Origin of the sequence: Cupriavidus sp. OTU4054 (assembly GCF_038440175.1) — a bacterium.
GTDB classification, from domain to species: domain Bacteria; phylum Pseudomonadota; class Gammaproteobacteria; order Burkholderiales; family Burkholderiaceae; genus Cupriavidus; species Cupriavidus pauculus_D.
The window spans coordinates 1-226481 of sequence record NZ_JASATF010000007.1; the positions used below are offsets into that span (position 1 = coordinate 1).

Consider the following 226481-nt stretch of genomic DNA (forward strand, 5'->3'; position numbering starts at 1 on the left):
CCCCCGGGCGGGCGCCCCCCCCCGCGGCGCGAATGCCCTCCGGTTCCCTTCTCCTGGTAACCCACTGTATCGGCCTCCGGTCCGGATACATGCCATGACAGAACGCGTGCATTTCCGCTACGCGCTCGACACATTCATCGCCTCAAATACCTCCCGCACGCTTTCCGACTTTCATTGGTAACTGCTGGAGACAACCTGATGCGATTCATTCCTTTGCTCGCCACCGCGGCGGCACTGGTCATTCCCACACTCGGTCATGCCGCGACATCGGCGGCGCCCGTGCCGCCCGGCGCCACGAACATCGTGCTCGTGCACGACGCGTTCGTTGACGGTTCCGGCTGGCGCGTGGTGCACGATATCCTGATCCACAAAGGCTACAACGTCAGCGTCGTGCAACTGCCGCACGCCACGCTGGGCGAGGACATCACGCTCGTGCGCGAGCGGGTGAGCCTGCAACGCGGTCCCGTGGTGCTCGTAGGCCACGGCTACGGCGGCGAGGTCATTACCGAAGCCGGTGCGCGCGACAAGGTCAGGGCGCTGGTCTACGTGGCCGCGCTGCAGCCGGACGTGGGCGAGGGCATGGCCCAGCTCGTGGCATCGAAGCCCGGCGCGGGCGCCGCGTTCGCATCGACGCGCGACGGTCATCTGTCGATCGATCCGGCCGCCTTCCATGCGGACTACGCGGCCGACCTGACCACGAACCGCACGGACTTCATGGCCGCGTCGCAGGTGCCGATCACCACGGCCGCCTACAACGCGAACGTGTGGACGGCCGCATGGCGCGACAAGCCGAGCTACGGCATCGTCGCGACCGAAGATCGCATCGTGAGCCCGGATCTGCAGCGCTGGATGTACCAGCGCGCGGGCGCCCGGATCACCGAGATCAAGGCCAGCCACGCGGTACACGTTTCGCAGCCGGAAGCCGTCGCGCAGGTCATCGAAGACGCCGCGCGCGCCGCGAACTAACACCCCCTCGAACCACTTGTCCGAAACCAAGGAGTCCTGACATGTCCATCACCAAGACCACCCGCGCCACCCTCGCCACCGCCGCCGCGCTCGTCGCGCTGGCCTCGCTGTCCACCGTTGCCGCGCCGGCCCATGCCGCCGACAAGAAGGACGCGCCGGGCCGCTGCTATGGCGTCAATGCCTGCAAGGGCGAAAGCCTGTGCGCGACGGCGAGCAACGATTGCGCCGGCCTCAACGATTGCAAGGGAAAAGGCGTAGTCGTCAAGCCCGCCTCGACGTGCCTGAAGGAAGGCGGCACGCTGACGGAGCCGAAACAGAAGAAGTAAGGCGATTCGCAAGTTGTGTTAACGCCGGCACGCGGGCCGGCACCGAACTTCATCATGGGCGCTCATTCCTTATGAAGGGCGTTCATGAGAACTTCCAGAAGCATCGCGCGCGGACATCACTGTTCCGTCGCACTTGTCATGGTCCTGTTGCAGGGGTGCGGCGGGGACGACGGCCCATCCGCCAGCCATGCCGTCGCGCCGCCGTCGAGTCCGGCGCCGATTTCCGCAACCGCATTGACCGCGGTGCCCGAGGCCGTCGCCCTGAAGCTTGACACCATCGAGCCGACGGCGGGGCCGGAGGGCGCGTCCATCGCGCTGCGCGGCAACGGCTTTACGCGGGGGACCAGGGTCCGGTGGGGCGATACGTTGCTGCACACCGAGTTTCAGTCGGCCACCCAGATCGCCGTCACGCTGCCCGGCACGGCCACCGATGCCGACGTGACGCACGTCGTGGAAGCCGTTCGCGAGGATGGCGCCAGGGCGGTGTCCCCGGCTTCGCTGACGCTGGAGGCGCTGCCCGTGCGGGCGTCGCTCGAGAAGACCGACGCGCAGGCCGGCGAGATCGTACGGATTACCGGAAGCGGGCTGCACAGGGTCGTCCAGGTGGACATGAATGGCGACACGGCGAACGTCATCGACACCGCGAGCGATGGGTCATGGCTCGACGTCGAGGTGCCCGAAGGGGGGAGCGACGGCACCGTCGAACTGTGGGACGGGCAGAAGCGCAGCTATGCGGTCGGATACCTGAAGAAGACGGGCAGCGCGCCTCTGCCCGTGACGATCGAAGACGTGCAGATCGGCCAGACGCACCTTTACGCCGTTGGCCGCGGGCAGAAGCATCCGTACATGCGGTTCGTGGCCAACAAGCCGACCATGGTGAAGGTCCGGCTGAAGCCGGCCCCCGATGCGGCAAAGGCGTTGCCCACGGTGCGACTCATGGCTGCGAACAGCGCCCGCGGCGCGACCTGGTTCGACATGAAAGGCCCCGCCGAACTCGGCGCCGGCGCCGTGGCGCAGGACGATCTCGCCAACAGCTACACGCTGACGCTCGATCCCTCGTGGATGCAGCGCGGATTCCGGATTCGCGTCGAAGCGCACGACAAGCGCTCGCCGGCCAGCATCAGCCGCGTCTCCTACACGACCGGTGCCAGTGTTCCGCGGCGGACGTTCATGCGCGTGCATGTCGTGAACCTGGTGCCCGATGGCACCAAGCCTGCCGCCCCCAGCTTCGCGGTGCTGGAGCGCGCGCTGCGCGAGCAGTTCCCGCTGTCGGATGTCAGGCTCTTCAAGCATCCCAGGCAGGTCAGGCTCCGCGGCAAGCGGTTCCCGGGCAACGAGGAAGCGTGGCTGGATGCGCTGGAGCGAGAGCGTGTGGCGAGTCGCGGAGGATCCAGCGATTTCTTTGTCGGCTTCTCGCCGGTCATTGGAAGCGGGCTGGCCTATGCACCGGGCCGCGTATCGGTATTGCCCGCGACCTGGACCGGGGCAGACCCCGTCAGCAGCGTCATGTTGCATGAACTGGGCCACAACTTTGGGCGGGATCACACCTGGGAGGACCGCCGGTTTCCATACTGGCGCAATGGTGTCCGCGCGAAGAACGCGTTCCAGGAGGGCGCGCTTGCCGGCGGTCCATGGCGCTACTACGAGGGACGCATGTTCAGTCCCACGGCGTTCTCGGACATCATGTCGTACAACGAGCCGAGTTCCATTTCGGATTTCACCTACGCAAACATCCTCTCGCAGATGCCAAGCGATACCAGGCGGCGCGTGGGCACGGATCTGGCCGAAGCGGGAGCGGCGGGCGAGCCGTGCGACGGCTTGGGCTGTGGCGACGATGCGGCGATGTCTCTGCACGTGTCGGGTGTCCTGAAGGATGACGGCGCTACCGCGCAGCTGAATCCGGTGGTGGCGATTCCCGTGACGTCGGAGACGGTGGCATTGGAGGCGTCCGCGCCGCGCGGGCCCGCCGAACTCGAGGTACGCACCGCCGCCGGCACGTTCCGGTTCCCGCTGGAACTTGCCGTGATCGAACGCCGGGCATCCCCACCGGCAACGGTGTTCAGTGTCACCGTTCCCGCCATGCGCGGTATCGAATCGATCTACGTCGTTCGCGATGGGAAGCCCGTTGTCACGGCGCTGGCGACGCCGGACGCGGGCACCGACGCGTTCGCGCCGGACAAGGCGGCCGCCGGAGCCGTGCGTACGGGCTGGGGTAGCTATCGCATCGACGGACGCACGCTGAACCTGCGGTGGGATGCGCGGCGCTACCCCTGGCTCAGTGCGTGGGCGCGTGTCGAAGGCCGGACGGTACCGGTCGCGGTGGCGGAAAGCGGTGGGACGTTCGCGTCGGAGATCGATGCCAGCGCGACGGCGTTCATCGTCACGCTGAGCGATGGCCTCAACAGCGAGGTGCATCGCATCGCGCGATAGCATGCATCGGCTCCCTGCGCGCGGGGAGCCGTCGTTTCCCGTTACTGCTGCTGTTGCAGCCTCGCGAAGTTCTCCGCGCGAAGCTCCCGGTACAGCGCCTGACGGCGCTGGTATTCGGTGCCGAACACGAACGGCGAACCGTCGCCGCGGTTCAGGGCCGAGAGGCCGGACTTCACATAAGCGTCCAGATCGGCGTCGATATAGGCGCGCGAGGTGTTCTGCGCGGCATCGACGGGCGTGCTGGCTTGCGCCGTCACGGCAAACGCGGAGAAGAGCAGCGTGGCGGCGAGGGTGGAGAGGGCAAGGCGTTTCATGATCGGTTCCTTCAACAGGTTGTGTGCAGTAGGACGTCTGCGAGATGCCATCTATTCCATGCGTTGCGGCATCGCTTGCGTTGGGTTCCATTTGACTGCCAACCTGTATCGCCGGTATTTCTCGGAACGTATCGCCTTGTATGAAAATGTCGCCGGCGAGTGTGACGCTTACATTTCGATACATCGATGTCATATCATGTCGCCCGATCGCACTTCTCTACGGGAGACTTCATGAACGGCATCCGTGCATTCTTCATCGCCACCCTGGCCACCCCCTTGCTCGTGGCCTGCGCAAGCAGCGGGCCTTCGGCCATCGAAGCGCGCGATCCCAAGGTGATCCAGTCCAAGGCGAGCGTGAGCGACCTCGTGCTGTGCCTCAAGGGCTGGCTGAAGGAAGACGCCACGGTGATCGCGTATCCGGAACCGGGCAAGGTCGATATCCGCATCGCGGACGGCGGCCAGGCCGAGTCGAAGTACTTCCATGTGGTGAGCCTGCGGCAGGCGCGCGACGGTACGACCGTCGAGGTGCGCAGTGCCGACGAATGGCATCCGATGATGAGCACGGGTCGCGTGGTCGGCCGCGTGGAGGATTGCAAGCCCGGCACCGCGCGCTGAGTGGCATCGTAAAAACGCCAATTTACTCAATTAACCGCCAAGACGCGGCCGCGTCCGCATCACCGGGCCCGGCAGACTGCTCAGGTTTCCGCGAAAGTTGCCGATAGATCACGAATGCTCCTTATTCGATGATCGGCATGGTCGCTATCGCTTCCTCCCTCAGCGCGAGCCTGAATCAGACTGGCGCGGCCTCCGCCGCGCCGGCTGGCAGCCGGCCCGCCCCCGCCAGCAACGCCGCCCCGACGAACCGGAGCGGATCCGTGACGCTGGGTCAGACCGGCGCATCGCCGGTCTACACGCTTGCGCAACTCTCTCCCAGCTACGCATGGCAGCGCGCCTCGAGCGACGCGATTTCGTCCCATCTGGCGGGCAATGTCCTGACGACTTCGCTCGGCAGCCGGTTCGCCGGGCTCGGCGCGGCCATGCTCGAGCGATTCCGCACGGACGCAAGCGACTATTCGCAGTCGGTCATTGCCGTCGGGCCGAATGCAGCGGCCGGGGAGGCCAGTGGTACGAGCGACATTGGCGATTCGCGTTTTCAGGCGCCCGCTACCAACGAGGTGGGGCTGACGCTAAACCTTCGCAGCGGGGCGACGGTGACCGTCACGCTCGGCAGCGACCGGGACCGGCTGGCCGTGCGCGTGGCGGTCACGGACGGCACGCTGACCGCCGCGGACCGCGAGGCGCTGGCCGGCTTGTCCAGTGCGTTCCAGACCGCCCTCGACGCGCTCGGTGAAGTACCGCCACGCCTCGATCTCGGCAACCTGCTCGATACCGATCCCAAGGTGATCGCATCCGTGAACCTGCACGCGACGATCGACGCGGGTCAGAACAAGACCCAGTCGATCGACTTTGCCGCAGACGACCGGCAACGCACCGTCACGGTCCGGGGACCGGCCGGCGATATCGACGTCAAGGTCGATATGGCCAACGCCGCAACCCTCGGCAGCGCCGCGCAGCAGGCTTCCGCGATCCAGCACTACCTCAGGCAGTTCGATGCGGCGAAATCCCGCGGGCAGGCCGATCCGGCGCTGATGGCGATGTTCAAGGACGCCTTCGCGACCCTGCACGGCCATCGCGACGGCAGCGGTGCGTCCGACGCGGGAGGCATCCGCGCGGCCGGCTCGAACATTCAGCTGAGCGTGGCCGATCGCGGCATGATGACGGGTCTCGGCGATTTCGACGCGTCGATCACGCAGGCGGCCGTGGCCAGCAACCCGATGCGTTCGGACGAGGTCGATTCGTTCGCGTATCAGGCGTCGCAGCACACGCAGATCATGGGTAGCTCCAGCGACGATCGCAACGTGCAACAGCGTCAGACGTCGAAGCTTGACGCGAGTTTCCACCGTTCGCTGTTCAACGACACGCCGCTGATGCTGTCGGAGAGCCGCTACTCGCAGAACTACATCTACGAGCAGATTCACGACACGGCCAGCAGCGACATGCGGCTTGCCTATGCCGATGGCGCGCTCGTCGAGGCGACGGTCACGCAGGCCGCCGACCAGTCGCGCCGCGTGCAGAAGTACGAGCTCGGGCATCTGGAGTCGGACGTCACGGACCCCTCGTCGAAGTCGCGCACGTTCGATGTCCTCGGGATGATCCAGGAGGCGGTGCGCAACGACACCATGCACCGCGTGGACGACGATCTGCAGCGCGACGACATCCTGTCGCGCATGCATGACAGCGTGCTGCTGCGCGCGAGCGCCGCTCAGCTCGCGAGCTGACGGCGGTACTCGGGCACCAGCCCCTGCGGCCGGTAGATCAGCGCGAGAATCAGGCCCACGCCGATCAGCATCAGGCGCAGGGCCGCGAGCTGCGCCGGCGCGAGCCAGCCGATATGGTCGTTGAGAAAGCGCGTGCCCTCGAGCAGCAGGATCACCGTGAACGCGCTCAGGATCACGCCGCGGTTGCTGCCGCGCCCGCCGATGATCACGCCCATGAACGCATAGGCGGTGATGATCGGCCCGAACTGCGTGGGGTCGATGTACTGGTAGTAGCCGGCATGCAGCGCGCCGGCGACGCCCGTGATGGCCGCGCCGATGCCGAACAGCTTCACACGCAGCCACAGCACGTCCTTGCCCGCCGTCGCGGCGACGAGCGGGTCGTCGCGTAGCGCCCGCGCGGCACGCCCGAGCGGGGACCGGGCGATCGTCTCCAGCAAGCCGAAGCTCAGCAGCAGCGCCGCGAGGCAGAGCGCGAGAAACGCGCCATCGCCCGCGACCGGCCGGGCGATATTGGCAATGCCGAGGCTGCCGCGCGTGAGCCACTCCTCGTGGATGGCGACCAGCCGCAGGCATTCCGCAAAGCCGAGCGTGACGATCGCCAGATAGTCGTCGGCCAGCCGCAGCGAGATCAGGCTGGTGAGCGCGCCGGCGACGCCGGTCAGCGCGATGGCCGCGCCGAGCGCGAGCCACGGCGATGCGCCGCTGGCAGCGACCTGCGCATAGACATAGGCGGCCAGCATATAGAACCCGAACAGCCCGAAGTTGACCATGCCGGTCAGGCCCCATTGCAGGTTCAGCGCGAGCGCGGCGATGCCGGCGATGGACACCAGGACGAGGAGGGAAATCAGGTAGCTGGTCATTTGGCAAGGCGGGCGGTGCCGAAGATGCCCCAGGGGCGAATCAGCAGCAGAAGGGTCAGCACGGCGAAGGCGACGAGCGGACGGTAGTGCGGCGCGATGACGAGGGTCGAGAGCTCGGCGCTGACACCGAGCACGAGCGCGCCGGCCACCGCGGCCATGGGGTGCGCAATGCCGCCGAGGATGGCCGCCGCGAAGACCTGGATCACATAATTCCAGCCCATCTGCGGGTCGAGCGTCGAATCGAGTCCGATCAGCATGCCGGCGGTCGTGGCGAGCCCGCCCGCGATAAACCAGGTGGCGCCGATCACGCGATTCGCGACGATGCCGCGCGCGGCCGCGAGCGGAGCATTGTCGGCCACCGCGCGCATGGCGCGGCCCAGCGCGGTAAAGCGGAACACGCCCCACACCAGCGCAAGGCTTGCCACGCCGATGGCGACGATCAGCAGTTGTTCGTGATTCACGCGCAGGCCGGCAAGCCGCAGCGGCCGCGCGGGATCCACCGCGTAGCCCACCGGCGCGTTGCCGGCGACAAAGCGCACGAGGTTCTCCAGCACGAATGCGACGCCCATGCTGGCGACGAGCAGCGTCACGGGCGAGCGCTCGCGCAGCGGACGATAGACGAGCCGATCGACCAGCATGGCGAGGCCGCCGCCGAGCACGATGCCCGCGAGCGCCGCCGCCCACAGCGGCCAGCCGAGGCCCGCGTTGAAGGCGTAGATGGCATAGGCACCGGCGGTCAGCATCGCGCCGATCGCGAAATTGGCGAAGCGCAGCACGCTGAAGGTCAGGGCGAGCGCCAGCGCGGGCAGGGCGACGAGCAGGCCGGACACCACGCCGTTGAACAGGATTTGAAGCGTATCGATCATGTAGGCAGGGCGTGACCAAAGAACAATGCCGGCAGATCGGCGTCATGCAGCAGATGCGCGGCGCTCGCGCGGAGGCGGATCTCCCCATTGACGAGCACGACGCCATGGTCGGCCACGCGAAGGCCGAGCCGCACGTTCTGCTCGATCATCAGCAGCGTGATGCCGGTGGCGCGGATATCGGCGATGCGATCGAACAGCAGCGATGCATTGCGTGGCGAGAGGCCGGCGGAGGGTTCGTCGAGGACGAGCAGCGACGGGTTCTGCATCAGCGCCGAGGCCATCGCGGCCATCTGCCGCTGGCCGCCACTGAGGAGGCCCGCGGGCGTGGCGAGGCGGTCCGCGATTTCCGGGAACAGTGCGAGTACCTCGTCGCGCCGCGCGCGTTCCAGTGCGCGCGCATGGCGGCCGGCACGACCATGCAGTGCTTCCCAGCCGAGCCGCAGGTTGTCGGCGACGCTCAGATTCGGGAACACGTTCCGCTCCTGCGGCACATAGGCAAGGCCGAGCCGCGTGCGCGCGGGCGCGTCGCGCGTACCGATCTCGCGCTCGCCGAGCCCGATGCTCCCCGACATCAGCGGCACGAGGCCGACCACGCTCTTCAGCAGCGTCGATTTGCCCGACCCGTTGGGGCCGATCACGGTCAGCGCGCCGCCAGCGGGGATATCGAGCGACACGCCATGCACGATCGCCTTGCCGTGATAGCCGGCGGTGACGCCGTCGAGAATCAGGGGAGCGGTCATGCGGCAGCTCCGAACTCCGCGCCCAGATACGCGGCGCGGACGCGCGGGTCGTCGGTGACGGATGCAAAGGAGCCTTCGGCCAGCATCGCACCCTGTGCCAGCACCACGACGTGATCGCTCAGCGCCGCGATGAGGTCCATGTTGTGTTCGACCAGTGCAAAGGTCTTGCCCTCGTCGCGCAGATCGAGGATGAATTGGCCCAGCGATTCGACGAGCACGGGGTTCACGCCCGCGGCGGGTTCGTCGAGCAGCACGATATCGGGATCGGCCATCAGTGCGCGGCAGAGTTCCAGCAGTTTCTTCTGCCCGCCCGACAGCGCGCCGGCCGGCGCGTCGGCCAGCCGTTGCAGCCGGGCGCGTTCGAGCAGCGCCATCGCGCGATCGGTTGCCTCGCGCTCCGCCCGCCGCACGCGGCCACGCGCGAAGGCCAGCGGCCACAGGCGTTCGCCGGGATGATCGGGCGTGGCCAGCAGCAGGTTCTCGAGCACGGTCAGGCTGTCCAGCTCGCGCGCGAGCTGGAACGTGCGGGCGACGCCGCGACGCGCGCGGCGATGCACGGGCAGCGTGGTGATATCGTCGGCCCCCAGCAGCACGCGGCCGCTATCGGGCCGCTGCGTGCCCGCGAGCACGCTGAACAGCGTGGACTTGCCCGCGCCGTTGGGGCCGATGAGGCCAGTGATGCGGCCCGGCGCGAGTTGCAGCGAGACGCCGTCGAGCGCGACAAGGCCGCCGAACGATACGCGTACCGCGTCGGCGCGCAGCCCTCCGGCCGGCCAGGCGAGCGGGTCCGGCCTCACCGCAGTGTATCGACGAGCTGATTCGCGCCGTTGCGGATCACGAAATGCCCGTACTCGCGATTGAGCTGGTCGCCGGTCGGCGTGAAGCGGAACTGCGAACCGGCGCCGCTGTAGGCAATCGCCTGCTTCGCCCGCAGGGCCTTGAGCCCATCGACGGGGTTCTCCACGGCCGTGCCCGGACCGTTGACCACGGTCGGAATCGCCTTGGCGAAGACCTTCGGATCGGCGCTGCCCGCGCGCTCGATCGCCAATGCCAGCACCGAAATCTCGTCCCAGACGTTCGACGGGAAAATGGCCAGCGTACCCGGCGCGATGCCCGCTTCCTTCGCAAACGTGCGATAGGCGGTGGACGTGGCGGGCGGGATCGACTGGATATGGTGAATCCCTTCGGCCACCTGCTTGCCGACGTTCTTGATAAACGCGCCTTCCGCATCGGCCGACGACGAGTTCGCATACAGGCGCGTGTCGCTGAACCCGCCGCGGTAGACCTCGCGCGCGATCGCGGACAGGTCGGGCAGATAGCTGGGCACGAACACGGCATCGGGCTTGCGGCCGAAGACCTTCTCGACTTCCGCGCGATACGACGGCTGGTTGGGGTTGTAGTAGACGGTGTCGAGCACCTCGCCGCCGCCTTTCCTGAACGCATTGACGAACGGATCGACCATGCTCAGCGTAAACGGCGTCTGCAACACGAGCAGCGACGCCTTGCGCGCGCCATCCTTGAGCGCCGCGTGCGCGAACACCGCGCCCCAGTCGCTGCCCCGCGCCTGGAAACGCCAGACGAGGCCCTTGTTGTCGCCCTGCGTGACTTCGTCGCCGGAACCCGTCACGAGCAACGGAATACCGCGCTCGACGGTCAGCGGCTTGACGGCCATCGCTACCGCGCTGCTCCATACGCCGACGATCGCGCTTACTTTCGACACGTCCAGCAGCTTGCGCGCGGCCGCCACGCCGGCGGTCGGATTGCTTTCGTCGTCCTCGACGAGGATTTCGATCTTGCGGCCACCGAGCACGCCGCCCGCCTGCGAATTGATGAACTCCGCCGCCTTGCGGGCGGCATTCACCATGCCGGCGCCATAGGCACCGCCGCCGCCGCTCAGCGGGGCCAGGATGCCGATGCGGATGGGGCCGCTGTCCTGTGCAAAGGCAAGGGACGAGAACTGGGACAGGGAGGCGGCGGCCGTGCCGGCGCCGAGCGCGCGCAGCAGGGCCCGGCGCTGGGCCGAGGGAAGACGGGACATGGACGGTCTTTGAATCGCTGAAGGGCTTAGAGAGGATGCACGGCAGTGGCGTCTTCGCCGATCTGCAATGCCTGATTGAATCGATTGAAGAACCCGCACAAGGCGATGCGCAACGTCAGCTCGACGATCTGGGCTTCCGAGAAATGGGTACGCAGGCGCTCGAACACGTTGTCGCGGATGCGCTGCGGCTGCTGCGTGACGGCGATCGCATACTCGACCACGAGCTTGTCCGCCTCGGACAGTTCGGGGTGGTCCGCATAGTCGAGCAGGCGTCGCGCGCCGTCTTCGCTCACGCCTTCCACGGCCAGCCGCGGCGCGTGGTTGCGCACGCAATACTCGCAGTCGTTGAGCAGCGACACGACCACGATGGCGATCTCGATAAAGCGATGGGGCACTGCGTTGCGGGCCTTGAGCTCCAGTAGCATCTGCGGCAGATGATCGACGGCGGGACCGACGTGCGCGAGCACCGAGAACTGATCGGCAAAATGATGGCCATTGCCTGTGAAGGCCTCGAACAGCGCGCGGCGGCTGCTGTCGAACGTATCGGGGGACAACTCGGTAACGCGGGGCATGGGAACTCCGGAGAATCAGGAAGCAGGGTGTCGGAACGTCGCGCCGATATGCGGCGCCTGAAGCGTGGCGGAAGAGGGCCGGTCATCGGTGCCGGTGAGCTTCTCGCGCAGCGTGCCCGGCGCATACTCGGTCTTGTAGACGCCGCGCCGCTGCAATTCGGGCACGAGGTACGTGACGATGTCCTCGAACGTGCGCGGCATCTCGACCGACGCGAGGTTGAAGCCGTCGATGCCCGTTTCGTCCATCCACGCCTCGAGCGTGTCGGCCACCTGCCGCGCGTCGCCGACGGCCACACCGCCGCGCCCGCCGATACCGACGAACTCGACGGCATCGCGCACGGTCCACGTGCGGCTCGGGTCCAGCTTGCTGAACGACGCGAGCGCGGACTGTCCGGCGTTGGTATCGACATACTCGAGCGTGTCGTCGGGTGCGTAGCGGCTCAGGTCGATGCCCGTCCAGCCCGACAGCAGCGCCAGCGCGCCGTCGTAGCTCACGCGCGCGCGATAGGCGTCGTGGCGGGCCTTGGCGAGGGCTTCGGTCTCATCGACGATGGCCGTGAACATCGCGAAGATGCGCACCGACGCGGGATCGCGGCCGGCCTCGCGCAGCGCGTCGCGCAGCCGCTGCACCGTGCGCCGCAGACCCGCCGGCGTGGGCGCGCCCACGAAGATGCATTCGGCATGGCGCGCGGCAAAGCGCGTGCCGCGGTCGGAGCCGCCCGCCTGAAACAGCAACGGCGTGCGTTGCGGCGACGGCTCGCACTGGAATACGCCGTCGGTACGGAAGTGTTCGCCCGCGTGCCGCACGCGGTGAATGCGCGCGGGGTCCGCATAGACGCCGGTCTCGCGGTCGCGCACCACGGCGCCGTCTTCCCAGCCGCCTTCCCACAGCGCGTAGCAGACATCGAGGAATTCGTCGGCGCGGTCGTAGCGCGCATCGTGCGCGGCCAGCGCATCGAGGCCGAGGCTGCGCGCGCCACTGTCGAGGTACGACGTGACGATATTCCAGGCCACGCGGCCCTTGCTCAGATGGTCGAGCGTGTTCAGCCGCCGCGCCAGCAGATAGGGATGTTCGTAGGAAACGGACTGCGTGACGCCGAATCCGAGATGCGTGGTGGCGTGGGCCATGAGCGGGATAAGCGGCGCGGGGTCGTTCATCGGCACCTGCGCGGCGGTGCGCAGTGCCATCTCGGCCGAGCCGCCTGCTACGTCGTAGATACCCGTGATATCGCCGAGGAACAGGCTATCGAAGCGACCGCGCTCCAGCAGCCTTGCAAGCTCGACCCAGTGACCGGTGTCGAGATAGCCGGTTGACCGGTCGCTCTCCGCGGTCCACTGCCCGGGGGCGAGGTGGACCACGCAGTTCATCGTGAAGGCATTGAGGCGAATCTGGCGTGGCATACGGGAAAACACCGATAACGGCACGAAAGCGAGCCATTGTCGGGGGGCTCGCACCAAAGCGGAACGATGGTTTTCGCATGCCGTTATACGATCGGCGCTGCCACTGGGCGGCTTATGGCGCGGGGCTGGGCGGACATCGCCGCCCCGGCCGTCCCCGCCTCCGCGGCAGGGACGAGGCCGAGCAGTCGTCGCAGCGTTTCCGCGAGCGCCGGTCCCGGCGGGGTCCGCGCGGTCAGGCGCCGCGCGACAAAGCCGTCGGGCCGCACGAGCAGCGCGTCCCCGTCATGGAGCGCATAGAGGCGGTCGAATTTTTCCGCGTCCGGTGTGTATGGACCGTCGGGTCCGAGGTCCACGACGTCCACGTCGATATCGAGGGCATCCAGCGCGCGTGCCGCGGCCGCACGCCAGGCCGGCGCGCCGCGCTGCACGAGCAGCGTGAAGCGGCCATGCCAGAGGTCCACAGTCGACAGGAGCGTGCCATCGTCGCGCCGCAGCCAGACGTGGGGGGCACGCGTGCCGGGTACCGTGCTCTCGACGTAGTGCTCGAGCGAGGCTGGCGGCGCGATGGCGCCGTCCCGCAGCACGGCAACACGTCCGTCGCTCTCGTCTCTCCTGTCGCTCTCGTCGCCGCCGTAGGTCGTGCCAAGCTGGAAGCCCGTATGCAGCACGCTGTTGGCACCATGCCGCACGAGCGCATCGCGCAGGAACGCGACCCCTTGCGGGCTCAGCGCACCGGTACGCGCGGCATCCGGTTCTCCGAGCAGCGTGGCCTGGACGATCGCCTGAAAATTCAGCGAGTTGTACGTCGCCGCCTTCACAGCGAGTTGCGCGCGTGGCTTGCGTTCGGCTTCGTAGGTATCGAGCAGCGCTTCCGGCGCCGCGCCGCGCAGGACCAGCGCAAGCTTCCACGCGAGATTGTTGGCATCCTGTACGCCGATGTTCGCGCCATAGCCGCCCCATGGCGAATGCCAGTGCGCGGCATCGCCCGCGAACAGCACACGGTTCTCGCGCCAGCGGCGCAGCAGTCCCGTCGTGTAGTCGAAGCGGTAGGTTTCGACGATCTCGATATCGATATCGGGCATGCCGAGCGCGCCGCGAATGCGCCGGCGCACATCGTCGGCATCGGGCAGCGCCTCTTCGTCGTGGCGGAAGCTGTAGCGCCACAGGCCCGTTTGCGGATGCCTGCTGCCGAACCATCCCGCGTAGCGGGGGTCCAGCACGAACGAATGAAAAAAGCCGTCTTGCCCGAGCGTGTCGTCCAGCGATGCCCGGAACTCGGTCAGGATCTGGTTACCGAACGTCGGTCCATGGTCCTCGCCACCGGCCACGCGGCTGCGCACGAAACTGCGTGCCCCGTCGCAGGCGACGACATAGCGCGCCCGGATGTCCTGTTCGTCGTCGCCATGACGCACGCGCACCTGTACCGCGTCGCCGTGCTGCGCGACATCGACGACCTCGGTACCGAAACGTAGCGAGACGTTAGGCCATGCCTCCGCTTGCCTGCGCAGCGCGGCCTCGTAGTCGGAGGCGGGAATCTTGCGCGGGAACACGGGCGAGAGATCCGCCCATTTGCGCGCGTAGTACGCATCGTCGCCGGCGGACTGGCGCACCTCGGCCACCGTGCCGAGTGCCACGCGCAGATAGAAGCCCTGTCCATTGGAGGCGCCGATCGGCCAGCCCGCATCGTCGAGCTGCTGCCAGACGCCCCATTGCCGGTAGAGTTCGGCCGTCGAGGCATGCACGAACTGCCCCTTCGGCAGGGTCGTGGTGCCCGCGCGCTTCTCGCACAGCACGGTACGCACGCCCGCGCGGCCGAGCAGATAGGCGAGGGACAGGCCGACCGGACCGCCACCGCAGATGACCACATCGACCTGCGTCATGCCGTGGCTCCCGTCTTGCCGATACCGGTTTCGGATCGCGCGAGGCGGGCAGGGTCTCTGGACCATTCCGACCAGGAGCCCACATAGAGCCGCGGCGACAGGCCGGCCTCGACCATCGTCATCCAGACCAGCGCGGAAAGCACGCCGCCGCCGCAATAGACCGCGATGTCGCCGCCGGGCCGGAGGCCGGCCTCCGCATAGCGCGTGGCGAGGATCTCGCGCGAGCGCATCAGGCCCGATGGCGTCCAGTGTTCGGCGGCGGCAAGATGGATCGCGCCGGGAAGATGCCCGGCCTGATAGCTCGCGGCATCGCGCGCATCGACGATCGTGGCTGGAGGCGTGGACGCGAGCTCGGCCACGCCGACTTCGGGCAGTGCGCCCGCCGAGAGCCGCGGCAGACGGCCGGGTATCCGCCGCGAGGGCACAGCGTCGCCGCGCGCGACCGCGCCGCCCGCCGCCGTCCACGCCTTGAGGCCGCCATCGAGCACGAGCACGCGGCTCAGGCCCGCCCAGCGCAGCACCCACCATGCACGCGCGGCCAGCGCGAGGTTCGGCCCATACAGCACGATCTCGGTGTCTTCATCCACGCCCCAGGCCTCGAGCACGAGTGCAAGCGAAACGGGGTCGGGCAGCGGCAGGTTGCCGGTCGCGGCGGTCGGGGGGCCGGCAAAGACGTCGCGGATCTGCGCATGGACCGCGCCGTGGATATGGCCATCGCGGTAGCTTTCCAGTTCGGTGGCGGGGTCGCCGAGGCGGACATCGATAAACAGCCGGTTGTCGCGCGGCGCGTCGAGCAGGTCTTCGGCTCGCGCGAATGGGGCGCGGGCGTGCAAGGTAGTCATGAGCGGCGAAGGAATGGTCGTGGGTCGAAGGAACGATGCGGGGCCATTGTCGGCGCGGGCGCCACGCAAGGCGTTACCACCGGCTGAAGTCGGCGGGCGCGCATGCGCGCCAGGCGCATATGCAATGCCGATCCGCCGCGAAATTGTTATAAGCAAGCGCGAAATCGGTCTAAGCGGCTTCATCCGGCGGTAAGTGCCACGACCTTATGATTCATAGAATGGCTCGCACCCGGTACCCCGTGTGCCAGTCATCCGCAGGAGTCATTGTGAATATCGCCCGCCGCCATGCGGCCCGCCTCTCGTATCTGCTCTCGTCGCTGATCTCGTCGCTGATCACGCTCGCGCTGTCGCTCGCGAGCGTGGCCGTCCACGCGCAGACCTATCCGGACAAGCCCATCCGCATCCTCATGCCCTGGGGCGACGGCTTTCCCGCAAACGCGCCGCATCTCTACTCGCAGGAACTTTCCAAACGGCTCGGCCAGCCCGTGGTGCTCGAGGTCAAGTCCGGTGCCGGCGGCGAGATCGCGGCGCGGCAGGTGCGTGGGGCGCCGAAGGATGGCTACACGTTGCTGGCCACGGGCACATCGATCACGACATCATGGGCCTCGCGCGCCGGCAATGTGGATCCGGAAGGCGAATTGCAGCCGGTCGGGCAGATTGCGGCCACGCCATACGTGATCGTCGCGCAGGCCGGACGCTTCGGCACGTTCGAGAAGTTCCTCGGCACCGCGCGCGAGCGGCCGGGCAAGCTCAATTACGCGTCGCCGGGCATCGGTACCGGCATGCATTTCCTTGGCGAACTGATCAAGCAGAACGGGAACGTCGATGTCGTGCACGTGCCGTATGCTACCGGTGCGCGGCAGCTGCAGGCCGTGCTCGCGGGCGATGTCGATATCGCGATCATTTCGCTGGTGACGGCATTGCCGCAGATCCGTTCGGGCAAGCTCGAAGCGCTGGCCGTCAGCACCACGGCGCGCAGCAAGGCCGTGCCCGAAGTGCCGACGCTCGGTGAAGCGGGCGTGCCCGGGCTGCCGAACATCGCTTCGTGGATCGCGTTGTTCGCGCCGAAGGGCGTGCCGGCCGATGTGCTGGCCAGACTCTCCGCGCAGATTCAGGCGGTATCGGTGGAGCCTGCCGTGCGCGATACCGTCGCACAGTGGGGCGCGGAAGTGCCCGATACCAGCAGCGCGCAACTGGCGCGCACCGTGCAGATCGAGAAAAAGACGTGGTCGCGGCTGACCGCCGACGGGCGGCTCGTGGCGGCCGATTAGGGAGCGAATGCCGACGATGGCCTTGCCGCAGCACGCTGCCCCGTTCGATACGCCACATGGTGCCCATCTGGGATACCTCGGGGGTGCGTTCGGCCGCGTGTCGCTGCTGGCGCCCGACGTCGTCTTCGCGCCGCACACGCGCGATTGCGAGCAGGTTCTGGCCAACGTCGATGAGGCGCCGCTCGATGTGCTGATCGATGGCCATGCGCGTCGGCTGTTGCCGCACGATGCCATCCTGTTGCGGCCGCGGCAGATCTACGCGATTCCGCGCGCGGGCGAGGGCGGTGGCGCGCGGGGATTGCCGGGGTCGGTGCTGATCAAGGCCTCGGCCTCGCTGGCGGCGCGCGCGGGCCTGGCCATGCCCGCGCCGGGTACCGCGGGACCCAATGTACCGATCGCGCTGGCGCGCGATGCGCGCGCGGCGTTGCGCGAACTCGTCGATGCGATGACGGTGCAGGACCCCGGCGCGGTGGCGGTCCGGCAGTGCGTCGATGCGGTGTTTGGCGCGGTGGCGCATGCCGCGATGGAACGTGGGCCGTTGCCGTCGGCACCGGCCGACGATGCGCAGGCGCCTTCCATTCGCGCCGAGGCCAACGCGCTGGTCTTTGGGGAGCTGAACACGTTTCGCGAGATTGGCGATGCGGCGCGCCGGTACGACGTGTCGGAGCGGCACTTCTTTACGCTGTTCCGTCGCGCCACCGGGCTGCCGCCTCGCGCGTTCTACAACATGCGCCGGCTGGAGATGGCATTTGCGCTGTTGCTCGATAGCTCGCGTTCGATTGCCGATATCGCTTACGAACTCGGGTTCAACGCACCGCCGCATTTCACGCGGTTCATGCGCGACAACACGGGGTGGACGCCGTCCAGCTATCGGCAGGCGGTTGCCCTGGCGCCGGATGCGCTGCGTCCTAGCGTGTCCACATTCGCCCCGCTGCCGCGCGGGGTGTGACATTCGGGCACGGCGAAATTCCGCGCGAAACTGAGTATCCTTCGCTTCACGACTTTCCGTCCCGAATATCTTGTCCTCACACGCTCCTGCCGCCAATGCGGCGTCTTCCGCCTATCGCATGCTCTGGCGCTGGCATTTCTATGCCGGCCTGTTCGTCATGCCGTTTCTGATCGTGCTTGCGGTGACGGGCACGATTTATTGCTTTCAGCCGCAGATCGAGCCGCTGCTGTATCCGCAGTGGCTGCGCGTGGAGCCGGCTGGGCAGCCTTTGCCTGCGCAGACGCTGCTGGACCGTGCGCGCGCGGGCGCGCCGGCGGGGGCGGTGGCCACGACCTATGCGGTCAATGCGAACCCGGGCGCGAGCGCGGAGTTCGTGTTCCGGCTCGGACCGGGGCAGAGCGAGAGCGTGTATCTGAATCCCTATACGGGCGAGCGGCTTGGGACGCTGAGTGTGGAGGACCGCCTGATGAAGCAGGTGCGGATGCTCCATCGCGCGTTGCTGGTAGGGAAGCCGGGCGAACTGCTGATGGAGCTGGCGGGCTGCTGGGTGCTGGTGATGCTGGCCACCGGGATTGCGATGTGGTGGCCGCGCCTGCGCGAGAGGAGGGCGGGGGCGTTTGCGATGCGGCCGGCGGGTGGCAAGCGCGGGTGGTGGAAGGAACTGCACAGCGTGCTGGGCGCGTGGCTTGCGGTGGGGGCGTTGGCGTTCGTGTTGTCGGGGTTGCCGTGGACGGCGTCGTGGGGGCAGCAGTTCAAGGCGCTGGCGACGAAGGCGAATCTGGGGCGGCCGGCTGCCGGCGGCGGGCATGAGGGACATGGGCCGGCACAGGCGGCCGGCCATGCGGCCAACCATAGCGAGCACACGAGCCATACCGGGCACACCGGCCATGCCGCGCACACGGGCCATGCCGCGCACACGGGCGCGGAGCCCGTCCCCACGAGCAGCCCCACGACCGTCCCCACGACCAGCCTCACGACCAGCCCCATGGTCCACACTGGCCATGCAGGCACCACGACCGGCGGGCAAGCCATCGCCGATGGCAACGGCCCGCGTGCCGCAGGCGCGGGCGGCAATGCCATGACCCACACTGGCCATGCAGGCACCACGACCGGCGGGCAAGCCATCGCCGATGGCAACGGCCCGCGCGCCGCAGGCGAGGGTGGCAATGCCATGACCCACGCTGGCCATGCAGGCACCATGACGGGCGGGCAAGCCATCGCCGATGGCAACGGCCCGCGTGCCGCAGGCGCGGGCGGTAGTGCCATGACCGGTGCCGCCGGGCAGACGATGGAATCGCTGCCGCTATCCGAGCTACCGTGGGCCACGGGCCTGACCCAAGTGCCCAACGCCAGCGGCCAGCCCGCAACGCTGACACTCGACCAGGTCGTCCAGATCGCCGCCGCGCGCGGGGCCGGTAGCGGTTGCCAGGTCGCGTTGCCGACCCGGCCCAACGCGGTCTATACCGTGTCGTGCTTCCCCGCCGACCCGCAGGCCGAACGCACGCTGCATATCGACCCGCACGACGGCCGCATCGTGCGCGATATCTCTTACGCGGACTACGGCCCAGTCGCGCGCGCGGTGTCGTATGGCACCTCGCTGCATATGGGCCGCTACTTCGGCATGGCCAACCAGATCGTATGCGCGGCGATTTCCCTCGGCCTGATGGGGCTCGCGATCAGCGGCTTCGTGATGTGGTGGAAGCGCCGGCCCGCCCGCGCGCTCGCGGCGCCGAGCTATCCCTCCGCGGTCCCGCCGATGCGCGCGTGGGTCACCGGCCTCGGGCTCCTTGGCGCGATCTTCCCGATGATGGGCGCCACGATGCTCGCGGTATGGCTACTCGACCGCGGTGTCATGCTGCGGCAGACCCGCCGCCTGGCCACATAACGAGCCCACAGTCGAGCGGCCCACTGCCCACGACGGCCCAAGGCGCATGGCCTTCGCGACTCGCGCGGCTTGCGTCGACCTCGCGCCGCGCGTCCGCTGGCGGACCGCCCCTCGTCACAGCGCACCGCTAGCCACACGCGGTACGAGGTCGTGCAGCCGCGACAACACGAGCCGCGCCGCGCGCGAGAGTGGGTGGTGGCGCGTCACGCCCATTGCGATATCGCGTGGCATGCGGGGATCGACGATTTCCACGGCCGCCAGCCGGCCGGCTTCCATATCCTGTGCCACCGCCAGCCGCGGCAGAATCGTCAGCGCGCAGCCCGATAGCGCCACCTCCTTCATCGTGCTCAGCGACTCCACCTCCAGCGCCACATCGAGCGAGATGCCGAGCCGCCGCGCATGCTGGTCGAGAATCGACCGAAACCCGTTCGGCGACGGCGGCAACACCAGCGGAATGCCATCGAGCTTCCGAAACGCCAGCTGCGACAACCTCGCAAACGGATGCGCCGGCGTGCAGATCAGATAGGTCGGCACCTGCGCCAGCACATCCTCGTCCTGCCGTGGCCCCGGGCTATACCGGTTGATCAGTGCCAGATCGATCCGCCCCGACTCCAGCGCCTCGTCGAGCTGCCCGCTGAACCCCTCCGCCACATGCAGCCGTACTCCCGGCGCCAGCGACCGCAGATCCTCGAACAGCGCGGGCACCAGCCGCGGCGCCATCGACGGTAATACCCCGATCTTGACGAGCCCCACCGGAATGCCCGCCGCATCCTTGACCTCGTCCTGCAATCGCGCCGACTGATCGAGCAGCAGCCGCACATGCGGCACGATCCGCTGCCCGAATTCCGAGAGCACCACACCGCGCCCCGTCCGCTCGAACAGCCGGTCTCCCCATTCCCCCTCGATCTGCGCAATCGCGCGGCTGACCAGCGACTGCGCGATGCCCAGCGCCCGCGCCGCGCGCGACAGGGAGCCGAGTTCGGCCACCAGCGCGACCGTTTCCAGCTGCTTGAGGTTCATGAACTATCCATCCAGAAAATAGATATCAGATATCGCGGATTGTACGCTTTTGCATTGCCAAGAGACTCCATACACTGACGTCATCCCTTCGGACAGCCAAGAAGGGCAAAAAACGATATGGAGACAACATGCCGCGCTTTACCCACATGCTTCGCGCATGGCGCCGACCGCTCTGCGCCCTGCTGATTGCCGCCGCGCCGCTGGCCGCCGGCAACGCCTTCGCCTCCGGCGCCTACCCGGGCAAACCGATTCGCCTCGTCGTGCCGTTCCCGGCCGGCGGTCCCACCGACGCCATGGCGCGCCTGATCGGCCAGCACCTGTCGCAGCAGCTGGGCCAGCCCGTCGTCATCGACAACCGCGGCGGCGCGGGCGGCACGATCGCCACCGAAGCGGTGGCCCAGTCCGCCCCCGACGGCTACACGCTGTTCTTCTCGACCACGGGCACGATGGCAATCAATCCGTCGCTGTACCGCGCCCTCAAGGTGGACCCGGTCAAGGCGTTCGACGCCGTGGGCTCCGTCGCCGCCACGGTCAACGTGCTCGTGGTGCCGAACAGCCTGCCCGTCAACAACGTGAAGGAGCTGATTGCGCTCGCGAAGCAGAAGCCCGGCTCGCTGACGTTCGGCTCCGCAGGCAACGGCAGCTCCAACCATCTGTCGGGCGAACTGTTCAAGTCGATGGCCGGCATCGATATCGTGCACGTGCCGTACAAGGGCTCGGCCGCGGCGTTCACGGACCTGCTCGGCGGGCGCATCTCGATGATGTTCGACACGGTATCCAGCCAGGTGCAGTACATCGGCAGCGGCAAGGTCAAGCCGCTCGGCGTCACCGGCACCACGCGGTCGGAGGCGCTGCCGAAGGTGCCGACCGTCGCGGAAGCGGGGCTGCCCGGTTTCGACGTGACGATCTGGTTCGGCCTTTCGGCGCCGAAGGGCACGCCGCCCGATGCGATCAAGCGCCTCAATGCCGAGCTGCAGACCGTGCTCGGACAGTCGGACGTGCAGACGCAGCTGGCCGCGCTCGGCGCGCGTCCGCTGCCGGGCACGCCCGCGGATTTCACAAAGCTGATCCAGCACGACGCGGCCAAGTGGGGCCCCGTGGTGAAGCAATCGGGAGCGACCGTTGACTGACACCCTGCTTGCGCCGCTGGAGGACGCGATGGACGACACGTTCGGGGCGTTGTTCCACCCGGCCTCCGTTGCCGTGATCGGCGCCTCGGACAATCCCAACAAGGTCGGTGGCCGACCCATCCATTACATGCGCACGTTTGGCTATACGGGCGAGATCCTGCCGGTCAATCCGGGGCGTCACGTCATTCAGGGCCTGCCCGCGCACGCGACCCTCGCCGACCTCGTGGCGCTCGGCAAGACGCCTGAAGCGGCCATCGTCGCGGTGTCGGGCGACGCCACGCTCGAGCAGGTGAAGCTTTGTGCCGATGCGGGCGTCAAGGCGGCCGTGATCATGGCCTCGGGCTTCGCCGAGACCGGCGCGGCCGGGCGTGCGCGGCAGCAGGAACTCGTGCGCATCGCCAATGCGGGCGGCATGCGTCTGGTCGGCCCGAACGCGCAGGGCACCGCGAACTTTGCCAGCGGCGCGGTGCTCAACTTTTCGACGATGTTCATGGAGGTGGCGCCGCAGGACGGCCCCATCGCCATCATCAGCCAGAGCGGCGCGGCCAGCGTGATGCCGTATGCGCTGTTGCGGCAGGCCGGGCACGGCGTGCGATACCTCGTGGCCACCGGTAACGATGCGGACCTCGATGCGTGTGCGATCGCGGCGGCGGTGGCGGGCGATCCCGAGGTGCGGCTGATTCTCGTCTATCTGGAAACGATCTCGAATCCCGAAGCCCTGGCGCGTGCGGCGGCCACGGCGCGGGCGCGCGGTGCGAGCATCGTTGCGATCAAGGCCGGCAATAGTGCGCGCGGGGCGCAGGCGGCCGCCTCGCATACGGGCGCGCTGGTCGGCAACGACGCGGCGATCGATGCGTTTCTCGTCGCGCATGGCATCTGGCGCGCGGGCGATATCGGCGAACTCGTGCGCGCGGTGCCGCTGTATCTGCAGGACCACGCGCCGGGGCAGGGCCGCACGGTGGTGATGAGCCATAGCGGCGCGGTGGGGGTGATGGCGGCCGATCTGGCGGAGCGGCATGCGCTGCCGCTGACGGCGTTGCAGGACGACACGCTGCGGGCGCTCGGCGAGATCCTGCCCGAGTTCGGCACCGCGAACAATCCGCTGGACATGACGGCCGCGCTGCTCGGCAAGGGCGACATGTTCCCGCGGGTGCTCAACGCGCTGGGCGCGGATCCTGCGGCGGACATGGTGATGATCGGCATCCCGGTGGCGGGGCCCGGGTATGACGTGGAAGCGCTGGCGCGCGATGCGGCGGCGTTCAGCGCGGCGCACCGCAAGCCGCTGGTGGCCAGCGCGCCGCAGCAGGGTGTGCGGGAAGTATTTACGCGGCACGGGGTGCCGACGTTCGTGACCGAGGCGGATGCGGTGGCGGCGCTGGCGCAGTATGCGATGCACCGGCAGCGCACCGCACGGGTCGTCATGAAGCCCGTCCCGTCCGCGCCGCTGCCGCTGGACGGCCATGGTCTGCAGGACGAGGCGCGCAGTCTCGCGCTGCTGGCCGAGGCCGGTGTGCCGACCGTGTCGTACCGCCGCTGCGCGAGTGCCGATGCGGCCGTCGCCGCGTTCGAGGCGATGCGCGCAGATGGCGCAGGAGCCGTCGTGGTCAAGGGTTGCGCGGCATCGGTGCCGCACAAGAGCGAGCACGGCCTCGTGCATCTGCGCCTGAGCACCCCGGCCGAAGTCGAAGCCGCCGCGCGCGCGTGTCTCGACACGTTGCGCACACTGGAGGTCACAGAACCGCAAGTCGTGGTCGCGCAAATGGTCAAGGGCCGGCACGAATTCGCACTCGGCGTCTCCGTCGACCCGATGTTCGGCCCCCTCGTGATGATCGGCGAGGGCGGCACGCTGCTGGAACTCCGCAAGGACATCGTGACCCTGCTCGCGCCGTTCACGGTCGACGACGCCAGGGCCGCCTGCGCGCGGCTGCGCGTGGCCCCGCTGTTCGCGGGCTATCGGGACATCCCGGCGCTCGACCTCGATGCGCTCGCCACCGCCGCCGTGGCGCTCGGCGACTGGGCCCTGCGCCATCGCAACACGCTGCGCTCGGTCGATATCAATCCCCTGATGGTGATGGCGGCCGGCGAGGGCGTAGTTGCTGTCGATGCCGTCGTCCAACTGCACGAGGAGACCTGATCGTGAGCGATGCAAAGCAAGACAGCCATGACGTGGTGCGCGTCGAACGCGACGGCGATATCGCCATCGTCATACTGAACCGCCCCACGCGCATGAACGCCGTGAATGGCGCGCTGCGCCAGGCGCTCATCGACACGCTGGGCGCGCTCAACGCCGATACCGGCATCCGCGCGCTGGTCCTGACCGGCGCGGGCGAGCGCGCATTCTGCGCGGGGCAGGACCTCGACGAGGCCGCCGAAGTCTCGTGGCAGCAGATCGTGCCATGGCTCGAACGCCAGCGCGCGATGTACCAGGCCGTGCGCGACCTCGACAAGCCATCCGTCGTGGCCGTGCGCGGCGTGGCCGCCGGCGCGGGCTTCCAGGTGGCACTCTGCGCGGACTTCCGGCTGACCACGCCGGAGAGCCGATGGGGACAGCCGGAGGTGAAGGCCGGCCTCGCCAGCATCGTCGGGTCGTACCTGATGACGCTGCACGTCGGCCACACACACAACGTGCAGATGTCGCTGTCGGGCGAACTGGTCAGCGGCCAGCGCGCCTACGAGATGGGACTGGTCACGGCCCTGCACGCCGAAGCGGATCTGATGCCGGCCGCATTGGCCCGTGCGCGCACGCTCGCTGCACTGCCCCCCACGGCGGTGCGCCTCTCCAAGCAGCGCCTGCGCGCGATGACGCAGCCGGGCTTCGACGATGCCGCCGTGGCAGGTATCCGCGCCCAGCTCGAATGCTACGCCGATGGCGAACCGCAGCGCGTCATGGCGCGGTTTCTCGAACAACGCAACACCAGGTAGGGAGTGAATGTGAAGCAATTGTCGGAACACTATATCGACGGCGCGCGCCGTCCGATCGAAAGCGGCGAGGTCGTGCGCGTGCTCGATGCCGCCACCGAAGCGCCGCGCGTGGACGTGCGGCTCGGCGGCGCAGCCGACGCGGACGCGGCCGTGCGCGCCGCAACGAAGGCCGCGCACGCATGGCAGACGCTGAGCCCCGGCGCGCGCGCGCAATACCTGCTTGCGCTGGCCGATGCGCTGGAATCGCGCGCATCCGAGCTGGCGGAGGATATTTCGCGCGAAGTCGGCATGCCGCTGAAACTGTCGCGCCGCATTCAGGTTGACGCGCCAATCGCGGCATGGCGCGCCACCGCCGCGCTCGCCGACGACTTCGCGTTCGTCCGGCAGGTCGCCCATTCCCGCATCACGATGGCGCCCGTCGGCGTGGTCGCCGCCATCACGCCGTGGAACTATCCGCTGCACCAGATCACGGGCAAGGTCGCCCCGGCGCTGCTCGCGGGCTGCACGGTCGTGCTCAAGCCGTCCGAGCTCGCGCCGTCCGCGACGCAGCATCTGATTGCCGCGTGCGAGGCCGCGCAACTGCCGGCCGGCGTACTCAATATCGTGTCGGGCGGCGCCGCGCTCGGCGCCGCGCTGGTGTCGCATCCCGACGTGCGGATGGTGTCGTTCACGGGCTCGACCGCCGTGGGCCGCAAGGTCGCCGCCACGGCCGCCGGCGACATGAAGCGCGTGTCGATGGAATTGGGCGGCAAGTCCGCGGCCGTCGTGCTGCCCGGCGCCGATCTGCAAAAGGCGGTCAAGGCTACCGTGGCATCGTGTTTCCTCAATTCGGGACAGACATGCAGCGCGACCACGCGGCTGATCGTCGCCCGCGAGGCCTATCCCGAATGCCGCGCATGGCTCGAGCAGGCGGTAGCGGCCATGACACTCGGCGATCCGGCCGACGCGAACACGCGCATCGGACCATTGCTCTCGGCTACGCAGCGCGAACGTGTGCACGCGCATCTGGCCGAAGCCGAACGCGCGGGATTCGACCGTATCGCGGGCGGTCCCGATGCGCCCGTGCCCGCGCACGGCTTCTTTGTCGCGCCCACGGTCTACGGCAACGTGCCCGCCGATAGCCGCCTGGCCAACGAGGAAGTCTTCGGCCCGGTGCTCGCGGTGCAGTGCTATGACACGGTCGAAGAAGCGATCGCGCTCGCCAACGGCACGCCTTACGGCCTGGCCGCTACGGTATGGGCGGCCGACGATGCCACGGGGGCCCGCGTGGCCGATGCGCTGCGGGCGGGGCAGGTGGACGTCAACGGTGCGCGCTTCAACCCCGCGGCGCCGTTCGGCGGGTTTGGCCTGTCCGGCATGGGCCGGGAGGGCGGTGTCTTTGGGCTCGAGGAGTTCGTCGAGCCGCGCGCGGTGCAGTTGCCATAAAGGAAAGAGGAACCGAACGATGAGCCAGAAAACATATCAGGAACTGACGGTCACGCTGGCCGGCCGTAGCGACCGCGTGGCCATCGTCACGATGAACCGCCCCGACAAGCTCAATGCGCTCACGCAGGTCATGGAGACCGAACTGCGCGATGCGATGGAAGCGCTCGACCGCGACGAGGAAGTTCGCGTGATCGTGCTCACGGGCGCGGGCAAGGGGTTCTGCGCGGGCATGGACATCAACGCGCTGGAGATCCTGCCGCCCGACGATATCCGCGCGGCGCGCTGGATGCGTCCATTCGACATGAACCGGCGCGCGGACTACCAGACGCGCTACGGTTACTTCCCCGCGCTGCGAAAGCCCGTCATCTCCGCGATCAACGGCGCCGCGGCCGGCCTCGGCCTTGTATTCGCGCTCTATAGCGATATGCGATTTGCCAGCGAGAAGGCCGCGTTCAGCACGGCGTTCGCGCGACGCGGGCTGATCGCCGAGCATGGCATCGGATGGATGCTGCCGCGCGTGGTGGGACCCGGCCATGCGGCCGACCTGCTGTACTCGGCGCGCAAGGTGCTGGCCGACGAAGCGCTGCGCATGGGCCTCGTCGATCGTGTCTACGACGCGGATGCGCTGATGACCGAGACCGTCGCCTATGCGGACGACCTTGCCGAGAACGTGTCGCCACGGTCGATCGGCGTGATCAAGCGCCAGCTGTGGGAGCAGCCGTTCCAGTCGCTGGCCGACGCCACGCGCGTGGCCAACGCCGAGATGTTCGAGAGCATCCAGAGCGAAGACTTCACGGAAGGCGTCGCGCACTTTATCGAGCGGCGGCCGGCGCGCTTCACCGGGCGATAGGCGGAGCGCGGCGTTGCACGCGGGTGTTGACAATAAATAGATGACCGACTATCTTGCTAACCATCGTTAGCCATTCGCCGGTCATCCCATGCCAAGACCCCCCAACCCCGACGTGCGCGCCCGGCTGCTCGCCACCGGCGGGCAGGTCGTCCACAGCCGCGGCTTCAACGGCTCCGGCGTGCAGGACATCACGGCCGCCGCCGGTGTGCCCAAGGGCTCGTTCTACAACTACTTCGACAGCAAGGAGGCATTCGCCATCGAGCTGCTGGAGCAGTACTGGCTCGGCATCGAGACCCGGCATTTCCCGCTGCTGCGCGATACGTCGCAGGCGCCCGCCGCGCGGCTGGCGCGGTTTTTCCGCGCACTGGCCGACGACCACGGTCAGCATAACTTCGCGCAGGGCTGCCTGGTCGGCAACCTGTCCCTCGAACTCGCGACCGAAAGCGACGACGCCCGGCGCCGGCTGATGCAGTTGTTCCAGCGCTGGGAAGAGGCGCTGGCCGATTGCGTGGCCGCGCTGTCGCATATCGGTACCGGCGAGCGCGCCCACGATGTGGCCGGCGTGCTGATCGAGGCCTGGGAAGGCGCCGTGCTGCGCGCAAAGGTGCAGCGCAATCGCGACCCGTATCTGCGCTTCGAGCGGATCGTGTTGCCGAGACTGCTGGCCTGACGACGAGGTACCACCGGGACGCGCCTTGGGGCACGTCTCTTTTTTTGCCTTTTAATAAAGCGACTGGTCATCTATAAATTGACCCGCCTTTTTCACCGGAGAACCACCATGTGCAATACGCCCAAGCTGCCTCAGTACGCCGACCCCGCCAACGCCGCGCTGCCGAAGCACACGATGAAACTCGATCCGAAGCGCGCCGCGCTCGTCGTGATCGATCCGCAGATCGACTTCATGAGCCCCCATGGCGCCGCGTGGCCCCTCGTGGGCGAGAGCGTGACCGAGCAGAACCTCGTGCCGAACCTTGCGCGCCTGTTCCGTGCCGCCAAGCAGGCCGGGCTGCCCGTGGCCGTGTCGCCGCACTACTACTACCCGCATGACCACGAGGGCGCGTTCCAGGGCCCGGGCGAGGTGCTCCAGCACGGGCTCGGCATGTTCGATCGCCCCGGTGCGCTGACGCTGGAAGGGTTTCGCGATTCGGGCGCCGACTTCCTGCCCGAGCTCAAGCCTTATATCGAGGACGGCAAGACCATCATCTGCTCGACACACAAGCTGTATGGCCCGCAGGTCAACGATCTGACGTTGCAACTGCGCAAGCGCCATGTCGATCAGGTCATCCTGACCGGCATGGCCGCCAACCTGTGCGTGGAATCGCATCTGCGCGATCTGCTCGAGCAGGGCTTCGAAGTGGGCGTGGTGCGCGATGCGATCGCGGGTCCCAAGGTGCCGGAGGGCGATGGCTATCTGGCCGCGCTGATCAACTTCCGGTTTATCGCCAACGGCCTGTGGACCACGGACGAGGTGGTGAAGCGGCTCGAAGGCTGAACCCGTCTACCCGGGCGCGCGCTGCATGGCAAGAAAACGGTGCAGCTGCGCGACCACGGCCGCGCCTTCACCGACCGCCGACGCCACGCGCTTGGTCGAGCCCGAGCGCACGTCGCCGATCGCGAACACGCCTTCCACGCTGGTCTGCAGCAGCAACGGCGGACCGCTGGGGGCGGATGCCGTGGCGGGCAGGTTGTAATCCGTGAGCACAAAGCCCTTGTCGTCGAACAGCACGCCGCTTGGCCGCAGCCAGCGCGTATTCGGGTCGGCGCCGATGAATACGAACAGATGGTGCGTGGTCATGCTGCCCTCGATGCCACCGGCGCCGCGATAGTGGACGCGCTCGAGACGCGTCGTCCCCTCGAGGGCCGTGAGTTCGACGCCCATGTGGAGGGTGACGTTCGGCAACGCGCGCACGCGCTCCACGAGGTAGCGCGACATGCTGTGTTCGAGGTTGCCGCCGCGGATGAACATATGCACGTGCTCGGCGTGCGCGGACAGGAACACGACGGCCTGGCCGGCCGAGTTGCCGCCGCCGACCAGCAGCACGGACTCCGTGCGGCACAGCCGCGCCTCGATCGGCGTGGCCCAGTAGTAGACGCCATTGCCCTCGAACCGTTCGAGATCGGCCACGCCGGGCCGCCGGTATTCGGCGCCGCAGGCGATGACGACGGTGCGGGACTGGATATGGCAGCCATCGTCGAATTCGATGCCAAGAGGCGAGCGGTCGCAGTGCAGCGCGCGGACCTCGCACGGGATGCCGATATGCGCGCCGAATTTCTGCGCCTGCACGAACGCGCGCCCGGCCAGGGCATGGCCGGTAATGCCCGTCGGAAAGCCAAGGTAGTTCTCGATACGCGCGCTGGTGCCCGCTTGCCCGCCGGGCGCGCGGCAGTCGAAGACGGCCACGGACAGGCCTTCGGACGCCGCGTACACGGCCGTCGCGAGTCCGGCCGGCCCGGCGCCCACCACGGTCACGTCGTAGACATAGCTCGGATCGAACTCCGGAATCAGGCCGAGGCACGATGCCAGCTGGCCCGGATCGGGATTGCGCATGACCGAGCCGTCGGGGCAGACGACGATCGGGAAGTCGTCGGGCGCGGGCGTCAGCCGTTCCAGCAGCGCAATGGCATCGGACTCGTGCGTGGCGTCGAGCGTGACGTAGGGAAACGCATTGCGCCGCAGGAAATTCTGCAGTGCCTGGAGCCGCGCATCCTCGCCCGAGCCTACGAGAATCACGCCATGCCCGCGTTCGATGACGAGCACGCGGCGCAGGATCAGCGCGCGCATCAGCGTCTCGCCGATATCGGCCTCGCCGATCATCAGCGCGCTCAGTTCGTCGGGGCGCAGCAGCATCGCCTGCACGTCCTCGATCACGTGCGCATCGACCACGGCGGGTTTGCTCGACAACTGCGTGACGTCGGACGTGAATTCGCCCCGCTGCGTATAGGTATGCACCACACGCTCGTGACCCAGGCCATCGCGGCCGATGATGCGCACCTTGCCCGCAAGCAACACGAATACGCCCGGACACAGGTTACCGGCGCGATAGAGATATTCGCCGGCGGCGTGGTGAGTCAGCGTGCCGAAACGCCGCACGCGATCGAGCTCGGCCTCGGTGAGCACCGGAAACATCTGGGCATAGCGCGGGTGGTTGCGTACGCTCTCGTCGTCCGGTCGGTCATCCTGCGTTTCCTCGCGCATCGCCAGCGTTCTCCCGACTGAGGGGGCCGTCCGTCGGCCCTCAGTCAATATAGGCGAGAAGCGCCGGGTCAGGTGCCGGCGGCCTCGCGGGAGCGCTTGAACGTGCCTTGCGCGGTGGCGATCGGGTCGCCATTCTCGGCCGTGAGCTCGGCCGACGAGAAATAGATGCTGCGGCCCGCGCGGGTGACGTGCGCGGTCGCGCGGACACGGCCGGTGCTGACGCGGCCCAGATAGCTGATGGTCAGCATCAGCGTGACCGCGTTGCCCATCTTGCCGTCCTCGCCCTGCAGGCCGGCGTAACCGCAGGCGGCATCGAGCAGCGTGGCGCTCACGCCGCCCTGGAGCGAGCCCTGGCGGTTCAGGTGGCGGGGTTCGATATCGAGTTCGAGCGTGCAGGCACCATGGGTGACGCTGGTCAGGCGGATGCCGAGGTCGTCGAGCAGGGGATTGTCGGTGGGGTAGGTCACGGCTTGGGTGTCGTCATGGATAACGGGTAACGGGTCTTGGGCCCAGGCCGGTATTTTGCAGCAAGCGGCGTCATGCCGCAGCGCCAATCTCCCTGGCGATTGCGGAGAGCGGTACGGTGCGATCGACGCCGCCGCGCTTGATGGCCTCGCGCGGCATGCCGAACACCACGCAGCTGTCCTCGTCCTGCGCCACCGTACGCGCCCCCGCGGTGCGCATCTCGAGCAGGCCCGCCGCGCCATCGTCGCCCATGCCCGTCATGATGATGCCCAGCGCGTTGGCCCCGGCGCATTTGGCGACCGAGCGGAACAGCACATCGACCGAGGGCCGGTGACGGTTCACGAGCGGGCCATCGACGACCTCGACGAAGTACTGCGCGCCGCTGCGGCGTAGCAGCAGATGCCGTCCGCCCGGCGCAATCAGCGCCCGGCCGGGCACCACACGGTCGTTGGTCTGTGCCTCCCTGACGCTGATGGCCGACAACGCATCGAGTCGCGCCGCGAACGCCGCCGTGAACTTCTCGGGCATATGCTGCACGATCACGATGCCCGGGGAGACCCGCGGCAGGGCCGTCAGCACCTGTTCGAGCGCCTGCGTGCCGCCGGTGGACGTGCCGATGGCCACCACGCGCTCGGTAGTCTGCGCCATCGCGCGCGTCGCGCCGGGCGGCAGGCCCGCCGACAGAATGACATCGGCCGAATGCTTGGCCGTCGGCGCGACCGGTGCCGCCGGACCCGTGCGCGGCACCAGCCTGCGCACATTGGCGCGCGCGGCCGCGCGCACCGTGGCGATCAGCTCGTCGGCCGCTTCCTGCAGGAATTGCTTGAGCCCGAGCTTCGGCTTGGTGACGATGGACACCGCGCCGGCCGCCATCGCCTCCATCGTCGTCCTGGCGCCTTTCTCGGTCAGCGTGGAGCAGATGACCACGGGGGTAGGGCGCTCGGCCATGATCTTGCGCAGGAACGTAATGCCGTCCATGCGCGGCATTTCCACATCGAGCACGATCACGTCCGGCCACTGCACGCGCATGCGTTCCATGGCGAGCAGCGGGTCGGCCACCGCGTGCAGGACCTCGATACCCGGCGCCGCGGTGAGCAGTCCGACCAGCACCTGCCGCACGACGGCCGAGTCGTCGACGACCAGCACACGGATAGGTTGCGTGGCGTTCATAGCGGCTTGCGGTAGACCGACGGTGCGATCTGCTCCACCGCGTCGCTCACGTCATTGAGAGTCTCGGAATGGCCGATGCAGAAATGGCCGCCCGGCCGCAACTGGCCCAGCACGCGCGCCACCACCTGGCGCTTGGTCGCGCCGTTGAAATAGATCATCACGTTGCGCAGGAACACCATGTCGAACATGCCCACATCGGGCAGGCGATCGTTGAGGTTCGCATGGGTGAACTGCACGCGGGACCGCACGCTGCGGTCCACGAGCATCGTGCCTTCGTGCTCGCCCTGGCCCTTGAGGCAAAAGCGCTTGAGGTAAGTGGGCGGAATCAGCCGGGCACGCGCGTCGGGATAGTGCCCCGTGCGCGCCCGCGCGAGCATCCGCGTGCTGATATCGGTGCCGACCACCTCGAATGGCCGGCCCGTCATGCCGTCGGCCAGTACCATGGCCATGCTGTAGGCTTCCTCGCCGCTCGAGCAGGCGGCGCTCCAGATCCGGAACGGCCGTCCGCCCTCGTGCGCCGCGGCGACTTCGCGCAGCAGATCGAAGTGCTTGGGCTCGCGAAAGAAGTAGGTCTCGTTGGTCGTCAGCAGATCCACCGCGACCTGGACTTCCCTGAGGTCGCGGCGGCTGCGCAGCAGGTCGAAATACGCCGCATAGCTTCCCAGTTGCCGCGCATGCACGCGCTTGGCCAGCCGGCCGCACACCAGCGCCTTCTTCGCGGGGGAGAGCGTGATGCCCGCCGCCTCGAAGATAAAGCGCTGGAAGTTGCCGAAGTCCTGATCGGTGAGCATGAACTGTTGCATGATGCGTGCGCGATCAGGCTTCCACCGGCTGCTGCGCGAGCGTTGCCAGCTGCGTTGCCAGCTGTGTTGCCATTTCCTCGAGCGACAGCACGCGCTCGAGGTTCAGCAGAATCACGAACCTGCCCTTGACCTTGCCCATGCCTTCGATGAAGTCCGTGCGGATACGCGCGCCGAACGACGGTGTGGGCTCGATGTCGGACGGGCCGATATCGACGACTTCATTCACCGCGTCCACCACCACGCCCACCACCTGGTACTCCTCGCCGGCGGGGACTTCGACGATCACGATGCAGGTGCGCTTGCCCACGGGGCTGGACGGCTGGCCGAAGCGCGCCTGCAGGTCCATGACGGGCACCACCGCGCCGCGCAGGTTGATCACGCCGCGCACGGTGGGGGGCATCATCGGCACCACGGTCGGCGTGCCGTACTCGATGATCTCCTTGATGGCGAGAATGCCGATGGCGAACATCTCCCCGCCAAGCTGGAAGGTCAGATACTGGGTGGTCTCGGCCAGTCCACCGGTCGATGCCACGACGCCGGTCATCGCGTTGGTCATTGTTCTGCTCCGCTCGCTCAGTAACGGGCGAACGAACGCTCGTCGATGCCGCCGTCCATCATGTCCCCATCCGCCATCGCGAGGTCCAGCACCGGCGCAGCCTTGCGGGCGGCGGTCTTGGCCGGCTTGCGTGCCGTGGCGCGCGTCCGGCGCGCATCGGCCATGCCCGAGATGCGGAAGAAGCTGATGGTGTTGCGCAGCTGCTCGGCCTGGCCGCTCATCTCTTCGGCCGTGGCCGCGAGTTCTTCCGAGCTCGATGCGTTCTGCTGCGTGGTCTGGCTCAGCTGCGTCATCGCGGCATTGATCTGGCTCACGCCCGACGACTGTTCCTCGGACGCGGCGGTAATTTCCTGCACGAGGTCCGACGTCTTGCGGATGTTGGGCACCATCTCGTCGAGCAGCTTGCCCGCGCGTTCCGCGAGTTCCACGCTGGAGCCGGCCACGTCACCGATTTCCTGCGCGGCCACCTGGCTGCGCTCGGCGAGCTTGCGCACTTCCGCCGCCACCACCGCGAAGCCCTTGCCGTGCTCGCCGGCACGCGCGGCTTCGATCGCCGCGTTCAGCGCGAGCAGGTTGGTCTGGTATGCGATGTCGTCGATGATGCCGATCTTCTGGGCAATCTGCTTCATCGCGGACACCGTGGCGCGCACGGCCTCGCCGCCTTCGGAAGCCTCGGTGGCCGCCTTGGTCGCAATGCTGTCGGTCACCTTCGAGTTCTCGGTGTTCTGGGAAATCGAGGCCGTCATCTGTTCGACCGATGCGCTCGTTTCCTCCACGCCCGATGCCTGCTCGCTGGACGCCTGGCTCAGCGACTGCGCCGTGGCGCTCACTTCCTCCGATGCGCCGGCGAGCGCTTCGGCACCGCCGTTGACCTCGCTGACGATATGGGAGAGCTTGCCGACCATGTTCTTCATCGCGGCCAGCACGCTGGTGTTGTCACCCGCGCGCGTCTGGATGTCGAGCGTCAGGTCGCCGTTGGATACGCTGTTGGCGATCTCGCCCACGTAGGCCGGCTCGCCGCCGAGCTGGCGCACGAGCGAACGCGTGATCAGGAAGGCCATGGCCAGTGCGAGGATCGAGCAGCCGATCAGCGTGCCGATGACCCACGAGCGCGCGTTGGCGAACACTTCGGCGGCCGTGCGCGCGGCGCCGTCGGCGCCGTTCACGTTGATCTCGGTCAGCTTGTCGGTGGCGGTACGGAATGCGTTGTAGCGCTTGAGCGAGGTGCCATTCAGCACGTTACGCGCTTCCTCGTTCTTGTTCGCCGCGCCCAGCGTGACGATCTTGTCGTGCTCCGCGATAAAGCCGTCCAGATCTGCCTTGGCCTGATCGTACAGCTGCTTCTCTTCAGGGGAGGACAGGAGCTTGCCGTACTCTTCCCACGTCTTGCGCATTGAGGCGATACGGTCGCTGGACTCCGAGATGGCGTCGCGGATCTCGTTGGCATCGTCGGTCAGGATCGTGCGCAACTCGAGCACACGCACGCGGTGCAGGTTGCCGCGCGTCAACAGCACGTCCTTGACGCTGGGCATCCAGTTGGTGGCGATATCCACCGTGGAGGCGTTCACCGTGGACAGCTGCACGATGGCATAGGTGCCGAGCCCTATCATGAGGGCAAGCACGATGACGAACGAGCCGAAGAGCTTCGTCGCGAGTTTCATGTTGGTGAACATGATCTTTCCTTGTTGATTTCGGTACGAGGGGAGACGCTGAGAATCTGGTTGAGCGCGGGGACGTCGAGAATGAGCGCGACGTCCCCGCTGCCGAGAATGCTGGAGCCGCTGATACCCTGCAGATGCGCGAACATGCGCGCGAGCGGCTTGATCACGGTCTGCGCTTCGCCGAGCAGGCGATCGACGATGATGCCGAAGCCCTGTCCCGCATGCCGTACGACCACGACGCTCTGGCGCGTGGCGGCGGCCTCCTGAATATCGAACAGCGTTCGCAGCCGCACGAACGGCAGCACCTGTCCGCGGAGTTCCATGAAGTCGTGGCCGGTGTCCTCGCGGAATTCGACGCATTCCTCCACCGCCTCCAGCGGTAGCACGAACACCGAGTTGCCGACGGACACCTGGAAGCCGTTGATGATGGCCAGCGTCAGCGGCAACCGGACGGACACCGTGGTGCCCACGCCCGGATCGCTGTCGATGGACACGGTGCCGCGCAGCGCGGTGATATTGCGCTTGACCACGTCCATGCCGACGCCGCGGCCCGAGAGGTTCGTGATCTGTTCGGCCGTGGAGAAGCCCGGCTCGAAGATCAGCGCGTAGATTTCCTGGTCGCTGAGTACCTTGCCCGCTTCCACGAGCCCGCGGTCGATGGCCTTGGCGAGGATCTTCTCGCGCGAGAGGCCGCCGCCGTCGTCGCCGACCTCGATCACGATGCTGCCGGAGTCGTGATAGGCATTCAGGCGTACCGTCCCGCGCGCGGGCTTGCCGCGCGCCGCGCGGACCTCCGCGGACTCGATGCCGTGGTCCATGCTGTTGCGCACGAGGTGCGTCAGCGGATCGCCGATCTTCTCGACGACCGTCTTGTCGAGTTCGGTATCCTCGCCGCTGATCTCGAGCACGATGTCCTTGCCGATCTCGCGCGATACGTCATGCACCACGCGCTGGAAGCGGCTGAACGTGCCGCCGATCTTGACCATGCGCAGCTGCAGCGCGTTGTCGCGAACTTCCTGCACGAGGCCGATCAGCGTCGAATGCGCTTCGTGCAGTGCCGAGCTGTGCAGCGAACGGCCGGCCTGCATCGCGGTGGCGGACGCCGTGATCAACTCGCCGACGAGGTCGACGAGGCGGTCGAGCTTGTCGGCATCGACGCGCACCGACTGGCGTTCGCCCGCGCGGGCGGCAGGGCGTTCGATCGTGGCCGACGCCGTGGCGCTGGTATCGATCGCGGCCTCGGCCGAGGCATTGGCAGTCGCCACGCTGGCGGCTTCCGGCGCGCCTGCCGGTTCGATCGCCACTTCGCAATCGTCGATCACGAACTCGAACGTGCCTTCGATCGCCGCCCGGCCCGCGTCGCTGGCCAGCACGATCTCGAAACCGAGATAGCACGACTCGGCATCCATGTCCGCGAGCGGCGGCAGCGCGTCGGTCAGCGTTTCGATCGACACGATCGTGCCGAGCTTGCCCAGATACCGTATGAACGACAGCGGGTCCATGCCGTTGCGCAGCACGTCGGGGCCGAAGCGCAGCGCGATGCGCCAGTGCGTCATGCCGTCGTCAGCGGGAGCGCCCTGCGTGGCGCGCTCGGCCTTGCCGGTTTCGTCCGCGGGCGTGTCGAGGTAGGTATGCAGTTGCGCGAGCAGCGGGGCCGCATCGGCGTCGAGTTCCGGCGTGGATTCGGTGCGGCCTTCGGCGGCAACGCCGACGAGGCGGGCGATATGGTCGCCACAGGCAAGCAGCAGCGATACCACGGCCTCGTCGATCGGCAGCGCGCCATCGCGCACCCGATCGAGCACGCTCTCCGCGACATGCGCGAAGTCGACGATAAAGTCGAGGCCGAAGAGTCCCGCCGAACCCTTGATGGTATGCGCGGCGCGAAAGATCTCGTTGATCGAGTCGCCGGGATCGGCTTCATGCGTCACGCGCAGCAGCGCGGATTCCATATCCTCGAGCAGCTCGCGGCTCTCGACGATAAAGGCCTGGAGGGCCTGATCCATGTTCATGCGGGGACCCCCAGCGCCGTCGAAAGATTGAACAGACCGAGCACGTCGCGCACGGCCGGACTGGCATCGGAGAAGGCGAGCGCCACGCCTGCCGCGATGGCCGCCCGTTGCGTGGCAACCAGCAGCTGGACGCCCGAGCTGTCGATCTCGCTGACCTCGGCAAGATCGATGACGATCGAGGCGGGCGGGGCGGGCAGTGCCGCCATCAGGGCTTCGCGCAATTCGGCAGCGCGGTAGATCGTCAGTTCGCCATCTAGGGCGAAGCGCAGGGCGTCGCTCATGGCAGCACGAGCTTCTCGACGGCGCCGAGCAGGGTGGGCGGCTGGAACGGCTTGACGACCCACGCCTTGGCGCCGGCCAGCTGGCCTTCGCGCTTCTTCGCCTCCTGGCTTTCGGTGGTGAGCATGATCACCGGCGTGAAGCGATACGCAGGCAGGGCCTTGACGGCCTTCAGGAACGTGATGCCATCCATGTTCGGCATGTTCACGTCGCTGATGATCAGATGCACCTTCTGGCCCGTGAGCTTGGAGAGCGCGTCGCGGCCATCGCTGGCCTCGATGACCGCGTAGCCCGCGCCCTTCAGTGCGATACCCACGACCTGGCGAACCGAGGAGGAGTCGTCAACGATCAGGATGGTCTTTGCCATGGTGTGTGGTCCTTGGTGCTTCAGAAGAAAGTAATGTCGTCGTGCTGCGCGGCCGCGGCCGCGGCCGGTGCGGATGCGGGTGCGGCAGCGGTCGCGCCGCCGGAATTCTTGGTGCCGTGATGGACCGCGCGCTCGCTCGCCATCGCATAGGTCGCCTCGAGTTCCCGCAGCAGGCCGTCCGCCCGCAGCGGTGCATCCTCGCCGCGCTCGCAATCGGCCACGTGTTCCTGCACGACCGCGGGCACGCGATCGATGTTGTCGCGCACATGGCTCAGGATCTGGCTCACGCGATCCTGAAACTGGAGTTGCACGAGGGCCTCGTTGACTTCCACCTGGATGCCGCGGCTCTCTTCGCGCAGCATTTCCGCCGATTGGGCCAGCGTGTGGGTCAGGCCATCGAAGCGGCTGAGCACATCCTGAATCCGCTGCTCGGAGTCCGTCATGACGTGGTCCTCCTGCGTGCGCGACGCGTCGGCGGCCTTGCGCGTTTCTTCGATCGCGGCATTGATGACGGAGATCTTGCTGGCAATCTGCCGGCCGGTTTCGCCGGACATGCGCGACAGCGCGCGCACTTCCTGCGCGACCTGGCTGAAGCCTCTGCCGAGTTCGCCGGCGTGCGCGGCCTCGATGGTGGCGTTGATCGCAAGCAGGTTCGTCTGGTGCGCGATGCGCGAGACGCCGTCCGCCATGTCCTGCAGTTCGCCGATAAAGGCCTGCAGATCCTGGATCTTCGTCAGCATATGCGCCTTGCCGGCCATCGCCTCGCGCAGCGAGTCGACCACGCCCTGCAACTGCTGCTGGCTCGCGGTGTAGACGGCCTGCGCGGCACCGTCGGCGGTGCCGCCGTCGTGGCTGCCCGACTGTTGCAGCGTCTGGCCGAGGCGCGTGACGATGCCCGCGAAACGCGCGCTCAGCGCGGTAATCGCGTCTTCCATCTGACTGCGGGAGGATTCGATGTGGGCGGCCCACACTGGCGACAGCGCGGCACTGAAGTCGTGCATGTCGGCGAGCAGCGCGCGCCGTGTGGCCATGTCGCTGGCCTGCTGACGTCGTGCGTGCCATGTGGCGGCGGTGCCGATCGCGACGAGGGGCAACGCGCCGACGATGCCGGCGATGCTGCCGCCGGATGCACCCACCGTGACGAGCGCGCCGAAGGCGCCGAACGCGGCGGGGAAATACGAAGGCTGGAACAGCCGGGCTGTGGTGATCATTTGAATCTCGAGGTACGAAGCATGGCGTGAAGCGTGTGCTTCCGTGCGATTGCTTCTCTTAACGACCGCGAGACTCGATACTTAAATACTCACTTCAGACCGATTGGGTCTTTCTTTCGATCGCCTACCACGACGAGTGCCTGCGCCTGCTTCTTGCCCACCGAGCGGGAGCGATGCGGAATCGACGCGTTGAAGTACAGCGAATCGCCTGCCTTCATGCGCACGGTGCGATGCTCGAACAGGACTTCCATTTCGCCCTGCACGACGAAGATCAGTTCTTCGCCCGCGTGGCTGGCAAGGGGCTGCTTCTCGTTGATCGTGAACGGCGGACTCATGATGAACGGGTTCATCGTCTTGTCCGCGCGCGCGGTGGCGATCGCTTCGTAAAGATAGCCGTCGCGTTCCACCGAAGGGCTGAAGGGCACGCGATCGGCGGGCGTCACGTGCAGGATCTCGTTCGCGCGATCGGGCTTGGCGATGAGCTGATCGACGGTCACGCCGAGCGCTTCGGCAAGCTTGAGCACGGTGGCGATAGTGGGCGACGAGAGCCCGCGTTCCAGCTTGGAGAGATAGCTCTTGGTCAGCGACGCGCGCGTGGCGAGTTCTTCGAGCGTGAGGCCATTGAGCTTGCGGAGCTCGGCGAGGCGCTCGGCGATATTGGCGGCGCTGCTGGTGGCGCTGCGGGTGGCGCTGGAGTCCTGCTTGCTGGTCATGGGTGATTCGCGTTGGGGCCGTGCCCCCGTTCGGTGCGGGCAGACGTGCATTGTAAGGTTCGCGCACCAAGTCGGCAACTTGGTTGCCTTTAGGAAACTATGGTGTCATGATGGACACTCACGTTTCAACCCGAAGAAGGAGAAGTCGAGTGCGCCCCCACCGTTCCTGTCTGCATGCCGTCGCGCTGGCATGCGCCGCGCTCACGCTAAGTGGCGCGGCCGCCGCCCAAGGCGCGTATCCCGATCGCCCGATCACGCTCGTGGTGCCATTCGGCGCCGGCGGCATCACCGACCTGGTGGCGCGCGCCACCGGCAAGGCACTGTCCGAGCAGCTCGGACAGTCCATCGTCGTGGAAAACCGTCCAGGCGCAGGCGGCAATATCGCCGCTGACTACGTGCGCCGCGCCAGGCCTGACGGCTACACGCTGCTGTTCGCGACGGTCGGCGTGCTCGCGGTCAATCCGCATACCGACGTCAAGGTCAACTTCAATAGCGCGAAAGACTTCACGTACGTGTCGCTCGTCGGTTCCACGCCGCACGTGCTCGTGGTGGGCCCCAGCGTCACGGTCAAGACGCTGCCCGATCTGATCAAGCTGGCGAAGGCGAAGCCGGACAGCCTCAGCGTGGGCACCGCCGGCGTGGGCAGCTCGCCGTACCAGGGCATGAAGATCCTGGAGGAGGGTTCGAAGGTCCAGTTCCTGCACGTGCCGTTCAAGAGCGGCTCCGAGTCGGTGACCAACGTGGCATCGGGGCAGGTCGATCTGACGTTCGAAGCCTCGCCGCAGGTCATGCCGTTCGTGACCTCGGGCAAATTGCGCGCGCTGGCGGTGGCCAATCCGCAACGGCTGTCGACGGCGCCCGACGTGCCGTCCACCGCCGAACTCGGCTATCCCGGTATCGTGTCGGGCTCGGTCGCGGGCGTGGTCGGACCGGCCGGCCTCGATGCCGAGGTGGTCAAGAAGCTCAATTCGGCCATCGTGACCGCGGTGGCCAATCCGAAGTTCAAGGCCGTGCTCGTGGCGCAGGGCACGGAGCCGACGGCATCCACGCCGGAGCAGTTCCGCCAGATGATCGGCAACGAGGACCGCCGCTGGTCGGCGCTGCTCAAGTCCGAGGCCAGGAACTAGAACCCGCAGCATCGATTACTTCACTCCCAGCACACTCAAACAAAAGGAAAAAGGAGCCAAGACATGGCCGATACCATGCAACTGAGCAAGAGCGAGATCGTCGCGACCGAACTCAGGAAGATGCAGACCGAACTGCGCGCGGAAAAGCTGCCGCTGCGCGAAGCGGTGGCGGAGACCTGCCGCATCCTGTTCGCATTCGGGCACGACTCGGGCCTGTCCGGGCAGATCACCGCGCGCGCGGAAAAGCCCGGTACCTACTGGACGCAGCGTCTGGGTCTCGGTTTCGACGAGATTACGGCCGAGAATCTGCTGCTCGTGGACGAGGATCTGCGCGTGCTCGAAGGCGCGGGCATGCCGAACCCGGCCAACCGTTTCCACTCGTGGCTCTACCGTGCGCGTCCGGACCTCAACTGCATCGTGCATTCGCACGCGCCGCATGCATCGGCGCTGGCGATGCTCGAAGTGCCGCTCGTGATTTCGCATATGGATACCTGCGTGCTCTACGACCAGGTCGCGTTCCTCGAAAAATGGCCGGGCATTCCGGTCGGCAACGAGGAGGGCGAGATCATCTCCGGCGCGCTGGGCGACAAGAAGGCCATTCTGCTGTCGCACCACGGGCTGCTCGTCGGTGGCGCGTCGGTGGAAGAAGCGTGCGTGATCGGCGTGATGTTCGAGCGCGCGGCGCGCCTGCACCTGCTGGCGATGGCCGCCGGCGAGATCAAGCCCATCGATCCGGAACTCGGTCGCGAGGCGCAGCGATGGGTCAGCACGCAGAAGCGGTTCGAGGCGACGTTCGCGTATTACTCGCGCCGCGCCGGGCGCGAACTGCCGATCCGTTAAGTCGGCGCGGTAGGCGCGGGAGCGGGAGGTATAATCAAAAGTCATTCCTCCCGATTCTCGCCCCTACCCGACATGGCACGGCGCATTCCCCCGCTGAACCCGCTGCGCGTCTTCGAAGTCGTGGCGCGCACGCAGAACCTGACGCTCGCCGCGCAGGAGCTCCATGTCTCGCAGTCCGCGGTGAGCCGGCAGATTGCCACGCTCGAGTCCTACCTTGGCGTGGAACTGTTCCGGCGCGAGCGGCATGGCGTGACGCTGACGCGTGCGGGGCAGGGGTATGCGGCGGAGATCGTGCCGGCGTTCGATGCGGTGGCCAATGCCACCGCGAAGCTGCTGCGCAGCACGTCGCAGGGCGCATTGCGCGTGCGCACGTACACCACGTTCGCGGCCAAATGGCTGATTCCGCGGCTGCCGGACTTCCAGCAGCAATATCCAAGCATCGAGGTGCGCATCGACAATGCGACGCCCGACGTCGATTTCGATCGGGATCCGGCCGACGTGGCGATTCAGTTCGGCGATGGACGCTGGGCGCGCATGGCGGCCGACCATCTGTTCGACGACGAGATCGAACCCGTATGCACGCCCGCATATCTGGACCAGCATCGTGGCAAGCGCAACAAGCTCGAACCGCTGCTCCAGCATCGGTTGCTGGTATCGCACTATCGCCGCCGCGACTGGGACGACTGGCTCGCACTGGCCGGGCTGGAAGCGGCGGCGCAGCGCACCGAGCGCATGAGCTTCAATAGCTCGGTGCTCACGTGGCAGGCGGCACTGGACGGGCTGGGCATTGCCATCGGCCAGTCGGCCATGCTCGAGGCCGAACTGGCGTCGGGGCGTCTGGTGCGCCCGTTCGCGCGGCCGCTGCGCCGGGAGATGGCCTACTATCTGGTGCGGCCCCGCACGCAGCGTGAATCGCGGAAGGTCGGCGTCTTCCGCGACTGGCTGCTGGATACCGTCGCTCGCGAGGCGGGCCGCGGCGACTAGGCTTTGGGTGCGCGCTGCGAGAACGTACGCTCGAACACGCCCTCGGCAATCCGGTTCTTGAGCACCTCGATGGACCCGCCGGCGATCATCCAGCCGCGTGTGCGGCGCAGGCAGTATTCGACGATCGATTCCTGGCTATAGCCCATGCCGCCCATGACCTGCAGCGACTCGTTCGCGACCTCCCACCCGGCCTGATTGCAGGCCAGCTTGGCCATGGCGGTGCTGTGTGCCGACGGCAGGCCGTGTTCGCCTTCCATGGCGGCGCGATACAGCAGCAGCTGCGCCGACTCGAGCTTGAGCGCCATCTCGGCGAACTTCCACTGGATGCCCTGGAACTCGCATAGCTCGCGGCCGAACTGCTTGCGGATCTTCGCGTGTTCGCGGGCGATATTGAAGCAGTGGCGGCCCAGCGCGAGCGAGCGCGACGAGTTGCCGAGGCGTTCGACGTTGAAGCCCGAGATCTGGCGCTTGAAGCCGCCTTCGCCCAGCAGCAGGTTGTCCGCCGGAATGCGGCAGTCCTCGAAATACAGCTGGCACCATTCCTCGCCGCTCATGAACCTGGACGGCTCGCCGATCTGGAAACCCGGCGCGCCGCGCTCCACCAGCACCGAGCCGATTCCGCCCACGCCCGGGCCGAAGCGCACGTAGATCAGGAACAGTTCGGCTTCCGGGCTGTGCGTCGAGAAGATCTTGCTGCCGTTGATGACGTAGTGATCGCCATCGCGCTTCGCCGACGTCTTGAGTTCGGTCACGGCCGAGCCCGCTTCGGGTTCGGTCATGCCGAGCGCGATCAGCTTCTTGCCCGCGAGCAGGTCGGGCAGGAAGCGCTGCTTCTGTTCCGGCGTTGCATATTCGACGAATGTGCGGATGGGGCCGAAGTTGCCGGCCTGCACGATGTCCGCGCTCTTGGGGCAGACGAGCGCCACTTCCTGGATGGCGATGACCGCATGCATGAGCGTGCCGCCCTGGCCGCCGTCTTCTTCCGAGAACGCGATGCCGAGCAGGCCCTGCTCCGCGATCATGCGCGCGGCGTCCCACGGGTAGTGCGGCGAATGCGCGCGTTCCAGCGCGCCCGGGGCAAGCTTGTCCTGAGCGAAGCGGCGCACCGATTCCGCAAACGCCTGATGTTCTTCGCTGAGCTCGAAATTCATGGTTGGTCTCTCGATCCTGTTGCAGTCGCGGCAGGATCGCCGATCGGGGCGTGCCTGTGAACTTCGGGTTTCGCCACCAGTCATGAGAATTTGTCATGCCTGGGCGCGCTAGCGGGAAAACCCTAGTCCCCATCCGAGTGCATTCCGGCCACGGCGTGCTAGTATTCGAACCGCAATGTTATCGTTAAACCTAGCGTCAAACGGAGAGTTTCCAGTGCAACAGACTTCGCATCCAGCTACCCCAGTCGTGACCGAACTGACCGTCGTGCCGGTCGCGGGTCATGACAGCATGCTGATGAACCTTTCCGGCGCGCATGGCCCTTACTTCACGCGAAATATCGTCATCCTCAAGGACAGCGCGGGCAATATCGGCGTGGGCGAGGTGCCCGGCGGCGAGGGCATCCGCCAGACGCTCGAGGACGCGCGGCCGCTCGTCGTCGGCCAGCCCATCGGCCAGTACCAGGCCATCCAGAACAAGGTGCGCGAGGCGTTCGCGAGCCGCGACGCCGGCGGCCGCGGTCTGCAGACGTTCGACCTGCGCATCACGATTCACGCCGTGACGGCGCTCGAGGCCGCGCTGCTCGACCTGCTGGGCAAGCATCTGCGGGTGCCCGTGGCCGCGCTGCTCGGCGAAGGCCAGCAGCGCGACGCGGTGGAGATGCTCGGCTATCTGTTCTACGTCGGCGACCGCAAGCGCACGCCGCTCGACTATCGCACCGAGCCCGATGCCGACAATGCATGGTTCCGCGTGCGTAACGAGGAAGCGATGACGCCGGAAGGCGTGGTGCGCCTGGCCGAGGCGGCATTCGAACGGTACGGCTTCAACGATTTCAAGCTCAAGGGCGGTGTGTTCAGCGGCGACGAGGAGATGGAAGCCATCGTCGCGCTGGCCGAGCGCTTTCCGAGGGCCCGCATCACGCTCGATCCGAACGGCGCATGGGCGCTCAAGGAGGCGGTGCGGCTGTGCCGCGACAAGCATGGCGTGCTGGCTTATGCCGAGGACCCGTGCGGTGCCGAGGAGGGCTATTCGGGCCGCGAGATCATGGCCGAGTTTCGCCAGGCCACGGGCCTGCCCACGGCGACCAACATGATCGCGACCGACTGGCGCCAGATGGGCCATGCGATGCGTCTGCACTCCGTGGACATTCCGCTTGCGGACCCGCACTTCTGGACCATGCAGGGTTCGGTGCGCGTGGCGCAGATGTGCTCGGAGTGGGGCCTGACGTGGGGCTCGCACTCGAACAACCACTTCGATATCTCGCTGGCGATGTTTACGCATGTGGCCGCCGCGGCGCCGGGCCGCGTGACGGCCATCGACACACACTGGATCTGGCAGGACGGCCAGCGCCTGACGCGCGATCCGCTCAAGATCGAGGGCGGCCTCGTGCAGGTGCCGAAGACACCGGGCCTCGGCGTGGAACTCGATATGGACGCGCTGGCCCGCGCGCACGAGCTGTACAAGCAGAAGGGCCTCGGCGCGCGCGACGACGCGATCACGATGCAGTACCTGATTCCGAACTGGAAGTTCAACAACAAGGCGCCCTGCATGGTCCGCTGACGACCCGTTGCGGGTCCGCCTTCTACAAGAAATCAGTCAATCCAGGAGACAAACAATGAAAGATTCCCGCCCCTCGTTGCGCCGCCGCGCGCTGATTGCCGCCACGCTGGTCGCCGGCATTGCCGTCACGGGCGCGGCCGGCACGGCACTGGCGTCCGACGCCAGGTGGCCGACCAAGGCCGTCTCGGTGGTGGTGCCGTTCCCGGCCGGCGGTTCCACCGACACGATCGCGCGCATGCTCGCGCAGCCGCTCAACGAGAAGCTCGGCCAGCCGTTCGTGATCGATAACCGTCCGGGCGCCACGGGCGCGATCGGTGCGACGTTCGTCAAACGCGCGCCGGCCGACGGCTACACGATGATGGTGGCATCGATCGGCGTGTATGCGGTCAACCCGTTCCTGCAGAAGAATCTTGCCTACGATCCGGCCAAGGATTTCGACCTGCTGACCGTGGCCGTGCGCGCGCCGAACGTGCTGGTGGCCAATCCGGGCTTCCCGGCCAGGTCGCTGCCGGAGCTCGTGGCCTATATGAAGAAGAACCCGGGCAAGGTGACGTTCGCCAACTCGGGTGCCGGTTCGTCGGACCACCTGACGGCGGCGCTGTTCTGGCAGAAGAGCGGGGCGCAGGGGCTGCACGTGCCGTACAAGGGCGGCGCACCGGCGATCTCAGATCTGCTGGCCGGGCAGGTAGACGTGTCGTTCCAGAACGTGAACGCGGTGCTGCAGCATATCCGCTCGGGCAAGCTCAAGGCGCTGGCCGTGACGTCGGAGAAGCGCTCGGCGGTGCTGCCGGACGTGCCGACGATGGCGGAGGGCGGCGTCAAGGACGTGGAAGTGTATTCGTGGCAGGCCGCCGCGGCGCCGAAGGGTCTGCCGGCCGACGTGAAGACGCGCCTGCATGGCGCCATCGTGAGCGCGCTCAAGGATGAGGGCATGCAGAAGAAGCTGAGCGAACAGGGCTTCGAGGTCGTGGCCAACACGCCGGAGCAGTTCGTCCAGTTCGAGCAGCAGGAACTCAAGCGCTGGAAGGAAGTGATCGAGAAGGGCGGCATCACGATGGAGTGATGGCTGGGGTCTGCTGCCTGCGGAGGGGAGGCAACGTCCTCCCTCCATTACAATCACCGCATGCCTCGCACCCCATCCCCTTCCATTCCGGCTCAGAACATCCGCGTCACGCTCAAGGACGTGGCGAGCGTCGCGGGGGTATCGGCCATGACGGTATCGCGCGTGCTCAACGCGCCCGATACCATCTCCGCGGCCACGGTGGCCAGGGTACGCGAAGCCATTGCGAGCACGGGCTACGTGCCCAACAGCGCCGCCAAGGCCCTGCGCTCGAGCAAGAGCCGGCTGATCGCGGCCGTGCTGCCCACGCTGACGGGCTCCGTGTTCCTCGATACCATCGGCGCGCTCACGGCCGCACTGGCCCGGCGCGGCTACCAGCTCATGGTGGGCCAGAGCGGCTATAGCGCGATTGGCGAAGACCAGCTGATTACCGACATCATTTCCCGGCGTCCGGACGGTATCGTGCTGACGGGCGTCGTTCATACCGACGAGGGCCGCCGCCGGTTGCTGGCATCGGGTATCCCGATCGTCGAGACATGGGACCTCACGCCCGAACCGCTGGACGTGCTGGTGGGCTTCTCGCACGAAGCGGTGGGCCGCGAGGTGAGCCGCTTTCTGGTCGGCAAGGGCCGCCGGAGGCTGGCGCTGATCGGCGGTGACGACGTGCGTTCCAAACGGCGCTGGACCGCCTTCGCGAAATCCGCGCGCGCGCTCGGGGTGCCCGCACCGGTCGCCCGCTTCGTGTCCGCGCCCACGACGCTCGCGCACGGCCGCGAAACGCTGCGCGCATTGCTTGCCGAACATCCGGACGTGGATGCCATTTTCTGCAGTTCGGACGCGCTCGCGCTGGGCGTGCTGATCGAAGCGCGCGCGCAGGGCATCGACGTGCCGAAGCAACTGGCTGTGATCGGCTTCGGCGACCTCAACTTCTCCGCCCAGCTGGACCCCGCGCTGACGACGGTACGCATCGACGGCCCCCGCATCGGCGAACTCGCGGCCCACTGCATCGTGGCCCGCGCGCTCGGCGAGCCGCTCGACGAACGCATCATCGACGTCGGCTTCACGATCGTCGAACGCGAGAGCACCTGACTGCCACGACCCGGCTCAGATGCCTTGCCCGCCGGACACCTCGATCCGCTGCGCATTGACCCAGCGGTTGCTCTCCGACAGCAGCCCCGCGATCATCGGCCCGATATCGTCGGGTACGCCCGCGCGGCCCAGCGCCGTCATATCGGCAAACAGCTTGTTGATCTCGGCATTGTCGCGCACGGCGCCGCCACCGAAATCGGTCTCGATTGCACCCGGCGCCACGGTATTCACGGCAATGCCGCGCGCACCGAGTTCCTTCGCCATATAGACCGACAGCACCTCGACCGCGGCCTTGACCGCCGCATACGCGCCGTAGCCGGGGAACGATACCCGCGTGAGGCCGCTCGACAGATTGACGATGCGTCCGCCGTCGGCGATCAGCGGCAGCAGCGCCTGCGTCAGGAAATAGACGCCCTTGAAGTGCACGTTGACGAGGCTGTCGAACTGCGCCTCGGTGGTGTCCGCGATCAGCGCGTACTCGCCGTGGCCCGCGTTGTTGACGAGGTGGTCGAAAGTGTCGCGCTGCCACGTTTCGCGCAACGCGGCACGCAGCTGTTCCGCGAACGCCGCGAAGCTCGCGATATTGCCGGTATCGAGCTGCAGCGCGCGCGCCTTGCGGCCCATGGCCGCGATCTGCGCGACCACGGCGTCGGCTTCCGCCGCGCTGCGCTGGTAGGTCACGATCACGTCGCCGCCGCTGCGGGCGATGGCGAGCGCGGTATTGCGGCCGAGGCCGCGGCTGGCGCCGGTGACGATGGCGATCTTGCTCGAGGATGGGGTCATGGTCTGGCTCATCTTGGGCTCCTGAAACAGGTGGTTGGGTGCAACGAATTATTGGAGTTGCGAGCCCGATAGTCTTAGTCAATTCCTCGGCGTTACTTGCCTGATCCTACGAATTGCCGCCGGAGCGCCCCCAGGGAATGGCCGGTCGGGGTAGCGAAAGGGGCCGGGATCGGGCTACGATCGCAGCCATGAACGACGCCCTGCTCGATGCCGTCCGCCGTTACGCGGACACGTATGCCGATGCCGACGGCCTGGCCCGTACGCCCGTGCCCGGGCTGACCACGATCCGCTCGACCTCCCCGAGCGGGCTGCTCTATGCGATCGCGCGTCCGCTCGTCTGCCTCGTGCTACAGGGCACCAAGCAGGTCACGATGGGCGCGCAGACGCTGACGTTCGGCCCCGGCGATTCGCTGCTGATCACCGCCGACGTGCCGACCGTGAGCCAGGTCACGGCCGCGAGCCCGGCACGGCCCTACCTGTCCCTCGTGCTCGACCTCGAACCCGCCGTCATCGCGGACCTGACCATGCAGATGCAGGGGGGGCCAGTGCCGGACGGCGCAGCCGTGCGCTTCGAGCCGACCGACGGCGAAGTGTCGGACGCCGCGCTGCGGCTGATGCGCTTGCTCGAACGGCCAGAGGCGGTGCCGGTATTGCATGCGCAGCGGGTGCGCGAGCTGCATTACTGGTTGCTGGAGGGACGGCATGGCGCGGCGATCCGGCGCCTGGGCTGGCCCGAAGGCAATGCGCGGCGCGTGGCGCGCGCGGTGGCCGTGCTGCGCGACGAATTCGCGCAGCCGTTGCCGATGGAGCGGCTGGCCAGCGTCGCGGGCATGAGCCCATCCTCGTTCTATCAGCACTTTCGCGCCGTTACGTCGCTGTCGCCGCTACAGTTCCAGAAGCAACTGCGCCTGATCGAGGCGCGCCGGCTGATGCTGGCCGATGGCATGACCGCGAGCGATGCCGCCTTTGCGGTCGGCTACGAGAGCGTGCCGCAGTTCACGCGCGAGTATCGCCGCATGTTCGGGCTGCCGCCGGCAAAGGATGCCGAGGCCCTGCGCGGTGCCGTGGTGGCCGCCGCCTGAGCGCGCGGCGCGCTTTCCTTCCCATCCGAAGCAGGGCGTGGCGAAACTTCCACGCCGCGCATGTGTCGTTAAGTTCATGAATATCGATATCCTGATCAATCACCCGTGGTTCAACACATGGGCCGCGGCCATCATCGCCGTCGTGCTGGCGCTGATCGTGCACAAGCTCGGCGGCTTGCTGCTGCTGCGGATCGCGCGCCATTCGGCGGTGCTGCACGCGATCCTCACCAAGATCCGCGCGCCCGCCAAGTTCGTGCTGCCGCTGCTCGCGCTGCAGACCGTCTGGCAGGCGGCCGGCGACGACCTGCGCTGGATCGACAACGTGCGGCACATCAACGGCCTGCTGATGATCGCGGCCACCACCTGGCTGATCGTGCGCATCATCGCGGGTTTCGCGCAGGGGATTCTGGACCGGCATCCCGTGGACGTCGCGGACAACGTGGCCGCGCGGCGCATCCATACGCAGACGCGCGTGCTGTCGCGCATCGCCATGACGCTCGTGATGGTGATGGGCGCGGCCATGCTGCTGATGACTTTCCCGGGCGCGCGGCAGGTCGGCGCGAGCCTGCTGGCGTCCGCGGGGGTGGTCGGCCTGGTCGCCGGCTTTGCGGCCAAGCCCGTGTTCAGCAACATGATCGCGGGCCTGCAGCTCGCGCTCACGCAGCCGATCCGGCTCGACGACGTGCTGATCGTCGAAGGCGAATGGGGCAGGGTGGAGGAGATCACCGGGACCTACGTCGTGCTCAAGATCTGGGACGAGCGCCGGCTGATCATTCCGCTGCAGTACTTTATCGAGAAGCCGTTCCAGAACTGGACGCGCAACAACTCCGCGCTGATGGGTTCGGTGTTCTTCTATGTCGACTACGGCATGCCGCTCGCGCCGCTGCGCAAGGAGCTCGAACGCATCGTCCATGCGGCCCCGGAATGGGACCAGCGCTTCTTCAACCTCGTGGTGTCCGATACCACCGACCGCACGATGCAGTTGCGCGTGCTCTGCACGGCCGCCTCGTCGGGGCTGGCATGGGACCTGCGTTGCGTGGTCCGGGAGGGCCTGATCGACTTCATGCAGCGCGAATATCCGCAATTCCTGCCCCGGCTTCGGATCGAGGGCGAGGTCGGTCATGGCCATTCGAGCGGGGGAGAGGGCATACCGGCCTGACCCGCCCGCATCATGCGCAATGGAGCGAACAATATGCAACGAGGGCAGGCAAGAATTACCGCGACGCTGGCATTCGGCGCCGCGCTGGTGGGTACCACGCTGCTGCTGCAGGCATGCGGCGCCTTTGCGGGCGGGAAGCGCGGCAACGACGCGGTGCCGCAGCCGGCAAAGCCCGTCGACCTCGAACGCTACCTCGGCAAGTGGTACGAATACGCGCGCTACGAGAACCGCTTCGAGCGCGACTGCGATTACGTGACGGCCGAGTATGGCAAGCGCGAGGACGGCAAGGTGTCCGTGCGCAATACCTGCGGGGCGCGGCCGGGCGCATCGCCGAAGGTGTCGGAGGGCCGGGCGCGCGTGGTGCCGGACAGCGGCAACGCGAAGCTCGAGGTCTCGTTCTTCGGGCCGTTCTATGTTGGCGACTATTGGGTGCTCGACCACGCGGACGACTATACGTGGTCGATCGTCGGCGAGCCGTCGGGGCGCTTCCTGTGGATCCTCACGCGCGAACCCAAGCCCACGGCATCGGCCGGCAAGGCGCTGATCGACCGCGCGCGGGCATTGGGCTATGACACCTCGATGCTGCGCATGACCGCGCAGTAACGCCCGGTAAGGGGCGGTAAGGGTCAGGTCAGCGCGATACCGCCGTCCACGCGCAGATTGACGCCCGTGATAAAGCTGCCCGCATCGCTCGCGAGCAGCAGCGCGGCCGACGCCAGCTCCTCCGGGCGGCCCATCCGGCCCAGCGGAATCGCGTTGGCCATCATCGTCTCGAACGCGGGACGCGCGTCGGCCGCGACGCCCAGCTTGGCCAGGATCGGCGTATCGACGGGCCCCGGGCTCAGCACGTTCACGCGAATGCCGCGCGTCTTCAGTTCCAGCGCCCAGCTGCGCGCGAACGCTTCCATGGCCGCCTTGCTGCCCGCATAGACCGCGTGGCCGTCGAGCACCTTGTGGCTGGCGATGGAGCTCACGAGCACGATGGCGCCGCCGTCGCGCATGACGGGCACGATCTTCTGCACACCGAAGAACACCGCCCGGGTATTCGTCGCGAACTGCACGTCGTACTCGTCCACGCCGACGGCTGCCGACGGCGTGATCGTATTCATGCCCGCGTTGGCGACGTAGATATCGACCTTGCCGAAGCGTTCGGCCACGAGGGCCGCCACGCGGTCGTGCGTGCCCAGGTCCGCGACGTCGCCGGTCAGCCCCGATGCGCGCGAGCCGAGCGCCTGGACCGCGGCGTCCACGGCATCCTGCCGGCGGCCGACGACGATCACGCTGGCGCCGGCCTCCATGAAGCGGCTTGCGATCGCGAAGCCGATGCCACTGTTGCCGCCCGTGACGATGGCGGTCTTTCCTGCGAGTGCCTGCATGATGGGCAATGTCCTGTGTCAGGAGAATGCGCGCATCATGCGCGCCGGCGCCCTCGCGGACTAGCCTACAATCGGCCCATCACTTGTGCCAATCTGTCATCAATGTCGATCGAGCGCCTGCATGGACTGTCCGCCTTCGTGCGCGCGGTGGAAGCCGCGTCATTCACGGCCGCAGCGCGTACGCTGGGCACCACGCCGTCCGCGGTCTCCAAGAGCGTGGCGCGGCTGGAGGCCCGGCTCGGCGTCAAGCTGTTCCAGCGTTCGACGCGTGCGGTAGTGCTGACCGTGGAGGGGCGCGCGTACTACGAGCGCGTCGCATCGCTCGTGCGTGGGCTGGAGGAGGCGGCCGACGCCGTGGCGCCCGCGGCGACGGCGGTCGGCCGGCTGCGCGTCAGCATGCCGGGCGATCTCGCGCGCTCGCTGCTCGGCCCGCTGACGGCGGTGCTGATGCCCAGGCATCCGCGCCTGACGCTCGATGTCAGCGTCAGCGACCAGCATGTCGATCTGATCCGGCAGGGGTTCGATCTTGCCCTGCGGGTCGGACAAGCGGCGGACAGCGGACTCCACGCGCGGCGGCTCGCCGACCTGCCGCTGGTGCTCGTCGCCTCGCCGGACTACCTCGCGCGTCACGGCGTGCCTGGCACGGCAGCCGGGCTCGCCGCGCACCGGCATGTCCGCTACCGGCTGGCGGGGCAGGTGGTGCCGATCGCATTCGCGCACGATGCCTGCCCGCCACTCGAGGGCAGCTTCGACACCGACAGCGGGGAGGCGATGCGCACGGCAGCGCTCAACGGCCTCGGCATCGCGCAATTGCTCCGCGCCACGGTGCAACGGGACATCGATGCGGGCATGCTGGTCGTGGTGCTGCCCGATGTGCCGCTGCGGCCGGTGCCACTGCAGGTGCTCCACGGGTTTGGCCGTCGGTTGCCCGCGCGCGCGAAGGTGTTCGTGGAATTCATCGCGGCCGAGATCACGAAGACATAGCGTCCCGGAAAAATTTGCAACGCAGGCGGCAACGCGTACAAATTGCATTGCCGGGAACCTTGCCGATACGGCGGAATCCATGGTTTCCGCTCCGGCATGGGTCGTGCTTCATGGCCTCCATTCCAAACGAGCCAGGCGACAACCCATCATGCGCGATCATCGCATCAGCGAAGGACATCCTTTTCCCCTCGGGGCCACGTGGGACGGCAGCGGCGTCAATTTCGCGCTGTTCTCGGCGCATGCGACGCGCGTCGAGCTCTGCCTGTTCGACGCGGAGGGCAAGTCGGAGATCGAGCGCATCGAACTTCCCGAATACACCGACGAGGTCTGGCACGTGCGCGTGGACGGCCTGCGTCCGGGGACCGTATATGGATACCGCGTGCACGGGCCGTACGAGCCCGAGAACGGGCACCGCTTCAATGCGAACAAGCTGTTGCTCGACCCCTACGCCAAATCCTATATCGGGCAACTGACGTGGGACCATGCCGTGTTCGGCTACACGATCGGCGCCGAGGGCGACGACCTGACGTTCGACGAGCGCGACAGCGCGCCGTTCGTGCCGAAGTGCGTGGTCGTGGATCGGGAGTTCGGCTGGAGCCATCCGCTGGCGGCGCGCGTCCCATGGGACCGCAGCATCGTCTACGAAACCCATGTGCGCGGCTATACGATGCGCCATCCCGAGGTGCCGGAGCCCCTGCGCGGCACGTTCGACGGACTCGGGCAGCGCGCGGTCATCGACTATATCCGCAGTCTCGGCGTGACGTCGGTGGAACTGCTGCCGATTCATGCCTACCTCAACGACAGCCATCTGCTCGACAAGGGACTGACAAACTTCTGGGGCTACAACACCATCGGCTTCTTTGCGGCGGACCCGCGGTTCTTCGCGCGCAAGACGGGCGAGATCGCCGAACTCAAGCAGATGATCGACAACTACCACGAGGCAGGCCTCGAGGTGATTCTCGACGTCGTGTACAACCACACGGCCGAGGGTAACGAGCGCGGCGCGACGCTGTCGTTCCGCGGCATCGACAATGCCTCGTACTATCGGCTGATGCCCGATCAGAAGCGCTACTACATCAACGACACGGGTACCGGCAATACGCTGAACCTGTCGCATCCGCGCGTGCTGCAGATGGTGACGGACAGCCTGCGGTACTGGGTCACCGAGATGCAGGTGGATGGCTTCCGCTTCGACCTTGCCACCATCCTCGCGCGCGAGCCGAACGGTTTCGACTACGAGAGCGGCTTCCTCAAGGCGTGCGGGCAGGATCCGATCCTCTCGAGCGTGAAGCTGATCGCGGAGCCGTGGGATTGCGGTCCCGGTGGCTATCAGGTCGGCAATTTCCCGCCCGGATGGGCCGAATGGAACGACAAGTACCGCGATACCACGCGCAAGTTCTGGAAGGGCGACGAAGGCGTGGTGCCCGAACTGGCGGCGCGCATCACGGGCTCGGGCGACCTGTTCGACCATCGTGGCCGGCGTCCATGGGCAAGCGTCAACTTTCTGACCGCGCACGACGGCTTCACGCTGCACGACCTTGTGTCGTACAACGACAAGCACAACGAGGCCAATGGCGAGGACAATCGCGACGGGCACTCGGACAATCTGTCGTGGAACTGCGGCGCGGAGGGCGACACCGACGATGCGGAGATCGTCGCGCTGCGCGAGCGCCAGAAGCGCAACCTGCTCGCCACGCTGCTGCTCTCGCAGGGCACGCCGATGCTGTGCGCGGGCGACGAGTTCGGGCGGACCCAGCAGGGCAACAACAACGCGTACTGCCAGGACAACGAGATCAGCTGGGTCGATTGGGAGCGAACCGAGGAGGGCGCCGCGCTCACGGCATTCGTGCAGAACCTGATCACATTGCGTCAGGCGCTGCCCGTGCTGCGCCGCTCGCGCTTTCTCAACGGCGCGTTCGACGAGACGCTGCAGGTGGCCGATGTGCGGTGGCTGGACGCGGACGGCAACGACCTGACGGAGGCGCAATGGGGCGATGGCGCGATGCGCTGCTTCGGCCTCGTGCTCGATGGCCGCGCGCGGGCGTCCGGTATCCGCCGGGCTGCATCCGATGCCACGGTGCTGATCGTATTCAATGCGCACCACGATGTGGTCGACTACCGGTTGCCGGATATCCCGGGCACGGACCGCTGGACCTGCCTGATCGATACCAATATGCCGGTGCGCGATACGCTGCCCACGTTTACCTCGGGCGATGTGTATCAGGTCACGGGCCGCTCGCTGCTGGTGTTCTCGCTGGAGGCCAGCGGGTCCACGCAGCGCGTGTTCGAACGGCTCGAACGAGAGCTGAAGAGCTAGCGCGCGGCGCCATCCGACCCTTCCGGCGCGCTCTCGATCAGGCGCTGCAGCTGGCGCGTGGCCGTGATCTCCGCGGCAAGCCGGTCTACGGTCAGATGGCGTGCGGCGAGCCAGCGGTTCAGCGTGATGCCGCCCTGGGCATTGCTGCCGATCGACGCGCCGAACCGCACGAGCAGTTCGCCCGCCAGCGCGAGCGACGCCCTGACGCGCGAGAGCGTTTCCGACTCGAGCCGGTAGCCGGCCTCGGCGGTGATCATCATGCCCGGCTCGTCGGGGGCCACCGCGCCGTGGCGCCTGGCGCGCGGGGAGACGGCCACGAGGGCGCCGTCCACCAGCAGCATGCCGTCGCCGCTCGCGTGCCGCGCTTCCTCCGCGCTGCCGCTGAGCAGGCGGAAGGCGTCGTGGCGCAGCTTGCGCAGCAGGGTTTCCTGTGTCTCCTGACTGTCGGCGGTGGCCGTCTCGCCGTCGGATATCACACGCGGATCCACATGTAGTCGCCGCTGGCGAGGTTCTCGAACATCTCGTCGGAAGAGCCGACGATATTGTTCTGCCAATAACGGCCATGTTCGACGTAGTGGTCGACGAGTTCGCCGAGGTAGGCGCCGTCCACGTCATCGCCGAGGGGAACGCGCAGCAGCAGCACGATGCCGCCCGTGTCCGGGTCGAGGCCGAGCTGGGCCTGGTCCTGCGCGTAGATGGTCAGGTTGGCTTCGAGCAGCAGGCGGAAGATGCGCAGGGTGCGGCCGCTGCTGATGATGCCGTATTCGAAATTGAGGTAGATCGCCTGTGGATCTTCCTCGAAGAAGTCGATAGCGAGATCGAATCCGCTCGCGTTCAACAGGCCGGCTTCGACGATGCCGTCGGCGTCGGGAATATCGAGCTCCTCGCAGAGTTCGACGATCAGCTCGTTTCGGCGTTCCAGGCTCATGACGCGCGTGTTGCGGAAGGTTGGGAAGACAAGTGGCGGGTCCCGGAAGCCAGTGCCACCGGGACGACCGCCGTTCGGGATGCGACGATGCCGTCAACCCTGTGTGAGCGACTTTGCGTTCTTCGGCCCCGCTTCCTTCAGCTGGGCCAGCGTCGTCGCGAGGTTGATCGCGTTCATCGCCTCGGCTGCTGCCTGGATCTGCGCGATGGCGCTGGCCGTGTTGGCATCCATGCCACCTTTGGAGGCGGCATAATCGGCACCCGCGCCGACGACGCTCGCACCCGTGCCGGCATTGCTGACTTGATTAGGCATGACAAACTCCTTCGCTGTAATGGCCCGGTGGGCCGGTCGTGAGAAACGAGGCATCGGGATGACGCCCCGGTACTTCCAGGCAGCCGCGCCCGAAGGCGCGGCCGCGCTGATCGGTCAATGAGGCGTCAATCGCCCCGCAGGCGCTCGCAGACCGCCGCGGCGGCCATCAGGCCGTCCGCCACCACGCGCGCGGCGTTGCGTGCATGGGCGGCGGGCTCCGCGAGCGAGGCATCGACGATCGCCGATGCCGAGGCCTTCAGTTGTGCGATGCCGTGGGCGATGCGCGCATCCTTCGGGTTCTCGTCGATCAGCTGCACCATCTGTTCGAGCGTGCGGATCGTGTCGGGGGTCAGGCTGTTGTACATGTCGAGCTCCTGTTGATGGCTATCGCGCGGACTCGGCGAGCGTCTCGGGCGTCCGCATCTCGTCCGGAAAATTCTTGGTCCCGTCGGGCAACTGGTAGTAACGCAGGCCTTCCACATGCAGCGCCGCGTGGACATTGCGCGGCGTGTTGTCGGCTGCCTGGCCGGCGAGATCCACATCGATGCGCCGCACGGCCGTGCCGTAGTCGCCGCGAATACGTTCGATGAGCGCGCGCGCGCGGGCCGGATCGCGCACCGTGCCGCCGACGCGGAATACGCCGTCGCCGCTATAGCTGACCTCGGCGCCGGGGTCGGACAGCGAGGCGCGCAGGTCGTCGGCGATACTCGCGGCAACCGAGAGACGTACGGCGACGTGGCCGTTGTCGACCTGCGCGAGCGCGCGCCGCAGCGTCGCGGCATCGGCGGCGGTGGGCACCATGCCGCTGACGACGATGTTGTCGTCGGTGACCGACGCCTTGAGATCGCGCTGACCCGATGTCCTGAGCGCATGCTCGACCGTCGCCAGCCGCCGCTGCATCGGCGTCAGCTCCGGCGCGGGGGCCGGCGCCGGCGTTGTCACGGACGCGGAGGCCTTCGGCATGCGCGTCATCGACATCGCCATCGCGGCGCCGATGGCCGTCGTGGCCACCACCGCGCAGACGCCGATGCGCAGCCAGCGGCGGCGCGGGCGGGTCCGTGACGAAGCCGGGGCGGTGGCAGTGGATGGCGCAGGTGTCGCCGGTGCCGAGGTAGCCGGTGCCGCCGCCGCCGGCGCGGCCGCGGGGGCGGGCACCGGCGCGAACATGGCCTCCAGCAGCTTGACCTCGGCCGGCCACGGCGCATCGCCCGGCCCCACGCACAGCACGATATCGCCGCGCCGCGCCGGTACGAAATCGCCCATGACGACCGGGGTAGCGCCGACGTTGGTCGCGCTGGCGAGCGTTACCGTGCCGTCTTCCGCGAACGCGATGGTCACCGGATCGCCGTGCCAGTCGGAGATATGCACGTCGGCCTGCTCGTCGGCGCCGATGATATGGCGCCCCGGCGGCAGATCGAGCCGGGCCCCGGCGTGATAGCCGGTAAGGATGCGAAGCTGGCGCGTCATGACCGCCTCCTGTGTTGACCGAGCAGCGACTGGATGGTCGCCATGGCCTGCTTGCCGTGACGGCGCGGACCGGGCGACGACAACATCAGCAATTTCAGCGGCAGCAGCAGAAATTGCCGCTGCTGCGCTTCGTCGAGCAGTACCGACGGACGCGGCTCGATCCCCAGTTCGCGCAGGCGTTGCCGCTCGGCGACCAGTTGCGCGCGCACGCGTTCGAGCTTGCCGGGGACCATGGCCGGATCGGTGGCATCCGCCGTGCGGCCCTTGCGCACCCGCTGCGCGAGGTAGCGCAGCATGGTCTCGCGTGCCTGGCGCTCCAGTCGGCCTGCGGATGCGCCGGGCTGCTGGATCGCTGCGATCTGCGCGAGTAACATCGATTGCGCCCAGCCCGGTTGCGCAGCACCTATATCGGCATCGCGGCCGCCGGGCCGCCCCGGCGCGGAACGTTTTGCCATCTCGCGCGCGGCGGATTCGCGGAAGGCATTGCCCGCGCGCTGCTCGTGAATCTGATCGTGCAGACGCTCCTCGTCGCCATGGCCGCCCGCATTCCCTTCGTCGCCGCCGCGCTGCTTGCCAGACTGGATGACGAGCCGCTGGCGCCAGTCCTGGCGCTCGTCGGGTTCGTGCACGGCCAGCGCGTCGTCCTGCTCCTCGCCTTCCTGCTCGGGATCGTGGCTCGCGTTCGCCGCGCCGCGCCGCTTTGCATTCTTGCGGGTCATGCGCGGATGGTGGCCCTCCAGATGATGGAGTTCGATCAGCTCGCTTTCCTCATGCGCGGTGTGGCCGGACTCCATGCCTTCGGGGTCGTGCTGCACACCGCCACGGGCCCGCGCGTTACGCGCGGCACGCAGGTTCTGCGGACGCCTGGGCTGTCCCTGCGCGCGCTTGCCGTGTCCGTGCGAGCCCGGCGCCGCCGTGGCGGGCAGATCGGACGGGTCCATCGACTGGACGTAGCCGTTGACGATTCTCATGACGGGAACACCGTGCGCATGACCGCATTGGCGAATTCGAGCACAGCCGAAGCGCCCCACGGCGCGGTGGCGAGCAGTACGCCCGTGACGATGATCAGCTTGGCCACCTGCGAGATGCTCGAATCCTGCAGCGAGGTGATGGCCTGGAGGAACGAGATCAGCAGGCCGGACACCGCCGCGGTGGCGACGGCCGGCAGCGACACCATGAGGCAGACCATGAGCGCGCTGGTTGTCAGGTGGACGATGTTGTCGTAGTCCATGTCATTTGTAGGTGGAAATGAGACCGTGGATCAGCACCGACCAGCCATCCATTGCCACGAACAGCAGCAGCTTGAACGGAATGGCGACGTTGGTGGGCGTGACCTGCGACAGGCCGAGCGCCATCAGGATGTTCGCGATGACGAGGTCGATGACGATAAAGACCAGGTACAGCAGGAAGCCGATGCGGAAGGCGGCGGCCAGTTCGCTCACCGTGAAGGAGGGCGCCAGGACGAGCAGGTCGTCCTGCTTGAGCTTGTCGGCCATCTCCGGCGGCCAGATCTCCTTCGCCGATTTCATGAAGAACGCGCGGTCGCGCTCGGAGGTGTGCTTGGTCAGGAATTGCCGGAACGGTTCGCGTGCCGCATCGAACAGCACCGCGGCATTGCCGTTCTCGACGAGGCTGCCGTTCGACATCGACTGCGCGGCGTCATAGGCGGCCTGGCCGACGGGCGCCATCACGAAGCACGAGACGATCAGCGCGATGCCGTTGGTCACCATGGAAGGCGGCACCTGCTGCGCGCCGAGCGCGTTGCGCAGCAGGCCCAGCACGATGACGATCTTCGTGTACGACGTGACCACCATCGCGAGGAAGGGCAGCAGCCCCAGCGCGAGCAGCGTGATCAGCAGCGACGCGACGTTGAGATTAGTGCCCATCGACCGTGGTTTGCAAAGGTTGCACGATGCGCACGCCGAGGTTGTCGCCCACGGCCACCAGTTGTCCGCTTGCTACCGTGTTGCCGCAGCACACGAGCTGGACGATCGCGCCATCGAGCGGCGCGGGCAGTTCGACGATGCTGCCGGGGTGCAGGGCGGCGATGGCGTCGAGCGACAGTTCGAGCGTCACGAGTTCCACGCGGACCGGTACGGTCATGGGGCCGAGATCGATGACGGGGACGTCGGCCTGGGCAGGGACGTCGGGTTTCATGGCCTGTGACGCGTCCGGCGGGAGGGCGGTATCCGGCGCGGCGTCGGCCGCGAGGTCCTGAGTATCGTGGATCATGGTCAGGGGGCTTTCGAGAATCAGGGTGCTGCCGTCGATGGAGACCGTGGCGTGCGCCTGCATGCCTTGCGCGGTGCCCCATCGCAGCGAGAGGCCATGCAGCGGCGCCCCGGCGGTGAAGGGGGCGCGCAGCGGCCAGCCGAGGAGTACGTCGCCGGCGCGGAGGCTTTGGAGGATGTCCAGGCGGAGCGTGCGGGTGGCGATGTGGAGCCGGCCGGCGATGCGGCCGGTGACGCGATGGCCTGCATGAGATCCGGGTGCATCGTCGATGCCACGGGCGAGGGCGTCGGCGAGCGACGGGTCGATGGCGTCCACGATGCATGGCATGTCGGTGCCGAGCATCAGCGACAGGCCCGACATGCTCGCCATGCCATGGGCGTCTTCGGTCACGGCGTTGCGGCCGGCGTGGCGGGCGGCATCGTGGTCGAGGTTGCGGGTGAGGTCTCTGACCACGAGCGTGCCGGTATGCGCCGGCTGCAACGCCGCAAGCCACGGCGAGAGATACAGGTTCGCCAGCGCCACACGACGCGCATCGTCGTGGTCCGCCGCGATGCTTTCGAGCGCCGGCGAGCTCGCAAGGTCGAAACGCAGCACCGCGCGTCCCGCATCCGATTCGATCACCACGCGCGCCGGATCCACGATCACGGGCTCGCGTGCCGACACCAGCAGCGTCGCCCCAAGCGGCGCCTGCCGCGCCAGCGCCGGCAGCATGCGCGACAGCCGGGCCATCGCCGGAGCATGGCGCGGCAACCTGGAGCGCAGCGTATCGACTTGGACGGTCAGGGCGGACATGATGGGCAGGTCTGCGTGGTGTGGGTGCGTTATGCGGAAACGATCGCGAGATCGACAGTGCGTCCGGTCCGGAGCGCCAGCCGCGACTTCAATGTATCGCCGTGCAAGCAGAGTAATTCACGCGATTGCGCGGATTCGCTGTGGAACCGAAGCGACAGGGCATCGGGCGAAATCGTCATCGTGAGCTGCGTATCGGGCAGGACGCGCGGGTCCGGCGTGATGGTGACCGTACGGGCGGACCCGTCGGACAGGAGGTCTCCGGCACCGCAGAACTCGACAACATCGCGTTCGAGCTGCGTGACGAAGGTGGGGGGGAAGGTGCGGGGACCGCGGTCATGGGCCTCGCTGTCGGGATTGCTGCCTCTGGCGCCCGCGCGTGGGGCGGCGACGGGGGCCAACGGCGGGCGCTGCCGGGCGAACTGGGCCACGGATCGGTCCACAAATCGACCGCCAGCAAGGCCAGCCGGTTTGACGATGCCGCCCAATCCGTCGCGCGAGGGGAATCCCGCCGCGCCGCTCGCCAGGCCCGACTCCCGCGCCTCGCCACGCAGCGGTGCGCCGGCCGAATGGCTCGTCGCGTCCGGCTTGCCACCGCCGTGCGATGTCTCGGCAGCCTCCGCATCGCGTTCCTCTGGCGCGGGCCGAGGCTCGCGGTCCGCATGTTGTCGAGCGTCGGCCCACAACGCTTCAAGCGCGTGGCGCGGCGGCTCGGCCAGCGTCGGCGCAGGGTCGGACATAGGCTCATGCCACACACCGCCCGATGGCATCACGGCCGCCGCCGCCCGCCGTTGCTGCGCATCCAGCATGCGCCGAAACCGGTTTCCAGCCTCGCGCGCCTGCGCATCGGCCGCCGCGCGGTCCTCGGACGTGGAAGCCGGCACGATCCGTACCGGCGGCATGGGAGTGGGAGTTCGGGTCATGGCGATCAGAGCGACAGGCTGCCGACCAGCTGCAGGTCGATCTCGCCGTTGAGTTCCTGAAACGAGTACACATCGAGCCGTTCGAAGCGCCGCTCGATCAACCGGCGGAAATAGCGCCGGATATCGGCCGCGGTCACCACGGCCAGCCGATCGGGCGGCCCTTCGCCGTTGGGACCGTTCGCGAGTTTCTCCAGTCGCTGCAGGATCATCTCGATCACGCGCGGCTCCAGCGTCAGGAAGTTGCCGGCCGGCGTCGGCTTGATCGACTGCCGAATCGTCTGCTCGAGCTCCTGGTCCAGCACGATGGCCGGCAACTGACGCGACCCACGCGTGGCACGGTGCGCGATCATCCGGCCCAGGTCGCTGCGCACGTATTCGGTCAGCATCACGAGATCCTTCTCCTTCGGGCCCCATGCGACGAGGCTTTCCAGAATCGAACGGATATCGCGAATCGGAATCTGCTCCTCCAGCAGCCGCCGGAGCACGTCGGCGATCTTCTGCACGGGAAGCGCCTTCTGCGCTTCGGACACGAGTCCCGGATACGTCTCGGTAATCCGCTCGAGAATCCACTGCGCTTCCTGCACGCCGATAAACAGCCGGGCCTCGCGCCGCAGCGTCTCCACCGCGTGTTCGGCGATGCGCGCCTCGCGTTCCTCCTCGGGCGTCTTGTTGCCGGCCGCGTCGAGGTCGCCCGACGCCACGGGCACGTCGTGGACGAGCACGTCGTAGGTCAGTCCCGCCAACTGCTCGTCCCCCCAGAACACGATGCCCGGAAAGGGCAGGCCGAGTTCCTCGGCCACGATGCGGCGCCCGGTCTCGAACGCCTGGTCGAGCTTCTCCAGGTCGAGCTTGTCGGCCAGATCGCGCGACAGCTTGACCGCAAGCGGCGCGGCAAACGCCGGCGCATTGCGCAGGATGCTGCCGGTATCCTGCTTGGCGCCCTCGCGCTGTAGCGACGTCAGCGCTTCGTCGGCATCGTTGTTGCGCCGCAGGGCGGCGCGGCGCACCGCATGGCCGCCACCGTAGAGGCCGCCAGCCAGCAGCAGGAAGATCGTCGACGGAAAGCCGGGCACCAGCGCAAAGCCGGCAAGCAGGACAGAGGCGGTGGAGAGCGCGCGCGAGCTCGTCGACAGCTGCGCAAGAATTTCCATGCCCAGCGAACGCGGTTTCTCGTGCTCCTTGGAGACGCGCGTGATCATGATGCCGGCCGCCACCGAGATCAGCAGCGAGGGAATCTGCGACACCATGGCGTCACCGATCGACAGCACCGAGAAGCGCGAGGCCGCCTCGGCGGCGGACATCCCGTGGTAGCTCGTGCCGATGACGATACCGGCCACGATATTGACCATCGTGATGACGAGACCCGCGATGGCATCGCCCTTGACGAACTTCATCGCGCCATCCATGCCGCCGTGCAGCTGGCTCTCGATGGCCAGCATCTCGCGGCGCTCGCGCGCTTCGTCGGCGGTCATGTTGCCGGCACGTACATCGGCGTCGATACTCATCTGCTTGCCGGGCATCGCATCGAGCGTAAAGCGCGCGCCGACCTCGGCCACGCGCTCCGAGCCCTTGGCGATCACGATGAACTGCACGGTCGTGATGATCAGGAACACCACGAGGCCCACCACCAGATTCCCCCCGACCACGAGCTGGCCGAAGCTCTCGATGATGTGCCCGGCATCGGCCTTGAGCAGAATGGACTTGGTGGAGGCGATGTTCAGCGACAGCCGGAACAGCGTGGTGAACAGCAGCAGCGAGGGGAATGCCGAGAGCGACGTGGCGCTTGGCACGTACATCGTGGCCGTCAGCAGGATCACGCTGAGCATGATGTTGATGGACAGCAGGGTGTCGATGACGATCGTCGGCAGCGGCAGGATCATCAACGCCACGATGGCGACGATCAGCGCGGCGATGCTGAACTCGCCGGAATAGTCCTTCAGGACGGAGTTTGCCGTCGCGGCTTGTGACGCGCGTGGATTGGACATGTCAGTGGACCTCGGGTTGGTCGTGGGCATCGGCCGCGGGGGTGAGTTGCGCAACCCATGCGAGCACTTCGGCGACGGCTTCGAACAGCGGTTCTGGCACGGCCTGCTCGAGCGGAACGGTGTAGAGCGCGCGCGCGAGCGGCGGCGCGGGGACGATCGGCACGCCGCACGCTTCCGCGCGTTCCCGAATGGCCAGCGCATCGGCATCGACGCCCTTGGCGATCACGCGCGGCAGGCCGTGTTCCTCCGCCACGTAGCGAATCGCCACGGCATAGTGGGTGGGGTTGACGACGACGGCGTTGGCCTGCTCGACGTTGGCGACGGGGCCGTTGGCAATTTCGCGCGCAATGGACTTGCGCTTGGACTTGATCTCGGGATTCCCTTCGGATTCCTTGAACTCGCGCTTGACCTCGTCCTTCGACATGCGGTGCTCGCGGATAAACAGCCAGTACTGCAGGCCATAGTCGGCCGCGCCGATCAGCAGGAACAGCACGCCGGCCGCGGCGATAAAGCGCCACAGCAGGATCCATATCACCGCGACCACGTCGGCCACCGACTGGTAGGCCAGCGCGGCCGTGGTCGGCAGCAGCAGCATCGTCAGCTTGATGAGCACGGCCACCAGGATCGCGGCCTTGAGCACCATCTTGACCAGATCGAGCAGCGAGCGCAGCGAGAACAGCTTCTTGATGCCGGCGGCCGGGTTGATCGCGTCGAGCTTCAGTTCGACCGACTTGAACGACACGTTGAAGCCCGTCTGGGCGACGAGCGCGGCGGCCGGCAGGACGATGGCCACGCCCAGCAGCGGCAGCAGCACCCATCCGGCCTCGATGCTCACCGCGATGAGGAAGGCACCGATGTCGAACCTTGGCGAGGCGATGCGGCCCACGTCGAGCGCCACATGCATGAGGTTGCGCAGGTGCTCGCCCATGAAGCCGGCCGCGCCGGACATGGCGGCGCCCGCGCCGATCAGCAGCGCGCCGGCCGCCAGATCGGTACTCTTGGGCGACTTGCCCTCGCGCTTGGCATCGTCGAGCTTCTTGTGTGTCGGGGCTTCGGTCTTTTCGTCGGACATGATGCGCGCGATGGAATCGCTCAGGCTGGCAACGCTGGCGATGGTGCGCGGGTGGCGGCCGGCGCGGGCGAGCCGAACCGAAGCGGCGCGGCGGCGGGCGAAGCGGGCGGTGCGGCTTCGGCTCCGGCGTGCTGTCTTCGCATGCGGACCGGTGGGTCCGGCGGCCTGCGCCCACACTCCAGTCCCAGATTCCGCCCCGCTGGAGACCATCGTGCTCGACATGACCGAATGCCCGGATTCCCTCGTATCCGCCCTGATCGAACTGCTCGTCACGAGCGTGAACAAGCAGTACAACCACGAGGCGGAGCGACTGCTGTCGGCCCTGCACGTGATGCGGCCGCGCTTCCGTGAGCTGCATATCTACGACGTCTGGCTCATGATGGGCCGCAAGCGTTACGACGACGCGGCCCGCACGCTGCGCGACCTCGAGTCGCAGACGCTGCAGGCACCGTTCAATGCCTACGTGGCGGCGCTGCTGGCCACGTGCCTGTTCTCGCTGCGGGACCCGGGCTGGCAGATGTTCGCCAACCAGGTGCTGGCGGGCGAGGAGGATCCCGAATCCGTGCGGCTCGTCAATCTGCTGATGGGACGCAAGGAAGAGGAGGGCGCCCCCCGTGCCCTGACGACGACGGCCGAGCGTTCGGCGGATCGTTCCCCTTACTCCACCACCCACTTCCTGCGCGTCTGAGCGCCCGAGGAGAGCCCAGCATGTCCATGATCGATCCTTCCATCGGTGCCATTCAGGCCATCGGCGCCATCGACGGTCCGTCGCGCGTGGCGCCGGCCGCGGCGGCGAGCGCTTCCGGGCCGTTCCCGCCGAACGGCGTCGGTACCGGCGATGCGGCCAGCGTGTCGAAGACGGCCGTGCCGCCGGCCTCGCCCGAGTCCGAGGCACGCTTTCGCCAGTTGCTGGACCGCGCCGCGTCCGATATGCAGACGCGCAGCCTCGAGGCCAGCCCGGCACAGCGGCCGTCGGCGATCACGGAGATCGTCGGGGCGCAGGACGACATGTTCAATCAGCTGCAGCATCGCGTGCAGGCCTTCCAGGAGGCGGCGCCCACGATGGATCAGCGCGAGATGACCGCGCAGATGGTGCAGCTGCAGTACCACATGGCCGATGCGATGGCGCGTCTCGAGCTTGGGGTCGGCTTTGCGCAGGGTGGCAAGAGCGCGGTCCAGAACCTGATGAAGAACCAATAGCGATCATGGCCACCGCGACCCTGCGTCTCCTCCTCGGGCTTGCGCTCGCGCTGCTGCTGACGGGCTGCAACAAGCAGCTTTACTCGCAGCTGAACGAGAACGAGGTGGACGAGATGATGAGCGTGCTGTTCGACGCCGGCCTGCATCCGGACAAGGAAACGCCCGACAGCGGCAAGACCTGGACGGTCACGGTGCCGGGCGACGATTTTCCCGATGCGATGAAGGCGCTGCGCGCGCATGGGCTGCCGCGCGAGAAGTACTCGAATCTCGGCGACATGTTCAAGAAGGAAGGGCTGATCTCCACGCCGACCGAGGAGCGGGTGCGGTTTATCTATGGGGTGTCGCAGCAGCTGTCGGCGGTGCTGTCGCGCGTGGACGGGGTGTCGTTCGCGAGTGTGCAGATCGTGTTGCCGAATAACGATCCGCTGTCGAATGTGGTCAAGCCGTCGTCGGCGGCGGTGTTTATCAAGTATCGGCCGAACACGGATGTGGCGTCGCTGTTGCCGAGTATCAAGAATCTGGTGATGCATAGCGTGGAGGGGCTGACGTACGAGAACGTGAGCGTGACGTTTATTCCGGCGGAGGTGCAACGCACGGTGCGGCGGAAGTCGTCGATGTCGTGGGTGTGGCTCGGTATCGGGGCGGCCGTGCTGGTGGCGCTTGGCGCTGGCGGGTTCCTGTTACGCGACCGGATCGCCGCGGCGGTGTCCGATCGCCGCCGGGGCACGCGCGCCCGGCCGGCTGCCGGGGCAGCGACATGAGCGAGGTGGCACTCCCTGTCGAGGCCGACTCCGAAGGCGCTCGCCCGGCTGACGTGCCGGCCGACGCCGGACACGGCATCCAAGTCGGCGCCGGGCGTGCCCCCCAGGCCGGCGTTGCCGGCGGTATCCAAGCTGGCGCTCGGCTCGACCCGGGATCGGGTGCCTGCGCCGGCGCGCCCGCCGAGTTCCCGTTGGCTGCGCCCGCCGAGCTCGCGCTGGCGATGGTTGCGCTGCGCGCCTACGCGGCGCGGCTGGGTGAGGGCCTGGGGGCCGGCCGGGGCGGGCGCGCGCAGCGCTGGACCCGGGCCGCGTTGCTGCCCCGCGCGGTGCCGGCCGAGGCGTTCCTGCGGCCCGTGGCGCGGCTCTGCGTCGCGGAGCCCGGGCGGCGGCGGCAGGTGCTGGTACTGCGCGCGCTATTTGCCCGACGGTCCGCCGTCCGGCGCTGCATCGACCGTGCAAGCCTGTCCGCCATGGGCATCGCTGTTGGCGGTGCCGCCCTCCTGACGCAGCTTCGCGGCGCGGCTGCTGACGACGGCGAGACGGCACTGGCCTTGCCCGCGACCCTCGACGCGGACACACTGGCCGCCGACGGCCTCGCCCGCCTCGTCGCCGGCGAGCCCGCCGCAGCCGAGCTTGCCGCCCTCGCGGGCTATCCGAGCGGGCCCGCCCCCGCGGGCTATTCGCAAGGGCAAGACGGCCAGCATCTTGCCGCAGGCAACGCCCCATCCGCTCGGCTGCATCAAGACGCGACCCTGGAAGCGACCCGAACGGAGAACGAGCGATTCTTTCAACGTCTGTCGCAATGGATGCCGGAGCAACCATGATCGTCTGGCTCGACCGCAAGCACCGCTACCCGACCGGCGTCGGCATAGAAGCCGACGTCCTGCGCGCCGACGAGTACGCCGCCGTCCTGTCGATCGACGACGCGCTCGCCCGCGCGGAAGCGCAGGCGCGCGCGATCGTCGGCGACGCCCACTCGCAGGCCGCATCGATCCGGCACGCGGCCACCGAAGACGCCCACGCCACCGACGCCGCCGCACAGGCCCGCTGGGAAGCCGCCGCAGCGGAAGGCTACGAAGCGGGCCTGCAACGCGCGCTCGACGAGGCCAACGCCGTCATGCTGCGCGAGGCAAACGATGCCTACACGGCAATGGCCAGCGCCCAGGCGCGCCTCGCGCATCTGGTGATGGCGGCCGTAGAGCGCGTGGTCTGCGAAAGCGACCGCGATGCGCTGTTCGCGCGCGTCACCCTGCGGCTCCAGCGCCTCATCGACGAAGCATCGTTCGTCGTGCTGACGGTCCACCCCGACGACGTCGCGCGCGCACGCGAAGCGCTGAGCCTGCTGCGCGACACAGTAGGCCGCCAGGCCGCCCTCGACGTCGTGCCCGACGCCAGCGCCCCCGCCGGCAGTTGCCGCTGCGAATGGGACAACGGCGTCTTCGTGACGAGCCTCGAGGAGGAGATGGCATCGCTGCGCCGGCTGCTCGAGCGCGAACTCATGGCCGTGCCCGCATCGGGGCAGGAAGCCTCGGCGGAGGACGAGATGCCGCCCGCCGATGACGATCCGCACGACGACCATATGGTCTACCGAGAGGCCGCCGCATGAGCACGATCCTCGATTTCGCCGACCGGATCGACCGGGCCCTGGCCTCCACCGAAGGCGGCGCGCGCTACGGCAAGATCGTGGAAGTCACCGGCACGCTGCTCCACGTCGGCGGCCTCGACGCCTCGCTCGGCGAGATCTGCGAACTGCGCGCCCCCTCCGGCGCGCTGCTCCAACGCGCCGAAGTCGTCGGCTTCAGCCGCCGCATGCTCCTGCTGGCACCGTTCGGCAATACGGTCGGCCTCTCGCGCGCCACGCGCGTGGTCGGCAGCGGCCGCGCGCTGGCCATCGGCGTCGGCAACGGCCTGCTCGGCCGCGTGATCGACGGCCTGGGCGAGCCCATCGACGGCCTCGGCCCCATCGACGCCACGCACCACGTCCCGGTGTTCGCCAACGCCCCCGACCCCATGCGCCGCAAGCTGATCGATACCGCCATCGCCACCGGCGTGCGCGCCATCGACGGCCTGATGACGCTCGGCGAGGGCCAGCGCCTGGGCATCTTCGCGCCGGCCGGCGTCGGCAAGAGCACGCTGCTCGGCATGCTCGCTCGCGGCACCGACTGCGATATCAGCGTCATCGTGCTCATCGGCGAACGCGGCCGCGAAGTCCGCGAGTTCATCGAACTGATCCTCGGCGAAGCCGGCATGCGCCGCACGGTCGTCGTGTGCGCCACCTCGGACCGCTCGTCGATCGAACGCGCCAAGGCCGCATACGTCGGCACCGCCGTGGCCGAGCACTTCCGCGACCAGGGCCTGCGCGTGCTGCTGATGATGGACTCTCTCACCCGCTTTGCCCGCGCCCAGCGCGAGATCGGCCTCGCCGCCGGCGAGCCCCCCACACGCCGTGGCTTCCCGCCTTCGATCTTCGCGGAACTGCCGCGCCTGCTCGAACGCGCCGGCACCAGCGACGTGGGCTCGATCACCGCGCTCTACACGGTGCTTGCCGAAGACGAAAGCGGCAGCGATCCCGTGACCGAGGAAGTCCGGGGCATTCTCGACGGCCACCTGATCCTCTCGCGCGACATCGCCGCCCGGAACCGATACCCGGCCATCGACATCCTCAACAGCCTCAGCCGCGTCATGCCGCTCGTGGCGACCCCCGACCATATGGCCGGCGCGGGCCGCATGCGCAAGCTGCTGGCACGCTACGCGGAAGTCGAGACCCTGCTGCAGGTCGGCGAATACCAGAGCGGCAACGACCCGCTGGCCGACGAGGCCATCGCACGCCACGACGAACTGGAGGCGTTTCTCGGCCAAGGCACGCAGGAACACGCCGAGGCATTCGAGACGGCCAATATCGTCATGGCCTACGCCGGTCAATGAGCCGCGAGCTGCGCGCATGGCGCGCCGTGCTGATCGTGAAGGTACGCGCCGTGGAGCGCGCCAACGAGGCGCTGCTCGCCCGCCGCGCGGAACTGCGCGAACGCGAAGCCGCCGTGGCGGCCGCCCGCGACGCCCGCGCGCAGGCCCAGTCGAGGCTCGATGCCGGCCGCGGGGAGCTCGCGCGGCTGCTGACTTCGCGCGACATGGTCCCGGCTTCGTATCTGATGCATGTGGCCTACCTGCGTTACCTCGAAGATGAACTGAAGGCCGCCGACCAGGCGATCGAGGTCGCCGAACGCTATCGCGTCTCCGCGCAGCAGAAGGTCGATGCCGCGCAACGCGCGATGTCGCGCGCGGAAACCTCGCGCGATACCTGCCAGGCGCGCCTGCAGGCCCTGATCGATGCCGCGCAGCGCGCGGCGGAAGCCGCGCTCGACGAAGAAGCCTCCGAGACCGCGGCCGCGCGCGTGCATGCCCGGCGGACGCGGAACGCCGCGCGCCACGCCTGAGCCGCGTCACCCCTAACTCCACTCTCCGTACGGAACATCGCGATGGATGCCAATACGATCGGCTCGCTGCTCGCGTTCAACACGCAGGCCCACGGGCTGCTGTTCCTGATCGCGCTCTCCGGCATGCGCGTCACGACGATCTTCCTCGTGCTGCCGGCCATGTCGTCGCAGGCCGTTCCCGGTGCCGTGCGTGCGGGCGCGTGCTATCTGATGACGTGGTTCATCGCGGCGGGGCAGTCGCCCTCGGCGTTCGAGCACCTGACCGTCCCCGACATGCTGCTGCTGACGATGAAGGAAGCCTTTATCGGCCTCATGATCGGCTATCTCGCCTCCATCATCTTCTGGATCGCGGAAGCGGCCGGCACGCTGATCGACGACCTCGCGGGGTTCAACAACGTGCAGATGACCAACCCCATGCACGGCGAGCAGAGCACGCCGGTGTCGTCGCTGCTCGTGCAGCTGACGATCACGCTGTTCCATATCTCGGGAGGCATGACGGTGCTGCTGGGCGTGTTGTTCGAGTCGTACCGCTGGTGGCCGCTGGTCTCCGCCGCGCCCGATCTCGGAAACGCCGCGGCATCGCTCGCCATCGATCAAGGCAACGGCATGCTGGCCACGGCGGTGAAAATCTGCGCGCCGATCATGCTCGCGCTCGTGCTCATCGACGTGGGCCTCTCCATCGTGGGGCGCGCCGCGGGCAAGCTCGAACCGAACTCGCTGAGCCAGCCGCTGCGCGGCATCATCGGCGTGCTGCTGCTCGTCGCGATGATCGGTGCCATCTCCGTGCAGGTCCGCGACGCGATCCACTTCACGGGCTTCTCCAGCCTGCTCGAGAAACTTCGCAACTGATCTCCGACGACAGCGCCATGCGCGAACGAACATCGCGCGAAGAAATTCATCGCGTAAAAATTGAGAATTGCGTGTGAGTTTCTTGAGTTTGATGCGTGGGCTTCTTCGCTATCGTTGTTTCAACTTCTGCTGACACGGAAGTCGCATCCAGCAACGACGCATATCGAAGAGGGGTTATGTCATGGTGAGCGGAATCTATTTCGCGCTGGTGAGCGGCATTGCCGCGCGTGCGCATCTGCCGCGCTACGCGCAGGCGGTGTTCGAAGCGGACTGGCATCAGGCCTACGCGCTGGTGGCCGATGCCGCCGATGGCGACGAGCGCCAGCTGGGCGCCAGCGCGGTGGCGCGGCTCCAGGCCTTGTCGGATGCGCTGGCGCTGCGCGACCTCGACGAGGAAGCGGAGCAGGGCTACGCCCGCGCGCAGCGCGTCTGCCGCGATGCGGAGCAGTTGCGGCTCGTCTCGTGCCGCAATACGGGCTGGCAGGCGTTCAAGCGCAACCGTACGAGCCTCGCGCGCAATTGCTTCACGCGCATCATGCATGACGATGCGGCGAGCAGCGCGGAACGAACCGAAGCGGCGATCGCACTGGCGCTGATCGATCATCAGCTGGGCCATCAGCGCGCGGCGGAACATGCCATCGCCCAGGCGCGCCTGAGCGCGGCCCAGGCCGACGACCCGCTGTGGGCCGAACTCGTGGAACTGCTCGCGCTCGACATCGGCATCCAGCTGAGCATTCGCTGGTCGCCGGGCCTGGCCGACCATGTGTTCTGGCAGTCGGTGCGCGCGGCCGCGCCGGCATCGGCGCTGGGATCGCTGCCGCAGGACGTGGCGGTCGCCGCCTCGCTGCGCGGTATCGCCAGCGGACCATGGTCGCTTACGCTGATGTCGCGCCACGCGTCCTACCTCACCGAACTGGCGGCCACGGCCGCCGGCGATGGCGACGCGGCACGCATGCTGCCCACGCGCATGGACGCGCTCTCGCTGCCCGAACGCACGGTCGTGCACGCGCATATGCGCATCGATTCGCTGATCGCCGCGCTCGGCGGCGGGTTTTCGCTGCTGACGGACCGGCTGTACAGCACGCTGGACAAGCGTGGCGACAGCGCGGGCGCCGTGCGCGGGCACCTCGATCTGCTCTACGCGAGCGGCAAGGTCGCGGCGCTGCGCGGGCAGGTGGCCTCGGCGCTCGACCTGTGGACCGTCTACTCGCAGGAAGCGCTTCACCGGCTGCGTACCGAGGTCATCTCGATGCGCGCGCAGGATCCGCGCGCCGATGCCTCCGCGCAGGCGCGCGCGGATGATATCGCGGGACGGCTGCCGGCCAAGTATCGCCGTGCGTATCTGTATATCGTCGAGAACATCGGCCACAGCACGCTGACCACACGCGAAGTGGCCGCGCATATCGACGTGACCGAGCGCGCGCTGCAAATGGAGTTCAAGCGTTCGCTGGGCATGTCGCCCAGCGCGCTGATCCGCCAGTTGCGTCTGGAGGGCGTGCGTGGCGAGCTGCTCGACGACACGCGCACGCATGCCACCGTGCTCGACACGGCCAGCCGCTGGGGCTTTACGAGCCGTTCCTCGCTGCTGAAGAACTACCGCCGCCAATTCCACGAATCGCCGTCAGAGACCATCCATGGCTAACCGAACTCGCAGCAATGCCTCTCGCGCGCGCCGGCCGCTGCGCACCGCCGCCGTGGGCGCGATCATCGGCCTGCAGGCCATGACCGCGACGTTCGCGCCCGCGGCGCTCGCGGCGCCTATTCCATGGCGCTCGAGCAATATCAGCTATGTGGCGGACCGCAAGGACATCCAGGACGTGCTGCGCGACATCAGTGCCAGCGCGGGCGTGGCCGTGCAGATCTCGCCGAAGGTCAAGGGCACGGTGAGCGGACGGTTCGATACGCGGCCCCAGCTGATGCTCGAGCGCATGGCCGCGACGTTTGGCTTTATCTGGTACTACGATGGCGCGGTGCTGCGCATCTACAGCGCGGATGAAGTCGTCTCGACGACGATCGGCCTGTCCGCGGCATCGACGTCCTCGCTGCGCCGTTCGCTGTCGAAGCTGCAGATCGAGGATCCGCGGTTCCCGATCCGCTTCGATGACGATGCGCGCACGGCCGTGGTGTCCGGGCCGCCGCGCTATGTCGAACTCGTCAACGACGTGGCGAAGCTCGTGGATCAGAACCACGTGGATCAGCAGCATGGGCAGGCCGTGCGCGTGTTCCCGCTGCGCTATGCCTGGGCGGCCGATCACAAGGTGACGGTCGATGGCCAGTCGATCACGATTCGCGGCGTGGCCAATATGCTGCGCGATCTCTATCAGCCCGATGGCGGGCAGATCGGCTCGCAGACGGCGCCGCAGTCCGATGCGCGGCGTCTGCGCAATGTCGCGGAGACCGATAGCGGTTCGCCCGGCGGGGGCAGCCGCTCGCGCCTGCCGGAGGCGCAGAATGGCTGGATCATCGGGCTACCCGGGTTGATGGGCGGCGGGGGGCCGGCCGGGGCCAACGCGCCGCTGCCCGGCGGTGTCGCGCCGGACGGTGGCGGCGCGCCCGCGCCGCGCCGTGGCGGGCGGCTGACGGACGTCTATCCGGAAGATCGGCCGATCATTCAGGCGGATCCGCGCACGAACTCCATCCTCGTTCGCGGCAGGCCCGATCGCATGGCGTCGTTCCAGTCGCTGATCGAGTCGCTCGACGTGCGGCCGGCCGTGCTGGAGATCGACGCGAACATCATCGAGATTACCGACAATGCGCTGCAGCAGCTGGGGGTCGATTGGCGCGCGCATAGCGGGCATATCGACTTTGCGATCGGCAACGGGCAAAACGCGCAGGCCGGTTATCCGGGGTCGCTCAATCCGAACGGCTATGGCAATCCGAACGATCGCGACCGCGAGGGCAATTCGCTGTTGCCGACCACGCCGGTCGGCGGTGTGTTCACGGCGGTGCTCGGCGGGGCGGGGAAGTACCTGCTGTCGCGCATCAGTGCATTGGCACAGACCGATCAGGCCACGTTGAACGCGAGTCCCAAGGTTGCCACGCTCGATAACGTGGAGGCCGTGATGGACAACAAGCAAACGTTCTACGTGCCGGTGTCGGGCTATCAGTCGGCGGACCTGTATGGCATTTCGGCGGGCGTGTCGCTGCGTGTGCTGCCGATGATCGTGCCCGGCTCCGACAATGCGGGCACGCCGTCGCAGATCCGGCTCAACGTGCATATCGAGGACGGGCAGCTGACGTCGCAGACCGTGAGCAATCTGCCTGTGGTGTCCAACAGCACGATCGATACGCAGGCGCTGATCTCGGAGGGCGAGAGCCTGCTGATCGCGGGGTACACCGCGGTGCAGGATCAGCGGCAGGAAACCGGGGTGCCGGGGCTGTCGAAGATTCCCTGGATCGGGGGGCTGTTTCGGTACCGCAATCATTCGGGGCAGAAGTTCCAGCGGCTGTTCTTGGTAACGCCGCGCATCCTGCGCGCGCCGAGTCCGGCGGACCTCGATGGCGACACGACTGGCGGGCCGGTGGGGATCGTCGGGGCGTTGCCCGCGGTTCCGACGGTTGCGCGGGAGGTGAGGGCGGTAGCGGGAGTACGCAATGTCGCGGCGCAGCGGGCGCCGCTGCCGATGCTGCCGGCAAGGCCGCCCCAGCTGGCCGAGCTGGGCCACGGGTACCAACCGTCCCAGCCGGGCCAGCCCGCCCAGTCGGCCCCGCCAGCCCAGCCAGCCCAGCCAGCCCAGCCAACCTGGCCGGACCAGTCGGCCCAGCCGGCCCAGCCAGCCCAATTGGCCCAATCGGCCCAATCGGCCCAGCCGGCCCAGTTGGCTCAGTTGGCTCGGTCGGCCCAGTTGGCCCAGTCGGCCCAGTCGGCCCAGTCGGGGCAGTTGGCTCGGTCGGCCCGGTTGTCCGAGTCGGCCCGGTTGGCCCAAACGGCGCGGTTGGCTCAATCGGCGCGGTTGGCCGAGTCGGCTCGGTTGAGCCAGTCGGCCTCGGTGGGCCAGTCGGCCCCGTCCGGCCAGTCGGCACCCCTGGCACCGCCCCCGACCGCACCGGCCCCGCCCGTAGCGGCCGTGCCACCCACGCCGCCCGTGGCCTCGCCCCCCTCGCTGGTGGCGGCAGGCGGCGCCTGATGGCAAAACGCCCGGCATGGCCGGGCGTTGTCCCCCGTCACTCGTCGCTGTCAGGATCGGGCGGCTTGTTCTTGCGTGCCTGCGAGATGATCATCTGGCCGACCTGCAGCACCAGCTGCGTCATCGCGCTGTTGAGCACCGACGGATCGGTGCTGCCGCCCGAGCCGTCGTTTGGGTTGCCATTATTAGGACCATTCGGACCATTTGGGCCATTCGGCCCGTTAGGACCATTGGGCCCGGAGTTATGACCGGAGTTATGCCCACCGGCCGGCGGCGACGGTGGCGGCGGGGGCGAATGGGACCCGCCACTAGGGATTTTTGCCATGGATATGGGTGGTGATGACATGACGTGGATGGAGTCCCCACACTAGAAGCCCCTCGCGCGCGGCGCGAGCGCGCCTGCGAACCGACGATGGCCACGGCGAAGCGATTCGCGTGCGGACGCTGCGTTTCGCATCCGGCCCCGCACGCCACGGGACGATTCCCATAATCCTCTCCGAGCCCCGGCGCGCGCCGGCGTCATTCATGTCAGCTTATCGAGAGGCAACGATGGACCTTCGAATCACCGCGGAACGCCCAGATGCGACCCTGCCGCCCACCTCGGTGGACGAACCCCCCGCCGATACCACCGCAATCGACGATCAGGTCGGCGCGCTGTTCCGCACGCCGCAGGCGCCGGGCCGCATCCTGCTGCCGGTGCAGGGCAACGCGCCGCAGATGCTCCCGACTCCGGTCGGCACGGTCTTGCCGCTGTCCCAGCATGGCCCGGTGCAATTCGTCTCGCTACAGCGCGACCCCACCCTCGTCGCGGCGGGCCTCGAAGACCCGGCCGACCTGCCGATCGACCTGTCCGAGTACGGCGTCAGTCCGCCCGTCACGCTGCCCGTGGTGCGCGAGACCCTGCCCGTGCACGTCAGCACGGGCTTCGTCATTCCGCCCGACAACAAGACACTGGAAACGCCGCCCGACCTGACCCCCGTTCCCGACCGGTTGCCCGTGAACGCCGTCGAGACGCCGCCGGTGGAGCAACCGCCGGAGCCACCGCCCCAGGAGCCGCCCCCGCCCCCGACATTCGGCGAGGGCACACGCACGGTGTACAACTGGATGAAGACCGATCCGTCGATGCAGGGCAAGATGCTCAGCTATGACGACGTGGTGGCGCTGGCCAACAACGAGAACGCGCCGCCCGACCTGCGCGCAGCGGCGCAGGCGATGACCGCCGATGGCGGCGCGACATTCAAGGACAAGCTCGGCGGCAAGGACAATATCGCCGACACCAAGGACTTCGCCAAGTTCATCGCCAACGACGACACCACGCCGCTGAGCGACGCCGATATCCAGACCGTCGCGGTGCTGGGCCGCCACCAGAAGGACCTGCCGAAGAACGAGAAGGACATCCAGGCCAAGATCGACGATCCGAAGACCCCCGACGACCTGCGCCAGGCACTGCAGCAGATGCAGAAGAACCCGTCGCTGATCGCGATGATCGACGCCGGCAAGAACGGCAAGGTCGATGGCAAGTTCTCCGGGAAGGATATCGAGCGGCTGACGGAGCGCCGCGGCGAAATCCGCGAGTTCAACCAGCAGCAGGCGGCGATCTTCGTCGACAACTACATCCCGTCCGACGAGACCGAGGAAAATCCGAAACCGCGTCCGATGACGGGCAACGACGCGATGCGCGAGCTGTATCGCTACTCGGACTATTTGCCGAAGCACATCTCGCGCGAGACGCTCGAGGACATCGTCAACGGCACGGGCAACATGGGCAAGATGCCGCCGCAGGTCATCGCGGCCGCGCAGTACATGCTCCAGCATCCGGATGCCTGGTCGCAGGTCGCGCCCAACGGCTCGATCTCGCGCGGCCATCTGTGCGATGCCATCGCGCAGGACATCAACCTGAACCCCGACGAACGCGAGACCATCAAGACGCTGCAGGACAATCGCAGCACGTTCTTCGGCGACGGAACGATGAACCGCGAGAAGCTGCAGAAGATCGCGAACGATCCGAACGCGAGCGAGGCCGTCAAGAAGGCCGCCAATCAGCTGCTCAACGATCCGCTGCTGTTCGGCATGCTCGACAACGGCAAGCGCGGCCACTCGGGCGACCCGCTCCATGCGGCCGATGACGGCAAGATCAGCGGCGATGACCTCGACAAGTTCGTCGGCAGGCTCAAGACCAAGGACCAGCCGCCTCCCGAGATCCCGCCCTCGCACGAGCCCACCACGCCGGAAGCCCAGGCCGCGACCTATGCGATGCAGGCCGGCATCCAGGATCAGCCCGAGGAGAAGAAGTCCAAGGGCGGCGGCTTCATGAAGTTCCTGCAGGGCGTGCTCAAGGTGTTCTCCAAGATCGTCGAGATCGTCGGACAGATCGTCAGCGCGGTGGTCAAGATCATCCCGGGCGTGGGCAACCTCATCGCGGGCGCCATCTCTGTCGGCTCGAGCTTTATCTCGGGCCAGCTGAAGGTGGCATCGGTCGCGGCCGGCGGCGGCAGCAAGGAGGAGATCCGGGCGGCCGAGAAGGAGGCCGGCCTGGACCTCGCGGGCGCCGCCATCAGCGGCATCGGCGTGCCGGGCATGGGCGCCGTGGTCAGGGGCGGCGTCAATGTGGCCGAACACGCCATCGAGGCGGGCGCCACGCGCACGGTCAAGGAAGTCCTGCCCGAAGCCATCAAGGACACCGCGAAGGACCAGGTCACCGACGCGGCGTACAACGAGGCCGACAAGGCGTATCACAAGGCCGTCAACGGCTGACGATCACGCCTCCGCCCTTCCTGTTCGAGATGAGGCGAGCCGGGCCATGTGCCCGGCTTTTTGTCATGTCGGCACCGCTACTTTGTATTCCTTTGGAAACATGGCATCGTGGTTTTGATTAAACGATAATGATTTGCATTTATAATTCGGCGCTTCCATCACATTGTTACGCCGAATGACGCAATGCAGCCCCGCCACCGCCTGAGTCCCGCCGCCCTCGCATGCCTCTCCCTTCTTGCCTCCGCCGCGTACGCCGCCGACGACGGCAAGGTCCTGCCCTCGGTCACGGTCAGTGCCGACGCGGCCGCCGATACCGATATCGGCTTCGCCACCCGCCGCGCCGCGGGGGTGACCAAGTCCAACGAGTCCGCGGCGGATACCCCGCAGTCGGTCACCGTCATCACGCGCGACCTGATGGACAGCCAGCAGTCGCAGACGCTGAGCGACGTGCTCTGGAATTCGGCCGGCGTTTCCGCCAACACGTTCGGCCGCCGCGGCTGGGACGACTTCATCATCCGCGGCCAGCGCGCGTCGGAATCGATCTTTGCCGACGCGCTGCTCGTGGACAGCAACAACCGCGTCGCCCAGGAGACGTTCGGCGCGGAGCGGGTGGAAGTGCTGAAGGGCCCGGCCTCGATCCTCTTTGGACAGGTCCAGCCGGGCGGACTGGTGAACCTCGTCACCAAGCGCCCGCGCCCCGAACTGTTCGGCGAACTGGGCGTCACCGTGGGCAACTACGGCCTGCGGCAGGTGACCGCCGACGTGGGCACGCCGCTCAAGCCCGACAGCAAGGCCGCGTTCCGCCTGACCGCGCTCGCGATGAACAGCGACGATGCCACGGACTACGTCTGGTACCGCAATCGTTATATCGCGCCATCGCTGACGCTTGATTTCGGCGAGCGCACCGATTTCACGATCCTGCTCAGCCATAACGAGCGCCACTACGTGCGGCAGCAGGGGCTGCCGGTCAATGGCACGATCACGCCGAACATCAACGGCGTGGTGCCCAACTCGCGCTTTATCGGCGAACCGGGCGCGCAGCCCTACGATGGCGAGCAGAACCGCGTCGGTTACGCGCTGACCCACCGGTTCGACTCGGGCTGGACCGTCAATCAGAACCTGCGCTACCAGACGTCCTCGCTCACCGGCACGTTCGTCACGGCCGGCACCATGGCCGTGAACGGCCAGACCCTGAATCGCAGCGGCACGCAGCAGGACTTCTCGGGCGACTCGTTCGGCGTGGACACCAATGTCCAGAAGACGTTCGCGTTTGCGGGTCACCAGCACAGCCTCACGTTCGGCATCGACTATCGGCACACGAAGGAAGACCGGCTGCAGAAGACCTGCCGCGTAGCGGCGTTGAATGTCTACTTCCCCGTCTACGGTGCCGCCATCAACTGCCCGACGAACTTCAACACCGACAGTACCGACTCGCTGAATGCACTCGGCCTGTACTTCCGCGACCAGATCCGGATTGCCGAGCGCTGGACCGTGACCGGCGGCGTGCGTTATGAATCGGCGCGCTCGGCGAGCGCCAATCACCTGGCGAACACGCGCACCGATAACGACGACAAGGCCGTGACGGGCAGCGCGGCCGCGATGTACGACCTGACGCATTGGGCCCGCCCGTACGTCAGCTATGCGACGTCGTTCCTGCCGAACGTCGGCACCGACGTGAACAACGCCACGTTCAAGCCGGAGAAGGGCAGGCAGGTGGAGGTGGGCGTGAAATTCGACATGCCGGGCAAGACGGGCCTGTTGACGCTGGCGGCGTTCGACCTGACGCGCAAGAACGTGCTGACGTCGGACCCCGTCAATATCGGGTTCAGTTCGGCGGTGGGGGAACAGCGCTCGCGCGGATTCGAGGCGGAGCTGACGCAGGATCTCGGCAACGGACTCAGCATCATCGGCGCCTACGCCTATATCGCCAGCGAAGTCACGGAGGACACGGTCGCGGCCAACGTCGGCAAGCCGCTCAATGCGGTACCGCGCCACAGCTTCTCGCTATGGACCCAGTACCGCTTCCGCGGCGCGCTGGCGGGCTGGTGGGCGGGCGTCGGCGCGCGCGGGGAAAGCGCCAAGCGGGGCTACAGCTTCAGCTATACGGTGCCCGGCTATGCGGTCGCCGACCTGGGCGTCGGCTACACCGCGAGCCACTGGCGCGCGGCCTTCAACGTGAAGAACGTCTTCGACAAGGCGTACTACGCGGGCGGCCTCAACAACAACGTGCTGCCGGTGGGCAACCCGCGCGTGGCCATGCTGAACGTGGTCGTCAACTACTGATCGCCCCTAACCAGCAAGCATACCCTGCGCATGTGCCGGCAATGTTTGCATGCAATCGCCTCATCCGCTTTTGGAAACAAAATGTAAGCGGATGTTTTTTATCACTTTCAGGTCGATTTCGCGCTTTGCCGTGCCTTCGTTAAATCTCGCACGATCGTGCGGATGCGGAATTTCCAATCTGGGGCGTGTGTCATGCAAGTTACGCACCGATCCCCGCACGTTAGCGGCACGTGCCCCGCAGCGGGCACGCCATGGTGCAACCGTGAATCCGCGTTTACTTACAGTTTTGCAAAAGATGGTGATGAACCGCGCCCGCAAGTTACTTATCATCGGCCTCGCATTTAAGTCTGTGTTTAGCCGTCTTAAGCCGTTCAGCCGTTCACCAACAATAATGCCGCCATCGCCACTTCCGTTGACAGGGAGGGCGCGCTCGTAGCGGGAGCGCGGCGGCATCAGGTTCAACTAGAAGGGGAAATCCTCCGTGAAACTCGCCTTGCTCACCCGGAATCAGGCCGTGCGGCAGACCATCGCGGCCTTCTCGACAATGGAAACCGACTGGAATCCATCGTATTTCCATGACAGGCTGGATCTGTTGCGCCATCTGGCGTCGCGGGAGGCCATCGACGTCGTCGTGATCGATGCGGACTTCGATCTCGAAGCGGTCAGCCGCATCGCTTCCTGGCGCGCGTGCCATGCGCGCAGCGACTACGCGATTCTCGTGATCGGACAGTTCCCGCAGCGCGACGCGATGGCGCGCGCGTTTGCGATGGGCGGGGACGACATTGCGGTGGGACCCTTCCACGTGGAAGAGCTGCATGCGCGCACCGCGCACTGCGTGGCGCGGCTGCGCGAACGGAGCCGGCAGGTCACGCATGTGGAAATCGGCGACTATCTGCTGGACCGGCCCTCGCAGACGGCGCTGCTGCGCGGACAGAACGTGGGACTCACCGCGCGGGAGTTCGCGCTGGCGTGGCTGTTCTTCTCGCTGCCCGGGGCATTGCTGACGCGGCCGCGCATTGCGATGGACATCTGGGGCCAGCCGCCCGAGCAGGTTTCCCGCGCGCTGGAGCAGCATATCTACAAGGTGCGCCGCAAGCTCTGCCTCGATGGCGAAGCGGGCTTCAAGCTCAAGGCCGTGTACGGAGGGGGCTACCGGCTGGACGCCACGCTGAGCACGCGGGCATCGGATGCGATGGGCTCGCTGACGTCGCTGGACGTGCAGGGGGCCATGCGGGGCGCCATGCAGGGCGCGTAGCGAGCGCCCGATCGCAACAGGGGAGCAGGCCTACTGCGCGCCAGTGTCGTGCCCCCACCGCCGCAGCACGGCCTGGACTTTGGCGGCATACCCGTCGCGCAGCGCCGGCGTGGCCGAGTGATAGGCCCCCACGGCGGCCCAGGTATTGCCATAGCGATCCACCTGCTTGCGCAGGTGCCACGCGGCCACATACACGTTCTTGCAAGGCTCCATGAGCGTCGAGGCATCGACGCCGTACTCGGACAGCTTGCGCAGGTGAATCGAGTTCACCTGCATCACTCCGTAATCGATCGAACCGTTCTGGTTCACATTGCGCGCGTCGGGACGATTGCGCGACTCCACCCAGGCGATGGCTCGCAGCACGTGCGGATTGACGTGATGGTACGCGGCTGCCTCGTCGAAGCAGTCCGCGCGCGCGGCAGGGCTTGCTGCCAGCGCGATCAGGGGCAGGAGTAACCGGGACGGGCGGAACAAGTCGAATCTCCGGATCAGAAACAGGGCGAGGGTAATCACTCCGCCCACGCCGCCGCGATGGTCGATTCGCCGCCAGCGCATGCGCTTCGCATGTCCCGTCTTCGTGCATCGGTTCTCGCACGACCCAATTTCGCGCACGCCGCGCACCAAAACCCATCGCTCCGCTGCCTCCGCCAAGGGGAAACCCCAGTTTTATCGTTGGCACGATGTGTGCAATATGATTGCTAAACAATACGTAGTAATTGCAATGCAATACCTAAGGCAAGCATGAACCTCGACGACTACCGTAACCTCGACGGCCTGGCGATGGCCGAACTGCTGGAGAAGGGCGAGACCACCTCGCATGCGCTGACGCGCTGCGCGATCGACCTCGCCGAAGCGTGGGACCCCACGCTGAATGCCATTACCTATCCGCGCTATGAAGAATCGCTGGACATCGCGCGGGACTGGCAGCCGCGCGGCGCGTTCCGCGGCATTCCGTTCCTGCTCAAGGACTCGGGCTTCGCCCACCGCCGTTTTCCATCGAGCATCGGCTCGCGCCTGTTCGACGACACGGTCTATCCGTTCGATGCGACCGTGGCCGGCCGCTTCGAGGCGGCCGGACTGATCCCCTTTGCGCGCTCGACCGTGTCGGAGCTGTGCATGGGCGCCTCCACCGAAGCCCGCCGCAACGGCGCGCCGACGCGCAATCCGTGGGACCTCGGCCGTTCCGTGGGCGGGTCGAGCGGCGGCGCGGCCGCGGCCGTGGCCGCGCGCATCGTGCCGGTCGCGCACGGCAGCGACGGTGGCGGCTCCATCCGCATACCCGCCGCGTGCTGCGGTGTCTACGGCCTGAAGCCGTCGCGTGGCCGGGTGCCGATGGGTCCCGCGCGCGGCGAAGGGTGGGGCGGCATGGCCTCCGATGGCGTACTCAGCGTGACCGTGCGCGATACCGCCGCGGCAATGGATGCGATCGGCGGCTACGAGCCGGGCGCCCCCTATGCGTCGCCGCCGCAGCCGGAGCCGTATCTCGAGGTGGTCCGCCGCGCGCAGCGGCTCGACGATGCAACGGCCGTAACGGGAGGTGCGGGTGATTTGGGCAAGGGCAGGCTGCGCATCGGCATCCTGCGCGAGGGCTGGAACGGCATTGGCATCGCGCCCGAATGCGATGCGGCCGTGACGCATGCCGCCAGGCTGCTGGCGTCGCTGGGCCACGACGTCGCCGAGGCGCGCCTGCCCGTGCTCGACTACTCGGGCTTCGTGATCGCGCACGGCAATATCCTCGCGACCAATGTGGCGCTGGCCGTGGATACGAAGCTCAAGGCCCTGGACCGGGCGATGCGCGACGACGATATCGAACCGGTGCTGGCCAAGGCGTACGTCATCGGCAAGGGCCTCGACGCCGCGACCTACGTCGACGCGGTGCAGCGCCTGCACGCGATCGGCCGCGCCTTCGCGGCCGCCATGCGCGACTACGACCTCCTGCTCACGCCCACGCTGACGACGCTGCCCGCCGAACTCGGCTACCTCGCGCTCGACGTCGATCTGCCGTTCCGCGAGTTCCGCGAACGCGCCGCGGGCTACGCGACGTTCCTCGCCGTCATCAACGCGGCGGGGCTGCCGGCTGCGAGCCTGCCCCTGTCGTGGACCGACGCGGGCTTGCCCGTGGCCACGCAGCTGATCGGCCATTTCGGTCGCGAGGACATGGTGCTCGCCGTGTCCGCGCAGCTCGAGGCGCTGGCCCCGTGGTCGCAGCGCAAACCGACGCTCGCCGGCTAAGGTCCGGCTCTTGCATCGACGCCCCCAATCACACGTTTTTGCTACCAAAGGACACCGGCATGAAACCGTTCACCTCCACTGTCTCCCGCTGGCTGGCGCCGCTCGTGCTGCCCATCGCAACGGCAATGGTCACGGCAATCGCCACCGCACCGGCCGCCACGACCGCGCACGCGCAGGCGCCGACGACGGCCCGCATCGTGCTGCACGCGCCGTTGCGCGTGCTCGACCCCGTGCTGACCAACGCGTATATCACGCGCAATCACGGCTATCTCGTCTATGACACGCTGTTCGCGATGGACGCCGCGGGCAAGCCGCAGCCGCAGATGGTGGAGGCGTGGAAGGTCTCGCCCGATCAGCTGACGTATACCTTCACGCTGCGCAAGGGGCTGAAGTTCCATGACGGATCGGCGGTGACCGCGGACGACGTGGTGGCCTCGCTCAAGCGCTGGGGCGATCGCGATCCGATGGGCCAGCGGCTGATGGCGGCGATGGACAAGATGGAGGCCAGCGGCGCCGATACGGTCCAGATGCGACTCAAGCATCCGTTCGGCCTGATGCTGGACGCGCTGGCCAAGCCCGGTTCGCCGGTGCCGTTCATCATGCCCAGGCGGATTGCCGCCGCGCCCGCATCGCAGGCCATTACCGAAGTCGTGGGCTCGGGCCCGTACAAGTTCGTGCCCGGCGACTTCCAGCCCGGCGTCAAGGCCACGTACGTGAAGTTCGCCGACTATGTGCCGCGCAAGGACGCGCCGTCCGCGTTTGCCGGTGCGAAGGTGGCGCTCGTCGACCGCATCGAACTCGTCAATATTTCCGACGCGCAGACCGCGATCAACGCGCTGCGCAGCGGCGAGGTGGACTTCGTCGAGGACGTGCCGCCGGACCTGATGCCGCAGCTGGAGGGCGTCAAGGCCGTCGCGCTCAAGCCGTATGGCAAGAACAGCAACGCCTTTACGATGCGCATGAACTGGCACCAGCCCCCGTTCAACAACGTCAAGGTCCGCCGCGCGGCGCTGGCCGCGCTGAGCGAGGTCGATTACCTCGACGCGCAGATCGGCGACGCCAATGTCTACCAGATCTGCGGCGCGGTACTGACCTGCGTGTCGCCGTATGCCTCGGAAGAGGGGGCCACGCAGACGAAGAAGCCGGACCTCGCGCGCGCGAAGGCGCTGCTCAAGGAAAGCGGCTACGACGGGACCAAGGTCGTGATCCTGCATCCGACGGATCTGCCGATCCTGTCCAGCTTTGCCTCCGTCACCGCGCAATCGCTGAAGCAGGCCGGCTTCAATGTGGAAATCCAGTCGATGGACTGGGCCACGCTGCTGGCCCGCCGCACGAAGAAGGAACCGGTGGCGCAGGGCGGCTGGAGCATCTTCCATTCGAGCTTCAGCAGCCTGGACCTGCTGAGCCCCGTGATCAACCCGAACCTCGATGGCCGCGGCGAAGCGGGCTATGTGGGCTGGTCGCGGAACGAGGAGATGGAGAAGCTGCGCGACCAGTTCGCTGGAGAGAGCGATATGGCCAAACGCAAGCAGATCGCCGCGTCCATCCAGAAGCTCAGCTACGACCAGGTGTTCTTCGTGCCGCTGGGCGGGTATTCGAAGTACAAGGGTTACAGCAAGCGCCTGGCCAACATGGTCGATGCGCCGCTGCCGCTGTTCTGGGCCGCGAAGCCCTGACGCCATGGACGCTTGCAGCCAAGGAGGCAGACCATGCTAGACATCGTCATCAAGCGGCTGATCTCGACCATCCCGGTCATGCTGATCGTGGCCACGCTCGTGTTCCTGCTGTTGCGGCTCGCGCCCGGCGACCCCGCGCGCGTGATTGCCGGCGATATGGCGAGCGAGGACACGATCGCGCAGATCCGCACCGAAATGGGCCTCGACCAGTCGGTTGGCACGCAGTACGTGCGCTGGCTCGGCGCGCTGGCGCAGGGGGACCTCGGGCACTCGGTGCTGTCCAGGCAGCCCGTGGCCACGCTGATCGCCGCGCGGCTCGGCCCCACGTTCTCGCTCGCGGGCGGCGCCATCCTGCTTACGGTGGTGCTGGCCATTCCGTTCGGCGTGCTCGCCGCATGGCGGCATCGGCGACTGGCGGACCGCGGCATCATGGCCGGCGCGGTGCTCGCGTTTTCCGTGCCCGCGTTCGTGGTCGGCTATCTGCTGATCCTTGTGTTCTCGGTCAAGCTGAACTGGCTGCCCGTGCAGGGCTACACGCCCGTGGCCGAAGGGTTTGGCGACTACCTGGCGCATCTGGTGCTGCCCGTCATCACGCTGGCCACGATCTTCGTGGCGCTGATCACGCGCATTACGCGGGCCAGCCTGCTGGACGTGCTTGGCGAGGATTTCGTGCGCACCGCGCGCGCCAAGGGCGTGACCGAACGCTACGTGCTGTTCCGCCATGCGCTGCGCAACGCCGCCATCCCGATCGTGACGGTCGTGGGCGTGGCGCTGACCACGCTGATCAGCGGCGTGGTGGTCACGGAAACGGTGTTCAACATCTCGGGCGTCGGTCGGCTCATCGTCGATGCGGTGCTCGCGCGCGACTATCCGGTGGTGCAGGGCACGATCCTGTTCTTCTCGTTCCTGTACGTGTTCATCAACCTGCTGATCGACATCGCCTACGTGGTGCTCGATCCGCGCATCCGCTACTGACGTGGTGGACGGAGCCGAATCATGAGTTTCTCCGCGACCCTCGGAACCGCCCGGCGCGCCACGCGCGCCGTGGCCACCGACCGCGCGATGCTGATCGCGCTGTGCCTGCTGCTGTTGCTCGTGGTGGCGTCGGTCTGCGCCCCGTATATCGCGCAGCACGATCCCGCCTCGCTGTCGCCGCGCATGCGGCTCAAGCCGGCCTCGGCCGAATACTGGCTCGGCACCGACTCGCTCGGCCGCGACCTGCTGGCCCGCGTGCTCTATGGCGGGCGCCTGTCGATCATGCTGGCCGCGCTGGTCAGCGCGCTGTCGGTGGTCATCGGGCTCGTCATCGGCCTCGCGGCCGGCTTCGTGCGCCGGCTCGATGCACCGGTCATGCGCGTGATGGACGGCATCATGGCCGTGCCGGGCCTGCTGCTGGCCGTGGCCATGGTCGCGCTCGGCGGTGCCAATATCGTCACGATGGTGCTGGCGATCGCGATTCCGGAAATCCCCCGTATCGCGCGGCTGGTGCGCAGCGTGGTGCTATCCGTGCGCGAGGCGCCGTACGTGGAAGCGTCGATCGGCGCGGGCACGCCGCCGCTGACCGTGCTGTGGCGCCACATCATGCCCAGCACGATCAACCCGCTCGTGGTGCAGGCCACGTTCGTATGCGCGGCCGCGATTCTCACCGAAGCGGTGCTCGGCTTCCTCGGCCTGGGCTTTCCGCCCGAGATTCCGAGTCTCGGTACGATCATCGCCGAGGGCCGGCCGTACTTTCAGCGTGCGCCGTGGATCGTGCTCTATCCGGGCGTGTTCCTTGCATTGCTGATCCTTTCCGTCAACGTATTCGGCGACGCGCTGCGCGATCGCCTCGACCCGCGCCTGTCGCGCACCAGAAAGGGCTGATGATGTCGCGACCCACCGAACAAGCTTCCCCGCCGGTCCTCGAAGTCCGCAACCTCACGGTGCGCCTGCCCGACGGCGGCGACCGCCGCCATGCGGTGCAGGATGTCTCGCTGATCGTCCGCCCGCGCGAAACCGTCTGCATCGTCGGCGAATCGGGGTCCGGCAAGTCCGTGACGTCGAGCGCCGTCATGGGTTTGCTCCCGCGCGACGTGCTCAAGATCGAGTCCGGCCAGATCCTGCTGGCCGGGCAGGACATCACGCGGGCCACGCCGGCCGAGCTCCAGGTGCTGCGCGGCCATCGCATGGCGATGATCTTCCAGGAGCCGATGACCGCGCTCAATCCGCTGATGCGCATCGGCGACCAGATCGCCGAGGTCTTTACGTTCCACGCGAAAGCGATGGACGCCGCCGCGCGCGACCGCCGCGTGCTCGCGCTGCTGGCGGACGTGCACCTGCCGCAGCCGGAGACGATTCGCCATGCTTATCCGCACCAGCTGTCCGGCGGTCAGCGCCAGCGCGTGATGATTGCCATGGCGCTCGCCATGGAGCCGGGTCTGATCATCGCCGACGAGCCGACCACGGCGCTCGACGTCACGTCGCAGGCGCAGGTGCTGCGGCTGCTCAAGGAACTGTCCGGCCATCACGAGAACGGCGTGCTGTTCATCACGCACGACTTCGACGTGGTCGCCGAGATCGCCGATCGTGTCATCGTGATGCAGTCGGGCCGCATCGTCGAGCAGGGCACCGCCGACGAGGTACTGAACCGTCCGCAGCATCCGTATACGCAACGGTTGCTCGACGCGCGGCCGCGCGGCGACTTCCGCGCGCCGCCGCTGCCGGCGTCCGCGCCCACGTCGCTGGCCGTGCGCGATCTGACGATGCGCTTCGAGACGCGTTCGATGTTCCGCTCGCGCCGCCGCAGCGTGCTCGCGCTCGATGCGGTGTCGTTGTCGGTCCGCCGTGGCGAGACGCTCGGCATCGTCGGCGAGTCGGGGTCGGGCAAGAGCACGCTCGGCCGCTGTATCGCACGTTTCAATGTGCCGACGTCCGGCGAGATCGAACTCGATGGGCAGTCGCTGTCGTCGATGGACCGCGGCGCCTCGCGCGCGTGGCGCAAGCGCGTGCAGATGGTCTTTCAGGACCCGTTCCGCTCGTTCAATCCGCGCCTGACCATCGGCCGCACGCTGGCCGAGGGCCCGATGAACTTCGGCGCGAGCCATGCCGACGTGCAGGCCCGCATGCGCGAGATGCTGCAGCTGGTCAGCATGGATGCCGGCGCGCTGGACCGCTATCCGCACGAGTTCTCGGGCGGCCAGCGGCAGCGGCTGTCCATCGCGCGCGCGCTGATGATGGATCCGGAGATCCTGATCGCCGATGAAGCCGTCTCCGCGCTCGATGTCTCCGTGCAGGCGCAGATCCTCGACCTGCTGGAGTCCATTCGGGAGCGGCTCGGCGTGAGCATCGTCTTTATCACGCACGACCTGCGCGTCGCGGCGCGACTGTGCCATCGCATCGTGGTGATGCAGCGCGGCCAGATCGTGGAGGCCGGCAGCGCGCAGGACGTGTTCCTGCGGCCGCGGAGCGCCTACACGCGCGACCTCGTCGCGGCCATTCCGGGGCAGCAGGGCGCTGGCGATGCGGGGCGCGATCCCGCCGTCGCGCCGGCGGGCCCGCAATCCCCCGCCGGCGGTTCGCCGGCTTTCATGGAGGCACGTTTCGCATGACCCTCGCACCGACCCGTATCGCTTTCATCAGCCAGTCCGCGTCGCTCGACTATTTCGGGCCGCTGATGGCGGACGCGCTGCCGCACGCGGAAGTCTCCGTGTGGCCGGACCCGCGTTGCCTCGAGGCCGATATCGCCGTGTGCTGGATCCCGCCGCCTGGCATCTATGCGCGCATGCCGCGCCTGCGCCTGATCCATGGCATTGCCGCGGGCGTCGACAATATCCTCGAGGGGCAGGACACGCGCGGGCTGCCCGTCTGCCGCGTGGTCGAGCCCGGGCTCACGCAGGGCATGGTCGAGTACGTGCGCTGGTCGGTGCTGTATTTCCATCGCGACTTCGACCATATGGCGATGCAACAGCGCGAGCGCGTCTGGAAGCGGCTCCCGCTGCGGCCCGCCGCCGACTGCCGCGTGGGCGTGATGGGCCTGGGCGAACTTGGCGGCGTGGTGGCGCGCACGCTGCGCGACGATGGCTACGACGTGGGCGGCTGGTCGCGTTCGCCGCGCGAGATCGATGGCGTGGCCACCTGGCATGGCGACGAAGGGCTGCCGGCCTTCCTCGCACGCACTGACGTGCTGATCTGCCTGCTGCCGCTGACCGATGCCACGCGCGGCATTCTGGGCGCGCGCACGTTCGCGCAGCTGCCGCGCGGCGCGGCCATCGTTCATTGCGGCCGGGGCGAGCATCTGGCCGTCGATGCGCTGACCGACGCGCTGTCCACCGGGCATCTGCGCGGCGCCGTGCTCGACGTGTTTCCCGTGGAGCCTTTGCCCGAAGACAGTCCGCTATGGCGCTGCCCCGGCGTCGTGGTCACGCCGCATATGGCGTCGATGGCCTCGTCGGCCGAGATCGTGAGGCAGGTCGCCGCGAACGTCGCGCGCCTGGGCAGCGGCGAGCCGTTACGCAATACCGTAGATCTCGCACGCGGGTACTGACGCCCCGCGCCATTCCCCGATGACCGAATGCAGTCTCCCTGATTCCGGAGTTTCGATGCACCCCGAAGATCCCGCTTTCACCCTGCCCACGAGCGCGCCCGCGCCCGTGGACCCCCAGATTCGTGCGTTTCTGAGCAAGATGGCGGCCGATGCCGCGAGGTATCCGCGCCGCGATACCGTATCGATCGCCGAAGGCCGCCGCATTGGCGAGGCGGTGCGTGCGCCATGGGCGCAGGGCGGCCCCGAGATGGCCGAGACGACGGAGCAGTATGTGCCGACGCGTCATGGCCCGGTGCGCGTGCGCATCTACACGCCGCGCGAGCGCGTCATGCCGGGCGCGTTCGTCTATATCCATGGCGGCGGCTTCGTGCTGTTCAGCATCGATACGCATGACCGCGTCATGCGCGAGTATGCGGCGCGCGCGGGCATCGTCGTCATCGGCATCGACTACACGCGCGCGCCGGAGGCCAAGTTTCCGCAACCGCTCGAGGAATGCGTCGATGTCGTGCGCTGGGTCCATGCCGAGGCCGCGACGCTCGGCATCGATCCGAAGCAGCTGTTCGTCGGCGGCGACTCGGCCGGCGGCAACCTGTCGATGGGCACATGCCTGACGCTGCGCGACGAAGGGGAGGCCGGGCTGCTGCGCGGTGCCGTGCTGAACTACGGCTCCTACAGCAACAACCTGTTCCGCAACTCCGTGGTGCGGTATGGCGCCGGAGATTACGGCCTGTCGCTCCATATGATGATCTGGTTCCGTGGCCTTCATATCGGCAAGGGGCAGGACTTCTACGACCGCCGCTACAACATCCTCGGCGATTCGCTGGAGAATCTGCCGCCGCTGTTCATGGTCATCACCGAGTGCGATCCGCTGTACGACGACAACGTCGAACTGGAGCGCCGGCTGCGCGCGATCGGCGCCGACGTCGAATCGAAGATCTACCCGGGCACCGTGCACAGCTTCCTGGAGGCGGTGTCCATCGCCGACGTGGCCGGCGAGGCCTTCGACGATACCGCGCGCTGGCTGCAGCGCAAGGCCGGCTGAGGAGGCCGCCATGTACACACCTTCCGCATACGCCGAGCACGATGCCGATGCGCTGCACGCGTTCATGCGCGCGCACAGCTTTGCATCGCTCATCACGTTCGGCGGGGCGCGCGTCAACGTCACGCACCTGCCGTTCCTGCTGGATACGTCGCGCGAGCCCGTGCTCTATACCCATATGGCCCGCGCCAATGCGCAGCTGGCGGACCTGCGCGCGGGGGCGGAGGCGCTGGTCGTGTTCCAGGGGCCGCATGCGTTCGTGTCGCCCAGCTGGTACGAGAACCGCCACACATTCCCGACGTGGAATTACACTGCGGTGCATGCGCGCGGCGCGCCGACGGTGCTGGACGACGCGGAACAGGTGCTCGATCTGCTCGAACGGACCGTTGCGCGATACGATATGCCGTTGCGGCCGCCGAGCGGCGCATGGACGCTGGAGGGCATGCCCGCCGAGACCACGCGCCAGCGCATGGGCGCGATTGCGGGCGTGCGGATACCCATCGCCGCGCTGGAAGGCAAGATGAAGCTCAACCAGGACAAATCGGTGGCCGATCGCATGGGCGTGATCGGCGCGCTGGAGGCCCTGGGCGAGCCGCAGGGACTGGCGGTGGCCGCGCTGATGCGCGACCATGCCGACATGCAGGGGGCCATACCGCCTGTCATGACGCAGGTAATGACCAAAGAGTGACCGAAATCCCCAAGGAGCCGACGTTGAACCTCGATGATGTAATTGCCACGGTGACCACCGCGCCACCCGCGGAATCCGATGCGTTTTCCGACCCGCTGGCGGGCCTGAACGAGCCGCAGACCGAAGCGACGGTCCGCCGCGACCTCGCGCTGCTGTACCAGCTGATTGCGCATTTCCGCATGACCGACCTGATCGACACGCATATCAGCGCGCGCGTGCCGGGCAGCGAGGACCACTTTCTGATCAACCGCTACGGCGTGCTGTTCCACGAGATGCGGCCCGAGACGCTGGTCAAGATCGATACGGAAGGGCGTGCCGTCGAGAACGGCGATTCTGCCCTGCAGCGCGTCAATGCGGCGGGCTTCACGATCCATTCGGCCGTGCATATGGCCCGCCACGATCTGGCCTGCGTGATCCACACCCATACGGCCGACGGTATCGCGGTGTCGGCGCAGCGCAAGGGCCTGCTGCCGCTCTCGCAGCACTCGCTGCGGTTCTACAACCGCCTGGCGTACCACGAGTACGAGGGCATCGCGCTCGACCTCGAGGAGCGCGAGCGGCTCGTGGCCGACCTCGGCAACCACAAGGCGATGATCCTGCGCAACCATGGGTTGCTGGCCGCGGGCAATACCATCCAGGAAGCGTTCGTCAATATCTATTACCTGGAGCGGGCGTGCCAGGCGCAGATCAAGGCGACGTCGGGTGGCGCGGAGCTCGTGTATCCGTCCCCGGAAGTGTGCGAGCGGACCGCGCGCCAGTACGAGCGTCCGACCGCGCCCGAGTATTGCCAGCGCGTGTGGAACGCCGCTGTCCGGTTGCTATAAGTCCGGCTGCTGCAAGTCCGGTTGCGGCGCTGGGGGTGCCGGGTCAGGACAGGCCCGGCTTGCCGCTGAGCGCCTTCGTGCCGCTCATCAGCAGCGGTGCGAAACGGCGCGCGAAATCGTCGATGCTCCAGTCCGCGAGCGAGCCCGAGATATCGATCGCCGCGATGGGGCGCGCCTCGTGGTCGACGATCGCGCAGGCGAGGCTGATCTCCCCGAGCATGCTTTCCTCGAGCGCCACCGCATAGCCGTCCACCCGGCATTGGCGCACGCGCGCGCGAATCTCGTCGTGATCCGTGATGGTCTTGTTCGTCAGCGGGCGGGAGTCCGTCCGCGCGAGGATGTCGTCCACCTGCTCGTCGCGCATATGCGACATCACCGCACGGCCGCTCGCGGTGTGGATCGTGGCCAGCCGCCGGCCGATCAGCGTGCTGGTGAAGGTCTGCCGCTTGGTCTGGCGGCGCAGCGCGAAGATGATCGTCAGATCGTCGAACAGGCTCAATTCCACGCGCTCGCCGGACTCCTTCTGCAGATCGACGATCAGCGGCGTGGCGCGCTCCAGCAGCGGCACGCTGCGCAGATAGTCGAAGGTCCGCTCGAGAATCTTCTTGCCGGGCAGGAACGCCTTGCCATTGGCGCCGCGCTCCAGGTAGCCGAGCGCAACGAGCGTATGCGCCATGCGCTGGACGGCGCTGCGGTCCATGTCGCAAACCGTCGCGAGCTCGTTGAGCGTGAGCGGGCCGGGATGGTCGGCAAACGCCTCCAGCAGGCTCATGCCCTTGGCGAGGGACTGGACGAATAGCGTATTGGTGCGCTCGCTCATGATGGGGTATTGAATATCGAATGCTCGGTATCTTATATCAATACCGGGATGCCATCCCTACGCGTGCAGGCATTGCAGCAGAACCTCGAACGCCGGGGCAATCGCTTCCTCGGGCACGCAGGCATAACCGAGCAGTAGCCCGCGCGCGGCCGAAGGCGACATGTAATAGCGCGAGAGCGGCCGCACCGTGATGCCGCGTGCCCGCGCCCGCGCCGCCACGGCGACGTCATCACAGCCATCGGGAAGCCGCAATACCAGATGCAGCCCGGCGTTGCTCGCATGTTCGTGCAGCGCGCCGGGGCCCAGGTACCGTTCGATCAATCCCGCAAGCATCGCGCGCCGTCGCGCATAGAGCGGCCGCATGCGGCGGATATGCGCGGCATAGTCGCCCGCCTGCATGAACTCGGCCACGGTGGCCTGCGTCATCAGGTGCCCCGCGCGATAGAGCTCGGCATGGGCGGTCTGGAACGCGGCCGCGATCGGCGCCGGCAACACCATGTACCCCATGCGCAGCCCGGGATAGAGCGTCTTGCTGAACGTACCGATATAGACCACGGGGGCGTCGGATTCCAATCCCTGCAGCGACGGGATGGGCTGGCCGGAGAATCGGAATTCGCTGTCGTAGTCGTCCTCGACGATCCAGCTGCCCTGGCGGCGCGCGAGCTCCAGCAGCTCGCGGCGGCGGCGCAGGCTCAGCACCGCGCCCAGCGGGTACTGGTGCGACGGGGTCACGAAGATAAAGCGCGGTGCCGGCCGGTGCCAGCCGAAACGCGCGTCGCCGGTGGGCGGCAGCGTCATGCCTTCCGCATCCACGGGCATCGGCACCATATTGATATCGCTGACTTCCAGCACGCCGCGTATGCCCCAGTAGCCCGGTTCTTCGACCCATGCCGTTTCCCCGGGCGTGCCAAGCATGCGCACGACGAGGTCGATCGCCTGATGGATGCCTTCGGTGATCAGGACCTGCGAGGCATCGCAGCGCACGGAGCGCGCCACGCGAAGATGCGCGGCCACGGCCTCGCGCAAGGCGGGCAGGCCGCCGCCGTGGCTGTAGCTGAGCCATTCGGGATGGGGCTGGCGCCACAGGCGCGCGGCGATCTGCGCGTAGCGCCGGTGCGGAAAGCGGGCGAGGTCGGGCACGCCGGGCATGAAGGCGCCCCATTGCGTGGCGGAGGCCGAGGCATTGGCGATCAGCCGCTGGCCGCGCGGCGACAGGCCCTGCATGGGCGCCGCGCCATGGGTTCCGCGCAGTGCCGCGGCGGGCGTGCTGGCGACGGCCGACGCGTTGAGAAACCGCTCGGGCGCGGTATCGGCCACGAACGTGCCGCTGCCCGTGCGCGCGGTGAGGTAGCCCTCGGCGAGCAATTGCTCGTACGCGAACATCACCGTATTGCGCGACAGGCCCAGTTCCGCGGCCAGGTCGCGCTGCGGCGGCATGCGCATGGCGGGCGCGAGGCTGCCATCCTGGATTGCGCCGCGCACGCAGGCGTACAGCGCGCGATTGAGCGGCCGCGCGAGCGATGCGACGCCATCGGGCCCCATACGCTGCAATAGCAGATCGGCGCAGATCGATTTCAAATTGGCACCAAACGATTTGTCAAAGCGGTGCTGGATTGTAGGGCCAAATCGGACTGAAATGGCATCCGTTCCTCCAACGCCTTTCGCCACTCTGACCATGAAAAACCTCGATATCGATCAACGCCGATCCCTGGCCACGCCGCGCGGTGTCGGCGTGATGTGCGACTTCTATGCGGACCGCGCCGAGAACGCGACGCTGTGGGACATCGAAGGCCGCGCCTTCACGGACTTCGCCGCCGGTATCGCGGTGCTCAACACGGGCCATCGCCATCCGCGCGTGGTGGAGGCCATTACCGCGCAGCTCGGGCGCTTTACCCATACGGCCTATCAGATCGTGCCGTACCCGAGCTATGTCGCGCTGGCCGAGCGCATCAACGCGCTGGTGCCGATCTCGGGCGTCAGGAAGACCGCGCTGTTCACGACCGGCGCGGAAGCCGTGGAGAACGCCATCAAGATTGCCCGCGCGCATACGGGCCGTCCGGGCGTGATCGCGTTCTCGGGCGCGTTCCATGGCCGCACGCTGCTCGGCATGGCGCTTACGGGCAAGGTGGTGCCGTACAAGGTCGGCTTCGGTCCGTTCCCGGCGGACGTGTATCACGCGCCGTTCCCGAACGCGCTGCGCGGCGTGACCACGGCCCAGGCGCTCGCGGATCTGGAGTCGCTGTTCAAGACCGATATCGATCCCTCGCGCGTGGCGGCCATCATCCTCGAGCCGGTGCAGGGCGAGGGCGGTTTCCATCCGGCGCCGGCGGACTTTATGCGGGGTCTGCGCGTCGTGTGCGATCGCCATGGCATCGTGCTGATCGCCGACGAGGTGCAGACCGGTTTCGCGCGCACGGGCAAGCTGTTCGCGATGTCGCACTACGACGTGGAGCCGGACCTGATCACGATGGCCAAGAGCCTCGCGGGCGGGATGCCGCTTTCCGCGGTCAGCGGCCGCGCGCAGATCATGGACGCGCCGCAGGCCGGCGGGCTGGGCGGCACCTACGCGGGCAATCCGCTGGCCGTCGCGGCGGCCCATGCGGTCATCGATGCCATTACCGAAGAGAAGCTCTGCGACCGCGCCGCCGCGCTCGGTGCGCAGTTGACCGAGCATTTGCAATCGCTGCGCCCGCGCTGCCCCGCGCTCGCGGAAGTGCGCGGCCTCGGGTCGATGATCGCCGCCGAGTTCACGGACCCGGCCACCGGTGCGCCCAGCGCCGAGGCGGCCAAACGCGTCCAGACCCGCGCGCTGGAAGCGGGCCTGATCCTGCTGACGTGCGGCGTCCACGGCAACGTGATCCGCTTCCTGTATCCGCTGACGATTCCGCAGGCGCAGTTCGATGCGGCATTGGCGGTACTGGCGACGGCCCTGGCCGGGTAGGTCGCCGCGGGCGGCCGGACTTCAGTCGTTTATGCTGGCGCAAAACCTGAAGTCCGGCCCAAGGAGACCGCATGGCACCGACCGACTCGCAACTTGCCGCCCCCGCATCGGCACTCATCGACGCGCGTATTCGTGAACTCGACGACTGGCGCGGCGAAACCCTCGCGCGCCTCCGCGCCATCGTCCGCGCGGCCGCACCCGATGTCGTGGAGGAATGGAAATGGCGCGGCGTGCCGGTCTGGTCCGATCACGGCATCGTCTGCACGGGCGAAACCTACAAGGCCGCGGTCAAGATGACGTTCGCGAAGGGCGCGTCGCTCGACGACCCGTCGGGCCTGTTCAACGCGAGCCTCGAGGGCAATACGCGACGGGCCATCGATTTCCACGAAGGCGACACGATCGACGAGCCCGCGCTCCGTGCGCTGATCGCGGCGGCGGTGGCGCTGAACCGCGCCAGGATCGTCAAGCGCAGCAAAGGCGGCGGCAAATTGTAGTGCGCGCGTAAGCGACTCTCGGGCACGCGCAACACAGATTGCAATATCTCTCATATGGGAGTCTGTTGACTTTCATTCGAGACCATCTAGAATGGGAGTATCCAATCCACCAAACGAGAGCGTGCAACATGGCCAACACTTCCACGTCTGCACCCGGCGCAACTGGCTTAGGCACCCAGCCAGATGACTTCGATGTCTTCCTGAAGCAGATGGGCGCACTGGAGCAAAGACAAGTGATCCGTGAAGGTATGAACGCCGTGATGGTGGAGCGCGTGGCCAGGGAGCTGCTTCGCGTTCCGGTACAAACGCTACTCAGCGGTCTGGGCCTCCCCAGTTCCACCATGCTTCGCAAGATGTCGAAGCAGGAGCGTCTGTCCGCCCCCGAGTCCGACAAGGTCGCCCGTGTGCTGTACGTCCACGAACTGGCCACCGACGTCCTCGAGGACGCCACGCTCGCCTCGCAGTGGATGCAAAAGCCGCTGTTCGAACTCGACGGCATGAAGCCGCTCGAGGTCCTGGACTCCCAGCCGGGCTACGACCGGGTGCGGGACATCCTGACACGCGCGGCCTTTGGCATTCCGGTATGAGGGTGTACCGCCTCGCCAAGGAAAAACCGGGACGCTACCAAGCGGACGACCTCAGCGGCAACGGCGCCGCCCTCGCGGGCGGCCGCTGGAACCCCCGCGGCACGCGGGTCGTCTACACCTGCTGCAATCCATCGACCGCGGTGCTGGAGGCGCTGGTACATCTGGGCGGCCTGATGCCGGCGGCCCAGCACTTCCTGGTGACCATCGACATCCCCGACGCATGCATCGCCAGCGCGTTCGTCCCGGACATTCCCCCCGACTGGAACACCGCGGGCCAGGACCCAAGATCCACGATGGCCATCGGCCAGGCGTGGATCGAAAAGGGCAACCACCTGGCCATGAAAGTCCCCTCGATCGTCTGCCCGGCGGAGGTCAATCTGTTGCTCAATCCGTTGCATGCGGAGATGGATGCGGTCCGCGTGACCGATGTCTCCACCTTTACGTTCGATGCACGGTTGTTGGCCTGATGGTGTCCAGCGTGACGACGATATCGGCCATATCCAGCACCGCACTGCGGTGCGACACGATAATGACGGTGTCCGCATACGCTCGGATTGTTTTGAGTACGCGTGCTTCCTGAGCCAGATCGATCGATGACGTGGGCTCGTCGAGAATCAACGTACGGCATCCTTTCAATAGCGCCCGAGCGATGGCCAGACGTTGCTTCTCGCCGCCGGACAACGCGCGCGTTCCCTCGCCGACAGGCGCATTCAGGCCATCCTCCATGCCGTCGGCAAGCGCATCCAGTTCCAGATCGGCAAGGACTTTTCGCAGTGCCGGATCGCCAGGAGAACGTTCTAGTCCGTACAGCAGGTTCTCGCGCAGCGTACCGCGATTGATCGTCGGATGTTGAGGCGTGACGGCGATCTGTGACAACGGGTCTGCAAAAGGACGCGCATAGACCAGATGCCCGTCAAAGCGGACCGTACCCTGATCGACGGGTTGCAAGCCCAGCATGACGTTCAGGAGCGTCGACTTACCCGTTCCGGATTTGCCCATGATGGCGATGACTTGTCCGCGAGAGATGGTGAAGTTCGTTTGGCGCAAGATTGGGACGCCGTCTAGCGATAGCGACACATCTTTAAGTTCAAACAGAACGTTCTGGCTCGTGTCTTGCGTCGGTACCGCGGTTCGGATGGGCTCTGGTTCCACGCCGAGATACTGAAACCATGTGCTCATCGCAAGATAATGGCCCCGAAGCTGCATCAGGCTCGATGCGATCAGCGCGAACGGCATCGTCAGTTGTACGAGGTACGTCGCGACCATCACGAAGTCGCCGGCAGTGTATGCGCCCGCCTCCGCGCGATGGACCGCGTAGGTGAGCGTGATGACAAGGATCAGTCCGATGGCGCCAATCTGTACCGCCATCAGCGAGGCCATCCGAGCGTTCGCGGCCATGATGTCCCGCTTGTGCTGCGAGAGCACGGCATGCAGTCCAGCCTCTTCTTCCCGATAGGCCGCGTTGATCCTGATGTCATAGAACTTCGCCAGACGTTCGGTCAGCCGTGAGGCCAGCTTGTTCTGGATGGCAAACAGTGAGGCATGCACATCCCGGCTTCGCAAAGCGATCCATACAGCCAGCGCGAACAGTAGCGCCATCGACATCAGGAACATGGTCGCGACGACGGCGTCCAGCCTTGCCCAAATGACGCCAAACACGATCACGAGCTGGACTGCCACAGGCAGAATGGTCCAGAAGATGGCCTGGTTGATCTGGCCAAAGCTACTCATCGAGCGTCGGATCTCGGCGACGGTCTGGCCGAGATCGAGCGTCCGCTGCCGCGCATACGGCCATCGGATGATGCGCTGAAAGAAGCTCTCCGCGACGGCCGCATCGCATCGAACGAGGATAAAGGCGCTGACCAATCCTTTGGACCACTCCATGATGTTGGAAAGTGTCCAGGCCATGCCATAAGCGAGTGCCAGCAGATAGATCGGGAGCCAGCTCGCGACACCTCGCTCGCCGTGAACCGAAATCCGGTCAACGACGGCGCTCAGGAACACCGGGACCGATGCCGCGAGCATCGCCACACCGATCATCACGACGGAACAGAGCACCAGATGCCAGGGCAACGCCGGATAGACCGCCCTGATCAAATGGAATGCCCGGATATACGGGCTGATGAGGCCCGCCACAAGATGAGCAAAGGACATGGAGGGTAGTTCAGATCTGGAGAATTCTCGGCATGCGCGCGGGTAGATCCGGACTGTCCGCGACCACCCGGCCATCCACTTCAATCCAGGCGTGGGCAACAAAGTCGTATTTCTGAACCCCGATGTTGAACGTACAGTGCACGCCGTTATCGCAAAGCCGTCGATGCATGGCGAGCGAGAACTCGAGGCAAGCCGCGCTGGCGAAAGACCTTCGCGCGTACCATTTGATCTCGGAAGCAAGCCGCTCGATCTCGCGCCAGTCGTAACCAGCGGCGATGTCTGTACTTCTGGCATGACGGACGGCGTTCAGGGCCTCATGCAAGCCACGTCTGCGCAGTCGCATGACGGACGCCGACAGCGCGCAGGCGCTCCGAAAAAGACTCGCCGGCTTCCACGTCGTGACTTCATGCAATGGCGTGTGACGCCACTGATGATTGCCGACTCCGTAGATTCCGATCGTCGGCGAAAATTCACGAACGCTTGCCGGTTGCGCCGCGCATTCAAGAATCCCCGCCCTGTAGAGCTCCATCACGAGAGGAGAGACGCGCGCTGTCGTGAGCGCATGTTTGAGCAAGGCGCTGTCATCGATATCGAGGAGGACGTATGCATCATTGCGTTCGTCCAGGATTACCGCCTCGCGATCAACGAAGATGTGGTGCACATAGGGCGCGAAGGTCAGATGAAGATCAGGCATGCTTCAGATTCTCCAGCGCTTTCAAGAGCAACTCCGCACACAGCAGGGTCATCAGGTCGTGCGGTACGCCCGCATACCCCATGGCACATCTTCGCAATGCTCGGTGTGCCGCTTCGATGTTGATCAATCCCTCGCCAGCGAGTCTTCCGTGGGCGATCATGTCTCGAAAGTCTGACTCCCGCGACCGGATGGCGCGTTGATAGGCGCCCGTCATGTGCCCCTTGCCCTTGCGGAAAAAATCGCAATGTCCGTAACGCTGCTCGAGCCCCCGTCTAAGTGGATGACGCGAGTGCTCCGCATTGAATAATTCGTGATCCTGATACGCCAGCGCGCACCGGATCATCCTTGTGTCCGTAAACGGATGAATGGTCCGGACCTCGCCATCTCCATGGAAAGAAGCCGAGTTCTGCACGATGGCCTCACGAATCAAAGCATGCCGCCTGTGAAGCTTGGCACCGCCCTCGCGAGCAAGCGGTTGCAAAGCTCTCGCATACGCGCTGAGCAGTGCGGAGCGGTGTACTGCGCGACCGTAGGCATGCCACATGACGCGAAGCGGATCGATGCCGTAGAGCGACCTGTAAGCGCGCCAGGCGCTCGCGGTTTTCGACGGGGTGCGCCGCAGTATGCTCAGCAGCACCTCAGCCGGCACGGGGTCCAGAAAAACCTGATCTCCACCATGTCCATTGATCGTGCTGAACGGCGCGCCCCGGAAATGGCTGCGGAGCGCTTCCTGTCGGTTGTCCATCACGCCTCTGAACGCGAGGGCTGAGGTCGGCATGCCGGGTATGCTGCGCGATGGCACGTTGAGCAGCAATCTGTCATCGATCGGCACGACGATGTGCTCGACCTTTAGCTGTTTCGCGATGCGCTGCGCCCATTCGAGGTCGTCCGGTGCGCTGCCATGGGGGTCATGCCAGGTACAGGCTACCAGGCGACGCGCCGCCAATGCCCGCACCGCGTGGAGAATGGCTGTGGAATCCAGGCCCCCGGAGAAATCGATACCGACAAGGGCGTCTGATTCCACCGATGCGACGATGTCCTGCAATACCTCGGCAGGGTTTTGCCTCGTCGTGTCGCGCAGGCTGTCGTACGCCCACGCGACACTGATCGTACCGTTGATGTAGCGGACCGTCGTGCCCGCAGGGAAAGACCGCAGACCCGCGAACAGCGTCTCGTGCAAGCCGTTACGGTTCTCGATAAACCTGACGGCGCTTAGCGGACGCAATACCAATGGCGCGGCATGCGCAATACGCTCGAGACTTTGCGACACATAGACGGACGCCCCCTCCGACATCACGTAGAGAAGTCGGCCACTGCCTTCCGGAATTGCAATCTCGAAATCGGAGGGTTCCGATACTGTGACCATGGGCTTCGAGACGACGGAAGGGCCTGGTGGGAGAGGGCCTTCGATCATGATGGCCGGCCCGTCACGTCGAAGCCTGACCATGTCATTGGCGCCGACATGCAGCACGGAGGTCCGCACAGCAACGGCTCAATGCCAGGGCATGGGCACCTCATAGACGCCGTAAGCGCCCTCGATGATCGAGCCCCCCGGTTTGCCTCGGGTATTCCTGGAGGCCTTGATGACGACCAGACGGTTCCACAGGGACTTCACCATGTTCACATCCTCCTTCCATTGGACAGGCAATTCGCTGGGTGCTGGCGCAATGGTAGTGAATGAAACAGAAAAGTGAAGCATTAAGCCCATATTTAAGCAATACGCTATGCGTCCGGCACGAGTTACCACCGCTTCGCATAGTTGTCCCTGACAGTTCTCGATATATACGTACACAGCCCGCGCCCCGCGGCCGCCAATCGTTTCATCTCGTCCACCATTGCCTTGCCCGGCCGGTCATGGTCATAGAGATAGTGGCGATAGGTGCCGGATTGGAAGACCACGTGGATCGCGTCGTCCGTGATGTCGTAGCGCGCGATATTCGAGGTGCCGCTGAGGTTTCGGTAGGTTTTCATGTTGCGCCGTCACGTCCGGAATGGCTTCGCATCGTTCTCGGGAGACTCGGGAGAGGCGGTCTTCTTCCACTCCCCCCGCTCCAGTTCCGCGATCACCTGTGCGCCCAGCAGCAATAACGCCGCGGCGATCTCCAGGCTCAGCAACACCACGATCGCTGTCGTCAGCGACCCGTACACGCGGCTTACCTGCGATAGCGAGGCGAAGTACCACACCAGCAGGTGCCGGGAAATCTCCCAGAGGACCGCGGCCAGTACCGCGCCCGCCAATGCGCGGCGCAGCGAGAGTCGGCCGACCGGCATCACCATGTAGATCGACGTCAGCATCAGCACTTCGCCGAAGAATCCCAGAAGATAGAGCAGCCCCGTCGATAGCCGGTCCAGCGACCACTCGTGGCCAAGCACGTCCACGTGCCGTTCGCCGATCGCCAGCAGGCGGCCGGACACGACCGTCACGACCAGCAGGCCCACGCTGAGCACGGCGATATAGCAGTAGGGGAGGACCGCGGATACCAGAAAATGCCGGCGGCGGATGGCCACGCGGTGGACGAAGATGACCGACATCGCGTTCTCGAGCACCGTGAAGGCGAGCGAGCTGAAGAACAGCATGGTGGCCAGCAACACCCAGCCCGACGTGCCCCGATTGTGCAGAAACGCGGCGAGTTCGCCGATCAGGGCGCGGGACTGCCCGGGCACGACCCATTCGAGATAGCGCGCGACCGTCGAGAGCAGCAGGTCGGGGTCCACGAAGTGCGAGAGCGCGATGACGAGCAGGATCAGCAGCGGAACGATCGACAGCAGCGCATAGTAGCCGACCGCGCCGGCCAGCAGCAGACCCTGGTTGGCGCGAAACTGCGCCAGCGTGTGCCACAGGAAGCGCCACGCGCTGCGAAGCATTATGCGCGCGTCGGGTAGGCGCATCGGGAACTCCGGAGATCGCTCGTCAGCACATTATGCGGCGGGCGCGGCGCGATCTCCAGCGGACACAGGCGGAAGGGTGTGTAGGACGATTCTGGTTGTCTTCGCGGCAACGCACTTGTTTTCGCGCCATCGCGCGTACGAGCGATCTCGTTCCCTAGCATCCGCCACATAACAATCATGACGGGAGCAGAGAACATGACGGGTATCGCGGTAGATCGCAGCGTTGCCGTAGGGGGCGAGGTCGGGCAGGGCGAAGCAAACACGCCGGAAACGCGAATCGCGACCTTCGCCGCGCGTGCCCGTATGCGGCTGAGCCGGATGCGCAAGGCTGCAATGGCGCGGTTGATGTCACGCCGGCAGCGCGACCTCGACAATCTGCCGCGCATCGATGCGCAACTGTTGCAGGCCGCGATGGCATCCATGGAGCGCGACCACGGCGCGTGATGCGCGCGTGCTCTACCTCAGTGCGGATGCACCCTCTTTGAGAGAAGGCAAAGCGTGATCTGAAGAAGCAAGAGAAGATTGCGGCGTAGGTGGGGCGTAGGTTCGGCTTAGGTTCGGCTGGTTCGGCTTAGGTAGGCCCCAAATAAAAACCCCGGCTCAAGGCCGGGGTGGAACAGCTGGATATCACGCGACAGGTCGTAACTCGAATCGAGTCATTGGAGCCTGCCGCCAACCCAATGCGGTGGAGTCTAGCGCCATCTGCTCTCATGAGTCAACGCTTCAACATGCTCGCATCGTGCCACACACACTTCCCTACAGACCCCTTCTGATCGATAAGCTCATTACTGCTGCACGCATCAAGAGTTATGAGACGGTATTTGGCACGCATGATGACCTCGAGCTGGTTGGTGCCTACCTTTGGAACTCGGCTGTCGCGGCCACGTTCCTGCCGGTTCTGAGCGCGGCAGAGATTACGCTGCGCAATGCGGTCGATGCAGCCCTGCGGCCCGCGCTGGGGGAGTTCTGGTGGAGAACCAACACCCTCCATTTTCGGTCCTTCAGCGTGGGTGGGCCTGTGCCCGATGACGTAAAAGGACTGCGTGAAAATTTCGCGGCAGCAACGAAGACGGTGAAGCGTGACCGGAGGGAGCGATATGGGAGGATTGCCTATGCGCCCACGCATCACGACGTCATTGCAAAAACGAACTTTTCAACCTGGGAGTACATCCTCAGCGGTGAGTTCGCCGGCGACAACCTCATCTGGCCCAAACATCTCGGCAAGGTGTTCGCGGGGACATGGCCTTTCTCCAAGGCCAGGAAGACGCTGACGCACGCAAGGTCGCTCGTGTCGAACTTGCGGAACTTCAGGAATCGACTATCTCATCACGAACCGCTATGGAAGACGTCGAGCGTCGATTCCTCGCAGAGTGCAATGAAGTACTTGAACGAGAAGATAGCGTCCGCAGAAGCGCTATTGAACTTGGTTCATCCTGCCAGTCTTGAACTACTGCAGAAGAACGGCATCCTGCCAGCATTGCGACGAACTTGTCGTGAAGAAGAACTCAGGCGATATCAACACGCGTCGGTAGAGCATCGCATAGTCAATCTTCGAGATCTGGAACAAGTCGTCATGGAATCGGTCAGCGAGAACCTGACCGTCCATGCGCGGGTTTCGGAAGCCGCCTTCCGTATTCATCCTTAGCGGCACCTACTCCAGCTGCACGTTCGCCTCCCTCACCACCTCGCCCCACTTCCGGATCTCCGACTCCACCAGCGAGCCAAACTTTGCCGGCGAGCTGCCGACCACCTCCACGCCCTGGTCGCGGAAGCGCTTGACGACGTCGGCCTCCGCCAGCGAGCGCACGATTTCCTCGTTGAGCTTCTGCACGACCGGCGCCGACGTTCCCGCGGGCGCCTGGATGCCGAACCAGACGTTCACCTCGTAGCCCGGCACGCCGGACTCGGCGACAGTCGGCACATCGGGCAGCAATGGCGACCGCGCCTGGCCCGTCACGGCAATCGCCTTGAACTTGCCGGCCCGCAACTGCTGGATCACGTTCGGCAGGTTGTCGAACATCAGGTCGGTTTCCCCACCGAGCAGTGCCACTACGGCGGGGCTGCTGCCCTTGTACGGGATATGCGTCATGCGCGTACCGGTCATCTTGTTGAAAAGCTCCATCGACAGATGATTCGACGAGCCTGCTCCGGTCGAGCCGTAGTTGAGCTTGCCGGGCTGCTTCTTCGCATACTCGATCACGTCCTTCACCGTCGCCAGCCCGAGGTCGGGGCGCGAGACCAGCACGTTCTGCGTGCTCGCCGCCCAGACCACGGGCGTGAAGTCCTTCGTCGCGTTGTAGGGCAGCCGATTGCCATAGAGCGCGGGCAGCGCGGCGAACGGCAGCGGCGTGATCAGCAGCGTATAGCCGTCCGCCGGCGACTTGGCGACGAGACTGTTGCCGATGACGGTGTTGCCTCCGGGCCGGTTGTCCACCACCACCGACTGCTTCCACTTGGCAGTGAGCTTCTCCGCGGTCGTGCGCGCGAGCGTGTCGTTGAACCCGCCCGGTGTATAGGGCACGACGATGCGCAGCGGCTTGTCGGGATAGTTGTCGCCTTCTGCCGCACTGGCGGGGGTGGCCGTCACAGCCAGCGATGCAAGTAGCGCCAGCGCGATGCGAGTCGTGGTCATGGTTGTCTCCTTCACCATCTTGTGTGGTTGAGTGGTTGACGTACGCGTCGGCACGAACTTACCATACCAAACTGGTAGTACCAAATAAATCTGACCAGATAAGAGAGGGACCGCACGCGCATGGCCACTGTCATCGCCACCGACCGTATCCACCCCGAAGCCCAGGCCCGGTTACAGCAAGCCTCGACGTTCGATATCCGCCCCTGGCGAGACGGTGCGGCCTACGCCGACGACCTCGCCGATGCCGACGTGGTGGTCGTCCGCAACCGCATCCCCGCCGAACTGTTCGACCGCGCGCCAAGGCTGCGCGCCGTCATCCGCCATGGCGTCGGCCTCGACATGATCCCCGTGGAACAGGCCTCCGAGCATGGCGTGCTCGTGGCCAACGTGCCGGCCGTCAATGCCGTGGCCGTGGCCGAGTACGTGCTCGGCCAGATGCTCGCGCTTTCGCGCCGGTTCGCGGATATGGATCGCCTGATGCGCTCCGCATCGTGGAGTGAAAGCCGGCTCATTGCCGACCATGGTCAGCAGATCGGCGGCAAGACCGTCGCCATCGTCGGCATGGGCGAGATCGGCCGGCGCGTGGCCGCGATGTGCGCGGCCGGCTTTGGCATGCGCGTTCTCGGTGTCCATCCCAAACGCACGGGTACGCGCGAGACGCACGCCGAGTACGTGCCGCTCGACGACGCACTGGCGGCGGCCGACTACCTGGTCCTGACCTGTCCGCTGACGCCCGAGACGCGCGGCATGATCGGCGCCGAACAGCTCGCGCGCATGAAGCCGACCGCATTCCTGATCAACGTCGCGCGCGGCGCCGTGGTCGATCGACTTGCGCTACATGAAGCGCTGCGCGCGTCGCAAATCGCGGGTGCCGCGCTTGACGTGTACGAGACCCAGCCGCTGCCCGCCGGCGATCCGCTGTTCGCGTGCGTCACCGCGCGGCTCACACCCCATATGGCCGGCATCTCCGCGCAAAGCCTGCATGCGATGAGCATGGGCGCCGCCGCGCAGGTGCTCGACGTGCTGGCGGGACGACTGCCGCCGCACTGGGTCAATCGCGACGCCGAAGCTGCCATTCGCGCGCGATGGACACGACTCGGCATCGCACCGCAATAACCGCATACCGGCACTATCAAAGAGGAGACACCCCAGCATGTCCAGAATCAAGTCCATCCAGGCCATCCCGCTGTCGTTCCGCCTGCCTGAAGGCAAGACGGTCAAGCTCGGCATCGGCAGCACCATCAAGCGCGACACGATCATCGTGCGCGTCGAGACCGAATGCGGCGTGGTCGGCTACGGCGAAGCGCATCCCGGCCGCAGCCCCGGCGCGGTCACGAGCCTGATCGCCAATACGATGGCGCCGTTGGCCGTCGGCATGGATGCATTCGATACCAACGGCGTCTGGAGCCGTATCCACAAGATGCAGCTTGCGAGCCACGGCATGGGTGCGGGCGCCTCGCTCGCGCTGTCGGGCATCGATATGGCGCTGTGGGATGTGCGCGGCAAGCTCTGCAACCAGCCGCTGTACAAGTTGCTGGGCGGCAGCAGCAAGAAGATCAAGGCCTACGCGGGTGGCATCGCGCTGGGCTTCCAGGCACCGGAGTCGCTGGCGGCGGAAGCGCAGCAATATGTCGCCGCGGGCTATCAGGCGCTCAAGCTTCGTCTTGGCGACAACGTGGCCGACGACGCGGCGCGCGTGCGCCATGTCCGCAAGGTCCTCGGCGACGGCATCGACATCCTGACCGACGTCAATGCCGCCTATACGATCGACGAAGTTCGCCGCCTGATGCCCGTGCTCGAGGAAGCCGGCATCGGCTGGCTCGAGGAACCGTTCGCCTGCGACAACTTCGGTGGCTATCGTGCCGCCGCGGCGCTGAGCACGCGCGTGCCGATCGCGGCGGGCGAGAACCATTACACACGCTATGACTTCGCGCGACTGCTCGAAGAGCGCGCGGTGCAGGTCTTCCAGCCCGATCTGTCGAAGACGGGCGGCATCACGGAAGGCATGCGTATCGGCGCGCTGGTTTCGGCATGGGGCTACAAGGTGCATCCGCACAGCTCGGCCACGGGCCTGAACCATGCGGCCTGCGTCCATATGCTTGCAGCCGTCGATAACCCCGGTTACTTCGAGGCCTGCGTGTCGCACTTCAACCCGTTCCGCGACATGTTCGGCCCGGCCTTCCACGCCGATGGCGACGGCTTCGTGCGGCCGCTCGACAAGCCGGGCCTCGGGCTCGAGATCGATGAAGGCATCTTCAAGGAGTACCCGTTTATCGATGGTCCGGGCTATGTCGTGAAGTTCTGACGCCGCATCGCATTTCATAAAAATACTGGAGGAGACCGTAGTCATGAAGCTGTTTCGCATTGCCGCCTCGGCCGCGCTGGCCGTCGGCACGTTGTTCGCCGCTGCTGCCCAGGCCGCCGATACCTTTCCGTCGAAGCCCATCACGCTGATCGTCCCCTGGAACGCTGGCGGGTCCGTGGACCTGACCGCGCGCAAGCTGTCGGACATCCTCGGCAAGTCGGGTGTGACCGTGGTGGTGGAAAACGTGCCCGGCGCATCGAGCACGATCGGGCTGACCAAGGTGGCCAACGCCACGCCCGACGGGTATACCGTAGGCCTGGCCACGTCGTCGCTGATGGGCGCCGTCGCGCAGGACATGACGAAGCTGCGCGTGGATCAGTTCAAGGCGCTGAACCAGACCACCATCGAGCAGATGATTCTCGTGGTGTCGAAGTCGAGCCCCGTCAATACGATCGAGGAGTTCGTCGCGTTGATGAAGAAGAAGCCCGGCGGCGTGTCGATCGGCACGCCGGGCAACAACAACGTCAACCACACGTTCGCGGCCATGCTCGCGCGCGCCAACGGCGTAAGCTTCATCAACGTGCCATACACGGGCGGCGCCAAGGTGCTGACGGACCTTGCCGGACACCAGATCGACGGCGCGGTGCTCAAGCCGTCGGAGACGCTGAGCCAGATCAACGGCGGGCTGATCCGTCCGGTGGGCGTATTCTCGAACGAGCGCGTGTCGATCATGCCGAAGGTGCCGACCTTCGCCGAGAAGAAAATCGACGTGTTCCCGTTCGGTGCGCTGGATCAGATGTCGTATCTGGTTGGGCCCAAGGGGCTGTCCGCGGAGCGCGCGCAGCAGTTGCAGGAGTTGTTCGCCAAGGCCATCGCCAGCGATGCGTACCAGACGTTTGCGCGCGATTACGGCATGAAAGTGTCGGACGTGCGCGGCGACGAGTTGCAAAAGCAGGTGGTGGCGATTCAAAATACGTTCAATACCGTTGCCCCCAAGATATTCACGAAGCCGTCACAATAGTGGTGGGCGATCGCGCGTGAAAGCCAGTTTCCACATGCCCAAAGTCAGTCCAAGCACCGAAGAACAGCCCACCGAGAAACAGGAGCTGACCACGCGTACACTCGCGGACATTCTGTCGTTCATCCAGAAGCGCAACTACGATCCTGGCGAACGGCTGCCGTCCGAGCGCGAATTGTCCGAGCGGTTCGGCGTGGGACGCGGCGTGGTGCGCGAGGCGCTGTCGGTGCTCGAGAACCTGCGCTACCTCTCGCGGCGCCCGAACTCGGGCGTGTTCCTCACGGCGACGCCCGAACGCGTCAGCCTGGAGACGCTCGGCCTGTTCTCGGAGCTGGGTATCTCCCTGACCACGGACAAGCTGCTGGAGGCCCTCGAAGTGCGCCGGATCGTCGAGGTGCAGGCCGTGCAGTTGGCCTGCCAGCGGCGCACGGACGAGGATCTGGCGCTCCTGCAGGGCATCGTGGAGCGTTTCGAGGCCTCCATCGGCGGGAAAACGGAAGACAGTACCGCCGATCTCGATTACGCGTTCCATATGGCCATCTTCAACGCGGCGCACAACACCGTGCTCACGCAGATGGTCCACCCGTTCTACCTGATGTCCGCCCACCGCCGGGCGACATTCTTCGCGGACACGACTCGCAGCAAGGCTTCCAACCGGCAGCATCGCGACCTGCTCGACGCCATTCGCAAGCGTGACGAGGCGAATGCGCAGCGGGTGATGGGGGAGCATATCGGGCGGGTGGAGACGGCGCTGCAGAAGCTGTCGCCGTCTGCCTAGCGCGTCGGCCGCGCATGTACCGCGGGCCCGGCCACCTATACCCGCGCGGAATTGAACTCCGAAGTCCCGATTCGTTGAAGATCTCGTTGACGCTGAATCACGGGGATCGAGACGATCGCACGCCCATTGTTCGGTAATACCAAATTCACATTTGGATTATCAGTGTTTACCTGAACCTGTCGAGCGCCGAGAATCCACGCATTGCGATATCGCGCCACAGGAACAGCGTCATGGCTGCCCACATCGCGGACTGTGTTCCGGTAGAAGTCGAGGAAGTCACCATCGAGGGGCATGCCAAGCGGATTCCGCTGCGCGTCTATGCACCCGACCCGGGCGCCGGCGCGCGCCCCGCGTTGCAATTGCGCCCGATCGTTATCTATCTGCATGGCGGCGGCTTCCTGCATGGCGACCTCGACGCGGCCGACGACGCGGCGCGGGCGATTGCCTCGGCGACGCCGGCCGTCGTCGTTTCGGTGGGCTACTCGCTACCTCCCGCTTATCCGTTCCCCGCACCGCTCGAAGACGGCTATCTCGCCTGCCGATGGGCGCGGGAGCAGGCGCGCCGGCTGCATGCCGATGCCGATTGCCTCGGCGTGGCGGGACACGACGCCGGCGGCAACCTCGCGGCCGGCATCGGCGCGATGGCGCGTGACCGCAAGGAAATTCCCATTCGCGCGCAGGCGCTGCTCGCGCCGTTGCTCGACCCCAGCCTGACGCGCGTCTCGCACGTCATCGAATGCCCGACCGGCGAGATGTCGATGACGGCCTGCGCGCACGGCTATCGCGCCTATCTGCCCGGTTTCCGGCAACTCCTGCACCCGTACGCCGCGCCGCTCGAATCGCGCCGCCTGGCCGGGTTGCCGCCCACGCTGATCATCAGCGCGGCGCTCGATCTGCTGCATCTGGAGGCCGAAGCCTACGCGGGCGCGCTGATCGCGGCCGGCGTGCCGACCCACATGCTCCGCATTCCCGACGTCTCGCATGCCGCACTGGCCGCCAATAGGCAGGCGCTGGCCGAGGTGTCGGCGTTCTTCGCCAAGCAGCTATCCCCACGCGTCAGGTCGCGCCGATAGCGCACGCGCCAACGATTTCTACGCAGCAGATCAACAAGCAGAACCCAGAGGAAGAATCCAGTGGATACGGAACTACAGCAGACAGACGCCAAGCCTCTGTCGAGGGGTGGCAATTCGGATACCGGCAGGCAGCGGGCGCTTCGGCGCACCGCGATCGCGGTGGGCATATTGGTTGCGCTGGCCGCGGTGGGCTGGGGCTTCCAGCAACGCGGCAAGACGGCGCCGGCCGCGCAGCAGGGCACGGCGCTGCCCGAGGTCACTGTGGCCACGCCGCTCGTGCGCGACCTCGAGGCCCGTCTCGGCGCCCTTGGCCAGTTCTCGGCCGTGCAGCGCGTGGAATTGCGCGCGCAGGTGGGCGGCCCGCTGGTGGGCATTCATTTCAAGGATGGCGACGTGGTCCAGAAGGGCGCGCTGCTGTTCACGATCGAATCGCGCCCCTATGACATCCGCCTCGCGCAGGCCCGGGCGCAACTGGAAACGGCCAAGGCGCGCCTCGTGCTGGCCGAGAGCGAGTTCCAGCGCGCGCAGGCGCTCGAACGCACGAGCGCCGGGTCGGTGCAGAACCTGGAGCAGCGCACCGCGGACCGGCAGGTCGCGCAGGCCGCCGTGGCGGAAGCGCGCTCGGCCGTCGACGACGCGCAGTTCGACGTCGATCGCTGCCGCATCGTCGCGCCGTTCACGGGCCGCATCGGCACGCATCTGGTCTCCATCGGCAACCTGATCTCGGGCAGCCGCGCGGCAACCAGCGCCACGACGTTGCTGGCCACGCTGGTGTCGCTGGACCCGATCTACTTCGACTTCGATATCAGCGAGGCGGACTACCAGCTGTTGTCTACATACCGCAGCAAGGCCGCCGACAAGAAGGTTGCGCTGACCAATACCGTGGAAATCGCGCTAGGCACGGAACGTACCTACAGCCGAAAGGGCGTCCTCGACTTCATCAACAACGTGCTCGACCGTTCGAGCGGCACGATCCGCGCCCGCGCCACGGTCGCGAACCCCGACTATCGCCTGACGCCGGGCGAGTTCGCGCGGGTGCGCCTCGCGCTCGACCAGCCCACCGCGACGATGCTCGTGCCCGACCGCGCGGTGCTGCCCGACCAGTCGCAGTTCATCGTGCTGACGGTAACGCCCGATGGCACGGTGGCCCCGAAGATCGTGCAGGTCGGGGACGTGCGCGACGGCCTTCGCGTGATCCGTGGCGGCCTGGCCGCGAACGATCGCGTGATCATCGGCGGCATTCCTTACGCGGCACCGGGCGCGAAGGTCGCGGTCAAGACGGGCGAGATTCGCCTGGATTCACCCACGCCGGCGAACGCGGACGCGAACGCACCCGCGACCGGCAGCAAGGGGTAAGTGACCGATCATGCGAATCGCACATTTCTTTATCGATCGGCCGCGCTTTGCCACGGTGGTCAGCTGCTTCCTCACGCTGATCGGCCTCGGCGCGATGTTCGCGCTGCCCGTGGCGCAGTATCCGGAGATCGTTCCGCCGACGGTGCAGGTCACGACCTCGTATCCGGGGGCGTCGGCGGAGACGATCGCCCGCACCGTGGCCACGCCGCTGGAGCAGCAGATCAACGGCGTCGAGGACATGCTGTATCTGAGCAGCCAGTCCACCGGCGACGGCCGGCTCACGATCACCGTCACGTTCCGCATCGGCACGGACCTCAACGTCGCGCAGAACCTGACGCAGAACCGCGTGCAGAACGCGCTGCAGCGCCTGCCGGAAGACGTGCAGCGGCTCGGCGTGCAGGTGCGCAAGTCCACGCCAAGCATCCTGCTGGCCGTGCACGTGTTCTCGGGCGACCATTCGCGCGACACGCTCTATCTCTCGAATTACGCCACGCTGCATATCCGCGACGTGCTGGCGCGGATCGAGGGCGTGGGCGACGTGCAGTTCCAGGGCGGCCGCGAGTACGCGATGCGCATCTGGATCGATCCGGACAAGGCCGCCGCGAACAACCTCAACGCGAGCGAGATCCTGTCCACGCTGCGCGCGCAGAACCTGCAGGTCTCGGCGGGCGTGCTGAACCAGCCGCCGACGCCTTCCGCCGAGGCGTACCAGATCAACGTGGAGGCGCGCGGCCGGCTGGCCACGCCGAAGGAGTTCGAGGACATCGTGCTCAAGGCCGATGCGCAGGGCCGCATCACGCGTGTCCGCGATATCGGCCGCGTGGAAGTCGGCGCGGCGGACTATGGCTCCACGTCGTTCATGGATCGCGACGATGCCACGGCCATGCTCATCTACGCGCAGCCGGGCGCCAACTCGCTCGATGTCGAGCACAAGGTGCTTGCGGCGATGAAGGAGCTGGAGAAGGACTTCCCGAAGGGCGTCGAGTACAAGATCATCTACGACCCGACGATCTTTATCGGCAAGTCGGTCGATGAAGTGGTCGTGACGATCTTCGAGGCCATCGTGCTCGTGGTCGCCGTGGTGTTCCTGTTCCTGCAGAACTGGCGCGCGACGATCATTCCCGTCGTGGCGATTCCCATCTCGCTGCTCGGCTCGTTCATCGTGCTCTATGCGTCGGGCATCTCGCTGAATAATCTTTCGCTGTTCGGGCTCGTCCTGGCGGTGGGGATCGTGGTGGACGATGCCATCGTCGTGGTGGAGAACGTCGAGCGGAATATCCAGTCGGGGATGTCACCGTTCGACGCCGCGCACCGCACGATGGACGAGGTAGGCGGCGCGCTGATCGCCATCGCGCTGACACTGTGCGCGGTGTTCGTGCCCGCCGCGTTCCTCAGCGGTATCACGGGTCTGTTCTTCCGGCAGTTCGCGGTGACCATCGCGGCAGCGACGGTCATCTCGTGCGTGGTCTCGCTGACGTTGAGCCCGGCGCTGTGCGCGGTGCTGTTCAAGCACCACACCCCGCACGATGCCGCCCACAAGAGCCGCGCGCGCCGCTGGCTCGATGCTGGCTTCGGGCGCTTCAACAAGGCCTTCGACCGCATGTCGTTCGGCTACGGCAACGTCACGCGCCGCCTCGCGCGCGTGCTCGGTGTCGTGCTGGCCGTGTATGTGGGGCTGATCGTGCTGACGGGCGTGCAGTTCTCGCGCACGCCCACGGGCTTCATTCCCGAGCAGGACCAGGGTTACCTGATCACGATCGTGCAACTGCCGCCGGGCGCCTCGCTGGAGCGCACGGAGAAGGTCGTGCGCCAGGTCATCGATATCGCGCTGTCCACGCCGGGCATCGAGCACGCGGCACCGTTCGTCGGCCTCGACGCCACCACGAGCACGGTCGCGTCGAACTCGGGCACGGTGTTCACGGGCCTGCCGTCGCTGTACAACCACCACATTCCCGGTGTCGATGCAAACACGGTGCTGGCCGACCTGCGCAAGCGGCTGTCCGTCATCAAGGACGCCTACGTGCTGACGATTCCGCCGCCGCCGGTGCAGGGCCTCGGCAGCGCGGGCGGCTTCAAGCTGATGCTGGAAGATCGCGCGGGGCTCGGTTCGCAGGCGCTCGTCGATGCGGCCAAATCGCTGGTCGCCGCGGCGAACAAGGATCCGGCGTTCGCGGGTGCGTTCACGCTGTTCAATGCGGGCTCGCCATCGTTCTTCGCTGACGTGGATCGCGTCAAGGCCGAGAAGGTCGGCCTCAAGCCCACCGACGTGTTCTCGACGCTGCAGGTCTACCTGGGCTCGCAGTACGTGAACGACTTCAACTATCTGGGGCGCACCTATCAAGTGATTGCGCAGGCCGACGGGCGGTTCCGCCGCACCGCGGAGGACATCACGCGGCTCAAGGCGCGTAACGTGTTCGGCGACATGGTGCCCATCGGCACGGTGGCCTCGGTAGAGACGACGACCATTCCGTACCGTGTGCCGCGCTACAACCTGTATCCGGCGGCCGAAGTGCAGGGCGCCGCCGCGCCGGGCGTGGCCTCGGGCACCGCGCTGCTGCGCATGGAGCAACTGGCGCGCGAGGTACTGCCGCGTGGCATCGGCTTCGAATGGACCGAACTCGCGTTCCAGCAGCAGCAACACGGCACGCCCACGGCGCTCGTGTTCGCGGCGGCCGCGCTGTTCTGTTTCCTCGTGCTCGTGGCGCAGTACGAAAGCTGGCGGCTGCCGATGGCCATCATCCTGATCGTGCCGATGTGCATCCTGGCGTCGGTCACGGGGCTGCATCTGCGCGGCATGCCGATCGACATCCTTGCACAAATCGGCTTCGTGGTGCTGATCGGGCTAGCGGCGAAGAACGCGATCCTGATCGTCGAGTTCGCCCGGCAGCGGGAGGACGAAGGCGAGAGCTCGCCGATCGAAGCGGCTGTGCATGCGGCGCGTACCCGCCTGCGGCCGATCCTGATGACGTCGCTCGCGTTCATTCTCGGCGTGGCACCGCTGACGATCGCATCGGGCGCGGGCGCCGAAATGCGGCAGTCGCTCGGTACCGCGGTGTTCTTCGGCATGCTCGGCGTGACCTGCTTCGGTCTGTTGTTCACGCCGGCGTTCTATATCTTTATTCGCAAGTTCGGTCGTCGGAGGCACGCGTGAAGCCCGATTACAAACTCACCCCGCGCGCGGTGGTCCTCGCCGGTCTGATCCTGGCGGGCTGCGCGGTCGGGCCCGACTACGTGAAGCCGCGGGCGGACCTCGCGCCGTTCCATAGCACTGCGGGGGCAACCGCAGCCGCAGCCGCGGCACCGGTCAACCTCGACACATGGTGGACCGGCTTCGACGACCCGATGCTGGTCACCGTGATCGAGCGCGCGCTGGCGCAGAACCTCGACCTCGCGGCAGCGCTCGCACGGGTCGAGCAGGCCCGCGCGGTGGCGCAGGCCGCCGGCGCGGAACTGCTGCCGACGTTCGACCTGTCCGCATCGGCCGCCGCGCAGCGCCAGAGCCTGCAAAGCCCGTTCGGCACGCTCGCGCAGACGTTCCCCGGCTTCGACCGCAACCAGCGCCATTACACGGCGGGCGCGGTCGCCAGCTGGGAGATCGATCTGGCCGGCGGCTTGCGGCGCGGCGCCGCCGCCGCGCGCGCGGAGGCGGAGGCCGCTTCTGCCGACCACGTCGGCACACGCGTGACCGTTGCCGCCGATGCCGCCGATGCCTATCTGCAGGTGCGCGGCTATCAGTCGCGGCTGGCGGTGGCGCTGGACCAGATCCGCACCGACGAGCGGCTGCTCGACCTCGTGCGCGAGCGGCGGCGATATGGCGCGGCGGACGACAGGCAGGTCGCGCAGGCGGATGCGCTGCTGCGGCAGGCCCGCGCGACCGTGCCGCTGCTGCGCATCGGGCTGGAGGCGCAGCTCAACCGCCTCGACGTCCTGATGGGCGTGCAGCCCGGCACGTATGCCGCCGAACTGGCCCCGCCCGCGCAGGACGCGGTCCGCATTCCGTCGCCACCGGGCATTGCCGGCGCAACGGAGCCGCTCGAGATGCTGCGCAGGCGTCCCGACGTGCTGGCGGCGGAGCGTCGCCTTGCGGCGTCCAACGAACGCATCGGGGCGGCCCTGGCCGATTACTACCCGAAGCTCTCGTTGTCGGGCGCGCTGGGCTTCGACAGCATCACGACCAACGGGCTGTTCTCGGCACGGTCCTTCCAGCCGGTGGGCACGGCGGGCCTGCGCTGGCGGCTGTTCGACTTCGGCAAGATCGATGCCGAGGTCAAGCAGGCGCGCGGCGGCTACGCGGAAGCCCTGGCCGGTTACCGGCAATCCGTATTGCGCGCCGCGGAGGATGTGGAGAACGCGATGACGTCGATGGCGCAGACGGCGGAGCGGCGACAGGAGCTGCAGGCCGAAGTGGCCGCTTTGCAACGGGCGCGCGAGTTGTCGGAGCAGGCCTATCGCCTGGGCGCCATCACGCTGACCGACGTCCTCGATGCGGACCGGCAACTGCTGGTGGCGCGGGACGGCGAGGACGAAGCGCGCACCAATACGAGTCGCGCCGCGGTCACGCTGTTCCGGTCGCTGGGTGGCGGCTGGACGGTGCCACCGGCAAACCCGGCACCCCCGGCCGCCATCGCACGCGATTGACGGGAAGGTGGTACAGTCGCGCATGTGGAAAATGATCGTCATCTAAATAACGATACATGATGGCGAAGCAATCGCGAGGGTGAGGGAAGATGGATCGGCTGCAGGCGATGGAAGTATTCGCGCGCGTGGTGGAAGCGAACAGCTTCTCCCGCGCCTCCGATTCCCTCGACCTCTCGCGCACGTCGGTCACCACGATCGTCAAAAGCCTGGAAGCGCATCTGCGCACCCCGCTGCTGCAGCGGACCACGCGCAAGCTCAAGCTCACGCCCGAGGGCGCCGAGTACTACGAACATTGCGTGCGCATCCTCGCCGAGATCTCCGAGACCGAGGCGGCCATGGCGGGCGCGGGGAGGGGGCCGCGCGGCAAGCTGCGCGTCGACATGCCCGCCACCATCGGCAAATGGCTGGTCACACCGCAGCTGCACCGCTTTCACGAGCTATACCCCGATGTCGAATTGATCGTCGGGTATGGCGACAAGCTCGTCGATCTGATTCAGGATGGCGTGGACTGCGCGATCCGCGTGGGCGAACTCCAGGACTCCACGCTGATCGCGCGCCGGCTTGCGGACATGCCGACGATTACGGTCGCCAGTCCGCACTATCTTCATCGTCGTGGCATGCCCCGCACGCTCGAGGATCTGGACCGGCATATGGCCATCCACTACATCTCGAGCAAGACCAACCGCGCGATACCGCTGAGCTTCACCGTCGAGGGCCGCATCGTCGAAGTCCCGGTACCCGGCAAGCTCGGCTTCAACGATGCCGATGCGTACGTCGAGTGCGGACTGACCGGTACCGGCATCCTCCAGCCCCCGCGCTTCATGGTGGGCGAGCATCTGCGGTCGGGCGCGCTCGTCGAAATTCTGCCCCAATGGCGGCCGCGCACGCTGCCGATCTCCGCGATCTATCCGCAAAGCCGGCACCTCGCGCCCAAGGTGAGGGTGTTCGTCGAGTGGGTGCTGTCGTTGTTCGAAGCCTCGCCGCTATTTGCCGCGGAGGCCGCGCGCCCTCGCAGCGCGGGCACTGCGGGCACTGCGGGCACCGGGGGCGCTGCGGGCGCTTACGGCCTGGCGGCCGGCGCGCTGGCGCCGCTGCCGGATTGAGACTGCTTCGATTTGCTCCCGCCTTGCTTCGTTCGGCCGTGTTTGGGGGTCGCCCCGGAAGTGGCGCCCGCATTCGTGCCCGGATGATTGCTGTCGATCGGGTGCGCGCCGGCGCCGCCCGAGCCTTGCGAGATGCCCGGGCCCGTGCTGTCCGGGGTGGCCGCGCGCTGGTTGTCGCTCGCGGCCAGTGCCGTTGACGCGGCCAGCGGCGCGAAGAGCAGGGTGACCGCGATCAGCGATCCGGCGATGAGGGTGGGCACGCGTGGTTTCATGACTTCTCTCCTGTCGGTTTGCTTTCCTGTCGTTCCTTCGCAAGCGGTATGCCCGGGCAGAGCCCGTCGCGAGGCCGCGGGGCTTGTCGAAATTGCACGTGCACCGTGTAAGGGCAACCGCCATCGGCAACTATTACCAGCGCGCCTCGCGCGTCCGCCGCAGGGATGAGACAAGGGGGGAGACATGGTTCGGATGTGTCGTGCAAGAACCATCCTTCTTTTCCGGGCGGGCGCACACCGGCGTCGCTAGCATGATAGCGACGCATGCAGATTCTGCACGCGCAGATGTTGCCCGGAGGATCATTCATGACGCGCGCTGTCCCCACCGCGCTCGCGCTGCTGGTCGCGAGTCTTGCCGCAGCGGGACGCCCTTCCGTCGCGCATGCCGAGATTCCGGCGCCCGCGGTGCATGTCGCGTTCGGCCGCGATTACTCGCACGACATCAACAAGTACGAGATCGGGTTCCAGTTCGACTCGGGATTCAACTGGGGCAATCCGCAGGGCTGGCAGACCACGCTCTATTGGGAGTTCGATCTCGCCCAATGGCAGGCGCGTTATGGCACACCGCGACAGAACGTCGTGGAGGGCGGCTTCTCTCCGCTGTTCCGTTTGCAGAAGCGCGGTGGTTCGTGGGAGCCGTTTATCGAGGGCTCCGTGGGCATCCGGATCATGAGCCATTCGAGTACATCGCCGCAGCACAACTACAGCACCGCATTCCGCTTCACGGAGACGATCGGCTTCGGTGTGGCATTCGGCCCGCGCAACGCGGCCGAGCTCGGCATGCGATTCCAGCATCTGTCCAACGCGACGATCAAGAAGCCGAACCCGGGCACGGACTTCATCACGGGTTTTTTCAATTACCGCTTCTAGCACCTTCTCGTGCGTTCCCGTGCGGCCTTAAGAAATCCCAAATACTGCACTGCAAAAAACTGAGCGATGTAACAGGAACTCGCCTGTATCCTGCTTCTCGAATCGTTGATCTACGATAGGGAACGCCAGCATGGAAGTCGTGAAGCGCTTGATCCTTGAAAACCGGGCGTGGGCCAGCGAGATGTTGGCCCGCGATCCCGAAGGCTTTGCTCGCCTGTCCGCGGGACAGGCACCCGCCGTACTCTGGATAGGCTGCTCCGACAGCCGCGTCCCGGCCGAACTCATCACGAATGCGGCCCCTGGCGATTTCTTCGTTCACCGCAATATCGCCAACCTGGTGGTCGAGCACGATCCCAGTCTCATGAGCGTGCTCCAGTACGCGGTGGAAGTGCTCAAGGTGGACAACATCATCGTCTGCGGCCATCGCGGATGCGGTGGCGTGCGCGCGGCGCTCGCCCGCGTCCCCGAGTTGCCGCATGTCGACGCGCGGCTCGATTCGCTGCGGCAGGTCTATCGCCACCACTGCCGCGAACTCGACGCATTGCCCGATGACGATGCGCGCGTGGAGCGCCTCGTCGAACTCAACGCCGTGGCGCAGATCGAGCGGCTCGCGGCGCTGCCGCTGATCCGCCAGGCCTGGGACAGCGGCCGGCCGCTGCAGCTCCACGCATGGGTCTACGACCTGCATACCGGGTTGCTCGATCAGCGGCATTCGATCGCGCCTTCGCCGGTGTCCGCGCTGGCCGCCTAGCACCCGCCGGAAAGCACCCGCCGGAAAGCACCCGCCGGAAAGCCCCCATTCTCGCTGCGTTCTTCCCTGCCGCGCGTGTCGTAAGGCCCGCGCGAGGGGAGGCGCTCGTCCGCGATTTCCCATTCGCCTTCTTTTTCATTCCATGCGCCCCCTCATGACTACGCCCTATACGCGCCATCTCGCGCATGACATTCCCGCCGGTATCGTCGTGTTTCTCGTGGCCTTGCCGTTGTGCCTCGGCATTGCGCTCGCGTCCGGTGTGCCATTGCTCGCGGGCCTGCTTGCCGGCGTGATCGGCGGTCTGCTGGTCGCGGTGCTGAGCGGCTCGCAACTGAGTATCAGCGGGCCCGCCGCCGGGCTCGTCGTGATCGTCATCGAGGCCATCGCCTTGCTGGGTGGTTTTGCGGGCTTCCTGACCGCGGTCCTCGTGGCCGGCATCCTGCAACTCGTGCTCGCAAGGCTGCGCGCGGGCGATCTCGGAGCCTACGTACCGTCGTCGGTGATCAAGGGCATGCTGGCCGCGATCGGCCTGATGCTGATCGTCAAGCAGATTCCGGTGGCGCTCGGGCACGCGTCGTTCGCGGCGTTCGATAGCCGCATTCCCGACGATGCCGGGCTGGCCGACGTCTTCGCCCAGGCGAGCGGCGCGGTTTCCGGCGGCACACTGACGGTAGCGGCCGTATCGCTGGCCCTGCTCGCGATCTGGGAGATGTCATGGGTGCGTACGCAGCGAGCCTTGCGCCATGTGCCCGGACCGCTCGTCGTGGTGATCTGGGGCGTGCTGTATCAGCTGGTGACGACGCATGCCACGCTGGATCTCGCATTGGCGGACGAGCACCTCGTGCAGCTGCCGGCCATCGACGGACTGGCTTCGCTCGGTGCGCAACTCGTGCAGCCGGACTTCTCGCAGTTCGCCAACCCGGCGATGTATCGCGTGGCCATCACGCTGGCCATCGTGGCGAGCCTGGAGACGCTGCTCAGTGTCGAGGCCGTCGACAAGCTCGACCCCATGCGCCGCGTGGCGCCGAGCAATCGCGAACTCTACGCGCAGGGGGCGGGCAATATCGCGGCGGGCCTCGTCGGCGCGCTGCCGCTGACGGCCGTGATCGTGCGCAGTTCGGCGAATATCAACGCGGGCGGCCGCACCAAGGTGTCGGCGATCGTGCACGGCGTGCTGCTGCTCCTGAGCGTGCTGTTCCTGTCGAGTGCGCTGCGCTGGATTCCGCTCGCCGCGCTATCCGCGATCCTGCTCCACGTCGGCTACAAGCTCGCGAAGCCCTCGCTGTTCGCCGCCGCGTGGCGCGAGGGTCCGTCGCAGGCGGTGCCGTTCATCGTCACCGTCGCGGCCATCCTGGCGACCGACCTGCTGATCGGCATCGCCATCGGCATGGCGGTCGGCATCGCCTTCACGCTGCGCAGCAATTTTCATAGCGCGCTGTCGCTGACGCGCTACGAGGACTGCTATCTGCTGCGCATGCACAAGGATGTGTCGTTCTTCAACAAGGCGCGCCTGCGGCATTTGCTCGCGCGCGTGGCCCCCGGCAGCAAGCTGATCATCGATGCGAGCCGTTGCGCGTTCATCGATCACGATATCGAGGAGACCATCGCGGACTTTCAGCGTAGCGCGCGCCTGACGAAGATCGACGTGACGTTCCGCGCCATGCCCGCGCGCGGTATACCGCCGGCCGTGGCGGCGGCCATCGGGACCTGAAGGGTGGAAGTAAATCGTTGTGAATCGGCGGGTGGCGGATAAGGCCGTCCGCCATCCTTGCCGATTGCAACGGTTAACAGACCTAAAAGCGCGAGCTCTGTTAACGTGTGCGAGGGCGCGGTCATGGCCGGATGTGGCCGCGCGTTTGAACCGACGTTTGAACCGATACAGGAGTCAGTCCATGCCCACGAACGAACCAGCCCTGTTTACTCCCACGACGATCGGCGCGATCGAGGTGGCGAATCGCATTGCCATGGCCCCGCTGACGCGCTCGCGCGCGGACATGAACGGGGTGCACTCGGACCTTGCGGTCGAGTATTACCGGCAGCGCGCTTCGGCGGGGCTCATCATCAGCGAAGCCACCAATATCTCGCGCCAGGGGCGCGGTTATGCGTTCACGCCGGGGATCTATACCGAGGCCCATGTCGCGGCGTGGCGCCGCGTCACCGATGCGGTGCACGAGGCTGGCGGCAAGATCGTCTGCCAGCTCTGGCACGTCGGCCGCATGTCGCACTCGTCGCTGCAGGAGAACGGCCAGCCGCCGGTGGCACCGTCCGCGATCCAGGCAGGGGAACTGGTATTCCTCGAAACCAGCACGCAGGATCGCCCATCGATGCCGCGCGCACTGGAAACCGCCGAGATTCCGAAGCTCGTCGATGATTATCGGAACGCCGCGCGCCGCGCGAAGGAAGCCGGTTTCGACGGCGTGGAAGTGCATTCGGCCAACTGCTACCTGCTCGAGCAGTTCCTGCGCGACAGCACCAACAAGCGCACCGACCAGTACGGTGGCTCGATCGAGAATCGCACGCGCTTCCCGGTGGAGGCCATCTCCGCGGTGGCCGAGATCTGGGGCCCGGACCGCGTGGGCGTGCGCCTGTCGCCGATTACCCGCGCGGTAGGCGATACGCCGCTCGACAGCGATCCGCAGGCGCTCTATGGCTACTACGCGGAGCGGCTCGGCAAGCTCGGCATGGCCTACCTGCATTGCATCGAAGGGCAGACGCGCGGCGACAACGCCGCGAGCGCGTTCGACTTCAAGGCCCTGCATGCGTCGTTTGGCGGCAAGTACATCGCCAACAACAGCTACAACCGCGAAATGGCCATCGAGGCAGTGGAGTCCGGCCACGCGGACATGGTCGCGTTCGGCCGGCCGTTCATCGCCAATCCGGATCTCGTCGACCGTCTGCGCCGCGACGCGCCGCTCGCGTCGCCCGACCAGTCCAAGTTCTATGGCGGTGGCGCGGCCGGCTATACGGACTACGAGACGCTCGACGCCTGACGTCCGGCATCGGGTGCGGCGGGTGCGGAGGGGGTGCGGCGGGCGAAGTTTCGGCCCCCGGGTTGGGGCAAGGCGATGCGTCAGTGTAGGGAAAGTGGCTATATCAAATAGTCTGGAATGGATATCCAGAGTAACGCCAATTCGCCCTATAGTTGTGCGTCATCTCCTTTGCCACACTTTTCTCCATGGGATTCGATCCAACCCATTCGCTGGGCAGCGACGCGTTGTTCGCGCGCTCCTGGCCCAAGCTCGACGAAACGGAAGCCGCCGCCCTCGCAGCGCAGGCGTTCGGCGTATCGGGCCATGCGACGCTGCTCACGAGCGAGCGCGACCAGAACTTCCGGATCGACGTCCCCGGCCACGCCGGATACGTGCTCAAGATCACGCATCCGGCGGAAGACGTCGGCGTGACCGACTTCCACACCGAGGCGCAGTTGCACCTGATGCGCGCCGACGCGACGCTGCCGATCCCCCAACTGATCGCCACGCGCGACGGCGCCAGCGTGTTCTGGCGCGAGGGGGGCGGTGGCCGGCAGGCCGTGCGGCTGATTACGTTCGTTCCCGGCGTTCCGCTATACAAGGTGGCACGCAGCGCCGCCCAACGGCGCGCGCTCGGCGCCGCGCTCGCGCGCATCGACCTCGCACTGGGCAGCTTCTCCCACACGCATGCGAACCACCGGTTGCTATGGGACCTCCAGCATCTGGCGCAACTGCGGCCGCTGCTGGCGTGCATCGACGATCCCGCTCGGGGGGCGCTTGCACAGCGGTTCCTCGACCGCTTCGAACTGCGCGTGGCACCCGTGCTGACGACGCTGCGCCGGCAGGTCATCCATAACGATCTGAACCCCTACAACGTGCTCGTCGATACCGGCGACCACGACCGCGTGGCCGCGATCTTCGATTTCGGCGATATGGTCGAGGCGCCGCTCGTCCACGAGATCGCGGTGGCGGCGGCCTATCAGCTGGCCGACGCAGCGGACCCGCTCGTCACCGCGGCAGAATGTATCGGTGCCTATCACGCGCGCCTGCCGCTGACGGAGCCCGAAATCGCCTTGCTGCCCGATCTGATCGCGGCGCGGCTGCTGACGACGGTGCTCATCACATCGTGGCGCGCGCGCGAGCATCCGGAGAACAGCACCTACATCCTGCGTAACAGCGGCCTGTCGTGGAACGGTCTTGAGCGGCTCGAAGCGATGGGCATGGATCAGGCCCTGCAATCGCTGCGCGCGGCGCTGGCTTCCCCGAACGATCACACCCCGAACGATCACACCCATTCCGAAGTCGAGGATATTCATGAGTAAGGACAAGGCGATGCTCAACGCATTCGATCCGTCGCGGGCCAGCGAGCTCGCCGAAGCGGATCGCGCGCTCGTGGCGCGGCGCCAGCAGCTGTTGTCGCCGGCCTATCGGCTGTTCTACGACGAGCCGCTGCATATCGTGCGTGGCGAGGGTGTCTGGCTCTACGACAATACGGGCCGGGCCTACCTCGACGCCTATAACAACGTGGCGTCGGTCGGCCATTGCCGCCCCGAAGTCGTCGACGCCATCGCGCGGCAGGCCAGCGTGCTGAACACCCATACGCGCTATCTGCACGAAGGCGTGCTGAACTATGCCGAACGGCTGCTCGCCACGTTCCCGGCGCCCCTGTCGCAGGCCATGTTCACCTGCACGGGCAGCGAGGCCAATGACCTCGCGCTGCGGATCGCGCGCCGGCACACGGGCGGGGAGGGCGTGATCGTGACGCGCCTCGCGTATCACGGCGTGACGACGGCGATCGCCGAGATCTCGCCCTCGCTGGGCAAGGCCGTGCCGCTTTCTCCGGCCGTGCGCGCGGTCCCGCCCCCCGATGCGTATCGCGAGGATGCCGCCACCGTGGGCCAGCGCTTTGCGCAGTCGGTCAGGGAAGCGTGTGACGATCTGCTGCGCCATGGCATCCGGCCGGCGGCGCTGATCGTCGATACGCTGTTCACGAGCGACGGCGTATTCGCCGATCCCGCGGGGTTTCTGCGTGAAGCCGTCGAGGTCGTTCGCGCCGCGGGCGGCATCTTTATCGCCGACGAGGTACAGGCGGGCTTTGCGCGCACGGGCTCGTGCATGTGGGGCTTCCAGCGGCACGGCCTCGTGCCCGATATCGTGACGATGGGCAAGCCCATGGGCAACGGCCATCCGATCGCGGGCGTGGTCGCGCGCCCTGAAGTGGTCGAGGCGTTCGGCCGCGAGGCGCGCTATTTCAATACCTTCGGCGGCAATCCGGTGTCGTGCGCGGCCGCGCTCGCCGTGCTCGACGTCATCGGGAAAGATGGGCTGCAGGCCAATGCCGCGCGTATCGGCGCGCAGTTGCGCGAGGGGTTCCGCGCACTGGCGCGACGGCACGACCTGATCGGCGATGTCCGTGGCGACGGCCTGTTTCTCGGCGTCGAACTCGTCCGCGACCGCGCCACGCAAGCAGCGGCGACGGCCGAGACCGCGCAGGTCGTCAACACGATGCGGCGCAACGGCGTGTTGATCAGCACGACGGGCATTCTCGGCAATGTGCTGAAGATTCGCCCGTTGCTGCCCTTTACGCCGGAGAACGCGGACCTGCTGCTGCAGACCGCGGACGAGGCGCTGCGCGGCGTGTAACCATCGGTCGCCGGCCCCGGTCAGCGCCGCGCGGCAGGTTTCCCCACGACGGTGCGCTCGACGGCGCGCCTGAGGCTCGTCACGCCGCGGGCGATCTCGCCCTGCGGCACGCCGCCGAAGCCCAGCACGACGGACCGGTCTTCGAGATCGGGCCGCTTGGCCGACCCCGCGCCGATAAAGCGCGGCACGCCAAGCACGAGTTTCTCTTCGTTGGCACGCTGGTGCAGCACGCCGGTGTCGAGCGGCAGGTTGAAGCGCATGAACAGATGCAGCCCCGCGCGCGCTTCGGAAAGCGTGATCGCATCGCCGAACGCGTGCGACAGCGAGGTGCGCAGCAGCTGCTGGCGTTCGCCGTATTCCACGCGCATACGGCGGATATGCTGCGCAAAATGACCCTCGTCGATATAGTCGGCCAGCGCGGCCTGGATATGCAGTTGCCCCGGCCGATAGATCCGCGCGCTGGCGCTTGCGAATTCGCGTGCCAGATGCGCGGGCACGACCAGGTACCCCAGCCGGATGCCCGCGAACATGGCCTTGCTGAACGTGCCCACGTAGATCACGCGCGCATCGCTATCGAGCCCCTGCAACGATGGCAGCGGCGTGCCGTCGTAGCGGAACTCGCTGTCGTAGTCGTCCTCCATGACCCACAGGTTGTGATCGCGCGCGCCCTGCAGCAGCTCGAGCCGCCGCGCGAGCGGCATCACCACGCCGGTCGGATACTGATGCGAGGGACTCGTGACCACGAGCCGTGCATGGCGGGGCACATGGCTTGCCGCCAGCGACAGTCCGTCCGCATCGACGACGCCGGCGCCGATATGCATGCCCGCGGCGGCCAGTACGGTCGGAAACGCCCAATGGCACGGGTTCTCGATCACGGCCATATCGCCGGGGTCCGCAAGCATGCGCGCGCAGAGATCGATCGACTGGTGCGTGCCCGCGGTGATGATCACCTGTTCCGGGTCGCAAACGACCGAACGCGAAATCTTCAGATAGCTCGCCACCGCCTGCCGCAGGGCGGGAAGGCCACCGCCGTCGGCGGCATAGCCGGCCAGCGCGAGATCGCCCTTGCCGATATGGCGCGAGACGAGGCGCCGCCACAGGTGAAACGGAAACAGCGAGGCGTCGGGCACGCCCGGCACGAACGCGCCGTGGAATTGCTGGAGGCCGCTCGGCAACGTGCCGATCATCGCGCCGCGCTGGGACAGCGCCATGGTGTGGCGCGCATGGCTCGCTTCGGACTTGCCCGCAAGCGGCAGTTCCGTCGTGGCCGCGACGAACGTGCCGCTGCCGGTGCTGGCGGTGAGGTAGTTCTCCGCGATCAGGCGGTCGTAGGCGAGCGAGACCGTGATGCGCGAGACGCCGAGTTCCTGCGCGAGCGCGCGCGACGACGGCAGTTTCTGGCCCGCGACAAGCGAATGCTCGAGCACCGCGCGACGGATCACGTCGTAGATCTGGCGCTGCATGGGCACGGGATTCGCTTCGGACAATGCCTGCGAAAGCAGGTCGGTCAGCAGGACGGCACGCACAAGTGGCTCTATTAAATTAACACATATGGATATATAGGCTATAGCCACCGGTTGCTATAGTCAATCGGACCCCCGGAACCGGGGACGATCAACGCATGGCGCGCCCGACAAGGACGCACGGAGGAATAGGGATGGACATCTCGGCATCAAGGCAGCCTTATCGAGCGGCCGCCGCGGCATTTTTCGGCACCATGATCGAGTGGTACGACTTTTTCATTTACGCGACGGCTTCGGCGCTGGTGTTCGGCGATGTCTTCTTCTCCAACGCGGACCACTTCGTCGGCACGCTCGCCGCGCTCGGCACGTTCGCCGTGGGGTTCGTCGCGCGGCCGGTCGGCGCGATCATCTTCGGGCACCTGGGCGACAAGGTGGGCCGCAAGCGCTCGCTGATCGTGACGCTGCTGCTGATGGGCATCGCGACGATGGTCATCGGCATGCTCCCGTCGTACCAGTCGATCGGTGTCATGGCACCGATCCTGCTGATCGTGCTGCGCCTGCTGCAGGGCGTGGCCGTCGGCGGGGAGTGGGGCGGGGCCGTGCTGATTGCCGCCGAGCACGCGCCGCCGAAGCTGCGCACGTTCCTGGCCGCGGCGCCGCAGTACGGCAGCCCGGTCGGCCTCGTCATCGCCACGTCGATGTTCGCGGCCGTGTCGTCGCTGCCCGATGCGGACTTCAAGAGCTGGGGCTGGCGCATTCCGTTCCTGTTCAGCGGCGTGCTCGTGGTGGCCGCGCTGCTGATTCGCCGCAGCGTCAACGAGAGCCCGGAACTCGAGGCGCATCGCGAGCGCATGGCCAAGGCACGCCACGTGCAGGAGGTCGCCCCGCTGCGCAATATCTTCGCGCGCTACAAGACGCGCCTGCTGCTGGGCATGGGCCTGTCGATGCTGGGGATCTCCGGCTTCTATTTCATCACCACGCTGATGATCACGTTCACCACGACGTATCTGCACGTCGCGCGTCCGGACATCCTCAGGGTGGGTACCTACACGGGGATCGTCGAGTTGCTGAGCTTCCCGATCGCGTCGTATATCGCCACGCGCATCGGTGAACGCCGCACGATCGCGATCGTCGCGGGAGCCGCCGTGCTGTGGGCCGCGCCGATGATGATGCTGGTGATGACCGGCAATATCGCGAACATCGCTATCGGCATCCTCGTGGCGACGGTGTTCATCGGCGCATACTATGCGGTGCTCGCGCCGTTCCTGCCCAAGGCGTTCCCGATCGACGTGCGCTATACCGGCATCTCGCTGAGCTTCCAGCTGTGCGGCGCGCTGTTCGGCGGTACCACGCCGCTGCTCGGATTGTGGATTGCCGAGCGATATGGCCTGCACTGGGCGCCGCTTGCCTTGCTGTTCGCGGTGATCGCCGGCGCGACGTTCCTCGGCGCGGTGCTGATTCCGCACGAGCCACAGACCGAAACGGATGCCGACCCCCGGACGGCGGCGGACGCCGCGCCCGGCATGGCCGTGCGCAACGCCTGAACATCGCGTACAGATCAACGAATCGGAGTATCAGATTGTCAGCCTCCTTGACGGAATCCGACGTCCAGCCTTCCACGGCACAGCCGAGTGCCAAGCCCTTTGCCACCCCGCGCGCGCAGGCGCCCGTGCCCGATCCACTGCCCGATCCCCTGCGCGCGCGCATTATCGACGCCGTGGAGCGCGGCTTCGGCGCGCAGACCGAAATGCTGCGCCAGCTCGTGCGCATCCCGTCGCAGCGGGGCGCCGAATCGGCGGCGCAGGACTTTATGGCGGCGGCCTATCGGCAGCGCGGCTGTGCGGTGGACCACTGGCGCATCGATATCGACACCATCCGCCATCTGCCGGGCTTTTCGCCGGTGGCGGTGTCCTATGACAACGCCTACAACGTGGTCGGCACGCATCGCGGCCGCACGCAGGCGGGCCGCTCGCTGATCATCAATGGCCATATCGATGTCGTGCCGGTCGGCCCGCTCGACAAGTGGACCATGGACCCGTATGGCGGCGATATCCACGACGGCTGGCTATATGGCCGCGGTGCCGGCGATATGAAAGCCGGATTGCTGGCCGGTGTGGCGGCGCTCGATGCGCTGCGCGCGGCGGGGCTGCAGCCGGCGGGCACCGTGCATCTGCAATCGGTGGTCGAAGAGGAATGCACGGGCAATGGCGCGCTGGCCTGCCTCGCGCGCGGCTATCGTGCCGATGCGGCATTTATCCTTGAGCCGTTCGAGCCCAAGCTCATGCGTGCGCAGGTGGGGCCGATGTGGTTCCAGGTGCAGGTTGAAGGGGATCCCCAGCACGCGTCGGCATTTGCGGGCGCGGGCGCCAATGCGATCGAGAAGGCGATCTTCCTGATCGGCGAGCTCAAGCAGCTGGAAGTCGAGTGGAACGCGCGCAAGGCGCAGACGCGTTACTACTGCAATCATCCGCATCCGATCAACTTCAACCTCGGCAAGATTGCGGGCGGCGACTGGGGATCGAGCGTGCCCGCATGGTGCCACTTCGATATGCGCGTGGCCGTGTATCCGGGGCAGAGCCTGGCCGACGCGCGCGCGGAAATCGAGGCATTCATTGCCGCCGCAGCCGCCAAAGACGCGTTCCTGGCCAGGCATCCGCCGCGCATCGTGTACCACGGCTTTATGGCCGAGGGCTATGCGCTCGAGGATGCCGAGGATGCGGAAGCCGTGCTGCGGTCGAGCCACGAGCGCGTCTTCGGCCGCGCGCTCGAGGAACATTCGACCTCGGCCGCGACCGATGCGCGGTTCTTCGGGCTTTATGCGGATACGCCAGCCATCGTGTATGGCCCGCTGTGCAAGATGCCGCACGGCTTCGACGAAGCGGTCGACCTCGACTCGCTGCGTCGCGTCACGCAGACGCTTGCGTTGTTTATCGCGGGGTGGTGTGGCGTGGAGCCGATCGAGGCTTGACGGATCACTGGACTACAGCACGCCCTGTTCGCGCAGGGCGGCGATCTCCGCCTCGCCAAGGTTCAGGCATTCGCGTAGCACCTCGTCCGTGTGCTGTCCCAGTGCGGGCGGCGCATGGCGTAATTGCGTCGGCGTGTCCGAAAACCGCAGCGGACTCGCGGCCGTGCGGATCCGATCGACGGGATCGTGCGCCGGACGCTCGCCCTCGCGATACCGGTGCTGCTCGACCGCCAGCCCGCGATGGCGCACATGTTCATCCGCAAAGGCCTGCCCGATATCGTTGATCGGCCCGCACGGTACGGCATTGGCCTCGAGCACGTCGATCCACGTGGCGGTGGTACGCGCGCGCGTGATCTCGCTCATCATCGGAATCAGCGTCTCGCGATGCGTGACGCGTGCCGAGTTCGTACGGTAGCGTTCGTCGCGCGCCCAGTCGGTGCCGGCCACCTCGCAGAAGCGCGCGAATTGCCCGTCATTGCCGATGGCCAGCAGCATGCGCCCATCCTGCGTGGGAAAGTCCTGATAGGGCACGACACTTGGATGCGCATTGCCCTGACGCCGGGGCACGGTGCCCGAGTTCAGGTAACCGGCCCCCTGATTCGCCAGCACGGCCATGGCGACATCGAGCAGCGCGATATCGAGAGACTGGCCGCGGCCCGTATGGTGACGCGCCTCGAGCGCACCAAGAATCGCGGTGGTCGCGTACATGCCCGTAAACACATCGATCACTGCCACACCGACGCGCATGGGCCCGGCACCGGGATCGCCATCGGCCTGGCCCGTGACGCTCATCAGCCCGCTCATGGCCTGCATCAGCAGGTCATAGCCGGGGCGCGCGGCATACGGGCCGGTCTGGCCGAAACCCGTGATCGAGCAATAGATCAGTCTCGGATTGAGCGCGCTCAGGGTCTCGTAGTCGAGTCCGTAGCGCGCCATGCCGCCGGTCTTGAAATTCTCGATGACCACATCGCTCTGGCTGGCGAGTTCGCGGATCAGCCTCTGGCCCTCCGCCGTGGCCATATCGACCGTGACCGAGCGCTTGTTGCGGTTGCAGGCGGCGAAATAGCTGGCCTGCGAACTGGGGCCGTCATCGCCCGAGAGATACGGCGGGCCCCAGCGCCGCGTATCGTCGCCCTCGCCGGGCTTCTCGATCTTGATGACATCGGCGCCCATGTCGGCAAGATTCTGCGTGCACCAGGGACCCGCCAGCACGCGCGACAGGTCGAGCACACGCACGTGGCTCAGGGCGCCGGTCTGCCGGGACGGGGCCGGCATCAAACCGGATCCCAGCAGAACACATCGGCCGAGCGATCCATCGGCACGAACGAGGCACGCAATGCCGGCATGCCATGGTCGGCAATAAACTCCGGCGTCCAGCCTTCGCCCCGATGCACCGAGCGCAGGGGCCGCGGCTGGCTCATGACGAAGATCTCGTTGTTGCGCACGGCAAAGACCTGCGCATTGACGTCGGCGGCGGCATCCGACAGCAGATAGACGGCCAGCGGCGCGATCTTGGCCGGCGTCATCTGCTGGATCTTGGCCACGCGCGCCTGCTGCTCCGGCGTGTCCGTGGGAATCGAGCCGATCATGCGGCTCCACGCAAACGGCGCGATGCAGTTCGAACGCACATTGAACTTCTGCATATCGAGCGCGATGCTCTTCGACAACGCGACGAGCCCGAGCTTGGCCGCGCTGTAGTTGGCCTGCCCGAGGTTGCCGATGAGCCCCGAGGTCGACGTCATATGCACGAACGCGCCGGACTCCTGCTCCTTGAAGTGGGGCGCGGCCGCGCGGCTCATGTAGTAGCTGCCATACAGATGCACCTGAATGACGGCATCCCACTCGTCGTTGCCCATCTTGTGGAAGAAGCGGTCGCGCAGAATGCCCGCGTTGTTGACCACGCCATCGATGCGGCCAAAGCTGTCGAGCGCGCATTCGATGATGCGCGCCGCGCTATTGGCGGTCGCCACACTGTCCGTGCTGACCGTGGCGCGGCCGCCGGCCTCGCGGATTTCACGCGCAACGGCTTCGGCCGGGCCCATGTCATGACCTTCGCCGCTGGTCGAGGTGCCGAGGTCGTTGACGACGACATTCGCGCCCGCCGCGGCCATCGCCAGTGCCATATCGCGGCCGATCCCGCCACCGGCACCGGTCACCACCACCACCTTGCCTTCCATCATCTGCGCCATGCTTGTCTCCTTGTCTCGTTGTCGGGTGCCTGGGGCTCGGCGTTTCAGGCCGGGGCGAACACCGGCACGGGCGGGCCGCCCTCGGTCTCGGCGAAGCGCACGCGGACGCGCTGGCCGATCCTTACGCTGTCGAGGTCCGTATCGACGATATGGGTCATCATCGTCACGCCTTCATCGAGGCGGACATAGGCGATGCAGTACGGTTGCGGGCCGGCACGGCGCGTGATGCTGTACGAGTAGATGTCACCGAGGCCGGAGGCCGTCTTCCATTCGGTATCGCCGAGGCAGAACGGGCAGAGCGCGCGCGGGTACCAGTGCGGCTTGCCGCAGGCCTTGCAGTGGCGCACGAGCAGCTGGCCTTCGCGTGCTGCCTGCCAGAACGCCTTGTTGTCGGGCAGTTCGTCGGGGGCCGCGTGGGCCATGGGAACGTAGGGCGTCGTCATGTGGGATCGGTGACCTTGGTTATTCACGTTCGAGAATCAGCGTGGCGGAGCCATGGCGCGACCCCATGTAGCCGCCCGTGCCCTGCACGAGGGCCAGATCGCAGTTCGGTACCTGCACGGCGGCGTGGGCCTCGCCACGCAACTGGCGCACGGCCTCGATGACCTTGGTAATGCCGCCGCGATTGGCCGGATGGTTGTTGCACAGGCCGCCGCCGTCCGTATTGAACGGCAGCTTGCCGACGCCGGAGATCAGGTTGCCGTCCATCACGAACCTGCCGCCTTCGCCCTTGGCGCAGAAGCCGAGGTCCTCGAGCTGCATCAGGACCGTGATCGTAAAGCTGTCGTAGATCGAGGCGTACTTGATATCGGCGGGCCTGACGCCGGCTTCCTCGAACGCCGCCGCGCCGGACACACGGGCGGCGGACCACGACAGGTCCACCTCGCCGCCGAGCTGGCCCTTGACATGCTCGCCCGCGCCGATCACGCGAATCCTCGGGCGATGGAGCCTGCGGGCAATCTCGGGGCGCGCGACAATGAGCGCGCCGCCCCCGTCGGACACCACACAGCAGTCCAGGCGGTGCAGCGGATCGGAGATCATCGGCGAGTTCAGCACGTCCTCGACCGTCACCACCTCGCGCAGCATCGCGTTGGGGTTGTGCTGCGCATGCTGCGATGCGGCGACCTTGATCCATGCGAGCTGCTCGGACGTGGTGCCGTATTCGTACATATGGCGTTGCGCGACCATGGCATACAGGTTCACGGTCACGGGGTTGTAGGGCGCCTCGAACGGCTGGTCGGGCAGGTTGGCGCCCCAGTTGCGCGCCTGCGTGCCGCTCGAGCCCTCCGAACGCGGACGCCCGGCCAGCGTGATCAGCGCCACGTTGCACTTGCCCGCGGCAATGGCCTGCGCGGCGTGCGAGACATGGGCGATATACGACGAGCCGCCCATTTCGGTGGAATCGACGTGGCGCGCGCGGATGCCGAGGTAGTCGACCATATTGACCATGCCGAGGCCCGGCGCGTCGCCGGCGCAGAAATAGCCATCGACATCGGCGAGGGTCAGGCCCGCGTCCTCGAGCGCGCCTCGCGCGCATTCGGCGTGCAGCTGGGGCACGGTCTTGTCCGGGGCCTTGCGTGTGGGGTGTTCGTAGGCACCCACAATATAAGCACTCGCTTTAGAAGCACTTGCTTTAGAAACACCTTCGTGACGGGTCATCGATGTTGGCCTGATGTTCGAGGGAATGTGGCCATTCTAGGAGCGTGGCGCCCTTGCTGGTTCAGGTTTCCGGAATCCGCCCTTCATGAACGTGAAATCGGCGCCCGGACAGGGCGGCCCGGCGATTTCAAGTCTTCGAAGCCCGGCCTTGCCATTTACGAATGGCGTGACGCGGCCTTTGCGTCCATGCTGCGCGGAACACTCATTTCCGCCCGGCTATCTGCCCCGAAACGCCCTGTGACCACGCGAATCCATCATCTGCTCGACCACTGGCTCGCGCATGCGCCCGACCAGCCGTTTATTCACCTGCCGGACGGCCGCAGCCTGAGCTTCGCCGACCTCGACGCGCTCGCGCGCGTGGCGGAGACGGAACTGCGCGCGAACCGCGTGCGCCCCGGCGACCGCGTGATGGTCGTCGCCGAGAACTGCCCCGAGCACGCCGCGCTGATCCTTGCATGCAGCCGCGTCGGCGCATGGTCGTGCGGCGTCAACGCCCGCATGGCGCCCGGCGAGGTCGATGCCTTCGTGACCCGTGCCGACGCCCGGATCGTGTATTTCACGGCCGATGCCTCGACCGCCGCGGCCGCGCATGCCCGTCGGTACGATGCCGTGCCGTCGGCGTTGCCGGGCCTTTCGCGGGGTGCCGTCCGCGAGGACGCGGTGCCCGAGGACGCACCGCTGCGTGACCAGGTCGCGTCGCTGATCTTCACGTCGGGCACGACCGGCCTGCCCAAGGGGGTGATGCTCACGCACGACGCGCTGATCCACTTTGCGCGGGTCACACAGGCCGCGCGCGCGCTCGATGCCCGCGACCGGATCTACGCCTTCGTGCCGATGACGCATATCTTCGGACTTGGCACGGTGCTGCTGAGCTCGCTGCTGGCGGGCGCGCAACTGGTCATGCGCCCGCAGTTCGATCCCGACGACCTGCTGCACGCGCTCGCGCACCATGGCATTTCGCAGCTGCAGGGGCCGCCGACGCTGTTCTCGCGCCTGCTCACGCATTTGCAGGCGCGCGGCATCGCGCAGCCGGAGGCGCCGGCGCTGCGCTATCTCTATACCGGGGCCGGGCCGCTCGATCTCTCGCTCAAGCAGCGCGTGGAGGCGACGTTCGGCCTCGCGCTCCATCATGGCTACGGCTTGTCCGAATACGCGGGCTCGGTGCATGTGACGCGGCTGGGCGAGCACCGGTCCGATACCAGCGCGGGCTATGCGGTGGCCGAGGCCGAAGTCTGCGTGGTCGATCCGCGGACGGGCCGGCCGATGCCTGTTGGGGAGCGCGGCGAACTCTGGCTGCGGGGTAGGGGACTGATGCCCGGTTACTTTCGCGACGCCGCGGCGACGCTTGCCGTGATGCGCGAAGGGGGCTGGTATGCGAGCGGCGATCTCGGCGAGATGCATGCGGACGGGGCGCTGTTCGTGGTCGGCCGGCTCAAGGAGATGATCATCCGGTCCGGATTCAACGTTTATCCGGCAGAAATCGAGAACGCGATCAACACGCATCCGAGCATCCAGCGCTCGGCCGTGGTGGGGCGGCCCGAACGCGATGGCAACGAAGAGATCGTCGCGTTCGTGGAACTGCGGCCCGGCGCGCTGCTGGAGGTGTCGGCGCTGCAGCATCACCTGCGCGACCGGCTCGCGCCTTACAAACGGCCGGCGCGGATCGTGGCGCTGGCGGAACTGCCTACCAATCCCAACGGCAAGATTCTCAAACGCGTACTGCAGGAGCAGGCCGGGGCGATGTAGACGAGACGTTCAACCCTGAAATCCAAAAAACATAAGACACAAGGAGACGCTGCAATGGAAACCCTCGATACGTTCACGATGCGAAGGCGGCTATTGGCCGCCGGCCTGCTCGGCATGGCCGCCAATCCGTTTACCGCGCTGTCCGCGCTGTCCGCCGACCCGTGGCCAGCCAAGCCCGTCAAGATGATCGTGCCGTTTCCGGCGGGCGGCCCGGTGGACAGCACCGCGCGTATCGTCGGCCAGCGGCTCGGCGAGATCTGGAAGACATCGGTCGTGATCGACAATCGCGCGGGCGCGGGCGGCACCATCGGCGCGGCCATCGCGGCGAAGGAAGCGCCGGATGGCTATGGCCTCTTCGTCGGCTCGATCCATCATGCGGTCAACGTGACGCTGATGGGCAATCTGCCGTATGACATCGAGCGCGACTTTGCGCCAATCAGCTTCGCGGCACTGTTCCCGGTATTCGTCTGCGCGCACCCGTCGGTGCCCGCGAACAATATCCGCGAGCTGATCGCCTATGCGAAGAAGAGCGACAAGCCGCTGGCCTATGGTTCCTCGGGCAACGGCGGCGGCACGCATCTGGCCGGCGAACTGTTCAATATGGAGGCCGGGACCAAACTGCAGCATATTCCGTACAAGGGCAGCGGCCCGGCGATGAACGATCTGCTCGGCGGCCAGGTGCAGCTGATGTTCAGCGATGCGCCGACCGCGCTGCAGCATATCAAGTCCGGCCGTATCAAGGTGCTCGGCGTGGCGAGCCGTCAGCGCTCGGGCATGCTGCCGGACGTGCCGACGGTGGCAGAATCGGGGCTGCCCGGATACGAGGCTTACTCGTGGGCCGCGCTGTTTGCACCGGCCAGCACACCGAAACCGATCCTCGACAAGATCAATGCGGACTTCAATGTCGCGGTCAACGATCCGGCCGTGCGCCAGCGCCTGCTGCAGGCTGGTGCCGAAGCCGACCCGGGCACGCAGGAGCAGATGCGCCAGCGTCTGCATGCCGAGATCGAGAAATGGCGCAAGGTGATCAAGACCGCGGGCATTACCGCCGGCTAGGGGGCCACAGGCGCGGGCCATTGGAACAGCGGTGGCGCTTTCTCCTTGAAGCGCCGCACGGCCTCGCGGTGATAGTCGGTGGTGAACGCAATGCCCTGACCCAGCGACTCCAGTTCCAGCATCGCGCGCAGATCGCTGTCGAACGATTGCAGCATGGCGCGCTTGGCCAGGCCGAAGGCCGTCGGCGAGGCCCCGCCGAGCGCGCGTGCCAGGGCATCGGCGCGCGTGTGCAAGGCTTCCTGTGGCGAGATCTCGAGGACAACGCCCAGCCGCAGCGCCTCCTCGGCGCCGACCTCACGCGCGCTGAACACGAGTTCGCGCGCGCGGGCCATGCCGACGACGCGCGGCAGCGTGTATAGCGCACCGCAGTCCGGCACCAGTCCCACTTTCATAAATGGCATGCAGAACCGGGCGCGGGGAGAGGCGACGATAAAGTCGGCCAGCAGCGCGAGGCTGAAACCGGCGCCATAGGCCACGCCATCGACGGCCGCGACCACGGGGCGGTCGAGGTCTGCAAGCTGCGCGATCCAGCCATGCATATCGTCGAGCCGGTCGCGGCCGGCACCGGCGGCCGTGACATTCATGGAGCGGATATCGCCGCCGGCGCAGAAATCCGTGCCCGCGCCGCGCAGCACGACGGCACGGACGCCGCGATCGGCGCGGATACGGTACACCGTTTCGCGTAATGCATCGCGCATGGCAACATCGAGTGCGTTCTTCTGCTGCGGACGGTTCAGCGTGAGGGTTGCCACGCCGTCGTCGATGGCCACCTGCAACGGTTCATGTTGCTTGTGGTCTTGCGTGTGGCCTTGCTTGTTGTCGTGCGTCTGGTCTTGGTTTGCCTGTGCCATGGGATGCTTCCGCCAGTGATCGGACGTACAGCTTGAACGAAGCCATCGGCCGGTGCAATTTGCATCTTTCGAGGCAGGCGTTTCATATAGGCGAAGATCGCACGCGATGCGGATTTCGGGTAATTGCGGGCATCGATCGAGGGGGCTTTCGGGAGATAATCGACGATTATTCGGGAGACGACCGTCATGCGCTTCGATCTGGTGGATCTGAATCTGTTCACGCATATCGCGGAGGCCAGCAGCGTGACCCGCGGTGCAGAACGCTGCCATCTATCGCTGCCCGCCGCGAGCACCCGGATCAAGAACCTCGAGGAGCAGATCGGCGTCAAGCTGCTGAGCCGCAGCAGCCAGGGCGTCAAGGTCACGCCTGCCGGGGAAACGCTGCTGGCGCATGCGCGCCGCGTGTTGCGGCAGATCGAGCAGCTGAGCGGCGACCTCCAGGAATTCGCGTCGGGCATCAAAGGCCATATCCGCGTGTTCGCGAACACCACCGCGATGAGCGAGTTCCTGCCCGGCGTCCTGCGTACCTACCTCGTCAATCACCCGAACGTGACCGTCGATATCCGCGAGCGGCTGAGCCCCGACGTCGTGCGGGCCGTACAGGAAGGCATGGTCGATATCGGCATTGCGGCCGGTGTCATGCCGAACGAGGGGCTCGAGGTCATGCCATATCGCGTGGACCGGCTCGTGCTGGCCACAGCGCTGAGCCATCCGCTGGCACGCGAGAAACGCGTGCGGTTTGCCGATACGCTCGAATACGACTTCGTGGGCCTGCCCGAGGAAAGTGCGATTCACAATTTTCTGAAGCGCGCGGCCTCCGATTTGCAACGCACGCTGCATTGGCGCATTCAGGTCAGCAACTTCGAGACCGCGGGGCGCATGATCGAGGCCAATGTGGGGATCGGCGTGCTGCCGGAGAGCACCGCGCGGCGCCATGCGCAGACGATGGCCCTCAGCATCGTGCAGTTGCAGGACGAGTGGGCAGAGCGCAACCTGCAGATCTGCGTGGCCGATCTCGATGCGCTCCCGGTGTTCGCGCGCAAGCTCGTGGACCTGCTGGTCGAAGACGGGATGCGCGGTCCCGCCTAGATCATCTCGCGCACGAGCGTACGCAGCTGGTGCTTGTGCAGCTTGCCGCTGGGCGTCGTGGGAATGGCCGCTACGCGCACGATGCGCGCGGGCCGCTTGTAGGGCGATAGCCGCTCGGCCAGATACGCGAGCAACGCCGGTTCATCGAAGGTCTCGCCCTCGCGTAACTCCACGAACGCAATCACTTCCTCGTTGCCATCCACGGTGGCATTGCCCACCACGGCCGACAGCCGCACCGAAGGATGCGAATTGACCACCGACTCCACCTCGATCGGGTAGACATTGAATCCGGACCGGATAATCAGATCGCGCGTGCGTCCAACGATAAACACCGCGCCATCGGGGGCGATGCGGCCGATATCGCCGGTATTGAGCCAGCCATCGGGCCGCAGTGCCTCGGCCGTCTGCGTGGGCTCGCGGTAATAGCCGCGCATCACGCCCGGCCCCTTGACCCATAGTTCGCCGGGCGTTCCCGCCGGCAGCGGTTCCCCGTGCGGGCCGACCACGCGCAGTTCCGCGCCCTCGACGACTTCTCCCGCCGCGCAGTCGTCGCGCGGACGATCCATACGCGTGATCACAAGCGAGCCTGCATATTCGGTCATGCCGTAGCCATGGTGCAGCGGCTGGCCGAACATGGCCTCCACATTGCGCTTGAGCGTCGGCTCGAGCGGGCCGCCGCCGGTATAGAGGTAACGGAGGCGTGGCGAAGCGAGCCGTTCGATGCCGTGCTTGCGCAGATGCGCGAGGATGCGGCTGAACATCGCGGGTACGCCCTGCAGGATCGAGATGGCGTCGCGTTGCAGCGCGGCGCACGCGTCGGCCACATTGAAGCGCGGCACGAGATAGAGACTGCCGCCGCCCTGGAACGTCGCCAGCAGCAGTGTCGCCAGCCCGAAGATATGGGACATCGGCATGACCGCGTACGCGCAGTCGCCAGGGTGCATGCGGCGGTTTTCCACCGTGACACCCGCATAGTGGAGCAGCCCGCGATGCGTGACCATCACGCCCTTGGGCTGTCCGGTCGTGCCGGACGTATAGATCAACGCGGCCACTTCGTTGGCCAGCGCTTCGGGCTCGGCCACGCTGCGGAGATCGGGGTCGGCGGCCATCACGGGGCCGAGGCCCGCCGGCGCGATCTCGCGCGCGCGGTAGCGCAGGCCGTGGCGTAACGCATCGGGGGAGGCGGCATGCGTGAACAGCATCAGCCGCGGCGTGCAATGCGCGCGAATCTCCTCGACCTCGCGTGCCGTCAGACGCGGGTTGGTCACGACGGGCCAGGCCCCGAGCTCGGACAGCGCGAAGATCGTGGTCACCACGGCGAGGCAGTTTTCCGCGACGATCATCACGCGATCGCCGCGGCCAACGCCCTGCGCCTGTAAATACTGGCACGCATGGCCGATGTCGTCCCACAGCTGGGCGAACGTGACCGTGCGCTCGCCTTCGAAGGCGGCCACATCGTCCGGCGCGCGCGCGGCGCGATGGCGGGGGATGTCGCTGATCCGATGCATCCGTGGCATCTCGTCGATGTCCTTGTGGAGAGAATGCGTAGCAGTGTATGAGCGGCGCCCGCGCAGGGCAATTCGTCTTCCGGAAAGAGGTACTTCTCGGGCGCCGAACCGAGTCGGCTATTCCACTTCGATATGCGCGGTCTTCACCACGCCCCCCCACAGCGCCAGTTCCTTGCGGATGCGCTCCTGCAGCGCGGCCGGTCCCGAGACATTGAGGTCGTACCCCACGCCCGACATGCGCTCCCGGAACGTGGGCTCCTGACCGACTGCCTGCTGTGCCTTGACCAGCCGGTCGGTGACGTCGGCGGGCATGCCCAGCGGGCCGATCAGCGCATACCAGCCCGTGAGGTCGTATTGCTTGAGGCCGGACTCGACCATCGTCGGCACGGTCGGCAGCGCGGCATTGCGCTCCTTCGAGGTCACGGCGAGCGCGCGGACCTTGCCGCCGTTGACGTGGCCGACCGCCGTGCCCGTGATGTCGAACATAAAGGTGACCTTGCCGCTCATCACGTCCGCCATGGCCGGAGCGTTGCCCTTGTAAGGCACGTGCAGCATCTTCACGCCCGTCATCTGGGCCAGCAACTCGGCCGACAGATGATTGGACGCGCCGACCCCGGCCGAGCCATAGCTGACCTCGCCCGGATGCTTGCGCGCGTAGGCCACGAGCTCGTCCACGTTCTTCGCGGGAAAGTCCTTGTTGATCAGCAGGACGTTCGTGTAATCGGTAATGAGACCGACATAGGTGAAGTCCTGTGCGGGCTTGAATGTGACGGATTTCTGCACGAGCGGCGTCATCGTCATCGTCGGGCTCGCAACGAAATAGAGCGTATATCCGTCCGCCTTCGCATTTGCGGTCATCCCGGCCGCGATGGCGCCGCTGGCGCCGGGCCGGTTATCGACGATCACGGGCTGCTTGAGCACGCGTCCCAGATAGTCGGCGTAGATCCGCGCCGCGGTGTCCACGGGCCCGCCTGGCGCATAGCCGACGAGCAGCCGCACGGGGCGGGACGGATAGGTATCGGCCAGCGCCGCGCCATGCAGCAGCGCCACCATCGCGGCGCCGAGCATGCATCGCAGCACGGGTCTCAGTATCGATCGCAACATGTCTCCTCCTGTTTTTCGGCATCTGCCGTTCTTGTTGAGGCAGAGGAGACTGTGCGACACGCCTGCCATGCAGGCAATTTTCATTTGTGGAAGGTCACCTTCGAGGATGCGATAAACGAAGGCGGATCAGGCGGCCTCCGGCAGCAGGCCGCCGCAATCGGCCGGATACCCGGCCGCCGCATATTGCCGGGCCTTGGCCGCGAAATACGCACGCACCCACGCATACCGCTCGCCGTCCTTCGGCAGGCCCACGGCCTCCGAAATGCTCGCCAGGCTGATGGTCCGCCCGCGCGCGCCCCAGTTGCCTTCGGTCACCTCGTCGATGACGACGAGGACGCTGGACCCGGCATCGGGGTGATCTTCACCGCCCAGCACGCCGAGGATCGCGCCGTTGACCGCGGCATGCACCTCGGTCTTGTGCGCCGCATTCATATAGCCCTCGGGAATCGTCACGTGGACGAGGAACTTGCCAGGGGGCGCGACAAGGCTGTCGTCGGTACGGCCATCGATCCACCAGTCCTGCTCGTGGACCTCGTGGAACAGGACCCACGCAAAGGCACGGCCGCCGCGCGTGCGGGCATTGCCTTCCATCACGAGCAGGACTTCGTTGAGGGCCTTCGCGAGGGCGGCTTTCTGGGCGGGGCGCAGCGCGCCCTCCACATGGGTGACGTGCATGATCGGCATGACGGTATCCTTCAATAGGTGGTTTCGACGACAAGAATGTCGGTATGGCCGGGGCCGGTGCGGAACGCAAACGCTTCGCCGCCGAACAGGGCCATGCTGTCGCGGCGCGTGAGCGCGACGTCCGCGCATTCGGCGGACCCCTCGATGACGAAGAGGTACACGCCATGACGGGGGGAGGACGGCTGGTAGCGCTGCAGCATGGGACCGTCGGCGCTCAGCCGCGAAACGCGGGCCGTCCTGCGGAATCGGCAGTGCGCCCGGTGTATCGCCAACGAGCGTGACAAGGCGGTTGCGCGAGGTCTCCGCGGCATACCGCGCGCGGTGGTAGGACGGCGGCAGCAGCAACTGGCCCGGCAGGAACCAGATGTAGACGATCCGCATGTCCTCGCTCCTGATGTTCAGCTCCGCATGCTTGCCGCCCGCTCCGGCCGAGAATACGTAGTAGTCGCCCGCATGGAGCTGATCGACGTTGCCGACCGTGTTGATGTGCGTGAGCTCGCCTTCGAGCACGAACGCGCAGATCACGAAGTCGTGGTGCGGATGCATGTTGTAGCCGCAACCCATGCCGCTGAAGGTTTCCTCGCCGAACATGCGCATCGGTCCGAACCCGCGGCGACCCGACTGGTAGTCGGCGAAGTTGAAACTCGAATGCCGGCTGATGACGGCGTTCGGATGCCCGGCCACGTACGACGAGGTCTCGCCCGTCGACAGGTATTGGTGGAACCCGCGCTCGCTGTCGCGCAGCACGAAGTTCTCGGGCGGTCGGGTGGGAACGGGTGCTGCTTTCTCCGCGGTGGCCGGCACCGGTTCATGCGCGTACGGCAGCTCGACCATTTCAAACCGCGCCTTCGGCGTGCCGCAGTCGGGGCAGACCCAGTCGTCGGGCACATCCTCCCAGCGGGTGCCGGCCTGCAGTCCGTGCTCGGGCAACCCCTCCGCCTCGTCGTACATAAAGCCGCAGCCCAGGCAGACGAGCCGCTTCCAACGTTGGATATCCATGTCTTTCTGACTCCACATTCGTAGGGTGCGCACCGAAATCAGTAGCGCGTGACACGTTATAGGATGTGGCTGCACCCTAGGCAAGGGCGACCGTATGCACCGCGGAAGGGCGCGCATTTGTCGGCATTTATCTCGCGTAAACCCTGATGCAGCCTAGCGTACTACCCGCTACCATGCGCTCAATACGGAAATATGATGTGTGACGCGCTACTAAGATGACCAAACAAGTTGCCGGGTACTGCACGCTGTGCCGGTCCCGCTGTGGATCGCTGAACGAGATCGATGAGGAGCAGGGTCGTCTGGTCCGGGTATTGCCGTTGCCCGGACATCCGACCGGGGGCGCGTTATGCGCCAAGGGACGGGCCGCGCCCGAACTCGTGGCGAGCCCTTTGCGGCTGACGCGGCCGCTGCGCCGGACCACGCCACGCGGCGCCGCGGATCCGCAATGGCGGGCGATTTCGTGGGACGAGGCCCTCGACGAGATGGCGGAACGTCTGCTCGCGGCGCGCGCACGGCATGGCGCCGAGTCCGTGGCCTTTGCGGTGACGACGCCGAGCGGCACGCCGATGGTCGATAGCTTCGAGTGGGTCGAACGGTTTATCCGATGCTATGGCAGCCCGAACCTGCTGTATGCGGTGGAGGTCTGCGGCTGGCACAAGGACTACGCGCATGCGCTGACCTTCGGCCGCGGCATCGGCGCACCGGACCTGGACCATGCCGACGTGGTCGTGCTCTGGGGCCACAACCCGGCCCGCACGTGGCTGGCGCAGGCATCGCGCGTCGCGGCCGCGCGGCAGCGGGGCGCGAAGATCGTCGTCATCGACCCGAAGCAGGACGGCTCCGGCCAGCAGGCCGATCTGTGGCTCCCCGTGCGGCCCGGTGCCGACGCGGCGCTGGCGCTCGGCGCGATCCGGCATCTGATTGCCACGCAAAGCTTCGACGAAGCGTTCGTGCGGACATGGACCAACGCGCCGCTGCTCGTCGATCTCGATACGGATCGACTGCTGCGCGCGGACGAGTTGTGGGACGAGCAGGGCGAGGGCGGGCACTTTGTCGTGCGCGCGCATGACGGTACCCCGCGTCCGTTCGACCCCGCCTCGCGCAACGATCCCGATGGCGTCGTACTGCGGGCGGAAGGCGAATGCCTCGACCGGCACGGCCACACGCGCCGCTATGCCACGGTGCTCCATGCGCTTGCCCGGCACGTGGAGGCCTATACGCCCGAACATGTGGCACGCCTGACATGGATGACGCGCGAGCAGGTCGAACAGTTCAACGCGCTGTTCATGCACGCGCCGCGCCTTGCCTATCACGCGTGGACCGGCGTGGGACAGCACACCAACGCCACGCAGACCGAACGCGCGATCGCCACGCTCTACGCGCTGACCGGTGCATGCGATCGCGAAGGCGGCAACCTGTGGACCAGTCCGCCGCCGTATCGCACCGTCAACGACTATGCGGAACTGCTGCCGCCCGAACAGCGCGCCAGGGCGCTGGGCCTCGACGAGCTGCCACTGGGCCCCCCGCGGCTTGGCTGGATTACCGCGCGCGATCTCGCGCGTGCGGTGCTGGACGGCGATCCCTATCGGGTGCGCACGCTCGTGAGCTTCGGTACCAACCTCGTGGTCACGCAGGCCGATGCCGCGCGCAACCGGCGCATGCTGGACGCGCTCGACTATCACGTGCACGTCGATATGTTCATGAACCCGACGGCGGAGCAGGCGGACCTCGTGCTGCCGGCCAACCTGCCGTGGGAGCGCGAGGCGCTCAAGTGCGGGTTCGAGATCACGCAGGCGGCCGTCGAGCACGTGCAGCTGCGCCCGCGCATGGTGCCGCCGCCGGGCGAGGCGCGGGCCGATTACGAGATCGTGATGGCGCTGGCCATGCGTATGGGCATGCGGGATGCGATGTTCGGCGGCAGCATCGAGGCCGGCTGGAACCATCAGCTGGCGCCGCTGGGCATCACCGTGGACGATCTGCGGCGCCACCCGGAAGGTCTGCGTTTTCCGCAACCTGCGTCGCGCGAGAAATATGCCGCCACGCGCGCCGATGGCGGTGTGACGGGCTTTGCCACGCGCACGCGCCGCGTGGAGCTCTATGCGGAAGCATTGCAGGAGATCGGCCAGCCACCGTTGCCGACGTTCGTCGAGCCTGCCCAGCATCCGGCCGCTCGCACCGCCTACCCGACCGTGCTGACCACCGCGAAGAGCGGCTGGTACGTGCATTCGTCGCACCGGCATGTGGCCACGCTGCGCCGCAAGGCACCGGCCCCGCAGGTGCAGATCGGCAAGGGGTTCGCGGCGACGATCGGCGTGCACAACGGAGACTGGGTGCGCGTGGTCACGCGGCTGGGCGCGGTGCGGCTCAAGGCGCGCGTGGATGCGGCGCTGCACGATCACGTGGCCGTGGCCGAGTTCGGCTGGTGGCAGGGATGCGAGCCGCTCGGGCATACGGATACGGCCGCGCATGGGAGCGCAACGTCGAACATCAACGCGATTCTCGGCGACGACGAGCGCGATCCTGTCAGCGGCTCTGTACCGTTGCGCGCGACGATGTGCCGCATCGAGGCCGATGTGGCCGCCAATCGCGGGGCATGGCCCGGCGCGCGCGCGTTCCGGCTCGTGGCCAAGGCGCGCATCGCCGAGGATGTCGAGCGCTTCGACTTCGCGCCCGAGGACGGGGGGCCGTTGCCGGACTTCCTGCCGGGACAGCATGTGGTCGTATCGATGGCGGACACCGACACGCGCCGCGCGTACTCGCTGATCGGCCCCAACGTGGCACCGCGCGCGTTGTCCATTGCCGTGCGGCTGGCCCGCTCGGACGATCATCCGCCCGGACGCATGTCGTCGCGGCTCCATGCGCTGGAGACGGGGGCAATCGTGCAGCTTTCCACGCCGTCGGGCGTGTTCACGATTCCCACGCAGACCCGGCGGCCGATCGTGCTGGTGGCGGGCGGTATCGGCATCACGCCGTTCGTCGGCCATCTGGAAGCGCTCGCGCAACGCCGCGCGCAGGGACACGCCACGCCGCCGGTCGTGGTTGTCCACCTGGCGCGCCCCGGCGTGGCGCATCCGTTTGCCGATGTCCTGCATGCGCTCGCCGATCGCCTTGGCAACGTGCAACTGACATGCGTGCATGGCTCGGTCGCGCCGGATTTTTCGATGCTCGACGCGGCACTGGTCGCGCGCCGGCCGCTGGCCTATCTGTGCGGCGCGCCGGGCTTCCTGACCAGCGTGCGGGCGGCACTGCAGGGCAGGGGCCTGCCCGATTTCGACATCTTCGAGGAAACGTTCTCCGCCGACGTGCAGATACCGCGCACGCTCGCGCCGCAGCCGGTGCGCATTCTCGACGCCGATGCCACGTTCGAATGGACGCCCGCGCGCGGCACCGTGCTCGATGCCGCCGAGCAGGCTGGCATCCGGCTGCCCAGCGGCTGCCGCGTGGGCCAGTGCGAGAGCTGCGTCATGACGGTCGTCGAAGGCAAGGTCGCCCATATGTCGCCATGGGATGGGCCGCCCGATCGCTGCCTGACCTGCATGGCCGTACCGCTTACCCCCGTCACACTGCGCCGTTAGCCACGGCGCCCGAGATCCCCCCACCACGCTTATCGCAACGAGGCAAACCATGTCCCAACCGCAATCCCGGCCCGCCGCAGACCTGGCGCCACCCACTACCTCCATGGAGCGCTTCTCGCAGGCCATCGTCGCCTGGGCCGAGAAGTGGTTCCCGGACGCCTATGTGTTCGTGGTCGTCGCCTGTGCCGTGGTCGGCCTTGGCGCCGCGTTGCACAGCGGCAATCCGATGGCCGCCAGCAAGGCGTTCGGCGACGGGTTCTGGAGCATCATCCCCTTTACGATGCAGATGGCGATGGTCGCCGTCACGGGCTACGTGCTGGCCATGTCGCCGCCGGTCGCCGCGCTGCTGCGGCGGCTCGCGCAGATCCCGAAGACCTCGCGCGGTGCCATCGTGTTCGTGGGGGTGCTCAGCATCGGGCTATCGCTCGTCAACTGGGGCCTCAGCCTGATCTTCTCGGGACTGCTCGTGCGGGAGATGGCGCGCCGCCGGTCCCTGATGCTCGACTATCGCGCCGCGGGCGCGGCTGCGTATCTGGGCATGGGGTGCGGCTTCACGCTGGGCATGAGCTCGTCGGCCGCGCAGCTGCAGGCCACGCCCGCGAGCATTCCGGCGTCGCTGCTGCCCATTACCGGTGTCATCGGGTTTGGCGAGACCATCCTCACCTGGCAGAACCTGCTGGTGATCGTGCTCGTGACCGTGGTGTCGGCGGTCATCTGCCATATGACGGCGCCCAGCCGCGGCGCCACGCGCACGGCGGAGGACCTTGGCGTGGAGCTCGAGGACGACCAGATGGCGCCGGCCCAGCGCAAGCGCCCCGGCGACTACCTCGAATTCAGCCCGCTGCTGACGATCGTCGTCGTGCTGCTTGCCGCGGGCTGGCTGTGGAATGCATTTCGCAGCGGCAATCCGCTCATCACGATGTCGCAGCTCAACACGTACAACTTCGTGTTCCTGCTGCTGGGCCTGCTGCTGCACTGGCGTCCGCGCAGTTTCCTGGAAAGCTTCGTGCGCGCGATGCCGAGCGTCGGGGGCGTGCTGCTGCAGTTTCCGTTCTATGGCGGCATCGGCTACATGCTGACCAAGGTCGGCAATGCGCAGGGCGTGACGCTGTCCGACGAGATCGCGCACTGGTTCGTGAGCCTGGCCCATGACTCGGGCATTTTCTCGGTGCTGGTCGGGATCTATTCGGCGGTGCTCGGCTTCTTTATTCCCTCGGCCGGCGGCAAATGGGTCATCGAGGCGCCGTACATCATGACGGCCGCGAACGATCTGCACGCGCACCTCGGCTGGACCGTGATGGTCTACAACATCGCGGAGACGCTGCCCAACTTCATCAATCCGTTCTGGATGCTGCCGCTGCTTGGCATTCTGAAGCTCAAGTCGAAGGACCTGGTCGGCTACACGGCCGTGCAGTTCCTGATCCATACGCCGATCGTGATCGCCGTGGCGGCGCTGCTGATGGCGACCTTCAGCTACCACCCGCCCGTGATGCCCGCGCATTGATGCGGCATTGCCGACCTTTCCATCATGACCACCATGAACGCTTGTTTCTCCGCCGGCCTGCCCGTCAATGAACCCGCGCTCGGCTACGCGTGGGGCACGCCCGAACGCGCGGCCCTGCGCGGCATGTCGATCGCGCGCGGGCCGATGGGCTGACGGCGCAGGGTTCGGCTCAGGATCTGGCTCAGGCCTGCTGGGCGAGGGCGGAGCGGAACAGCGGTTTCCACGCGAGGATATGGCGGCTGATCAGTTCACCGATGGCCGCCACGTCCTGGCGAATCGCCAGGTCCACCATCTGATAGTGTTCCTGCACGGAATCGCGCTGGCGCTGCTTGCCTTCTTCGGAGTCGATGCCGTAGAGGCGCATATCGTCGCGCAGCTGCATGATCAGGCGGGTGAGCAGCGGGTTGCCGACCTGCGACACCAGCGCTTCGTGGAACGCGCGGTCGGTGGCGATATAGGCGGCCACATCGCCGCGTTCGACGGCGCGGCCCACGGCATCGGCGAGTTCGCGCACGGGTTTCGGATCCTTGAGGCCCTGCCGCGCGAGCGATTCGAGCGCGAACCGCTCGAGCAGTTCGCGCATCGTGAACAGATTGTCGAGGGCCTCGAGCGACAGTGCCTCGACGCGGAAGCCGCGATTGCGCATGGGGACCAGCAATCCGTTCCGGCTCAGTTCGAGTAGCGCTTCACGGACGGGCGTGGTCGATACGCCAAGGTCATTGGCGAGGCCCGGCACCGAGTAGACCGTGCCTGCGGGCGTGCGCCCCGATACGATCTCCGACCGCACACGTTCCACCACCTGCTCGCGCAGGTTCGTGGCCCGAAGCTCTTGCATGGACTCCATTGTCTCGACTGGATGTGAACACGAACGATGGCAGTGTACCCGAGTTGGTGCAGTAGTGCGTGACGCGTTTTGGTGCGAAATCTCGCTGTTCGGCGTTGCCCGGGTGCGACGGTCTCCACAAATGGGTCACGACGGCGTGGCATCGGATCGCGATAATGGGGACTTCTCATGCCGGAGACCGGCTGCCGCCGGATGCCGATGCCTGAAGCGAAACCACCCGCCGCGCCGCCGCCGCCGCCGCCGCCCTCGTTGCCGTTGCCGCCGATTGCCTACCGCGAAGTCATGCTCGGCACGCGGCCGCGCGAGGAGCATGTATTCGTCGCGCCCGACGACCCGCAGGCGGACGCGCGGCATCGGATCGACGCGCTGGCCTTTCGCCGCTACCTCGAGCGCGCGTTCTCGCATCCGCGGCCGGAGATGCTGCGGTTCGAGGTGCGCGGCTTCGACGTGGTCGCGCTGATCGCGCCCGGCGAAGGCGAAATCTGGTTCTCGGAAGCCGCGGTGCCCACCCGCTGGGACTATGTCGCCGTGACCGAGATCAGCATCGCGCTGTTCGAACTCGAGCGGGCCGTGCCCGCCGGCGCGGCGGACACCAGCTACGACACGCTCGAATCCCCCGAAGAAATCGCCCAACGCCGGGCGGCAGTCATCGAGCGGCTACGTGCCGCCAACGACAAGGTCCGCGCGGTGGCCAACGCGCGCCAGACCATCGTGCGCCGCGCGATGCGGCGCGGGCCACGCGGCGGTCTGTGAGGCGCGCGGGGCCCGGTCGCGCTTATCCGGTCGTCTTACTTGGTTGTGTACCCGCCGTTAATCAGAATCGTCTGCCCCGTGATCCACCAGCCGTCGCTGACCAGATGGCGGATAAAGGGCACGACGTCCTCGATATCGGTCAGCCCGGTCTTCGAGAACGGCGAGAGCGCGGCGGCGGTCTTGTGGTAGGCCACGGCGTCCTCGCCCTCGGCGGGGTAGAAGAACGACGTGTCCATCGGGCCCGGTCCGACGGCCGTCACCGAGATGCCGCGTGCGCCGAATTCCTTCGCTGCCGCGCGTGTGAAATGTTCCACCGGTGCCTTCGTGCCCGCGTAGGCCGCATAGAAGGGCGTGAACGCCCCGAGCAATGACGTGACGAGCGTGACGATCTTGCCGTTGTCGTTCACATGCCTGCCCGCCTCCCTGAGGAAGAAGAACGCCGACTTCGCATTTACGGCGGTCATATCGTCGTATTCCGCTTCCGTGATCTCGACGAACGGCTTTTTCAGGACCTTGCCCACGGTATTGATGGCTATGTCCGGCCGGCCGATGGCCGCGGTCGCATCCGCAAAGAGTTTCTCGATGGCACCGGCCGAGGTCAGGTCGCCCTGGAACGCCACCGCCCTGGCACCCGATGCTTCGATCGCGGCGCACGTCTCGTCCGCGGCGGCCTTCGAGCTCGCGCTGTTGTAGTGGATCGCGATCGCTTTCGCGCCCTGCGCGGCGAGATCGCGCGCGATCAGGCCGCCGAGGTTCTTTGCGCCGCCCGCGATGATCGCCGTCTTGCCCTGGATGCCGTGGTCCGCCATGTCTTTCCCCCAAAGTCGAGGCCGCCCCCTTGCGGCTGCTCGTTCCGGACGATGATATATTCCAGAAAATTCAAATAAATCATCTGTTTCTGACTTCACTGGTCAGAAAATACGACCAATCGAGCATGGACCGAATCGACCTGTTTCGCGTGTTCGCGCGCGTCGTCGAATGTGCGAACTTCACCCGCGCGGCGGATACGCTTGGCATGCCGCGCTCGTCGGTATCGGCCGCGATTCAGGAACTGGAGGGGCGGATGGGCACGCAACTGCTGCATCGGACTACGCGCAGGGTATCGCCCTCCCAGGATGGTGCCGTCCTCTACGAGCGGTGTCTGCGCCTGATTGCCGACGTCGAGGAAACCGAGAACCTGTTCCGGCCGACGTCCATCGGCCCGGGCGGCGCGCTGCGCGTCAACGTGCCGGGCCGCATCGGCCGGCTGATCGTGGCCCCCGCATTGCCGGAATTCCTCGCCGCCTATCCGAGAATCGACATCGCCCTCGGCATGACCGATCGCGCGATCGACCTGATCGAAGAGCGCGTCGATTGCGTATTGCGTGTCGGCAAGCTGCACGACTCCGGGATGGTCGCGCGGCCGGCCGGCGACCTTCCGCTGATCAATGTCGCGAGCCCGGCGTATCTGGCCCGGTACGGCACGCCCCGCGAGCCCGGCGACCTGGCGGACCACCATGTCGTCCAGTACGCCTCGCCCTCGTCGGGGCGCCTCGCGCCCTGGGAATGGCACGATGGCCAGTCCACGAACACCGTGGCCATGCAGGGCCGGGTGACCGTCGACAGCGCCGAGGCATATATCGCGTGCTGCCTCGCGGGTCTCGGCCTGATCCAGATTCCCGCCTACGACGTGCAGCAGCATCTGCAGGCCGGCACGCTGATGGAAGTCATGCCAGACTTCCGGCCCGCCCCCATGCCGATGACCATGCTGTATCCCCATCGCCGCCACCTGTCGCGCCGGGTCCAGGTATTCGCCGACTGGCTCGATGCGCTGCTGAAAGCGCAGCTCGACACGACAAGGCATCACGCAACGGAATAGGAAATGACCACAGGACACGTCTTTATCGCCACGAGCCTCGACGGCTTTATCGCGCGCCCCGATGGGGACATCGGCTGGCTGCTGGAGCGGGACGATCCGGCCGAGGATCATGGTTACCCGGACTTTATCGCCGACAAGGACATGATCGTCATGGGGCGGGGCACCTATGAAAAGGTGCTGACCATGGGGGAATGGGCCTACGACAGGCCGGTGCTCGTGCTGTCGCGCAAACTCGCGGGTACGCCCGTGCCGGAGGCGCTTCAGGGAAAGGTGCGGTTCTCCGATAGCGCGCCCGCAGTCGCGATGGCGCAGCTGGATGCGGAGGGCGTGCGTCGCGTGTACGTCGATGGCGGTCAGGTGGTCCAGTCCTTCCTGCGCGAAGGATTGATCGCGGACCTCGTCGTCACCACCGTGCCCGTCCTGATCGGCGCTGGCCGGCCGTTGTTCGGCAGCCTCGCGCATGACGTGAGTCTCACGCTTGCCTCGATCCGGCATTTTCCGTCGGGACTCGTCCAGTCGACGTATCGCGTCATGCGGTAGACAATCCATCGGATGGATACCGAGATGCACCGATACAGGAGAAGAACTTGAACGACGAGGGCAGTGCGGCGGGCCGGTCCGTGGCGATTTACTGGGATTTCGAGAATCTGCATGCCGGACTCGTCGAAGCGAAATATGGCGAGGGCGCCTATGCGAAGCAGGACAACCGCTTCAAGGCGCAGGAGCCGTTGATCGATGTACAGGCGCTGGTGGAGCTCTGCGCATCCTTCGGCACCATTGCCATCAACCGGGCCTACTGCAACTGGCAGTTCTTCGGCCGGTACCGCGATGCCCTGCTGCAGGGGGCGGTGGAGCTTATCCAGCTGTTCCCGCCGGGCCCGTCCGCCAAGAACGGGGCCGATATCAAGCTATGCCTCGACGCCGCGGAGGATATGGGCCGTTTCAGCCATATCGGTACTGTGATCGTCATCGGCGGCGATAGCGACTTCATGCCCGTGTCGCAAAAAATCAAGGCCGCGGGCCGCACGCTGATCGGCATCGGTCACCGCAAGAACACGAACCGGTACTGGGCCAGCGCATGCCACGCGTTCCACTACTACGACAGCGTGGTCGATCCCGATCTTCCGGTTGCTTCCAGCCTCGCGCCTGAATGAATAGCAACCGAATCGCCGATCATGTCACCGGATTCCCCGGCTTCAGCGCGGGAAACTGAATCTCGAATTCCGTGAATTCGTGCTCGACGGACCGGCACGTAATCGATGCGCCCCAGCTACGGAGCACGTCCTTGCAGAACGCCAGTCCGATACCGGTGCCCCGGTGGGCCGGGTACGAGAAGAACGGCTGGAACATGCGCGCAAGCACGTGCGGCGACACGCCCGTGGCCGTATCGCGAAACAGCACATAGATGCCATCGTCCCGCGCGTCGCAGCGGATGTGGATGCGCCCCTTGCCCGCCCGCTTGATGGCCTCCAGCGCGTTCTTCGTGAGGTTGGTGATGACCAGTTCGAACAACTGCGCATTGCCCATGACATGCACGGGCTCGCACGACTCGACCGTCACGATGCCCTCGTAGGCGGGCTCGAACGGAAAGCGGCCGAGGCTCGCGCGAATCGAATCGGCGAGTTCGAACGCTTCCTGCCGGGCCGACTTGGGATCCTTCGAATTCGCCACCAGCAGTTCGATGCTGCCGTTGACATACGCCACGTCCGTCTGCAGCCTGGCAACGGCCTGCAGCAGCGCATCGCGATAGGGCGACTGCGCGTCGAGCGCCATCGGCAAGCGGTCCCTGAGGCCGACCGCGGTCATCGCCAGGCTCGTCAGCGGCGTACGCAGTTCGTGCGCGACCGTCGCGAGTGCCACCGCCATGCCACGCCGTTTTTGCTCCACGAGCAGTTGACGATCGAGCTTGATGACGATGAGCACGGCAATGACGAAGGCAATGATCGGCAACTGCAACAGCAGCGACTGCCATGGAATGCCCGCAAGCGAGTGGCCGGCCAGCACAAACAGCGCAAACGCGGCGGCCGCGCCGGAGAGCAACGCAACGGTCGCAAAGCCGGAACTGAAGTGGTAGAGCACCACGATGGCGATGATGACGGATTCCGCCCACACCAGCGAACCGTGATTCTCCAGATAGAGAAAAATAAACGCGAACGGCATGCCCACGGTAATCGCGAACAGCGCATACATCGGCAGCCAGCGCTTGTGCGACAGCGCGGAGGCGAACAGCAGCGGAGCGAACAGGATCGTGCAGACGAGCCGCAGCCACAGGTTCTCGTAAGGCTGCGGGAAGACGTAGGACCAGATGATGTAGTAGAGCGGATGCCCGATGACGCCGAGCGCGCCGACCATCTGGATCCGGCGCAGACGCACGACGCTTTCCTCGTCGAGCAGCGTGGTACGCGAGGCCCGCTCGAACAGGGCGCGCCATGTATTTTTTACCAGCCGTCGTGCACTGGATTCGCCGCCTGCCTGCTTCCGCGTTGCTTCCATATCCAGCCTGCACTCCTTGAGGGATTGTGGGGATCGTGGCTATGCCCCGCCGGCCGGCCCCGATGTGCCGCGCCGCGCCCTGCGCGTCGACGACCATTCCTCGAGCCTGACTTCATCCCGGATCGCCGCCAGTACCGCGACAAGCCGCTCCACATCGGAAGGCGTGAGTTTCGCATGCAGCGTTAGGCGCATCAATGCCCTATTCTTGGGGGTGGCGGGCGAGCAGAACACCGCGCCGAAGATCCCGCGCCGTTGCAGTGCATTGCGTAGCGTCATCACCTGCGGCTCCGTTCCCGCTTCGAGCCCGATGATCTGCTCGCTGCCGTCGCTGATGTTGTAGCCCAGATCGGAGATGGCCGCCCTGACGGACCGCGTGATCGCGTGCAGCTGCTGCCGGCGGTCTTCCGCCTGCGCGATAAAGTCCGTGGCGGCGTCGAACCATGCAATCTCGTGGCGCAACAGGCCGGAACTGAAAATCGCCGGCCGCGCTTCCACGGCAAAGAACTCCTTGAACTGGCTGGAACAGGTGACGAAGCCCGCGCGGCCGGCGAACGCCTTGGCCAGCGACGCGGTACGGAAATGGACGCGTTCCGACAGGCCGAGGGCCGGTACCAGTCCGCCGCCGCGCGGGCCATGGGTGCCGAGCGAGTGGGATTCATCGACCACGATCACGCTTTTCGTGGTTTCGGCTACCCGGACGAACGCCTCGAGCGGGGCAACGCTGCCCGTGGTGCTGTAGACCGAATCGACCATGATGACACCGGGCCCGATGCGCTCGATCTGGCGTTCCGCATGCGCGAAGTCGTTATGGCGGATCGGCACGGCCTGCGCCCCGGCCGCGCTGATGCCCTCCCACAGCGACGCGTGCGCGTTCATGTCGATATAGACGGGCACGCCGGGGCCCGCGATGCATTGCACCAGACCGACGTTCGCCGCCCAGCCGGACTGGGCGATCAGGCCGTCTTCCGCCTGCATCAGGTCCGCGAGCTTGCGCTCGAGCCGCTGCTGGGGCGTATCGCCGTGCCGGAACACCGAGGACATCAGCAGTTCGGGCTGCTCGTCGAGCAACGCGCGCGCCTGCGCCTGTACGAGCCCGGGCTCCCCCAGCAGGCACAGATAGTCGTTGCTGCTCAGATGCAGGGCATCGGGGTCCGGCGTGCGGCCATGGAGCAGATGGTCGCCGCCCCAGAGCTTCTCCATCCGGTCGACGAAATGGGCCTCCATCCGATTGGCAATCCACGTCGGAAGCGGCGCGGACCGGCGATTGCGGGCAATCGTCGGCGTTTCTTTGACATCGGCAAGCGGCATGAAGGGTTCTCCAGGGGGTATGCGCAAAGGGGGACACAGACACAACGATCACGAAAAGCTTGAGGCCTACTGCCAATATCCGCAGGATCCCCACTTTCGTGGGGACGGGCGTCCGCGGGATCTCTGCGGTGAAATGTTGTCATGCGGCAACAACGGCCGGGCGCATTTTCGGCTCATCGAGGCGTCCTGCCATGCCAATCGTCGGGATGACACCTGGCCGCTGGCCTGCATCCCCTACAGCGGCGCGGACTACGGGGAAGTCGCCGCCATCGCCCGCGAGGTCGATCATGGTGACGATGGGGTTTTCCACAATGCCTGGATGCGCGCTGCCGAACGTATCGCGCGGGATGCTGGCGAAACCCTCGCCCGGGGGCAGCGCGCCATGGCCGCCGCGCGATGGCAGAAAGCAAGCGTGTGTCATGCCACGGCGTACCACCCGATGTACGGCACGCCGGCGATCCGAGCCGGAATGCCGCGCCGGATTGCCGCGCGGACCAGGGAGACCGATGCGTTCGATCGCGCGATGGCGTTACGCGATACGCCCGCGCAAAAGCGCGATATCCCGCCTGGCGACACTGTACTGCGGGGCTATCCGATCCGCTCGGCCTCGCATCCGGGCGATACCCGGCCGCAGCTGATCCTGAACAACGGTTACGACGCGACGATGGCTGACATCTACTATATGGCGGCGGTGTCGGCACGGGCGTGCGGACTGGGGAACGGTGATCCACGCCGCGGTCGATGTCGCTGTGACGCTGCCACGTATCGATGCGCGATTATTGGCGCTTTCCGGGCGCAGGTGATTGGTTTTTGGGGTGGATCCCGCTGAAACGCGATGGAGCGAGGTGGATGGTCGCGCGGCGCGGTGTGGCGTGGCGGCCGCGCGGAGGCCATTTGGTGTCCGATGCCGTTGCCGCAGGCCGAGGAAGACCCGCTAGCACGGTGTACGGCGGCCTGTCCGCGCAGCGCTGCTCCTGCGCGTGTCAGAGGTACTCGACGTTGCCGTCCACGCTGATGGCCTGCCCGGAGACATTGCGTCCGGCGGGCGAGGCGAGGAACAGCGCCATGGCGGCCACATCCTCGGCCGTGACCATGCGCCGTAGCGAGATCTTGCTCAGGTACTCGGCCTTCATCGCGTCGAAGCCGATACCGCGCTCGTCCGCGCGCGCGGCGATCACGCGGTCCATGCGCGGACCTTCGACGACGCCGGGCAGGATGGCATTGACGCGGATATCGTCCGGGCCGAGCTCGATGGCCAGCGATTTCACGAGGCCGACGATGGCCCATTTGGTCGCCGCATAGGGCGTGCGGTAGGCATACCCGAGCCGGCCCGCGACCGACGACATCGCGATGATGGTCGGACTGTCCGACGTGGCCTTGAGCAGCGGTACCGCCTTGCGCAGGAAGGCATGCTGGCTGTTCAGGTTGGTCGTGACCGTCTGTTGCCATTGCTCGGGGGTGATGGCGTCCACCGCGCCGGTGGGGCCGGCGATGCCCGCGTTGTTGACGAGCACATCGAGCCCGCCAAGCGCTTCGCTGGCGGCGTCGATCACGCGGTCGACCTGCGCGGCGTCGGCGACATCGGCCACGCCCGCGAACAGGCGCGGGTGACGGCTCGCGGCACGTGCCACGGCCTCTGCATCGATATCGCAGACGTAGACCGACGCGTCCGCCTCGAGGAAAGCGTCGGCGATTACCGCGCCGATGCCCGAGGCGCCGCCCGAGATCAGCACGCGCAGGCCGGCGCGGGGCTTGAGCATGTCGAGGATGGTCATGGTGAGTCTGTCTCCTTTGTCGTGCCGGGCCGTTACAGCGTCATGCCGCCAGAGACCTCAAGCACCGCGCCATTGATATAGCTCGCTTCGTCGCTTGCAAGAAACGCATACACGTTGGCGATCTCCTCGGGTTGGCCAAGGCGCCGCAGCGGCACGTCATCGCGCATTTTCGCGAGCACCTCGTCCGGCACGGTGCCGAGGATTGGCGTCTCGATAAAGCCCGGTGCCACCGCATTCACGCGAATGCCCTTGGGACCGAGTTCGCGGCTCCAGGTCTTGGTGAAACCGATGACGCCGAACTTGGCGGCTGCATAGTTGGTCTGGCCGTAGTTGCCATACACGCCCACCACGGAACTCGCGTTCAGAATCACCCCGGCGCGCTGGTCGATCATCGTATCGACGACGGCCTGCGCGACGTGGAAGACCGCGCGCAGGTTCACGTCGATCACGTCGTCGAACTGCTTCGCGGTCATCTTCTGGAGGCGCGCATCGCGCGTGATGCCCGCGTTGTTGACGAGCACGTCGATGCGCTGCCAGCGCGCCAGCACACTCGCCACCATCAGGTCCACCGCGTCGCGATCGGTCACGTCCACGGTATAGCCGTGCGCATCGGCACCGGCCTCGCGGCAGGCCTGAACCACCGCCGATATGGCCTCGGGATTGACGTCGCAAACGGCCACGGTCGCGCCCTCGCGGGCGAACTTGAGGGCGGTGGCGGCGCCGATGCCCTGGCCCGCGCCCGTGATGATGGCTACCTTGCTGCTGAGTCTCATGAACCTGCTCGTTGTCGTGTGGTGAGGAGTGGAGATTATTACGCGCGCTGGGGAAGACCGCCTTCGGTACTTGCCCGACCGGCGTCGGATTCATTGTCGATGGCCCGCGCCAGCAGCGGTACGATCAGCAGGCCGAGCAACGCGGCGCCGATGATCACCGCAAAGCCCGATGCGCTGCGCCCCGTGGCGGCCTCCGCCATGCCGAACAGGTAAGGACCCGCGAAGCCGCCCAGCAGACCGATCGTGTTGATAAAGGCCAGCCCCGCCGCCGCGTGGATACCCTGCAGGCGCTTCATCGCAATGGTCCAGTAGGACGGGAGCACGCCGCCGCCAAAGAACGCCGTGCCCGCTAGCAGCACGATCTGCAGCGTCTGGTTCGACGTCAGCAGGATGCCCGCCGCGGTCAACGCGGACCCCGCGGTCAGCACCCACAGGAACTTGCAGTCCGACTGCGTGCGGCGATGGATGCGCGGCAGCGTGAGCACGCCGAGCAGGAAGCCGATGCCGACGCTGCCGGACAGCACGCCGATGAGCAGCGGCGAGGTGACGTGCATCTGCTGGATGATGGCCGGCGTAAAGAACACGAGCCCCACGAACGCGACCTGATTCAGGAAGTAGATGAGGCCGATCAGCACGGTGGTCGGACGCTTGAGCGCCGCCATCCAGTGGGCGGAAGTCAGGTGCGCATGGTCGTCGATGACCGCGCGGGACTCGAGCGACTGGGCTTCCGCGCGCGACAGCCAGCGCGCGTCCGACGGCCGCTCCGGCAGCTTGAAGTACAGCAGGATGCCGACGAAGATCGTGGGCAGCCCCTCGATCAGGAACATCCATTGCCAGCCATGCAGGCCGCCGATGCCGTCCATCTGCATCAGCGCGCCGCCAATCGGGTTGCCGATGACGAGCGCGATGGCCGGTGCCGTGTAGATCCAGCCGACCGCGACGGGACGATCCTTCGGCGCGAACCACAGCGTCACCATGTACATCAGCGCCGGAAACAGCCCCGACTCGGCGATGCCGAGCAGCACGCGCAGCACGTAGAACGACCATTCGCCCTGCACGAACATCATGCCGGCCGACAGCGCGCCCCATGTCACCGCGATGCGCGCGATCCAGCGGCGCGGCCCCACGCGGTGGGCAATCAGGTTGCTCGGCACTTCCAGCAGCGCATAGCCGATAAAGAAGATGCCGGCGCCGAGCCCGTAGATGGCGGCCGTAATGCCGAGGTCATGCGCGAGCTGCACCTTGGCCAGCGCGACGTTGGTGCGGTCGAGGTACGACATGAAGTAGATCGCGCACATCAGCGGGATCAGATACCGCATTGCCTTGCGCGTGGCTTCGGCGTGGGTCGTGTCACTGCCCGAATCGAACGAAGGGGTCACCATTGTTGTCTCCAGATGGTTGTTGTCGTGAGGCTCAGAAAGTCACCGCGGCCGCGCCCTTGAGCCCGAGCATCTCGCGTGCTTCGTCGGGCGTGGCGATCTCGAACGACAGTTCCTCGAGCACGCGGCGGATCTTGCGCACCTGCTCGGCGTTGCTGCGCGCTTTCACGCCCTTCGACAGATAGACGCTGTCCTCGAGGCCCACGCGCACGTTGCCGCCCAGGATCGCGGCCATCGTGACCAGCGGCATCTGGTGCCGGCCGGCGCCGAGGACGGAGAAGTGGTAGTTCTCGCGCCCGAAGAGGCGGTCCGCGGTATTGCGCATGACCACGAGGTTTTCGGGATCGGGGCCGAGGCCGCCCAGGATGCCGAGCACGGTCTGGATGAAGAACGGCGGCTTGACCAGCCCGAGGTTCATGAAGTGCGCGAGGTTGTAAAGATGGCCCACGTCGTAGCACTCGAACTCGAAGCGCGTGCCGTGGTCCGCGAACTCGGTGAGGATGTTGCGGATGTCCCGGAAGGTATTGCGGAAGATCATGTCCTCCATGCCTTCGAGGTATTCCTTCTCCCAGTCGAAGCGCCAGCCATCCTCGCGGTCGATCTTCTGCGCGATGGGATGCAGCGAGAAGTTCATCGAGCCCATGTTGAGCGAGCACATCTCGGGGCGTGCCACGCGCGGATAGGCCAGGCGCTCGTCGAGCGTCATGCGCGTGCTGCCGCCGGTGGTGATGTTGATGACCGCATCGGTCTCCCGCACGATCTCGGGCACGAATTCGCGGAAGACCGCGGGGTCCGGCGTGGGACGGCCATCGACGGGGTTGCGCGCGTGCAGATGGAGGATGGCGGCGCCGGCCCGCGCGGCCTCGATTGCCTGCGAGGCGATATCGGCGGGCGTCAGCGGCAGGTAGGGCGACATCGAGGGCACGTGCGCGGAGCCGGTGACGGCGCACGAGATGATGACTTTGCGGGCGTCGGAACGCTTGGGGGTAGGTGTCACGGTGGCTGTCTCGTTATATGGCTCGGGCGAGCTTGTGGAGGGGATGATAGTTCGGTAGCATGCCCGGCGTAAGGTCATTTCCGGACACGGTCATGTCCAAAGAGGACAGATTGAGGGCTGGGCGGGGAAGGACAGGGAAGAACTGGGAAGGACAGAGGAGACAACCGTGCCGCCGAGATTTCCGCTGCACAACGAGCGCATCCATGCGCCGTACAAGATCGCCGCGCTGGTGGAGGTACTGGCCGAGCAGGGCATCGCGCCCGAGGACAGCCTGCGCGGCAGCGGGCTGGCGCCCGAGGCGTTATCGGACACGTCGCTGCTGACGTCCGTGCGGCAATACATCGCCGTCTGCCGCAATGCGCTGGCCTTGTCGCATGACCCCGCGACGCCGTTCGTGGTGGGCGGACGGCTGCATCTCGCGGCGTACGGCATGTACGGGTACGCGCTGATGTCGTGCCTGTCGCTGCGTGATTATTTCCGGCTCGGCGTCAAATACCATCGCCTCGCGACACCGACGGTCGCGATCGAATGGACCGAGTATCCGGACCGGATGGTGTGGACGTTTCCCGATGCCATGGTGGCCATCGCTTCGGACGAATTGCGCCAGTTCCTGATCGAGCAGCAGTTCACGCAGCACGTGACGCATCTGCAGGATGTGGCCGGGCAGCGTTGCCCGCCCGTTCTCGCGCGCTTTGCCCACCCGGCGCCCGCGCACGCGAGCCTGTATGACCGGTATCTGGGCTGCCGCTGCGAGTTTGGGCAGCCCGAATATGAACTCATCTACGACAGTGCGATCCTCGGGCAAAAGCCGCAGCTTGCGCATCGGCATTCCGCGGCGCTGATTCAGGAGACCTGCGACCGGCTCGTGGGCGAGGCCAAGACATCGAGCGGCGTGTCGGGCGAGGTCTACCAGATCCTGATGCGCGAGCCGGGCGTGTTTCCGGGGATGGATGCGGTGGCGGACGCGCTCGGCATGACGAGCCGCACGTTGCGGCGGCATCTGGCGGCGGAAGACACGTCGTTCGGCGCGATTCTCGACGACGTGCGGTTCTCGCTCGCCACCGAGTATCTGAAGACCACGCGCATGAGCACCGACGATATTGCGCTGCTGCTCGGCTTCAGCGATGGCGCGAACTTCCGCCGCGCGCTAAAACGATGGACCGAAGCCGACGATGCGCGCTCAGGTCGCTAGGCGCGGCGCCTGCGTGCGCGAGGCAAACGCGAACGCGATCTGCACGGCGCCCACGCACAGCCCCATCGCCGCCCCCAGCTTCCACGCCGTATCGTAGTTGCGCGCGAGCTCGTACAGCCAGCCACCGCCGAACGCCCCGATAAAGCTGCCGATCTGGTGGCTGAAGAACGCCACGCCCGCGATCATCGCCTGCCAGCGCAGGCCGAACGTCTGCGCAATCCACCCCTGCACCAGCGGCGACACGCCGAGCCACAGGAAGCCCATGACCGACGCGAAGATCATCGTGGTCTCGGGCGTCGGCGACGCATGGAAATACCAGAAGAAGCCCGCCGACCGCAGGATATAGATGCAGCCCAGCAGATGCAGCTTGTTGATCCGGCCGCCGGCCCAGCCGAAGAACAGGCTGCCGAGCACGTTGAAGCCGCCGATCAGGCCGAGCGCCTTGGCGGACAGCATCGGATCCATGCCGCACAGGTCGAGGTAGGCCGGCAGGTGCGTGGTCAGGAAGACGAGTTGCATGCCGCAGACCGTATAGGCCAGCGCCATGACGACAAAGGGCGGATGGCGCAGCGCGCTCATCAGCGCATGGCGGCCGCTTTGTTCGACGGGAGCATGGGTGGGCGTGGCCTGGCGCAAGGCATCGACGCGGCCGGCGGACCACGCGGCGGGCAGCATGATCAGCGCGAGAATCACGAACGAGGCCACGCCAAGGCGCCAGCCCCAGCCCTGCGAGATCGCCTGCCCGAGCGGCGCGGCGATCATCGCCCCGAGCGATCCGCAGGCCGACACGAAGCCGAGCACGAGGCTGCGCACATGCGGCGGCACCGCGTTGGACGCGGCGGCCATCGACATCGCGGTGCCCGTGGTGGCCATGGCGGCACCGATCAGCAACCCCGCACCGAGGATCACGGTCCAGAGCCCCTGCGACGTCGCCAGCAGAAGCAGGCCGACGAGATACAGCAGCGACCCGCCGATCATCAGTGGCCGGAACCCGACCCGCACCGCCAGCGCGCCCGCGAACGGCTGCAGGACACCCCACGTGAGGTTCTGCACGGCAACCGCGATCGTGAAATCGCCCACGGAAATCCCGATATCGCGCGTGAGCGGCGGCACGAAGATCCCGAGACTTTGCCGGAGCCCCATGGCGAGGGACAGCATGACGGACGCGCCGACCAGGATGGGCAGCGCGGAACGGAGGGGGTTGGACATGTCGTTGGCGTCTCGGTGTCGTTATCTCGAATGGCCTCTGCGGGCCTCCGAGATTGTAGCCAAGTCAACGAATTTCCACAGAACGACCGTGTGGCGGGGGAACGGTCGCGTCAGGGCCGGTACGGTTCGAGGGTCGCGTCCGTCATCCCATACCCGGCATCGCCCATCATGGTCTCCGCGCGCTCCACGCGCATGACGCCGCGGATCCAGACCGTGTCCATCGTGCGCAGGCCGTCCAGCGGGCGGTTGGTGCGCACGTGGACCACCTGGTTGGAAGGCGGCGGCGGCAGATGGATGCAGGCGCCAAAGTAGGGGACCAGCAGGAACTCGCGAACGGCCTCGCCTTCGCCGTCGAGCGAGACGACGAAGCCGGGCAGGCGGACCGCGGTGCCGTCGAGCGACGGTTCGACCGGTGCCGATTGCCAGTACTTGCGGGCCTTGTCCATGGCGATCTCCGCGCGGGGATCGTTGTCTTCCATGTCGTCGAGCTTCAGGCCCTTGAACGGGGCCATCGGGTCCCAGCCCTTGGGCAGCAGGGTTTGCCAGTCGATCTCGCGATAGTTGCCGACGGGCGCGTCAGGCTGCGCTACGACGGGTGCCTTCGTATCGGCAATCGGCGCGGGCGACTGGGAACGCAGCCAGTAACCGCCCCCCACGGCAGCGGCCGTGCAGACGATGACGGCGGCGGTGGCCAATAACGGCGCGGACAGGCGTCGGCCTGGAGACTTCATCGGCAACTCGCATCAACGGACATGGAGCTCGACGCTCGCGTTATGCAACGCATAACCGGCATCCCCCATCGCCGACGTCAGGCGCTCGACGCGCAGCGTGCCCGTGGCCCATACCGCGCGCATCACGCGGAGCGGCGTGCGGGAAGGTTTGTCGAGCTTCACATGGACGATCTGGTTGGCCGGCGGCGGCGGTACGTGGATGCATGCCCCGAAGTATGGCACCAGCAGAAACTCGCCGATGATGCGCGCATCGCCGGACATCGGCACCACGTAGCCCGGCAGCCGCACGCGCGCGCCGTCGAGCGATCGTTCGACGGGCGCCGACTTCCAGTAGTCGCGTGCGCGCGCCAGCGCTTCCTGCGCGCGCGGATCGCCGTCTTCGAGCTTGTCGAGGTCGAGCCCCTGGAACGGCGCTTTCGCGTCCCACCCGGCGGGCAGCAGTTCGCTCCACTTGATCTCGCGGACGTCGTTCACCGCGCGCGCGGCGGGCAGCAGACAGATGCCGCTCAGGGCGGCGATGGCGTGCAGGGTCCGGCGTCGTGTGGTCACTGGCAAGGGCTCAGGTATTCGGGGTCAATCCATCGGCAAGGCTGATGCGGTACGCGCGCCAGCCCGGCAGCAGCGAAGCCACCGCACCGGCGGCAACGATCGCCCCGAGCAACGGCAATTCGCTGGCCTGCGGCCAGGCCACGGGCAATGCGATGCCGAGGCTCGCCTGCAGCCACGGTGCAATGGCGACGGACACCGCCGTCAACAGCATGTAACCGGCCAGCGTGCCGGCGAGCATCAGGCAGAAGCCCTCGGCCGCCAGCAGCAACAACAGATCCAGCGGCCGCGCGCCCACCGCGCGAAGAATCGCGAGTTCGCGGCGCCGTTCGCCCAGCGCGGCGAGGATGGACGATACCAGCCCGGCGAGCCCCACGGCAACGACCAATGCCGACATCAGCATCATGCCGGTCTCGGCCACGCCGATCATGTCCCAGAGTTCATCGAGCGCGACACCGGGCAGCACCGCCATCAGCGGTTCGCGCGTGTCGTCCGCAATCTCGCGCTGTACGGCAAACACCCGCGAGCGCAGCTTCAGGCCAACCAGTAGCCCGGTCACGTGCTTCGGCGTCAGATCGAACTTGCGGACGAGTTGCTGCGGAATGGACATGCCCGGCATCGGCGCGCCCGCCTGCCAATCGAGATGGATCGCCTCCATCGCCTCCAGCGTGATGTGCACGGTGCGATCGACGGGCGTCCCCGTGGGCGCCAGAATGCCGGTGACCACGAACGGCTTGTCCGCATGCTCGTGATGCTCGGCGAGCGGCCCATGATCATGCTCATGGGCATCGTCATCGCCATGGCTGAGCACGATGCGGTCGCCGATCCGGTAGTGAAGCGTGCGGGCAACCTCGGCGCCGATCACCGCGTCGAACAGCCCATCGGGCCGCGCATCGAGCGGTTTGCCCTCCGCCAGCCGCAGCGCATGCTGCGCGCCATAGCGGAAGTACTGGAAGTAGTCGCCATTGGTCGCCAGCACCGGAAACCCGCGATGCGAATCGCCAAGCGATACCGGAATGGTCCACGCGACCAACGGATGCGCGGCGATACGTCGCGCGCTATCCCAGCGCATGTCGTTGGTGGCGCTGCCGAGGTGGAACACGGTGTAGAGCATCAGCTGCATGGGGCTGCCCCGCGCGCCGACGATCAGATCCGTGCCCGACACCGATTGCGAGAATCCCGCGCGCACCTGCTGCCGGATGCGCTCCACGCCGAGCAGCAGTGCCGTGGACAGGGCGATGGCCACGACCATCAGCAGCAGGTTGTACCGCCGGTTCCACGCGCTGCGCGCGGCAAGACCGAACAACGTCATGCGATGGCCTCCGCGGCAAGCGCCGGCATTGCCATGGACGGCATCGGGAACCGCCGGTCGAAATGCGCGGCCAGCCGTTCGTCGTGACTGACGAAGATCAGGCTCGCGCCCACGGCGCGGCATTCGCGTTGCAGCAGATCCATGAACGCGGCCTGCCGCGCGGCATCGAGCGCGGACGTCGGCTCGTCGGCCAGGACCATCTGTGGCCGGCCGAGCAGTGCGCGTGCCGCGGCGACGCGCTGTTGCTGGCCGACGGAAAGCCGGGACGCGGGGCGCCGCCACAACGCTTCGGGCAGATCGAGCCGGCCAAGCAGCATGGCCGCCGCGTCGGCCGGCGTGTCGCCCTGCTCGCGCGAACGTTCGCGGCGCGCGGCCGAGAAGCGGCAGGCGAGCAGGACGTTGTCGAGCACGGACAGATACGGCAGCAGGTTCAGCTGCTGGAAGATGATGCCCATATGGTCCGCGCGAAAGCGATCGCGCCGCGCGCCGGCCAGCGTATGCAAGGCGGTGTCGCAGATCGTCACCGTGCCTTCGTCCGGCACGAGCACGCCCGCGAGCAGGCCGAGCAGGGTGCTCTTGCCACTGCCGCTCTCGCCCGAGACGAACACATGCTCGCCCGCCGCCACGTCGAAGCGGCCGATGCGCAGGCGCGCGTCGCGTTGTCCGGGCCATGCAAAGACCACGTCGTGCAGGGCGGCCACTGGCGGTGGCGCGGCGCGCGTATCGGGAGGAGGCATGGAAAACTGCTCGCGGAAGGTGGAAACAGTCGGCAAGCTTAATGCAACAAAGTTGCAATGTCGAACACTATCTGCTTACAAAACTGCGCTTTGAACGCGTCATGGGCCGGTCGTATGCTGCTCGGGGGAATTCACCCCAGGGAGACACGACGTGACAAACAAGAACACGATCTGTTTGTGGTACGAAGGTGATGCGGAAGCGGCCGCCAATTTCTACGCGGCAACATTTCCGGACAGCCGCGTCGTCGCGGTGCACCATGCCCCGAGCGACTATCCGTCGGGCAAGGAAGGCGACGTGATTACCGTCGAGTTCACGGTGGCGGGCATTCCGTGCATCGGCCTGAACGGCGGCCCCGAGTTCAAGCACAACGAGTCGTTTTCGTTTCAGATCGCCACCGACGATCAGGCGGAAACCGACCGGCTCTGGAATGCGATCGTCGGCAATGGCGGGCAGGAGAGCGTCTGCGGCTGGTGCAAGGACAAATGGGGCATCTCGTGGCAGATCACGCCTCGCGTGCTGACGGAGGCGTACACCAGCAAGGACCGCGCGGCGGCCAAGCGGGCGTTCACGGCGATGATGTCGATGACGAAGATCGACGTCGCGAAGATCGAGGCCGCGGTGAAAGGGTAGGAACCAAGGGATAGGGTATTCCCTCGGTGGGGACCGATGTCCCATGCGCGCGGGCGTATTCCCGATGTTCCCACCCGAAACCGGGACGCTCGCCTCATGTTCGTATCCGTTCGATTTCCGACAATGGCTCCACGGTTTGGCCATGCCAGCCGTTTCCGTTACCGATTGGAGTTCGATGTTGGAGTAGTCGCGATGTCTACGAAGCTTGCCAAGACCCTGTTTGTTGTTTCCACGATGACCTTCGGCCTGTCCCAGGCCGCGCACGCCGCATGGAGCGAAACTTTCGTTCCGGCCAGTGCGTCCACCAAGCATGCGGGCACGACCACCTGCAAGCAGGGCGGCTTCGATCCGTTCACGGACGGCGCGCGAATGGGTCCGCGCGACCCCTACACCGATGGCGGCAACCATATCGGTATGCGTGATGCCTATACCGATGGCGCGCGCGGTCTTGGTGCACGCGGAGAGTGCGCGTCGCATATGGCCTGAGGCGTCATCCCCGACTGACCGCTGAGTCACCGTCCGCCGGCGCAACCACCTGTGCCGGCGGATGCGTGCGATGTGGCGCTGGGGCCGCTCCCGCGCGATTCACGACATTTGATCCGCGTTTACGCACCCTACGTCGCCGAGTCGGAGTAACGTTCATGCTGGTGGCCCGCGCCGACAACCTGCAGGGGAGCAGCGATGACCAGCAAGACGACCAGCACGACGAACGAAGCGACAACCGGTGCGACGACCGGTGCGACAACCGGCGCGGTAGATCGGGACATTCCAGCCTCCATGATGTCCCGCCATCATCAGATGTACATGCGGTTCTCCGAACCCGAGCTTGCCCGCATCGGGCGGTTCGGAACCCTGCGCTGCTATGCCCCCGGCGGACACCTCGAGTGCACGGGCGTGCGGACGGCGGGGATGTTCGTCATCCTGACCGGCACCGTGCAGATCAACCAGCGCGACGGGCTGGGCAATACGCGGCCGTTGACCCAATTTACGCGCGGCGACTTCGCGGCCGAACTGGCGGCAATGTCGGGCAAGCCGTCGCTTGTGGATGCCGTGGCCATCGATCACGTGGAGACGCTGCTCGTCACGCCGCAGGAGTTGCGCGCGCTGATCGTCGCGGAGGCGGACCTGGGCGAGCGGCTGATCCGCGCGCTGATCCTGCGCCGCGTGTCGCTGATCGAATGGGGCGAGAGCGGTCCGGTGCTGATCGGCCGCCCGGGCTCGGGCGCGCTGCTGCATCTCGAGAGCTTTCTGCGCAGCAATGGCGAACCGTATCGCGTGGTCGATGCACGCGAGGACGCCGGTGCCGCGGCGCTGATCGAACAATATGGCGCGGCGGCCGGCGACCCCGTTGCCGTCTGTCCGGGCGGCGCGGTGCTCGTCAATCCCACGGAAACCGAACTGGCCCGCTGCATGGGCATGGTGGAAACCGACGAGCGGCACGAGATCTTCGACGTCGCCGTGGTGGGTGCCGGTCCCGCGGGACTGGCCACCGCCGTGTACGCCGCCTCCGAGGGGTTGCACGTCGTCGTGCTCGACCGCCGCGCTTACGGCGGACAGGCCGGGGCCAGTGCCCGCATCGAGAACTACCTCGGCTTTCCGACCGGTATCTCCGGTGCGGCACTGACGGGCCGCGCGCATGTGCAGGCCGAGAAGTTCGGCGCGGAGCTATGGATTCCGTCGGAAGTCCGCCTGCTCGACTGCGAGCGCACGGGACCCGACAACGTGATGCATATCGAGCTGACCGACGGCCGCCGGCTGCGCGTGCGGACGGTCGTGATCGCGAGCGGGGCGCGCTATCGCCGCCCCAATGTGCCGATGCTGCCCGACTTCGAAGGGCGCGGCGTCTGGTACTGGGCCTCGGCCATCGAGGCGCGCAGTTGTGCGAACGCGGAGGTGGCGCTCGTGGGCGGCGGCAATTCGGCCGGGCAGGCGGCGGTATTCCTGTCGCAGCACGCGGGCAAGGTCAATATGCTCGTGCGCGGGCCGGGACTGGCGGCGACGATGTCGCGCTACCTGATCGATCGCATCGCGGCCACGCCGAATATCGAGCTGCTGCCGCACACGGAACTCGTCGCGCTGCACAAGGGGTCGTGCGATGGCCTCGTGGGCGTGTCGTGGCAGAACCGGCAGACCGGCGTCGAGACGGAACGCAATATTCGCAACGTGTTCCTGTTCGTGGGCGCCGAACCGGAAACGCGCTGGCTCGAAGGGTGCGATGTCACCACCGATCGCTCGGGCTTTGTGCGCACGGGCGCGGCCGCGGTCGATGGACCGTCGGACCGGCTGCCTGCCGCGCTGGAGACGTGCGTGCCCGGCGTGTTCGCGGTGGGCGATGTGCGATCGGGCTCGGTCAAGCGCGTCGGTGGCGCGATCGGCGAGGGCGCGGCCGTCGTGGCGCAGATCCACGAGTTTCTGGCGATGTCGTCGGCGGAAGCGGCTGCCACCGCGACCGTCTCCGTGTCGATACCAGCGACCGTGTGAGCTAACGCGCCTTCAGGATCGTCTCGATCTTCTGCGCGGTGACCCGTAGCGCCGGCAGAAAACGCTTCTCCAGAAACGCCTGATCGCGGCTGCCGAGCACCATGCTCAGGCCCACGCCGGCCACGACCTTGCCCCCCTGGTCGTGCAGCGGCACGGAGATACCCGCGAACCCATCGACGAGCTCGCTGATCAGCGTGCAGTGCCCCGCGCTGCGAATCTCCGCGAGCTTGCGCGCCAGCGTCTGGCGCGACGTCACCGTGAACGGCGTCAGCTTGCGCAACGCCGCCTGCTTCAGATACGCCTCGCGCGACGCGTCGTCGAGCCCGGCCAGCAACACGCGGCCGAGCGAATGCGCATAGGCCGGCATGCGGCGGCCGATCGCCATATCCACGCGCAATAGCTGACGCGGTTCCTCGCGCGCGACGAGCACGACCGATTCGTGATCGAGCATCCCGATCGAGCAGCTCTCTCCTACCTCCGCGCACAGCGCCTGCAGATAGGGCCGCGCGATCTGCGGCAGGTTCATCGACGCGAAGTACGCATAGCCGAGGTCCATGACCTTCGGCGTCAGAAGGAACCTGCGGCCGTCCTGCACGAGGTATTCGTTATGCACGAGCGTCAGCAGCAGCCGGCGCGCAGCCGCGCGCGTGACGTCGAGCTGCTCGGCCACTTCCTGCATCGTCAACCCGTCGACGCCCGTTGCATAGAGGCGCAGCAGTGCGAGCCCCTTGGTCAGGGAATCGAGCAATTCGTCCTTCTTGGGCGCCTCGTTCGGGACGTCGAGGGCGTCTTCCTTGTCGGCGGAAACGGCACGTGGCATGTCGGGAATGGGTGGTGTGGGAGACGGGCTTGCATCTGGCCGTGCGATCCGTATGATAGTCGTTTTCCGAACAAATGTTCGCAGATTACAAAATCGGGAGACAGGCATGAAGGTCATCACGGCCAGCCAGGCGGCGGAACTCGTCCAGAGCGGATGGACCGTCGCCAGCGCGGGCTTTGTCGGCGCGGGCCACGCGGAAGGCGTGACGGAGGCGCTGGAGCGGCGTTTTCTGCAGAGCGGAATGCCACGCGATCTGACGCTCGTGTATTCCGCGGGGCAGGGCGATCGCGGCGCGCGGGGTGTCAACCATTTCGGCAATGCAGGCATGACGCGCGCGATCGTCGGCGGGCACTGGCGGTCGGCCACGCGGCTCGCGACGCTGGCCATGCAGGAGGCATGCGAGGGCTACAACCTGCCGCAGGGCGTCATCACGCATCTGTACCGTGCGATTGCGGGCGGCAAGCCCGGCGTGCTGACCAAGGTGGGGCTGCATACGTTCGTCGATCCACGCACGGCACAGGATGCGCGCTATCACGGCGGTGCCATCAACGCGCGTGCCCGCGATGCGATCGCCGCGGGCAGCGCGAACTGGGTGGAAGCGATCGACTTCCGTGGCGACGAGTATCTGTTCTATCCGAGCTTCCGCATCGATTGCGCGCTGATCCGCTGCACGGCCGCCGATCCGCGCGGCAACCTCAGCACGCATCGCGAGGCGTTCCACCACGAACTGCTCGCGATGGCGCAGGCCGCGCACAACTCGGGCGGCATCGTCATCGCGCAGGTGGAGTCGCTCGTCGATTTTCACGAGACGCTGCAGGCGATTCATGTGCCGGGCATCCTCGTCGATTACGTCGTGGTCAGCGAGGCCCCCGAGCATCATCAGATGACGTTTGCCGAGGTCTACAACGAGGCCTACGTGCGGCCATGGCGTGGCGAAGCCGCGCATGCGGCGGAGGCGCTGCCGTCCGCCCCGGCATCGCTCGATGCGCGCACGATCGTGCAACGCCGCGCCGTGATGGAACTCGCGGCCCGCGCGCCGCGCGTGGTCAATCTCGGCGTGGGCATGCCCGCGGCCGTGGGCGCGCTCGCGCATCAGGCCGGGCTCGATGGCTTCACGCTCACCGTGGAAGCGGGCCCGATCGGCGGTACGCCGGCCGATGGCCTGAGCTTCGGCGCGTCGGCGTATCCGGAGGCCGTGGTCGACCAACCCGCGCAGTTCGACTTCTACGAAGGCGGCGGCATCGACCTCGCGATACTCGGGCTGGCCGAACTCGACGGGCACGGCAACGTGAACGTGAGCAAGTTCGGCGAGGGCGAGCGTGCGCTGATCGCGGGCGTGGGCGGTTTCATCAATATCACGCAGAGTGCGCGCGCGGTGGTCTTCATGGGCACGCTGACGGCGGGCGGACTCGAGATCGCGGTGCGGGACGAACGTCTGTCCATCGTCACGGAAGGGCGCGTGAAGAAAATCGTGCCCGAGGTCTCGCATCTGAGTTTCAACGGGCCCTATGTCGCATCGCTCGGCATTCCCGTGATCTACGTGACCGAACGCGCGGTCTTCGAAATGCGCACCGATGCGAACGGCGAGTCCCGCCTGACGCTGGTCGAGATCGCGCCGGGCATCGACCTGCAGCGGGACGTGCTCGATCAATGCGCGACGCCGATTGCCGTCGCGGACGATCTGCGGCAGATGGATGCGCGGCTGTTTCGCCCTGGCGCGATGACGCTGCGCGGCAGTACCCCACAACAACGATAAAGCAACGTCATACACCGGAGGACACAACATGAAGTACCGTCAAGCGCGTCGCACGACGCTCGCATCGCTCACCACACTTGCCATGGCGGCGATGGCGACCGCCCTGCCGATGGCCTCGGCCATCGCGCAGGCGCCATTTCCCGCCGACAAGCCCATCCGCCTCGTCGTGCCGTTCCCCGCGGGCGGGCCGACCGATACGGCCGCGCGCATCATCGGCCAGAAAATGGGCGAGACGCTGAAGACCACGTTCGTGATCGACAATCGCCCGGGCGCATCGGGCACGATCGGCACGGAAACGGTCGCCAAGGCCGCGCCCGATGGCTACACGCTGGTCATGCTGGCCACGCCGACGCTGCTTGCGCCCCATCTGCTGCCGCGCAAGGGCTACGACATCTTCAAGGACTTCACGCCGGTCGGCAATGCCTACGAACTGCCGATCGTCATGGTGGTGAACCCCAACGCGCTGCCCGACGTGATGGACCTGCAGCAGTACATCGCCAAGGCCAAGGCGGCGCCGGGGCAGACCAACTATACGAGCGCGGGCAATGGCAGCTTTGGGCACCTCTCGACGGAATTGCTGAAGAACCTCGGCCACTTCGACGTGCAGCACGTGCCGTACAAGGGGAGCGCCCCGGCCATCGCCGATCTGCTGGCGGGCCAGGTCCCGATGATGTTCTCGGACATGATTGCCGCGCTGCCGCATATCAAGGCCGGCAAGCTGCGCCCGATCGCCGTGGGATCCAGCAAGCGCGTGTCGTTTGCGCCGGACGTCAAAACCGTGGCGGAGCAGGGCTTTCCGGGCTTCGATGCATCGTCGTGGGGCGGGCTGCTGGTGCCGGCCGGCACGCCGAAGGACGTGGTGGCCAGGCTGTCCGATGCGCTGAAGGGCGCGCTGGCGGATGCGGCGGTGCAGCAGAAGATGCTGGGCGCGGGCACCATCGCGTCGTATCTGCCGCCCGACCAGCTGACGTCGCGCATGCAGGGCGATTACGCAAAATGGGGCAAGGTCATCAGGGACAACAACATTCGCAGCGATTGATGTCGAAGGTGTGACAGCGCTACGGATGCGCAATACCGCCCAACGCCATACACTTGCGGGTTGGAGCAGTTTTCGTCGCACGACAGTTCAACGAGGATGACCATGGCAATGATCGATGTGAAGGTTCCCCAGCTCTCCGAGTCCGTTGCGGAGGCAACCCTGATCCAATGGAAAAAGAAGGTTGGCGAGGCGGTAGGGCAGGACGAGATCCTCATCGAGATTGAAACGGACAAGGTCACGCTGGAGGTGCCGAGTCCCGCGCCTGGCGTGCTGGCGAAGATCGTGCAGCCCGATGGGGCAACGGTACGGGCGGACGAAGTGATTGCGGTGGTGGATACCGAGGGCAAGGCCACGGCCGCCGCTGCACCGGCTCCCGCGGCCGCCGCGCCGGCTGCGAAGCCCGCCGCGGCCCCGGCACCTGCTGCCGCGCCCGCCGCTGCCGGGTCTTCGGTGAGCGCATCGGCCAAGGTTGACTACGACGTCATCGTGATCGGCGGCGGCCCCGGCGGCTATATCGCCGCGATTCGTGCCGCGCAGCTGGGCCGCACCGTGGCATGCGTCGAGGAATGGCTCGACGACGCTGGCAAGCCGCGTCTCGGCGGCACCTGCCTCAATGTCGGCTGCATTCCGAGCAAGGCGCTGCTGGCCTCGTCGGAGAACTTCGAGCAGGCGCAGCACGGCATGGCCGAGCACGGCGTACGCGTGCAGGGCGTGACGCTTGATCTGCCGCAGATGCTCAAGCGCAAGGCCGCGATCGTGGACAAGTTCACGGGCGGCGTCGAATTCCTGTTCAAGAAGAACAAGGTGACCTGGCTCAAGGGCCATGGCAAGTTCAACAAGCGCGCGGCCGACGGCGCGTTCGTCGTGGACGTGACGGAAGGCGACAAGACGCAGTCGTACGCGGCGCGCGACGTGATCATCGCCACGGGGTCGAAGGCGCGGCATCTGCCGAACGTGCCCGTGGACAACAAGATCGTGTCCGACAACGAAGGTGCATTGTCGTTCGACTCGGTACCGAAAAAGCTCGCCGTGATCGGCGCGGGTGTCATCGGGCTGGAGCTCGGTTCCGTCTGGCGCCGGCTCGGGTCCGAGGTCACGCTGCTGGAAGCGCTGCCGAGCTTCCTCCCGACCGTCGATGAGGGCGTGGCGAAGGAAGCGGCCAAGAGCTTCAAGAAGCAGGGCCTGACGATCGAACTCGGCGTCAAGATCGGCGACATCACCACATCGGCCAAGGGCGTCAAGATCGCCTATCAGGACAAGGACGGCAAGGACCACAAGCTCGACGCGGACCGCCTGATCGTCTCGATCGGCCGCGTGCCGAACACCGACAACCTCGGCCTCGACCAGGTCGGGCTGGCGGCCGATACACGCGGCTTTATTCCGGTGGACGACAAGTGCCGTACGTCGGTGCCGGGCATCTATGCGATCGGGGACGTCGTGCGGGGGCCGATGCTGGCGCACAAGGCGGAAGACGAGGGCGTACTCGTGGCCGAAGTCATCGACGGGCAGAAGCCGCATATCGACTACAACTGCATTCCGTGGGTCATCTACACCGAACCCGAGATCGCATGGGTCGGCAAGACGGAAGCCCAGCTGAAGGCCGAAGGCCGCGAATATCGCGCGGGGCAGTTCCCCATGGCCGTCAATGGCCGCGCCCTGGGGCTCGGGCATGCGGAAGGCTTCGTCAAGATGATCGCGGACGCGAAGACCGATGAAATCCTCGGCGTGCATATCGTCTCGACCAACGCCTCCGACCTGATCGCGGAAGCGGTGGTGGCGATGGAGTTCAAGGCGGCGTCCGAGGACATCGGCATGATCAGCCACGCGCATCCGTCGCTGCCGGAGGCCATGCGGGAGGCGGCGCTGGCGGTGCGGAAGCGGTCGTTGAATATGTAAGGTGGCGTAGCGCGGCGCACGCGCGTACGTTCGGTTGGGCGTACGCGCGGACTTGGCGGGAATGGACCATCAGCCCGGCACGGCGAAACCATTCGCCGGGACGTATGACATCTATGATTTCACGTGATTGGTCATGTCGTCATCCTTCCCATCACTGCCATGTCAGAGAACCTGTTCGCCGATGGGGCTTCACCCATCGTTTACATCATCGACGACGATGCCCTGATCCGCGCGTCGCTCGACTCGCTGCTTCGCTCCGTGGGATTACGCATTCGCTCGTTCGAAGGCACGGAAGCGTTCAAGGCCTCGACCGTCGAGGACGCGCCGAGCTGCCTGTTGCTGGACGTCAGGCTTCGTGGAGAAAGCGGTCTGATGTTCCTGCAGCGCCAGCAGCCGGCGTTGCAGATGCCGATCATCTTCATGAGTGGGCATACCGATATGCAGGCGTGCGTCACGGCCATGAAAGCGGGCGCCGTCGACTTCCTGACCAAGCCCATCGCCGAACAGCAAGTCATCGATACCGTCATGATTGCACTGCATCGGGACGCGCAAAGGCGCGAGCAGGTGCGGGCACGCAACGAGGCGCTCGACACACTCAAGACGCTGACGCCTCGCGAGCTCGAGGTGTTCGTTCGGGTGGTGGCGGGTTCGCTGAACAAGCGGATCGCGGCAAGCCTCGGTATCAGCGAGATCACCGTCAAGGTTCACCGGGCTTCCGTCATGCGAAAGATGAATGCGCGTTCATTGCCCGATCTCGTGCGCACCTCTCAGATGGTCGGCATCGTTCCATTGGATTGCTGAGCATCGTGTCTGAAAACATCGTCGTAAATGTCGCCATGGACGCGGTGGGATTGAGGCACCATTGATGATGATCCACATTGGGCGCGCGAGATGGAAAAGCCAAACACGTCGATCCGGCGCTGGTCCACGGACGACGTCGAACCCCGGCTGAGACGGGAGTACTGGATCGACGCGATCGGTCACTCCCTTGCCAGGAGCGACATCGATATTTCCGACTCCGAGCGCTTTCAGGCGAAGCTTCTCTCTGGCGATTTCGGGCCGCTCCGTATGAGCAGGACCATGGCGACCGTCGGCAGAAGGGTGCGGAGGACCCGGCGCAATATCGCGCTGGATTCGCGGGACTCCTATCACCTGGTCACGTCTCACAACGGTCCCTGGTCGGTGCATACCGAAAGAGGCTCGGTGGATCTGCGTGGCCAGGACGCGGTACTGCTGAGTTCGGGGCGGGAGTATGCGATTCACCTGCCGGACGAGTCCGATCTCATTCTTGTCGGATTGCCGTCCCACTGGATCGAGGGCTGGATCTATCGGGCCGACGATCATGTCGGTGCGCATATCGATGCGTCGGCGGGCTGGGCGCGAGTCCTTTGCGCCTTTATCCGGCAGATGTTTCAGGACTTTCAGGATTCGGTTGCCCATGACGCGTCATTGCTCGCCAGCGAGCTCGGTGCGTTGGCGGGGCGCGCACTCAATCCACCCAGCGACATCCAGCTGAGCCGCTCGTCCGAGCTGGCCGGGAAGATCCAGCGTTGCATCCGCGACAGGCACCGTGAAGCAAGTATCGCCGCGGTCGATATTGCGACGGATCTGGGGATGTCGGTCAGAAGCCTTCACCGCCATCTCGCGGTACTGGGCGTCTCGATGGCGAAATACCTGATGGAGACCCGCGTCGAGTCCGCGAAGGCCATGCTGACAAGCCGCGCGTTTCGAAACCTCAGTGTCGCCGAGATCGGCCATCGATGCGGGTACGGCGATGCCTCGCATTTCATCAAGCAGTTCCGTCGAAGCACCGCGATGACGCCAGGAACGTTCCGTAAGCGTATGTCTTCCGTTTGAGATCGATAATGAGAATGTTGACCCTTTCCCTGATGCTCGCCGCCGCGTTGAGTATCGTCGCCGAGGTCGCTGTGGCGGCACCGACGCTGCATGTTGTGGCCGAGAGCGACAGCATGATCTGGAACGCCACGGCGATCGACGATGCCGGTGGCATCTACGTGGCCGGCCCGCGCTGGACGGGCTCGCTCGGCCCATCGGTGGCCCGCGTCGGCACCGACGGGGCGCTGGTACCGTTTCCGGACGCAGCGTGGAACGCCGACGCATCGTCGGTTGCCGTCGAGAACCGCTTCGTCAACGTCAATGCGCTCCGGCGCGACGGCGCGGGACAGCTATGGGTCGTCGATACGGGGGTGACGGCCTTTGGCGGGACCGTGGTGCCGGGCGCGGCGAAACTGGTCGCCATCGATCTGGCTACGGGGCAGGTCAGGCGGGTTGTTCCACTTGGCCCGGACGTCGCGCGCACCCATAGCTATATCGATGACATTCGATTCCATGGCGACCATGCCTATCTGACCGACGCGGGGGATCCGGGCCTCATCGTGCTGGATATGCGATCGGGTGTGGCGCGACGGGTGCTGGAAAGCGAGCGTTCCACGACCGCTTCGGCCGGGCGGGATATCGTCGTCGATGGACGGATCTTGCGTGGTCCGGACGGACGTCCGCTGCGTGTTCACGCCGATCCGCTGGAGGTCAGCCACGATGGCCGCTGGCTGTATTTCGGCCCGCTCGAGGGGCCGTGGTCGAAGATCGAAACCCGCTGGCTGAACGACGTCGCCCTGACGCCGGCCCAACTCGCGGGCAAGGTGCAGCCCTGGCTGGACCTGCCGCCCATGGGTGGCTCGGTCATGGATGCCGCGGGCAATTTCTATTACTCGGACCTGGCGTCCGATTCGCTGAAACGGATCTCGCCGGACGGTGTCACGGAAACGGTCCTGACCGACAAACGGCTGCATTGGGTCGATGCGCCCGCATTCGACGGCCAGGGCCGCCTCTATCTGCCCGTGCCCCAGCTTGACCGCATTGGGTTGTTCAATGGCGGGCAGACGCGTCTGGAGCGTCCTGTCCGGCTATATCGGCTGGATCTGCCGCACACGCGCATTCCCGAGTGAAGGGCCTGCAGCCGTCCATCGCAGATGATCAGGAAGTTGCCAGCCGGCTCGTCGAAGGGATCGTGAATCGGATCGCCAATGGCGAGCATCTGGGCCGGGTACATGCCGAAGCCCGTATCGCGATCGAGGCGGCGCGCCGCGCATGCGACAGAGCGACGGAACTGGTTGTCGGCGCCCAGCTTCGGCTGGTGCGGGACCTGCGCCACGACAATCCGGTGCGGCGCCCGATTCCGTTCTCGCTGGCCGCGGTCCTGCCCGCCGACCAGAAGTTGACGGGGCGTTTGAAGGAAACGCGGCGACTCGTGCATCTCTACTCGGGATTGGCCGCATTCTTCGACGACGATCTGCCCCTGGCTACCGAACGGTTTCGCGCGGCGGAAGCACTGGCGACGGATACACCCGGCCGGGCGCCCCACCGAGGCGGTCCATGCCTGGCATTCTTCGGTGCCATCGCCAGACTGAGCGTGACGTCCAGGGGCACGATACCGGCCGAGGTCAGTCCTTCCATCGTTGACGACATCGAGACGAGACGCGCGTTGCTCGAGCAATGGGGCGCGACGGTACCAGGACTCGGCGGAAAGGCGTTGCTGGTCGGCGCCGAGCTGGCGCGCGCACGCGGAGAGCACGTTCTTGCCGCACAGCTTTATTCCAGATCGGCATCGGCCGCCAATGTCAGCGGGCAGCTCATGGTCGAATCGATCGCCTGGGAGTTCTCTGCGAGGCATCACCAATCCCAGGGGAGCGTCGAACTGGCGCTCGAGCATGCCAGGCGGGCACGCTATTGCTATGGAGTTTGGGGGGCGCATGCGAAGGTGCAGCGCTTGATCGTAAGCTACCGTGCGCTTGCCGATGTCTCGGAAGGCGGCGCGGGCGCGCTGCTGCACCGGAGACAAGACATGGAAAACGATTTGCACCAAGGCATGCGGGCGGTTCAGGCATTTTCCGAAGAGATTCTGCTGGAGAAGCTGGTCGAGCGAGTGCTGGACACGATGATTCTTCAGGCCGATGCGCAATATGGTGTGCTGCTATTGATGAGAGGGGGCGAGCCAATCGTCGAATCCATCGGTACGTTGCACCATGGCAGGATCGTCTTCCAGACCATGGCCTCGGCACCCACCGACGCGATCCTCCCGCTGGCGATCCTCAACAAGACGATCAGAAGCCGGCGGCTCGTCGCGTTCGTTGACGCGGGCCAGGCGCTGGCGTCCAGTCGGATGGTCGGGCGGGCCGCTCGCCCCGTGCGCGCTGCGATGTGCTTTCCGCTGATGCGGCAGGGCACGATGGTCGGCGTGCTTTACCTCGAGAACAATCGCCGCACGGAAGCGTTCAGCGCGGACAGGGCGGCGCTTCTGGAGATGCTGGCGCAACATGCCGCCAATTCCATCGTGACCGCGCGTCTGTACAGGGAACTTGTCGATGAGAATGAACGGCGCGCCGAAACGGAGGCCGCATTGGTGAAAGCGAGAGCAGACCTCGCGCGAACCTCCCATTTGACGGCGATGGGCGGCATGGCGGCGTCGATTGCGCATGAAATCAACCAGCCGCTCGCCGCCATCATCAATTGCAGCGGGGCAGGGCGCCGCTGGCTCGCCAGGAGCGTCCCCGATGTGACGGAGGCCGTGGCGGCCTTCGATCAGATCAACAGCGCGGCGGCGCGTACGTCCGAGATTATCCGCGCGCTGCGGGCTCTGGCAAAGCAGACTCCGGCATCGCTGGCACCGCTTGCCATCGATGAAGTCCTGATCAGCGTGCTCGAGCTCATGCGGCCCGAGATCGACGATCGCAGGGTGAGACTGTCGATGTCCTTGTCGGCCTCCGGGAAGGCCGTCTTTGGCGACGGCGTCCAGTTGCAGCAAGTCGTGCTCAACCTGATCACCAACGCGCTGGAGGCCATGACCGAGACGCCGGCGCCGGCCCGCAAGCTTGCCGTGTCGTCGCAAGTCGAGGGCGGTTATGTCTGCGTGAAGGTATCGGATAGCGGAACCGGCATGGATGACACGACCCTCGAGAACATCTTCGATCCGTTCTTCACGACAAAGAGCACGGGGATCGGGATGGGGCTGGCCATCTGCCGCTCCATCATGGAGGCCCATGGCGGGACGCTCGAAGCGTCTTCCGAACCCGGCCACGGTAGCACGCTGACCTTCAGCATTCCCGTCGCGGCGCGAATCTAGAAAAAAGACGCCCGCGCGAGCGGGCGTCCGGATGTGCAGAGAATTGCCTCAAAGCATCGACTTCCCCTGCGCCAGGATCTTGTCGCACACCTGCCTGGTGACCTCGGCCTTCAGCCCGCCCCCGCTCAAATCAAACTTGCTGCCACTGCTGGTGGAAAGAATCCCGCGCGAGCCGTCGCTGTAGTTGCTGTCCCGGGTCCCGCCGGACACCGAGCCGAGCAGCTTGTCCTTCACCGCCGAAGTGGCCGAGTCGGCGTTGAGATAGTTGTTCTTGACGCAGAACTCGATGACACCGGCTGCATTGCCGGCCGAACCGGAACTCAGCGACGAGAGCGACGATAGCGACGATAGCGACCCGCCCCCAGGCGAGCCAAGGCCGCCGAGCGCGCCAGTGGCACCTTGGCCGGAACTGCCGCCTAGCGGCGAGGATTTCAGCATGTCGCCGATCTGGGCGTTGGCGGTGCCGGAGAGCAGGAGCACGGATACCGAAGCGAGCAATGCCGCGCGGCGAGAGAAAGTGGACGCAGTCATAGGGACTCCTTGTCAGGTTTCGCTGTGAATGGCGTCTCCACTATACGCCCCGTACTCGCTCCCGGTCGTGACGTTATCGTTGCGGCATGGCGGGTGCGCGCGGCGAGATGCCGGATCGGTAGCTGAACCACCCGAGGATCGCCACCCCGCCAAGCGCGATAAACGCCGCGCTATAGCCGAAATGATGCGCGATCCACCCGGCGAATGCGGGGCTCAGCGCCGCGCCGACGCCCTGCACGGCCATGACGGCCCCGAGGCCGGCGTTGACGTGGCCTGTGCCTCGGAGGATGCCGGCAACGAGTCCCGGTAGCGCGACGCCGAGCAAGCCTGCTCCGATCCCGTCGAGCGCCTGAACGGGGAGCAGTGCCCATGGCGATGCCCAGGTCCCCGCGATGAGTCCGCGCAGGGGCAATACCAGAAGCGCCGCGACGATGAGCACGCGGTACCCGTGGCGGCTCGCGTAGCGGCCCGCGCCCAGCGCGGCGGGAATCATCACCAGTTGCGCCACGATGACCGTCGCGGCCGTGAAGACGCTCGGGTTCACCAGCCCATGTGCCACGATCGACTGCGCGAACCAGGGCAACATCGCGGCATTGCCGAGATGGAACAGCAGCATCGTGATCGCGAGCATGCGCAGCTCGCGCGATTCGGCCAGCACGCGCAGCGTCGAGGGGGGCTGACCGCCGTCATGCGCCGAAGCGGCGGACGGCGAGCTATCGCCGCGCGCGCGCTCATGATCGATGTCCTCGGGACGGATGCGGATGAGGCAGACGAGCCCCGCGAACGCCATCACGGTCAGCAGCAGGAACACCGCCGACAGCCCCCACAGATAGCCCGCCATGCCGGCCAGCGCTGCCGCCACGACATTGCCGGCGTGGTTCCACGCTTCATTGATGCCCAATTGCCGGGGCAAGTCGTCATGGTCCACGATCCCCAGCGTCAGGCCCATGATGCCGGCGCCCAGCAGCGCGCCCGCAATGCCCGTCACCACCTGAGAGGTCATGGCAATGCCGAACGATGGGCTGGCCCATAGCGCCGCGGTCGCCAGCGTGAGTCCGACGGTGCCGGCCGCGAGCAGCAGCCGCTTGCTGTGCGACCGGTCGACCCATGCTCCCATCGGTGTGGTCGCAAGCATGCCGGCGGCACCGCCGGCCGCCATCACGTAACCGATGTCGTCGGCGCGCCAGCCCTGGCTGAGCAGCAGCACACCGAGAAAGGGCCCGAGTCCGTCGCGGACGTCCGACAGAAAGAAGATCAGGCCCGATAGCCAGTTGCGGGAGCTCACTCGCGTTCTCATCGCGGCACGCGGCGGCGTTCCGTTACGGTGCGGAGCGATAGAGCGGCTGGAGCGCGGAAAGCGCCGAGCCCATGCTCACCGCTTCCAGCGCGGTGCCGTACGCATTGCGCGTGCCGAGTCCCGACGCGGCAAACGGCACGCCCGTCTGCACGGATTGGCGCAGGCTGTCGGGAGGAAAACGAACGATGGTGCCGTCGCCGAGGATGACACCGTTGGTTTCGCCGCGCCGCCCGCTCAGCACCATCAGCACACGTCCTTCGGCCTGCAGCGGCTCCAGGCGCTGCGCCCGCAGATGCGGCGGCAGGGGGCGGCCCTCTCCCAGCGGCGGCGGCTGGTCGTACAAGGTGCGGCCCGTGGCCGTCTGGACGATGGCATCGGCCCGGATCGTGCCTGCCGCCTCCGGCCGGCCGATGATGCGGACGGTGTCCCCGACCTTGACAAGGGACGTCAGCGATGCGGACAGGTGAGGCGGAAACCTGGCGATGGTACCGTCGCCCAGTCGCAAGCCGTCGACTTCACCGTATGGGTTGATGAGCATCTGCCGAACCTGGCCCTCCAACGGGTATCCACCGATCGATACGGGAGATGCCGGCCCCGGAACCGGCGGCGTCGGCGCGTCGGCGGGGTCGGGCGGCATAGCCATCGCACTTGCGCCGCAGAGACCGAAGGCAAGGACTGTGGAGATGGCGATCGTGTGCTGGGACATGGGAGGCTCCTCGTGGTTGGGATGCCTCTATGCGGCGCAAGGACCGTGCCGCGATCTAACTCGCGTGAAATCAATGGGTTACGTTTCCGCCCCCGGTGGGACTGTCCGCCGCCGGGACAGCCATCTGTCACAGATTCGGACACCTGCGTGGCCACCTGCGCGCGGAACGTTCAATCGATCCGGAGCTCGGCAAGCTTGCGGTATAGCTGCTGCCGGGACAGTCCGAGGCGACGCGCGGCCTCCGCCCGGTTGCCGGCGGTCGCCGCCAGTGCGCGCACGATCATTTCCCTTTCGACGCGAGCGACGGCAAGTTCCATGGGGCCATCCCAGTCGATATCGAGCGCCGTGACGGACCGCGCCTGCGCCTCCAGTCCGATATGTTCGACCTCGATGACGGGACCATGGCTGAGAATGGCCGCGCGTTCCATGGCATTGCGCAGTTCCCGCACGTTACCCGGCCACGCATGCGACAGCAGCAGCCGGGCAGCCGGGGCACTCAAACGTTTGGGAGCGTCGCCGCCCAGTTGCCGCAGAAAATGCTCGGCCAGCAGCAGCACGTCGCCCAGTCTGTCGCGCAGCGGCGGCAGCCAGAGCGGGACGACCTGGAGGCGGTACCAGAGGTCCTCGCGGAAGCGACCTTCCTTGACCGCGGCGGGAAGGTCGCGATGCGTGGCGGCGACGATACGGACATCCACGGGCTGGACGCGACTTGCGCCAACGGGCGTGATCTCGCGCTCCTGTAGCACCCGCAGGATCTTCGCCTGCGTGGATAGCGGCATGTCGCCGATCTCGTCGAGAAAGAGCGTGCCGCCATCGGCCTCGCGGAAGCGTCCGATACGATCGCTGACGGCGCCCGTGAATGCGCCCTTGACGTGGCCGAACAGCTCGCTCTCCATGAGTTCGGGAGGGATCGCGGCGCAATTCACCGCGACGAACGGTCTGGCCGCCCGATTGCTGTTGCGATGCAATGCGCGCGCGACGAGTTCCTTGCCCGTGCCGGTTTCGCCAAGGATGAGGACCGTGGCGTCCGTGTTGGCGGCAAGACCAATGCGCTTGAACACCTGGCGCATGGCCTCGCTGCTGCTGACCAGCTCGGTGTCATCCGCGGGCGTGTTGCCGGCAGGCGTGGCGGCCGCTGCCTCGTTGGCTTCACGCCGCAATGCACGCTCGAGCGTTTCCACGAGCGCGGCCCGTGCCACGGGCTTGGTCAGATGGTCGAACGCCCCCAGGCGCATGGCCTCGATCGTGTTGCCGCCGCTCGCGTAGGCGGTCAGCATGATGCAGGGCACGCTCGAGAAGCCGCTTGCGCGACGCAGGAATACCAGGCCATCGTCGCCCGGGAGTCGCAGGTCGACGATCGCGGCATCGACGGCCTCGGTACGGAGCCTGTGCAGCCCCGCGTCGGTGGTCTCCGCTTGCAGGACGAGATGCCCGAGGTCGCGAAGCATCTCCGCCAGGCTCTCGCGGAACGCGACGTCGTCGTCAACGATCAGGATTTGGGCCACGGGAGCTCCATCTCGATGCGTGTTCCCTGCGGCGAGTCCGCAAGATAGATACGTCCATCATGACCCTGAACGATCTCGCGGACGAGCGCCAGGCCCAGTCCCGTGCCTCCCGCACGGCCGGTAGCGAACGGTTCGAACAGCGTGTCTCGCAGGTCGGCGGCAATGCCAACGCCATCGTCGGCCACCCACATGAGCAAGGTGCCGCGGCTCGTGCGACGTGCGCCCAGTTCGATCTCGCCGTCCTGTCCCGTATGCGCGAGGGCATTGAGTACGAGGTTGTCGAACACGCGCACCATCTGCGTCGGGTCGAACAGCGCGAGGCCATTGGCGGCCGAGGCAAGCGCCGGGTCGATGACCAGCCCGATGCGTATCCCTCGCGCATGGGCCGCGTCGGCATGGGCGCTGCGGCGTGCCTCCAGCCAGGCGGCCAGGTCGACGCTCTCGCGCTCGACACGAAACGGCTGCGTCAGGGCCAGCAGGCTCGATACCAGTGTTTCGAGGCGAGCCGTCTGCGTCAGTACGGATTCGAGCGCACCATTGACCCGCGCTTCGCGCAGCTCGGCTGGCGCGGCCATCGCGTTCTCGGCTTTCATGCGCATCGTGCCCAGAGGGTTACGAATCTCGTGCGCAAGCCCCGCGGAAACACGTCCAAGGGTGGCGAGCCGTTCCGCCTGCGCAAGCTGGGTTCGCAGCTGGACGGCCTGGCGCTGCCACCGGGAGATGACCCATCCGAGCCACGCGCCGGAAACGATGACGAGCGCCAGCAGCAGGCTGACCGCGAGCATCAGGATATTGAGCGTTTCCGCGGCAAACAGCGGTACGCGCACCAGCGTCCAGGCGATCAGCCGGCGATCGCCGGCTTCCACCGGACAGGCGGCGAACGCAACGGCTTCACGCAAGCCGGGACGGACGTCGGTCACGAGGCCCGAAGCGTCCTGCGCGCGCTGCGCCATGGAGGCAATGCGGTCGAGTTCGGCGCTGGGTGGATCTCGCTTGATGCCGGTGCCGTCGTAGGTCGGAAACGCATACGCGACCACGCCCGCGCTCTCGCGCCAGAAGCCGCCCTCCACGCCGGGCTGGTCGCGCAGTGCGAGATCGAGAATGGCCTGCGCCGCGGCGGGAGTCAGGACATCGGGGGCACCGGCCGTTGCGGAAGGCTGGCGGTAAAGGCGCGCGGTGCCCGCCTGCAGTGCCTGGCAACTGGTCGCCGTGACCTGCCGCGCATGCGCGATCTGGCGACCCGCGCCCTGGCGGCTCAATAACAGCAGCAGCCCTCCCAGCACGAGGGCCGCCGCCGAAATGGAGAGCCACAGGATCAGCAGGTCGCGTCTGACGACCGGCTCCAGCGAGAGACCGGGTTTTCGTTTGATATCGAACACCGATGGCGTGCAAGCGTTGAACGTTGTTGGCGTTCGATTGTAACCATTCGGTTGGGTCCGGTCAGTGGAACGGCACCCACATCATCTTGACCTCGACGTTGAGCAACCCCGACTTCACGGTCGGATCGTCGTTCGCGATGCGTGTGGCTTCCGCCAGGTCCTTCGCCTTGAAGATCGTCATGCCGCCATCGTCGAGCACGCCCGACAGGCCGCCAGCCTCTTTCATGAACGGGCCGCTCAATACGGTCAGGCCCTGGTCGTGCATCTCGATCATATAGGCCACATGCACGCCGAACTCTGGCTGCTCGTTGTACTTCACGCCCGGTACCCACTTCGGGCCGGGTGTCTGGAATGCGACAAAGTAATGGGGGCCGTTTTCGTCAACCATTTTCCGCTCCTTGCGGTGTCATCGTTGGAGCAAACATCGTTGGAGCAAAGATAGGCGCGCGGCGGGCCGGCCGGTAGAGGGCCCCGGGGCATAGCACGTATGCCCGCGAAGAATAGTCTAGCAAATGCGGTCTAGCGAATGCGGTCTAGCGAATGGCGGTCTAGCGGACGGCGAGCAACGGGTCTGCCGCGAACGTCTCGGCGAGGAAGTCGATGAGCACGCGCGTGCGGGTCGGCAGCCGGCGGCTGCCGGGCCATACGGCGCTGATCGGAAAGGGGGCGGGGCGAAAGTCTTCCAGGAGCGGGACAAGCCGGCCTGCCTCGATATCGCGGGCATAGAGCCAGCCCGCGTTATGGCCGATGCCGAGGCCGGCCAGGACCGCGCCGCGTACGTACTCGGCGTCATTGCTGCGTGCCGGTCCCGCGGGCACATGTTCGGTCGTGCCATGCGGGGTGGCGAACGGCCACGGACGCGGTGCGTCGCGCGACATCATGGCGATGCACGCGTGGCTCGCCAGATCCTCGATGGACTGCGGCGTGCCCGCGCGTGCGAGATAGGCCGGCGATGCGACGGTCGCGTATTGCGTACTGCCGATGCGCCGCGCGATCTCGGTCGAGTCGGTGAGGGGCCCGATACGGATCGCGAGGTCGATACCGTTCTCGATAAGGTTGATATAGCGCTGTTCGACGCTGAACTCGACCGATACCTCGGGATACCGTTCGAAGAACCGCGGCAGATGCGGCACGATCATCATGCGGCCGAATGCCGGCGACAGCGCGACGCGCACCACGCCGGATGGCGCTGCCTCGCCACGGACGACGAGCGATTCGACCTCGTCCACGCGTTCGACGACATCGACGGCGCCTTCGTAGAAACTCTGCCCTGCCTCGGTGAGGCTGAGTCCGCGCGACGTCCGGTTCAGCAACTGCGCCCCCAGCCGCTCTTCGAGGCCCGCGACGATCTTGCTCGCGGTCGGCTGGCCGATGCCCGCGGCGCGCGCCGCCTTCGAGAAGTTGCCCGTCTCCACGACGCGGATGAACAGCCGCATGACATCGATCCGATCCACAGCAGGCTCCCCATTCGCCGTCGCACTGGCGGCTACCTTAGCACCGAAGTGTCTCGTTGTGCCTATGAATGGTGCACCGCGATGAAAAGACTCAAGCAAACAGAAAACGCTCCGATATCCGGGGGAAACCCGTCACCCCAATTTCGTTTTCGTTCTTCTTGATCGCCCCCCACATGAATCGCCTGACCCTGCGTAAGAAACTCTGGATCCCTCTCGTGCTGGCCTGGCTCGGCCTGTTATTGCTGACCGTCACGCATGCGTTCCAGACGCGGCAACTGCAACTGGCCGACCGTCGCGGCGAGCTCGCGAGTGTGGTCGATATGTCGATGTCGCTGATCCGCGACTACGCCGAGCAGGCGCGGCAGGGCAAGATCAGCGAGGCCGATGCCAAGTCGCAGGCCACGGCACGTATCGCCGCGCAGCGCTATGGCAAGGATGGCTATATCACCATCGTCGGGGCGGATTCGGCGGTGGTCATGCATCCGACCAATGCCAAGCTCAATGGCAAGAACATGCGCGATTTCAAGGATGCCAAGGGGTATCCGTTGTACGTGGAGATCGCCGCGCGTGGCGAGTCGTCCGAGGGAACGGGGTACCTGGAATACTGGTGGCCCAAGCCGGGCAGCGACGAACCCAGCCCCAAGATCGGGTATGTGTCGCGCTTCAAGCCGTGGGGCTGGGATCTGATTGCCGGCACGTATATGGATGACATCGAATCCCAGTTCCGCAGTTCGCTGTATCAGTCGGTGGGTCTGCTCGTGCTGCTGGGCATCGCGATCTCGGTGGTGGCGACGCTCGTCATTCGCAGCATCCAGCGATCGGTCGGCGGTGAACCGCCGGTGGCCGCCGCGCTGGCATTGCGCATGGCGAGCGGCGACCTGACCGTGCGCGCGGAAACGCGTGCCGATGATCGCAGCAGCCTGATGTACGCGATCGGCCATATGCGCGACCAGCTCGCCGGCACCGTGGCCGGCATCCAGCAATCGGCCGATGCGATCAACGCGGCGGCGCAGCAGATTGCCGCGGGCAATACGGATCTGTCGAGCCGCACCGAACAGCAGGCCGCGTCGCTGCAGCAGACCGCCGCGAGCCTCGAGCAGATTACCGCCGCCGTGCGCCAGAGCGCGGACAACGCGGCCGAGGCGAGCCGGTACGTGGCGGACGCCGCGCAGATCGCGGAGCGCGGCGGCAGCGTGGCCAGCGAGGTGGTGGACAAGATGCGCGGCATCACCGCGAGCTCGCGCAAGATCAACGACATCATCGGCGTGATCGACGGCATTGCGTTCCAGACCAATATCCTTGCGCTCAACGCCGCGGTGGAAGCGGCGCGTGCGGGCGAGCAGGGCCGTGGTTTCGCGGTGGTGGCGGGCGAGGTGCGGAGCCTTGCGCAGCGCAGCGCGGGTGCGGCCAAGGAAATCAAGACGCTGATCCTCGAGTCGGTGAACGAGGTCGATAGCGGGTCGATGCTGGTGGAGCAGGCCGGCCAGACCATGGCCGAGATCGTTACCGCCGTGGGCCGCGTCACGGCCATCATGGATGGCATCGCCACGGCAACGGCGGAGCAGCGCACGGGCATCGAGGAGGTCAACCGCGCGGTGTCGCAGATGGACCAGATGACGCAGCAGAACGCGGCGCTCGTGGAAGAAGCTAGCGCCGCGGCGGCGTCGCTGGAGGACCAGGCGGGGGCGCTGCATCATGCGGTGTCGGCGTTCCGCGTGGCGGCGTGATCCGACGCTCGTTGGGCGGGCAGCAATAGGCAGGGATTCGGCAGATTCGGAGGTGCCGAAGGGAGTCCGGACGTGTATCGTGCAGTCATGACGCCGCCGGCGGCCACACCCTCAGGATCCCTGCATGCTCGACCACGTATTCCTCACCGTCAGCGACATCGATCGCTCGATCCGCTTCTACGAAGCGGTACTGCCAACCCTCGGCATCACCGCCCGCCACGACTACGACGGCAAAGACGGCCCGCCCGGACATCCGGACCTGAAGGGCTTCGGCGCAAACGGAAGGCTGTTTTTTTGGCTACGGCAGGGTGAGGCCGCCCCGGCTGCCGCGCATGTCGGCTTCATCGCAGACTCGGAAACCGCGGTGAACGCCGCTCATGCGGCGGCACTGGCGGCGGGCGCAACCGAAATCCATCCACCGGGCCCGCAGTTGCACTACGACCCACGCTATTACGCGGCACAGGTCAGGGACCCGGATGGATACAGCCTCGAGTTTGTCTACAAGAGCTGGCAGCACGGGCATTGAGCAGTGGCTCAGGCTGGCGATGTTCGCACCGGCCCCCGGTACCCTCGCGCATAATCCGGCGTCGCGATGCCCGGCTTCAATCGCGGGCAGTCGCGGACCTCGCCGGGGACGATGCGTAGCGGTATGACGCCCGCCCACATGTCCAGGTCGTAGTCGCCGTCCACCTCCTTTACACCGAGGTCGCGGACCTTGGCGGAGACTTCGTCGAGGGCGAAGCGCAGGATCAGCGTGGCGCCGATCTCGCTGGTCTTGTACGGGCGGACGCGATGCCCCGGCAGGAACGACGCGATGACGGCGTCGAGGACCCGTACCTTGTCTTCGCCATCGACGACCTCGCCATGGCCGTAGATCACTACCGAGCGATAGTCCACGCTGCAGCCGAAGCCCGATCGTCCCGCGACGATCGCGTCTACGTGCGTGACCGTGATGCAGGCCGGCGCGCCCGCCGCCAATGTCGTGAGCATGCGGTTCTGCGGGCTCCCGTGCAGGTAGATCGCATCGCCGATGCGCACGATGGTGGTGGGCATCACGCGCGGCATGCCGTCCGCGACGAAACCGACGTGGCAGACCAGCGCTTCGTCGAGGATGGCGTGCACCAGCGCGCGATCGTAGTGCCCACGTTCGGGCCGCCGGCGGATGCGGGTGTTCTCGGTGGGCGTGTAGCTGTCCACGTCAGGCTCCCTGCGCCGCCAGCGCGGCGCGCAGCGCGTCGTCGCCTTCATATGCGTTGCGCTTGCCCGTGTACGTGCCCGTGCTCAGTTCCTGTAGCGTTTCGTACAACGATGCCGGTACCGTGACGCCGTGTTGCACGGTGCGTTTGCGCGCCTCGTAACGGCGGTCCGACGGCAGCCGCGTGCCCGGTTGTTCGAGGATCTTCGAGAACAACTGCTCGCCATGCGCGAGTTGCGCGGCGCGATCGCCGTTGGCCATGCACCGCACGGGATCGATCGCAATGATCAGCTCGCCACCGCACGGCGCGCCGGTATTGGCCACGTCCTTCTCCCCGGCCTCGTAGCTCAGCAGATCGCCGACGAGCGGCCCCGCGAGCAGTTCCACCATCATGGCAATGGCCGCGCCCTTGACGCCGCCGAATGGCAGTTGCGCGCCCGCGAGCGCCGTCGCCGGATCGATCGTCGGTTGCCCATCGGGCCCCACGGCCCAGCCTTCCTCGAGTTGCCGGCCATCGCGCAGGCGCACCTGAATCTCGCCGCGCGCGCTCGCGCTCGATGCCTGATCGAACACTACGGGCGGATGATTGGCGCGCGGCCAGGCGAACGCCATCGGGTTGGTGCCATACAGCGGCCGGGTGCCGCCGGCCGGCGCGACATACGGGCTGGCCGCGACGAACGCAAAGGCCACCAGACCCCGCTCGGCAAGACGCTCCACCTCGGGCCACAACGCCGCCACGTTGAGCGCATTGTTGACGGCCATCGCCGCGATGCCGGTCTCGCTCGCCAGTTTGGCCAGCGGGGCATCGGCGACTTCGAGCGCGAGCGGAGAGAACCCATAGTGCGCATCGACCTTGAGCACGCCCGGTGCCAGCACGGACAGCGTGGGCTCCGCATCGCCCGACGCCTGGCCCGCGCGCAACGCGTTCACGTAGAACGGAATGCGGAACAGGCCATGATGGCGGCACTCGTCGCGTTCGGCGGCGGTGACGGTGTTGGCGATGGCCTGCGCGTGCCGCGCGCCGAACCCCTGCGCCTGCAGCAGGCGTTTGGCGAGGGCATGGACGTCGTCGAGCGTCATCGTGATGGCGTGAGGCATAAGGGGTCTCCTGTGGGTGTCGATAAGGGCGGGGGCGTACTTACTTGCGCACGAGCGGGCAGGCGCTGGCCGCAAGCGGCTGAAACGCTTCGTTGGCGGGAACCGTGTCGAGGATGCGGTAGTAATCCCACGCGGCCCGGGACTCGGCGGGCTTCTTGACCTCGACGAGGTACATGTCGTGCATGACCTGGCCATCTTCGCGAATCCAGCCGTTCTCCGTGTACATGTCCTTGACCGGCATCTGGCGCATCTTTGCCATCACGGCCGTGGCGTCATCGGTCCCGGCGGCCTCGACGCCCCTGAGGTAATGGCGCACCGCGGAGTAGACGCCGGCCTGCGTCATCGTGGGCATGGCCTTGCGCCGCTCGTAGAACTTGCGCGACCACGCGCGCGTGGCGTCGTTGCGGTCCCAGTAGAACGCGGTCAGGAACTGCAGGCCCTGCGCGCTCTTGAGCCCCATGCTGTGGACGTCCGTGATGAACACGGCGGGCGCGGCGAGCGATTGCTTGCGCGTGACGCCGAATTCCGCGGCCTGCTTGACGGTGGAGGCCATGTCGCTACCCGCGCTGGCGGACACGATGACCTTCGCGCCGGAGCTTTGCGCCTGCAGCAGATACGAACTGAGGTCGGGCGAGTTCAGCGGGAATTTCACTTCGCCGAGCATCTTGCCGCCCGACTCGAGCACGGTCTTGCGGATATCGGCGGCGAATGCGTGGCCGAACGCGTAATCGACCGTCATCAGATACCACGAGTCGTAGCCGCGCTTCGACAGCAGCTTGGCCAGTCCATGACCATTGCTGTAGCTGTTGTAGACCCATTGCGTCGAGTACGGCGAGCATGACTTGCCCGTGAACTCGCTCGATGCGGCCGCGACGAGCGTGATTTTCTTGCGCTCGGCCGCAAGGCCCTGCACGGCCAGGCCGACGCTCGAGTTCGAGAAATCGGCGATGACATCGACCCCTTCGCGATCGAACCACTGGCGCGCTTTCGTGGCGCCGACGTCCGCCTTGTTCTGGTGGTCGCCGGCGACGATCTCGATGCGGCTGCCCGCGACCTTGCCGCCAAACTCCTCGACGGCCAGCCGCGCCGCCTCGACCGAGCCCTGGCCGGACAGATCCGAGTACGGGCCCGACTGATCGTTGAGGATGCCAATCTTCACAACGTTGTCGGAGATCTGTGCGTGGGTGGCGAAGGGCGCGAGCAGTGATGCGCAGAGCGCGAGGGGTCCGATGGCAGGGCGGATGGTGGGCATGGGGGCCTCCAAGGTGAATTTGCGTGAGGCGCAAGTTGATTTGCATCGTACACAAATTTCATGGGAGGCAAAAGAATTATCTTGAACGCACCATTTCGGCTCAAAATTTGCCCCACAGGCAATATTGCTCGCCGTTTCTGTGCATTCCGGATAAACTCGCGTGCACACAACCGACAACAACAGCCCATGAACGTTGAGCAACGCGTCGAGGCGGTGTCCCGGCAACTCGGCATGCGCATTCGCGCGGCCAGAAAGGCGCGCGCCATCACGCTCGATGGCCTGAGCGAACAGACCGCGCTATCGGCAGGCTTCCTGTCGCGGCTCGAGCGCGGCGAGACGAATGCATCGATCTCCAACCTGATCGTGATTGCGGATCGGCTGGGCATTCCGTTGCGGGACTTCTTCGAAGGGCCGGGCCAGGAGCCCCAGCCCGAATTCGTGGTGAGCCGCGCGGCGGAGCGCAATGCCGCCGCGGCAATGGAAGGCAAGGGCTACACCTACCGCCTGACGAGCGGCGTGCTGGCCGACCAGCAGATGAGCGCGTTCGAACTCACGTACCTGCCCGGCGAAGCCATGCACCACGAGTCGTTGAGCCACAAGGGCGAAGAGGTCCTGTACCTGCTCGAGGGCGAACTCGAATTCGAGATCAACGGACAGGTGGCCGTGCTCGGCGCGGGAGACTGCGTCCACTTCAACTGCGAAAAGCCGCACCGCGGCCGCAATATCGGCAAGACGCCGGCGCGGCTGCTGATGGTCGTTACGCCGGTGGATTCGCTGGCGCCGTAGACGCAGGGCGGCGCGTCCGCGCCGGTTTCTGCACGGCCGCCTCGGCGCGCATCGCATCGAGGATGGCCTCGCTCTTGTGCATCAGGTGTGTCTTCAGAATGCTGGCCATGGCTGCCGCATCGCGGCGCTGCAGCGCATTGAGCATGCCTTCATGCTCGGCCATCGCGCGCGACCAGATCTCTTCGGTCATTGGCGAATCGAAGCGAATGCGACGAATGCGCGCGTTCAGCTGCGCGTACTGCGTCTGCAGTATCGGGTTGTGCGTGGCCGCGACGATCGCTTCGTGAATCCGCCGATTGGCATCGTAGTAGGGCGCCAGATCGCGCGCGCGGAATGCGGTCCGCAGGTCTTCATGCACGGCTTCCAGCGCGGCGAGCGCCGCCGGTTCGATGCGCTTGCAGGCCTGCTCTCCGGCCAGCGCTTCCAGCGCGCCGGCGACGGCGAACAACCCGTCCACCTCCTCCAGCGTCAACACGTGCACGCGCGCGCCGCGGTTGGGCAGCAGTTCCACATGCCCCTCGGCGGCGAGCACCTTCAATGCCTCGCGCAACGGCGTCCGGGACACGCCGAACCGTTCGCATAGCTCGGCTTCGGGGACCTTGGCGCCAGGCGGCACATCGCCGCGAATAAAGACTTCGCGCAGGTTGTCGAGGAGGGAATTGTGGACGAATTCTTTGCTCATAACCGCGATTATGCATGCATTTTCGGCGGTATGCATGTCCAGGCGCCGATTTTTGACCCGTGTTTACCCGATCCTGCATGCAAATGGCTTGACCGCGCGCGACGCGGACTCCTACAGTGACATGCATTCACTTTAGCGATTAAGTGGATTTTCAACGAGATCGAATCAGGAGATAGGCTGAAAATGAATGCATTCCAACAGGGTATCCGCGAGATCGACGGCTCGACGCACGACGCGCAGCGTTATGTGAACGCGCTGGGGCCGCGCGGCGTCATCGGCATCATGACGCCGGGCCCGAACGTCAACGTCGAGAACGAGATGATGGACATGCGGCCGCGCGGCATCATCAACGCGGTGGACCGCTACTACGTTCCGAACCAGAAGATCGAGCAGAACGAGGATTGGTCGATCATCATGCGCAACGTCACCGCGAACCTCGACGACTCGGTGCGCCGCCTGCGGGAAGCGTTGATCGATCATCTGGTGCTGGGCATGTCCTCGCAAAGCTATATGGGCGGGGAGCGGGGCAGCTTTGCGCTGCTCGAGCATCTGGAAAAGATCTCCGGGTTGAACGTGACGATGGGCGCGCAGTCGGCGGAGCAGGCGTTCAAGCTGTGCGGTGCCAGGAAGATTGCGTTGCTGACGCCGTACTATCCGGTGATCGAGCAGAACGCGATCGACTACTTCACCGCTCGCGGATTCGAGGTGGTCCACGTGGAGGGGCTCAAGTGCAAGAGCATCATCCACGTTGCGTCGCAGACGTACGAAGAGCTTGCGGCCGCGACGATGCGCTGCGAGGCGGCAAAGCCCGATGCGATCCTGCAGCTCGGTACCAACCTTGCCTACGCCCGCGTGGCCAACGATGCCGAGAAGTGGCTGCGCAAGCCGGTGTTCGCATCGGGTCCGGTGATCTACTGGTCCGCGCTGCGAAAGATGGGCATCAAGGACCAGATCGACGGGTTCGGCAGCCTGATGTCACATCACTGAGCGCCAGCCAGCACGAGGAGACAGGACGTGAAACACATCCAACGGATCGTGCTGGCAGCCGCCCTCGGGCTGCTGACCGGCGCGACATATGCGCAGGACACTTATCCCGCGAAGCCCATCACGCTGCTGGTCGGCTTCGCGCCGAGCGGTGGCACCGACATCATTGCGCGGCAGCTGGGGCAGAAGCTTGGCGAGATCTTGAAGCAACCCGTGGTCATCGAAAACCGAGCGGGTGCCAGCGGCACGATCGCGGCCACGGCGGTCGCGCGGGCGAAGCCCGATGGCTATACGCTGCTGCTCGGGCATGTCAGCTCCAACGCGATGGTCCCGGCCATCACGCCGAAGCTGCCCTACGACCCCGAGAAGGACTTCACGCCGATCGTGCTGATCGGCACGGTGCCGCAGGTGATCGTCGTGCCGGCCAGCTCCCCGGCAAAGACGCTGGCGGACTTTATCGCGATGAGCAAGGCGAAGAAGGGGGCGGTGAACTATGCCTCGTCGGGTGTCGGCACGCAGCAGCATTTCGCCGCGGAGCTGTTCCAGTCGGCGACGGGCGCGACCATGACGCATGTGCCGTACAAGGGCAGCGGCGCGGCGCTGACGGATCTGCTGAGCGGGCAGGTAGACGTGAACTTCGACACGGTGCCCACGGTGCTCCAGTACATCCGCAGCGGCCGCCTGCGCGCGCTGGCCGTCACGACGCCCACACGAGTCGCGTCGCTCCCCGATGTGCCAACGGTCGCGGAGTCGGGCATCCCCGGATTTGCGATCAGCGCCTGGTACATGCTGATGGGCCCGCCCAACCTGCCGGACAGCATTCGCGACACCCTGAACCATGCCGCCAACGATGCGCTGAAATCGCCCGACCTGCGGGAGAAACTCGGCGCGCTGAGTACCGAGATCAGCGGCGGGACATCGGCGTCGGCGCGCGACTACCTGAAGGCGGAGGTCATACGCTGGCAGCGCATCGCGGCGGAGAAGAAGATCGTGGCGGAGTGAGGGGGCGGGCGAGCGTGTCCGGGCTTGGCATAATGGCTAGACAACATCAAGCGCTGGCTGATTTGATCCTATGCGCGCTCGGCAAGCCATTCACTGTAGGCAAACGCCGTGCGCGCATCGGCAATCAGCCGGTCCAGACGTGCGGCGTCCTCGCTGATCGGCATCGCGGCCTGGCGGAGCATCGATTCCCAACGGCTGGCCACGAGGATTGCGGTGGCAGAGATCCAGTCTGCGGCGGTATCGGTGTCCACCCCGAAATGCGATGCGGCGTCGATCAATCGTGCCGCGCTTGTGCGGGTGCCACCGTCCTTGCCTGTCGCCATGGCAAGTGCGGGTCCTTCGCCGATCGGCTGCGAAACAATGTTCGCCGCGGGCGTGATATCGAACGCCGGCGACAGGTGCCAGCCTTTCTCCAGGGAGCCGTCGTGCAGCAGGCCATGGTTGAGCGGATGATCGTCGATGTTGCCGACCAGCGCGTTGAACACCATGCGTTGCCAAAGTTCGCGCAGTTGCCGCGGCAGATCATCCCGGCCTCTCGCCCATACGCGCACGCGATCGCCGAAGGCGAGATACGACCGGTGAGGGTCGCCGCGCACGGCATCGAGCCGTAAGCCGAGTACCGTATGGGCGCTCGCGTAGAGCTTGCGCTGTGGTCGATAGGGATCTCCAGCTCGATCGAAACGCTCGGCCAGCAATACCTGATGCGATCCAAACGTGACCAGTTCCACTGGGGCGACGTCTAGGCCCGCCGCTCGCGCAAGTTCCATCGTCACGAATTCGCGCGCGGGCAACGCAGGGCGGTCGCCGCGATCCTGCATCTTTGCAAGCCAGAGGCGACCGTCATGCACTAGTGTCGTCTTTGGACGCTCCCCACCAGCACTGGTCGCAAGATCCTCGTTCAATCGGCGCAATGCCCTGCTCGACGGCGCTGCGGCATCGAGTTCCTCCGCCAGCGGCCGGAGTTCCTCGAGTCCTTTCGGCCGCCACGCGAGCTTGCGTTCGATATCGATGCATGCCTCGACCGCGCCGACGCCATCGGGCACCCCGAGTTCCAGAAGCTGCAGGGCACTCAGCGGGGTGCCCGCTTGTGCGGCGAGTCTGTCCGCACCGTATCCGGCGGGTTTCGCATCGCGTATGACGCCGGGCAAGCCGTCGGCACCGCGAATGGCGATTCCGCGGGCGCTACGTACCGGGCGAAGTTCGAGAGGGTCGAGGGGCCGTGCCTCGGCGCGATCGAGATAGTCGGCACAGTATGCAAAGCGAGACGATGCCCGGTCGACAGTCAGGTCTGCCGCATGCAATGGCGCGTCCTGACCCGGTGGCCACGCCCAGATCGGTACGGTCGCCATCAGCCTTCTCCCAGTTGTCGCGTTGCGAAAGCAACGAACTCGGGGTCGTTCTGCGGCGCCAGCAGGTCTTCCAGCTGATCCAGAAGCCCCAACCCCTGAAGCACCTTGAGCAGGTTGCCGGTCGATACGCCATCGCCGCCGTTTTCGATCGTGCGGAGGGTCGATAACGAGACGTCGGAAAAATGGGCCAGTTGCTCCTGCGTCATTTCGCGGACCTTGCGGGCCCTCACGATGCGGGTGCCAAGACGCTCCAGCGCGGTCTGCACGAGAACGGGGGTGTGCTTCGGTGGGCGGCGAGGCGGGCTCATCACCGAAGTCTAGATAGCAATCGCCATAATATCAACGATTTATGGCAAAAAATCGTTGACAGTATGACGATTATAAGACGTGGCGAGCCTCATAAGGCACATGCATCTCGAGGTTACTCGAACCGATGCGCCGCCAGTTCCAGTGTCTCTGCCATCTGGGCCGAGTTCATCTGGAAGCGGACCACGCGGTTGATGTCCGGGGCGTACCACGCCGTGGCCGAGTAGGGGTGGCTGACAGTGCCGCCGCCGCCGCCGATGACGCGTTGGACGTAGCCGCGATAGGTGATGCGGATGGTGCGGAACTGGCCGGCGGGCGTGGAGATGTCGGATTCGCTGCTGGCGATGCCGTCGATGTTCGTCAGCGTGCCGCCCGCCTGCTTGTACGAGAGTTTCCAGCGCTGGCCGACCTTCACGCCCGCGGGGACCCAGCCCGTCGGGGGCGATGCCGCGTCGAACTCGCCGCCGGCGGGCGTGACGATGCGTTCGAGGCTGCCGTCGGGGCGTTCGATGCGGCCGCCCTGGTTGATGATTACGCGGTCGGCTTCGATGCGGTCCACGCGGTATCTCACTTCCGACTGGCGGCGCGTCAGATTGTCCGTCAGTACGTATTGCCAGACCTCGCCGACGCGTGGCGAGCCGTCCGATGCGGCGGCTTGCGGGGCAACCTGGGCGCCGGCCGCACCGGTGCCGCGTGCCGAGTCATTCGCGGAAGGCTGATAGTTTGCCAGCGCCGTCGCGCCGCGCGCGTTGATATCGCGCACCCATGCGGCGGGTACCGCGCGCTGGCGTGGCGGCGGATTGCCTGCGGACGACAGGAGGATGCCAACCAGTCGGCCGCCGTCGTCGAACAGCGCACCACCGTTGGCCGCCGCATCCTGCGGTACCCCCAGCTCGATGCTCGACAGCTTGTAGTCCGTCCCCGCCTGCAGTCCGGTGACCGCCGATTCGCGCACCGCGACCGCGCCGCCGGCCACGGATGCCAGCACCATCTTCTGGCCGAGCGCCGGCGCCGTATTGCCCGCGGCGAGGGTCACGCCCGTGCCCGGCAGGTTCGGCACCTTGAGCAGGCAGAGATTGCGTTCGACATCGGGCGCGGCGAGCGTGGCCTCGTAGGAAACGTTGTCGCGCACGACGGCAATCGATCGCGCGCCGGCGAGCGCATTGCATGCCGTCACCACCTGGTTCTGGCCGATGACGACGCCCGAGGTATTGGCGATGGCATTCCCCTGTGCGCCAACCGCGCGGACCGCGTAGACGTTGGTCGTGATCTGTTCCAGGCCGATGGCGCTGGCTGACGTGGCGGTGGCCGCGAGCGCGGCGAGCAGCAGGGTGCGGTGAGACATGCGGATAGATGCGGAATATTCTTTGTCGTGGGCTCGCCCGCACTGCGGCGGGTCGCGCGTAATGTATCAAGCCGGACAAACCGGCAGGCCCCCGCGAAGGTGGGGTGGCGGTAACCATCCCGGCACGGACCGCATTTGCATCGTCGGAAACCTTCGTGGACCCGTGGCGGCGTGCTGCCTAGACTGGGCGCTTCCCTGACTCAGTGCCGCCAACATGAAACGACGCCACGTTCTTGCCTCGATTGCCCTCGCCCTTGCCGCAGTCGCCACGACCACCGCCGCCCACGCCCAGCGCGCCGACCGCCCGCTCAAGGTCGGTGTGCGGGGCGGCGTGGACGAGGAGATCTGGGAGGTGGTCACCCGCGTGGCAGAGAAGCAGGGTCTCAAGGTGCAGATGATCATCATTACGGGCACCGCCAGCCCCAACGAGGCGCTGAACAACGGCGACCTCGATGCCAACTCGTTCCAGCACATCCCGTTCCTGCGGGACCAGATCAAGCAGCGTGGCTACAAGATCGTCGATGTCGGCCATACGCTGATCTCGCCCATCGCGTTCTACTCGAAGAAGTACAAGTCGCTCGATGCGCTGCCCAACGGCGCGCGCATTGGCCTGCCGAACGATCCGAGCAACCAGACACGCGCGCTCGTGATCCTGCGCGACAAGGGCCTGATCAAGCTGCGCGACGGTTTCGATCCGTTCACCGGTACCGTGGGGCTGGCGGACATCACCGCGAACCCGAAGAAGTTCGAGTTCATCGAGACCGCCGGCGTGGTGCAGCCGCGCGCGCTGCCGGACGTCGATGCCGCGGCCATCGTGAATACATTCGCCTATCAGGCCGGACTGATCGCCACGCGCGATGGCATTGCCGTGGAGAAGAAGGAGAACAACCCGTACGTCAACGTGATCGCCGTGCGCGAGAAGGACAAGGCCGCGCCTTGGGTCGCACCGCTGGTCAAGGCCTACCACTCCGACGAAGTGCGCCAGTTCATCCTGACCAAGTTCCAGGGCTCGGTGATCCCGGCGTTCTGATCCGCCATGTCCAATCTGCAAACAAGCGACCCGCATATCGTTTTCGACCGCATCGGCAAGACGTATGCAAGCGCCCCGGCGCCCGCACTGGCCGAGATCTCCTTCAGCGTCGCGCGCGGCGAGATGTTCGGCATCATCGGCCGCAGCGGCGCGGGGAAATCCACGCTGCTGCGGACCATCAATATGCTGGAGCGGCCCGATACCGGACGCGTATCGATCGACGGCCGCGATATCGGCGTGCTGGACGACGATGGGCTCGTGGGTTTGCGCCAGCGCATCGGCATGATCTTCCAGCACTTCAACCTGCTGTCGGCGAAGACCGTGTTCGAGAACGTGGCGCTGCCGCTCCGTGTGGCCGGCGTGCCGGCGAAGGACATCGCGCCGCGTGTCAACGAGGTGCTGGCGCTGGTCGGCCTCGAGGGCAAGGCAAAGGTCTACCCCGCAAAGCTGTCGGGCGGCCAGAAGCAGCGCGTGGGCATCGCCCGGGCACTGGTCAACCATCCCGAGATTCTGCTTTGCGACGAGGCCACGTCCGCGCTCGATCCGGAGACCACCGAGCAGATCCTCGCGCTGCTGCGCGATATCCATCGCAAGATCGGCCTCACCGTCGTGCTGATCACGCACGACATGGCCGTGATCCGCGAGGCATGCGATCGCGTGCTTGTGCTCGATCATGGGCGCATCGTCGAACAGGGCACCGTGTGGGACGTCTTCACCGAGCCACGCGCCGAGGCGACCATCGCATTGCTGCGCCCGTTGCGTCCCCTTCGCCCCCCACGGCCGGCGCAAGGCCGTGAACCGCATCCATCCGCCACACCGCAACCGGAGCCCCCACGCCATGTGGCTGCCAGTCTTTGACAAGTACGTAAAAGCTTTCGGCGAGACGCTGCTGATGACGGGCGCCGCCTGCGCGGTGGTGTTCGTCGCCGGCATGGCGCTCGCGCTTGTGCTGACCGTGACCGCGCCGCGAGGCCTGGCGCCGCGTCCGCGCCTGCACCGCGTGCTGTCCGTGCTCGTGAACATGTTCCGCGCGATCCCGTTCATCATCCTGCTCGTCGCGATGCTGCCGGTAACGCGCATGATCGTGGGCACGACCATGGGTACCTGGGCCGCCGTCGTCCCGCTGAGCGCGCATCTGATTCCGTTCTTCGCGCGCGTATCGCAGGTCGCGCTCAACGAGATCGATCCCGGGCTCGTGGAGGCCGCGCGGGCGATGGGCTGCCGCCGCTGGCATATCGTGCGGCACGTGCTGTTGCCGGAAGCCTTGCCGGCGCTGCTCGGCGGCGCCACGGTGACCGTGATCGCGATGATCGGGTCGTCGGCGATGGCCGGCGCCGTCGGCGCGGGCGGCCTCGGCGACCTGGCCATCCGGTATGGATACGAGCGCTACGAGACGTCGGTGATGTTCAATGTGATCGTCATTCTCGTGGCACTCGTCACGCTCGTGCAGTTCAGTGGCGAACGGCTGGCGCGGCACTTCGATCGCAGACGCTGATTCAGCTGGCCGCGCCGTGCGAGGCGAGCACCGGATCGCCTTCCACGGCCACCGACGCACGGCCATCGGGCCCTACCGGCACATCGCCGACGAGCGTCACGCGATAGAGCTGCCGATCGAAGTCGAGATCGAAGATATCGGTCGGCGCCAGATGCGCGGTGGACCGGTTGTCCCAGAACGCGACGCTGCCCGGCTCCCACTTGAAACGCACCGTGAACTCGGAGCGTATCGCATGTTCCCAGAGTAATTCCAGAATCTGCTGGCTTTCGCGCGGCGCGAGGTCCTTGACCGATTTCAGGAAGGACGGGCTGACGTAGAGCGCGCGCTCGCCGGTTTCCGGATGCACGCGCACGAGCGGATGCTCGCTGACGAGCGACGCGCGATTGACCAGCGCGTCGAACTCGCGCGTGCCGCTGGCGCCGGCCGGGGCCGTAAAGCGATGAATGCCGCGCAGCCCATCGACAAACGCGCGCAGCGGCGCCGACAGCGCCTGATAGGCGGCGACGAGGTTGGTCCATTGCGTGTCGCCGCCATACGGCGGGATGGTCACGCCGCGCAGGATCGATGCGGCGGGCGGATTGACCGCGGCCGTCACGTCGGTGTGCCAGCCGGTCCAGGGCCGCACGTTCGTCTGGCCCTGAAAGCGGTTGGCCTTGCGATGCTTGCCGATCGAATACACCTCGGGGTGCCCCTCCACATGGCCGAACACGGGGTGTCCCACGGTCAGCTCGCCGAATTGCCGCGCGAACGCGACCTGCGTATCGTGCGTCAGCGGCTGGTCGCGGAAGAACACGACCTTCCAGCGCAGCAGCGCGCGGCGAATCGCGGCGACCTGCGCGGCGGGGAGCGGTTGCGTGAGGTCGGCGCCATGAATCTCCGCGCCGATATGCGCGGACAGCGGGGCGATGCGAAGCCCCGCCTGGGCGGCGCCCAGATTCGCATCGCCGGGGGCGTCGGACAGGTCGGTGACGGCGAGTTGGGTCTGTGTCATGTGTGCACCTCGGTTTGGGGTGGGGTGGTCGGTGTCAGATCGACATGGCAGGCCACGCGATGCGCGGCAGTCGAAGCGTTCGGCCCGGCGACCTCGCGCGATACGGGCTTTTCCTGCCGGCAGCGCGCGGTGGCATACGGGCAGCGGGCCTGATAGCGGCAGCCGGCGGGCAGCGCGACGGGCGACGGGATGTCCGCGGGCGGTGCACCGGCGGTCGTCGAATCGACGCGGGTCTCGCTCGCGGCGATTAGCGCGCGCGTGTAGGGATGTGCCGGGCGGCGCAGGATCTCGTCGCGCGGGCCGATCTCCATGAACTCGCCCAGATAGAGCACGCCGATCTGGTCGCTCATATAGGCGACCACGGCGAGATCGTGCGAGATCAGCACGTAGGTCAGCGCCTGTTCGCGCTGGATATCCTTGAGCAGATTGAGGATCTGCGCCTGAATGGAAACGTCGAGCGCGGAGACCGGTTCGTCGAGCACGAGCGCGCGCGGCGAGAGGCCCAGCGCGCGCGCGATGGCCACGCGCTGGCGCTGGCCGCCGCTCAGCTGGTTCGGATATCGCGTGGCGAGCTCGGGCATCAGGCCGACCGCCGCGAGCAGCGCGCCCACGCGCGCCTGCAGGACCTTGCCGCGATACAGATCGTGCACGCGCATGGGTTCGGCGACGATATCGCCGATACGCATCATCGGGTTCAGCGAGGCGTAGGGGTCTTGCAGGACGGGTTGCACGAGCCGGTGGAACGCCTTGCGCTCGCGCGCGCCGCGCAGCGATAGCGGGGCGCCATCGACGCGGAGCGTGCCGGCCGTCGCGGGTTCGGCCGCGAGCAGCAGCCTTGCGAGCGTGCTTTTGCCGGAGCCCGACTCGCCGACGAGGCCGAATGTGGTGCCGGCGGGCACGTCGAAGCCGACGCCCGACACGGCGTGCAGCGTGCGGCTGGCGCCAAGGAGGCCGTTGCGGACCTGGTAGGTTTTGTGCAGATCCCGAGCGGAGAGAAATGCCGGGTGTGCCGTCATGCAACCCTCCTGCGTGGATGGGTGGCCGCGTCCGCCGGTACGTCGGCGGCCGGCCCGATGGACCGTTGCACGCGCTGCACCGTATGCCAGCACGCCACACGCCGCCGACCCTCGTCCCATTCGAACCAGTTGGGATAACGCGCATGGCAGCGTTCATCGGCCTCCCCGCAGCGCGCCGCGAAGCGGCAGCCATCGGCCCATGCGCGCGCAAGCGGCGGTGTGCCGGGAATCGTGCGCAGCGCGGCATCCCGATCGTGCAGCGAGGGCACGGCGCTCAGCAGGCCCTCCGTGTACGGATGCACGGGATGTGCAAAGACATCGGCAATCGGCCCGTGTTCCACCACGCGGCCCGCATACATGATGGCCACGTCGTCGCAGAACTGGGACGCGAGCTGCAGATCGTGTGTGACGAAGACGATAGTGAGGTTTCGCGATGCCTGCAGGGACTTCAGCAGACCCAGAATCTGCATCTGCACCGTGACATCGAGCGCGGTCGTCGGCTCGTCGCAGATCAGCAGGTCCGGCGCGCACGCCAGGTTGATCGCGATGCAGACACGCTGCCGCATCCCGCCGCTGAACTGGAACGGATAGCTGTCCAGGCGCTCCGTCGCGGCGGGAATGCGCACGGCCTCGAGCGCTTCGATACTCAGGCGCCGCAACGTGGCCCGATCGGTAATGCCATGGTGCCAGCGAAAGACTTCGGCAATCTGGTCGCCGATCGTCAGCAGCGGATTGAGCGCCGTCATCGCGTCCTGCAGCACCATGCCGATGCGCTTGCCGCGCAGCGCGCGCAATTGCCGTGGGCGCAAGCGCACGAGGTCGACGCCGTCGAACAGCACTTCGCCCTCCACGATGCGGCCGTTGGGCGGCAGGAGGCCGAGCATCGACGCGCAGGTCATGCTCTTGCCGGAGCCCGACTCGCCGACGAGCGCGAGGATCTTGCCGCGCCGGACCTTGAGGTTGACATGATCGACGGCGGTCACCGTGCCGCCCTGCGTCACGAGCTGGGTGGTGAGATTGCGGGTTTCGAGAAGAATGTCCATGGTGTCGTCCTGTCACCAGCTTTCGGGAATCACGGGGTTCAGCTTTTCCCGCAGGACGTCGCCGAGCTGGTTCACGGCCAGTACCGTGACGATGAGCACCGCGCCGGGCAGCACGCAGATCCACCATGCATTGCTCAGATGGCTGCGGCCCTCGGCGATCATCGATCCCCACGACGCGAGCGGCGGCTGGACACCGAGGCCCAGAAAGCTCAGCGTGGCTTCCAGCACGATCACGCTGCCGAGGTCGAGCGTGGCCAGCACGATCAGCGTGCCCAGCACGTTCGGCACGATATGGCGGCGCAGGATCCATCCGGTGCCCGCGCCCGCCAGGCGCGCGAGCAGTACGTATTCGCGCGATTTCAGCGAGAGGACCTCGCCGCGCGTGACGCGCGCGAAACGGGCCCAGTTGGCCAGCGTGAGCACGATCACGAGGTTCGTCATATCGACGCCGATCACGCCGGCCAGCACCAGCGCCAGGATGACGGCCGGGAATGCCAGCTGCATGTCGGTCAGGCGCATGATGAACGCGTCGGCCGCGCCGCCGAGATAGCCGGCCACCACGCCGAGCGTCGTGCCGATCAGCCCCGCCAGGCCGACGACGATCAGCGCGACGGTCAGCGAGACGCGCGCGCCGGCGATCACGCGCGACAGGATGTCGCGGCCGAGCGGATCGGTCCCCATCCAGTGCGTGGCGGAGGGCGGCTGGAACGTGTCGGCGAGCGAGATCGCCACGGGATCGAACGGTACGATCAGCGGTGCCAGCAGCGCGCAGAGGCCGATCACGAGCACGGCGGCGATGGCGGTCCACTTCTGCACGCGCGCGGCAAGACGGCGTGAGCGCGGAGGGGCGGCGGGCACCGCAATGGGCTCCGACGGCAGTTCTCGGATCAGCGGGAGGACATTCCGCGGCAGCACATCAGGCATAGCGAATCCGAGGGTCGATGACGGCGTACAGCAGGTCCACCGCCAGGTTGACGAGCGCGAACACGACCGCCGCGATGGTCACGGCGGCCTGCACGATCGTGTAGTCGAGGTTGTTGATCGAATCGAGGATCAGTTGCCCGACGCCGGGCCAGGCGAAGACCACCTCGACCGACACCGCGCCGCCGAGCAGCACACCGAACTGCAGCGAGACGAAGGTGATGACGGGAAGGATGGCGTTGCGCAGCGCATGCCGAAACACAATGACCGGTTCGGGCACGCCCTTGATGCGCGCGAACTTGATGTACTCCGAATGCAGGACCGTGGTCATGCTCGAGAGCGTCAGTCTTGCCACGCCCGCCGCGGCGTACCAGCCCAACGCGCACATCGGCAGGATCAGATGCGCCACGGAGCCATAGCCGCCGGTCGGAAACCAGCGGAATTCGAGCGAGAACAACTTGACGAAGATGAGGCTGAAGAAGAACGGCGGCGCCGCCTGCCCGAGCACGCCAAACACCTTGGCGAACTGGTCGACGACGCCGTGTGGCCAGAGCGCGGACGCGATACCCAACGGCAGGCCGATGAGCACGGCCACACCGAGCGCGGCCACGGCGAGGATCAGCGTGGGCAGCAGTGCTTCCGCGACGACGCCGAGCGCGGGACGCGAGAAGCGGTACGAGGTCCCGAAGTCGCCATGCGCGAGGTCGCCGAGAAAGCTCGCGAACTGCACCGGCAGGGGCCGGTCGAGCCCCATCTGCTGGCGCAGGACGACGCGGTCCGCTTCCGTGGCCTCGGGTGGCAGCATCAGGTGCGTCGGGTCGCCAATCGCGCGGACGATCGTAAAGATCAGCGCGATCACGAGCAGGACCGTCAGCGCGGATTGCGCGAGGCGCCGGAGGAGGTAGTTGAGCATGCCTGGCTTACTTCCACGCCGCTTCGCGGAAGTTCAGGCTCCAGCCGGCCACCTGCGGCTTCCAGTCCAACTGCGGGTCCTTGACGTAGATGACCTTGGGTTCGGCCAGCAGCACGGCCTGCCCGTCGTCACGCGTGACCTGCAGGATCTGCCGGAAAATGGCGTCCCGCTTTGCCTTCTCGGGCTCGCCATCGACCTGCGTGACGAGTTTCTCGACCTCGGGATTGAAATAGTCCGACCACGTGCCGTCCTTCGTCGCCGCGCCGCCGATGACGTGAATCGGGTCGTAGATCGCGTTGCCGAAGCCCATGACGACGAGCGGGCCGCTCTGGTGCGTATTGTTGAGGCGGTTGTAGGCGACCGAGTCGATGACCTTGATCTGTGTGCGGATGCCGACCTGACCCCAGTACGCGGCCAGCGTCTCGCAGATGACGCGCGGCTGGTTGCTCGGGCAGGTGAGGCTGGTATCGAAGCCCTTGGCATACCCCGCTTCGCCGAGCAGCTGTTTTGCCTTCGCGATATCGAACGCGAACGGCTTCAGCGCGGGATTGCTGCCATACGGATAGCTCGACGGAATCAGCGAATTGAGTTCCGCCGCCTGGCCACGCAGCACGCTGGCGATCAGCGCCTTCTTGTCCACCGCATAGTTCATCGCGAGCCGGACGTCGCGCTTCGATAGCGGCGAGGCGGCGTCGTTGGAGTAGATGCGGATATGCAGCGGGCTGCCGCCATCGACCACTTCTGCCGCGAGCCCCTTGTTGGCTTGCAGGCGTTCGAGGTCGGTCGGCAGCACTTCGGTGGCCAGATCGACCTCTCCCGCCAGCAGCGCGCTGGCGCGGCTGCTGGCCTCGGGCACGACCTTGTAGACGAGGCGCGAGACCGCAGGTTTGGTGCCCCAGAAGCCGTCGAAGCGTTCGAACGCGAGCTCGCGCCCGACCTGATTGCGCACGATCTTCCACGGGCCGGTGCCGATGGGGGCCTGCGCAAAGGCATCGGCGTTCGGCAGCGATTGCGCGTACCTGTGCGGCACGATATAGAGATAGCCGGCCAGCTTGTTCAGGAACGCCCCATCCTTTTTCTTGAGGCGGAACACCACGGTCTGCGGATCCTTGACCGTCGTCGATTCGATGATCGGTGCGAAGAACGGGCGCCGCGTGCTCTTCGACTCGGGTTGCAGCACACGGTCCATCGAGAACTTGACGTCATCGGCGGTGAAGGCGTCGCCGTTCTGGAACTTGACGCCCTTGCGCAGCTTGAAGGTCCAGACCAGACCGTCGCCGCTGATATCGTAGCCGGTGGCAAGACGCGGTTCGAGGTTGCCCTGGCGGTCGAAGCCATAGAGCGCGTCGAACGCGTTCCATGCGTACTTGGCCGACTCGACGCTCGGCGGAATCAGCGGGTCGAGGTTGGCGGGCAGAGCGGTGATGGCGACGACCACCGTCTGCTTGTCGACGGCGGGCTTGCCGTCGATGGCGCCGGCGGGGAGGGTGACGGCGAGCAGCGCGGCGGCGAGGGTCGTTCCGGCGACGGTGCGGTGCGGGGAGGGGAGCGACAGCTTCATGTTCTGGACAGGGATGGACGTGACAGCGCCTTGTGGCGGAAGGGGTGGTCAGGAGAACACGACAGGGTCGGATTCGGGGAAGGCATGCGCGGCGGGCCGTTGCGCGGCATCGCGCGATACCGCATGGCGCGCCGCACGGCGGCCGCCGACGATGCATTCGGCAAGATTGCCGCCGGCCATATAGAGATGGCCAAACGCGCTCCCGAGCTCGCCGGCCGCATAAAGGCCGGCGATGGCATGACCCTCTACATCGAGCACGCGCTGGTCGGCATCGTGGACGGGGCCGCCCTGCGTGTTGATGACGAGCGGCCAGACCCGCGCGAGATAGAACGGCGCGCGCGCAATGGGACGCATGGTGGACGGCGGGCGACCGAACGCGTCGTCGTGCCGCGCGGCACACGCGTCGTTCCAGGCGTCCAGCGCCGCGGCAAGGGCGGCCTCGGGCATGTCCGCCAGCGCGGCCAGCGACGATACGGACGCCGCCTCGCGGAAGATGCCGAGCGCGAGCTCCTGCCCGTTGTCCTCGCTCCATGCAAACGCGCGCGCGGCTGCGGGCGCATCGGGCGTGACGTGGGCGATGAAGCGGCCAAGCTTGTACATGGCGAAGCCATCGGCATCGAGCACCATCCATGCCGGCAGCCGCGTATTGCGCCCGTGGTTGCCGTCGAGATGCGAGAAGTGCCGCACGCCGGTATCGCCGGGGTAGGGCTCGTACTCGTTGGCAAAGCGCCGGCCGAGCTGATCGATGAGGATCCACGGCATGACAGGCAGGTTGTCGTGTGCATGCCCGGGCGTCCACATCGGAAAGCTCTTTGGGTACAGCCCGAACGGAAACGCCGGATCCGGATGCCGAAAGCCATAAGGGCCGTGAAAGTGCCACATATGCCAGAGGTCCGCTCCGAGCGCCTGCGCCATGCGAATGCCATCGCCGGTGTTGCCGAGGAAGCTGCCATTGAGGACCTCGGCGGGCTCGAACCATGCCTGCTGCATGCGGAGGTCGGCCTCGAAGCCGCCACAGGCGAGAATGACGCCACGCGTCGCATGGACGCGCAACGCACCGTGCGCGTCCGCGAGCATGGCGCCATGCACGGGGCCGTCCTCATCGCGCAATAGCCGCGTCGCGCGCGTGCCGGTCAGTACGGAGATCGGCCGGCGCTCCACATGCGCCTGCAATAGCCCGAAAAATCGCGCCCCGGGGGGCGACAGCGCGGTCACATGGCCGGGAATGCGATCGCCGAACGCGAGGTCGTCCGGCAGCGACCGCACTTCCGCATAGCCGAGGGACTCGAACCCGGGGAACGGGTAGTTGCCGACAGCCTTGCGCACGACGAGCTCGGCGCCAATGTCGTCGGCCAGCGCACGCAACCATGCCGGAAAGTCCTGCATACCCTGCGCGAGCACTTGCAGGACGTCGTCGGGCGTGCGGCCACCACAGGTGTGGCGCAGATAGTCGAGCGCTGCGTCGGCGTCGAACGCCATGCGCGCGCCGCCGGCGGAGACCACGGACAGGCCGCCGGGCCAGGGCATCTTCTCGACGAGCAGCACGCGCGCACCGGCGTCGGCAGCCTCGATCGCCGCGGCCGCGCCCGCGGCACCGTATCCGATCACGAGCACGTCGCACGTCAGCGTCCGCATGGTCATCGCTGCCGCGTGGAATCGAAGGCCTGCCCCAGCATGGCGGCACCGATCGTCTGATGCGTGCGGTCGTGTCCGACGTGCAGGACGTGCGTGTGCAGGTCGCGGATCAGCCGTCCCAGCGGATGATCGTCGAACAGCGCGGTGGAACCCGTCAGGCGGCCCATCGTTTCGGCCGCAAGCATCGCGGCCTGCGCGCAGGTGGACTTGGCGGCCATCGAGGTCAGTTCGGCCCGCTGCACGTCCCCGGCGCGCCATATGGCAATCGCATGGTCGAGCGAGGCGGCGGCCGCCTGCAGGGCGACCTGTACCTCGCCGACGTGCGCCTGTACGAACGGATCCGCCACGCGCTCGGGAAAGTCGCGCAGCCAGTCCGTGGCCCATCCGGCGATCCCTTCGCCCATGCCCAGATAGTTGGCCGCAAAGCCCAGATGGAAACGCCCCTGCCAGCGACCGCGTACATAGTCGCCTGGGCGGCCCAGCACATGCGAGGCCGGAACGCGGACGTCGTCGAGCTGGACGCGCGGGCTTTCCGCCACGCGCATGCCGGTGGGGCGATACCAGCCCCCGATCTGCGTAACACCGGCCATCGACGGTTCCACGAGGACCATCTGCTGGTTATGGATCAGGCCGTCGGGACCGTCCACCGATGCAAAGGCGAGCCCGTAACCGTGCTCGATGCCGTTGGTCGCGTATTGCTTGACGCCCGTGACGCGGAGGCCATCGCCGTCGGCGACGGCACGCGTCTGGTAACGCGGCGAGCCCGGCGCGAGACCGGGCTCGCTGCCGAGGAATGCGAACAGCGAGAGCCGCTCGCGTTGCGGCGCGAGAAACCGCGCGTGCTGCGAGGGTGTGCCGGTCTCCCACACGGTCCATAGCGCATGGTTGTGCACCTGGAGGCAATGGGCCGTGCCCGGCGACACGCGAGCAATCGTGCGGATCGCCTGCAGATAGGTACCGGGGGCGTCCGTGCCGAGCCGGCTGTCGGCGCCACCGAGCGCGTCCGGCAATGTCAGGCGCAGCCAGCCACCGTCGTGCAGTTCGCGCAGGTTGTCGAGCGGCAGCGCCGCGTGCTCGTGCGCCAGCGCTTCACGCGCGGCGAAGCGCGTCTCCACGAGGTGGCGCAGTGCGGCGAGATCGGGGCGGGAAGATCGGCTGGCGGAAGGGGGGATACGGGAGGCAACGTTCATCGAACGCATTTTGCGAACGCGCACCTTACGGAACAAAGACTCATTTCGTATATGGATGGCGGGCGCCAACCGGTATCGACATGCGGAAATCGCGTTTAGCGCCGGTGCTGGAATTGATTACGCTAGAACGCTTCCTCGGCACCTCCCTTCTCCAGCCATGACTCAACGAAGCGGGCAAATCAGCCTCGGCGCGTTCCTGTATCCCTCCGGCCACCATATCGCGGCGTGGCGTCATCCCGATGCGCAGGCCGATGGCGGGATCGACTTCCGGTTCTACGCGGACCTCGCGCGCGCGGCCGAGGCGGCGAAGTTCGACCTGATCTTTCTCGCGGACGGCGCGGGCACGCGCGGCGACAACGTCGAGGTGCTGAGCCGCGTCGCCCATAGCTATCAGGCACAGTTCGAGCCGCTGACACTGTTGTCGGCGCTGTCGGCGGTGACGGAGCGGATCGGCCTTGTGGCCACCGCCTCGACCTCGTTCAACGAGCCGTATCACGTGGCGCGCAAGTTCGCGTCGCTCGACCATCTGTCCGGCGGCCGCGCGGGCTGGAACGTGGTGACCACGGGCAACGAGCACGAGGCGCGCAACTTCAACCTCGACAAGCACTACGCGCACGCGGACCGCTACGCGCGGGCACGCGAGTTCGTCGAAGTGGTCACCGGACTGTGGAATAGCTGGGAGGACGACGCGTTCGTGCGGGACAAGGAACGTGGCATCTTCTACGACGCGGCCAAGCGCCATGTGCTGCATCACCGCGGCGAGCACTTCAAGGTGCAGGGGCCGCTGAGCGTCTCCCGTACGCCTCAGGGACATCCGGTGGTGGTGCAGGCGGGATCGTCGGAAGCTGGCAAGGAGCTTGCGGCGCGCAATGGCGAGGTCGTGTTCACCGCGCAGCAGACGCTCGAGGAAGCCGTCGCGTTCTATGCGGACCTGAAGGGCAGGCTCGCGCGATATGGCCGTTCGCATGACGATCTGCGCGTGATGCCGGGCGTCTTCCCGGTGGTCGGCGCGAGCGAGGCGGAGGCCCGCGAGAAGTTCGAGCAACTGCAGGCGCTGATCGATCCCGTGGTCGGGCTGTCGCTGCTATCGACGATCGCGGGCGGCGTGGACCTGTCGCAGTATCCGCTCGACGGTCCCATTCCGGATCTGCCGGAGACCAATGGCACCAAGAGCCGCCAGCAACTCGTGATCGATCTCGCGCGGCGGGAGAACCTGACCATTCGGCAACTGTACCAACGCGTGGCCGGCGCGCGCGGGCATTGGCAGCTCGTCGGCACGGCGTCGCAGATCGCCGATGAGCTCGAGGAGCGGTTCCGGCATTACGGCGCCGATGGCTACAACATCATGGCCCCGTATCTGCCGGGCGGTCTCCATGACTTTATCGCGCACGTGATTCCGGAACTGCGGCGGCGGGGGTTGTATCGGACCGAGTACACGGGGACGACGTTGCGGGAGCATCTTGGGCTCAAGCGGCCCGCGCATCCCGCAACGGTGTCCGCGCCGACCCTCACATCCTCCTTGCCGCCCGCCTTGCAGCCCGCCTGATCCGATCCTGTTGCCTTATCGATACTCATCACCGTGCCAAAAGAAATCCGCATCAACGCCTTCGTCACGTTCGCCCCGAGCCATCTGTCGCCGGGCCTGTGGAAGCATCCGCGCGACAAATCGCTGCAATACCACACGCTGGCCTACTGGACCGAACTCGCGCAGATCGCGGAACGCGGCCTCTACGACGCGCTGTTCTGGGCCGACGGCATCAGTACGTATAGCGTGTACGGCAATGAGCACGCGCCGGCCATTCGCGGCGCGCTGCAGTTTCCGCGCCTGGATCCGTTGCTGCTCGTCTCCGCGATGGCGCAGGTCACGACGCACCTGGGCTTCGCGGTGACGAGCAGCACGACCTACGAGCCGCCGTATCAGTTCGCGCGCCGCATGTCGACGCTCGACCATCTGACGGGTGGCCGCGTTGGCTGGAATATCGTGACGAGCTTCGGCAGCACGGGCACGAAGGCCGTGGGCCTCGGCGAATCGCGCGGGCATGACGAGCGCTACGACGTGGCGGACGAGTATATGGAACTGCTATACAAGCTGTGGGAAGGCAGCTGGGAGGACGATGCCGCGGTACGCGACCGCGAGGGACAGGTCTTTGCGGACCCGAGCAAGGTGCACGAGATCCATCACGACGGCAAGTACTACCAGATGGAAGGCGTGCACTACAGCGAGCCTTCCCCGCAGCGCACACCGATGCTGTATCAGGCCGGCGCCTCCGCGCGCGGGAAGGACTTCGCCGCCAAACACGCGGAATGCGTGTTTATCAGCGCGCCGAGCCGCAAGGTCATTCGCGATACGGTGGAGGACACCCGCCGCCGCGTGGCGGAGCAGGGGCGCGATCCGGCATCGGTGCTGTTCTTCATGCTGCTGACCGTGATCGTCGGCCGTACCGAGGAGGAGGCGCGCGCGAAGCTCGCCGATATCGAGCAGCATGTGAGCCTCGAAGGCGCGCTGGCGCTGTTCTCGCGCTGGACCGGTGTCGATCTGGCCGGCAAGGATATCGACGCGCCGTTCACGTACGAGCGCAGCGAGGCCATGCAATCGACGATCGAGGGCTTTACCATCGGCGATCCGGACCGCGTATGGACCATCGGTGAACTGGCGCGGCATAACGCGATTGGCGGCAAGGGGCCTGTCATCGTCGGCTCCCCGGAGCAGGTGGCGGACGCGATGCAGGCGTGGATCGAGGACACGGGCGTCGATGGCTTCAATCTCAGCTACACGATCATGCCCGATTCGCATCGCGACTTCGTGGACCTCGTGGTGCCCGAACTGCAGCGGCGCGGCGTCTACAAGACCGAATATCGGCCCGGCACGCTCCGCGAGAAGCTGTATGGCGACGGCCGTGCGCTGCTCGGCGAGGATCACGTGGCGGCCAGCCATCGGGTGCGGGAAGGTGTCCGCGAAGGTGTCCGCGAAGGTGCGCGGGAAGGGGAAACCGTATGACAGCGCCATCCGCTATCCCACGCATTGCGATCGTCGGCGGCGGTTTCGCGGGCGTGGCCGTCGCGCTGCGGCTGCTGCGCCAGTCGCCGGTGCCGCTCCATATCGATCTGATCGAACCGGCCGAGACACCGGGACTTGGCGTGGCCTATGCCACGGCGTTGCCGCATCACCTGATCAACGGCATCAGCAAGATGATCAGCCTGTTCGACGACGAGCCCGGGCACTTCACGGACTGGCTTGCGCGGCAGGTGGCCGCGGGCGCCTGGACGCCGCCGGAGGGCGTGGCGCTGGGCGACAGTCTGCCGCCGCGGCGGCTCTACGGTGCCTATCTTCAGGAAACGTGGACGACCTGCACGGCGACCCACCCGGCAGCATTGCGCGAGGGCCTGACGCTCGAGCATCTGCGTGCGCGCGCGACGGGCTTGCAGCGGGTAGGCAAGTCCTACGTGGTGACGCTCGGCGACGGCCGCCGGCGGCATGCTGACAAGGTCGTGCTGGCCACGGGCCTGATGCAACGCCGCGCGAAGGATCTGCCGTTTGCCATCGACGATGCGGTGCTCGCATCGCGTGCGTATGTCCATGACCAATGGGCGCCGGGCGCGCTCGATGGCATCGCGCGCGGGCGACGCATCGTCTATCTCGGTGCGGGCCTGAGCGCGCTGGACGGTCTGATTTCCGCCGAGCATGCGGGGTTTCGGGGCGAACATGTGGCGATCTCGCGCAAGGGGCTTGCCGTCAACGAACGTCGCGCGCTGGAGCCGTGGCCCGACTTCGTCGAGATTCCAGAGCACGGCCTGACGCTGCGCGAGCTCGGCCGGCAGGTCCATCCCCAGCTGCGCCGGTTGCGCGCGCAGGGCGAGGACTGGCAGCGCATCGTGCCGACATTGCGGCTGCATGTGGATGCGCTATGGGCGCGCGCATCCGAAGCCGAACGCCGCCGCTTCGTCCGTACGCTGCGATCGCTATGGGACGTGTCGCTGCATCGCTCGGCGCCGGTGGCGCTTGCCTGGCAAACGCGCGTCAAGGCCGATGGACGCTATCGTCATGAGGCCGGGCAGTTGCTGGCGGTGGAGGCGCTGGCCGACGGCCGGCTGGCCGTGCGCTGGCGCGAGCGCGGCGGTACCGCGGTGCACACGCTCGAGGCAGACCGCGTGGTCAATTGCCTCGGTTTCGAATACGACTGGCGACGCAGCGACGATCCGCTTTGCCGCGATGTGCTGGCACGCGGGCTCGTGCTGCCCGACCCGCTGGGCTTTGGCCTGCAGGCGGCGCGCGACACCTGCGCGCTGCTCGACGCGCATGGGCACCCGCAGGCGGGGCTCCATGCCGTGGGGCATCCATTGCGCGGGGTCTTCTGGGAGTCGAATGCCGTGACCGAGCATATTCCGCAGGTCGGCAAGGTGACGCGCGCGTTGATCGCGCAACTGGAAGCCGCGCGTATCGAGGAGCGTGCGGTGGCGTAAGCGTGGCTGCGTCGACAAGTGCATATGGTTATCGGCATTCATTCGTTCCCGTGCACATACCCCGGGCCGTATCCTGCAGTCTCGTATCACGGCACTGACAGGAGCCATGGCAATCTACCTCGACGATCGGCAACGCGAAGAGCTGACGCGCGCGGCGCGGCACTGGCTCTGGCGCACGGAAATGCCGACATGGATGCTTGTGGTGGCCGTCTATGGATCCTGGTTCGGCGTCGCGGCCAACGCGGCGCGGCTGGGATTGCCGCTGACCTGCGTGCTGCTCACGCTGGCCACCACGTGGTACCTCTCGCTGCAGCACGAGCTGCTGCATGGTCATCCGACGCGCGTGCCATGGCTCAATACGTTGCTCGGTGCGGCGCCCCTCGGCGTATGGCTCCCGTACGGCCTCTACCGGCGCGCGCATCTCCAGCATCACGATGCGGAGCTCACGCATCCCGAGGCGGATCCTGAAAGCTATTTCCTGTTTCCGATCGAATGGCAGGCGGCGGGTCCGCTGCGCCGCCGGCTCTACGCCACGCGCAATACGCTGCTCGGGCGCGTGGTGCTGCAGCCCGCGTTCTCGATCTACGCGATCGCGGCGGAGGCGGCGGGCAAGGTGAGGGCGGGGGACTGGCGCGATGTGCCGATGTGGCTCGCGCATCTGTCGGCGCTGGCGGTATTGCTGGGGTGGCTGCAATATGCTTGCGGCATCCCCGTGTGGCTGGTGCTCTGCGGCATTGCATATCCGGCCATGTCGCTCGCGGCCATCCGGTCGTTCCAGGAGCACCGTCCCAGCGATTCGCATCCGGGCCGCAGCATCATCAACGATGCGGGGCTGGGCTGGCGGCTGCTGTTCCTCAACAACAACTATCACCTCGTGCATCACGATCTGCCCTCGGTGCCGTGGTTCGCGCTCGGCTGGGTGTACCGGCGTCGCGCGGAGGACTACCTGGCACGCAATGACGGCTTTTTCGTGCGGGGCTATCGGGAGTGGCTGCGGCGGTATGCGTGGCGCCCGGTGGCACCCGTCGCGCACCCGATATTTCAGGGACCGTCCAGCCATGGCTAAGCTCGAGCGCTGGGTAGCCGCACTGCCCATGTACAACGTTTCCGCCTCTCTGCGCGCCGACTGGCTCGAGCTGATCGAGCGCGTGGGCGACGCACTGGCACGCGACGGTGCGGCCGAGGGGAGCGCCATCGCCCTGCGCGCCGTGGATCCCGGCGAAGGCCACGATGCGCTGCAGGCATTCTGGCATCGCGACGATCTGCTGCTGTCGCAGACCTGCGGACTCCCGCTCGTACGCGGACTGGCGCCGCACGTGCGCCTGATCGGCACGCCGCGGTTCGACGTGCCGGGCTGTCACCGGCAACGCTATCGCAGCGCGCTCGTGGTGCGCGCGGGCGGTCCCAGGTCGCTGGCCGACTGTCGCGGCGCGCGTGCCGCCTGCAACGGCCCCGATTCGCATAGCGGCATGAATGCGCTGCGCCATGCGGTGGCGCCGCTGGTCAAGGCAGACACCGACGGCGGCCGGTTCTTCAGCCAGATCGTGCTCACCGGTTCCCATCTGGCGTCGCTGGCCGCGCTGGGCAACGACGAAGCGGACGTGGCCGCCATCGATTGCGTCACGCTGGCATTCGCGGCCGAGCATCATCCCGAACTGGTGGCCGGCGTGCGGCAGATCGGCTTTACGCGGCCCGTGCCCGGGCTGCCGTTTATCGCTTCCCGGCGCGCGAGCGTGGCGCTGGTCCGCCGCGTACGCGCGGCCTTGCGCAGCGTGCTGCACGAGCGCCCCGACCTCAGTGCGCGGCTCCACCTGGGCGACGTGGTGCGCTCCACCGTGGCCGACTACCTGCCGATTGCCTCGATGGAGCGCGAGGCGCAGCTGCGCGGCTACGCGCAACTGGCCTGACCGGCGCCGGTCAGCGCTCGGTCAGCGTTCGGTTAACGTTCGGTTAGCGTTGATACGCCGGAGGATTGAAGCCCGCAAACTTCTGCTGGGTCACGGCCTTGAACTCGGCCGACCGATACGCATCGCGGATATCGGCGACAAACGGCCGATTGATATCGGTCGTGCGCACGGCCACGAGGTTCATGTAGTAGTCCGGAATGGCTTCCAGCTTTAGCGCCGATGTCAGCGACAGCCCCGACGCCAGCGCGAAGTTGCCGTTGACGAACGCATAGTCCACATCGTCGAGCGAGCGCGGCAACTGCGCGGCCTCCAGTTGCACGAGCTTGAGCTTGTGCGGATTGCCGTCGATATCGCGCTCGGACGCGCGCACGGCGTCGGTGCCCGGCTTGAGCGTGACCCAGCCGATCTGCTGCAGAATCGCGATCGCGCGCGCAAGGTTGGTCGGGTCGTTCGGTAGCGAGACCGTCGCGCCGCTCTTCACGTCCTGCAGCGACTTGTGCTTGCGGCTGTAGATGCCGATCGGCGCGGTCGGCACCTTCACGACCTCCGACAGTTGCAGCTTGCGATCCGACGAGAACTTCTTCAGATACACCTCGTGCTGGAAGGCATTGGCGTCGATCGCCCCGTCGGCGAGTGCGAGGTTCGGCTGCACGTAGTCGCTGAACTCGACGATCGTCACCTTGTACCCGCGCTGTTCGAGAATCGGCTTGATCCCGAAGCGCACCTGATCCGCGTACGGGCCTGCCGTCGCGCCGAAGCGAATTTCCTTCTTGTCCGCATCGGCCGCATGCGCGATACCGGCCGTCTGCATGACACCGCCCGCGATCACTGCCGCCAGCAGTGCCAACGTGCGCCGGCGGTAGATCGTTCCTGCTTTCATATTCACTCCCCTGTGTTCGTTATCGAAATAGTCAGACTGCAAACTGAAACGCAAGCGGCACGTGATCGGTCACGACGTGCAGCTGCGGTGCCAGCGGCGGCGCGGCGGCTTCGGCCGGCTTGTCGCCGAATTCGCGCAGCACGGTGTCCCGGATGCGCGAGAACGCGGGCGCCGACCGTTCGCGCGGATGGGCGAGATCCACGGGCACGATGCGGCGGATACGTCCAGGCCGAGGCTCCATGACCACCACGCGTTCGCCGAGGTAGACCGCTTCCTCGACGTCATGCGTGACGAGAATCATCGTGATGCCCTCGGCCTGCCAGATGCGGTGGAGTTCCTGTTGCAGGTAAGCGCGCGTCAGCGCATCGAGCGCGCCGAACGGTTCGTCCAGCAGCAGGATGTCCGGACGCGTGACGAGCGCCCGCGCGATGGCCACGCGCTGGGACATCCCGCCCGACAACTGGTACGGATAGGCGTGTTCGAAGCCGCCCAGTCCGACGAGGTCGATATGGGACTGCACGGTGCGGAACTTGTCGCCTTCGCTGAGGCCGCTGTTCAGCAAGGCCAGCGAGATGTTCTGCTCGACCGTGAGCCACGGAAACAGCCGATGCTCCTGGAACACGATGCCGCGCTGCAGGCTCGTGCCCACCACGCGCTTGCCGTCGAGCAGGATCTCGCCGCGGTATTCGTCCTCGAGGCCGACGATCAGCCGCAGCAGCGTGGACTTGCCGCATCCGCTGGTGCCGACCACGCTGACGAATTCGCCGGGCTGGATGGAGAGCGTGATGTCCTCGAGCACCGGCAGGGCCGCGCCCTTGACGTCGTACTGTTTCGACAAATGCGAGATATCGAGTGTGCCGGCATGTGCCATCGGCATGTCTCCGAAAGAGGTTCAGTGGGCGGCGACCGAGCGGCCGCGCCAGCGCAGCAGCCGCGCCTCGATATGGCCGGCGATCCAGTTGAGGGTGAAGCCGACGAGGCCCACGACGATGACGCCGAACAGCACGAGGTCCATCCAGAAGTTCTCGCGGCCGTCGATCATCGTGTTGCCGATGCCCTTGCCGGACACCAGCAGGTACTCGGCGCCGAGCGTGGCCAGCCACGCATAGATCAGCGCCAGATGAATGCCCGCGAAGATCGCGGGCGAGGCAGCGGGCAGTACCACGCGCCACAGCGTTTGCCGGCGCGTAAAGCGCAGCACGCGCGAGACCTCGATCAGGTCCGCCGGCACGCCACGAATGCCCTCGAAGGTGTTGAGCACGACGGGGAAGAATGCGGCCAGCGACAGGAAGACGACCTTGGCGGTATCGCCGAGGCCGAACCAGACCGAGATCAGCGGAATCCACGCGAACAGCGAGATCTGCTTGACCGTGTGGAACGTCGGGCCGACCATTTTCTCGAACAGACGCGACAGGCCAAGCGCGGTACCGAACACGAGGCCGACGGTCGTGCCGATGGCGAAACCTGCCAGATCGCGCCACAGGCTCGCGGCCAGGGCCGCGAACAGCTTGCCGCTGACAATCTGCTCGACGGCGGTATCCCAAACCTTGGACGGCGCCACGAGCAGCGGCGATCTGGACCAGCCGAATGCGACGGCGGCCCACCAGAGCGTAACGAGACCGACCGGCAACACCCATCCGCGCAGCACGCGTGGAATGCCCGGCTTCGTGGATGCAATCATGGCATGTGCCTCCTCAAAAGCCCGGTTTCCGCCAGCGCAACACGACACGCTCGGCCCGCGCGAGCAGCTGATCGAGCGTAAAGCCGATCGCGCCGACGACGATGACCGCCGCGATCACCATATCGAGCTGGAACAGCTGCCGTCCGTACACGATCATGTAGCCCAGCCCCTCGGAGGAGGCGAGCAGCTCCACGACGACGAGCGCGAGCCACGCATGCGTCAATCCATAGCGAATGCCATTCCATACGGGCGCGGCCGCCGCGGGAAAGATCACGCGCGACAGCGTCTGCCATCGCGACAGCCGCAGCACGCGCGCCACTTCCAGATACGGGGCGGGCACGTTGCCGATGCCCTTGTACGTGTTGATGGCAATCGGCACGAGCGCCGCCTTGGCAATCAGGATGATCTTGAGCGCTTCGTCGATGCCGACCAGCAGCATCAGCAGCGGCAGCCATCCGAGTACGGGCACCTGGCTGAACGCCTTGAATGTGGGATAGACGTAGTCGCGGAACCGCGGCGACAGTCCCATGGCCGTGCCCAGCGACAAGCCGGCGACGAGGCCGACGCCGAATCCGGCCGCCACGCGCAGCGCGCTGATGCGCAGGTTGTCCCATAGCTCGCCGGACGCGTGCAGGTCCGCCAGCGTGTGCGCCACGGCTTCGGGCGTCGGCAGGACCTGCGGTGGAATCCATTCGAAGCGGGCGGCGATGTACCAGATGGCCAGCAGCGCCAGCGGCACGGGCCAGGCGAGCAGCACGTCCACGATATGCCGGCGGTAGCCGTCGAGGGCAACGGCGGGCCGCGGCGCTTCCAGCGCGAGCGAGTCTGTTGCCATTACGCCCCCAGGATCTTGCCGTCCGGCTGGTAGATGGGCCAGTAAGTCTGGAGCTTCAGCTCGTCGAGCGCGGTACGCAGGTAGCGCTGATCGATCCACTGGTCCACGTCGAAGCGCGCGCGGCTGAGGCGGAACCGATAGGACTGCTCCACGGCGTCCTTGTAGCGGGCAACGAGGAACGGATCGAAGTTCGGATTGAGGCGAACGCGCAGCGGTTCGCCGTCGAAGTCTTCCTTCCAGTGCTCGTAAGGCGTGCCCGCGCGCGCCCATGTCCGCAGCACTTCTTCGCGATTCTTTTCATCCGAGGCCCAGCGCGCCGATTCGACGGCCGTGCGCACGAACTGCTGCGTGGCCTCCGGATAGCGGCCGGCGAAGTCGTCGGTGACCAGGACATGGCTCTGCCGCGTATAGATCGGCGACTGGCCCTTGCTCGTATACAGCACGCGCACGGCGCCCTTGTCGCGCAGGCGCAGGATGTCCATGGCGCCGATGGCCGCGTCGATATCGCGCGTGGTCAGTGCCGCGAGATAGCCGGCGGTATCGAGGTTCAGGAGCCGCACGTCCTTCTCGGTCAGACCCTGCGATTCGAGCAGCCGCAGTGCCGGCAAATGCATATTCGTGCCCTTGAACAGCGATACCCGCTTGCCGCGCAGATCCGCCACCGTCTTGAGCGGAGAGTCCGGCGGCACGCCGATATAGATGTTGGTCCGCACGCCGGTGGCCAGCACCAGCCGCGTCTTCAGACCGGCCGCGCGCGCGACGATCGAAGGCAGGTCGCCCTGCAGCGCGAAGTCCAGCTGGCGGTTGGTCAGGGCCTCGTTGACGGCGGGACCGGCGCCCTTGAAGAAGTACCACTCGATACGCGTGCCGGCAGGCTTGAACGCTTCCTCGACCCAGCCCTTGGCGTGCGCGATGGAGAGCGAACTGCCGGCGAAGGTCGGCGGCGTGCCGGTGGCGGGCTGCGCCACGCCGATGCGGATGACGTCCGGGCGCGCCGCGGCGGATGGGGCACTGAATGCGCTGAACGGAGTGAGGGCGGACAGCGTTGCCGCGCCGAGGCCGACGCGGCCGAGCTTCCACAGGGCATCCCGCCGGGCGGGGTCGAGATACGGGTCGTTCCGATCGGGCATGGGGCGCAAATGAGGGTGGTGAGCCGACCCACACGATAAGCGGCGGTGACGCGTCCGACGAACGAAGGAATTTGCGGATCGTTATGGGACCCTGCCGCATAAGGGCATGCAGGTTTTGCGCGAGTGCCGATAAGGTCTTCGGCCTGTTCTGACAGCACGTTGCGCGCCTGTCCTACAAAATCCGGGCGCCGGTTTTTCTACACTGACAGTGAGCCGCTTCCGACGCGATGCAAAGCGTACTTCGGAGGCGCCCACAAACTGACCGCAAGGAGCGTAATCATGAACAAGGACCAAGTGAAGGGTCGCATGACCGAGGCCAAGGGCAAGGCGAAGGAACTCGCCGGCAAGCTCACGGGCAAGACCTCCACCGAGATCAAGGGCAAGGCCGAGCAAGTGGCTGGCAAGACGCAGGCCAGCTACGGCGATGCCAAGGAAGACATCAAGAAGAGCCCGCGCTGAGCGGCATCTTCAGAGCTTCCATCGCGCATCAAAGCAAGTCGCGGAAGGGCAGGGAGCGGGGCGCAGGCCCCGCTCCCTTTTTGCTTACTTGAACTCGGGCAGGAGCCGCCCCGGGTTCAGCAGATTCTTCGGATCCAGCGCGCGCTTGACCTGCCACATCAATTCGAGCTCCACCGACGACTTGTATTGCAGCAGATCGTCCCGCTTGGCCACGCCGACCCCATGCTCGGCCGAAATCGAGCCATTCTCGGCATGGGCCAGCCCATCCACGAGGTCCGACACGGGCTTGTACCACTGGGCGAGGAACGACTTGGCGTCGCGGTCGCGAGGCCGCAGCGGATTGAAGTGGACATTGCCGTCGCCCATATGGCCGTAGATGACCATGCGCGTGGCGGGCTCCAGCGCCAGCACTTCAGCCGACGCCTTGCCGATGAACTGCGCAATACGCGAGACGGGGACCGAGATATCGCACTTGATGCTTCCGCCGGTGCGCGTCTGCGCGTCGGAGATTTCCTCCCGGATACGCCAGAACTGCTGCACATCGGCCAGGCTCGATGCCACGGCCGCATCGACGACGAGGCCCGCCTCCAGACCCGCCTCGAGAATCTCCATCAGCGTGCCGCCGAGCGTCTCCTCGTCGGTGCCCGACGTCAGCTCGATCAGCACCATCCAGTCGTGCCGGCTCTCGAGCGGCGAGGGGATATTGCCCAGATACTCGAGCACGAGCTCCAGCGCGGGCGCCGAGATCAGTTCGAAGGCGGTCACGGCACCGCCCGACAGCGCGCGCGCACGGCCAAGCAGGTCCACGGCGGCCTCGGGGCTCTGTACGGCCACGAAGGCGACCGCGGTCGAGCGCGGCTGCGGCATCAGCTTGAGCACCGCGCCCGTGATGATGCCGAGCGTGCCTTCCGCGCCGATGAACAGGTGCTTGAGGTCGTAGCCCGTGTTGTCCTTGCGCAGTCCTTTCAGCGATGAAAACACGCGGCCATCGGGCAGGACCACCTCGATGCCGAGCACGAGGTCGCGCATATTGCCGTAGCGCAGGACCGCCGTGCCGCCCGCGTTGGTCGAGAGATTGCCGCCGATCTGGCACGAACCTTCCGAGCCGATGCGCAACGGAAACAGGCGCTTCGCTTCGTCGGCCGCGGCACGGGCCGCGGACAGCGTCACGCCGGCTTCCACGGTCATCGTGTCGTTGATCGTATCGATCGCCAGCACGCGATGCATCTTCTTGAGGCTGATGACCACGGCGATGCCGCTATCGTCGGGCACCGCGCCTCCCATCAGCGACGTGTTGCCGCCCTGCGGCACGACGGGCACGTCGTTAGCATGGCACCACGCCATCACGCGGCTGACCTGCCCGGTCGTCGCGGGCATGACCACCACCGGCGACCGGCCGCGATAGAGGCGGCGATAGTCGGTGACAAAGGCCTCGGTATCGGCATCGGCGGTCAGGCAGTTGCCGGCACCGACGATGTCCTGCATGGCGGACAGCAGGGCGGCTTGGGTGGGGGAAGCGGTCATCGTGGCTCGGAGGGCGGGAAAGTCGGCGGAAAAGCAGGCGGAAAAGTCGGCAGGTTAGTAGGCAGCGCCCGGCGCGGCAATGCTGGCGGCGCGGTCCGGCAGGAACTCGGCGGCCAGCCGGCGCGCGGCGTTGGCATAGACCAGTACGTCCACGCCGGTCGCCACGAACGTGCAGCCCAGCTCCAGATACCGGCGCGCGAGCGCGTTGTCGGAAGTCAGCGTACCGGCCGCCTTGCCGCTCGCCACGATCGTGCGCATCGCGGATTCTATCTGGTCCTGCACCTCCGGGTGCCCCGGGTTGCCGCGATGGCCCATCGACGCGGCGAGGTCGGCCGGACCGATAAACACGCCATGCACGCCGTCGACGGCGCAGATCGCTTCCAGATTCTGCATGGCGGTCACGGTTTCGGCCTGCACGAGCAGGCAGACCTCGTCGTCGGCCACGGCCAGGTAGTCCTTGCGGGCCGACCACTGGGACACGCGCGCCACGGCGCTGCCCACGCCGCGCACGCCGAACGGCGGATAGCGCGTGGCGCGCACCAGCGCGGCGGCCTGTTCGGCGGTATCGACCATCGGAATCAGCAGCGTGCGCGCGCCGATATCGAGCAGCTGCTTGATCAGTGCGGTCTCGCCCGAGACGGCACGTACGACGGCCTGCGAGCGGTAGGGCCCGAGCGCCTGCAGCGTTTCCAGGATCGAGCGCACGTCGTTGGGCGCATGCTCGCCGTCCACGAGCAGCCAGTCGAAGCCGGCCGTGGCGCTGATCTCGGCCAGATAGGACGATGCGGCGGACATCCAGAGTCCGATCTGCGGCTGGCCAGCGGCCAGGGCGGCCTTGAACGGGTTATGGGCGGGCATGCGGTCTCCTTGGTGTCCGTGTTGGTCTCTGTTTTCGGGCGGGTCAGCTGAGCTGCCCCTGGCACAGATACTTCGTATGCATGTAATCGTCAAGTCCGTGACGCGAGCCCTCCCGGCCGTAACCGGACTCCTTCACGCCGCCAAACGGCGCCGCTTCAGACGCGAGCGCGCCCTCGTTGATCCCGACGATGCCGGTTTCCAGCGCCTGTGCCACGCGCCAGATGCGCCGTACATCGTTCGAGTAGAAATACGCGGCAAGGCCGAATGGGGTGTCATTGGCATCGCGAATCACCTCGTCCTCGTGGTGGAAACGGAAGATGGGCGCCACCGGACCGAAGGTCTCCTCGTCGGCCAGCGCCATGGCAGGGGTCGCCCGGGTGAGTACCGTGGGCGCGTAGTAATGCGGACCGTCGTCGGTGCGCACGCGTTCGCCGCCGACCACCACATGCGCGCCTTTCTCGAGCGCGTCGCGCACATGCCGGTCGATCTTGGCCACGGCACGCGCGTTGATCATCGGCCCGATCTGGGACGCGGCCTCGCTGGCCGGGCCCACGCGCAGCGCGGAGACGCGCGCCGCCAGCTTGCCGACGAAGATGTCGTGCACGCCGGCCTGCACATAAATGCGGTTGGGGCAGACACAGGTCTGGCCGCCGTTCCGGAACTTGGCGGCCATCAAGCCTTCCACCGCGGCATCGAGGTCGGCATCGTCGAAGACGATAAAGGGCGCATTGCCGCCGAGTTCGAGCGAGAGCTTCTTGAGCGTGCCGGCCGACTCGCGCGCAAGGTGCTTGCCCACGGGCGTGGAGCCTGTGAACGTGATCTTGCGCACGCGGCTGTCCGCGAGCCACGCGTCGACCACGGCCGGCGTCCGCACGCGCGAGGCCGTGACGATATTGAGTACGCCGCGCGGCAGGCCCGCCTGCTCGGCCAGGTATACGAGGGCCAGCGCGGTCAGCGGCGTGTCTTCGGCAGGCTTGCAGACCACGGTGCAGCCGGCCGCGAGCGCGGGCGCGATCTTGCGCGCGATCATCGCCAGCGGGAAATTCCACGGCGTGATGGCGGCCACCACGCCGACCGGTTCCTTCAGCACGATCATCTTGCGTCCGGGCACGGCTTCCGCGACCACGTCGCCGCAGATGCGTGTGGCTTCCTCGGCGAACCATTCGACGTACGAGGCGCCATAGCGGACCTCGCCAAGGCTTTCCGCCATGGGCTTGCCTTGCTCGGCCGAGATGATGCGCGCGAGGTCCTGCTCGTGGGAGAGGATCAGCGCGTGCCAGCGCTTGATCCGCTGCGCGCGCTCGCGCGCGGTGCGGCGGCTCCAGTCCGGGAACGCGGCCGCCGCGGCGTCGGCGGCGGCCTTCGCATCGGCAGCGTCGCTGTCGGGCACGTGGGCGATGATTTCGCCCGTCGCGGGATCGATCACCTCGAAGCGTGCGCCGCTGTCTCGCCACTGCTGGTCGATAAAGTTCTGCGCGCGCAGCAGCGTCCGATCGGTAAGAGTAGTCAACATGGAGGCGTACCGGATAAAAGGAGGGGGGAGATCAACTGACGATGCCAACGTGCCAGGGCACGAATTCATGATCGCCGAGCCCCAGCAGTTCGCTCTTGGTCGGCTCGCCGGAAGCGGCACGGAGGATGTGTTCGAAGATCCGTTCCCCAAGCTGCGCCACGGACAGTTCGCCGTCGAGCACGACGCCGCAGTTGATGTCCATGTCTTCCTCGAGCCGCCGATACATCGGCGTGTTGGAAGCGAGCTTGATCGTCGGCGCGGGCTTGGAGCCGAACATCGAGCCGCGGCCCGTGGTGAAGCAGATCATGTTCGCGCCGCTGGCGATCTGGCCGGTCGCGGCCACGGGATCGTAGCCGGGCGAGTCCATGAAGACGAAGCCGGCCTTGTCGATCGGCTCGGCATATTCGTACACGGCCTGCAGCGGGGTGGTGCCGCCTTTCATCGCGGAGCCCAGCGACTTCTCGAAGATGTTCGCGAGGCCGCCCTGCTGGTTGCCGTGACCGACCACGCCGTTGAACTGCGCGTTCTGGCCGGCCGTATACCGCTCCCACCACGCCAGGCGGTCGAGCAGCTTCTGCCCGACCTCGGGCGTGACCGCGCGGCGCGTGAGCATGTATTCCACGCCATGGATCTCGGGCGTCTCCGACAGGATCGCCGTGCCGCCGTGCCGCACGAGGATGTCCATGGCCGCCCCGAGCGCGGGGTTCGCGGTGATGCCGGAGAACCCGTCCGAGCCGCCGCATTCGAGGCCGATCTTCAGATGGCTGGCGCTCACGCGCTGGCGCGTGCAGGCATTGGCGCGCGGCAGCATCGACTCCACGGCGCGGATGCCGGCCTCGATGGTCGCGCGCGTACCGCCGGTGTCCTGCATGACCAGCGTATGCAGCTGTTCGCCCGGTGCGAGGCCCTGCGATTCGACGAGCGCGCTGACCTGATTGCGCTCGCAGCCCAGACCGACGATCAGCACACCGGCCAGATTCGCATGGCGCGCATAGCCGGCGATCGTGCGGCGCAGCAGGTCGAAGTGCTCGCTCGGCGACGACATGCCGCAGCCGCTGCTCTGCGCGAACGCCACCACGCCATCGACATTGGGATAGCCGGCCAGCCGCTCGCGCGTGAAATGCGCGGCGATATGCTTGATGACCGTGGCCGAACAGTTGACCGACGCCAGGATGCCGATGAAATTGCGCGTGCCCACGCGGCCGTCGGGGCGCACGTAGCCGAGGAACGTCGCGCGCTCCGCCTCTGGCACGTAGTCGATGGGCCGCACGTCCGCGCAGAACGCGGGATCGCGGTAGAAGTCCACGAGCCGCAGGTTGTGGCTGTGTACGTGATCGCCCGGCGCGATATCGCGATCCGCCACGCCGATCACGGTATCGTACTTGCGTACCTGTTCGCCGCGCCCCATAGCGCCCCCCGGGAAATTGTTGGCGGGGCGCCCCCGCGCCCCCCAGCGCCCCCCCCCGGGCC

General features: G+C 66.7%; 211 protein-coding genes. 107 read left to right on the forward strand and 104 right to left on the reverse strand.

The genetic code is table 11. From position 1 onward, the window contains the following. The first annotated feature begins 198 nt into the window (after positions 1-198). The 3 genes from AAHB16_RS10585 to AAHB16_RS10595 all read left to right on the forward strand — a co-directional run bounded on the left by AAHB16_RS10585 (position 199) and on the right by AAHB16_RS10595 (position 3722). Complete coding sequence (locus tag AAHB16_RS10585; RefSeq protein WP_150377175.1) at positions 199-966, forward strand: alpha/beta fold hydrolase; 768 nt, start codon at positions 199-201, stop codon at positions 964-966. A gap of 41 nt (positions 967-1007) precedes the next feature. Beyond that, the gene (gene bufA2, locus AAHB16_RS10590; RefSeq protein ID WP_150377176.1) at positions 1008-1292 is read left to right on the forward strand and encodes a BufA2 family periplasmic bufferin-type metallophore; all 285 of its coding nucleotides are present in this window, start codon (positions 1008-1010) and stop codon (positions 1290-1292) included. Between the two features lie 84 nt (positions 1293-1376). Next, positions 1377-3722: an IPT/TIG domain-containing protein gene (locus tag AAHB16_RS10595; protein WP_342050819.1), complete on the forward strand. Its 2346-nt coding sequence runs from the start codon at positions 1377-1379 to the stop codon at positions 3720-3722. Between the two features lie 41 nt (positions 3723-3763). Here the strand turns inward: AAHB16_RS10595 and AAHB16_RS10600 are convergent, their stop codons facing one another. Continuing rightward, complete coding sequence (locus tag AAHB16_RS10600) at positions 3764-4036, reverse strand: hypothetical protein (protein ID WP_150377178.1); 273 nt, start codon at positions 4034-4036, stop codon at positions 3764-3766. 231 nt (positions 4037-4267) lie between these two features. Here AAHB16_RS10600 and AAHB16_RS10605 point away from each other — a divergent pair, with 231 nt between their 5' ends. Together AAHB16_RS10605 and AAHB16_RS10610 are read left to right on the forward strand one after the other, a co-directional pair. Further along, positions 4268-4651: a hypothetical protein gene (locus AAHB16_RS10605; protein ID WP_342050820.1), complete on the forward strand. Its 384-nt coding sequence runs from the start codon at positions 4268-4270 to the stop codon at positions 4649-4651. Between the two features lie 137 nt (positions 4652-4788). Continuing rightward, positions 4789-6375 carry a hypothetical protein gene (locus AAHB16_RS10610; protein ID WP_342050821.1) on the forward strand — a complete coding sequence of 529 codons (1587 nt, stop codon included), beginning with the start codon at positions 4789-4791 and terminating at the stop codon, positions 6373-6375. On the opposite strand, the gene AAHB16_RS10615 is transcribed toward AAHB16_RS10610, so the two are convergent. The 9 genes from AAHB16_RS10615 to AAHB16_RS10655 all read right to left on the reverse strand — a co-directional run bounded on the left by AAHB16_RS10615 (position 6360) and on the right by AAHB16_RS10655 (position 15574). Next, positions 6360-7235 carry a branched-chain amino acid ABC transporter permease gene (locus AAHB16_RS10615; RefSeq protein ID WP_150377181.1) on the reverse strand — a complete coding sequence of 292 codons (876 nt, stop codon included), beginning with the start codon at positions 7233-7235 and terminating at the stop codon, positions 6360-6362. The genes AAHB16_RS10610 and AAHB16_RS10615 overlap by 16 nt on opposite strands. Further along, positions 7232-8101 (reverse strand): branched-chain amino acid ABC transporter permease, encoded by an 870-nt coding sequence (locus tag AAHB16_RS10620; RefSeq protein WP_150377182.1) that lies wholly within the window; start codon positions 8099-8101, stop codon positions 7232-7234. Before AAHB16_RS10620 ends, AAHB16_RS10615 begins: the two co-directional genes overlap by 4 nt. Then, positions 8098-8841, reverse strand: a complete 744-nt coding sequence (locus tag AAHB16_RS10625) for an ABC transporter ATP-binding protein (protein WP_342050822.1) — start codon at positions 8839-8841, stop codon at positions 8098-8100. Before AAHB16_RS10625 ends, AAHB16_RS10620 begins: the two co-directional genes overlap by 4 nt. Then, on the reverse strand, positions 8838-9638 hold the full coding sequence (locus AAHB16_RS10630; RefSeq protein ID WP_150377184.1) for an ABC transporter ATP-binding protein: 801 nt from the start codon (positions 9636-9638) through the stop codon (positions 8838-8840). The genes AAHB16_RS10625 and AAHB16_RS10630 overlap by 4 nt, the downstream gene beginning before the upstream one ends. Beyond that, positions 9635-10879: an ABC transporter substrate-binding protein gene (locus AAHB16_RS10635; protein WP_150377185.1), complete on the reverse strand. Its 1245-nt coding sequence runs from the start codon at positions 10877-10879 to the stop codon at positions 9635-9637. Before AAHB16_RS10635 ends, AAHB16_RS10630 begins: the two co-directional genes overlap by 4 nt. Positions 10880-10905: 26 nt before the next feature. Next, positions 10906-11451, reverse strand: coding sequence for a carboxymuconolactone decarboxylase family protein (locus AAHB16_RS10640; RefSeq protein ID WP_150377186.1), 546 nt, complete (start codon positions 11449-11451; stop codon positions 10906-10908). A 15-nt stretch (positions 11452-11466) separates the two neighbouring features. Further along, entirely contained in the window at positions 11467-12852 is a 1386-nt protein-coding gene (locus tag AAHB16_RS10645; protein ID WP_342050823.1) for an LLM class flavin-dependent oxidoreductase, read from the reverse strand. A gap of 83 nt (positions 12853-12935) precedes the next feature. Then, the gene (locus AAHB16_RS10650) at positions 12936-14732 is read right to left on the reverse strand and encodes an FAD-dependent oxidoreductase (protein ID WP_342050824.1); all 1797 of its coding nucleotides are present in this window, start codon (positions 14730-14732) and stop codon (positions 12936-12938) included. Next, positions 14729-15574: a sulfurtransferase gene (locus tag AAHB16_RS10655; RefSeq protein ID WP_342050825.1), complete on the reverse strand. Its 846-nt coding sequence runs from the start codon at positions 15572-15574 to the stop codon at positions 14729-14731. The genes AAHB16_RS10650 and AAHB16_RS10655 overlap by 4 nt, the downstream gene beginning before the upstream one ends. A gap of 266 nt (positions 15575-15840) precedes the next feature. Between AAHB16_RS10655 and AAHB16_RS10660 the strand changes: the two genes are divergently transcribed. From AAHB16_RS10660 to AAHB16_RS10670, 3 genes are all read left to right on the forward strand, one after another. Beyond that, on the forward strand, positions 15841-16845 hold the full coding sequence (locus tag AAHB16_RS10660; protein WP_342050826.1) for a Bug family tripartite tricarboxylate transporter substrate binding protein: 1005 nt from the start codon (positions 15841-15843) through the stop codon (positions 16843-16845). Positions 16846-16861: 16 nt separating this feature from the next. Further along, entirely contained in the window at positions 16862-17794 is a 933-nt protein-coding gene (locus tag AAHB16_RS10665) for a helix-turn-helix transcriptional regulator (RefSeq protein ID WP_342050827.1), read from the forward strand. Between the two features lie 70 nt (positions 17795-17864). Then, on the forward strand, positions 17865-19679 hold the full coding sequence (locus tag AAHB16_RS10670) for a PepSY-associated TM helix domain-containing protein (protein WP_446718081.1): 1815 nt from the start codon (positions 17865-17867) through the stop codon (positions 19677-19679). Positions 19680-19793: 114 nt separating this feature from the next. On the opposite strand, the gene AAHB16_RS10675 is transcribed toward AAHB16_RS10670, so the two are convergent. Next, the gene (locus AAHB16_RS10675) at positions 19794-20699 is read right to left on the reverse strand and encodes a LysR family transcriptional regulator (RefSeq protein WP_150377193.1); all 906 of its coding nucleotides are present in this window, start codon (positions 20697-20699) and stop codon (positions 19794-19796) included. Between the two features lie 128 nt (positions 20700-20827). Between AAHB16_RS10675 and AAHB16_RS10680 the strand changes: the two genes are divergently transcribed. The 7 genes from AAHB16_RS10680 (at position 20828) to AAHB16_RS10710 (ending at position 28518) form a co-directional block, all read left to right on the forward strand. Beyond that, positions 20828-21829 (forward strand): Bug family tripartite tricarboxylate transporter substrate binding protein, encoded by a 1002-nt coding sequence (locus AAHB16_RS10680; protein WP_342050828.1) that lies wholly within the window; start codon positions 20828-20830, stop codon positions 21827-21829. Continuing rightward, complete coding sequence (locus AAHB16_RS10685) at positions 21822-23963, forward strand: acetate--CoA ligase family protein (RefSeq protein WP_342050829.1); 2142 nt, start codon at positions 21822-21824, stop codon at positions 23961-23963. The genes AAHB16_RS10680 and AAHB16_RS10685 overlap by 8 nt, the downstream gene beginning before the upstream one ends. A gap of 2 nt (positions 23964-23965) precedes the next feature. Beyond that, positions 23966-24751, forward strand: coding sequence for an enoyl-CoA hydratase/isomerase family protein (locus tag AAHB16_RS10690; protein WP_342050830.1), 786 nt, complete (start codon positions 23966-23968; stop codon positions 24749-24751). 9 nt (positions 24752-24760) lie between these two features. Next, positions 24761-26176 carry an aldehyde dehydrogenase family protein gene (locus tag AAHB16_RS10695; protein ID WP_342050831.1) on the forward strand — a complete coding sequence of 472 codons (1416 nt, stop codon included), beginning with the start codon at positions 24761-24763 and terminating at the stop codon, positions 26174-26176. Positions 26177-26195: 19 nt separating this feature from the next. Beyond that, on the forward strand, positions 26196-27026 hold the full coding sequence (locus tag AAHB16_RS10700) for an enoyl-CoA hydratase (protein WP_342050832.1): 831 nt from the start codon (positions 26196-26198) through the stop codon (positions 27024-27026). Positions 27027-27114: 88 nt separating this feature from the next. Next, a complete protein-coding gene (locus AAHB16_RS10705; RefSeq protein ID WP_342050833.1) occupies positions 27115-27696 on the forward strand; it encodes a TetR/AcrR family transcriptional regulator in 582 nt (193 codons plus the stop codon). A 108-nt stretch (positions 27697-27804) separates the two neighbouring features. Beyond that, the gene (locus tag AAHB16_RS10710; protein ID WP_342050834.1) at positions 27805-28518 is read left to right on the forward strand and encodes an isochorismatase family cysteine hydrolase; all 714 of its coding nucleotides are present in this window, start codon (positions 27805-27807) and stop codon (positions 28516-28518) included. A gap of 6 nt (positions 28519-28524) precedes the next feature. Here the strand turns inward: AAHB16_RS10710 and AAHB16_RS10715 are convergent, their stop codons facing one another. From AAHB16_RS10715 to AAHB16_RS10765, 11 genes are all read right to left on the reverse strand, one after another. Beyond that, on the reverse strand, positions 28525-30222 hold the full coding sequence (locus tag AAHB16_RS10715; protein ID WP_342050835.1) for an FAD-dependent oxidoreductase: 1698 nt from the start codon (positions 30220-30222) through the stop codon (positions 28525-28527). Positions 30223-30290: 68 nt separating this feature from the next. Beyond that, on the reverse strand, positions 30291-30689 hold the full coding sequence (locus AAHB16_RS10720) for a PaaI family thioesterase (protein ID WP_342050836.1): 399 nt from the start codon (positions 30687-30689) through the stop codon (positions 30291-30293). A gap of 70 nt (positions 30690-30759) precedes the next feature. Next, positions 30760-31857, reverse strand: coding sequence for a protein-glutamate methylesterase/protein-glutamine glutaminase (locus tag AAHB16_RS10725; RefSeq protein WP_342050837.1), 1098 nt, complete (start codon positions 31855-31857; stop codon positions 30760-30762). After that, positions 31854-32660: a CheR family methyltransferase gene (locus tag AAHB16_RS10730; protein ID WP_150377203.1), complete on the reverse strand. Its 807-nt coding sequence runs from the start codon at positions 32658-32660 to the stop codon at positions 31854-31856. The genes AAHB16_RS10725 and AAHB16_RS10730 overlap by 4 nt, the downstream gene beginning before the upstream one ends. 13 nt (positions 32661-32673) lie before the next feature. Then, entirely contained in the window at positions 32674-33216 is a 543-nt protein-coding gene (locus AAHB16_RS10735; protein ID WP_342050838.1) for a chemotaxis protein CheW, read from the reverse strand. Positions 33217-33233: 17 nt separating this feature from the next. Then, positions 33234-34889 (reverse strand): methyl-accepting chemotaxis protein, encoded by a 1656-nt coding sequence (locus AAHB16_RS10740; RefSeq protein ID WP_342050839.1) that lies wholly within the window; start codon positions 34887-34889, stop codon positions 33234-33236. Continuing rightward, positions 34874-36886: a chemotaxis protein CheA gene (locus tag AAHB16_RS10745; RefSeq protein WP_342050840.1), complete on the reverse strand. Its 2013-nt coding sequence runs from the start codon at positions 36884-36886 to the stop codon at positions 34874-34876. The genes AAHB16_RS10740 and AAHB16_RS10745 overlap by 16 nt, the downstream gene beginning before the upstream one ends. After that, complete coding sequence (locus AAHB16_RS10750; RefSeq protein WP_150377207.1) at positions 36883-37167, reverse strand: STAS domain-containing protein; 285 nt, start codon at positions 37165-37167, stop codon at positions 36883-36885. The genes AAHB16_RS10745 and AAHB16_RS10750 overlap by 4 nt, the downstream gene beginning before the upstream one ends. Beyond that, positions 37164-37532 carry a response regulator gene (locus tag AAHB16_RS10755; protein WP_150377208.1) on the reverse strand — a complete coding sequence of 123 codons (369 nt, stop codon included), beginning with the start codon at positions 37530-37532 and terminating at the stop codon, positions 37164-37166. Before AAHB16_RS10755 ends, AAHB16_RS10750 begins: the two co-directional genes overlap by 4 nt. A gap of 20 nt (positions 37533-37552) precedes the next feature. Then, complete coding sequence (locus tag AAHB16_RS10760; protein WP_342050841.1) at positions 37553-38743, reverse strand: methyl-accepting chemotaxis protein; 1191 nt, start codon at positions 38741-38743, stop codon at positions 37553-37555. 89 nt (positions 38744-38832) lie between these two features. Then, the gene (locus AAHB16_RS10765) at positions 38833-39456 is read right to left on the reverse strand and encodes a helix-turn-helix domain-containing protein (RefSeq protein WP_342050842.1); all 624 of its coding nucleotides are present in this window, start codon (positions 39454-39456) and stop codon (positions 38833-38835) included. Between the two features lie 149 nt (positions 39457-39605). On the opposite strand from AAHB16_RS10765, the gene AAHB16_RS10770 reads away from it, so the two are divergent. The 3 genes from AAHB16_RS10770 (at position 39606) to gcvA (ending at position 42407) form a co-directional block, all read left to right on the forward strand. After that, a complete protein-coding gene (locus AAHB16_RS10770; RefSeq protein WP_223851672.1) occupies positions 39606-40583 on the forward strand; it encodes a Bug family tripartite tricarboxylate transporter substrate binding protein in 978 nt (325 codons plus the stop codon). A 63-nt stretch (positions 40584-40646) separates the two neighbouring features. Next, the gene (locus AAHB16_RS10775) at positions 40647-41423 is read left to right on the forward strand and encodes an aldolase (RefSeq protein ID WP_342050843.1); all 777 of its coding nucleotides are present in this window, start codon (positions 40647-40649) and stop codon (positions 41421-41423) included. A gap of 72 nt (positions 41424-41495) precedes the next feature. Then, positions 41496-42407, forward strand: coding sequence for a transcriptional regulator GcvA (gcvA, locus tag AAHB16_RS10780; protein ID WP_150377213.1), 912 nt, complete (start codon positions 41496-41498; stop codon positions 42405-42407). Here the strand turns inward: gcvA and AAHB16_RS10785 are convergent. Then, positions 42404-43558: an acyl-CoA dehydrogenase family protein gene (locus AAHB16_RS10785; RefSeq protein ID WP_150377214.1), complete on the reverse strand. Its 1155-nt coding sequence runs from the start codon at positions 43556-43558 to the stop codon at positions 42404-42406. The genes gcvA and AAHB16_RS10785 overlap by 4 nt on opposite strands. Before the next feature lie 214 nt (positions 43559-43772). Here AAHB16_RS10785 and gudD point away from each other — a divergent pair, with 214 nt between their 5' ends. Genes gudD through AAHB16_RS10800 form a run of 3 tightly spaced genes read left to right on the forward strand, consistent with a single transcriptional unit; the run spans position 43773 to position 47265 of the window. Then, entirely contained in the window at positions 43773-45116 is a 1344-nt protein-coding gene (gene gudD, locus AAHB16_RS10790; RefSeq protein WP_342050844.1) for a glucarate dehydratase, read from the forward strand. 55 nt (positions 45117-45171) lie between these two features. Continuing rightward, positions 45172-46179 (forward strand): Bug family tripartite tricarboxylate transporter substrate binding protein, encoded by a 1008-nt coding sequence (locus AAHB16_RS10795; RefSeq protein ID WP_150377216.1) that lies wholly within the window; start codon positions 45172-45174, stop codon positions 46177-46179. 60 nt (positions 46180-46239) lie between these two features. Continuing rightward, positions 46240-47265, forward strand: coding sequence for a LacI family DNA-binding transcriptional regulator (locus AAHB16_RS10800; RefSeq protein WP_150377217.1), 1026 nt, complete (start codon positions 46240-46242; stop codon positions 47263-47265). Positions 47266-47280: 15 nt separating this feature from the next. Here the strand turns inward: AAHB16_RS10800 and AAHB16_RS10805 are convergent, their stop codons facing one another. Next, complete coding sequence (locus AAHB16_RS10805; RefSeq protein ID WP_150377635.1) at positions 47281-48048, reverse strand: SDR family NAD(P)-dependent oxidoreductase; 768 nt, start codon at positions 48046-48048, stop codon at positions 47281-47283. A gap of 188 nt (positions 48049-48236) precedes the next feature. Here AAHB16_RS10805 and AAHB16_RS10810 point away from each other — a divergent pair, with 188 nt between their 5' ends. The 3 genes from AAHB16_RS10810 to AAHB16_RS10820 all read left to right on the forward strand — a co-directional run bounded on the left by AAHB16_RS10810 (position 48237) and on the right by AAHB16_RS10820 (position 50892). Next, the gene (locus tag AAHB16_RS10810) at positions 48237-49130 is read left to right on the forward strand and encodes an AraC family transcriptional regulator (protein ID WP_150377218.1); all 894 of its coding nucleotides are present in this window, start codon (positions 48237-48239) and stop codon (positions 49128-49130) included. Positions 49131-49206: 76 nt separating this feature from the next. Then, positions 49207-50289 carry a mechanosensitive ion channel family protein gene (locus AAHB16_RS10815; RefSeq protein ID WP_150377219.1) on the forward strand — a complete coding sequence of 361 codons (1083 nt, stop codon included), beginning with the start codon at positions 49207-49209 and terminating at the stop codon, positions 50287-50289. Between the two features lie 33 nt (positions 50290-50322). Then, positions 50323-50892 (forward strand): lipocalin family protein, encoded by a 570-nt coding sequence (locus AAHB16_RS10820; protein WP_150377220.1) that lies wholly within the window; start codon positions 50323-50325, stop codon positions 50890-50892. A gap of 23 nt (positions 50893-50915) precedes the next feature. On the opposite strand, the gene AAHB16_RS10825 is transcribed toward AAHB16_RS10820, so the two are convergent. Next, the gene (locus AAHB16_RS10825; protein WP_150377221.1) at positions 50916-51665 is read right to left on the reverse strand and encodes an SDR family NAD(P)-dependent oxidoreductase; all 750 of its coding nucleotides are present in this window, start codon (positions 51663-51665) and stop codon (positions 50916-50918) included. Between the two features lie 102 nt (positions 51666-51767). Here AAHB16_RS10825 and AAHB16_RS10830 point away from each other — a divergent pair, with 102 nt between their 5' ends. Then, the gene (locus AAHB16_RS10830) at positions 51768-52649 is read left to right on the forward strand and encodes a LysR family transcriptional regulator (protein ID WP_150377222.1); all 882 of its coding nucleotides are present in this window, start codon (positions 51768-51770) and stop codon (positions 52647-52649) included. 148 nt (positions 52650-52797) lie between these two features. Continuing rightward, positions 52798-54966, forward strand: a complete 2169-nt coding sequence (gene glgX / locus AAHB16_RS10835; protein WP_150377223.1) for a glycogen debranching protein GlgX — start codon at positions 52798-52800, stop codon at positions 54964-54966. Here the strand turns inward: glgX and AAHB16_RS10840 are convergent. The 12 genes from AAHB16_RS10840 to sctU form a co-directional block, all read right to left on the reverse strand. Then, positions 54963-55442, reverse strand: a complete 480-nt coding sequence (locus AAHB16_RS10840) for a hypothetical protein (RefSeq protein WP_150377224.1) — start codon at positions 55440-55442, stop codon at positions 54963-54965. The two genes, glgX and AAHB16_RS10840, sit on opposite strands and share 4 nt — an antisense overlap. Then, a complete protein-coding gene (locus AAHB16_RS10845) occupies positions 55439-55894 on the reverse strand; it encodes a CesT family type III secretion system chaperone (RefSeq protein ID WP_150377225.1) in 456 nt (151 codons plus the stop codon). The genes AAHB16_RS10840 and AAHB16_RS10845 overlap by 4 nt, the downstream gene beginning before the upstream one ends. A gap of 93 nt (positions 55895-55987) precedes the next feature. Beyond that, entirely contained in the window at positions 55988-56206 is a 219-nt protein-coding gene (locus AAHB16_RS10850; RefSeq protein ID WP_150377226.1) for a hypothetical protein, read from the reverse strand. A 125-nt stretch (positions 56207-56331) separates the two neighbouring features. Continuing rightward, complete coding sequence (locus AAHB16_RS10855) at positions 56332-56571, reverse strand: hypothetical protein (protein WP_150377227.1); 240 nt, start codon at positions 56569-56571, stop codon at positions 56332-56334. Between the two features lie 19 nt (positions 56572-56590). Next, positions 56591-57673 (reverse strand): HrpD5 family protein, encoded by a 1083-nt coding sequence (hrpD5, locus tag AAHB16_RS10860; protein ID WP_342050845.1) that lies wholly within the window; start codon positions 57671-57673, stop codon positions 56591-56593. Beyond that, a complete protein-coding gene (locus AAHB16_RS10865) occupies positions 57670-58644 on the reverse strand; it encodes a hypothetical protein (protein WP_342050846.1) in 975 nt (324 codons plus the stop codon). Before AAHB16_RS10865 ends, hrpD5 begins: the two co-directional genes overlap by 4 nt. Further along, a complete protein-coding gene (sctS, locus tag AAHB16_RS10870; RefSeq protein WP_150377230.1) occupies positions 58641-58904 on the reverse strand; it encodes a type III secretion system export apparatus subunit SctS in 264 nt (87 codons plus the stop codon). The genes AAHB16_RS10865 and sctS overlap by 4 nt, the downstream gene beginning before the upstream one ends. Before the next feature lies 1 nt (position 58905). Continuing rightward, entirely contained in the window at positions 58906-59559 is a 654-nt protein-coding gene (gene sctR / locus AAHB16_RS10875) for a type III secretion system export apparatus subunit SctR (RefSeq protein ID WP_150377231.1), read from the reverse strand. Further along, entirely contained in the window at positions 59549-60697 is a 1149-nt protein-coding gene (sctQ, locus tag AAHB16_RS10880) for a type III secretion system cytoplasmic ring protein SctQ (protein WP_342050847.1), read from the reverse strand. The genes sctR and sctQ overlap by 11 nt, the downstream gene beginning before the upstream one ends. Before the next feature lie 29 nt (positions 60698-60726). Then, positions 60727-61617 (reverse strand): type III secretion HpaP family protein, encoded by an 891-nt coding sequence (locus AAHB16_RS10885; RefSeq protein ID WP_342050848.1) that lies wholly within the window; start codon positions 61615-61617, stop codon positions 60727-60729. A gap of 5 nt (positions 61618-61622) precedes the next feature. Next, positions 61623-63602 (reverse strand): FHIPEP family type III secretion protein, encoded by a 1980-nt coding sequence (locus AAHB16_RS10890; RefSeq protein WP_150377234.1) that lies wholly within the window; start codon positions 63600-63602, stop codon positions 61623-61625. A 1-nt stretch (position 63603) separates the two neighbouring features. Continuing rightward, a complete protein-coding gene (gene sctU, locus AAHB16_RS10895) occupies positions 63604-64674 on the reverse strand; it encodes a type III secretion system export apparatus subunit SctU (protein WP_150377235.1) in 1071 nt (356 codons plus the stop codon). 220 nt (positions 64675-64894) lie between these two features. Here sctU and AAHB16_RS10900 point away from each other — a divergent pair, with 220 nt between their 5' ends. The 12 genes from AAHB16_RS10900 (at position 64895) to AAHB16_RS10955 (ending at position 80082) form a co-directional block, all read left to right on the forward strand. Next, positions 64895-65362 carry an HrpB1 family type III secretion system apparatus protein gene (locus AAHB16_RS10900; RefSeq protein WP_223851829.1) on the forward strand — a complete coding sequence of 156 codons (468 nt, stop codon included), beginning with the start codon at positions 64895-64897 and terminating at the stop codon, positions 65360-65362. A 20-nt stretch (positions 65363-65382) separates the two neighbouring features. Continuing rightward, the gene (locus AAHB16_RS10905; protein WP_150377237.1) at positions 65383-65874 is read left to right on the forward strand and encodes a hypothetical protein; all 492 of its coding nucleotides are present in this window, start codon (positions 65383-65385) and stop codon (positions 65872-65874) included. Between the two features lie 5 nt (positions 65875-65879). Beyond that, complete coding sequence (gene sctJ, locus AAHB16_RS10910) at positions 65880-66635, forward strand: type III secretion system inner membrane ring lipoprotein SctJ (protein WP_342050849.1); 756 nt, start codon at positions 65880-65882, stop codon at positions 66633-66635. Next, the gene (locus AAHB16_RS10915) at positions 66632-67459 is read left to right on the forward strand and encodes a type III secretion protein HrpB4 (protein WP_342050850.1); all 828 of its coding nucleotides are present in this window, start codon (positions 66632-66634) and stop codon (positions 67457-67459) included. The genes sctJ and AAHB16_RS10915 overlap by 4 nt, the downstream gene beginning before the upstream one ends. After that, a complete protein-coding gene (sctL, locus tag AAHB16_RS10920) occupies positions 67456-68241 on the forward strand; it encodes a type III secretion system stator protein SctL (protein ID WP_342050851.1) in 786 nt (261 codons plus the stop codon). Before AAHB16_RS10915 ends, sctL begins: the two co-directional genes overlap by 4 nt. Continuing rightward, positions 68238-69560, forward strand: coding sequence for a FliI/YscN family ATPase (locus tag AAHB16_RS10925; RefSeq protein WP_150377241.1), 1323 nt, complete (start codon positions 68238-68240; stop codon positions 69558-69560). Before sctL ends, AAHB16_RS10925 begins: the two co-directional genes overlap by 4 nt. Beyond that, positions 69557-70069 (forward strand): hypothetical protein, encoded by a 513-nt coding sequence (locus tag AAHB16_RS10930; RefSeq protein WP_150377242.1) that lies wholly within the window; start codon positions 69557-69559, stop codon positions 70067-70069. The genes AAHB16_RS10925 and AAHB16_RS10930 overlap by 4 nt, the downstream gene beginning before the upstream one ends. A 42-nt stretch (positions 70070-70111) precedes the next feature. Continuing rightward, positions 70112-70918 carry a type III secretion system export apparatus subunit SctT gene (gene sctT, locus AAHB16_RS10935; RefSeq protein ID WP_342050852.1) on the forward strand — a complete coding sequence of 269 codons (807 nt, stop codon included), beginning with the start codon at positions 70112-70114 and terminating at the stop codon, positions 70916-70918. A gap of 181 nt (positions 70919-71099) precedes the next feature. Then, on the forward strand, positions 71100-72560 hold the full coding sequence (locus AAHB16_RS10940) for a helix-turn-helix transcriptional regulator (RefSeq protein ID WP_150377244.1): 1461 nt from the start codon (positions 71100-71102) through the stop codon (positions 72558-72560). Beyond that, positions 72553-75045, forward strand: a complete 2493-nt coding sequence (sctC, locus tag AAHB16_RS10945) for a type III secretion system outer membrane ring subunit SctC (protein WP_342050853.1) — start codon at positions 72553-72555, stop codon at positions 75043-75045. Before AAHB16_RS10940 ends, sctC begins: the two co-directional genes overlap by 8 nt. Positions 75046-75594: 549 nt before the next feature. After that, entirely contained in the window at positions 75595-77799 is a 2205-nt protein-coding gene (locus AAHB16_RS10950) for an HrpF/NolX family T3SS translocon protein (protein WP_342050854.1), read from the forward strand. 183 nt (positions 77800-77982) lie between these two features. Next, positions 77983-80082, forward strand: coding sequence for a TonB-dependent siderophore receptor (locus AAHB16_RS10955; protein ID WP_342050855.1), 2100 nt, complete (start codon positions 77983-77985; stop codon positions 80080-80082). Positions 80083-80142: 60 nt separating this feature from the next. On the opposite strand, the gene AAHB16_RS10960 is transcribed toward AAHB16_RS10955, so the two are convergent. After that, positions 80143-80544: a hypothetical protein gene (locus AAHB16_RS10960; protein WP_150374168.1), complete on the reverse strand. Its 402-nt coding sequence runs from the start codon at positions 80542-80544 to the stop codon at positions 80143-80145. Between the two features lie 19 nt (positions 80545-80563). Between AAHB16_RS10960 and AAHB16_RS10965 the strand changes: the two genes are divergently transcribed. Further along, positions 80564-81337 (forward strand): response regulator transcription factor, encoded by a 774-nt coding sequence (locus AAHB16_RS10965; protein WP_150374169.1) that lies wholly within the window; start codon positions 80564-80566, stop codon positions 81335-81337. Between the two features lie 30 nt (positions 81338-81367). Here the strand turns inward: AAHB16_RS10965 and AAHB16_RS10970 are convergent, their stop codons facing one another. Beyond that, positions 81368-81811 (reverse strand): lytic transglycosylase domain-containing protein, encoded by a 444-nt coding sequence (locus tag AAHB16_RS10970; RefSeq protein WP_223851675.1) that lies wholly within the window; start codon positions 81809-81811, stop codon positions 81368-81370. A gap of 267 nt (positions 81812-82078) precedes the next feature. Here AAHB16_RS10970 and AAHB16_RS10975 point away from each other — a divergent pair, with 267 nt between their 5' ends. From AAHB16_RS10975 to AAHB16_RS11015, 9 genes are all read left to right on the forward strand, one after another. Then, on the forward strand, positions 82079-83569 hold the full coding sequence (locus AAHB16_RS10975) for an amidase (protein WP_342050856.1): 1491 nt from the start codon (positions 82079-82081) through the stop codon (positions 83567-83569). A 59-nt stretch (positions 83570-83628) separates the two neighbouring features. Then, positions 83629-85245, forward strand: coding sequence for an ABC transporter substrate-binding protein (locus AAHB16_RS10980; RefSeq protein ID WP_342050857.1), 1617 nt, complete (start codon positions 83629-83631; stop codon positions 85243-85245). Positions 85246-85278: 33 nt separating this feature from the next. Then, complete coding sequence (locus AAHB16_RS10985) at positions 85279-86220, forward strand: ABC transporter permease (RefSeq protein ID WP_342050858.1); 942 nt, start codon at positions 85279-85281, stop codon at positions 86218-86220. 21 nt (positions 86221-86241) lie between these two features. Continuing rightward, positions 86242-87108 carry an ABC transporter permease gene (locus tag AAHB16_RS10990; protein WP_150374174.1) on the forward strand — a complete coding sequence of 289 codons (867 nt, stop codon included), beginning with the start codon at positions 86242-86244 and terminating at the stop codon, positions 87106-87108. Between the two features lie 2 nt (positions 87109-87110). Then, positions 87111-88832 (forward strand): ABC transporter ATP-binding protein, encoded by a 1722-nt coding sequence (locus AAHB16_RS10995; RefSeq protein WP_446718086.1) that lies wholly within the window; start codon positions 87111-87113, stop codon positions 88830-88832. After that, positions 88829-89767, forward strand: a complete 939-nt coding sequence (locus tag AAHB16_RS11000; protein ID WP_150374175.1) for a 2-hydroxyacid dehydrogenase — start codon at positions 88829-88831, stop codon at positions 89765-89767. Before AAHB16_RS10995 ends, AAHB16_RS11000 begins: the two co-directional genes overlap by 4 nt. 55 nt (positions 89768-89822) lie before the next feature. Beyond that, complete coding sequence (locus tag AAHB16_RS11005; protein WP_342050860.1) at positions 89823-90809, forward strand: alpha/beta hydrolase fold domain-containing protein; 987 nt, start codon at positions 89823-89825, stop codon at positions 90807-90809. Positions 90810-90819: 10 nt separating this feature from the next. Next, a complete protein-coding gene (locus AAHB16_RS11010) occupies positions 90820-91494 on the forward strand; it encodes an FMN-binding negative transcriptional regulator (protein WP_150374176.1) in 675 nt (224 codons plus the stop codon). A gap of 95 nt (positions 91495-91589) precedes the next feature. Beyond that, positions 91590-92318, forward strand: a complete 729-nt coding sequence (locus AAHB16_RS11015) for a class II aldolase/adducin family protein (protein ID WP_223851830.1) — start codon at positions 91590-91592, stop codon at positions 92316-92318. Positions 92319-92361: 43 nt separating this feature from the next. Here the strand turns inward: AAHB16_RS11015 and AAHB16_RS11020 are convergent, their stop codons facing one another. Then, positions 92362-93138, reverse strand: coding sequence for an IclR family transcriptional regulator (locus tag AAHB16_RS11020; RefSeq protein WP_150374177.1), 777 nt, complete (start codon positions 93136-93138; stop codon positions 92362-92364). Between the two features lie 57 nt (positions 93139-93195). Then, on the reverse strand, positions 93196-94716 hold the full coding sequence (gene pdxR, locus AAHB16_RS11025) for a MocR-like pyridoxine biosynthesis transcription factor PdxR (protein WP_446718082.1): 1521 nt from the start codon (positions 94714-94716) through the stop codon (positions 93196-93198). Positions 94717-94813: 97 nt separating this feature from the next. Here pdxR (AAHB16_RS11025) and AAHB16_RS11030 point away from each other — a divergent pair, with 97 nt between their 5' ends. The 4 genes from AAHB16_RS11030 to AAHB16_RS11045 all read left to right on the forward strand — a co-directional run bounded on the left by AAHB16_RS11030 (position 94814) and on the right by AAHB16_RS11045 (position 97627). Then, a complete protein-coding gene (locus AAHB16_RS11030) occupies positions 94814-96079 on the forward strand; it encodes a 4-aminobutyrate--2-oxoglutarate transaminase (RefSeq protein ID WP_342050861.1) in 1266 nt (421 codons plus the stop codon). Positions 96080-96150: 71 nt separating this feature from the next. Further along, entirely contained in the window at positions 96151-96573 is a 423-nt protein-coding gene (locus AAHB16_RS11035; RefSeq protein ID WP_342050862.1) for a DUF1801 domain-containing protein, read from the forward strand. Between the two features lie 128 nt (positions 96574-96701). Next, positions 96702-97160 (forward strand): antitoxin Xre/MbcA/ParS toxin-binding domain-containing protein, encoded by a 459-nt coding sequence (locus AAHB16_RS11040; RefSeq protein WP_342050863.1) that lies wholly within the window; start codon positions 96702-96704, stop codon positions 97158-97160. Continuing rightward, on the forward strand, positions 97157-97627 hold the full coding sequence (locus tag AAHB16_RS11045) for an RES family NAD+ phosphorylase (RefSeq protein WP_150374181.1): 471 nt from the start codon (positions 97157-97159) through the stop codon (positions 97625-97627). The genes AAHB16_RS11040 and AAHB16_RS11045 overlap by 4 nt, the downstream gene beginning before the upstream one ends. On the opposite strand, the gene AAHB16_RS11050 is transcribed toward AAHB16_RS11045, so the two are convergent. From AAHB16_RS11050 to AAHB16_RS11075, 6 genes are all read right to left on the reverse strand, one after another. After that, a complete protein-coding gene (locus AAHB16_RS11050; RefSeq protein WP_191002332.1) occupies positions 97599-99314 on the reverse strand; it encodes an ATP-binding cassette domain-containing protein in 1716 nt (571 codons plus the stop codon). The genes AAHB16_RS11045 and AAHB16_RS11050 overlap by 29 nt on opposite strands. A 10-nt stretch (positions 99315-99324) precedes the next feature. Continuing rightward, positions 99325-100008, reverse strand: coding sequence for a lasso peptide biosynthesis B2 protein (locus AAHB16_RS11055; protein ID WP_150374183.1), 684 nt, complete (start codon positions 100006-100008; stop codon positions 99325-99327). Continuing rightward, entirely contained in the window at positions 100001-101479 is a 1479-nt protein-coding gene (locus AAHB16_RS11060; protein WP_342050864.1) for an asparagine synthase-related protein, read from the reverse strand. The genes AAHB16_RS11055 and AAHB16_RS11060 overlap by 8 nt, the downstream gene beginning before the upstream one ends. A 21-nt stretch (positions 101480-101500) precedes the next feature. Further along, positions 101501-101626, reverse strand: a complete 126-nt coding sequence (locus AAHB16_RS11065; protein WP_263364815.1) for a hypothetical protein — start codon at positions 101624-101626, stop codon at positions 101501-101503. 122 nt (positions 101627-101748) lie between these two features. Then, positions 101749-101979: a hypothetical protein gene (locus tag AAHB16_RS11070; protein ID WP_150374185.1), complete on the reverse strand. Its 231-nt coding sequence runs from the start codon at positions 101977-101979 to the stop codon at positions 101749-101751. Between the two features lie 9 nt (positions 101980-101988). After that, positions 101989-102897, reverse strand: a complete 909-nt coding sequence (locus AAHB16_RS11075) for a YihY/virulence factor BrkB family protein (protein WP_150374186.1) — start codon at positions 102895-102897, stop codon at positions 101989-101991. 195 nt (positions 102898-103092) lie between these two features. On the opposite strand from AAHB16_RS11075, the gene AAHB16_RS11080 reads away from it, so the two are divergent. Both AAHB16_RS11080 and AAHB16_RS11085 read left to right on the forward strand, forming a co-directional pair. Further along, positions 103093-103341, forward strand: coding sequence for a hypothetical protein (locus AAHB16_RS11080; RefSeq protein ID WP_342050865.1), 249 nt, complete (start codon positions 103093-103095; stop codon positions 103339-103341). A gap of 295 nt (positions 103342-103636) precedes the next feature. Beyond that, a complete protein-coding gene (locus AAHB16_RS11085) occupies positions 103637-104542 on the forward strand; it encodes a CAAX protease (RefSeq protein ID WP_342050866.1) in 906 nt (301 codons plus the stop codon). 6 nt (positions 104543-104548) lie between these two features. Here the strand turns inward: AAHB16_RS11085 and AAHB16_RS11090 are convergent, their stop codons facing one another. Next, positions 104549-105529 (reverse strand): tripartite tricarboxylate transporter substrate binding protein, encoded by a 981-nt coding sequence (locus AAHB16_RS11090; RefSeq protein ID WP_342050867.1) that lies wholly within the window; start codon positions 105527-105529, stop codon positions 104549-104551. A gap of 120 nt (positions 105530-105649) precedes the next feature. On the opposite strand from AAHB16_RS11090, the gene AAHB16_RS11095 reads away from it, so the two are divergent. The 9 genes from AAHB16_RS11095 to AAHB16_RS11135 all read left to right on the forward strand — a co-directional run bounded on the left by AAHB16_RS11095 (position 105650) and on the right by AAHB16_RS11135 (position 117800). Further along, positions 105650-106645: an NAD(P)-dependent oxidoreductase gene (locus AAHB16_RS11095; RefSeq protein ID WP_150374191.1), complete on the forward strand. Its 996-nt coding sequence runs from the start codon at positions 105650-105652 to the stop codon at positions 106643-106645. A 37-nt stretch (positions 106646-106682) separates the two neighbouring features. After that, on the forward strand, positions 106683-107834 hold the full coding sequence (locus AAHB16_RS11100) for a mandelate racemase/muconate lactonizing enzyme family protein (RefSeq protein ID WP_150374190.1): 1152 nt from the start codon (positions 106683-106685) through the stop codon (positions 107832-107834). Between the two features lie 43 nt (positions 107835-107877). After that, on the forward strand, positions 107878-108855 hold the full coding sequence (locus AAHB16_RS11105) for a Bug family tripartite tricarboxylate transporter substrate binding protein (protein WP_150374189.1): 978 nt from the start codon (positions 107878-107880) through the stop codon (positions 108853-108855). 34 nt (positions 108856-108889) lie between these two features. Then, positions 108890-109630: a FadR/GntR family transcriptional regulator gene (locus AAHB16_RS11110; protein WP_342050868.1), complete on the forward strand. Its 741-nt coding sequence runs from the start codon at positions 108890-108892 to the stop codon at positions 109628-109630. A gap of 230 nt (positions 109631-109860) precedes the next feature. Then, positions 109861-110703, forward strand: coding sequence for an alpha/beta hydrolase (locus tag AAHB16_RS11115; protein ID WP_342050869.1), 843 nt, complete (start codon positions 109861-109863; stop codon positions 110701-110703). 159 nt (positions 110704-110862) lie between these two features. Then, positions 110863-112059 (forward strand): efflux RND transporter periplasmic adaptor subunit, encoded by a 1197-nt coding sequence (locus AAHB16_RS11120; RefSeq protein ID WP_342050870.1) that lies wholly within the window; start codon positions 110863-110865, stop codon positions 112057-112059. A gap of 10 nt (positions 112060-112069) precedes the next feature. Beyond that, positions 112070-115210, forward strand: coding sequence for an efflux RND transporter permease subunit (locus AAHB16_RS11125; protein ID WP_342050871.1), 3141 nt, complete (start codon positions 112070-112072; stop codon positions 115208-115210). Further along, positions 115207-116697: an efflux transporter outer membrane subunit gene (locus tag AAHB16_RS11130; protein ID WP_342050872.1), complete on the forward strand. Its 1491-nt coding sequence runs from the start codon at positions 115207-115209 to the stop codon at positions 116695-116697. Before AAHB16_RS11125 ends, AAHB16_RS11130 begins: the two co-directional genes overlap by 4 nt. Before the next feature lie 89 nt (positions 116698-116786). Continuing rightward, complete coding sequence (locus tag AAHB16_RS11135; RefSeq protein WP_342050873.1) at positions 116787-117800, forward strand: LysR substrate-binding domain-containing protein; 1014 nt, start codon at positions 116787-116789, stop codon at positions 117798-117800. Here AAHB16_RS11135 and AAHB16_RS11140 read toward each other — a convergent pair. After that, on the reverse strand, positions 117758-118072 hold the full coding sequence (locus AAHB16_RS11140) for a hypothetical protein (protein ID WP_342050874.1): 315 nt from the start codon (positions 118070-118072) through the stop codon (positions 117758-117760). The two genes, AAHB16_RS11135 and AAHB16_RS11140, sit on opposite strands and share 43 nt — an antisense overlap. 306 nt (positions 118073-118378) lie before the next feature. Between AAHB16_RS11140 and AAHB16_RS11145 the strand changes: the two genes are divergently transcribed. From AAHB16_RS11145 to AAHB16_RS11170, 6 genes are all read left to right on the forward strand, one after another. Then, a complete protein-coding gene (locus tag AAHB16_RS11145; protein ID WP_150374200.1) occupies positions 118379-118942 on the forward strand; it encodes an acyloxyacyl hydrolase in 564 nt (187 codons plus the stop codon). A gap of 130 nt (positions 118943-119072) precedes the next feature. Beyond that, entirely contained in the window at positions 119073-119693 is a 621-nt protein-coding gene (locus AAHB16_RS11150) for a carbonic anhydrase (protein WP_342050875.1), read from the forward strand. Between the two features lie 154 nt (positions 119694-119847). Continuing rightward, a complete protein-coding gene (locus AAHB16_RS11155; protein ID WP_342050876.1) occupies positions 119848-121404 on the forward strand; it encodes a SulP family inorganic anion transporter in 1557 nt (518 codons plus the stop codon). 181 nt (positions 121405-121585) lie between these two features. Further along, positions 121586-122683, forward strand: a complete 1098-nt coding sequence (locus tag AAHB16_RS11160; protein ID WP_150374203.1) for an alkene reductase — start codon at positions 121586-121588, stop codon at positions 122681-122683. A gap of 185 nt (positions 122684-122868) precedes the next feature. Continuing rightward, complete coding sequence (locus tag AAHB16_RS11165) at positions 122869-123984, forward strand: phosphotransferase (RefSeq protein WP_342050877.1); 1116 nt, start codon at positions 122869-122871, stop codon at positions 123982-123984. Next, positions 123977-125305: an aspartate aminotransferase family protein gene (locus tag AAHB16_RS11170; protein ID WP_342050878.1), complete on the forward strand. Its 1329-nt coding sequence runs from the start codon at positions 123977-123979 to the stop codon at positions 125303-125305. Before AAHB16_RS11165 ends, AAHB16_RS11170 begins: the two co-directional genes overlap by 8 nt. A 20-nt stretch (positions 125306-125325) precedes the next feature. On the opposite strand, the gene pdxR (AAHB16_RS11175) is transcribed toward AAHB16_RS11170, so the two are convergent. Beyond that, the gene (gene pdxR, locus AAHB16_RS11175) at positions 125326-126831 is read right to left on the reverse strand and encodes a MocR-like pyridoxine biosynthesis transcription factor PdxR (RefSeq protein ID WP_342050879.1); all 1506 of its coding nucleotides are present in this window, start codon (positions 126829-126831) and stop codon (positions 125326-125328) included. 131 nt (positions 126832-126962) lie between these two features. Between pdxR (AAHB16_RS11175) and AAHB16_RS11180 the strand changes: the two genes are divergently transcribed. After that, positions 126963-128312, forward strand: a complete 1350-nt coding sequence (locus AAHB16_RS11180; protein ID WP_150374207.1) for an MFS transporter — start codon at positions 126963-126965, stop codon at positions 128310-128312. A 125-nt stretch (positions 128313-128437) separates the two neighbouring features. Then, positions 128438-129736, forward strand: coding sequence for an ArgE/DapE family deacylase (locus AAHB16_RS11185; protein WP_342050941.1), 1299 nt, complete (start codon positions 128438-128440; stop codon positions 129734-129736). Positions 129737-129748: 12 nt separating this feature from the next. On the opposite strand, the gene AAHB16_RS11190 is transcribed toward AAHB16_RS11185, so the two are convergent. The 4 genes from AAHB16_RS11190 to AAHB16_RS11205 are packed head-to-tail and all read right to left on the reverse strand — an operon-like array spanning position 129749 to position 133584. Then, entirely contained in the window at positions 129749-131011 is a 1263-nt protein-coding gene (locus AAHB16_RS11190) for a CaiB/BaiF CoA transferase family protein (RefSeq protein WP_342050880.1), read from the reverse strand. Beyond that, complete coding sequence (locus AAHB16_RS11195; protein WP_342050881.1) at positions 131011-131925, reverse strand: SDR family NAD(P)-dependent oxidoreductase; 915 nt, start codon at positions 131923-131925, stop codon at positions 131011-131013. The genes AAHB16_RS11190 and AAHB16_RS11195 overlap by 1 nt, the downstream gene beginning before the upstream one ends. Before the next feature lie 44 nt (positions 131926-131969). Continuing rightward, positions 131970-132368 carry a Zn-ribbon domain-containing OB-fold protein gene (locus AAHB16_RS11200; RefSeq protein WP_150374210.1) on the reverse strand — a complete coding sequence of 133 codons (399 nt, stop codon included), beginning with the start codon at positions 132366-132368 and terminating at the stop codon, positions 131970-131972. Between the two features lie 19 nt (positions 132369-132387). Next, positions 132388-133584: a thiolase domain-containing protein gene (locus AAHB16_RS11205; RefSeq protein WP_150374211.1), complete on the reverse strand. Its 1197-nt coding sequence runs from the start codon at positions 133582-133584 to the stop codon at positions 132388-132390. A 237-nt stretch (positions 133585-133821) separates the two neighbouring features. Here AAHB16_RS11205 and AAHB16_RS11210 point away from each other — a divergent pair, with 237 nt between their 5' ends. Together AAHB16_RS11210 and AAHB16_RS11215 are read left to right on the forward strand one after the other, a co-directional pair. Further along, entirely contained in the window at positions 133822-135330 is a 1509-nt protein-coding gene (locus AAHB16_RS11210; RefSeq protein ID WP_342050882.1) for a class I adenylate-forming enzyme family protein, read from the forward strand. 54 nt (positions 135331-135384) lie between these two features. Further along, on the forward strand, positions 135385-136386 hold the full coding sequence (locus AAHB16_RS11215) for a tripartite tricarboxylate transporter substrate binding protein (protein ID WP_342050883.1): 1002 nt from the start codon (positions 135385-135387) through the stop codon (positions 136384-136386). Here the strand turns inward: AAHB16_RS11215 and AAHB16_RS11220 are convergent. Continuing rightward, positions 136383-137237 (reverse strand): enoyl-CoA hydratase/isomerase family protein, encoded by an 855-nt coding sequence (locus tag AAHB16_RS11220; RefSeq protein WP_342050884.1) that lies wholly within the window; start codon positions 137235-137237, stop codon positions 136383-136385. The genes AAHB16_RS11215 and AAHB16_RS11220 overlap by 4 nt on opposite strands. 186 nt (positions 137238-137423) lie before the next feature. Between AAHB16_RS11220 and AAHB16_RS11225 the strand changes: the two genes are divergently transcribed. Beyond that, complete coding sequence (locus tag AAHB16_RS11225; protein ID WP_150374215.1) at positions 137424-138326, forward strand: LysR family transcriptional regulator; 903 nt, start codon at positions 137424-137426, stop codon at positions 138324-138326. Here AAHB16_RS11225 and AAHB16_RS11230 read toward each other — a convergent pair. The 3 genes from AAHB16_RS11230 to AAHB16_RS11240 form a co-directional block, all read right to left on the reverse strand. After that, positions 138323-139834 (reverse strand): class I adenylate-forming enzyme family protein, encoded by a 1512-nt coding sequence (locus tag AAHB16_RS11230; RefSeq protein ID WP_223851679.1) that lies wholly within the window; start codon positions 139832-139834, stop codon positions 138323-138325. The genes AAHB16_RS11225 and AAHB16_RS11230 overlap by 4 nt on opposite strands. Before the next feature lie 117 nt (positions 139835-139951). After that, positions 139952-140938, reverse strand: a complete 987-nt coding sequence (locus AAHB16_RS11235; protein WP_411859863.1) for a Bug family tripartite tricarboxylate transporter substrate binding protein — start codon at positions 140936-140938, stop codon at positions 139952-139954. Between the two features lie 126 nt (positions 140939-141064). Next, a complete protein-coding gene (locus AAHB16_RS11240) occupies positions 141065-142621 on the reverse strand; it encodes a rubredoxin (protein ID WP_446718083.1) in 1557 nt (518 codons plus the stop codon). Between the two features lie 215 nt (positions 142622-142836). On the opposite strand from AAHB16_RS11240, the gene AAHB16_RS11250 reads away from it, so the two are divergent. From AAHB16_RS11250 to AAHB16_RS11260, 3 genes are read left to right on the forward strand one after another with little or no spacing between them, the layout of a single operon-like run. Next, positions 142837-146196: a molybdopterin-dependent oxidoreductase gene (locus AAHB16_RS11250; protein WP_342050885.1), complete on the forward strand. Its 3360-nt coding sequence runs from the start codon at positions 142837-142839 to the stop codon at positions 146194-146196. Positions 146197-146245: 49 nt separating this feature from the next. Then, positions 146246-147700, forward strand: coding sequence for a short-chain fatty acid transporter (locus AAHB16_RS11255; RefSeq protein WP_150374219.1), 1455 nt, complete (start codon positions 146246-146248; stop codon positions 147698-147700). A 24-nt stretch (positions 147701-147724) separates the two neighbouring features. Then, entirely contained in the window at positions 147725-147853 is a 129-nt protein-coding gene (locus tag AAHB16_RS11260) for a hypothetical protein (protein ID WP_342050886.1), read from the forward strand. Between the two features lie 28 nt (positions 147854-147881). On the opposite strand, the gene AAHB16_RS11265 is transcribed toward AAHB16_RS11260, so the two are convergent. Continuing rightward, positions 147882-148544 carry a GntR family transcriptional regulator gene (locus AAHB16_RS11265; protein ID WP_150374220.1) on the reverse strand — a complete coding sequence of 221 codons (663 nt, stop codon included), beginning with the start codon at positions 148542-148544 and terminating at the stop codon, positions 147882-147884. Between the two features lie 198 nt (positions 148545-148742). Here AAHB16_RS11265 and AAHB16_RS11270 point away from each other — a divergent pair, with 198 nt between their 5' ends. Further along, positions 148743-149297, forward strand: coding sequence for a hypothetical protein (locus AAHB16_RS11270; RefSeq protein ID WP_342050887.1), 555 nt, complete (start codon positions 148743-148745; stop codon positions 149295-149297). A 35-nt stretch (positions 149298-149332) separates the two neighbouring features. Here AAHB16_RS11270 and AAHB16_RS11275 read toward each other — a convergent pair whose 3' ends face one another. Then, a complete protein-coding gene (locus AAHB16_RS11275) occupies positions 149333-150106 on the reverse strand; it encodes an SDR family oxidoreductase (RefSeq protein ID WP_342050888.1) in 774 nt (257 codons plus the stop codon). Positions 150107-150231: 125 nt separating this feature from the next. Here AAHB16_RS11275 and AAHB16_RS11280 point away from each other — a divergent pair, with 125 nt between their 5' ends. From AAHB16_RS11280 to AAHB16_RS11290, 3 genes are read left to right on the forward strand one after another with little or no spacing between them, the layout of a single operon-like run. After that, a complete protein-coding gene (locus tag AAHB16_RS11280) occupies positions 150232-151155 on the forward strand; it encodes a LysR family transcriptional regulator (protein ID WP_342050889.1) in 924 nt (307 codons plus the stop codon). Between the two features lie 3 nt (positions 151156-151158). Then, on the forward strand, positions 151159-151695 hold the full coding sequence (locus tag AAHB16_RS11285; RefSeq protein WP_342050890.1) for a dihydrofolate reductase family protein: 537 nt from the start codon (positions 151159-151161) through the stop codon (positions 151693-151695). Between the two features lie 47 nt (positions 151696-151742). Further along, positions 151743-152309 carry an NYN domain-containing protein gene (locus AAHB16_RS11290; protein ID WP_342050891.1) on the forward strand — a complete coding sequence of 189 codons (567 nt, stop codon included), beginning with the start codon at positions 151743-151745 and terminating at the stop codon, positions 152307-152309. A gap of 19 nt (positions 152310-152328) precedes the next feature. On the opposite strand, the gene AAHB16_RS11295 is transcribed toward AAHB16_RS11290, so the two are convergent. Further along, on the reverse strand, positions 152329-153648 hold the full coding sequence (locus AAHB16_RS11295; protein WP_342050892.1) for a sensor histidine kinase: 1320 nt from the start codon (positions 153646-153648) through the stop codon (positions 152329-152331). Positions 153649-153687: 39 nt separating this feature from the next. Further along, positions 153688-154956, reverse strand: a complete 1269-nt coding sequence (gene cqsA / locus AAHB16_RS11300; RefSeq protein WP_342050893.1) for an alpha-hydroxyketone-type quorum-sensing autoinducer synthase — start codon at positions 154954-154956, stop codon at positions 153688-153690. Here cqsA and AAHB16_RS11305 point away from each other — a divergent pair. Then, positions 154955-155785 (forward strand): hypothetical protein, encoded by an 831-nt coding sequence (locus AAHB16_RS11305; protein ID WP_342050894.1) that lies wholly within the window; start codon positions 154955-154957, stop codon positions 155783-155785. The genes cqsA and AAHB16_RS11305 overlap by 2 nt on opposite strands. Positions 155786-155939: 154 nt before the next feature. Here AAHB16_RS11305 and AAHB16_RS11310 read toward each other — a convergent pair whose 3' ends face one another. The 4 genes from AAHB16_RS11310 to AAHB16_RS11325 are packed head-to-tail and all read right to left on the reverse strand — an operon-like array spanning position 155940 to position 159880. Beyond that, positions 155940-156731 carry an SDR family oxidoreductase gene (locus AAHB16_RS11310; protein WP_150374227.1) on the reverse strand — a complete coding sequence of 264 codons (792 nt, stop codon included), beginning with the start codon at positions 156729-156731 and terminating at the stop codon, positions 155940-155942. Between the two features lie 32 nt (positions 156732-156763). Then, positions 156764-157504 (reverse strand): 3-oxoacyl-[acyl-carrier-protein] reductase, encoded by a 741-nt coding sequence (fabG, locus tag AAHB16_RS11315; protein WP_150374228.1) that lies wholly within the window; start codon positions 157502-157504, stop codon positions 156764-156766. Positions 157505-157542: 38 nt separating this feature from the next. Next, a complete protein-coding gene (locus tag AAHB16_RS11320) occupies positions 157543-158886 on the reverse strand; it encodes an MFS transporter (RefSeq protein WP_150374229.1) in 1344 nt (447 codons plus the stop codon). 31 nt (positions 158887-158917) lie between these two features. After that, on the reverse strand, positions 158918-159880 hold the full coding sequence (locus AAHB16_RS11325) for a 3-keto-5-aminohexanoate cleavage protein (RefSeq protein WP_342050895.1): 963 nt from the start codon (positions 159878-159880) through the stop codon (positions 158918-158920). A gap of 166 nt (positions 159881-160046) precedes the next feature. On the opposite strand from AAHB16_RS11325, the gene AAHB16_RS11330 reads away from it, so the two are divergent. Beyond that, a complete protein-coding gene (locus tag AAHB16_RS11330; protein WP_150374231.1) occupies positions 160047-161072 on the forward strand; it encodes an AraC family transcriptional regulator in 1026 nt (341 codons plus the stop codon). On the opposite strand, the gene AAHB16_RS11335 is transcribed toward AAHB16_RS11330, so the two are convergent. The 5 genes from AAHB16_RS11335 to AAHB16_RS11355 all read right to left on the reverse strand — a co-directional run bounded on the left by AAHB16_RS11335 (position 161061) and on the right by AAHB16_RS11355 (position 165607). Continuing rightward, on the reverse strand, positions 161061-162281 hold the full coding sequence (locus AAHB16_RS11335) for an MFS transporter (RefSeq protein ID WP_342050896.1): 1221 nt from the start codon (positions 162279-162281) through the stop codon (positions 161061-161063). The two genes, AAHB16_RS11330 and AAHB16_RS11335, sit on opposite strands and share 12 nt — an antisense overlap. Before the next feature lie 110 nt (positions 162282-162391). After that, positions 162392-163012: a DUF3299 domain-containing protein gene (locus tag AAHB16_RS11340; protein WP_342050897.1), complete on the reverse strand. Its 621-nt coding sequence runs from the start codon at positions 163010-163012 to the stop codon at positions 162392-162394. A gap of 12 nt (positions 163013-163024) precedes the next feature. Further along, positions 163025-163561 carry a DUF3299 domain-containing protein gene (locus tag AAHB16_RS11345; protein ID WP_342050898.1) on the reverse strand — a complete coding sequence of 179 codons (537 nt, stop codon included), beginning with the start codon at positions 163559-163561 and terminating at the stop codon, positions 163025-163027. A gap of 10 nt (positions 163562-163571) precedes the next feature. After that, on the reverse strand, positions 163572-164870 hold the full coding sequence (locus AAHB16_RS11350; RefSeq protein WP_342050899.1) for an ABC transporter permease: 1299 nt from the start codon (positions 164868-164870) through the stop codon (positions 163572-163574). Further along, a complete protein-coding gene (locus AAHB16_RS11355; RefSeq protein WP_150374236.1) occupies positions 164867-165607 on the reverse strand; it encodes an ATP-binding cassette domain-containing protein in 741 nt (246 codons plus the stop codon). The genes AAHB16_RS11350 and AAHB16_RS11355 overlap by 4 nt, the downstream gene beginning before the upstream one ends. Positions 165608-165758: 151 nt before the next feature. Between AAHB16_RS11355 and AAHB16_RS11360 the strand changes: the two genes are divergently transcribed. Continuing rightward, positions 165759-166238 carry a VOC family protein gene (locus tag AAHB16_RS11360; RefSeq protein WP_150374237.1) on the forward strand — a complete coding sequence of 160 codons (480 nt, stop codon included), beginning with the start codon at positions 165759-165761 and terminating at the stop codon, positions 166236-166238. 192 nt (positions 166239-166430) lie between these two features. Continuing rightward, positions 166431-166724 (forward strand): hypothetical protein, encoded by a 294-nt coding sequence (locus AAHB16_RS11365; protein WP_150374238.1) that lies wholly within the window; start codon positions 166431-166433, stop codon positions 166722-166724. Between the two features lie 128 nt (positions 166725-166852). Here AAHB16_RS11365 and AAHB16_RS11370 read toward each other — a convergent pair whose 3' ends face one another. Then, positions 166853-167005, reverse strand: coding sequence for a hypothetical protein (locus AAHB16_RS11370; protein ID WP_342050900.1), 153 nt, complete (start codon positions 167003-167005; stop codon positions 166853-166855). Between the two features lie 37 nt (positions 167006-167042). On the opposite strand from AAHB16_RS11370, the gene AAHB16_RS11375 reads away from it, so the two are divergent. Next, complete coding sequence (locus tag AAHB16_RS11375) at positions 167043-168719, forward strand: FAD-dependent oxidoreductase (protein WP_223851686.1); 1677 nt, start codon at positions 167043-167045, stop codon at positions 168717-168719. A gap of 1 nt (position 168720) precedes the next feature. Here AAHB16_RS11375 and AAHB16_RS11380 read toward each other — a convergent pair whose 3' ends face one another. Beyond that, a complete protein-coding gene (locus AAHB16_RS11380) occupies positions 168721-169539 on the reverse strand; it encodes an IclR family transcriptional regulator domain-containing protein (RefSeq protein ID WP_342050901.1) in 819 nt (272 codons plus the stop codon). 106 nt (positions 169540-169645) lie between these two features. Between AAHB16_RS11380 and AAHB16_RS11385 the strand changes: the two genes are divergently transcribed. From AAHB16_RS11385 to AAHB16_RS11415, 7 genes are all read left to right on the forward strand, one after another. Next, complete coding sequence (locus tag AAHB16_RS11385; protein WP_342050902.1) at positions 169646-171295, forward strand: acyl CoA:acetate/3-ketoacid CoA transferase; 1650 nt, start codon at positions 169646-169648, stop codon at positions 171293-171295. 28 nt (positions 171296-171323) lie between these two features. Beyond that, the gene (locus AAHB16_RS11390; protein ID WP_342050903.1) at positions 171324-172334 is read left to right on the forward strand and encodes a Bug family tripartite tricarboxylate transporter substrate binding protein; all 1011 of its coding nucleotides are present in this window, start codon (positions 171324-171326) and stop codon (positions 172332-172334) included. Positions 172335-172436: 102 nt separating this feature from the next. Continuing rightward, the gene (gene lpdA, locus AAHB16_RS11395) at positions 172437-174230 is read left to right on the forward strand and encodes a dihydrolipoyl dehydrogenase (RefSeq protein ID WP_342050904.1); all 1794 of its coding nucleotides are present in this window, start codon (positions 172437-172439) and stop codon (positions 174228-174230) included. 123 nt (positions 174231-174353) lie between these two features. Then, entirely contained in the window at positions 174354-175031 is a 678-nt protein-coding gene (locus AAHB16_RS11400; RefSeq protein ID WP_342050905.1) for a response regulator transcription factor, read from the forward strand. 90 nt (positions 175032-175121) lie between these two features. After that, positions 175122-176087: a helix-turn-helix domain-containing protein gene (locus tag AAHB16_RS11405; protein WP_342050906.1), complete on the forward strand. Its 966-nt coding sequence runs from the start codon at positions 175122-175124 to the stop codon at positions 176085-176087. Positions 176088-176101: 14 nt separating this feature from the next. Beyond that, entirely contained in the window at positions 176102-177196 is a 1095-nt protein-coding gene (locus AAHB16_RS11410; protein WP_342050907.1) for an L-dopachrome tautomerase-related protein, read from the forward strand. Then, the gene (locus AAHB16_RS11415) at positions 177193-179370 is read left to right on the forward strand and encodes an ATP-binding protein (RefSeq protein WP_150374246.1); all 2178 of its coding nucleotides are present in this window, start codon (positions 177193-177195) and stop codon (positions 179368-179370) included. Before AAHB16_RS11410 ends, AAHB16_RS11415 begins: the two co-directional genes overlap by 4 nt. Before the next feature lie 48 nt (positions 179371-179418). On the opposite strand, the gene AAHB16_RS11420 is transcribed toward AAHB16_RS11415, so the two are convergent. The 7 genes from AAHB16_RS11420 to AAHB16_RS11450 all read right to left on the reverse strand — a co-directional run bounded on the left by AAHB16_RS11420 (position 179419) and on the right by AAHB16_RS11450 (position 186242). After that, complete coding sequence (locus tag AAHB16_RS11420) at positions 179419-179901, reverse strand: DUF2501 domain-containing protein (RefSeq protein ID WP_150374247.1); 483 nt, start codon at positions 179899-179901, stop codon at positions 179419-179421. A gap of 73 nt (positions 179902-179974) precedes the next feature. Next, on the reverse strand, positions 179975-181186 hold the full coding sequence (locus AAHB16_RS11425; RefSeq protein ID WP_446718084.1) for an MFS transporter: 1212 nt from the start codon (positions 181184-181186) through the stop codon (positions 179975-179977). A gap of 34 nt (positions 181187-181220) precedes the next feature. Continuing rightward, positions 181221-181904: a hypothetical protein gene (locus AAHB16_RS11430; protein WP_342050909.1), complete on the reverse strand. Its 684-nt coding sequence runs from the start codon at positions 181902-181904 to the stop codon at positions 181221-181223. A 170-nt stretch (positions 181905-182074) separates the two neighbouring features. Further along, positions 182075-183409: a sigma-54-dependent transcriptional regulator gene (locus AAHB16_RS11435; protein WP_342050910.1), complete on the reverse strand. Its 1335-nt coding sequence runs from the start codon at positions 183407-183409 to the stop codon at positions 182075-182077. After that, entirely contained in the window at positions 183394-184788 is a 1395-nt protein-coding gene (locus tag AAHB16_RS11440; RefSeq protein ID WP_342050911.1) for a two-component system sensor histidine kinase NtrB, read from the reverse strand. Before AAHB16_RS11440 ends, AAHB16_RS11435 begins: the two co-directional genes overlap by 16 nt. Positions 184789-184849: 61 nt before the next feature. Continuing rightward, positions 184850-185176: a YciI family protein gene (locus AAHB16_RS11445; RefSeq protein WP_342050912.1), complete on the reverse strand. Its 327-nt coding sequence runs from the start codon at positions 185174-185176 to the stop codon at positions 184850-184852. A 160-nt stretch (positions 185177-185336) separates the two neighbouring features. Beyond that, positions 185337-186242 (reverse strand): LysR family transcriptional regulator, encoded by a 906-nt coding sequence (locus AAHB16_RS11450; protein ID WP_342050913.1) that lies wholly within the window; start codon positions 186240-186242, stop codon positions 185337-185339. A gap of 173 nt (positions 186243-186415) precedes the next feature. Here AAHB16_RS11450 and AAHB16_RS11455 point away from each other — a divergent pair, with 173 nt between their 5' ends. Both AAHB16_RS11455 and AAHB16_RS11460 read left to right on the forward strand, forming a co-directional pair. Continuing rightward, entirely contained in the window at positions 186416-187969 is a 1554-nt protein-coding gene (locus AAHB16_RS11455) for a methyl-accepting chemotaxis protein (protein WP_150374253.1), read from the forward strand. Between the two features lie 124 nt (positions 187970-188093). Further along, the gene (locus AAHB16_RS11460) at positions 188094-188495 is read left to right on the forward strand and encodes a VOC family protein (protein ID WP_342050914.1); all 402 of its coding nucleotides are present in this window, start codon (positions 188094-188096) and stop codon (positions 188493-188495) included. Between the two features lie 8 nt (positions 188496-188503). Here AAHB16_RS11460 and AAHB16_RS11465 read toward each other — a convergent pair whose 3' ends face one another. The 3 genes from AAHB16_RS11465 to AAHB16_RS11475 are packed head-to-tail and all read right to left on the reverse strand — an operon-like array spanning position 188504 to position 191514. Then, positions 188504-189166, reverse strand: a complete 663-nt coding sequence (locus AAHB16_RS11465) for a pyridoxamine 5'-phosphate oxidase family protein (protein WP_342050915.1) — start codon at positions 189164-189166, stop codon at positions 188504-188506. Position 189167: 1 nt separating this feature from the next. Continuing rightward, positions 189168-190262 (reverse strand): Ldh family oxidoreductase, encoded by a 1095-nt coding sequence (locus tag AAHB16_RS11470; protein WP_342050916.1) that lies wholly within the window; start codon positions 190260-190262, stop codon positions 189168-189170. A 40-nt stretch (positions 190263-190302) separates the two neighbouring features. Further along, positions 190303-191514: an ABC transporter substrate-binding protein gene (locus AAHB16_RS11475; RefSeq protein ID WP_342050917.1), complete on the reverse strand. Its 1212-nt coding sequence runs from the start codon at positions 191512-191514 to the stop codon at positions 190303-190305. Positions 191515-191700: 186 nt separating this feature from the next. Here AAHB16_RS11475 and AAHB16_RS11480 point away from each other — a divergent pair, with 186 nt between their 5' ends. Beyond that, on the forward strand, positions 191701-192300 hold the full coding sequence (locus AAHB16_RS11480; RefSeq protein ID WP_191002334.1) for a cupin domain-containing protein: 600 nt from the start codon (positions 191701-191703) through the stop codon (positions 192298-192300). Here the strand turns inward: AAHB16_RS11480 and AAHB16_RS11485 are convergent. Further along, positions 192272-192982, reverse strand: coding sequence for a GntR family transcriptional regulator (locus AAHB16_RS11485; RefSeq protein ID WP_150374258.1), 711 nt, complete (start codon positions 192980-192982; stop codon positions 192272-192274). The genes AAHB16_RS11480 and AAHB16_RS11485 overlap by 29 nt on opposite strands. Before the next feature lie 183 nt (positions 192983-193165). Between AAHB16_RS11485 and AAHB16_RS11490 the strand changes: the two genes are divergently transcribed. Together AAHB16_RS11490 and AAHB16_RS11495 are read left to right on the forward strand one after the other, a co-directional pair. Beyond that, the gene (locus tag AAHB16_RS11490; protein ID WP_150374259.1) at positions 193166-193969 is read left to right on the forward strand and encodes a maleate cis-trans isomerase family protein; all 804 of its coding nucleotides are present in this window, start codon (positions 193166-193168) and stop codon (positions 193967-193969) included. Positions 193970-193996: 27 nt separating this feature from the next. Beyond that, positions 193997-194968: a Bug family tripartite tricarboxylate transporter substrate binding protein gene (locus tag AAHB16_RS11495; protein ID WP_150374260.1), complete on the forward strand. Its 972-nt coding sequence runs from the start codon at positions 193997-193999 to the stop codon at positions 194966-194968. Between the two features lie 68 nt (positions 194969-195036). On the opposite strand, the gene AAHB16_RS11500 is transcribed toward AAHB16_RS11495, so the two are convergent. The 3 genes from AAHB16_RS11500 to AAHB16_RS11510 form a co-directional block, all read right to left on the reverse strand. Further along, positions 195037-196317 carry a type II toxin-antitoxin system HipA family toxin gene (locus AAHB16_RS11500; RefSeq protein WP_342050918.1) on the reverse strand — a complete coding sequence of 427 codons (1281 nt, stop codon included), beginning with the start codon at positions 196315-196317 and terminating at the stop codon, positions 195037-195039. Beyond that, positions 196317-196583, reverse strand: a complete 267-nt coding sequence (locus tag AAHB16_RS11505) for a helix-turn-helix domain-containing protein (RefSeq protein ID WP_342050919.1) — start codon at positions 196581-196583, stop codon at positions 196317-196319. Before AAHB16_RS11505 ends, AAHB16_RS11500 begins: the two co-directional genes overlap by 1 nt. A gap of 155 nt (positions 196584-196738) precedes the next feature. After that, positions 196739-197968, reverse strand: a complete 1230-nt coding sequence (locus AAHB16_RS11510) for a S1 family peptidase (protein WP_342050920.1) — start codon at positions 197966-197968, stop codon at positions 196739-196741. A 214-nt stretch (positions 197969-198182) separates the two neighbouring features. On the opposite strand from AAHB16_RS11510, the gene AAHB16_RS11515 reads away from it, so the two are divergent. The 3 genes from AAHB16_RS11515 to AAHB16_RS11525 are packed head-to-tail and all read left to right on the forward strand — an operon-like array spanning position 198183 to position 200493. Beyond that, positions 198183-198998 (forward strand): MetQ/NlpA family ABC transporter substrate-binding protein, encoded by an 816-nt coding sequence (locus tag AAHB16_RS11515; RefSeq protein ID WP_342050921.1) that lies wholly within the window; start codon positions 198183-198185, stop codon positions 198996-198998. Between the two features lie 6 nt (positions 198999-199004). After that, complete coding sequence (locus AAHB16_RS11520; protein WP_446718085.1) at positions 199005-199856, forward strand: methionine ABC transporter ATP-binding protein; 852 nt, start codon at positions 199005-199007, stop codon at positions 199854-199856. Beyond that, positions 199837-200493 carry a methionine ABC transporter permease gene (locus tag AAHB16_RS11525; RefSeq protein WP_342050922.1) on the forward strand — a complete coding sequence of 219 codons (657 nt, stop codon included), beginning with the start codon at positions 199837-199839 and terminating at the stop codon, positions 200491-200493. The genes AAHB16_RS11520 and AAHB16_RS11525 overlap by 20 nt, the downstream gene beginning before the upstream one ends. Position 200494: 1 nt before the next feature. On the opposite strand, the gene AAHB16_RS11530 is transcribed toward AAHB16_RS11525, so the two are convergent. Genes AAHB16_RS11530 through AAHB16_RS11565 form a run of 8 tightly spaced genes read right to left on the reverse strand, consistent with a single transcriptional unit; the run spans position 200495 to position 209763 of the window. After that, on the reverse strand, positions 200495-201484 hold the full coding sequence (locus AAHB16_RS11530; RefSeq protein ID WP_342050923.1) for a TauD/TfdA dioxygenase family protein: 990 nt from the start codon (positions 201482-201484) through the stop codon (positions 200495-200497). Further along, positions 201481-202500, reverse strand: a complete 1020-nt coding sequence (locus AAHB16_RS11535; protein WP_342050924.1) for an ABC transporter ATP-binding protein — start codon at positions 202498-202500, stop codon at positions 201481-201483. Before AAHB16_RS11535 ends, AAHB16_RS11530 begins: the two co-directional genes overlap by 4 nt. Further along, positions 202497-203543 (reverse strand): ABC transporter ATP-binding protein, encoded by a 1047-nt coding sequence (locus tag AAHB16_RS11540; protein ID WP_342050925.1) that lies wholly within the window; start codon positions 203541-203543, stop codon positions 202497-202499. Before AAHB16_RS11540 ends, AAHB16_RS11535 begins: the two co-directional genes overlap by 4 nt. Positions 203544-203555: 12 nt before the next feature. After that, positions 203556-204401, reverse strand: a complete 846-nt coding sequence (locus AAHB16_RS11545; RefSeq protein WP_342050926.1) for an ABC transporter permease — start codon at positions 204399-204401, stop codon at positions 203556-203558. A gap of 58 nt (positions 204402-204459) precedes the next feature. Continuing rightward, positions 204460-205377 carry an ABC transporter permease gene (locus tag AAHB16_RS11550; RefSeq protein ID WP_150374271.1) on the reverse strand — a complete coding sequence of 306 codons (918 nt, stop codon included), beginning with the start codon at positions 205375-205377 and terminating at the stop codon, positions 204460-204462. A gap of 7 nt (positions 205378-205384) precedes the next feature. Further along, entirely contained in the window at positions 205385-206938 is a 1554-nt protein-coding gene (locus tag AAHB16_RS11555; RefSeq protein ID WP_150374272.1) for an ABC transporter substrate-binding protein, read from the reverse strand. 48 nt (positions 206939-206986) lie between these two features. Next, entirely contained in the window at positions 206987-208579 is a 1593-nt protein-coding gene (locus AAHB16_RS11560; protein ID WP_342050927.1) for an FAD-dependent oxidoreductase, read from the reverse strand. Then, on the reverse strand, positions 208576-209763 hold the full coding sequence (locus tag AAHB16_RS11565; protein WP_342050928.1) for an acyl-CoA dehydrogenase family protein: 1188 nt from the start codon (positions 209761-209763) through the stop codon (positions 208576-208578). The genes AAHB16_RS11560 and AAHB16_RS11565 overlap by 4 nt, the downstream gene beginning before the upstream one ends. Before the next feature lie 157 nt (positions 209764-209920). Between AAHB16_RS11565 and AAHB16_RS11570 the strand changes: the two genes are divergently transcribed. The 5 genes from AAHB16_RS11570 (at position 209921) to AAHB16_RS11590 (ending at position 216131) form a co-directional block, all read left to right on the forward strand. Then, complete coding sequence (locus tag AAHB16_RS11570) at positions 209921-211309, forward strand: LLM class flavin-dependent oxidoreductase (protein ID WP_342050929.1); 1389 nt, start codon at positions 209921-209923, stop codon at positions 211307-211309. 33 nt (positions 211310-211342) lie between these two features. Next, entirely contained in the window at positions 211343-212761 is a 1419-nt protein-coding gene (locus tag AAHB16_RS11575; protein WP_342050930.1) for an LLM class flavin-dependent oxidoreductase, read from the forward strand. After that, on the forward strand, positions 212758-214224 hold the full coding sequence (locus AAHB16_RS11580) for an FAD/NAD(P)-binding protein (protein WP_342050931.1): 1467 nt from the start codon (positions 212758-212760) through the stop codon (positions 214222-214224). The genes AAHB16_RS11575 and AAHB16_RS11580 overlap by 4 nt, the downstream gene beginning before the upstream one ends. 106 nt (positions 214225-214330) lie before the next feature. Beyond that, on the forward strand, positions 214331-215290 hold the full coding sequence (locus tag AAHB16_RS11585; RefSeq protein ID WP_342050932.1) for a fatty acid desaturase: 960 nt from the start codon (positions 214331-214333) through the stop codon (positions 215288-215290). Then, positions 215283-216131, forward strand: coding sequence for a phosphate/phosphite/phosphonate ABC transporter substrate-binding protein (locus AAHB16_RS11590; RefSeq protein WP_223851692.1), 849 nt, complete (start codon positions 215283-215285; stop codon positions 216129-216131). The genes AAHB16_RS11585 and AAHB16_RS11590 overlap by 8 nt, the downstream gene beginning before the upstream one ends. Positions 216132-216174: 43 nt before the next feature. Here the strand turns inward: AAHB16_RS11590 and AAHB16_RS11595 are convergent, their stop codons facing one another. From AAHB16_RS11595 to AAHB16_RS11615, 5 genes are read right to left on the reverse strand one after another with little or no spacing between them, the layout of a single operon-like run. Then, positions 216175-217011: a MetQ/NlpA family ABC transporter substrate-binding protein gene (locus AAHB16_RS11595; RefSeq protein WP_150374279.1), complete on the reverse strand. Its 837-nt coding sequence runs from the start codon at positions 217009-217011 to the stop codon at positions 216175-216177. 31 nt (positions 217012-217042) lie between these two features. After that, a complete protein-coding gene (locus AAHB16_RS11600; RefSeq protein ID WP_342050933.1) occupies positions 217043-217882 on the reverse strand; it encodes an ABC transporter ATP-binding protein in 840 nt (279 codons plus the stop codon). Between the two features lie 21 nt (positions 217883-217903). Continuing rightward, a complete protein-coding gene (locus AAHB16_RS11605) occupies positions 217904-218692 on the reverse strand; it encodes an ABC transporter permease (RefSeq protein WP_342050934.1) in 789 nt (262 codons plus the stop codon). A gap of 13 nt (positions 218693-218705) precedes the next feature. Beyond that, entirely contained in the window at positions 218706-219527 is an 822-nt protein-coding gene (locus tag AAHB16_RS11610) for an ABC transporter permease (RefSeq protein ID WP_342050935.1), read from the reverse strand. Next, a complete protein-coding gene (locus AAHB16_RS11615) occupies positions 219527-220657 on the reverse strand; it encodes an ABC transporter substrate-binding protein (protein WP_150374283.1) in 1131 nt (376 codons plus the stop codon). Before AAHB16_RS11615 ends, AAHB16_RS11610 begins: the two co-directional genes overlap by 1 nt. 279 nt (positions 220658-220936) lie before the next feature. Here AAHB16_RS11615 and AAHB16_RS11620 point away from each other — a divergent pair, with 279 nt between their 5' ends. Further along, positions 220937-221116, forward strand: coding sequence for a CsbD family protein (locus AAHB16_RS11620; protein WP_150374284.1), 180 nt, complete (start codon positions 220937-220939; stop codon positions 221114-221116). A gap of 84 nt (positions 221117-221200) precedes the next feature. Here AAHB16_RS11620 and AAHB16_RS11625 read toward each other — a convergent pair whose 3' ends face one another. From AAHB16_RS11625 to AAHB16_RS11640, 4 genes are all read right to left on the reverse strand, one after another. Then, positions 221201-222640, reverse strand: a complete 1440-nt coding sequence (locus tag AAHB16_RS11625; RefSeq protein WP_342050936.1) for an FAD-binding oxidoreductase — start codon at positions 222638-222640, stop codon at positions 221201-221203. Between the two features lie 54 nt (positions 222641-222694). Beyond that, positions 222695-223498: a 4-hydroxy-2-oxoheptanedioate aldolase gene (hpaI, locus tag AAHB16_RS11630; RefSeq protein ID WP_342050937.1), complete on the reverse strand. Its 804-nt coding sequence runs from the start codon at positions 223496-223498 to the stop codon at positions 222695-222697. A 43-nt stretch (positions 223499-223541) separates the two neighbouring features. Continuing rightward, entirely contained in the window at positions 223542-225011 is a 1470-nt protein-coding gene (locus AAHB16_RS11635; protein WP_150374287.1) for an NAD-dependent succinate-semialdehyde dehydrogenase, read from the reverse strand. Between the two features lie 31 nt (positions 225012-225042). Continuing rightward, on the reverse strand, positions 225043-226481 hold a 1439-nt coding region (locus tag AAHB16_RS11640), incomplete at its 5' end, for a UxaA family hydrolase (RefSeq protein WP_342050938.1).

What these genes read in the sequence shown, in the direction of transcription:
- AAHB16_RS11105 (WP_150374189.1), top strand. Translation starts at nt 107,878, where the DNA reads ATGAAGCTGTTTCGCATTGCCGCCTCGGCCGCGCTGGCCGTCGGCACG.
- AAHB16_RS10645 (WP_342050823.1), bottom strand. Translation starts at nt 12,852, where the DNA reads ATGCCACGCCAGATTCGCCTCAATGCCTTCACGATGAACTGCGTGGTC.
- AAHB16_RS10725 (WP_342050837.1), bottom strand. Translation starts at nt 31,857, where the DNA reads ATGAACGCCACGCAACCTATCCGTGTGCTGGTCGTCGACGACTCGGCC.
- AAHB16_RS11265 (WP_150374220.1), bottom strand. Translation starts at nt 148,544, where the DNA reads ATGGAGTCCATGCAAGAGCTTCGGGCCACGAACCTGCGCGAGCAGGTG.
- AAHB16_RS10700 (WP_342050832.1), top strand. Translation starts at nt 26,196, where the DNA reads ATGAGCCAGAAAACATATCAGGAACTGACGGTCACGCTGGCCGGCCGT.
- AAHB16_RS11560 (WP_342050927.1), bottom strand. Translation starts at nt 208,579, where the DNA reads ATGACCATGCGGACGCTGACGTGCGACGTGCTCGTGATCGGATACGGT.
- AAHB16_RS11075 (WP_150374186.1), bottom strand. Translation starts at nt 102,897, where the DNA reads ATGCGCCTACCCGACGCGCGCATAATGCTTCGCAGCGCGTGGCGCTTC.
- AAHB16_RS11195 (WP_342050881.1), bottom strand. Translation starts at nt 131,925, where the DNA reads ATGGCGCAGATGATGGAAGGCAAGGTGGTGGTGGTGACCGGTGCCGGT.
- AAHB16_RS10655 (WP_342050825.1), bottom strand. Translation starts at nt 15,574, where the DNA reads ATGACTACCTTGCACGCCCGCGCCCCATTCGCGCGAGCCGAAGACCTG.
- AAHB16_RS11235 (WP_411859863.1), bottom strand. Translation starts at nt 140,938, where the DNA reads ATGTTGCGATCGATACTGAGACCCGTGCTGCGATGCATGCTCGGCGCC.
- AAHB16_RS10595 (WP_342050819.1), top strand. Translation starts at nt 1,377, where the DNA reads ATGAGAACTTCCAGAAGCATCGCGCGCGGACATCACTGTTCCGTCGCA.
- AAHB16_RS11090 (WP_342050867.1), bottom strand. Translation starts at nt 105,529, where the DNA reads ATGACCACGACTCGCATCGCGCTGGCGCTACTTGCATCGCTGGCTGTG.
- AAHB16_RS11040 (WP_342050863.1), top strand. Translation starts at nt 96,702, where the DNA reads ATGGCCAACACTTCCACGTCTGCACCCGGCGCAACTGGCTTAGGCACC.
- AAHB16_RS11095 (WP_150374191.1), top strand. Translation starts at nt 105,650, where the DNA reads ATGGCCACTGTCATCGCCACCGACCGTATCCACCCCGAAGCCCAGGCC.
- sctU (WP_150377235.1), bottom strand. Translation starts at nt 64,674, where the DNA reads ATGTCCGACGAAAAGACCGAAGCCCCGACACACAAGAAGCTCGACGAT.
- sctL (WP_342050851.1), top strand. Translation starts at nt 67,456, where the DNA reads ATGATCGTCTGGCTCGACCGCAAGCACCGCTACCCGACCGGCGTCGGC.
- AAHB16_RS11125 (WP_342050871.1), top strand. Translation starts at nt 112,070, where the DNA reads ATGCGAATCGCACATTTCTTTATCGATCGGCCGCGCTTTGCCACGGTG.
- AAHB16_RS10975 (WP_342050856.1), top strand. Translation starts at nt 82,079, where the DNA reads ATGAACCTCGACGACTACCGTAACCTCGACGGCCTGGCGATGGCCGAA.
- AAHB16_RS10785 (WP_150377214.1), bottom strand. Translation starts at nt 43,558, where the DNA reads ATGAATTTCGAGCTCAGCGAAGAACATCAGGCGTTTGCGGAATCGGTG.
- AAHB16_RS11080 (WP_342050865.1), top strand. Translation starts at nt 103,093, where the DNA reads ATGACGGGTATCGCGGTAGATCGCAGCGTTGCCGTAGGGGGCGAGGTC.
- AAHB16_RS10925 (WP_150377241.1), top strand. Translation starts at nt 68,238, where the DNA reads ATGAGCACGATCCTCGATTTCGCCGACCGGATCGACCGGGCCCTGGCC.
- AAHB16_RS11480 (WP_191002334.1), top strand. Translation starts at nt 191,701, where the DNA reads ATGAACGTTGAGCAACGCGTCGAGGCGGTGTCCCGGCAACTCGGCATG.
- AAHB16_RS10715 (WP_342050835.1), bottom strand. Translation starts at nt 30,222, where the DNA reads ATGCGCGAGGAAACGCAGGATGACCGACCGGACGACGAGAGCGTACGC.
- AAHB16_RS11255 (WP_150374219.1), top strand. Translation starts at nt 146,246, where the DNA reads ATGTCCCAACCGCAATCCCGGCCCGCCGCAGACCTGGCGCCACCCACT.
- sctR (WP_150377231.1), bottom strand. Translation starts at nt 59,559, where the DNA reads ATGGGCACTAATCTCAACGTCGCGTCGCTGCTGATCACGCTGCTCGCG.
- AAHB16_RS11115 (WP_342050869.1), top strand. Translation starts at nt 109,861, where the DNA reads ATGGCTGCCCACATCGCGGACTGTGTTCCGGTAGAAGTCGAGGAAGTC.
- AAHB16_RS11320 (WP_150374229.1), bottom strand. Translation starts at nt 158,886, where the DNA reads ATGGTGACCCCTTCGTTCGATTCGGGCAGTGACACGACCCACGCCGAA.
- AAHB16_RS11405 (WP_342050906.1), top strand. Translation starts at nt 175,122, where the DNA reads ATGGAAAAGCCAAACACGTCGATCCGGCGCTGGTCCACGGACGACGTC.
- AAHB16_RS10705 (WP_342050833.1), top strand. Translation starts at nt 27,115, where the DNA reads ATGCCAAGACCCCCCAACCCCGACGTGCGCGCCCGGCTGCTCGCCACC.
- hpaI (WP_342050937.1), bottom strand. Translation starts at nt 223,498, where the DNA reads ATGCCCGCCCATAACCCGTTCAAGGCCGCCCTGGCCGCTGGCCAGCCG.
- AAHB16_RS11020 (WP_150374177.1), bottom strand. Translation starts at nt 93,138, where the DNA reads ATGAGCGAGCGCACCAATACGCTATTCGTCCAGTCCCTCGCCAAGGGC.
- AAHB16_RS11430 (WP_342050909.1), bottom strand. Translation starts at nt 181,904, where the DNA reads ATGTCCCAGCACACGATCGCCATCTCCACAGTCCTTGCCTTCGGTCTC.
- AAHB16_RS10850 (WP_150377226.1), bottom strand. Translation starts at nt 56,206, where the DNA reads ATGCCTAATCAAGTCAGCAATGCCGGCACGGGTGCGAGCGTCGTCGGC.
- AAHB16_RS10775 (WP_342050843.1), top strand. Translation starts at nt 40,647, where the DNA reads ATGGCCGATACCATGCAACTGAGCAAGAGCGAGATCGTCGCGACCGAA.
- AAHB16_RS10600 (WP_150377178.1), bottom strand. Translation starts at nt 4,036, where the DNA reads ATGAAACGCCTTGCCCTCTCCACCCTCGCCGCCACGCTGCTCTTCTCC.
- AAHB16_RS11595 (WP_150374279.1), bottom strand. Translation starts at nt 217,011, where the DNA reads ATGAAAGCAGGAACGATCTACCGCCGGCGCACGTTGGCACTGCTGGCG.
- AAHB16_RS11145 (WP_150374200.1), top strand. Translation starts at nt 118,379, where the DNA reads ATGACGCGCGCTGTCCCCACCGCGCTCGCGCTGCTGGTCGCGAGTCTT.
- AAHB16_RS11160 (WP_150374203.1), top strand. Translation starts at nt 121,586, where the DNA reads ATGCCCACGAACGAACCAGCCCTGTTTACTCCCACGACGATCGGCGCG.
- AAHB16_RS11295 (WP_342050892.1), bottom strand. Translation starts at nt 153,648, where the DNA reads ATGGAAGCAACGCGGAAGCAGGCAGGCGGCGAATCCAGTGCACGACGG.
- AAHB16_RS11475 (WP_342050917.1), bottom strand. Translation starts at nt 191,514, where the DNA reads ATGCCCACCATCCGCCCTGCCATCGGACCCCTCGCGCTCTGCGCATCA.
- AAHB16_RS11155 (WP_342050876.1), top strand. Translation starts at nt 119,848, where the DNA reads ATGACTACGCCCTATACGCGCCATCTCGCGCATGACATTCCCGCCGGT.
- cqsA (WP_342050893.1), bottom strand. Translation starts at nt 154,956, where the DNA reads ATGCCGCTTGCCGATGTCAAAGAAACGCCGACGATTGCCCGCAATCGC.
- AAHB16_RS10620 (WP_150377182.1), bottom strand. Translation starts at nt 8,101, where the DNA reads ATGATCGATACGCTTCAAATCCTGTTCAACGGCGTGGTGTCCGGCCTG.
- AAHB16_RS11385 (WP_342050902.1), top strand. Translation starts at nt 169,646, where the DNA reads ATGAAGGTCATCACGGCCAGCCAGGCGGCGGAACTCGTCCAGAGCGGA.
- AAHB16_RS10815 (WP_150377219.1), top strand. Translation starts at nt 49,207, where the DNA reads ATGAATATCGATATCCTGATCAATCACCCGTGGTTCAACACATGGGCC.
- AAHB16_RS11045 (WP_150374181.1), top strand. Translation starts at nt 97,157, where the DNA reads ATGAGGGTGTACCGCCTCGCCAAGGAAAAACCGGGACGCTACCAAGCG.
- AAHB16_RS11225 (WP_150374215.1), top strand. Translation starts at nt 137,424, where the DNA reads ATGCGCTTCGATCTGGTGGATCTGAATCTGTTCACGCATATCGCGGAG.
- AAHB16_RS10915 (WP_342050850.1), top strand. Translation starts at nt 66,632, where the DNA reads ATGAGCGAGGTGGCACTCCCTGTCGAGGCCGACTCCGAAGGCGCTCGC.
- AAHB16_RS11410 (WP_342050907.1), top strand. Translation starts at nt 176,102, where the DNA reads ATGTTGACCCTTTCCCTGATGCTCGCCGCCGCGTTGAGTATCGTCGCC.
- AAHB16_RS10585 (WP_150377175.1), top strand. Translation starts at nt 199, where the DNA reads ATGCGATTCATTCCTTTGCTCGCCACCGCGGCGGCACTGGTCATTCCC.
- fabG (WP_150374228.1), bottom strand. Translation starts at nt 157,504, where the DNA reads ATGAGACTCAGCAGCAAGGTAGCCATCATCACGGGCGCGGGCCAGGGC.
- AAHB16_RS11455 (WP_150374253.1), top strand. Translation starts at nt 186,416, where the DNA reads ATGAATCGCCTGACCCTGCGTAAGAAACTCTGGATCCCTCTCGTGCTG.
- AAHB16_RS10900 (WP_223851829.1), top strand. Translation starts at nt 64,895, where the DNA reads ATGACCGAATGCCCGGATTCCCTCGTATCCGCCCTGATCGAACTGCTC.
- AAHB16_RS10865 (WP_342050846.1), bottom strand. Translation starts at nt 58,644, where the DNA reads ATGAGAATCGTCAACGGCTACGTCCAGTCGATGGACCCGTCCGATCTG.
- AAHB16_RS10905 (WP_150377237.1), top strand. Translation starts at nt 65,383, where the DNA reads ATGTCCATGATCGATCCTTCCATCGGTGCCATTCAGGCCATCGGCGCC.
- AAHB16_RS10800 (WP_150377217.1), top strand. Translation starts at nt 46,240, where the DNA reads ATGCCTCGCACCCCATCCCCTTCCATTCCGGCTCAGAACATCCGCGTC.
- gcvA (WP_150377213.1), top strand. Translation starts at nt 41,496, where the DNA reads ATGGCACGGCGCATTCCCCCGCTGAACCCGCTGCGCGTCTTCGAAGTC.
- AAHB16_RS11050 (WP_191002332.1), bottom strand. Translation starts at nt 99,314, where the DNA reads ATGTCCTTTGCTCATCTTGTGGCGGGCCTCATCAGCCCGTATATCCGG.
- sctT (WP_342050852.1), top strand. Translation starts at nt 70,112, where the DNA reads ATGGATGCCAATACGATCGGCTCGCTGCTCGCGTTCAACACGCAGGCC.
- AAHB16_RS10795 (WP_150377216.1), top strand. Translation starts at nt 45,172, where the DNA reads ATGAAAGATTCCCGCCCCTCGTTGCGCCGCCGCGCGCTGATTGCCGCC.
- AAHB16_RS10995 (WP_446718086.1), top strand. Translation starts at nt 87,111, where the DNA reads ATGTCGCGACCCACCGAACAAGCTTCCCCGCCGGTCCTCGAAGTCCGC.
- AAHB16_RS11555 (WP_150374272.1), bottom strand. Translation starts at nt 206,938, where the DNA reads ATGAAGCTGTCGCTCCCCTCCCCGCACCGCACCGTCGCCGGAACGACC.
- AAHB16_RS10985 (WP_342050858.1), top strand. Translation starts at nt 85,279, where the DNA reads ATGCTAGACATCGTCATCAAGCGGCTGATCTCGACCATCCCGGTCATG.
- AAHB16_RS11205 (WP_150374211.1), bottom strand. Translation starts at nt 133,584, where the DNA reads ATGACCCGTCACGAAGGTGTTTCTAAAGCAAGTGCTTCTAAAGCGAGT.
- AAHB16_RS10640 (WP_150377186.1), bottom strand. Translation starts at nt 11,451, where the DNA reads ATGCCCCGCGTTACCGAGTTGTCCCCCGATACGTTCGACAGCAGCCGC.
- AAHB16_RS11275 (WP_342050888.1), bottom strand. Translation starts at nt 150,106, where the DNA reads ATGGCGGACCACGGCATCCAGGGCAAGACGGCGATCATCGCGGGCGGC.
- AAHB16_RS10890 (WP_150377234.1), bottom strand. Translation starts at nt 63,602, where the DNA reads ATGTCCAATCCACGCGCGTCACAAGCCGCGACGGCAAACTCCGTCCTG.
- sctQ (WP_342050847.1), bottom strand. Translation starts at nt 60,697, where the DNA reads ATGTCCGCCCTGACCGTCCAAGTCGATACGCTGCGCTCCAGGTTGCCG.
- AAHB16_RS11565 (WP_342050928.1), bottom strand. Translation starts at nt 209,763, where the DNA reads ATGAACGTTGCCTCCCGTATCCCCCCTTCCGCCAGCCGATCTTCCCGC.
- sctJ (WP_342050849.1), top strand. Translation starts at nt 65,880, where the DNA reads ATGGCCACCGCGACCCTGCGTCTCCTCCTCGGGCTTGCGCTCGCGCTG.
- AAHB16_RS10885 (WP_342050848.1), bottom strand. Translation starts at nt 61,617, where the DNA reads ATGACCCGAACTCCCACTCCCATGCCGCCGGTACGGATCGTGCCGGCT.
- AAHB16_RS11305 (WP_342050894.1), top strand. Translation starts at nt 154,955, where the DNA reads ATGAAGGGTTCTCCAGGGGGTATGCGCAAAGGGGGACACAGACACAAC.
- AAHB16_RS10820 (WP_150377220.1), top strand. Translation starts at nt 50,323, where the DNA reads ATGCAACGAGGGCAGGCAAGAATTACCGCGACGCTGGCATTCGGCGCC.
- AAHB16_RS11470 (WP_342050916.1), bottom strand. Translation starts at nt 190,262, where the DNA reads ATGCCTCACGCCATCACGATGACGCTCGACGACGTCCATGCCCTCGCC.
- AAHB16_RS11370 (WP_342050900.1), bottom strand. Translation starts at nt 167,005, where the DNA reads ATGTCCCGATCTACCGCGCCGGTTGTCGCACCGGTCGTCGCACCGGTT.
- AAHB16_RS11540 (WP_342050925.1), bottom strand. Translation starts at nt 203,543, where the DNA reads ATGGACATTCTTCTCGAAACCCGCAATCTCACCACCCAGCTCGTGACG.
- AAHB16_RS11335 (WP_342050896.1), bottom strand. Translation starts at nt 162,281, where the DNA reads ATGTCCAACCCCCTCCGTTCCGCGCTGCCCATCCTGGTCGGCGCGTCC.
- AAHB16_RS11485 (WP_150374258.1), bottom strand. Translation starts at nt 192,982, where the DNA reads ATGAGCAAAGAATTCGTCCACAATTCCCTCCTCGACAACCTGCGCGAA.
- AAHB16_RS11070 (WP_150374185.1), bottom strand. Translation starts at nt 101,979, where the DNA reads ATGAAAACCTACCGAAACCTCAGCGGCACCTCGAATATCGCGCGCTAC.
- AAHB16_RS11620 (WP_150374284.1), top strand. Translation starts at nt 220,937, where the DNA reads ATGAACAAGGACCAAGTGAAGGGTCGCATGACCGAGGCCAAGGGCAAG.
- AAHB16_RS11515 (WP_342050921.1), top strand. Translation starts at nt 198,183, where the DNA reads ATGAAACGACGCCACGTTCTTGCCTCGATTGCCCTCGCCCTTGCCGCA.
- glgX (WP_150377223.1), top strand. Translation starts at nt 52,798, where the DNA reads ATGCGCGATCATCGCATCAGCGAAGGACATCCTTTTCCCCTCGGGGCC.
- AAHB16_RS10760 (WP_342050841.1), bottom strand. Translation starts at nt 38,743, where the DNA reads ATGATCACCACAGCCCGGCTGTTCCAGCCTTCGTATTTCCCCGCCGCG.
- AAHB16_RS10845 (WP_150377225.1), bottom strand. Translation starts at nt 55,894, where the DNA reads ATGAGCCTGGAACGCCGAAACGAGCTGATCGTCGAACTCTGCGAGGAG.
- hrpD5 (WP_342050845.1), bottom strand. Translation starts at nt 57,673, where the DNA reads ATGACGCGCCAGCTTCGCATCCTTACCGGCTATCACGCCGGGGCCCGG.
- AAHB16_RS10710 (WP_342050834.1), top strand. Translation starts at nt 27,805, where the DNA reads ATGTGCAATACGCCCAAGCTGCCTCAGTACGCCGACCCCGCCAACGCC.
- AAHB16_RS10610 (WP_342050821.1), top strand. Translation starts at nt 4,789, where the DNA reads ATGGTCGCTATCGCTTCCTCCCTCAGCGCGAGCCTGAATCAGACTGGC.
- AAHB16_RS11260 (WP_342050886.1), top strand. Translation starts at nt 147,725, where the DNA reads ATGACCACCATGAACGCTTGTTTCTCCGCCGGCCTGCCCGTCAATGAA.
- AAHB16_RS10740 (WP_342050839.1), bottom strand. Translation starts at nt 34,889, where the DNA reads ATGTTCACCAACATGAAACTCGCGACGAAGCTCTTCGGCTCGTTCGTC.
- lpdA (WP_342050904.1), top strand. Translation starts at nt 172,437, where the DNA reads ATGGCAATGATCGATGTGAAGGTTCCCCAGCTCTCCGAGTCCGTTGCG.
- AAHB16_RS11005 (WP_342050860.1), top strand. Translation starts at nt 89,823, where the DNA reads ATGCACCCCGAAGATCCCGCTTTCACCCTGCCCACGAGCGCGCCCGCG.
- AAHB16_RS10605 (WP_342050820.1), top strand. Translation starts at nt 4,268, where the DNA reads ATGAACGGCATCCGTGCATTCTTCATCGCCACCCTGGCCACCCCCTTG.
- AAHB16_RS11550 (WP_150374271.1), bottom strand. Translation starts at nt 205,377, where the DNA reads ATGCTCAACTACCTCCTCCGGCGCCTCGCGCAATCCGCGCTGACGGTC.
- AAHB16_RS11250 (WP_342050885.1), top strand. Translation starts at nt 142,837, where the DNA reads ATGACCAAACAAGTTGCCGGGTACTGCACGCTGTGCCGGTCCCGCTGT.
- AAHB16_RS10730 (WP_150377203.1), bottom strand. Translation starts at nt 32,660, where the DNA reads ATGCAACAGTTCATGCTCACCGATCAGGACTTCGGCAACTTCCAGCGC.
- AAHB16_RS11310 (WP_150374227.1), bottom strand. Translation starts at nt 156,731, where the DNA reads ATGACCATCCTCGACATGCTCAAGCCCCGCGCCGGCCTGCGCGTGCTG.
- AAHB16_RS11165 (WP_342050877.1), top strand. Translation starts at nt 122,869, where the DNA reads ATGGGATTCGATCCAACCCATTCGCTGGGCAGCGACGCGTTGTTCGCG.
- AAHB16_RS10930 (WP_150377242.1), top strand. Translation starts at nt 69,557, where the DNA reads ATGAGCCGCGAGCTGCGCGCATGGCGCGCCGTGCTGATCGTGAAGGTA.
- AAHB16_RS11140 (WP_342050874.1), bottom strand. Translation starts at nt 118,072, where the DNA reads ATGAAACCACGCGTGCCCACCCTCATCGCCGGATCGCTGATCGCGGTC.
- AAHB16_RS10755 (WP_150377208.1), bottom strand. Translation starts at nt 37,532, where the DNA reads ATGGCAAAGACCATCCTGATCGTTGACGACTCCTCCTCGGTTCGCCAG.
- AAHB16_RS11150 (WP_342050875.1), top strand. Translation starts at nt 119,073, where the DNA reads ATGGAAGTCGTGAAGCGCTTGATCCTTGAAAACCGGGCGTGGGCCAGC.
- AAHB16_RS10855 (WP_150377227.1), bottom strand. Translation starts at nt 56,571, where the DNA reads ATGTACAACAGCCTGACCCCCGACACGATCCGCACGCTCGAACAGATG.
- AAHB16_RS11000 (WP_150374175.1), top strand. Translation starts at nt 88,829, where the DNA reads ATGACCCTCGCACCGACCCGTATCGCTTTCATCAGCCAGTCCGCGTCG.
- AAHB16_RS10650 (WP_342050824.1), bottom strand. Translation starts at nt 14,732, where the DNA reads ATGACGCAGGTCGATGTGGTCATCTGCGGTGGCGGTCCGGTCGGCCTG.
- AAHB16_RS11490 (WP_150374259.1), top strand. Translation starts at nt 193,166, where the DNA reads ATGAATGCATTCCAACAGGGTATCCGCGAGATCGACGGCTCGACGCAC.
- AAHB16_RS11055 (WP_150374183.1), bottom strand. Translation starts at nt 100,008, where the DNA reads ATGCCTGATCTTCATCTGACCTTCGCGCCCTATGTGCACCACATCTTC.
- AAHB16_RS11525 (WP_342050922.1), top strand. Translation starts at nt 199,837, where the DNA reads ATGTGGCTGCCAGTCTTTGACAAGTACGTAAAAGCTTTCGGCGAGACG.
- AAHB16_RS10615 (WP_150377181.1), bottom strand. Translation starts at nt 7,235, where the DNA reads ATGACCAGCTACCTGATTTCCCTCCTCGTCCTGGTGTCCATCGCCGGC.
- AAHB16_RS10750 (WP_150377207.1), bottom strand. Translation starts at nt 37,167, where the DNA reads ATGAGCGACGCCCTGCGCTTCGCCCTAGATGGCGAACTGACGATCTAC.
- AAHB16_RS11390 (WP_342050903.1), top strand. Translation starts at nt 171,324, where the DNA reads ATGAAGTACCGTCAAGCGCGTCGCACGACGCTCGCATCGCTCACCACA.
- AAHB16_RS11535 (WP_342050924.1), bottom strand. Translation starts at nt 202,500, where the DNA reads ATGACGGCACACCCGGCATTTCTCTCCGCTCGGGATCTGCACAAAACC.
- AAHB16_RS10765 (WP_342050842.1), bottom strand. Translation starts at nt 39,456, where the DNA reads ATGACCAGCAAGCAGGACTCCAGCGCCACCCGCAGCGCCACCAGCAGC.
- AAHB16_RS11600 (WP_342050933.1), bottom strand. Translation starts at nt 217,882, where the DNA reads ATGGCACATGCCGGCACACTCGATATCTCGCATTTGTCGAAACAGTAC.
- AAHB16_RS10735 (WP_342050838.1), bottom strand. Translation starts at nt 33,216, where the DNA reads ATGACCAACGCGATGACCGGCGTCGTGGCATCGACCGGTGGACTGGCC.
- AAHB16_RS10805 (WP_150377635.1), bottom strand. Translation starts at nt 48,048, where the DNA reads ATGACCCCATCCTCGAGCAAGATCGCCATCGTCACCGGCGCCAGCCGC.
- AAHB16_RS10665 (WP_342050827.1), top strand. Translation starts at nt 16,862, where the DNA reads ATGGCCTTGCCGCAGCACGCTGCCCCGTTCGATACGCCACATGGTGCC.
- AAHB16_RS11110 (WP_342050868.1), top strand. Translation starts at nt 108,890, where the DNA reads ATGCCCAAAGTCAGTCCAAGCACCGAAGAACAGCCCACCGAGAAACAG.
- AAHB16_RS10980 (WP_342050857.1), top strand. Translation starts at nt 83,629, where the DNA reads ATGAAACCGTTCACCTCCACTGTCTCCCGCTGGCTGGCGCCGCTCGTG.
- AAHB16_RS10680 (WP_342050828.1), top strand. Translation starts at nt 20,828, where the DNA reads ATGCCGCGCTTTACCCACATGCTTCGCGCATGGCGCCGACCGCTCTGC.
- AAHB16_RS11610 (WP_342050935.1), bottom strand. Translation starts at nt 219,527, where the DNA reads ATGGCAACAGACTCGCTCGCGCTGGAAGCGCCGCGGCCCGCCGTTGCC.
- AAHB16_RS10635 (WP_150377185.1), bottom strand. Translation starts at nt 10,879, where the DNA reads ATGTCCCGTCTTCCCTCGGCCCAGCGCCGGGCCCTGCTGCGCGCGCTC.
- AAHB16_RS11215 (WP_342050883.1), top strand. Translation starts at nt 135,385, where the DNA reads ATGGAAACCCTCGATACGTTCACGATGCGAAGGCGGCTATTGGCCGCC.
- AAHB16_RS11605 (WP_342050934.1), bottom strand. Translation starts at nt 218,692, where the DNA reads ATGATTGCATCCACGAAGCCGGGCATTCCACGCGTGCTGCGCGGATGG.
- AAHB16_RS11170 (WP_342050878.1), top strand. Translation starts at nt 123,977, where the DNA reads ATGAGTAAGGACAAGGCGATGCTCAACGCATTCGATCCGTCGCGGGCC.
- AAHB16_RS11135 (WP_342050873.1), top strand. Translation starts at nt 116,787, where the DNA reads ATGGATCGGCTGCAGGCGATGGAAGTATTCGCGCGCGTGGTGGAAGCG.
- AAHB16_RS11375 (WP_223851686.1), top strand. Translation starts at nt 167,043, where the DNA reads ATGCGGTTCTCCGAACCCGAGCTTGCCCGCATCGGGCGGTTCGGAACC.
- AAHB16_RS11380 (WP_342050901.1), bottom strand. Translation starts at nt 169,539, where the DNA reads ATGCCACGTGCCGTTTCCGCCGACAAGGAAGACGCCCTCGACGTCCCG.
- AAHB16_RS11200 (WP_150374210.1), bottom strand. Translation starts at nt 132,368, where the DNA reads ATGACGACGCCCTACGTTCCCATGGCCCACGCGGCCCCCGACGAACTG.
- AAHB16_RS10625 (WP_342050822.1), bottom strand. Translation starts at nt 8,841, where the DNA reads ATGACCGCTCCCCTGATTCTCGACGGCGTCACCGCCGGCTATCACGGC.
- AAHB16_RS10745 (WP_342050840.1), bottom strand. Translation starts at nt 36,886, where the DNA reads ATGAACATGGATCAGGCCCTCCAGGCCTTTATCGTCGAGAGCCGCGAG.
- sctS (WP_150377230.1), bottom strand. Translation starts at nt 58,904, where the DNA reads ATGGACTACGACAACATCGTCCACCTGACAACCAGCGCGCTCATGGTC.
- AAHB16_RS11460 (WP_342050914.1), top strand. Translation starts at nt 188,094, where the DNA reads ATGCTCGACCACGTATTCCTCACCGTCAGCGACATCGATCGCTCGATC.
- AAHB16_RS11220 (WP_342050884.1), bottom strand. Translation starts at nt 137,237, where the DNA reads ATGGCACAGGCAAACCAAGACCAGACGCACGACAACAAGCAAGGCCAC.
- AAHB16_RS10990 (WP_150374174.1), top strand. Translation starts at nt 86,242, where the DNA reads ATGAGTTTCTCCGCGACCCTCGGAACCGCCCGGCGCGCCACGCGCGCC.
- AAHB16_RS11010 (WP_150374176.1), top strand. Translation starts at nt 90,820, where the DNA reads ATGTACACACCTTCCGCATACGCCGAGCACGATGCCGATGCGCTGCAC.
- AAHB16_RS11530 (WP_342050923.1), bottom strand. Translation starts at nt 201,484, where the DNA reads ATGACACAGACCCAACTCGCCGTCACCGACCTGTCCGACGCCCCCGGC.
- AAHB16_RS11280 (WP_342050889.1), top strand. Translation starts at nt 150,232, where the DNA reads ATGGACCGAATCGACCTGTTTCGCGTGTTCGCGCGCGTCGTCGAATGT.
- AAHB16_RS11420 (WP_150374247.1), bottom strand. Translation starts at nt 179,901, where the DNA reads ATGACTGCGTCCACTTTCTCTCGCCGCGCGGCATTGCTCGCTTCGGTA.
- AAHB16_RS11035 (WP_342050862.1), top strand. Translation starts at nt 96,151, where the DNA reads ATGGCACCGACCGACTCGCAACTTGCCGCCCCCGCATCGGCACTCATC.
- sctC (WP_342050853.1), top strand. Translation starts at nt 72,553, where the DNA reads ATGGCTAACCGAACTCGCAGCAATGCCTCTCGCGCGCGCCGGCCGCTG.
- AAHB16_RS11635 (WP_150374287.1), bottom strand. Translation starts at nt 225,011, where the DNA reads ATGTTGACTACTCTTACCGATCGGACGCTGCTGCGCGCGCAGAACTTT.
- AAHB16_RS11500 (WP_342050918.1), bottom strand. Translation starts at nt 196,317, where the DNA reads ATGGCGACCGTACCGATCTGGGCGTGGCCACCGGGTCAGGACGCGCCA.
- AAHB16_RS11585 (WP_342050932.1), top strand. Translation starts at nt 214,331, where the DNA reads ATGGCAATCTACCTCGACGATCGGCAACGCGAAGAGCTGACGCGCGCG.
- AAHB16_RS11510 (WP_342050920.1), bottom strand. Translation starts at nt 197,968, where the DNA reads ATGTCTCACCGCACCCTGCTGCTCGCCGCGCTCGCGGCCACCGCCACG.
- bufA2 (WP_150377176.1), top strand. Translation starts at nt 1,008, where the DNA reads ATGTCCATCACCAAGACCACCCGCGCCACCCTCGCCACCGCCGCCGCG.
- AAHB16_RS10950 (WP_342050854.1), top strand. Translation starts at nt 75,595, where the DNA reads ATGGACCTTCGAATCACCGCGGAACGCCCAGATGCGACCCTGCCGCCC.
- AAHB16_RS11570 (WP_342050929.1), top strand. Translation starts at nt 209,921, where the DNA reads ATGACTCAACGAAGCGGGCAAATCAGCCTCGGCGCGTTCCTGTATCCC.
- AAHB16_RS11270 (WP_342050887.1), top strand. Translation starts at nt 148,743, where the DNA reads ATGCCTGAAGCGAAACCACCCGCCGCGCCGCCGCCGCCGCCGCCGCCC.
- AAHB16_RS11100 (WP_150374190.1), top strand. Translation starts at nt 106,683, where the DNA reads ATGTCCAGAATCAAGTCCATCCAGGCCATCCCGCTGTCGTTCCGCCTG.
- AAHB16_RS10940 (WP_150377244.1), top strand. Translation starts at nt 71,100, where the DNA reads ATGGTGAGCGGAATCTATTTCGCGCTGGTGAGCGGCATTGCCGCGCGT.
- AAHB16_RS11520 (WP_446718085.1), top strand. Translation starts at nt 199,005, where the DNA reads ATGTCCAATCTGCAAACAAGCGACCCGCATATCGTTTTCGACCGCATC.
- AAHB16_RS11355 (WP_150374236.1), bottom strand. Translation starts at nt 165,607, where the DNA reads ATGCCTCCTCCCGATACGCGCGCCGCGCCACCGCCAGTGGCCGCCCTG.
- AAHB16_RS11445 (WP_342050912.1), bottom strand. Translation starts at nt 185,176, where the DNA reads ATGGTTGACGAAAACGGCCCCCATTACTTTGTCGCATTCCAGACACCC.
- AAHB16_RS11625 (WP_342050936.1), bottom strand. Translation starts at nt 222,640, where the DNA reads ATGACCGCTTCCCCCACCCAAGCCGCCCTGCTGTCCGCCATGCAGGAC.
- AAHB16_RS11180 (WP_150374207.1), top strand. Translation starts at nt 126,963, where the DNA reads ATGGACATCTCGGCATCAAGGCAGCCTTATCGAGCGGCCGCCGCGGCA.
- AAHB16_RS10955 (WP_342050855.1), top strand. Translation starts at nt 77,983, where the DNA reads ATGCAGCCCCGCCACCGCCTGAGTCCCGCCGCCCTCGCATGCCTCTCC.
- AAHB16_RS10675 (WP_150377193.1), bottom strand. Translation starts at nt 20,699, where the DNA reads ATGAACCTCAAGCAGCTGGAAACGGTCGCGCTGGTGGCCGAACTCGGC.
- AAHB16_RS11580 (WP_342050931.1), top strand. Translation starts at nt 212,758, where the DNA reads ATGACAGCGCCATCCGCTATCCCACGCATTGCGATCGTCGGCGGCGGT.
- AAHB16_RS11230 (WP_223851679.1), bottom strand. Translation starts at nt 139,834, where the DNA reads ATGCATCGGATCAGCGACATCCCCCGCCATCGCGCCGCGCGCGCGCCG.
- AAHB16_RS11190 (WP_342050880.1), bottom strand. Translation starts at nt 131,011, where the DNA reads ATGCCGGCCCCGTCCCGGCAGACCGGCGCCCTGAGCCACGTGCGTGTG.
- AAHB16_RS10830 (WP_150377222.1), top strand. Translation starts at nt 51,768, where the DNA reads ATGTCGATCGAGCGCCTGCATGGACTGTCCGCCTTCGTGCGCGCGGTG.
- AAHB16_RS11365 (WP_150374238.1), top strand. Translation starts at nt 166,431, where the DNA reads ATGTCTACGAAGCTTGCCAAGACCCTGTTTGTTGTTTCCACGATGACC.
- AAHB16_RS11615 (WP_150374283.1), bottom strand. Translation starts at nt 220,657, where the DNA reads ATGCCCGATCGGAACGACCCGTATCTCGACCCCGCCCGGCGGGATGCC.
- AAHB16_RS11590 (WP_223851692.1), top strand. Translation starts at nt 215,283, where the DNA reads ATGGCTAAGCTCGAGCGCTGGGTAGCCGCACTGCCCATGTACAACGTT.
- AAHB16_RS11065 (WP_263364815.1), bottom strand. Translation starts at nt 101,626, where the DNA reads ATGGTGAAGTCCCTGTGGAACCGTCTGGTCGTCATCAAGGCCTCCAGG.
- AAHB16_RS11240 (WP_446718083.1), bottom strand. Translation starts at nt 142,621, where the DNA reads ATGGATATCCAACGTTGGAAGCGGCTCGTCTGCCTGGGCTGCGGCTTT.
- AAHB16_RS11285 (WP_342050890.1), top strand. Translation starts at nt 151,159, where the DNA reads ATGACCACAGGACACGTCTTTATCGCCACGAGCCTCGACGGCTTTATC.
- AAHB16_RS10810 (WP_150377218.1), top strand. Translation starts at nt 48,237, where the DNA reads ATGAACGACGCCCTGCTCGATGCCGTCCGCCGTTACGCGGACACGTAT.
- AAHB16_RS11340 (WP_342050897.1), bottom strand. Translation starts at nt 163,012, where the DNA reads ATGAAGTCTCCAGGCCGACGCCTGTCCGCGCCGTTATTGGCCACCGCC.
- AAHB16_RS11350 (WP_342050899.1), bottom strand. Translation starts at nt 164,870, where the DNA reads ATGACGTTGTTCGGTCTTGCCGCGCGCAGCGCGTGGAACCGGCGGTAC.
- AAHB16_RS10825 (WP_150377221.1), bottom strand. Translation starts at nt 51,665, where the DNA reads ATGCAGGCACTCGCAGGAAAGACCGCCATCGTCACGGGCGGCAACAGT.
- AAHB16_RS11030 (WP_342050861.1), top strand. Translation starts at nt 94,814, where the DNA reads ATGAAAAACCTCGATATCGATCAACGCCGATCCCTGGCCACGCCGCGC.